Origin of the sequence: Streptomyces sp. NPDC004732 (assembly GCF_040609235.1) — a bacterium.
Classification (GTDB): Bacteria; Actinomycetota; Actinomycetes; order Streptomycetales; family Streptomycetaceae; genus Streptomyces.
The window spans coordinates 225806-453024 of sequence record NZ_JBEXJR010000006.1 but is presented as its reverse complement, the minus strand read 5'-3'; the positions used below and the strand labels follow the sequence as shown (position 1 = coordinate 453024).

At 71.3% G+C, this 227219-nt stretch carries 209 protein-coding genes and 7 tRNA genes (2 of these 216 running past the window's edge); 80 read left to right on the top strand and 136 right to left on the bottom strand.

Annotation, left to right across the window (positions count from 1 at the left end; all coding sequences use genetic code 11):
* The 14 genes from ABZV77_RS20760 to pgsA form a co-directional block, all read right to left on the bottom strand.
* Positions 1 to 14, bottom strand: partial view of an adenine phosphoribosyltransferase gene (locus tag ABZV77_RS20760; protein ID WP_356258650.1) — the 5' end (the start) only. Its footprint begins 535 nt before the window's first position; 14 of the gene's 549 nt are visible here — the first part of the coding sequence; the start codon lies at positions 12 to 14; its stop codon lies off the left edge, out of view.
* A complete protein-coding gene (gene secF / locus ABZV77_RS20755) occupies positions 11 to 1135 on the bottom strand; it encodes a protein translocase subunit SecF (RefSeq protein ID WP_356258648.1) in 1125 nt (374 codons plus the stop codon). The genes ABZV77_RS20760 and secF overlap by 4 nt, the downstream gene beginning before the upstream one ends.
* Position 1136: 1 nt before the next feature.
* A complete protein-coding gene (gene secD, locus ABZV77_RS20750; RefSeq protein WP_356258646.1) occupies positions 1137 to 2903 on the bottom strand; it encodes a protein translocase subunit SecD in 1767 nt (588 codons plus the stop codon).
* A gap of 162 nt (positions 2904 to 3065) precedes the next feature.
* Positions 3066 to 3527, bottom strand: coding sequence for a preprotein translocase subunit YajC (yajC, locus tag ABZV77_RS20745; protein WP_356258644.1), 462 nt, complete (start codon positions 3525 to 3527; stop codon positions 3066 to 3068).
* Positions 3528 to 3724: 197 nt separating this feature from the next.
* Entirely contained in the window at positions 3725 to 4798 is a 1074-nt protein-coding gene (ruvB, locus tag ABZV77_RS20740) for a Holliday junction branch migration DNA helicase RuvB (RefSeq protein WP_356258642.1), read from the bottom strand.
* A 66-nt stretch (positions 4799 to 4864) separates the two neighbouring features.
* Positions 4865 to 5476: a Holliday junction branch migration protein RuvA gene (gene ruvA, locus ABZV77_RS20735; protein ID WP_356258639.1), complete on the bottom strand. Its 612-nt coding sequence runs from the start codon at positions 5474 to 5476 to the stop codon at positions 4865 to 4867.
* On the bottom strand, positions 5473 to 6048 hold the full coding sequence (gene ruvC / locus ABZV77_RS20730; protein WP_356258636.1) for a crossover junction endodeoxyribonuclease RuvC: 576 nt from the start codon (positions 6046 to 6048) through the stop codon (positions 5473 to 5475). Before ruvC ends, ruvA begins: the two co-directional genes overlap by 4 nt.
* Before the next feature lie 129 nt (positions 6049 to 6177).
* Complete coding sequence (locus ABZV77_RS20725; protein ID WP_356258634.1) at positions 6178 to 6930, bottom strand: YebC/PmpR family DNA-binding transcriptional regulator; 753 nt, start codon at positions 6928 to 6930, stop codon at positions 6178 to 6180.
* 80 nt (positions 6931 to 7010) lie between these two features.
* Positions 7011 to 7646, bottom strand: a complete 636-nt coding sequence (gene pdxT / locus ABZV77_RS20720) for a pyridoxal 5'-phosphate synthase glutaminase subunit PdxT (RefSeq protein ID WP_356258633.1) — start codon at positions 7644 to 7646, stop codon at positions 7011 to 7013.
* A complete protein-coding gene (gene pdxS, locus ABZV77_RS20715; protein WP_356259021.1) occupies positions 7646 to 8560 on the bottom strand; it encodes a pyridoxal 5'-phosphate synthase lyase subunit PdxS in 915 nt (304 codons plus the stop codon). Before pdxS ends, pdxT begins: the two co-directional genes overlap by 1 nt.
* 198 nt (positions 8561 to 8758) lie before the next feature.
* Complete coding sequence (locus ABZV77_RS20710; RefSeq protein ID WP_356258631.1) at positions 8759 to 9304, bottom strand: hypothetical protein; 546 nt, start codon at positions 9302 to 9304, stop codon at positions 8759 to 8761.
* Positions 9305 to 9473: 169 nt separating this feature from the next.
* The gene (locus tag ABZV77_RS20705; protein ID WP_356258628.1) at positions 9474 to 10637 is read right to left on the bottom strand and encodes a glycosyltransferase family 4 protein; all 1164 of its coding nucleotides are present in this window, start codon (positions 10635 to 10637) and stop codon (positions 9474 to 9476) included.
* Entirely contained in the window at positions 10634 to 11581 is a 948-nt protein-coding gene (locus ABZV77_RS20700) for a phosphatidylinositol mannoside acyltransferase (protein WP_356258626.1), read from the bottom strand. The genes ABZV77_RS20705 and ABZV77_RS20700 overlap by 4 nt, the downstream gene beginning before the upstream one ends.
* Positions 11578 to 12276, bottom strand: coding sequence for a phosphatidylinositol phosphate synthase (gene pgsA, locus ABZV77_RS20695; protein ID WP_356258624.1), 699 nt, complete (start codon positions 12274 to 12276; stop codon positions 11578 to 11580). Before pgsA ends, ABZV77_RS20700 begins: the two co-directional genes overlap by 4 nt.
* Positions 12277 to 12534: 258 nt before the next feature.
* Here pgsA and ABZV77_RS20690 point away from each other — a divergent pair, with 258 nt between their 5' ends.
* Together ABZV77_RS20690 and ABZV77_RS20685 are read left to right on the top strand one after the other, a co-directional pair.
* Positions 12535 to 14742 carry an elongation factor G-like protein EF-G2 gene (locus ABZV77_RS20690; protein WP_356258621.1) on the top strand — a complete coding sequence of 736 codons (2208 nt, stop codon included), beginning with the start codon at positions 12535 to 12537 and terminating at the stop codon, positions 14740 to 14742.
* Positions 14743 to 14923: 181 nt separating this feature from the next.
* Positions 14924 to 16591, top strand: a complete 1668-nt coding sequence (locus ABZV77_RS20685; RefSeq protein WP_356258619.1) for a hypothetical protein — start codon at positions 14924 to 14926, stop codon at positions 16589 to 16591.
* An 81-nt stretch (positions 16592 to 16672) separates the two neighbouring features.
* Here ABZV77_RS20685 and ABZV77_RS20680 read toward each other — a convergent pair whose 3' ends face one another.
* The 6 genes from ABZV77_RS20680 to ABZV77_RS20655 all read right to left on the bottom strand — a co-directional run bounded on the left by ABZV77_RS20680 (position 16673) and on the right by ABZV77_RS20655 (position 26131).
* Positions 16673 to 19864, bottom strand: a complete 3192-nt coding sequence (locus ABZV77_RS20680) for a M20/M25/M40 family metallo-hydrolase (protein WP_356258616.1) — start codon at positions 19862 to 19864, stop codon at positions 16673 to 16675.
* Between the two features lie 220 nt (positions 19865 to 20084).
* Positions 20085 to 21497: a helix-turn-helix transcriptional regulator gene (locus ABZV77_RS20675; protein WP_356258613.1), complete on the bottom strand. Its 1413-nt coding sequence runs from the start codon at positions 21495 to 21497 to the stop codon at positions 20085 to 20087.
* 118 nt (positions 21498 to 21615) lie between these two features.
* Positions 21616 to 22182: an HIT domain-containing protein gene (locus ABZV77_RS20670; protein WP_306335913.1), complete on the bottom strand. Its 567-nt coding sequence runs from the start codon at positions 22180 to 22182 to the stop codon at positions 21616 to 21618.
* A gap of 60 nt (positions 22183 to 22242) precedes the next feature.
* Positions 22243 to 24222, bottom strand: coding sequence for a threonine--tRNA ligase (gene thrS / locus ABZV77_RS20665; RefSeq protein ID WP_356258609.1), 1980 nt, complete (start codon positions 24220 to 24222; stop codon positions 22243 to 22245).
* A gap of 116 nt (positions 24223 to 24338) precedes the next feature.
* Complete coding sequence (locus ABZV77_RS20660; RefSeq protein WP_356259018.1) at positions 24339 to 25568, bottom strand: hypothetical protein; 1230 nt, start codon at positions 25566 to 25568, stop codon at positions 24339 to 24341.
* Positions 25565 to 26131, bottom strand: a complete 567-nt coding sequence (locus ABZV77_RS20655) for a DUF4365 domain-containing protein (protein WP_356258606.1) — start codon at positions 26129 to 26131, stop codon at positions 25565 to 25567. Before ABZV77_RS20655 ends, ABZV77_RS20660 begins: the two co-directional genes overlap by 4 nt.
* A gap of 168 nt (positions 26132 to 26299) precedes the next feature.
* On the opposite strand from ABZV77_RS20655, the gene ABZV77_RS20650 reads away from it, so the two are divergent.
* The gene (locus tag ABZV77_RS20650; RefSeq protein ID WP_356258603.1) at positions 26300 to 27025 is read left to right on the top strand and encodes a 3'-5' exonuclease; all 726 of its coding nucleotides are present in this window, start codon (positions 26300 to 26302) and stop codon (positions 27023 to 27025) included.
* Positions 27026 to 27097: 72 nt separating this feature from the next.
* Here the strand turns inward: ABZV77_RS20650 and ABZV77_RS20645 are convergent.
* Positions 27098 to 27169, bottom strand: a tRNA-Val gene (locus ABZV77_RS20645).
* A gap of 39 nt (positions 27170 to 27208) precedes the next feature.
* Complete coding sequence (locus ABZV77_RS20640) at positions 27209 to 27655, bottom strand: SRPBCC family protein (protein ID WP_356258600.1); 447 nt, start codon at positions 27653 to 27655, stop codon at positions 27209 to 27211.
* 104 nt (positions 27656 to 27759) lie between these two features.
* On the opposite strand from ABZV77_RS20640, the gene ABZV77_RS20635 reads away from it, so the two are divergent.
* On the top strand, positions 27760 to 30150 hold the full coding sequence (locus ABZV77_RS20635) for a hypothetical protein (RefSeq protein ID WP_356258598.1): 2391 nt from the start codon (positions 27760 to 27762) through the stop codon (positions 30148 to 30150).
* A gap of 103 nt (positions 30151 to 30253) precedes the next feature.
* Here ABZV77_RS20635 and ABZV77_RS20630 read toward each other — a convergent pair.
* Positions 30254 to 30325: transfer RNA gene (locus ABZV77_RS20630), tRNA-Val, on the bottom strand.
* A 66-nt stretch (positions 30326 to 30391) separates the two neighbouring features.
* Entirely contained in the window at positions 30392 to 30826 is a 435-nt protein-coding gene (locus ABZV77_RS20625) for a TIGR02611 family protein (RefSeq protein ID WP_356258595.1), read from the bottom strand.
* Between the two features lie 191 nt (positions 30827 to 31017).
* Between ABZV77_RS20625 and ABZV77_RS20620 the strand changes: the two genes are divergently transcribed.
* The gene (locus ABZV77_RS20620; RefSeq protein WP_003959770.1) at positions 31018 to 31431 is read left to right on the top strand and encodes an SsgA family sporulation/cell division regulator; all 414 of its coding nucleotides are present in this window, start codon (positions 31018 to 31020) and stop codon (positions 31429 to 31431) included.
* Positions 31432 to 31647: 216 nt separating this feature from the next.
* Positions 31648 to 32217: a CGNR zinc finger domain-containing protein gene (locus ABZV77_RS20615; protein ID WP_356258593.1), complete on the top strand. Its 570-nt coding sequence runs from the start codon at positions 31648 to 31650 to the stop codon at positions 32215 to 32217.
* Between the two features lie 9 nt (positions 32218 to 32226).
* Here the strand turns inward: ABZV77_RS20615 and ABZV77_RS20610 are convergent, their stop codons facing one another.
* A complete protein-coding gene (locus ABZV77_RS20610) occupies positions 32227 to 32472 on the bottom strand; it encodes a hypothetical protein (protein ID WP_356259044.1) in 246 nt (81 codons plus the stop codon).
* 187 nt (positions 32473 to 32659) lie between these two features.
* Here ABZV77_RS20610 and ABZV77_RS20605 point away from each other — a divergent pair, with 187 nt between their 5' ends.
* Positions 32660 to 34240 (top strand): DUF4874 domain-containing protein, encoded by a 1581-nt coding sequence (locus tag ABZV77_RS20605; RefSeq protein ID WP_356258590.1) that lies wholly within the window; start codon positions 32660 to 32662, stop codon positions 34238 to 34240.
* Between the two features lie 26 nt (positions 34241 to 34266).
* On the opposite strand, the gene ABZV77_RS20600 is transcribed toward ABZV77_RS20605, so the two are convergent.
* Positions 34267 to 34713, bottom strand: coding sequence for a hypothetical protein (locus ABZV77_RS20600; RefSeq protein ID WP_356258587.1), 447 nt, complete (start codon positions 34711 to 34713; stop codon positions 34267 to 34269).
* Between the two features lie 236 nt (positions 34714 to 34949).
* On the opposite strand from ABZV77_RS20600, the gene ABZV77_RS20595 reads away from it, so the two are divergent.
* On the top strand, positions 34950 to 35477 hold the full coding sequence (locus ABZV77_RS20595; RefSeq protein ID WP_356258584.1) for a DsbA family protein: 528 nt from the start codon (positions 34950 to 34952) through the stop codon (positions 35475 to 35477).
* 18 nt (positions 35478 to 35495) lie between these two features.
* Here ABZV77_RS20595 and ABZV77_RS20590 read toward each other — a convergent pair whose 3' ends face one another.
* The 3 genes from ABZV77_RS20590 to ABZV77_RS20580 are packed head-to-tail and all read right to left on the bottom strand — an operon-like array spanning position 35496 to position 38217.
* Positions 35496 to 36320, bottom strand: a complete 825-nt coding sequence (locus tag ABZV77_RS20590) for a GNAT family N-acetyltransferase (RefSeq protein ID WP_356258581.1) — start codon at positions 36318 to 36320, stop codon at positions 35496 to 35498.
* A gap of 53 nt (positions 36321 to 36373) precedes the next feature.
* Entirely contained in the window at positions 36374 to 37195 is an 822-nt protein-coding gene (locus ABZV77_RS20585) for an aminodeoxychorismate lyase (RefSeq protein ID WP_356258578.1), read from the bottom strand.
* Positions 37192 to 38217 (bottom strand): chorismate-binding protein, encoded by a 1026-nt coding sequence (locus ABZV77_RS20580; protein WP_356259015.1) that lies wholly within the window; start codon positions 38215 to 38217, stop codon positions 37192 to 37194. Before ABZV77_RS20580 ends, ABZV77_RS20585 begins: the two co-directional genes overlap by 4 nt.
* A gap of 187 nt (positions 38218 to 38404) precedes the next feature.
* Between ABZV77_RS20580 and ABZV77_RS20575 the strand changes: the two genes are divergently transcribed.
* The 5 genes from ABZV77_RS20575 (at position 38405) to ABZV77_RS20555 (ending at position 38886) form a co-directional block, all read left to right on the top strand.
* Positions 38405 to 38477, top strand: a tRNA-Gly gene (locus tag ABZV77_RS20575).
* A gap of 40 nt (positions 38478 to 38517) precedes the next feature.
* A tRNA-Cys gene (locus tag ABZV77_RS20570) sits at positions 38518 to 38591 on the top strand.
* Between the two features lies 1 nt (position 38592).
* A tRNA-Val gene (locus tag ABZV77_RS20565) sits at positions 38593 to 38664 on the top strand.
* 46 nt (positions 38665 to 38710) lie between these two features.
* Positions 38711 to 38782: transfer RNA gene (locus ABZV77_RS20560), tRNA-Val, on the top strand.
* Between the two features lie 29 nt (positions 38783 to 38811).
* Positions 38812 to 38886 (top strand) — tRNA-Val (locus tag ABZV77_RS20555).
* Positions 38887 to 38974: 88 nt separating this feature from the next.
* Here the strand turns inward: ABZV77_RS20555 and ABZV77_RS20550 are convergent.
* From ABZV77_RS20550 to ABZV77_RS20540, 3 genes are all read right to left on the bottom strand, one after another.
* Positions 38975 to 39295 (bottom strand): zf-TFIIB domain-containing protein, encoded by a 321-nt coding sequence (locus tag ABZV77_RS20550; RefSeq protein WP_356258576.1) that lies wholly within the window; start codon positions 39293 to 39295, stop codon positions 38975 to 38977.
* Positions 39296 to 39364: 69 nt separating this feature from the next.
* Positions 39365 to 40321, bottom strand: coding sequence for an aminoglycoside phosphotransferase family protein (locus tag ABZV77_RS20545; RefSeq protein WP_356258574.1), 957 nt, complete (start codon positions 40319 to 40321; stop codon positions 39365 to 39367).
* Positions 40322 to 40673: 352 nt separating this feature from the next.
* Positions 40674 to 40877, bottom strand: coding sequence for a hypothetical protein (locus tag ABZV77_RS20540; RefSeq protein WP_055569527.1), 204 nt, complete (start codon positions 40875 to 40877; stop codon positions 40674 to 40676).
* Positions 40878 to 41478: 601 nt separating this feature from the next.
* Between ABZV77_RS20540 and ABZV77_RS20535 the strand changes: the two genes are divergently transcribed.
* On the top strand, positions 41479 to 42795 hold the full coding sequence (locus ABZV77_RS20535) for a protein kinase (RefSeq protein WP_356259012.1): 1317 nt from the start codon (positions 41479 to 41481) through the stop codon (positions 42793 to 42795).
* Positions 42796 to 42837: 42 nt separating this feature from the next.
* Here ABZV77_RS20535 and ABZV77_RS20530 read toward each other — a convergent pair whose 3' ends face one another.
* The 10 genes from ABZV77_RS20530 to ABZV77_RS20485 form a co-directional block, all read right to left on the bottom strand.
* Complete coding sequence (locus tag ABZV77_RS20530; protein WP_356258571.1) at positions 42838 to 43656, bottom strand: RNA methyltransferase; 819 nt, start codon at positions 43654 to 43656, stop codon at positions 42838 to 42840.
* Between the two features lie 113 nt (positions 43657 to 43769).
* Positions 43770 to 45002: a uroporphyrinogen-III C-methyltransferase gene (gene cobA, locus ABZV77_RS20525; protein ID WP_356258569.1), complete on the bottom strand. Its 1233-nt coding sequence runs from the start codon at positions 45000 to 45002 to the stop codon at positions 43770 to 43772.
* A gap of 160 nt (positions 45003 to 45162) precedes the next feature.
* On the bottom strand, positions 45163 to 49164 hold the full coding sequence (gene cobT, locus ABZV77_RS20520) for a nicotinate-nucleotide--dimethylbenzimidazole phosphoribosyltransferase (protein WP_356258567.1): 4002 nt from the start codon (positions 49162 to 49164) through the stop codon (positions 45163 to 45165).
* A 360-nt stretch (positions 49165 to 49524) separates the two neighbouring features.
* Positions 49525 to 50739, bottom strand: coding sequence for a precorrin-6y C5,15-methyltransferase (decarboxylating) subunit CbiE (gene cbiE, locus ABZV77_RS20515; protein WP_356258564.1), 1215 nt, complete (start codon positions 50737 to 50739; stop codon positions 49525 to 49527).
* Between the two features lie 105 nt (positions 50740 to 50844).
* Positions 50845 to 51516, bottom strand: a complete 672-nt coding sequence (locus ABZV77_RS20510; protein WP_356258561.1) for a GNAT family N-acetyltransferase — start codon at positions 51514 to 51516, stop codon at positions 50845 to 50847.
* Positions 51517 to 51669: 153 nt separating this feature from the next.
* A complete protein-coding gene (locus ABZV77_RS20505) occupies positions 51670 to 52485 on the bottom strand; it encodes a MetQ/NlpA family ABC transporter substrate-binding protein (RefSeq protein ID WP_356258559.1) in 816 nt (271 codons plus the stop codon).
* Positions 52486 to 52487: 2 nt separating this feature from the next.
* Positions 52488 to 53327, bottom strand: coding sequence for a MetQ/NlpA family ABC transporter substrate-binding protein (locus ABZV77_RS20500; RefSeq protein WP_356258556.1), 840 nt, complete (start codon positions 53325 to 53327; stop codon positions 52488 to 52490).
* Between the two features lie 69 nt (positions 53328 to 53396).
* A complete protein-coding gene (locus ABZV77_RS20495) occupies positions 53397 to 54143 on the bottom strand; it encodes a methionine ABC transporter permease (protein WP_356258553.1) in 747 nt (248 codons plus the stop codon).
* Positions 54140 to 55198 (bottom strand): ATP-binding cassette domain-containing protein, encoded by a 1059-nt coding sequence (locus ABZV77_RS20490; protein WP_356258551.1) that lies wholly within the window; start codon positions 55196 to 55198, stop codon positions 54140 to 54142. The genes ABZV77_RS20495 and ABZV77_RS20490 overlap by 4 nt, the downstream gene beginning before the upstream one ends.
* 426 nt (positions 55199 to 55624) lie before the next feature.
* Positions 55625 to 56281: an HAD family hydrolase gene (locus tag ABZV77_RS20485; protein WP_356258548.1), complete on the bottom strand. Its 657-nt coding sequence runs from the start codon at positions 56279 to 56281 to the stop codon at positions 55625 to 55627.
* A gap of 92 nt (positions 56282 to 56373) precedes the next feature.
* Between ABZV77_RS20485 and ABZV77_RS20480 the strand changes: the two genes are divergently transcribed.
* Entirely contained in the window at positions 56374 to 56733 is a 360-nt protein-coding gene (locus ABZV77_RS20480) for a hypothetical protein (RefSeq protein ID WP_356258545.1), read from the top strand.
* Position 56734: 1 nt separating this feature from the next.
* Entirely contained in the window at positions 56735 to 57169 is a 435-nt protein-coding gene (locus ABZV77_RS20475) for a hypothetical protein (protein ID WP_356258543.1), read from the top strand.
* Positions 57170 to 57194: 25 nt separating this feature from the next.
* On the opposite strand, the gene ABZV77_RS20470 is transcribed toward ABZV77_RS20475, so the two are convergent.
* The 3 genes from ABZV77_RS20470 to ABZV77_RS20460 form a co-directional block, all read right to left on the bottom strand.
* Entirely contained in the window at positions 57195 to 57707 is a 513-nt protein-coding gene (locus ABZV77_RS20470) for a GNAT family N-acetyltransferase (protein WP_356258541.1), read from the bottom strand.
* A gap of 37 nt (positions 57708 to 57744) precedes the next feature.
* Positions 57745 to 58272: a sigma-70 family RNA polymerase sigma factor gene (locus tag ABZV77_RS20465; RefSeq protein WP_356258538.1), complete on the bottom strand. Its 528-nt coding sequence runs from the start codon at positions 58270 to 58272 to the stop codon at positions 57745 to 57747.
* A gap of 74 nt (positions 58273 to 58346) precedes the next feature.
* Positions 58347 to 59528, bottom strand: coding sequence for a glycerophosphodiester phosphodiesterase (locus ABZV77_RS20460; protein WP_356258535.1), 1182 nt, complete (start codon positions 59526 to 59528; stop codon positions 58347 to 58349).
* A 435-nt stretch (positions 59529 to 59963) separates the two neighbouring features.
* Here ABZV77_RS20460 and ABZV77_RS20455 point away from each other — a divergent pair, with 435 nt between their 5' ends.
* On the top strand, positions 59964 to 60584 hold the full coding sequence (locus ABZV77_RS20455) for a lysophospholipid acyltransferase family protein (RefSeq protein WP_356258532.1): 621 nt from the start codon (positions 59964 to 59966) through the stop codon (positions 60582 to 60584).
* A gap of 341 nt (positions 60585 to 60925) precedes the next feature.
* Here the strand turns inward: ABZV77_RS20455 and ABZV77_RS20450 are convergent, their stop codons facing one another.
* The 5 genes from ABZV77_RS20450 to ABZV77_RS20430 all read right to left on the bottom strand — a co-directional run bounded on the left by ABZV77_RS20450 (position 60926) and on the right by ABZV77_RS20430 (position 66851).
* Entirely contained in the window at positions 60926 to 62467 is a 1542-nt protein-coding gene (locus tag ABZV77_RS20450) for an MFS transporter (RefSeq protein WP_356258529.1), read from the bottom strand.
* Entirely contained in the window at positions 62464 to 63015 is a 552-nt protein-coding gene (locus tag ABZV77_RS20445; protein WP_356258526.1) for a helix-turn-helix domain-containing protein, read from the bottom strand. Before ABZV77_RS20445 ends, ABZV77_RS20450 begins: the two co-directional genes overlap by 4 nt.
* A gap of 88 nt (positions 63016 to 63103) precedes the next feature.
* Positions 63104 to 64078, bottom strand: coding sequence for an aldo/keto reductase (locus ABZV77_RS20440; protein WP_356258523.1), 975 nt, complete (start codon positions 64076 to 64078; stop codon positions 63104 to 63106).
* Between the two features lie 88 nt (positions 64079 to 64166).
* Positions 64167 to 65597 (bottom strand): argininosuccinate lyase, encoded by a 1431-nt coding sequence (gene argH / locus ABZV77_RS20435; RefSeq protein WP_356258520.1) that lies wholly within the window; start codon positions 65595 to 65597, stop codon positions 64167 to 64169.
* 57 nt (positions 65598 to 65654) lie between these two features.
* Positions 65655 to 66851, bottom strand: coding sequence for an argininosuccinate synthase (locus ABZV77_RS20430; protein ID WP_356258517.1), 1197 nt, complete (start codon positions 66849 to 66851; stop codon positions 65655 to 65657).
* 143 nt (positions 66852 to 66994) lie between these two features.
* Between ABZV77_RS20430 and ABZV77_RS20425 the strand changes: the two genes are divergently transcribed.
* Both ABZV77_RS20425 and ABZV77_RS20420 read left to right on the top strand, forming a co-directional pair.
* Positions 66995 to 67594 carry a pyridoxamine 5'-phosphate oxidase family protein gene (locus tag ABZV77_RS20425; protein WP_356258515.1) on the top strand — a complete coding sequence of 200 codons (600 nt, stop codon included), beginning with the start codon at positions 66995 to 66997 and terminating at the stop codon, positions 67592 to 67594.
* A gap of 57 nt (positions 67595 to 67651) precedes the next feature.
* Complete coding sequence (locus tag ABZV77_RS20420; RefSeq protein ID WP_356258512.1) at positions 67652 to 68674, top strand: bile acid:sodium symporter family protein; 1023 nt, start codon at positions 67652 to 67654, stop codon at positions 68672 to 68674.
* A gap of 17 nt (positions 68675 to 68691) precedes the next feature.
* Here the strand turns inward: ABZV77_RS20420 and ABZV77_RS20415 are convergent, their stop codons facing one another.
* From ABZV77_RS20415 to argC, 6 genes are all read right to left on the bottom strand, one after another.
* Positions 68692 to 69294 carry a hypothetical protein gene (locus ABZV77_RS20415; RefSeq protein ID WP_356258509.1) on the bottom strand — a complete coding sequence of 201 codons (603 nt, stop codon included), beginning with the start codon at positions 69292 to 69294 and terminating at the stop codon, positions 68692 to 68694.
* A 63-nt stretch (positions 69295 to 69357) separates the two neighbouring features.
* Entirely contained in the window at positions 69358 to 69903 is a 546-nt protein-coding gene (locus tag ABZV77_RS20410; protein ID WP_055566065.1) for an arginine repressor, read from the bottom strand.
* A 7-nt stretch (positions 69904 to 69910) separates the two neighbouring features.
* Complete coding sequence (locus ABZV77_RS20405; protein ID WP_356258506.1) at positions 69911 to 71116, bottom strand: acetylornithine transaminase; 1206 nt, start codon at positions 71114 to 71116, stop codon at positions 69911 to 69913.
* Positions 71113 to 72021 (bottom strand): acetylglutamate kinase, encoded by a 909-nt coding sequence (gene argB / locus ABZV77_RS20400; RefSeq protein WP_356258503.1) that lies wholly within the window; start codon positions 72019 to 72021, stop codon positions 71113 to 71115. The genes ABZV77_RS20405 and argB overlap by 4 nt, the downstream gene beginning before the upstream one ends.
* Positions 72018 to 73169: a bifunctional glutamate N-acetyltransferase/amino-acid acetyltransferase ArgJ gene (gene argJ / locus ABZV77_RS20395; protein WP_356258500.1), complete on the bottom strand. Its 1152-nt coding sequence runs from the start codon at positions 73167 to 73169 to the stop codon at positions 72018 to 72020. The genes argB and argJ overlap by 4 nt, the downstream gene beginning before the upstream one ends.
* On the bottom strand, positions 73166 to 74206 hold the full coding sequence (gene argC / locus ABZV77_RS20390; protein WP_356258497.1) for an N-acetyl-gamma-glutamyl-phosphate reductase: 1041 nt from the start codon (positions 74204 to 74206) through the stop codon (positions 73166 to 73168). The genes argJ and argC overlap by 4 nt, the downstream gene beginning before the upstream one ends.
* Positions 74207 to 74383: 177 nt before the next feature.
* Here argC and ABZV77_RS20385 point away from each other — a divergent pair, with 177 nt between their 5' ends.
* On the top strand, positions 74384 to 75382 hold the full coding sequence (locus ABZV77_RS20385; RefSeq protein ID WP_356258495.1) for a hypothetical protein: 999 nt from the start codon (positions 74384 to 74386) through the stop codon (positions 75380 to 75382).
* A 20-nt stretch (positions 75383 to 75402) separates the two neighbouring features.
* Here the strand turns inward: ABZV77_RS20385 and ABZV77_RS20380 are convergent, their stop codons facing one another.
* Positions 75403 to 76452 carry an aldo/keto reductase gene (locus tag ABZV77_RS20380; protein WP_356258493.1) on the bottom strand — a complete coding sequence of 350 codons (1050 nt, stop codon included), beginning with the start codon at positions 76450 to 76452 and terminating at the stop codon, positions 75403 to 75405.
* A 160-nt stretch (positions 76453 to 76612) separates the two neighbouring features.
* Between ABZV77_RS20380 and ABZV77_RS20375 the strand changes: the two genes are divergently transcribed.
* Together ABZV77_RS20375 and ABZV77_RS20370 are read left to right on the top strand one after the other, a co-directional pair.
* Positions 76613 to 77086: a carboxymuconolactone decarboxylase family protein gene (locus ABZV77_RS20375; protein WP_356258490.1), complete on the top strand. Its 474-nt coding sequence runs from the start codon at positions 76613 to 76615 to the stop codon at positions 77084 to 77086.
* Between the two features lie 31 nt (positions 77087 to 77117).
* Positions 77118 to 78041 (top strand): RNA polymerase sigma-70 factor, encoded by a 924-nt coding sequence (locus ABZV77_RS20370; protein WP_356258487.1) that lies wholly within the window; start codon positions 77118 to 77120, stop codon positions 78039 to 78041.
* 9 nt (positions 78042 to 78050) lie between these two features.
* Here the strand turns inward: ABZV77_RS20370 and ABZV77_RS20365 are convergent, their stop codons facing one another.
* From ABZV77_RS20365 to ABZV77_RS20355, 3 genes are all read right to left on the bottom strand, one after another.
* Positions 78051 to 79325, bottom strand: coding sequence for a low temperature requirement protein A (locus tag ABZV77_RS20365; RefSeq protein WP_356258485.1), 1275 nt, complete (start codon positions 79323 to 79325; stop codon positions 78051 to 78053).
* Between the two features lie 64 nt (positions 79326 to 79389).
* Complete coding sequence (locus ABZV77_RS20360) at positions 79390 to 80130, bottom strand: alpha/beta fold hydrolase (protein WP_356259009.1); 741 nt, start codon at positions 80128 to 80130, stop codon at positions 79390 to 79392.
* Positions 80131 to 80238: 108 nt separating this feature from the next.
* A complete protein-coding gene (locus ABZV77_RS20355; RefSeq protein WP_356258482.1) occupies positions 80239 to 80655 on the bottom strand; it encodes a DUF5997 family protein in 417 nt (138 codons plus the stop codon).
* A gap of 57 nt (positions 80656 to 80712) precedes the next feature.
* Here ABZV77_RS20355 and ABZV77_RS20350 point away from each other — a divergent pair, with 57 nt between their 5' ends.
* Positions 80713 to 81534, top strand: coding sequence for a LysR substrate-binding domain-containing protein (locus tag ABZV77_RS20350; RefSeq protein WP_356258480.1), 822 nt, complete (start codon positions 80713 to 80715; stop codon positions 81532 to 81534).
* Positions 81535 to 81582: 48 nt separating this feature from the next.
* On the opposite strand, the gene ABZV77_RS20345 is transcribed toward ABZV77_RS20350, so the two are convergent.
* A complete protein-coding gene (locus ABZV77_RS20345; protein WP_356258478.1) occupies positions 81583 to 82272 on the bottom strand; it encodes a response regulator transcription factor in 690 nt (229 codons plus the stop codon).
* Entirely contained in the window at positions 82269 to 83486 is a 1218-nt protein-coding gene (locus ABZV77_RS20340) for a sensor histidine kinase (protein ID WP_356258476.1), read from the bottom strand. Before ABZV77_RS20340 ends, ABZV77_RS20345 begins: the two co-directional genes overlap by 4 nt.
* Before the next feature lie 147 nt (positions 83487 to 83633).
* Here ABZV77_RS20340 and ABZV77_RS20335 point away from each other — a divergent pair, with 147 nt between their 5' ends.
* The 3 genes from ABZV77_RS20335 to ABZV77_RS20325 are packed head-to-tail and all read left to right on the top strand — an operon-like array spanning position 83634 to position 86955.
* Complete coding sequence (locus tag ABZV77_RS20335; RefSeq protein WP_356258474.1) at positions 83634 to 84599, top strand: ATP-binding cassette domain-containing protein; 966 nt, start codon at positions 83634 to 83636, stop codon at positions 84597 to 84599.
* The gene (locus ABZV77_RS20330) at positions 84596 to 86152 is read left to right on the top strand and encodes an ABC transporter permease subunit (RefSeq protein WP_356258471.1); all 1557 of its coding nucleotides are present in this window, start codon (positions 84596 to 84598) and stop codon (positions 86150 to 86152) included. The genes ABZV77_RS20335 and ABZV77_RS20330 overlap by 4 nt, the downstream gene beginning before the upstream one ends.
* Positions 86149 to 86955, top strand: a complete 807-nt coding sequence (locus tag ABZV77_RS20325; protein WP_356258469.1) for an ABC transporter permease — start codon at positions 86149 to 86151, stop codon at positions 86953 to 86955. The genes ABZV77_RS20330 and ABZV77_RS20325 overlap by 4 nt, the downstream gene beginning before the upstream one ends.
* Positions 86956 to 87024: 69 nt before the next feature.
* On the opposite strand, the gene ABZV77_RS20320 is transcribed toward ABZV77_RS20325, so the two are convergent.
* Complete coding sequence (locus ABZV77_RS20320; RefSeq protein WP_356258467.1) at positions 87025 to 89244, bottom strand: NADP-dependent isocitrate dehydrogenase; 2220 nt, start codon at positions 89242 to 89244, stop codon at positions 87025 to 87027.
* A 127-nt stretch (positions 89245 to 89371) separates the two neighbouring features.
* On the opposite strand from ABZV77_RS20320, the gene ABZV77_RS20315 reads away from it, so the two are divergent.
* Both ABZV77_RS20315 and ABZV77_RS20310 read left to right on the top strand, forming a co-directional pair.
* A complete protein-coding gene (locus ABZV77_RS20315; RefSeq protein WP_356258464.1) occupies positions 89372 to 89992 on the top strand; it encodes a TetR/AcrR family transcriptional regulator in 621 nt (206 codons plus the stop codon).
* Positions 89989 to 91530 carry an MFS transporter gene (locus ABZV77_RS20310; protein WP_356258462.1) on the top strand — a complete coding sequence of 514 codons (1542 nt, stop codon included), beginning with the start codon at positions 89989 to 89991 and terminating at the stop codon, positions 91528 to 91530. The genes ABZV77_RS20315 and ABZV77_RS20310 overlap by 4 nt, the downstream gene beginning before the upstream one ends.
* On the opposite strand, the gene ABZV77_RS20305 is transcribed toward ABZV77_RS20310, so the two are convergent.
* Positions 91436 to 92662, bottom strand: a complete 1227-nt coding sequence (locus tag ABZV77_RS20305; protein ID WP_356258459.1) for a serine hydrolase domain-containing protein — start codon at positions 92660 to 92662, stop codon at positions 91436 to 91438. The two genes, ABZV77_RS20310 and ABZV77_RS20305, sit on opposite strands and share 95 nt — an antisense overlap.
* Complete coding sequence (locus ABZV77_RS20300) at positions 92659 to 94203, bottom strand: alpha/beta hydrolase (protein ID WP_356258457.1); 1545 nt, start codon at positions 94201 to 94203, stop codon at positions 92659 to 92661. Before ABZV77_RS20300 ends, ABZV77_RS20305 begins: the two co-directional genes overlap by 4 nt.
* A gap of 246 nt (positions 94204 to 94449) precedes the next feature.
* Here ABZV77_RS20300 and ABZV77_RS20295 point away from each other — a divergent pair, with 246 nt between their 5' ends.
* Both ABZV77_RS20295 and ABZV77_RS20290 read left to right on the top strand, forming a co-directional pair.
* Complete coding sequence (locus ABZV77_RS20295) at positions 94450 to 95439, top strand: aldo/keto reductase (RefSeq protein WP_356258454.1); 990 nt, start codon at positions 94450 to 94452, stop codon at positions 95437 to 95439.
* Between the two features lie 9 nt (positions 95440 to 95448).
* Positions 95449 to 95943 carry a DUF6314 family protein gene (locus ABZV77_RS20290; protein ID WP_356258452.1) on the top strand — a complete coding sequence of 165 codons (495 nt, stop codon included), beginning with the start codon at positions 95449 to 95451 and terminating at the stop codon, positions 95941 to 95943.
* On the opposite strand, the gene ABZV77_RS20285 is transcribed toward ABZV77_RS20290, so the two are convergent.
* The 3 genes from ABZV77_RS20285 to ABZV77_RS20275 all read right to left on the bottom strand — a co-directional run bounded on the left by ABZV77_RS20285 (position 95885) and on the right by ABZV77_RS20275 (position 98511).
* Complete coding sequence (locus ABZV77_RS20285) at positions 95885 to 96469, bottom strand: histidine phosphatase family protein (protein ID WP_356258449.1); 585 nt, start codon at positions 96467 to 96469, stop codon at positions 95885 to 95887. The two genes, ABZV77_RS20290 and ABZV77_RS20285, sit on opposite strands and share 59 nt — an antisense overlap.
* A 74-nt stretch (positions 96470 to 96543) precedes the next feature.
* Positions 96544 to 96981, bottom strand: a complete 438-nt coding sequence (locus ABZV77_RS20280; protein WP_356258446.1) for a GNAT family N-acetyltransferase — start codon at positions 96979 to 96981, stop codon at positions 96544 to 96546.
* Positions 96982 to 97074: 93 nt separating this feature from the next.
* Positions 97075 to 98511, bottom strand: a complete 1437-nt coding sequence (locus ABZV77_RS20275) for a PLP-dependent aminotransferase family protein (RefSeq protein ID WP_356258444.1) — start codon at positions 98509 to 98511, stop codon at positions 97075 to 97077.
* Between ABZV77_RS20275 and ABZV77_RS20270 the strand changes: the two genes are divergently transcribed.
* On the top strand, positions 98510 to 99454 hold the full coding sequence (locus tag ABZV77_RS20270; protein ID WP_356258442.1) for a DMT family transporter: 945 nt from the start codon (positions 98510 to 98512) through the stop codon (positions 99452 to 99454). The two genes, ABZV77_RS20275 and ABZV77_RS20270, sit on opposite strands and share 2 nt — an antisense overlap.
* Positions 99455 to 99549: 95 nt before the next feature.
* Positions 99550 to 99744, top strand: coding sequence for a DUF1918 domain-containing protein (locus ABZV77_RS20265; protein ID WP_356258439.1), 195 nt, complete (start codon positions 99550 to 99552; stop codon positions 99742 to 99744).
* A gap of 10 nt (positions 99745 to 99754) precedes the next feature.
* On the opposite strand, the gene ABZV77_RS20260 is transcribed toward ABZV77_RS20265, so the two are convergent.
* Entirely contained in the window at positions 99755 to 100990 is a 1236-nt protein-coding gene (locus ABZV77_RS20260; RefSeq protein WP_356258437.1) for a family 10 glycosylhydrolase, read from the bottom strand.
* Positions 100991 to 101171: 181 nt separating this feature from the next.
* Between ABZV77_RS20260 and ABZV77_RS20255 the strand changes: the two genes are divergently transcribed.
* Together ABZV77_RS20255 and ABZV77_RS20250 are read left to right on the top strand one after the other, a co-directional pair.
* On the top strand, positions 101172 to 102032 hold the full coding sequence (locus ABZV77_RS20255) for a 3-hydroxybutyryl-CoA dehydrogenase (RefSeq protein WP_356258434.1): 861 nt from the start codon (positions 101172 to 101174) through the stop codon (positions 102030 to 102032).
* Between the two features lie 244 nt (positions 102033 to 102276).
* The gene (locus tag ABZV77_RS20250) at positions 102277 to 102534 is read left to right on the top strand and encodes a hypothetical protein (protein ID WP_356258432.1); all 258 of its coding nucleotides are present in this window, start codon (positions 102277 to 102279) and stop codon (positions 102532 to 102534) included.
* Here ABZV77_RS20250 and ABZV77_RS20245 read toward each other — a convergent pair whose 3' ends face one another.
* The 10 genes from ABZV77_RS20245 to infC all read right to left on the bottom strand — a co-directional run bounded on the left by ABZV77_RS20245 (position 102535) and on the right by infC (position 113777).
* On the bottom strand, positions 102535 to 103077 hold the full coding sequence (locus tag ABZV77_RS20245) for an NUDIX hydrolase (RefSeq protein WP_356258429.1): 543 nt from the start codon (positions 103075 to 103077) through the stop codon (positions 102535 to 102537).
* A gap of 121 nt (positions 103078 to 103198) precedes the next feature.
* Positions 103199 to 104548: a transcriptional regulator gene (locus ABZV77_RS20240; protein WP_356258426.1), complete on the bottom strand. Its 1350-nt coding sequence runs from the start codon at positions 104546 to 104548 to the stop codon at positions 103199 to 103201.
* Between the two features lie 262 nt (positions 104549 to 104810).
* Complete coding sequence (locus tag ABZV77_RS20235; RefSeq protein WP_356258423.1) at positions 104811 to 105854, bottom strand: PP2C family protein-serine/threonine phosphatase; 1044 nt, start codon at positions 105852 to 105854, stop codon at positions 104811 to 104813.
* 321 nt (positions 105855 to 106175) lie between these two features.
* Positions 106176 to 108704, bottom strand: coding sequence for a phenylalanine--tRNA ligase subunit beta (gene pheT, locus ABZV77_RS20230; RefSeq protein WP_356258420.1), 2529 nt, complete (start codon positions 108702 to 108704; stop codon positions 106176 to 106178).
* Positions 108704 to 109864 (bottom strand): phenylalanine--tRNA ligase subunit alpha, encoded by a 1161-nt coding sequence (pheS, locus tag ABZV77_RS20225; protein WP_356258417.1) that lies wholly within the window; start codon positions 109862 to 109864, stop codon positions 108704 to 108706. Before pheS ends, pheT begins: the two co-directional genes overlap by 1 nt.
* A 166-nt stretch (positions 109865 to 110030) precedes the next feature.
* The gene (locus ABZV77_RS20220) at positions 110031 to 111173 is read right to left on the bottom strand and encodes an ATP-binding protein (protein WP_356258415.1); all 1143 of its coding nucleotides are present in this window, start codon (positions 111171 to 111173) and stop codon (positions 110031 to 110033) included.
* Between the two features lie 135 nt (positions 111174 to 111308).
* The gene (locus ABZV77_RS20215) at positions 111309 to 112154 is read right to left on the bottom strand and encodes an RNA methyltransferase (protein ID WP_356258412.1); all 846 of its coding nucleotides are present in this window, start codon (positions 112152 to 112154) and stop codon (positions 111309 to 111311) included.
* Between the two features lie 182 nt (positions 112155 to 112336).
* Positions 112337 to 112720 carry a 50S ribosomal protein L20 gene (rplT, locus tag ABZV77_RS20210; protein WP_356258409.1) on the bottom strand — a complete coding sequence of 128 codons (384 nt, stop codon included), beginning with the start codon at positions 112718 to 112720 and terminating at the stop codon, positions 112337 to 112339.
* A gap of 94 nt (positions 112721 to 112814) precedes the next feature.
* The gene (rpmI, locus tag ABZV77_RS20205; protein WP_003947156.1) at positions 112815 to 113009 is read right to left on the bottom strand and encodes a 50S ribosomal protein L35; all 195 of its coding nucleotides are present in this window, start codon (positions 113007 to 113009) and stop codon (positions 112815 to 112817) included.
* A 105-nt stretch (positions 113010 to 113114) separates the two neighbouring features.
* Entirely contained in the window at positions 113115 to 113777 is a 663-nt protein-coding gene (infC, locus tag ABZV77_RS20200) for a translation initiation factor IF-3 (protein ID WP_356259006.1), read from the bottom strand.
* Positions 113778 to 114169: 392 nt separating this feature from the next.
* Between infC and ABZV77_RS20195 the strand changes: the two genes are divergently transcribed.
* A complete protein-coding gene (locus ABZV77_RS20195; RefSeq protein WP_356258406.1) occupies positions 114170 to 114553 on the top strand; it encodes a DUF1844 domain-containing protein in 384 nt (127 codons plus the stop codon).
* Positions 114554 to 114557: 4 nt separating this feature from the next.
* Here ABZV77_RS20195 and ABZV77_RS20190 read toward each other — a convergent pair whose 3' ends face one another.
* The 3 genes from ABZV77_RS20190 to ABZV77_RS20180 all read right to left on the bottom strand — a co-directional run bounded on the left by ABZV77_RS20190 (position 114558) and on the right by ABZV77_RS20180 (position 119003).
* Positions 114558 to 115301, bottom strand: coding sequence for an SseB family protein (locus ABZV77_RS20190; protein ID WP_356258404.1), 744 nt, complete (start codon positions 115299 to 115301; stop codon positions 114558 to 114560).
* A 98-nt stretch (positions 115302 to 115399) separates the two neighbouring features.
* Positions 115400 to 116572 carry a type VII secretion-associated serine protease mycosin gene (gene mycP / locus ABZV77_RS20185; protein ID WP_356259004.1) on the bottom strand — a complete coding sequence of 391 codons (1173 nt, stop codon included), beginning with the start codon at positions 116570 to 116572 and terminating at the stop codon, positions 115400 to 115402.
* 37 nt (positions 116573 to 116609) lie between these two features.
* Positions 116610 to 119003 (bottom strand): hypothetical protein, encoded by a 2394-nt coding sequence (locus ABZV77_RS20180; RefSeq protein WP_356258401.1) that lies wholly within the window; start codon positions 119001 to 119003, stop codon positions 116610 to 116612.
* Between the two features lie 195 nt (positions 119004 to 119198).
* On the opposite strand from ABZV77_RS20180, the gene ABZV77_RS20175 reads away from it, so the two are divergent.
* Positions 119199 to 120413 carry an amino acid deaminase/aldolase gene (locus tag ABZV77_RS20175; protein WP_356258398.1) on the top strand — a complete coding sequence of 405 codons (1215 nt, stop codon included), beginning with the start codon at positions 119199 to 119201 and terminating at the stop codon, positions 120411 to 120413.
* Between the two features lie 31 nt (positions 120414 to 120444).
* Here the strand turns inward: ABZV77_RS20175 and ABZV77_RS20170 are convergent, their stop codons facing one another.
* The 6 genes from ABZV77_RS20170 to ABZV77_RS20145 all read right to left on the bottom strand — a co-directional run bounded on the left by ABZV77_RS20170 (position 120445) and on the right by ABZV77_RS20145 (position 127698).
* On the bottom strand, positions 120445 to 121398 hold the full coding sequence (locus ABZV77_RS20170; protein ID WP_356258397.1) for a DUF2510 domain-containing protein: 954 nt from the start codon (positions 121396 to 121398) through the stop codon (positions 120445 to 120447).
* A gap of 28 nt (positions 121399 to 121426) precedes the next feature.
* Positions 121427 to 122737 (bottom strand): haloacid dehalogenase-like hydrolase, encoded by a 1311-nt coding sequence (locus ABZV77_RS20165; protein ID WP_356258394.1) that lies wholly within the window; start codon positions 122735 to 122737, stop codon positions 121427 to 121429.
* A 22-nt stretch (positions 122738 to 122759) separates the two neighbouring features.
* A complete protein-coding gene (locus tag ABZV77_RS20160) occupies positions 122760 to 124076 on the bottom strand; it encodes a haloacid dehalogenase-like hydrolase (RefSeq protein ID WP_356258391.1) in 1317 nt (438 codons plus the stop codon).
* Positions 124077 to 124183: 107 nt separating this feature from the next.
* Positions 124184 to 124963 (bottom strand): 3-oxoacyl-ACP reductase, encoded by a 780-nt coding sequence (locus tag ABZV77_RS20155; protein WP_356258389.1) that lies wholly within the window; start codon positions 124961 to 124963, stop codon positions 124184 to 124186.
* A 4-nt stretch (positions 124964 to 124967) separates the two neighbouring features.
* Positions 124968 to 126320 carry an aldehyde dehydrogenase family protein gene (locus tag ABZV77_RS20150; protein WP_356258386.1) on the bottom strand — a complete coding sequence of 451 codons (1353 nt, stop codon included), beginning with the start codon at positions 126318 to 126320 and terminating at the stop codon, positions 124968 to 124970.
* Between the two features lie 7 nt (positions 126321 to 126327).
* Positions 126328 to 127698, bottom strand: a complete 1371-nt coding sequence (locus ABZV77_RS20145) for a glutamine synthetase family protein (RefSeq protein ID WP_356258384.1) — start codon at positions 127696 to 127698, stop codon at positions 126328 to 126330.
* Between the two features lie 75 nt (positions 127699 to 127773).
* On the opposite strand from ABZV77_RS20145, the gene ABZV77_RS20140 reads away from it, so the two are divergent.
* From ABZV77_RS20140 to ABZV77_RS20130, 3 genes are all read left to right on the top strand, one after another.
* On the top strand, positions 127774 to 128523 hold the full coding sequence (locus ABZV77_RS20140) for an FCD domain-containing protein (RefSeq protein ID WP_356258381.1): 750 nt from the start codon (positions 127774 to 127776) through the stop codon (positions 128521 to 128523).
* A gap of 143 nt (positions 128524 to 128666) precedes the next feature.
* On the top strand, positions 128667 to 130112 hold the full coding sequence (gene eat, locus ABZV77_RS20135) for an ethanolamine permease (RefSeq protein ID WP_356258378.1): 1446 nt from the start codon (positions 128667 to 128669) through the stop codon (positions 130110 to 130112).
* A 22-nt stretch (positions 130113 to 130134) separates the two neighbouring features.
* The gene (locus ABZV77_RS20130; protein ID WP_356258375.1) at positions 130135 to 130836 is read left to right on the top strand and encodes a gamma-glutamyl-gamma-aminobutyrate hydrolase family protein; all 702 of its coding nucleotides are present in this window, start codon (positions 130135 to 130137) and stop codon (positions 130834 to 130836) included.
* A 36-nt stretch (positions 130837 to 130872) separates the two neighbouring features.
* Here the strand turns inward: ABZV77_RS20130 and ABZV77_RS20125 are convergent, their stop codons facing one another.
* Together ABZV77_RS20125 and ABZV77_RS20120 are read right to left on the bottom strand one after the other, a co-directional pair.
* On the bottom strand, positions 130873 to 131319 hold the full coding sequence (locus tag ABZV77_RS20125; protein ID WP_356258373.1) for a DNA-binding protein: 447 nt from the start codon (positions 131317 to 131319) through the stop codon (positions 130873 to 130875).
* Between the two features lie 79 nt (positions 131320 to 131398).
* Positions 131399 to 132382, bottom strand: a complete 984-nt coding sequence (locus tag ABZV77_RS20120) for a LysR family transcriptional regulator (RefSeq protein WP_356258370.1) — start codon at positions 132380 to 132382, stop codon at positions 131399 to 131401.
* 71 nt (positions 132383 to 132453) lie between these two features.
* Here ABZV77_RS20120 and ABZV77_RS20115 point away from each other — a divergent pair, with 71 nt between their 5' ends.
* A complete protein-coding gene (locus ABZV77_RS20115) occupies positions 132454 to 133581 on the top strand; it encodes a TDT family transporter (protein ID WP_356258368.1) in 1128 nt (375 codons plus the stop codon).
* On the opposite strand, the gene ABZV77_RS20110 is transcribed toward ABZV77_RS20115, so the two are convergent.
* From ABZV77_RS20110 to ABZV77_RS20090, 5 genes are all read right to left on the bottom strand, one after another.
* A complete protein-coding gene (locus ABZV77_RS20110; protein ID WP_356259002.1) occupies positions 133550 to 134272 on the bottom strand; it encodes a helical backbone metal receptor in 723 nt (240 codons plus the stop codon). The genes ABZV77_RS20115 and ABZV77_RS20110 overlap by 32 nt on opposite strands.
* Before the next feature lie 22 nt (positions 134273 to 134294).
* Positions 134295 to 134870, bottom strand: coding sequence for a cupin domain-containing protein (locus ABZV77_RS20105; RefSeq protein ID WP_356258366.1), 576 nt, complete (start codon positions 134868 to 134870; stop codon positions 134295 to 134297).
* 105 nt (positions 134871 to 134975) lie between these two features.
* Positions 134976 to 135965: a hypothetical protein gene (locus tag ABZV77_RS20100; protein ID WP_356258363.1), complete on the bottom strand. Its 990-nt coding sequence runs from the start codon at positions 135963 to 135965 to the stop codon at positions 134976 to 134978.
* A 156-nt stretch (positions 135966 to 136121) separates the two neighbouring features.
* Positions 136122 to 138731: an ABC transporter permease/substrate binding protein gene (locus ABZV77_RS20095; RefSeq protein ID WP_356258361.1), complete on the bottom strand. Its 2610-nt coding sequence runs from the start codon at positions 138729 to 138731 to the stop codon at positions 136122 to 136124.
* The gene (locus tag ABZV77_RS20090; RefSeq protein WP_356258359.1) at positions 138724 to 139863 is read right to left on the bottom strand and encodes a glycine betaine/L-proline ABC transporter ATP-binding protein; all 1140 of its coding nucleotides are present in this window, start codon (positions 139861 to 139863) and stop codon (positions 138724 to 138726) included. Before ABZV77_RS20090 ends, ABZV77_RS20095 begins: the two co-directional genes overlap by 8 nt.
* A gap of 297 nt (positions 139864 to 140160) precedes the next feature.
* Here ABZV77_RS20090 and ABZV77_RS20085 point away from each other — a divergent pair, with 297 nt between their 5' ends.
* A complete protein-coding gene (locus ABZV77_RS20085) occupies positions 140161 to 141066 on the top strand; it encodes a 5'-3' exonuclease (RefSeq protein WP_356259000.1) in 906 nt (301 codons plus the stop codon).
* Positions 141067 to 141118: 52 nt separating this feature from the next.
* Positions 141119 to 141955, top strand: coding sequence for a siderophore-interacting protein (locus ABZV77_RS20080; RefSeq protein ID WP_356258356.1), 837 nt, complete (start codon positions 141119 to 141121; stop codon positions 141953 to 141955).
* On the opposite strand, the gene ABZV77_RS20075 is transcribed toward ABZV77_RS20080, so the two are convergent.
* Positions 141952 to 142560: a GNAT family N-acetyltransferase gene (locus ABZV77_RS20075; RefSeq protein WP_356258354.1), complete on the bottom strand. Its 609-nt coding sequence runs from the start codon at positions 142558 to 142560 to the stop codon at positions 141952 to 141954. The two genes, ABZV77_RS20080 and ABZV77_RS20075, sit on opposite strands and share 4 nt — an antisense overlap.
* A 179-nt stretch (positions 142561 to 142739) precedes the next feature.
* Here ABZV77_RS20075 and ABZV77_RS20070 point away from each other — a divergent pair, with 179 nt between their 5' ends.
* The gene (locus ABZV77_RS20070; RefSeq protein WP_356258352.1) at positions 142740 to 143684 is read left to right on the top strand and encodes an RluA family pseudouridine synthase; all 945 of its coding nucleotides are present in this window, start codon (positions 142740 to 142742) and stop codon (positions 143682 to 143684) included.
* 7 nt (positions 143685 to 143691) lie between these two features.
* Here ABZV77_RS20070 and ABZV77_RS20065 read toward each other — a convergent pair whose 3' ends face one another.
* The 17 genes from ABZV77_RS20065 to ABZV77_RS19985 form a co-directional block, all read right to left on the bottom strand.
* Entirely contained in the window at positions 143692 to 145188 is a 1497-nt protein-coding gene (locus ABZV77_RS20065; RefSeq protein ID WP_356258349.1) for a cytochrome P450, read from the bottom strand.
* 63 nt (positions 145189 to 145251) lie between these two features.
* Entirely contained in the window at positions 145252 to 145875 is a 624-nt protein-coding gene (locus ABZV77_RS20060) for an ATP/GTP-binding protein (RefSeq protein WP_356258346.1), read from the bottom strand.
* Positions 145856 to 146269 carry a DUF742 domain-containing protein gene (locus tag ABZV77_RS20055; RefSeq protein ID WP_306335964.1) on the bottom strand — a complete coding sequence of 138 codons (414 nt, stop codon included), beginning with the start codon at positions 146267 to 146269 and terminating at the stop codon, positions 145856 to 145858. Before ABZV77_RS20055 ends, ABZV77_RS20060 begins: the two co-directional genes overlap by 20 nt.
* Positions 146266 to 146673: a roadblock/LC7 domain-containing protein gene (locus ABZV77_RS20050; RefSeq protein WP_055556816.1), complete on the bottom strand. Its 408-nt coding sequence runs from the start codon at positions 146671 to 146673 to the stop codon at positions 146266 to 146268. Before ABZV77_RS20050 ends, ABZV77_RS20055 begins: the two co-directional genes overlap by 4 nt.
* Positions 146670 to 148331 carry an ATP-binding protein gene (locus ABZV77_RS20045; protein WP_356258343.1) on the bottom strand — a complete coding sequence of 554 codons (1662 nt, stop codon included), beginning with the start codon at positions 148329 to 148331 and terminating at the stop codon, positions 146670 to 146672. Before ABZV77_RS20045 ends, ABZV77_RS20050 begins: the two co-directional genes overlap by 4 nt.
* 372 nt (positions 148332 to 148703) lie before the next feature.
* A complete protein-coding gene (locus ABZV77_RS20040) occupies positions 148704 to 151514 on the bottom strand; it encodes a DEAD/DEAH box helicase (protein WP_356258340.1) in 2811 nt (936 codons plus the stop codon).
* Between the two features lie 95 nt (positions 151515 to 151609).
* A complete protein-coding gene (locus ABZV77_RS20035; RefSeq protein ID WP_356258338.1) occupies positions 151610 to 152500 on the bottom strand; it encodes a diacylglycerol kinase in 891 nt (296 codons plus the stop codon).
* A 42-nt stretch (positions 152501 to 152542) separates the two neighbouring features.
* On the bottom strand, positions 152543 to 153436 hold the full coding sequence (tatC, locus tag ABZV77_RS20030; RefSeq protein ID WP_356258998.1) for a twin-arginine translocase subunit TatC: 894 nt from the start codon (positions 153434 to 153436) through the stop codon (positions 152543 to 152545).
* Between the two features lie 95 nt (positions 153437 to 153531).
* Positions 153532 to 153816, bottom strand: a complete 285-nt coding sequence (gene tatA / locus ABZV77_RS20025) for a Sec-independent protein translocase subunit TatA (RefSeq protein ID WP_356258336.1) — start codon at positions 153814 to 153816, stop codon at positions 153532 to 153534.
* A 209-nt stretch (positions 153817 to 154025) separates the two neighbouring features.
* Entirely contained in the window at positions 154026 to 154223 is a 198-nt protein-coding gene (locus ABZV77_RS20020; RefSeq protein ID WP_356258333.1) for a hypothetical protein, read from the bottom strand.
* 9 nt (positions 154224 to 154232) lie between these two features.
* Positions 154233 to 154493, bottom strand: coding sequence for a hypothetical protein (locus tag ABZV77_RS20015; protein WP_356258996.1), 261 nt, complete (start codon positions 154491 to 154493; stop codon positions 154233 to 154235).
* Positions 154494 to 154504: 11 nt separating this feature from the next.
* Positions 154505 to 155500 (bottom strand): WYL domain-containing protein, encoded by a 996-nt coding sequence (locus ABZV77_RS20010; RefSeq protein WP_356258331.1) that lies wholly within the window; start codon positions 155498 to 155500, stop codon positions 154505 to 154507.
* A gap of 18 nt (positions 155501 to 155518) precedes the next feature.
* Positions 155519 to 156472, bottom strand: coding sequence for a WYL domain-containing protein (locus ABZV77_RS20005; RefSeq protein WP_356258329.1), 954 nt, complete (start codon positions 156470 to 156472; stop codon positions 155519 to 155521).
* 134 nt (positions 156473 to 156606) lie between these two features.
* On the bottom strand, positions 156607 to 156981 hold the full coding sequence (locus ABZV77_RS20000; RefSeq protein ID WP_356258326.1) for an FKBP-type peptidyl-prolyl cis-trans isomerase: 375 nt from the start codon (positions 156979 to 156981) through the stop codon (positions 156607 to 156609).
* Between the two features lie 57 nt (positions 156982 to 157038).
* Positions 157039 to 158040 (bottom strand): FKBP-type peptidyl-prolyl cis-trans isomerase, encoded by a 1002-nt coding sequence (locus tag ABZV77_RS19995; protein WP_356258324.1) that lies wholly within the window; start codon positions 158038 to 158040, stop codon positions 157039 to 157041.
* A 138-nt stretch (positions 158041 to 158178) separates the two neighbouring features.
* Positions 158179 to 159540, bottom strand: coding sequence for a Pup--protein ligase (gene pafA, locus ABZV77_RS19990; protein WP_055567245.1), 1362 nt, complete (start codon positions 159538 to 159540; stop codon positions 158179 to 158181).
* Between the two features lie 9 nt (positions 159541 to 159549).
* A complete protein-coding gene (locus tag ABZV77_RS19985; protein WP_356258320.1) occupies positions 159550 to 160809 on the bottom strand; it encodes an MFS transporter in 1260 nt (419 codons plus the stop codon).
* 147 nt (positions 160810 to 160956) lie between these two features.
* Between ABZV77_RS19985 and ABZV77_RS19980 the strand changes: the two genes are divergently transcribed.
* On the top strand, positions 160957 to 161985 hold the full coding sequence (locus ABZV77_RS19980; RefSeq protein ID WP_356258317.1) for a LacI family DNA-binding transcriptional regulator: 1029 nt from the start codon (positions 160957 to 160959) through the stop codon (positions 161983 to 161985).
* Positions 161986 to 162066: 81 nt separating this feature from the next.
* On the opposite strand, the gene prcA is transcribed toward ABZV77_RS19980, so the two are convergent.
* The 6 genes from prcA to arc form a co-directional block, all read right to left on the bottom strand.
* The gene (gene prcA, locus ABZV77_RS19975) at positions 162067 to 162846 is read right to left on the bottom strand and encodes a proteasome subunit alpha (protein WP_356258315.1); all 780 of its coding nucleotides are present in this window, start codon (positions 162844 to 162846) and stop codon (positions 162067 to 162069) included.
* Between the two features lie 53 nt (positions 162847 to 162899).
* Complete coding sequence (gene prcB / locus ABZV77_RS19970) at positions 162900 to 163745, bottom strand: proteasome subunit beta (RefSeq protein ID WP_356258312.1); 846 nt, start codon at positions 163743 to 163745, stop codon at positions 162900 to 162902.
* Positions 163697 to 164290: an endonuclease VII domain-containing protein gene (locus ABZV77_RS19965; RefSeq protein ID WP_356258309.1), complete on the bottom strand. Its 594-nt coding sequence runs from the start codon at positions 164288 to 164290 to the stop codon at positions 163697 to 163699. The genes prcB and ABZV77_RS19965 overlap by 49 nt, the downstream gene beginning before the upstream one ends.
* A 7-nt stretch (positions 164291 to 164297) precedes the next feature.
* Positions 164298 to 164516, bottom strand: coding sequence for a ubiquitin-like protein Pup (locus ABZV77_RS19960; RefSeq protein ID WP_055567240.1), 219 nt, complete (start codon positions 164514 to 164516; stop codon positions 164298 to 164300).
* Between the two features lie 123 nt (positions 164517 to 164639).
* Positions 164640 to 166151, bottom strand: coding sequence for a depupylase/deamidase Dop (gene dop, locus ABZV77_RS19955; protein ID WP_356258305.1), 1512 nt, complete (start codon positions 166149 to 166151; stop codon positions 164640 to 164642).
* A 213-nt stretch (positions 166152 to 166364) separates the two neighbouring features.
* Positions 166365 to 168131, bottom strand: a complete 1767-nt coding sequence (gene arc, locus ABZV77_RS19950) for a proteasome ATPase (protein ID WP_055555579.1) — start codon at positions 168129 to 168131, stop codon at positions 166365 to 166367.
* 254 nt (positions 168132 to 168385) lie between these two features.
* Here arc and ABZV77_RS19945 point away from each other — a divergent pair, with 254 nt between their 5' ends.
* Positions 168386 to 168697, top strand: coding sequence for a ferredoxin (locus tag ABZV77_RS19945; RefSeq protein ID WP_356258301.1), 312 nt, complete (start codon positions 168386 to 168388; stop codon positions 168695 to 168697).
* 19 nt (positions 168698 to 168716) lie between these two features.
* On the opposite strand, the gene ABZV77_RS19940 is transcribed toward ABZV77_RS19945, so the two are convergent.
* The 3 genes from ABZV77_RS19940 to ABZV77_RS19930 form a co-directional block, all read right to left on the bottom strand.
* On the bottom strand, positions 168717 to 169304 hold the full coding sequence (locus ABZV77_RS19940; RefSeq protein ID WP_356258298.1) for a hypothetical protein: 588 nt from the start codon (positions 169302 to 169304) through the stop codon (positions 168717 to 168719).
* A 217-nt stretch (positions 169305 to 169521) separates the two neighbouring features.
* Complete coding sequence (locus tag ABZV77_RS19935; protein ID WP_356258295.1) at positions 169522 to 170424, bottom strand: tRNA (adenine-N1)-methyltransferase; 903 nt, start codon at positions 170422 to 170424, stop codon at positions 169522 to 169524.
* A gap of 38 nt (positions 170425 to 170462) precedes the next feature.
* The gene (locus ABZV77_RS19930) at positions 170463 to 172061 is read right to left on the bottom strand and encodes a site-2 protease family protein (protein ID WP_356258293.1); all 1599 of its coding nucleotides are present in this window, start codon (positions 172059 to 172061) and stop codon (positions 170463 to 170465) included.
* Positions 172062 to 172190: 129 nt separating this feature from the next.
* Here ABZV77_RS19930 and ABZV77_RS19925 point away from each other — a divergent pair, with 129 nt between their 5' ends.
* Positions 172191 to 173072: a RecB family exonuclease gene (locus ABZV77_RS19925; protein ID WP_356258290.1), complete on the top strand. Its 882-nt coding sequence runs from the start codon at positions 172191 to 172193 to the stop codon at positions 173070 to 173072.
* Positions 173073 to 173087: 15 nt separating this feature from the next.
* Complete coding sequence (locus ABZV77_RS19920) at positions 173088 to 173759, top strand: response regulator transcription factor (protein ID WP_055568772.1); 672 nt, start codon at positions 173088 to 173090, stop codon at positions 173757 to 173759.
* Positions 173760 to 173867: 108 nt separating this feature from the next.
* On the opposite strand, the gene ABZV77_RS19915 is transcribed toward ABZV77_RS19920, so the two are convergent.
* From ABZV77_RS19915 to metH, 4 genes are all read right to left on the bottom strand, one after another.
* The gene (locus ABZV77_RS19915; RefSeq protein ID WP_356258288.1) at positions 173868 to 175454 is read right to left on the bottom strand and encodes an ABC transporter substrate-binding protein; all 1587 of its coding nucleotides are present in this window, start codon (positions 175452 to 175454) and stop codon (positions 173868 to 173870) included.
* Positions 175455 to 175514: 60 nt separating this feature from the next.
* The gene (locus ABZV77_RS19910) at positions 175515 to 177122 is read right to left on the bottom strand and encodes an ABC transporter substrate-binding protein (protein WP_356258285.1); all 1608 of its coding nucleotides are present in this window, start codon (positions 177120 to 177122) and stop codon (positions 175515 to 175517) included.
* A 347-nt stretch (positions 177123 to 177469) separates the two neighbouring features.
* Positions 177470 to 178165 carry an HAD family phosphatase gene (locus ABZV77_RS19905; protein ID WP_356258282.1) on the bottom strand — a complete coding sequence of 232 codons (696 nt, stop codon included), beginning with the start codon at positions 178163 to 178165 and terminating at the stop codon, positions 177470 to 177472.
* A gap of 100 nt (positions 178166 to 178265) precedes the next feature.
* A complete protein-coding gene (gene metH / locus ABZV77_RS19900) occupies positions 178266 to 181799 on the bottom strand; it encodes a methionine synthase (protein ID WP_356258279.1) in 3534 nt (1177 codons plus the stop codon).
* 267 nt (positions 181800 to 182066) lie between these two features.
* Between metH and ABZV77_RS19895 the strand changes: the two genes are divergently transcribed.
* The 8 genes from ABZV77_RS19895 (at position 182067) to mtnB (ending at position 190398) form a co-directional block, all read left to right on the top strand.
* Positions 182067 to 182831, top strand: a complete 765-nt coding sequence (locus ABZV77_RS19895) for an IclR family transcriptional regulator (protein WP_356258277.1) — start codon at positions 182067 to 182069, stop codon at positions 182829 to 182831.
* 348 nt (positions 182832 to 183179) lie between these two features.
* Positions 183180 to 183971 carry an MIP/aquaporin family protein gene (locus ABZV77_RS19890; protein WP_356258275.1) on the top strand — a complete coding sequence of 264 codons (792 nt, stop codon included), beginning with the start codon at positions 183180 to 183182 and terminating at the stop codon, positions 183969 to 183971.
* A 69-nt stretch (positions 183972 to 184040) separates the two neighbouring features.
* A complete protein-coding gene (gene glpK / locus ABZV77_RS19885) occupies positions 184041 to 185585 on the top strand; it encodes a glycerol kinase GlpK (protein WP_356258272.1) in 1545 nt (514 codons plus the stop codon).
* 5 nt (positions 185586 to 185590) lie between these two features.
* Complete coding sequence (locus tag ABZV77_RS19880; RefSeq protein WP_356258269.1) at positions 185591 to 187201, top strand: glycerol-3-phosphate dehydrogenase/oxidase; 1611 nt, start codon at positions 185591 to 185593, stop codon at positions 187199 to 187201.
* Between the two features lie 140 nt (positions 187202 to 187341).
* Entirely contained in the window at positions 187342 to 188406 is a 1065-nt protein-coding gene (locus ABZV77_RS19875) for an LLM class flavin-dependent oxidoreductase (RefSeq protein ID WP_356258266.1), read from the top strand.
* 59 nt (positions 188407 to 188465) lie between these two features.
* Complete coding sequence (locus ABZV77_RS19870) at positions 188466 to 189056, top strand: cupin (protein ID WP_356258264.1); 591 nt, start codon at positions 188466 to 188468, stop codon at positions 189054 to 189056.
* On the top strand, positions 189053 to 189790 hold the full coding sequence (gene mtnC, locus ABZV77_RS19865) for an acireductone synthase (RefSeq protein WP_356258261.1): 738 nt from the start codon (positions 189053 to 189055) through the stop codon (positions 189788 to 189790). Before ABZV77_RS19870 ends, mtnC begins: the two co-directional genes overlap by 4 nt.
* Positions 189787 to 190398, top strand: coding sequence for a methylthioribulose 1-phosphate dehydratase (gene mtnB, locus ABZV77_RS19860; protein WP_356258259.1), 612 nt, complete (start codon positions 189787 to 189789; stop codon positions 190396 to 190398). Before mtnC ends, mtnB begins: the two co-directional genes overlap by 4 nt.
* A gap of 119 nt (positions 190399 to 190517) precedes the next feature.
* Here mtnB and mtnA read toward each other — a convergent pair whose 3' ends face one another.
* A complete protein-coding gene (gene mtnA, locus ABZV77_RS19855; RefSeq protein WP_356258256.1) occupies positions 190518 to 191564 on the bottom strand; it encodes an S-methyl-5-thioribose-1-phosphate isomerase in 1047 nt (348 codons plus the stop codon).
* Positions 191565 to 191907: 343 nt separating this feature from the next.
* Here mtnA and ABZV77_RS19850 point away from each other — a divergent pair, with 343 nt between their 5' ends.
* Genes ABZV77_RS19850 through ABZV77_RS19815 form a run of 8 tightly spaced genes read left to right on the top strand, consistent with a single transcriptional unit; the run spans position 191908 to position 200118 of the window.
* The gene (locus tag ABZV77_RS19850) at positions 191908 to 192993 is read left to right on the top strand and encodes a BMP family ABC transporter substrate-binding protein (RefSeq protein ID WP_356258253.1); all 1086 of its coding nucleotides are present in this window, start codon (positions 191908 to 191910) and stop codon (positions 192991 to 192993) included.
* An 8-nt stretch (positions 192994 to 193001) separates the two neighbouring features.
* Positions 193002 to 194537 (top strand): ABC transporter ATP-binding protein, encoded by a 1536-nt coding sequence (locus ABZV77_RS19845; protein WP_356258250.1) that lies wholly within the window; start codon positions 193002 to 193004, stop codon positions 194535 to 194537.
* A 1-nt stretch (position 194538) separates the two neighbouring features.
* On the top strand, positions 194539 to 195639 hold the full coding sequence (locus tag ABZV77_RS19840; RefSeq protein ID WP_356258247.1) for an ABC transporter permease: 1101 nt from the start codon (positions 194539 to 194541) through the stop codon (positions 195637 to 195639).
* Positions 195639 to 196559: an ABC transporter permease gene (locus tag ABZV77_RS19835; protein WP_356258245.1), complete on the top strand. Its 921-nt coding sequence runs from the start codon at positions 195639 to 195641 to the stop codon at positions 196557 to 196559. The genes ABZV77_RS19840 and ABZV77_RS19835 overlap by 1 nt, the downstream gene beginning before the upstream one ends.
* Positions 196556 to 197317, top strand: coding sequence for a purine-nucleoside phosphorylase (locus ABZV77_RS19830; RefSeq protein WP_356258242.1), 762 nt, complete (start codon positions 196556 to 196558; stop codon positions 197315 to 197317). Before ABZV77_RS19835 ends, ABZV77_RS19830 begins: the two co-directional genes overlap by 4 nt.
* 50 nt (positions 197318 to 197367) lie before the next feature.
* A complete protein-coding gene (locus ABZV77_RS19825; RefSeq protein ID WP_356258240.1) occupies positions 197368 to 198750 on the top strand; it encodes an amidohydrolase in 1383 nt (460 codons plus the stop codon).
* Positions 198747 to 199364: a sulfite oxidase-like oxidoreductase gene (locus ABZV77_RS19820; RefSeq protein ID WP_356258239.1), complete on the top strand. Its 618-nt coding sequence runs from the start codon at positions 198747 to 198749 to the stop codon at positions 199362 to 199364. Before ABZV77_RS19825 ends, ABZV77_RS19820 begins: the two co-directional genes overlap by 4 nt.
* Positions 199357 to 200118: a ferredoxin reductase gene (locus tag ABZV77_RS19815; protein WP_356258236.1), complete on the top strand. Its 762-nt coding sequence runs from the start codon at positions 199357 to 199359 to the stop codon at positions 200116 to 200118. Before ABZV77_RS19820 ends, ABZV77_RS19815 begins: the two co-directional genes overlap by 8 nt.
* A 29-nt stretch (positions 200119 to 200147) precedes the next feature.
* On the opposite strand, the gene ABZV77_RS19810 is transcribed toward ABZV77_RS19815, so the two are convergent.
* Positions 200148 to 201602 carry an MFS transporter gene (locus ABZV77_RS19810; protein ID WP_356258234.1) on the bottom strand — a complete coding sequence of 485 codons (1455 nt, stop codon included), beginning with the start codon at positions 201600 to 201602 and terminating at the stop codon, positions 200148 to 200150.
* Positions 201603 to 201877: 275 nt separating this feature from the next.
* Between ABZV77_RS19810 and ABZV77_RS19805 the strand changes: the two genes are divergently transcribed.
* From ABZV77_RS19805 to ABZV77_RS19755, 11 genes are read left to right on the top strand one after another with little or no spacing between them, the layout of a single operon-like run.
* The gene (locus ABZV77_RS19805; protein ID WP_356258231.1) at positions 201878 to 203365 is read left to right on the top strand and encodes an aldehyde dehydrogenase; all 1488 of its coding nucleotides are present in this window, start codon (positions 201878 to 201880) and stop codon (positions 203363 to 203365) included.
* A 16-nt stretch (positions 203366 to 203381) separates the two neighbouring features.
* Positions 203382 to 204293, top strand: a complete 912-nt coding sequence (locus ABZV77_RS19800; protein ID WP_356258229.1) for a VOC family protein — start codon at positions 203382 to 203384, stop codon at positions 204291 to 204293.
* Positions 204290 to 205087 carry an aspartate dehydrogenase domain-containing protein gene (locus tag ABZV77_RS19795; protein ID WP_356258226.1) on the top strand — a complete coding sequence of 266 codons (798 nt, stop codon included), beginning with the start codon at positions 204290 to 204292 and terminating at the stop codon, positions 205085 to 205087. The genes ABZV77_RS19800 and ABZV77_RS19795 overlap by 4 nt, the downstream gene beginning before the upstream one ends.
* Positions 205084 to 205884 (top strand): alpha/beta fold hydrolase, encoded by an 801-nt coding sequence (locus ABZV77_RS19790; protein WP_356258224.1) that lies wholly within the window; start codon positions 205084 to 205086, stop codon positions 205882 to 205884. Before ABZV77_RS19795 ends, ABZV77_RS19790 begins: the two co-directional genes overlap by 4 nt.
* A gap of 3 nt (positions 205885 to 205887) precedes the next feature.
* Positions 205888 to 206409 carry a cupin domain-containing protein gene (locus ABZV77_RS19785; RefSeq protein ID WP_356258221.1) on the top strand — a complete coding sequence of 174 codons (522 nt, stop codon included), beginning with the start codon at positions 205888 to 205890 and terminating at the stop codon, positions 206407 to 206409.
* Positions 206402 to 207142, top strand: a complete 741-nt coding sequence (locus tag ABZV77_RS19780) for an SDR family oxidoreductase (RefSeq protein WP_356258218.1) — start codon at positions 206402 to 206404, stop codon at positions 207140 to 207142. Before ABZV77_RS19785 ends, ABZV77_RS19780 begins: the two co-directional genes overlap by 8 nt.
* Before the next feature lie 17 nt (positions 207143 to 207159).
* Positions 207160 to 207951, top strand: a complete 792-nt coding sequence (locus tag ABZV77_RS19775; RefSeq protein ID WP_356258215.1) for an SDR family oxidoreductase — start codon at positions 207160 to 207162, stop codon at positions 207949 to 207951.
* A 9-nt stretch (positions 207952 to 207960) separates the two neighbouring features.
* Positions 207961 to 209592: a thiamine pyrophosphate-binding protein gene (locus ABZV77_RS19770; RefSeq protein WP_356258212.1), complete on the top strand. Its 1632-nt coding sequence runs from the start codon at positions 207961 to 207963 to the stop codon at positions 209590 to 209592.
* A 12-nt stretch (positions 209593 to 209604) separates the two neighbouring features.
* Complete coding sequence (locus ABZV77_RS19765; RefSeq protein WP_356258209.1) at positions 209605 to 210561, top strand: PDR/VanB family oxidoreductase; 957 nt, start codon at positions 209605 to 209607, stop codon at positions 210559 to 210561.
* A gap of 29 nt (positions 210562 to 210590) precedes the next feature.
* Positions 210591 to 210815, top strand: coding sequence for a recombinase-like helix-turn-helix domain-containing protein (locus ABZV77_RS19760; RefSeq protein ID WP_055565115.1), 225 nt, complete (start codon positions 210591 to 210593; stop codon positions 210813 to 210815).
* Between the two features lies 1 nt (position 210816).
* Entirely contained in the window at positions 210817 to 211830 is a 1014-nt protein-coding gene (locus ABZV77_RS19755; RefSeq protein WP_356258205.1) for an aromatic ring-hydroxylating dioxygenase subunit alpha, read from the top strand.
* Here ABZV77_RS19755 and ABZV77_RS19750 read toward each other — a convergent pair.
* Positions 211812 to 212393: a MarR family transcriptional regulator gene (locus ABZV77_RS19750; protein WP_356258202.1), complete on the bottom strand. Its 582-nt coding sequence runs from the start codon at positions 212391 to 212393 to the stop codon at positions 211812 to 211814. The genes ABZV77_RS19755 and ABZV77_RS19750 overlap by 19 nt on opposite strands.
* Before the next feature lie 178 nt (positions 212394 to 212571).
* Between ABZV77_RS19750 and ABZV77_RS19745 the strand changes: the two genes are divergently transcribed.
* The 4 genes from ABZV77_RS19745 (at position 212572) to ABZV77_RS19730 (ending at position 217117) form a co-directional block, all read left to right on the top strand.
* Entirely contained in the window at positions 212572 to 213243 is a 672-nt protein-coding gene (locus tag ABZV77_RS19745) for a FadR/GntR family transcriptional regulator (protein ID WP_356258199.1), read from the top strand.
* 174 nt (positions 213244 to 213417) lie between these two features.
* Entirely contained in the window at positions 213418 to 214407 is a 990-nt protein-coding gene (locus ABZV77_RS19740) for a PAC2 family protein (protein ID WP_356258197.1), read from the top strand.
* A gap of 237 nt (positions 214408 to 214644) precedes the next feature.
* Positions 214645 to 216402 carry a S8 family peptidase gene (locus ABZV77_RS19735; RefSeq protein ID WP_356258194.1) on the top strand — a complete coding sequence of 586 codons (1758 nt, stop codon included), beginning with the start codon at positions 214645 to 214647 and terminating at the stop codon, positions 216400 to 216402.
* A gap of 61 nt (positions 216403 to 216463) precedes the next feature.
* Positions 216464 to 217117 carry a hypothetical protein gene (locus tag ABZV77_RS19730; RefSeq protein ID WP_356258192.1) on the top strand — a complete coding sequence of 218 codons (654 nt, stop codon included), beginning with the start codon at positions 216464 to 216466 and terminating at the stop codon, positions 217115 to 217117.
* Positions 217118 to 217210: 93 nt separating this feature from the next.
* On the opposite strand, the gene ABZV77_RS19725 is transcribed toward ABZV77_RS19730, so the two are convergent.
* From ABZV77_RS19725 to ABZV77_RS19705, 5 genes are all read right to left on the bottom strand, one after another.
* A complete protein-coding gene (locus ABZV77_RS19725; protein WP_356258189.1) occupies positions 217211 to 220270 on the bottom strand; it encodes an NPCBM/NEW2 domain-containing protein in 3060 nt (1019 codons plus the stop codon).
* A gap of 93 nt (positions 220271 to 220363) precedes the next feature.
* Positions 220364 to 221602, bottom strand: coding sequence for a cysteine--1-D-myo-inosityl 2-amino-2-deoxy-alpha-D-glucopyranoside ligase (mshC, locus tag ABZV77_RS19720; RefSeq protein WP_356258187.1), 1239 nt, complete (start codon positions 221600 to 221602; stop codon positions 220364 to 220366).
* A 44-nt stretch (positions 221603 to 221646) separates the two neighbouring features.
* On the bottom strand, positions 221647 to 222471 hold the full coding sequence (locus ABZV77_RS19715; RefSeq protein WP_356258184.1) for an SCO1664 family protein: 825 nt from the start codon (positions 222469 to 222471) through the stop codon (positions 221647 to 221649).
* Positions 222435 to 223025 (bottom strand): DUF3090 domain-containing protein, encoded by a 591-nt coding sequence (locus ABZV77_RS19710; RefSeq protein WP_356258182.1) that lies wholly within the window; start codon positions 223023 to 223025, stop codon positions 222435 to 222437. The genes ABZV77_RS19715 and ABZV77_RS19710 overlap by 37 nt, the downstream gene beginning before the upstream one ends.
* Before the next feature lie 73 nt (positions 223026 to 223098).
* Positions 223099 to 223785 carry a histidine phosphatase family protein gene (locus tag ABZV77_RS19705; protein WP_356258180.1) on the bottom strand — a complete coding sequence of 229 codons (687 nt, stop codon included), beginning with the start codon at positions 223783 to 223785 and terminating at the stop codon, positions 223099 to 223101.
* Between the two features lie 62 nt (positions 223786 to 223847).
* Between ABZV77_RS19705 and corA the strand changes: the two genes are divergently transcribed.
* Positions 223848 to 224849: a magnesium/cobalt transporter CorA gene (gene corA, locus ABZV77_RS19700; protein WP_356258994.1), complete on the top strand. Its 1002-nt coding sequence runs from the start codon at positions 223848 to 223850 to the stop codon at positions 224847 to 224849.
* 1 nt (position 224850) lies between these two features.
* Here the strand turns inward: corA and ABZV77_RS19695 are convergent, their stop codons facing one another.
* Both ABZV77_RS19695 and ABZV77_RS19690 read right to left on the bottom strand, forming a co-directional pair.
* The gene (locus ABZV77_RS19695; protein WP_356258177.1) at positions 224851 to 225639 is read right to left on the bottom strand and encodes a ferritin-like domain-containing protein; all 789 of its coding nucleotides are present in this window, start codon (positions 225637 to 225639) and stop codon (positions 224851 to 224853) included.
* A 220-nt stretch (positions 225640 to 225859) separates the two neighbouring features.
* A complete protein-coding gene (locus ABZV77_RS19690) occupies positions 225860 to 226915 on the bottom strand; it encodes an LLM class F420-dependent oxidoreductase (RefSeq protein ID WP_356258175.1) in 1056 nt (351 codons plus the stop codon).
* Between the two features lie 189 nt (positions 226916 to 227104).
* Between ABZV77_RS19690 and ABZV77_RS19685 the strand changes: the two genes are divergently transcribed.
* Positions 227105 to 227219 carry the 5' portion of an aldo/keto reductase gene (locus ABZV77_RS19685; RefSeq protein ID WP_356258172.1) on the top strand. 866 nt of this gene lie beyond the right edge of the window, so only the first 115 of its 981 coding nucleotides appear in the window; it begins with the start codon at positions 227105 to 227107; its stop codon lies beyond the right edge, outside the window.

Genomic DNA, 227219 nt, shown 5'->3' with positions numbered 1-227219 from the left:
GCGAGCTCGGTCATCGGCGCTTCCCCGAGGGCCGGCCCCGGCCGCGGTTGCGCGACGCGGGCTGGCTGCGGGGGCCGACGACGGCCGGGGCGGCGTCATCGGCGATGTCGTCCTCCGGATCCCCGTCGTCGAAGGACTCCGGCGCCTCCGCGGACTCGCCCTTGGCCGCGGCCGCGGCGCGCTTGGCGAGCACCCGCTTCTTGAGGGCCTTCATCTGCGGCTCGCGCTCCTTGAAGTCGGCGACGAGCGGCGTGGCGATGAAGATCGAGGAGTACGCACCGGCCGCGAGGCCGACGAACAGCGACAGCGAGATGTCGTTGAGCATGCCCGCGCCCAGCGCACCGCCACCGATGAACAGCAGGCCCGCCACCGGGAGCAGCGCGACGACCGTGGTGTTGATGGAGCGCACCAGGGTGCCGTTGATGCTGCGGTTGGCGAGTTCGCTGTACGTGTACTTGGTCTGCTTGGTGATGTCCTTCGACTGCTCCTTCAAGCTGTCGAAGACCACCACCGTGTCGTAGAGCGAGTATCCGAGAATGGTCAGCAGACCGATCACCGTGCCCGGTGTGACCTCGAAGCCGACCAGTGCGTACACACCCACGGTGATGGTGATGTCGTGGATCAGTGCGATCAGTGCCGCCAGGGCCATGCGCCATTCGAAGGCGATGGCCAGGTAGATCACGACGAGGACCATGAAGATGGCCAGGCCCTGCCAGGCCTTGTTCGCGATCTGGTCGCCCCAGCTGGGGCCGACCAGGTCGGCGTCGATGTCGCCCGCCTTCACGTCGAGGTCCTCGGCGAGCGACTTCTTGATCTGGTCGGACTTCTTGATGTCGACGCCCGCGATCTGGATGCGGAGCTTGTCGCCGCCCAGCTTCTGGACGATCGCGTCGTGACCGGACGCCTTCTCCGCGGACTCCTCGGCGTGGGAGACCGAGGCGCTGGTCTTCGGGGTGTTGAAGACGGCGCCGCCCTCGAACTCGATGCCCATGTTCAGGCCGCGCACCGCCAGGCCGACGATGGCCGTGATGGTGATCAGGATCGAGATGCCGTACCAGATCTTGCGCTTGCCGACGAAGTCGTAGCCGACCTCACCGCGGTAGAGCCTGGCGCCGAGATTGCCGAGCTTCGACATCTCACGCCTCCTTCGGGTCGACAGGGCCGGCGGTGGGAGGAGTGGTGCGTCGGGTCCGGCGCAGCGGCGGCTTGGCGCCGAGCCGCTTCGGGTCGAGACCGGACCACTTGTGACCGCTCGCGAAGAACTTCTTGCGGGCCATCAGCGTCATCAGCGGCTTGGTGAAGAAGAACACCACGACGACGTCGAGCAGCGTGGTCAGGCCGAGCGTGAACGCGAAGCCCTGCACCTTGCCGACCGTGACGACGAAGAGCACCGCGGCGGCGAGGAACGACACGAAGTCGGAGACCAGGATCGTGCGCCGGGCGCGCGGCCAGCCCCTCTCGACGGCGGGCCGCAGCGTGCGGCCCTCACGGATCTCGTCCCGTACGCGTTCGAAGAACACGATGAACGAGTCCGCCGTAATACCGATCGCAACGATCGCACCACACACCGCGGGCAGGTTCAGCGCGAACTTAATGGTCGGGCCGAGCAGCGTCATGATCGTGTACGTCAGCGCCGCGGAGACCAAGAGGCTCGCGATGGCGATGAGCGAGAGGCCGCGGTAGTAGGCCACCAGGTAGATGATGACCAGCGCGAGGCCGATGGCGCCCGCGATCAGGCCCGCCTTGAGCTGCTCGCCACCGAGGGCCGGGCTGACCGTGGTGACGCTCTGCTCGTGGAACGTCAGCGGCAGGGCGCCGTAGGACAGGATGTTCGCCAGGTCCTTGGCGGAGTTCTGGTCGAAGCTGCCGGAGATCTCGGCGTTGGAGCTCAGGGTCGTGCGGACGCTGGGGGCCGAGGCCACTTCACCGTCGAGGACGATCGCGAACTGGTTCTGCGGGGGCTGCTGCTGCGACAGCTTGCTGGTGACCGCCGAGAACTTCTTCGAGCCGCCCTTGGTGAACTCCATGTTGACCACCCAGGCACCGGACTGCTGCTGGATGGCCGCCTTGGCGTCGTCGACGTCCTTACCGTTCAGCTCGGCCGGGGCCAGGATGAACTTGTCCCACGTCTTGCCGTCGGGGCTCTTGCCGCACGCGATGGTGGGGTCGGCGGGCTTGATGCCACGGCCGGCCGCGGCACGCTGCTTCTTGTCGGTGCAGTCCAGCTTGGTGAACTGCTCCTGGAGCTTGGCGGTGGCCGGGTCGGGAGAAGGCGTCTCGTCCTTCTTCTTGCCGTCCTTGGCCTTGTCCGAGGCGTTCGGCGTCGGGTCGGCCTTCAGGGCCTCGCTGACGGCGCGGCCCTGGGAGGTCGGGGTGGAGGTCGGGGACTTCCCCTTGTCCGTGGCCTTGTCGGTGGCCTTGTCCGTCGCCTTGTCCTTGTCCTTCTCCTTGTCCGTACCGGAAGAGGAGCTGGGCGTGGGGTTGGGCGTGGGCTGGCCGCTGGTCTGCGTGATCACCGGACGGAAGTAGAGCTGAGCGGTCGTACCGACCTGCTCGCGCGCCTGCTTCTCGTTCGAACCCTTGGGGATGTTGACAATGATGTTCTTGTCGCCCTGGGTCTGAACCTCGGCCTCGGAGACACCAAGACCGTTGACACGGTTGTTGATGATGTCAACCGCGGTGTTCATGTTGGTCGGGTTGATCGCGTTCTTCTGACCGGGCTCGTTCTTCGCCTCGAGCGTGATGCTCGTACCGCCGGCGAGGTCGATGCCCAGGCGCGGCGTGGTGTGCCCGGAAAGGAACATTCCCCCGGTCAGCGCCACGAGGGCGATCAGGATGAAGACCAGAGAGCGTCCCGGCTTGCCCGGGGCGCTCTGCCTTCGGCCCTTCTTCGGTGCTGCCACCTTCTCGTTCTCCCTGTCCAACCGCCCGGTCCCCGGTCTGCCCCCCTGCAGTGCGGGAGCCCGGTCGGGCGGCCATGAAGTGGTGTCGAGATTCGGCGCGAAATGCACGTGGTCCGGGGCCCGTGGTGCGCGAGCGGTGCGCCCCACAGGCCCCGGTCGTGACTACTTCGCGTCGGACTCGCCGTCGGTCTTCTTCGGCTCCGCGTCGTCGGCCCCGGCGGCCGCGTCCTTCTTGCCGAGGTCGATGGGCGAGTCGTCGGAAGCGTCGGCGGGCTCGTCGGTCTCGGTCAGGGAGGAGGCGTCGTCCGGGACGACGGGGGCGTCCTCGTTCAGGTCGTCCTCGGTGCCGTGCACGATGCGGTTGTACTCGTCGTCGTCGAGGACGGCGCCGATCGAGTTCTTCGCGTAAACCGCGTGGACACCGGGGGCCACCTCAAGGAGGACGGCTTCGTCGTGAACCTCCTTGACGGTCGCGTACATGCCACCGATCGTGCGGATGCCGGTGCCGGGCTGCATCTCGTTACGCATCGACGCGGCGGCCTGCTGCTTCTTCTTGGCCGAGCGGGTCATCAGGAACATGGCCCCGATGAGCACGATGAACGGGAGGAGGGTCACGATATTCACGGGACGGAATTTCCTTCGCAGACCGCGCAGGTAAGCGGCCATTGGGATGGGGGTGGGCACACCGCCCGACAAGGGCGGCATCGGCGGAGTCTAAGCGAGTCCGCGCCTAACGAACAACGCTCAGCATGGCACCGACGTTCCTGAGGGGGCGACTCTCCGCGCCGTTGTCCTTCGGTGGCGGCGCCGTCTCGCCGATATCACGTCCCGAACAGGTCCTGTTGTCCCTTTCCGCCCGCCTGCCGCGGGGGTACCAGGCCGAGGTGCGCCCATGCCGCGGGGGTCGCGACGCGGCCGCGCGGGGTGCGGGCCAGCAGACCCTCCCGTACCAGGAAGGGCTCCGCGACCTCCTCGACCGTCTCGCGCTCCTCCCCCACGGCGACCGCGAGCGTCGACAGGCCGACGGGGCCGCCGCCGAACAGCTTGAGCAGGGCCTCCAGGACGGCCCGGTCGAGGCGGTCGAGGCCGCGTTCGTCCACTTCGTAGACCGCGAGGGCCGCGCCCGCGATGTCCTGGGTGATCGATCCGTCGGCCTTCACCTGGGCGTAGTCCCTGACGCGGCGCAGCAGGCGGTTGGCGATACGGGGCGTGCCGCGCGAGCGGCCCGCGATCTCGGCGGCGCCCCGCGGGTCGATCTCCACGTCGAGCAGCTGGGCGGAGCGGTGGACGACGCGCTCCAGCTCCGCGGGTTCGTAGAACTCCATGTGCGCGGTGAACCCGAAGCGGTCGCGCAGCGGCGGCGGGAGCAGTCCCGCGCGCGTGGTGGCACCGACGAGGGTGAAGGGCGGCAGTTCGAGGGGGATGGCGGTGGCGCCGGGGCCCTTGCCGACGATGACGTCGACGCGGAAGTCCTCCATCGCCATGTAGAGCATTTCCTCGGCGGGCCGCGACATCCGGTGGATCTCGTCGAGGAAGAGGACCTCGCCCTCCTGGAGGGAGGAGAGGATCGCGGCCAGGTCGCCCGCGTGCTGGATGGCGGGGCCGCTGGTGATGCGGATCGGGGCGCCCATCTCGGCGGCGATGATCATCGAGAGGGTCGTCTTGCCGAGGCCGGGGGCTCCGGAGAGCAGCACGTGGTCGGCGGTGGCGCCGCGTGCGCGGGCCGCCCGCAGGACGAGGTCGAGCTGCTCGCGGACCTTCTCCTGGCCGATGAACTCGCCCAGGTCCTTGGGGCGCAGGGCGGCCTCGACCGCCTGGTCCTCGCCGTCGGCGGACGCACCGACGAGCCGCTCGGCCGCGTCGGCAGCTTCGTCGGTCGTGTCGTCCCAGTTCATGCGGTGTGCCTCGCGATGCGGTCGGTTCAGGGGGTGGCCGTCGGGGGGGGGAGCCGGCGGGGCTGGCTAGCGGGTGCGGTTGAGGGTCTGGAGGGCGGCCTTCAGGAGCTGGCCGACCTGCGGGGCGCCCTCGGTGGCCTCGGCCTGCGGGGTGACGGCGACGACGGCTTCGTCGGCCTCGCGCGTGGCGTACCCGAGGCCGATCAGGGCCGCGTGCAGCTGGTCGCGCCAGCCTGCGGTGACGGCCGTGCCGATGGCGGGGCCGCCCGTGCCGAGGGGCTCGCCGAGGCGGTCCTTGTACTCCAGGAGGAGCTTCTGGGCGCCCTTCTTGCCGATGCCGGGGACGGCCGTGAGGGCCTTCTCGTCGCTGGTGGAGACCGCGCGGCGCAGGGCGTCGGGGCTGTGCACGGCGAGCATGGCCTGGGCGAGGCGCGGGCCCACGCCACTCGCGGTCTGCAGCAGCTCGAAGGTCTGGCGCTCGTCGTCGTCCGCGAAGCCGTACAGGGTGAGGGAGTCCTCCCGTACGACAAGAGAGGTGGCGAGCTTGGCCTGCTGGCCGACGCGGAGGGTGGAGAGCGTGTTCGGCGTGCACTGGACGGCCATGCCGATGCCGCCGACCTCGACCACCGCGGCATCGGGGGCGAGGGCGGCTACGGGGCCGCTGACGAAGGCGATCATGCGGTACGGCCTTTCTGTGCGGTGGGAGTCTTCGATGCGTGCAGGGCTGCGGCCTGCTGGAGACGATTCTGGGCGACGGCCTGCTGCAGGCGGTTCTGGGCGGGGGCGCGCCAGATGTGACAGATGGCGAGGGCCAGGGCGTCGGCCGCGTCGGCGGGCTTGGGGGGCGCGTCGAGCCGCAGGAGGCGGGTGACCATCGCGCCGACCTGCGCCTTGTCGGCGCGGCCGCTGCCGGTGACGGCGGCCTTGACCTCGCTGGGGGTGTGCAGGGCGACGGGGATGCCGCGGCGCGAAGCGCAGAGCATGGCGACGGCGCTGGCCTGGGCGGTGCCCATCACCGTGCGCACATTGTGCTGGCTGAACACGCGCTCGACGGCCACGACTTCGGGGCTGTGCTCGTCGAGCCACTGCTCGATGCCCTGCTCGATGGCGACGAGGCGGTGCCCCAACTCCGCGTCGGCCGGAGTCCGTACGACCCCGACGCCTCGCATGGTCAAGGGGCGTCCCGCGACGCCGTCGACGACCCCCACACCACACCGGGTCAGCCCCGGGTCGACCCCCAGCACGCGCACGTAACCCCTCCCATCGCCTGTCCGTGCAGGTTATCGGGTCCCTCTGACAACGCGATGGGCCGACGGGGGTGTGTCCCGTCGGCCCATGCGCACGCCAGGGGGGCGCGGTCCTGCATCGAGCGGAGCGCTTTACGCGTCGACCTTCGCCATGACCTCGTCGGAGACGTCGAAGTTGGCGAAGACGTTCTGCACGTCGTCGCTGTCCTCCAGGGCGTCGATCAGCTTGAAGATCTTCCGGGCGCCGTCCTCGTCCAGCTCGACCTGCATGGTCGGGACGAAGTTGGCGTCGGCCGAGTCGTAGTCGATACCGGCCTCCTGGAGCGCGGTGCGGACCGCGACCAGGTCGGTGGCCTCGGAGAGCACCTCGAAGGACTCGCCCAGGTCGTTGACCTCTTCGGCGCCCGCGTCGAGGACGGCACCGAGGACGTCGTCCTCGGACAGCTCGCCCTTGGGGACGACCACGACACCCTTGCGGTTGAACAGGTACGAGACGGAGCCCGGGTCGGCCATGTTGCCGCCGTTGCGCGTCATGGCGACGCGCACGTCGGAAGCGGCGCGGTTGCGGTTGTCGGTGAGGCACTCGATGAGCACCGCGACGCCGTTCGGGCCGTAGCCCTCGTACATGATCGTCTCGTAGTCGGCGCCACCGGCTTCGAGACCGGCACCGCGCTTGACCGCGGAGTCGATGTTCTTGTTCGGGACCGAGCTCTTCTTGGCCTTCTGGATGGCGTCGAAGAGGGTCGGGTTACCGGACACGTCAGCGCCGCCCGTGCGGGCCGCCACCTCGATGTTCTTGATCATCTTCGCGAAGAGCTTGCCGCGCTTGGCGTCGATCACGGCCTTCTTGTGCTTCGTCGTAGCCCATTTAGAGTGGCCGGACATCTGCCTGTCTCCTTCGCGTTACCCAACAACCAGTAAGAACTCTCCCAGACCTTAAGGCCCCGGGGGGATCCCCGGAGATCCTACAAGGATCCCGCGCGCGGGTTACCCCGAGCCATCTCCACGAACAGTGCGTGCACCCGGTGGTCGCCCGTCAGCTCCGGGTGGAACGACGTGGCGAGCGCATTGCCCTGGCGCACGGCGACGATGTGGCCCGCGTGCTCGGCGAGCACCTCCACCTCCGCGCCGACCGACTCCACCCACGGCGCCCGGATGAACACGCCCTCCACCGGGGCGCCTTCGACGCCCCGGACGTCGACGGCCGCCTCGAACGACTCGTTCTGCCGCCCGAACGCGTTGCGCCGCACGATCATGTCGATGCCGCCCACCGTCTCCTGGCCCGAGCGCGGGTCGAGGATCTTGTCGGCGAGCATGATCATGCCCGCACAGCTGCCGTAGACCGGCATGCCGTCCCGCACGCGCGCGCGGAGGGGCTCCATCAGGCCGAAGAGGGTGGCCAGCTTGGAGATGGTGGTGGACTCCCCGCCGGGGATGACCAGGCCGTCGACCTCGGCGAGCTCTTCGGGGCGCCGGACCGGCCTGGCCACGGCATCAGCCGAGGCCAGGGCGATCAGGTGCTCCCGCACGTCCCCCTGGAGGGCGAGGACGCCCACCACGGGGGTGGCCGCTGCCGGAGTGGCCGCTGCGGGAGCGGTCATCACCAGCCCCGGTTCGCGTAGCGCTCGGCCTCGGGCAGGGTGTCGCAGTTGATGCCGACCATGGCCTCGCCGAGGTTGCGGGAGGCGTCGGCGATGATCTTCGGGTCGTCGAAGAACGTCGTGGCCTTCACGATGGCGGCGGCGCGGCGGGCCGGGTCGCCGGACTTGAAGATGCCGGAGCCGACGAAGACGCCCTCGGCGCCGAGCTGGCGCATCAGGGCGGCGTCGGCGGGGGTGGCGACGCCACCGGCGGAGAAGAGGACGACCGGGAGCTTGCCGAGCTCGGCGGTCTCCTTGACCAGCTCGTACGGGGCGCGGAGGTCCTTGGCGGCGGCGTACAGCTCGTTGTTGTCGTAGCCGCGCAGCTTGGCGATCTCGTTCTTGATCTGGCGCAGGTGGCGGACGGCCTCGACGACGTTGCCGGTACCGGCCTCGCCCTTGGAGCGGATCATCGCGGCGCCCTCGGCGATGCGGCGCAGGGCCTCACCCAGGTTGGTGGCGCCACACACGAACGGGGTCGTGAACGCGAACTTGTCGCTGTGGTTGACCTCGTCGGCCGGGGTGAGGACCTCGGACTCGTCGATGTAGTCGACGCCCAGGGACTGCAGGACCTGGGCCTCCACGAAGTGGCCGATGCGGGACTTGGCCATGACCGGGATCGAGACGGCCTCGATGATCTCTTCGATCATGTTCGGGTCCGACATCCGGGCCACGCCGCCGTCCTTGCGGATGTCGGCGGGCACCCGCTCCAGCGCCATGACGGCGACCGCGCCGGCGTCCTCGGCTATCTTCGCCTGCTCGGCGTTGACGACGTCCATGATCACGCCGCCCTTGAGCTGCTCGGCCATGCCGCGCTTCACGCGCGCGGTGCCGGTCTCGGGCGTCGGGTTGCTGCTGGCGGGGGTGGTGGGCACGGACACGGGGTTGACCTCGCTCGCTGAAGAGGATTTCTGCAGCTCCGAGGAAACGCCCGCAGACCAGGCCACAGCAAGGGCCAATGGATGACCGGTGGCTCATTTTCCGCGAACGCGGCTGGTCAGGGCCGTGCCGATCCCTTGCTGACCAGCGCCTTCGTGCCTGAGTGCCTTAGTGGCTGAGTGCCTTAGTGCCCTCTACGTGGTGGCGCGGTCGGCCAGTGCCGTCGGCGGCTCGTCGTCCATCTCGAACGCCAGCGGGAAGGGCGCGTGGCCCGCGAGGCGGAACCAGCGGACCTTGCGGTGGCGGCGCAGGGCGCGGGCGGCGCGCACGGCGTCGTTGTGGAAGCGGCGGGCCATCGGTACCCGGCGCACGGCCGCGGCCAGCTCGGTGGCGGCCTCGTCCCCGCCCGGGGCCTCACGGACCGCCTCGACCTGCTGGACCTCGCCGAAGATGGCGCGCAGCGCCTGGCTGAGCTCGCTCTCGGCGACCTCGCGATGCTCCTCCTCCGCCTGTCTGGCCGCATGCGCCGCTTCGTAGAGCACGATCGACGCGGCCGGGTCGAGCACTCCGGAGGTGGCCAGCTCCTGCGCGACCGACGCGCGGCGCAGCAGCTGGGCGTCGAGGGCGGCGCGCGCGGCGTCGATCCGCGCGTGCAGCCGGTCGAGCCGTCCGGCGGTCCAGCTCAGATAGAGGCCGATCGCGAAGAGGGCTGCCGCGATCCAGATCAAGGTGGAGGTCACGGGCGGCAAGGCTACCTTCGGGCGAGGGCGCCTTGAACCGGGCCACGGCGCCCGGCACCCCACGTACCGCCCGTGGGGACCCGAGCGTCCTCCGCGCCGCGCGCCGTCTCCGGGGGCTCCGCCCCCGCACCCCCGGTCCTCAAACGCCGGACGGGCTGATTACAAGCCCTCAGCCCTTCTGCGCCAGCCCGAACCGTGCCCGCAGCCCCGAGCGTTCGTCCGTCGCGACCGATGTGGCGCCGTCCGTGACCGTTTCGTAGACCGCGAGGATGTCGGAGCCGACCGTCGACCAGTCGAAGCGGCGTACGTGTGCGCTGCCGCGTTCGCGCAGGCCCTCTCGGCGTTCGGGGTCGGCCAGGAGGCGTACCGCGGACTTCGCGAGGGACTCCGCGTCCTCGTTGCTGAAGAGGTCGCCCGCCGCGCCCTGGTCCAGGACCTGGGCGAAGGCGTCCAGGTCGCTGGCGAGCACGGGCGCGCCCGCGGACATCGCCTCGACCAGGATGATCCCGAAGCTCTCGCCGCCGGTGTTGGGGGCGACGTACAGGTCGACGCTGCGCAGCAGCCGCGCCTTGTCCTCGTCGCTGACCATGCCGAGGAACTCCACCCGGGAGCGCAGCTCGGCGGGGAGGGAGGACACCGCCTCCTCCTCGTCGCCGCGGCCCGCGACCAGCAACCGCGCGTTCGGGCGCTCGGCGAAGATCTGCGGGAGCGCCTTCATGAGGACCGGGAGTCCCTTGCGGGGCTCGTCGATGCGCCCGATGAAGCCGATCGTCTCGCCCTGCCACTCGGGCTTGGGCTCGGCACCGGCGAAGAAGGCGACGTCGACGCCGTTCGGGATGACGACCGCGTCGCCGCCGAGGTGCTCGACGAGCGTGCGCCGCGCGTACTCGCTCACCGCGATGCGCGCGCTGATCTTCTCCAGGGCGGGCTGCAGGATCGGGTACGCGGCGATCATCGCCCGCGAGCGCGGGTTGGACGTGTGGAACGTCGCGACGATGGGGCCCTGCGCGGCCCAGCAGGTGAGCAGGCCCAGAGAGGGCGACGCGGGCTCGTGGATGTGGATGACGTCGAACGTGCCCTCGTGCAGCCAGCGGCGTACCCGCGCGGCCGACAGGAAGCCGAAGTTGAGCCGCGCCACCGAGCCGTTGTAGGGCACGGGAACGGCCCGTCCCGCCGACACGACGTACGACGGGAGCGGGGTCTCGTCGTCGGCCGGGGCGAGGACGGAGACCTCGTGCCCCAGGCGGATGAGGTGCTCCGCCAGATCACGGATGTGGAACTGGACGCCGCCCGGCACGTCCCACGAGTACGGGCAGACGATGCCGATCCTCACGGCGCCTCCCCCGCCGGGGCCTGCGGGGCCTGATCGGCGCGGGCCGCGAGGTCGGGACGGGCTTCCAGGTCGGCGAGCCACAGACGCTGCAGCATGTGCCAGTCCTCCGGGTGGTCGGCGATACCGGTGGCGAAGGCGTCGGCCAGCGCCTGTGTCATGACAGACGTCTTCTCCACCCGGGTACCTGTCTCGGGAACGTCGACGGGCGGATGGATACGGCCCTTCATGACGGGCGACTCGTCATACCAGAGGGTGACGGGCAGCAACAGGGCTCCGGTCTGCTGGGCCAGCATCGCCGGGCCCGCGGGCATCCGGGCCGCGTCTCCGAAGAACTTCACCTCGACGCCGGACGCCGACAGATCGCGGTCCGCGACCAGACAGACCAGGCCGCCCGCGCGAAGGCGCCGTGCCAGCGTCCCGAAGGCGGAGCCTCCGGTGTGCGGCAGGACCTCCATTCCGAGGCTTTCGCGGTAGGCGACGAAGCGGTCGTACAGCGTCTCGGGCTTGAGCCGCTCGGCGACCGTCGTGAAGGGGGTCTCCAGCTTGGTGGTGACCCAGGCGCCCGCGAGGTCCCAGTTGCCCAGGTGCGGCAGGGCGAGGATCACGCCCTTGCCCGCGGCGAGCCCGTCGGTCAGGTGGTGGACGTCCTTGACGTCGAAGCCGCCCTCGACCCGCTCCCTGCTCCAGGACGGCAGCCTGAAGGACTCCATCCAGTACCGCAGGTAGGAGCGCATGCCCGCCCTGGAGAGCTCGGCCAGCCGCTGCGGGCTCGCGTCGGGCACCACGCGCGCGAGGTTGGACTCCAGCCGCAGTACGCCCTTGCCGCGCCGCTTCCAGACCGTGTCGGCGATGGTCCTGCCGAGCCGCTCGGCGACCGGCTCGGGGAGCTTCTTGACGGTGCTCCAGCCGAGCCCGTACAGCCCGTCGGTGAGTCGGTCCTTCACTGCGCGGCCTCACTCTCCTGCGTCGCCGAGTTCGCCGGGGGCGTCGGGCCGGTCGGGTCCGAGGCGGCGTCCGCCTCCGCCGACTCACGGCGCACGGTCACGACACGCTGGACGAGGGTGACCATGCTGCCGGCCGCGACGGCCCACAGGGCGATGGGCAGCAGGATCTGGATGCCCGGGACGCCGAACTTGTGCAGGCCCGCCAGGCCCGCGGCGACCAGCGTGATCACCAGCCGCTCGGCGCGCTCCACCAGGCCGTTGACGGCGACGGGCAGGCCGATGGCCTCGCCGCGCGCCTTCGTGTACGAGACCACCTGGCCGCTCGCCAGACAGAAGATGGAGACGGCACAGAGGATGTTGTCGTCGCCCGATCCCGCGTACCAGAGGGCAAGACCGCCGAAGATCGCGCTGTCGGCCACCCGGTCGAGCGTCGAGTCCAGGAACGCGCCCCAGCGGCTGGAGCGGCCCAGCTGGCGTGCCATGTTGCCGTCGACGAGGTCCGAGAAGACGAACGACGTGATGACGATCACGCCCCAGAAGAGCTCACCCCGCGGGAAGAAGACCAGCGCTCCCGCCACCACACCGGCCGTGCCGATAAAGGTGACCGCGTCGGGGCTGACCCCACGGCGGATGAGAAACGCGGCGAACGGCGTGAGGACACGCGTGAAGAATGCACGCGCGTACTTGTTCAGCATGGCCTTCCCGAGGGTTCGGTGCGCCGCGCGGCCCCGTTGGCCACCGGCTGGCCCATCGTAGTCACGACGTTGACGGACCGGCTCGCGCCCTCACGATCGCGTACGACGTATGGACGCAGAGTGACCCGAGTGGAAAGCTCGAAAGCATGACGGGCGCCGTCGGAGCCGCCCCGCAGTGGGCCCCGCGCGTCCGCGAGCAGCCAGCATCCCCGAGGGGGCTGAGCCTCCTCATCGTGCATGTGACCGGGAGGCCAAGGCATGGGCGACAAGGCGAACGCACACCCCGGAGCCGCCGGCAGGGCAGCATCGGCCGACCAGCCCGCGTCCGTACGGAATGTGGTGCTGGTCGGCCACAGCGGATCGGGCAAGACGACTCTGGTGGAGGCCCTCGCGCTGACGGCGGGGGCGGTGAACCGGGCGGGTCGCGTGGAGGACGGCGGCACCGTCTCCGACTACGACGAGATCGAGCACCGGCAGCAGCGCTCGGTGCAGCTGTCGCTGGTCCCCGTGGAATGGGGCGGCTTCAAGATCAACCTACTGGACACACCCGGGTACGCCGACTTCGTCGGGGAGCTGAGGGCCGGTCTGCGCGCGGCGGACGCGGCCCTTTTCGTCGTCTCGGCGGCCGAGGGCGTCGAGGGCATCACCGGCGCGACCCGCATGGTGTGGGAGGAGTGCGCGGCGGTCGGCATGCCGCGGGCCATCGTGATCACGCACCTGGAGTCGGCCCGCGCGGACTTCACGGCGATGACCCGCACCTGCGCGCAGGCGTTCGGCGCGGACGACCCCGACGCCGTGGTGCCGCTCTACCTGCCGCTCCACGGCGAGCAGGGACCGGACGGCCACGCCCCGGTGACCGGTCTGATCGGGCTGCTCTCGCAGCGGATATTCGACTACGCCTCCGGTGAGCGCAAGGAGTCCGAGCCGGGCGCCGACCAGCTCCCATTGATCGAGGGGGCGCGCAACACCCTGATCGAGGGGATCATCGCCGAGAGCGAGGACGAGTCCCTGATGGACCGCTACCTCGGCGGCGAGAGCATCGACTTCAAGACATTGGTGGACGACCTGGAGCGGGCGGTCGCGCGGGGCATCTTCCATCCGGTGCTCGCCGCCGCGCCCGCCGCGGAGGGCGCCCGCCAGGGCATCGGCACCGTCGAGCTCCTCGAGCTGATCACCGGCGGCTTCCCCACCCCGCTCGAACACCCGGCGCCGGCCGTGACCACCCCCGGCGGCAAGGCGCGGCCCCCGCTCACCTGCGACCCCCACGGACCCCTGGCCGCCGAGGTCGTGAAGACCGCATCCGACCCGTACGTGGGCCGGGTCTCCCTCGTCCGCGTCTTCTCCGGCACCCTGCGCCCCGACGAGACGGTGCACGTCTCCGGGCACGGCCTCGCCGACCGCGGCCACGAGGACCACGACGTCGACGAGCGCATCGGCGCGCTCTCCTCCCCCTTCGGGAAACAGCAGCGCACGCTCACCCAGTGCGTCGCGGGTGACCTGGCGTGCGTGGCCAAACTGAACCGCGCGGAGACCGGCGACACCCTGTCCGCCAAGGAAGACCCGCTTCTGATGGAGCCCTGGGACATGCCGGACCCGCTCCTGCCGCTCGCCATCCAGGCGCACAGCAAGGCCGACGAGGACAAGCTGTCGCAGGGTCTGTCGCGGCTCGTCGCCGAGGACCCGACGATGCGGCTCGAACAGAACCAGGACACGCACCAGGTGGTCCTGTGGTGCCTGGGCGAGGCACACGCAGACGTGGCCCTGGAGCGGCTGCGCAGCCGGTACGGCGTCCAGGTCGACGTGGTGCCGTACAAGGTCTCCCTCCGGGAGACGTTCGCGGGCAAGTGCGGTGGCCGGGGCCGCCATGTGAAGCAGTCCGGCGGGCACGGGCAGTACGCGATCTGTGAGATCGAGGTGGAGCCGCTGCCGGGCGGCAGCGGCATCGAGTTCGTCGACAAGGTCGTGGGCGGCGCGGTCCCGCGGCAGTTCATCCCGTCCGTCGAGAAGGGCGTGCGCGCGCAGGCGGCGAAGGGCGTCGCCGCCGGGTACGCGCTCATCGACGTGCGCATCACGCTCCTGGACGGCAAGGCGCACTCGGTGGATTCGTCCGACGCCGCGTTCCAGACGGCGGGCGCACTCGCGCTGCGGGAGGCGGCCTCGGGCGCCAGGATCCATCTGCTCGAACCGGTCGCCGAGGTGCAGGTGCTGGTCGGCGACGACTACGTCGGCGCGGTGATGAGCGACCTGTCGGGACGCAGGGGCCGCGTGGTCGGCACCGAGCAGGCGGCAGGCGGGCGCACCCTCGTGCGGGCCGAGGTGCCCGAGATCGAGATCGGCCGGTACGCGGTGGACCTGAGGTCCCTCTCCCAGGGCACCGCGCGCTTCAACCGCACGTACGCACGCCACGAGCCGATGCCCCCGCAGCTCTCCGAGAAGATCCGCGAACGGGCGCACGACGGCTCGTAGTTGCGGAGCACGGGCGCAGGCCGTCCGCCCCTCCTGCCGGGCGGACGGCATTCGGCCGCCCCCTGACGGATGTCGGTGCGCCCGGATACGCTGATGACCTGATCAACAGATGCGCCGGGCGGCAACAGGTGTGCCGGACAGGGAAGTCGGGAAGAGCCGCAGCAGCGAAGGCGTCGCGGCGATGGGGGCGGCAGTGGCGGACGATGTATTCGACTTCAGGCCCGGGGCCCAGGTTCCGCTCTCGGGTGCCGCGGGTCAGACCGCGGCGACGCACGCCCTGGCCTCGGCGGCGTATCGCGACGGAGATGTGGACGGCATCCTCGCGGCCAACAACGAGTGGCACAAGTCCGAGGTGAAGTCCGGAATCTGGTCGCTCTTCAAGCCGAATCTGGGCGAGGCGTTCGCGCGGACCGTGCAGGTGCGGATGCTGGGCGGCGGCCGCAGTCCGCTCATCCAGTCCTTCGGGACCGAGCCGCAGGCGGTCGTCGAGCACTGCCTCGCGGCGAACCGCATCCGCAAGGAGCGCGACAGCTGGCTGACCGCCGTGACGGTGCTGTGCGGTGTGCTCTTCCTGCCGGGTCTGATCCTCTGGCTCCTCGTCTTCACCATCCGGCGGCAGGTCGCCAAGAGCGAGAACAAGCGCACGGGCGCGCTCGCGACGGCCGTGCTGGTCGCCGTGGGCGTGCTGGCCGCGGTCGCCCTCCTCAAGCTGCCGTTCGGCGGCTTCTGGGCCTGGTATCTGCGCGCGGCGATCGTGCTGCCCGTGGTGGGCTGGTTCTGGGCGAAGCAGATCGCCGAGCGCACCGCCAGGGACATGCGCGAGCGCTGGTCGGGCCTGCTCGCGGGCGGCGGCATCGGCGCCAAGATCCCCGAGGCGGTGCCCGGCAGCCCCGGCGAGACGGCCGCCGAGCGGCTGCGCCAGGGCCTCGCCAGGCTCTCCGCCGAGCAGCAGAGCAACTCCGTGTTCTACGCCGGCCCCAAGGGCATATTGGGCATGGGCACGCGCTGGGGCAGCTGGCAGCTGGCCGAGGAGCTGGTCCCGGCCGAGGACGGCAAGGAGATCCACCCCTTCCGCAGCTGGGACGTCATACGGGCGGTGCACGACCAGCTGCGCATGCTGGAGCGCGGCCCGCTGCACACCGGCGGCTTCCCCGCCCCCGACATAAACCACTGGATCGTCTCGCCCATCGGGGAGAACGCCAAGTCCGTGTCCCGCCCCACCGGCACGGACGTCGAGGCCTTCCAGATCCGCGGCCACGAGATACAGCGGATCTGCAACGAGCAGCAGTTCGGCAGCGGCAACCGCCACTACCTGGGCGTGCAGTTCACGCTCTGGGACGGCCAGTTGGTCATCACGATGCTGATCACGGTGACCGTGCTGCACGAGACGCTGCGCATCGAGGTCACCGGCCACGCCCTCGGCCCCGTGCACTCGCTGTTCACCACGAAGCCCTCGCCGAAGACGAAGACGGTCGCCAAGCCGATCAGGTTCTGGGAGACCACCACCCGCAACCTGCCGCTGATCGACGCGGACGAGGTCGTGCGCCTCGCGGTCCGCGCCCCCTTCACCTGGTACCCGCCGATCCTGGACCACCTCGGCGGCAAGCTGATCCTGCCCGAGCCGTTCGGCCTGCGGCACGCCTGGGCCGACAAGCCGTGGCGCCACCGCTTCATGGCGGACGACGCGCTGCGCGCCGCCACTCCGGTCCTGCGCGTGGTGCACTCGGCCGCAATCAAGGTCCTCGACGAGAACGGCGTGAACACGGAGAAGTTCGGCGCCCGTTCCGGCTTCCTCAGCGGGGCGATCCAGGACCCGATGCCGAGGAAGGCCGACGTGTACGACGCGTGAGGCAGGGGGCGGCGGGCCTCACGCGGCCCACCGCCCCCTGGTCCATCACCGACAGCCGGGGCTACCGGCGCGGGCCGACGATCAGATGGCCCCCCACAGGGCGGGAACGTTCGGCGGCTCCCAGCCCGGATAGGCGGTGTGGCCCTGGATGCAGCGGTAGCGGACGCCGTTGTAGGTCACGACGTCACCCGCCGCATAGGTGGCACCCAGCTGCCAGGTGGTCTCGCCGCCGCCACCCGGCACCGTGAGGGTGTAGGTGGTGGTGTGGCTGGCCTGTCCGCTGCCGGTGAAGGTCAGCGTGTAGGTGCCGGGAGCCGCGCCGGACGCGACCTCGACGGTGGCCGTCGCGGACTCGCCCGAGAGCACCGAATCCGGGCTGATGGAGACGCTCACCCCGGCCGGGGCCCCGGAGGCCGAGAGCCCCACCTTCTGCGCCGACCCACTGGTCGTCGCGGTGGCGAGGGTGACCTTCGCGGAGGAACCGCGCTCGACCGTGCCCGAGGCCGGGTCGGCGGCGAGGGAGAAGTCGTCCGTCGGGGCGGGCTTGTCGCCGACCGCCGTCTTCCACAGCGCGTACGCGACCCCGTCCGTGCTGCGGTCCAGCGAGGTGGCGCTGACATTGGCGGTGGTGTCACAGGCGGAGTGGTAGCACGAGTCGTACGAACGGCCCGCGGTGCCGCCCCACTTCGCGGCCTCTGCCGCGGACTTCGTGGCCGAAGCACCGGTGGCGTAGCCGGAGGTCGGGATGCCGACGCGCTGGAAGGAGGCGTCGTCGGAGCGCCCCTGTCCCTCGACGTTCTCCTGGGGTGCGAGGTTGAGGGACGTCCAGTAGTCCCGCAGCGGGACCGAGGCCGACGAGGTCAGGTTGTTGATGAAGTACCCGGCGTTCGACGAGCCGATCATGTCGAAGTTGTAGTACGCCTTGATCTTGGCGCGTTCCGTGGCCGAGAGCGATCCGGCGTAGTAGTCGGAGCCGTTCAGGCCCTGCTCCTCATCGGTCCACCAGGCGAACCGGACGCGGTTCTTCATGGTGGGGTTGTTCTGTGCCAGGGTCAGCGCGGCCTCCAGGATCGCGGCGGATCCGGAGCCGTTGTCGTTGATTCCGGGTCCCGCGGCCACACCGTCGAGGTGCGCGCCGAACATGTAGACGCTGTTCGCGTCGCCCTGCGGCCACTCGGCGATCAGGTTGTTGCCCGCACCGGCGGTGCAGCCGGAGGCGCAGCTCTGCTCGGTGACCTTGTATCCGGCGGCCTCCAGCTTGCCCTTGACGTACGCGAGGGAGGCTCGGTAACCGGCGCCGGTGGACCGGCGGTTGCCGCCGTTCTGCGAGGCGATGGTGTTGAACTGCGTCAGGTGCGCCCGCACCTTCTCCACGTCGATGTCCGGCGGGAGCGTCGGGTTGCCGCCACCGCCCACGGTCAGCGTGTACTGGGCGGTGTGCGTCTTGGTGCCCGCGGTGCCGGTGACGGTGATCGGGTAGGTGCCGGGCGTGGTCGATCCCGCAGTGGTGATCTTCATGGTGGCGTTGGAGCCGGACGTGACGGTCCCCGGGTCGAACGAGACGTTCACGCCGGTCGGCGCGCCCGAGGCGGTCAGCGAGATCTGCTGGGCGCTGCCGGTCACGGTCGTGGTGTTGACCGTGCCGGAGGTCGAGGCACCCGGCTCGACCTTCCCCGAGGCCGGGCTGAGCCCGAGGGAGAAGTCGTTCTGCTGCCCGGTGCAGGTCGGGTCACCGCTCTGGGCCGGGATGCTGATGGCGTCCCAGGCCGCCTTGGTGGCGTTGAAGAGGTCGCAGCTCGCGTCGAGGTTCTTCGCCGAGGTGAGCGTGGCGGTGCGGTAGCGCTTGTACGTCATGCCGCTGGTCTTGAGCAGCATGGCGCCGTAGAAGATCTTCCCGGCGTTCTTGTTGCCGATGCCGGTCACCTGCTGGTTGTTGCAGGTGGGGCTGGAGGGCTTGCCGCCGCCGGGGTTGGAGCCCTCGGCAAGCAGATAGAACCAGTGGTTCATGGGCCCGGCCGCCTTGTGCTCCTCGGTGTTGGGGATCGAGGCGGAGTAGCAGTTGGGGTCGTTGTTGACCCGGCTCGGGTCGTACATGTTCCGGATCGGGCCGCGCCCCTGGAGGTTGATCATTTCCCCGACGGTGTAGTCGGGGGTGTCGTAGGGGGCGGGCTGATTGATGTACGCCTCGGTCAGGGCGCCCATGATGTCGCCGGTCGCCTCGCCCAGGCCGCTCTCGTGGTTCGCGCCGCCGGGCGTGTTGGAGTCCAGACCGTGGCCGAACTCGTGGGCGACGACGTCGACTCCGGCGATCCACTCATTGGCGCTGTTGTGGCCGATGGTGACGGCGGAGCCGTCCCAGTAGGCGTTGAGCTCGTTGAGGCCGACGCTCACCGGCCAGCTGCCGCCGTTGCCGTTGTGGCCGTTGCGGCCGAACCACTCCTTGAGCATGTTCGACTGCTTCTGCGCGGCGAACATCACGTCGACGCAGCCGGTCTCCCGGCTGGTGGGGTTCCCGGTGCCCCAGTCGTCGGTCGCCTTGCTGAACACACTGCCCTGGTAGCTCGAACACTGGAGACCGGGCCGGGTGGTGTCGCGCAGCACGTAGTTGCTGCCCGACCGGGAGGTGTCGATGGTCAGCGGGTCGGGGCCGTTCCACTTGCTGTGGCCGCTGCCCGCGCGCACGTCGTCGTAGGCGTCGACGACCTTGCCGGTGAGCGCGTTGACGAAGACGTGCAGCTTGCTGGGGTCACCCGCTTTGGTCTTGCCGGTCAGCCGGGTCTCCCAGGCGAGCGTGGGCACGTCCTTCTTCACCCGGATCACCAGGCGCTTGGAGTCGACCTTCTTCACCGACGCCAGCTTCGCGCGGCTCGTCTTCACCGCCTGGGCGGCCGTCACCTCCGCTTTGGTGGTGACCGAGATCCGCGCTTCGGTCGCGGACTGGACGGACCGGACCTTTCCCTTGCCGTCGGCGAGGACCACGGCGTCCCCGCCCACCACCGGCAGTCCGCGGTAGGTGCGTTCGTACGCGACCGAGTAGAGGCCCTTGGTCCAGGGGGTGACCTGATGCCGGTCGTACTGCTCCTCGGGCCCCTTGGCCAGCGAGTCGAGGCCGCTGCGGACCGCCTTGTCGGCGGCGGCGACGGCCTTGGCGAGGGGGTCCGGCTTGCCCGCGGAAGGCGCGGCCTGCGCCGCCGAGGCGAGCGACGCCGGTAGCGTCAGCCCCGCGAGAACCATGACCAGGGTTATCCCGGCCGCGGTGGGTCTTCTGAGCATCACGGCTCCTTGTGAGAGGTGTTGAGGCTCCGTCGGGCCAGGGGGAGCACGTGTGCGTCAGGCCGTGCGGTCGTACCCGTTACGTCGATTCCGGACTGGCGGTGACATGACATCCTCGTGGCTGGCGGAACCCTCACACCGGCCGCGCCCCCGGTCAATGGATTCCAGGCGCCCGGCACACCCTGTCAAGAACTGGCAAGCGCGACACCACCGCACCGCCTCACTCGGACACCGCCCGCAGCCGCTCCCGGTACTCCCGCACCTCCGGCAGCTCACCCCAGCGCCCGACCAGCCGACGGTGCAGCCCGCGCAACTCGACGGTGATCATCAACTCGCGCGCACCCACGGCCGCTTCCAGGACGGGCTGCGCCAGCGTGACCGCCGCGACGGGATCACCGGCACACGCCCAGCTGTCCGCGAGACGCAGGGTCAGCAGCAGCCGCGCGGAGTGCATCACCGGCGGCAGCAGCGCATGCGACCGCGCGGTCGCCTCGATCGCGCGCCGGGCCACCGCACGGTCCTCCGTCACCACCGCGAGATCGCGCAGCGCCCCGCCGATCGCCGACTCGAGGCGCAGCACACCCTCCGCACCCGAGAACCAGGGCGCTTCGAGGCGGTCCCGGTCATCCAGCCGGGCGAACCTGCGCCGCGCCATGGAGATGTGCCGACGGCACGCGGCGGCGTCGTGCCGCAGCGCGTACGCCCGCGCCTGATACAGATCGGCCGAGGTCGTCATCCAGCGCCGCTTGGCATCCACCGCCCCGATGGCCTCCGCGTACACCAGCATCGATGTGGCGTCCCCGTCGAGCCGCACGAGGGTCGACATGTCGCTGAGGAGGGTCGCCCGGGCCTCGGCGTCCTGGGCCGCGTCCGCCCACCGCAGGCCGTGCCCGAACCAGGCCATGGCGACGCCGCTCTGCCCGCGCTCCATCCGCAGCCGCCCCGCGATCTGGGCGTACTGCGCCGCGAGCCGCAACTGCCCGTACGGCAGCCGACCCGTGGAATCGACCGCTGCCGCCCACCGCGCCACACCGCGCAGCAACCGCTCCACCGTGCTCGCGCACGCGTCGGTGACATGGAAGAAAGCCTCGCGGATCAGACAGGCCAGCACGGCGGTCAGACCGTGCAGCAGCTCCGCCTCCGCACCAGCCGTCGCACCGGCACGGTCGTACGGGCCGGTCAGCCCGTTCAGCAGGTCCGTCACCGAACTCCGGTCGGGCGTCGCACAGCCCACCCTGCCGTGCAGCGGGCAGGCCAGCCCCTCGACGGGCAACATCGAAGGCCACGGCTGCGCGGTCAGATGGGCCTCGTCGCCGGGGGTGTCCGCGCCGGGAATCGGGGAGAACAGCGTAGGAGCCGTCGGGAAGAGACCGGGTGCGCACGACGACGGAGGCGGCGAGGCGATGACGGCCGCGAGCCGACCGCCGGTCTCCAGGACGGCGTCGAGCCGGTTCACCAGGTCGAAGGGCGGTTCCCGCCGCCCGCTCTCGAGCCTGCTGATGAAGCTGTGGTGATAGCCCACCCGCCTGCCGAGCTGCAGCTGGGTGAGCCCGGCCCGCCGACGGTGGAAGCGCAGCAGCCGCCCGAACTCCGCCCACCCCGGATCGACCGCCTGTGATGTGCCGACGGACATGACCCCTCCCTGACCGGGCTCTCCCTGAAGGCAGAGTGGCAGGCGGGACAACGCCCTCCAACCCCCCTTATTGCACAGGGGGGTTGGTGATATGCAACTGTATGCAACAGCGGCGCCGCTAGCCCGCCGACGTGGGCCAGGCGTCCGCGAGCATCTTCCGGGTGTCGGCGAGCAACTGCGGCAGCACCTTGGTGTGCCCGACCACCGGCATGAAGTTCGTGTCGCCGCCCCAGCGCGGAACGATGTGCTGGTGCAGGTGCGCGGCGATGCCCGCGCCCGCCACGGTCCCCTGGTTCATCCCGATGTTGAAGCCGTGCGCGCCGGACGCGGTGCGCAGCGCCTGCATCGCCTGCTTGGTGAGCTCGCCGAGCTCGGCCGTCTCGGGGCCCGTCAGCTCCGTGTAGTCGGCGACGTGGCGGTAGGGCACGACCATCAGGTGGCCGCCGTTGTACGGGTACAGGTTGAGGACCGCGTACACCTGCTCCCCGCGCGCGATGACGAGCCCGTCCTCGTCGGACTTGGCCGGGATCGAGCAGAAGGGACAGCCGTCGTCGGCCCCTGGGCCCGTGGGCTTGTTCTCGCCCTGGATGTATGCCATCCGGTGGGGCGTCCACAGGCGCTGGAACGCGTCCTGCGACCCGACTCCGATCTGCTGCTCCGGCTCACTCGTCATGAGGTGCAGCATATGACTTCGCCCCGGGGACGGATCCCCGGGGCCTGAGGTCAGTGCGGTGGCGCCGCGGCGTCAGACCTGGACGCGGTCCTCGACCGCCTTCGCGATCTTCGCGATGGCCTCGTCGACGGGGATGCCGTTCTCCTGCGAGCCGTCGCGGTAGCGGAAGGACACGGAACCGTTGTTCATGTCCTCGTCGCCCGCGATGACCATGAAGGGCACCTTGGCCTTCTGCTGGTTGCGGATTTTCTTCTGCATGCGGTCGGACGACGCGTCCACCTCGACCCGGAGCCCCTGGGCGCGCGCCTTCTCGGCGAACTCCTGGAGGTACGAGACGTGGCCGTCGCCGATCGGGATGCCGACAGCCTGCACCGGCGCGAGCCAGGCCGGGAACGCGCCCGCGTAGTGCTCCAGGAGCACGCCGAAGAACCGCTCGATCGAACCGAAGAGGGCACGGTGGATCATGACGGGCTGCTGGCGCGAGCCGTCCGCCGACGTGTACTCCAGGTTGAACCGCTTGGGCTGGTTGAAGTCGACCTGGATGGTCGACATCTGCCAGGACCGCCCGATCGCGTCCCGCGCCTGCACGGAGATCTTCGGCCCGTAGTACGCGGCCCCGCCCGGGTCCGGCACCAGCGGAAGGTTCTGCTTCTCGGCGGCGAGCCGCAGCGCCTCCGTGGCCTCCTCCCAGTCCTCGGCCGTACCGATGAACTTGTCGGAGTCGTCGCGGGTGGACAGCTCGAGCTCGAACTCGTTCAGGCCGTAGTCGCGCAGCAGGTCGAGCACGAAGGTCAGGAGCGTGTCGAGCTCCTGCGGCATCTGCTCCTTGGTGCAGTAGATGTGCGAGTCGTCCTGCGTGAAGCCGCGCGAGCGGGTCAGGCCGTGCACGACGCCCGACTTCTCGTACCGGTACACGGTGCCGAACTCGAAGAGGCGCAGCGGCAGCTCACGGTAGGAACGCCCGCGCGACTTGAAGATCAGGTTGTGCATCGGGCAGTTCATCGCCTTGAGGCGGTAGTTCTGCTCGTCGAACTCGATGGGCGGGAACATGCCGTCGGCGTAGTGCGGCAGGTGGCCCGAGATCTCGAAGAGCTTCTCCTTCGAGATGTGCGGGGTGTTCACGAACTCGTACCCGGAGACCTCGTGGCGGCGCCGCGAGTAGTCCTCCATGACCTTGCGGATCACCCCGCCCTTGGGGTGGAAGACCGCGAGGCCCGGGCCGAGCTCCTCCGGGAAGGAGAAGAGGTCGAGCTCGGAGCCGAGCTTGCGGTGGTCGCGCTTCTCGGCCTCGGCGAGGAACTCCAGGTGCGCCTTCAGCTCGTCCTTGGACGGCCATGCGGTGCCGTAGATGCGCTGGAGCTGCGGGTTCTTCTCGCTGCCGCGCCAGTAGGCGGCGGCGGAGCGCATCAGCTTGAACGCGGGGATGACGCGGGTGGTGGCCAGGTGCGGGCCTCGGCAGAGGTCCTTCCAGCACAGGTCGCCGGTCTTCGCGTCGAGGTTGTCGTAGATCGTCAGCTCGCCCGCGCCCACCTCGGCGTCGGCGCCGTCGGCGGCCTGCGCGGCGTTGCCCTTGAGGCCGATGAGCTCCAGCTTGTACGGCTCGTCGGCGAGCTCGACGCGGGCGTCGTCGTCGGTGGTGACACGACGCGAGAACTTCTGCCCGCGCTTCTGGATCTCCTGCATCTTCTTCTCGATGCGCTTGAGGTCCTCCGGGGTGAAGGGCTCCTTGACGTCGAAGTCGTAGTAGAAGCCGTCCCGGATGGGCGGGCCGATGCCGAGCTTGGCGTCGGGGAAGAGCTCCTGCACGGCCTGCGCCATGACGTGCGCGGTCGAGTGGCGCAGGATGTTCAGGCCGTCCTCGGAGGAGATCTCGACGGGCTCGACCTCGTCGCCCTCGGCGGGCACGTACGCGAGGTCCTTCAGCTCGCCGCCCACCCGCACGGCGACGATGGTGCGCTCCCCGGTGAAGAGCTCGGCGGCCGTAGTGCCCGTCGTCACCACGCGCTCTTCCCGCTCGGAATCGCGTTGGATGATCACACGGACGTCTGACACCGGTCTCTCCTAGCTGAAGGGGGATGCGGCGCTTTCTATTGCGCACGCAATAGGGATCGTACCGAGCCGCGGGGCCCGGCCGCGAAACGGATCTCTCTGTGCCCCCATCAATCCCCTCAGTCCGTGCTGCACGCCTCCTCGAAGAAGTCGAGGTTCTCCTGGAGCGACTTCATGAGCCGGTCGCGCTCGGCCTCGTCCACCTGCACGGGCACCACCCCGGTCGCCCCGGTGAGCCTGCGGAAGCCGCCCCGGCTCTCCAGCTGCCCGTGCACCCGGATCGGCAGCCCGACCAGGTGGGCGTGGCCCGCGATGCGGTACGACTCCTCGTCCAGCGTCATCCGTACGTGCGGGACGTCGGCCCCCGCGATCACCCGGATCCGCACGGTGCCCTCCTCGTGGAGCGCCGACCGCCGCATCCGCACCACGGCCCCGGTGACCCGCACCGGCACCGAAGGCTCGTCCCGGAGGTACCGGGCGCCCGCCTCGCGCAGCACCGGCAGGTCGCCGGGCGAGAACTCGACGGGTTCGGCGCGGGCCGCGCAGCCCTCGGGGACCCCGGCGCCGGGCGCCCACTCCACCGCGACGCGCGCGCCTTCCGTGCCGCGCACCATCGCGACGAGCGCCTCGGTCAGCTCGTGGCTGACGCCCGCCTCGACCGCGCTGTCGAAGGCGTCCATGCCGCCGGTGGCCCGCTGGTAGTCGACGGCCTCACGGGCCGCGCACAGCGCCTGGTGGAGCCGGACCACGAGGGTGCGGCCCGTCATGACGGGGACGAAGGCGGTGAGGCGCTGCCCGCCCGTGGCGGGCCCCACCAGGACGTTGTCCAGGGACGCGGCGGCGGGACCGCGGTGCCGGGCGCCGTAGTACCCGGCGCGGCCGCGTGCGGCGAGTGCGCCCGCGAGCAGCGTCTGCCGTGCGGCGGAGCGCAGCTCTTCCTCGGCGGGCCAGGTCGCGGTGTCCGCGGGGCCCGGCGGCACGTCGCGCCACCAGTGGATCTCGTCGCTGGGCACGGCGAGCCCGACGAGCACCTCCCGTGCGGCGGGCGAGGCGCTGCGGGACAGTGCGACGAGCACCTCCGCGATGAGGTCCTCGCAGTCCGGGAAGGCGCGGCTCTCGGGCACGAGCAGGCTGGTGCCCGCGCCGCCGGGCTCCGGGGGCGTCCACCGTGCGTAGCGGCCGGGGGCTCCGCCGCGGCGCCGCCAGCCGTGCCGGGCGAGGAGCGCGCCGAGCACGGAGGGGTCGACCAGGGCGGGTTCGGGGGGCTGTGTCCATCGGCCCGCGACCGGGGTGGGGTGCGGGCGGACGGGTGGCATCGTCTCGTCGTGGTCGAAGGGGCGGTGCATCAGGGTCTCCCTCCCGTCCCGACGCGCGTCATGATCTCGCAGAGGGCGCGGTCGTCGAAGATCCGCGAGGTCGGGACGCGCACGGTGGTCCTGCGCCGGCCGGTCACGGGGTGCCCGGCGAGATTGGTCCAGTAGCAGCAGTGCCGCAGGTCGAGCCGGTCGTGACCGGCTCTCAGCCAGTCGTCCTGGGACCGCGGCACGAGCATCACGACCAGGATCTTGTGGACCGAGACCGGGGTGCGGGCGAGCTTCTCCAGGTGGGGGTTGTCGAGCGTGAAGGAGAAGGCGGGGCCCGCCGGGTGCGGCGGTATCTGGTACGTGCACTTGAGCTGGACCTTGATGGTGACCTCGTCGTCGACCGTGTGCCCGGGGGCGCTGTGGCTGACGTGCCAGTCGATGCCGTTGTCCGGAAATGGCTGGGAGAGCGAGCAACCCGCGGCCGCCGCGACGGCGTGCAGATAGCCCACCTGAAGCGTCTCCATGCAGGCGGTGGTGGCGAGTGTGCCGCGCGGCGGTGCGATCCGCTCGGGCAGCAGCCCACCCTGATCGGGCTGCGCGAGCGCCATGGTCAACTAGCCTTCCGAACCCGGTGGTTATGTGCTCGGGCCGTCAATTCCAAAGCCCCGTACCTCTGTTGTCTCCGGGCCGCGTACAGCGCAAACGGCCCGGGTATCACCAGCGTGGGCAGGGGACCGAACGTCATCTGCCGGGACCGAACGAGGAGTTGCGTCATTATGACGTGCTGGTACGAGGGCCCCTTGGCCGCATTCGACACGGAGACCACGGGCGTCGACGTCGAGACCGACCGGATCGTGTCGGCCGCCGTAGTCGTCCAGCAGGGCGCGGGAACCCGGCCGCGCATCACTCGCTGGCTGGTGAATCCGGGCGTTCCCGTGCCCGCTGCCGCCACCGCGGTGCACGGACTGACGGAGGATCATCTGCAGCGCACGGGCCGCTGGCCCGCGCCGGTGATGGAGGAGATAGCGCGCGATCTGGCCGAGCAGGGAGCGGCGGGCCGGCCGATCGTGGTGATGAACGCGCCGTTCGATCTGACCATCCTGGACCGGGAGTTGCGCAGGCACCGCGCCTCGTCGCTGAGTCGCTACACGGAGGGCTCTTCGCTGTGCGTGATCGACCCGCGGGTCCTGGACAAGCAGCTGGACCGCTACCGCAAGGGGCGCAGGACGCTCACCGACCTGTGTGCGCATTACGAGGTGGAGCTGGCCGAGGCGCATGACGCGGCGGCGGACGCGCAGGCCGCCCTCGATGTGGTGCGCGCGGTGGGGCGGCGTTTCGCGGGGCGTCTTGAGCGCCTCTCACCGGCCGAGCTGCACACGCTGCAGGCGGTCTGGCATGCGGCTCAGGCGCGCGGCCTGCAGGCGTGGTTCGCGAAGAGCGGCTCTCCGGAGATCGTGGATCCGGCGTGGCCGCTGCGTCCCGAGCTCCCTGCGGCGGCCTGAGTACGGGCGTCGGGCATCGGGTGCGGGCATGAAAAAACCGGTCCGTCTGCTGACGGACCGGCATTCTCCGGGTGGGCGATACTGGGTTCGAACCAGTGACCTCTTCGGTGTGAACGAAGCGCTCTCCCACTGAGCTAATCGCCCGGGAACGGACTGAACAATACAGGTCCGGGCGCCTTTCCTTCAAACCGCTGCCAGCCGGGCCGTGAGGCCGCGCCGCCCGGCGCGCATCATCAGGGCGTGGTTGAGCCGGAACAGCGGGCGGCCGGGGACGGCGAGGCGTCGCATCAGCGGTCTGCGCACGTCGACTTCCTGGTCGTAGCGGGCCCGTGTGCCCGCGGGCGCGGCCGTGACGGTCCAGCGTGCCCAGCCGTCCAGGTCGCCGGTCATGGCGATCTCCAGGACCCCGGCCACGGGGTCGTTGCGTCGCTCGCGTGCGGTGACGACGAGGTCGTACGGGAGGAAGGAGCGGAAGCGGACGATGCCGCTGTGTTCGTCGACCGGGTTCACCTCGCGCACTTGAGGCCACCACGACGGATAGTCCTCGGCCTGCTCCAGGGCGGCGAAGACGTCGGCGGGCGCTGCGGGCAGATCCCAGACGCTGCGGAAGCGGTAGTGGCACCAGTCCATGGGCGGCAGTCTGCCGGAAAGACCGGGATCCGTACCGGATCTGAGTACGTCCTGAGTATCCGAACCGATGCCGTGCGGTGGGCCTCGGGCCACACTTCAGCGACATGACGAACATTCCGCCCCCGGCTGAGGAGCTCCGCGTCCTCGACTGGGAGTTGCGCCAACTGGAGGCGCGCAGGACGCAGTTGCTGCAACGCCGGGCCTGGCTGCTCGGTGTCCTGCGCGCGGCGGGCCCGGCCGGACCCTCCCCCCGTCCGGCCGGGCCGCCCGCCGCTGAAGCCGCGCCGCCGAGCGCGCAGAACGTCCTGCTGGCGCTGGGCGGGGTGCTCCTGACCGTCGCGGCGATCGCCTTCACGGTGGTGAGCTGGGGTCACTTGGGCATCGGCGGCCGCAGTGCGGTCCTCGGCGCGGTGACGCTGGCCGCGCTCGGTACGCCCGCGTTCCTGCTGCGCCGCTCGCTGCGCTCGACGGCGGAGGCGGTGGCGGGCCTCGGCCTCGCGCTGACCGTCCTCGACACGTACGCGGTGCGTCATCTGTCGCTCCCGGACGTGGACGTGCTCGGTTACGCGGCCGGTGCCTCCGCGGTCCTCGCCGCCCTCTGGGCGGGGTACGGCCTGCTGCTCGGGAAGCTGCGGCTGCCGCTGCCGACGGCGGTCGCGACGGCCCAGCTTCCCCTGGTGCTCTGGGCGGGCGCCGCGCACGCCGGTGATCACACGATGACGGCCGTGCTGCTGGTGACGGCGGCCTTCGACACCGCGCTGGCGCTGTGGGCGGGCGTCCGTTCGGTGCGGGTCGTCGCCACGGCCGGGGCCTGTGTGCTGGGGCTGTGGGGTGCGGCGAGCGCCGGCTGGCTCTCCGTGCAGGCCTCGGAGCCGGGCGGGGCGGCTCGCGCGGGTGTGCTGCTGCTGTTCGCCGCGGGGATCGCGCTGGCCGCGGCGTGGTGGGCGAAGGGCGCCGAGGTGACGAGCGGCGCGGCCTGCGCGGCCGGTCTGCTCGTGGTGGCCGCGTCCGGCGGGGTGCTGCGGACCGCGTTGCCCGCGGCCTGGACGGTGCCTGCCTATCTCGTGTGCGGCATGGCGCTGTTGGCCGTCGTCCGCACTGCGCTGTCCGGGGCGCTGCGGCGCGGGGTCCTTGCGGCGTCGGCCGTGGTGCAGGGGCTCGCGGTGCTGTGGGCGCTGCCGGTCGCCGCGCTCGCCCTGCTCGGGCCGTTCGGCTGGGCGACCCGCGTCTGGTCGGGTGCGCCCTCCGACGCCCGGGATGCCCTGCTGCTCGAACTTCCCCTCGCGCACCCGCTGCTGGCTCCGCCGGTGCTCGCGGCGGTCGCCCTCGTGCTCGTCGTGGTGGCCGGGCCGCTGGGCGACCCGGCGCGGCGGGCGGCCCGGTACGGTGCGCCGGTGCTCCTGTGGTCCGCGGCCGTCGCGCTGCCCGCGGCGCTCCGGCTGCCGTACGCGGCCGGGGTGTCGGCGCAGCTCGTGGCGGTCGCCGTCCTCCTTGCCGTCGCGGCGCGGTCCGCGTCCGCCGCACCGGCCGTGACCGCGTCGGTCCTGGCTCTGGTGTCCTCGGCGAGCGTCACGTTCCTCTCGCTGGCCACCACGACGGCGACGCTCACCACGCTCGGTGTGCTGACGGCGCTCCACCTCGGGGCCTGTGTGCGCCTGGCGCGGGGCGCGGCGCCCGCTCCCGGCACGGCGGCGCTCGCCGCCTGCGCCTCCCTGGCGCATGCCACCGCGCTGGTCTGCGCATCGGGCGCCGCGTGGGGGCTGCGCCCCGAGCACGTCGGGCTGCTCGTGCTCATGGTCCCGGCTCTTGCCGCGGCGGCCGCGGCCCGTCTCGGGCAGCATCCCTTGACGCCGCCCGTGGAGATCATGGCGGCCGTCTCGGGAGCCGTCGCGGTCGTTCTGGCGGCGGGGGACGCTCCCGTGCTGGCGCTGGTCCTGGGGCTCGGCGGTGTCATCGCGTCCGGCACCGCGCTGCGTGCGGACCGGCGTGCCGTGGGGTACGCGGCCGGGGCGCTGTTCGTTCTGGCGAGCTGGGTCCGCCTCGCGTCGTGGGAGGTGTCGGCCCCGGAGGCGTACACCCTGCCGGTGACCGTGCCCGCGCTGCTCGTCGGTCTGCTGCGGCGGCGCCGCGATCCGGCGGTCTCCTCCTGGACGGCCTACGGTCCTGGCCTGGCGGTGACGCTGCTGCCGAGTCTCGCCGCCGCCTGGAGCGACCCGTACTGGCAGCGTCCGCTGCTGCTCGGCACGGCGACCCTCGCCCTGACCCTGGCGGGCGCCCACCACCGGCTGAGTGCCCCGCTCGCCCTGGGCGGCACGGTCCTCGCCCTGGACGCACTGCACGAACTGGCCCCGTACATCGTGCAGGTCGTGGACGCGCTGCCCCGCTGGCTGCCGCCCGCGCTCGCCGGTCTGCTGCTGCTCGCCGTCGGTGCCACGTACGAGCAACGCCTGCGCGACGCACGCCGGTTCCGGAATGCACTCAACCGAATGCACTGATTCCGCGGTGGCGCGGAACATGTGGACCCGTCAATTCCCTTGAAAGGCACAGGAATACGAGAACGGCCCAGAGGCTTAATAGCCTCCGGGCCGTAATCCGGGGTGGGCGATACTGGGTTCGAACCAGTGACCTCTTCGGTGTGAACGAAGCGCTCTCCCACTGAGCTAATCGCCCCGGGCGCACGGAGAACATTACCGCATGTCAGCGGGTGCTCCCGACCGCCTCGGAGTCACCCGGAGGTCACTCCTTGATCTTCCACGGCATCGTGATGCCGAACTTCCACACGTAGATCCCGACGAGCACCGCGACGATGACCAGACCGATCGTCGTCAGGATGATGTTGCGGCGGCGCACCTTGGGGTCGAGCGCACGCTGTGCAGCCTCGGTGACCTTGCGTTTCGTCCAGCGGAGCACCAGCTGGGCCCAGACGAACTCGGTCGCCCAGATCGCCATTCCACCGAAGATCACCAGCCAGCCGGGACCCGGCAGCGGCAGCATGATGATGCCCGCGACGACGACCGCGAGACCGACGATGAAGACGCCCACCTGCCAGCTCAGGTGCAGCATCCTGCGGGACTGGACGTACTGCGGAGCCCGCGAGCCGAGCGGCTGGTCGGGCTTGGCTCCGGCGGCCGGATCAGAGACCTCGGCCGAATCGTTACTCCCCGTATTCATGCAGCCAAACCCTACCGGACGGAAACCCGTCACCGGAATGGGTGCACGAGCGGATGGGACAACCCGCCATACGAGGCACCTAAAGACACGCAAAACGCTCAGAGGGGTTTACAACGGCACCGTAGGTGGCATGTCGATTTCGCCGACGTGCGAATCCCCGAGCGCACACTGAGCGAAAGGCCCTGGCGCTTATGAACACCACGGTCAGCTGCGAGCTGCACCTGCGCCTCGTTGTGTCGAGCGAGTCCTCACTGCCTGTACCCGCAGGACTGCGGTATGACACGGCCGATCCCTATGCCGTGCACGCCACCTTCCACACCGGAGCCGAGGAAACCGTCGAGTGGGTGTTCGCCCGCGACCTCCTCGCCGAGGGCCTGCACCGGCCCACCGGTACCGGCGACGTCCGAGTCTGGCCGTCCCGGAGCCACGGTCAGGGCGTCGTCTGCATCGCCCTGAGCTCCCCGGAGGGCGAGGCTCTGCTCGAGGCCCCGGCGCGGGCCCTGGAATCCTTCCTCAAGCGAACGGACGCAGCCGTGCCACCCGGTACGGAACACCGACACTTCGATCTCGACACGGAGCTCTCACACATCCTGGCCGAGAGCTGACCGCCACCCCGGCGCGTCGAGAACCACCACGCCGTCCGACTCGGGGCGACGGCGCAAGCAGGCACGGCACAGCGACACAAGGCGAACAGATGCAGGCACCGGCGCCGTCGCCGCGGACTTCCCGCGACGACGGCGCCGGTGCGTCCCCTGGCGAAGCCGCTAGCATCGGCCAGCATCGGCGGGCACCGGCCCGACCCCCAGGCCAGGGAGCAAATCGTGCTGATCACCCACGACACCCGGTGTTCTCTCGACGCCGTGGTCGATCTGGTGAACACCGCACCGGAGACGAACGGCACGGACGGGCTCGCGAACGTGGCGGCGCTCGGTGATTTCGTACGAAGCCACGACGTCAGCGACGTCGGGGCACTCTCGGAGGGCGACCTCGCCGGCGTCCACCGCATCCGCGCCCGTTTCGGAGAGGTCTTCGCGCACCCCGAACCGCAGACCGCCTCCACGATCCTCAACGAACTGATCGCGACGGCAGGCACCACGCCCCGGCTCACCGACCACGACGGCTACGACTGGCACGTCCACTACTTCGCGCCGGGGGCGTCCGTCGCGGACCACCTGGCGGCCGACTGCGGAATGGCCCTCGCGTTCTTCGTGGTCGCGGGCGAGCAGGAGAGGCTGCGGCGCTGCGAGGCCCCGGACTGCCGCCACGCCTTCGTCGACCTCTCGCGCAACCGTTCGCGCCGCTACTGCGACAGCCGCACCTGCGGCAACCGTCTGCACGTCGCCGCGTACCGCGCCCGCCGCCGGGAGGCCTCGGGGCAGAGCCTGCCCTAGGGCCTGTCCCTAGAGCAGCAGCATGTCGTGCAGGGTCGCCACCAGGATCAAGGTGCTGATCACCGCCAGAAAGATCATCAAAGGTGGCTGGGAGAGGGCGAAGAGGCAGCCCTGCCGCTCCTCGTGGTCGAGGGGCGGCTCCGCTTCGCCGTCGGTGGCGTGCCGCTCTGCGTCGGCAGGTCGTCGCTGGGCCGGTGCCGCTTGTCCGCCGTCGTCCGGCGGGGCGGCATCGCCCTCTGTGGTGGTGTCAAGCATCTCGCCGTGATGATGACGCAGCCGCCGGGTGGTCGCCTACCAACACGCCCGGGCGGCGCGGGAGTTCGCCGGATCCCGTGAACAGGCGAAAGTCCAGTGTCCGGCACGTTCCGTCCATGGCCCACGGGCACTCCCCCTCGCGAGACTCGGCGGCACCGCCCGTACCCGAACGAGGGAGCCGATCACCATGGAACGCAGACGGCTGTTGACGACCGCGCTCGGCACGGCGGCGCTCGCCGCGGTGCCGCTCGGCACCGCGACGGCCTCGCCCACCTCCCCCACCTCCCCCGCCGCCCCCTCCCGGCCTGCCGGACGCGCGGCCTCATGGCACCGCGTCCCGCACCGCGGCATCCGCCCCGACGACCCGGAAGGGCGCGCCCCGCTGCCGGGCCCCCGGCGCGGCTTCCGCTACGAGATGTCGTACAACGCCCGCGACCTGACGAGCCCCTGGCCGAACGAGCAGGACCACTCCCCCGACACCGCGCAGACGCTCGACCTCCTGGAGCGCGAGTACGGCCCCGGCGCGAACCTCACCCAGCTGTACTTCTACCTCTGGGACTACGCGACCTCGACGATCCCGCAGCGCGCGCTCGACAACATCGAGAGCGTCTTCCGGGGGCTGCGCAGCAAGGGGTACGCCGCGGTCCTGCGCTTCGTCTACGACGACGGGGTGCGGGAGAACCGGCGCTACACCGTGCAGGACATCCAGCGTCACATCGGGCAGCTGGCGCCGCTGGTGGCGCGCAACAGCGACGTCGTCGCCGTCTGGCAGGCGGGCTTCCTCGGCACCTGGGGCGAGTGGCACGGCAGCCACTACCGGCACGAGACGTACCCCGACGCGGTCACGGCGATCATGACGACCCTCGTCGAGGCCCTGCCGCCGGGCCTGCACACCCAGGTCCGGTACGCCGAGAAGCGGGACATGATCACCAACAGGGCGATCCTGGACCGCGTCGGGTTCCACAACGACTACGTGACGCTGGGCGAGGGCCTCTGGGACTACTACGTGCCCGACAACCCCGGCTGGCCCGCCTACCTCGACGTCTCACGGACGCAGATGGTGGACGGCGAGATGCCGTGGGACAAGGGGCAGAGCTCCGATCCGTACGCGTGGAGCACGGTCATTCCCGGCATCGCGGCGGCACGGCGGCTGCAGACGCTCCGCTTCGACAGCCTCTCGATCGTGCACAACGCCACGGTCACCGTGCCGGGCTGGAAGGCGGCGCAGCTCACCGGGCAGCAGGCCCGGGAGGCGCAACTTCCGGTGTCCGACGGTTACTTCGAGGACCGGCGGGGGCGTGCGGTGGCCCGCAGCCAGTTCGAGTACCTCCGCGATCACCTGGGCTACCGGGTGGAGGTGCGGGAGGCACGGTACGACCTCGCGGCGGCCCGGCGGGGCGGGCGGCTCCCGGTGGAGGTCGACGTGGTCAACCGCGGGTTCGCGCCGCCCAAGCACCCGCGGCCGGTCCGCCTGGTCCTGCTGGACGCGGCGGGGCGGACGGTGACCTCGGCAGAAACGGGCACCGACTGGCGCGACTGGCAGCCCCAGGGGCGGGCGGAGACCGACGACGATCACGGGGCGCCCGCGGTCTCGACCGTGCGCGCGGAGCTCGTCCTGCCCGCGGACGCGCGCGGCCCGCACCGCGTGGGCCTCGCCCTGCCGGACCCGGCCTTCGCGGCCCGGGGCAGGGCCGTGCGGTGCGCGAACGCCTCCGTCACCTGGGTCGACGGAGTGAACGTCCTGGCGGAGGTCCGACTGGGCCGGTGACCGGCCGCCGGTCCTGGCGCAGGCTCTCAGATGCCGTGCTTCTTCAAAATGGCCTCGATGTCGCTGAAGTCCTCCGCGGGCGCGGCCGTCTTGGGCTTGGCCGCGGGCCGGGCGGCGGCCGGGCGGGTGCCCTCGCCGAGCGAGGGTGCCGAGGCGGCCGGGGCCACCGCCTCGCGCTGGGCGGCCTTCGCGGCCTTCCGCTCCTTGCGGGTCCCGCCCGTGCGGCGCTCGACGGCGCGGGTGCCCAGGAACATGAGCCACGCCACGCCGAGCACGCCGAAGCCGACCCACGCCTTGAGGCTGAACGCCGTGTCCGCCGCCCAGCCGACGACTCCCGTCAGCACCAGACCGATCGGCACCAGGGAGTACGCGGCGAGGCGGGCCGCGGAGAGGAAGCGCTTGCGGTAGGCCGTGACCGCGGCGATGCCCAGCCCGGCCGCGGATACGGCGGAACAGACGGTCTCGGCAATCATCCGGTCCTCCAGGCATGCAGGCGTACGTCGGGTAAAGACGCTGTCGTCCCTTCCATCCTGCACCGGGTGGGTGCCGCGGAGCCACGTCGCGGGCGTACCTCAGGGACATTTCCGGGTCATCTAGGGGTCCGGCCTCCTCCGCAGGTGCCGGTCGATGCCGGTCGATGCCGGTCCATGCCGGTACACGGGCCCCGTCCCGGTTGGGAGGCGGGTGCGCGGGCTGGGAGACTGTGCCCATGAGCGACTCTCCTGCCGACCGCCCCGCCCGCCCCGTCGTCATCGACGTCTGGTGCGAGCTGCAGTGCCCCGACTGCCGCAGCGCCCTCGACGACGTGCGCGCCCTGCGCGCCCGCTACGGCGACCGTGTCGACCTGCGGCTGCGGCACTTCCCGCTCGAGAAGCACAAGCACTCCTTCGCCGCCGCGCAGGCCGCCGAGGAAGCCTTCGAGCAGGGCACGGGATGGCCGTACGTGGAGGCCGTGCTCGCCGGGGTCGAGGAGCTCGACCGCAAGGGCGACGCCCACCTGGTGGACACGGCTCGCGAACTCGGTCTGGACGCCGAGGAGTTCGACACCGCCCTGATCGACGGACGGCACATCCTGATCGTCGACGCCGACCAGGCCGAGGGCAAGGCCATCGGCGTCACCGGCACGCCGACGTACGTCATCGGCGGCGAACGCCTGGACGGCGGCAAGAGCCAGGACGGGCTGCGCGAGCGCATCGAGGAGATCGCCGACCGGCTGCTCGCGGCGGACGCGGGCTAGGGGTAGGGGCCTAGGGCCCTAGATCAGCGGTTTGTAGAAGTAGTACGAGACCGGTTCGTAGCCGAGCGACTCGTACAGGCGCAGGGCCGGGGCGTTGTCGGCGAGGACGTTGAGGCCGATGCGGTGCTGGCCCGCCGCGCGGCCCTGCGCCTCCGCGAGGTGCATCAGGGACCGGCCGTGGCCGTGGCCGCGGTGCTCGGCGTCGACCGCGATGTCGTAGACGAACGCGCCGCCGTCGAGCACCGAGAGCCACAGCGTGCCCACCTGGGCGCCGTGGTGGGTGAGGACGCTCAGCCAGGTGTCCGGCGTCGCGAGGCCGCGCGGGAGTGCGCGGGCGTGGTCGGCCTCGGCCTTGGCGCGCGCCTCGTCCTCGGGAACGCCGCGGTCCGTCCAGGTGCTCGCGTAGAGCTCCTTCGCGCGCACCAGCCACGGCCCGCACTCGGCCTCCGTCATCGGCCGCCCCTCGGTGCCCGCGGGCAGCGGGGGCACCGGGTCGGTGAGCGGCTTCGACAGCCGTCGGCTCCGCTCCACGTAGCCGAGGGCCGTGATGAGGCGCAGCGCCGCCGGGGCGTCGGCGGGGACGGTCGCCTCGATGCGCGCACAGCCCCAGCCGCGGGCCACTTCCTCGGCGGCAAGCGCCGCGACCGTGCCACGGCCGCGCCTGCGGTCCTGCTCCGCGATCCGCAGGTCGTGGAGCCTGCAGACACGGGGACCGAACGCCTCGTGCGTGGCGAGGCCTATCGATCCCACGGGACGGCTGTTGACGCAGACGTCGTACGTGCGCGCCTTGGCGCCGTCGGCGCCCTGCTGAAGCGGCCCGGTCGGCCGCAGGGTCGTGGTCATCCCTCTGGTTCTACCCGCCCCGGGCCCGTACCGTCACCGAGGTTTCCCCGGACTTAGGGATCCAGGTCGTCCGCGGCCCGCTCGTCGAAGATCCGCATCGCCTTCGCGGTCACCGGACCCGGCGCGGCGGGGAGTTGGCGTTCGTCGATGCGGTGCACGCCCTGGACGTCGCGCAGCGTCGACGTCAGGAAGACCTCGTCGGCGCGGTCGAGGACGTCAAGGGGCAGGTCGGTCTCGCGGGCGCCCGTCCACTCGACGGCCAGCGCGCGCGTGATGCCCGCGAGGCACCCGGAGGCGACCGGCGGGGTGTGGATCTCGCCGTCGAGCACGACGAAGACGTTGGAGCCCGTGCCCTCGCAGAGCTGTCCGACGGTGTTCGCGAACAGTGCCTCCGAGGCGCCGTGTTCGTGCGCGCGGGCCAGGGCCACGACGTTCTCCGCGTACGAGGTGGTCTTCAGGCCGGTCAGCGCGCCCCGTTCGTTGCGGGTCCAGGGCACGGTGATCACCGCGGTGGTGTCGGGGCGCCGCTTGGCCTCGCCGAGGGCCACGACGAGCGTGGTGCCCTGGTCGCCACGGTCCGAGCCGAGCGGCGAGAGGCCGCCGGTGTAGGTGATCCGCAGTCGGCCGAGCGGGAGCGGGTTGGCGTCGAGGACCGCGGCGCAGGCGTGGCGCACCGCGTCGAGGTCCGGCTCCGGCAGCCCGAGGCCGCGCGCGGACTGCGCGAGCCGGGCGAGGTGGCGGGTCAGGGCGAAGGGCCTGCCCTCGGCCGTCTTCACCGTCTCGAAAATGCCGTCGCCCACCGTCAGCCCGTGGTCGAGCACGGAGACGCGGGCGTCGTCGAGGTCCTGCAGCCCGCCATTGAGCCAGATCTTCACGTTGGGGTTCCTCCGCTCGCTTCGTACGTCCCCGACGCTACCGCCAGCAGCCGCGCGGCCTTCAGCTCGGTCTCCCGCCACTCCCCCTCGGGGTCCGAGCCCCAGGTGATGCCCGCGCCGGTGCCGAAGCGCAGGACGCCGTCGGCCCGGTCGATCCAGAAGGTGCGGATCCCGACGGCGAGCTCCGCGGTGCCGCGGTCGGCGTCGACCCAGCCGATGCCGCCGCAGTACGGGCCGCGGGGCGCGGTCTCCAGCTCGTCGATGATCCGCAGCGCGCTGGACTTCGGGGCGCCGGTGACGGAGCCCGGCGGGAAGGCCGCGCCGAAGAGCTCGGGCCAGCCCGCGCCGGGGCGCAGCTCGCCGCCGACGGTGGAGACGAGGTGGACGAGTCCGGGGTGCTTCTCGATCACGCAGAGGTCGGGGACGGTCACGGAGCCGGTCGCGCAGACGCGCCCGAGGTCGTTGCGGACGAGGTCCACGATCATGACGTTCTCGGCGTAGTCCTTCTCCAGGAGGTCCTCCTCGGTGCGTCCGGTGCCCTTGATGGGGCCGGACTCCACGAGGCGCCCCCGGCGGCGCAGGAAGAGCTCGGGAGAGGCGGTGGCCAGCTCCACGCCGTGCTCCGGGAGCCGGATCGTCCCGGCGTAGGGAGCGGGGTTCCCGCGCGCGAGGAGGGACGTCAGGGCGTCCACGTCGGCGTTGGCGGGGACGGGCGCGGACAGGACGCGGCAGAGGTTGGCCTGGTAGACCTCACCGGCGGCTATGTAGGCACGCACCCGCCGCACGCCCTCCGTGTACGCGGACCGGTCCAGGGACGACGTCCAGTCCTCGGGGGCCGGGCCGTGCCACCTGCCCGGGACGGGGGCGGGCACGGCCTCCTCGCGCACGTCGTCGAAGCGGGCGCAGACCATGCCGCCCTCGAAGTCCGCGGACACCGCCCAGAAGCCGGTGGAGTCCAGGGCGGCCGGGTCGCTGGTCACGTCGCGTAGTCCGGTGGCCACGCGACGGCCGAAGCGCGCCATGGGCGGGAGCGCGGGAGACGATGTCAGAGGGGGGTTGTGCACGGCTGCGAGTCTATGACCGGTGCGTCGGCGGCGCCCTGGACCAGGGACAGCGCAGCACGCTGCGCAAACGCGTTTTTGTACTGGCCCAGGAATCCGCTAGAGTTCAACACGTCGCCGGGACGCGCAAGCGGACCGGGAAAGACAAGCGGACGTAGCTCAGTTGGTAGAGCGCAACCTTGCCAAGGTTGAGGTCGCCAGTTCGAACCTGGTCGTCCGCTCGCAGGATCGTGGGGGATCTTCCCGAACCCTCATACTCCTGGTGGAGTGGCCGAGAGGCGAGGCAACGGCCTGCAAAGCCGTCTACACGGGTTCAAATCCCGTCTCCACCTCCAAGGACGATTAGCTCAGCGGGAGAGCGCTTCCCTGACACGGAAGAGGTCACTGGTTCAATCCCAGTATCGTCCACTGGATCTTCAAGAAGGCCGTCAGTCGTCTTCATGAGGGTCGTCCCGCGCGATTAGCTCAGCGGGAGAGCGCTTCCCTGACACGGAAGAGGTCACTGGTTCAATCCCAGTATCGCGCACGTAGTACGCAGCACATGCAGGTCCACCCGCGCGATTAGCTCAGCGGGAGAGCGCTTCCCTGACACGGAAGAGGTCACTGGTTCAATCCCAGTATCGCGCACCATCCACACGAAGCCCCGGTCGTCTCCACGACCGGGGCTTCGTCGTTCACCGGGTACGTTCACCGGGACCGTTCAGTTCACGCAGTCCACTCAGGACGAGAAGAGCATGTGCCCGAAGCTCTTGTGGCGCTTGTCGTGGCCGTAGTGACCGCCGTGCCCACCGTGACCTCCGTGGCCACCGTGACCTCCGTGCGGGACGCCCCAGGCGGGAGCCTGGGCCGGGGGGTAACCCTGGGGGGCCGGCGGGGCGGGCGGCGGCGGGGCCTGCTGCCCCCACTGCGACTCCAGACGGGTCAGGGACTCCAGCTCGCCGTAGTCCAGGAATATCCCGCGGCAGTTGTTGCACTGCTCGATCTGGACGCCATTGCGGTTGTACGTGTGCATTGGTGCATGACACTTGGGGCACTGCATGGACGGCTCAACTCCTCGCCGATGGTGACTGCTTCGCCGGAAGACTGCCCGGCTACGGTGCGTTGCACCCTACTTCGTCGCGTCCTGGCCCAACTCCGGCGGGCGGGCGTCCACTCCGCCCATCCGGGCGCAGGCATCCACCAGTGCCTCTTCCACTTCGTCCAGGGGGCGGTCGGCGGCGACGGCCTTGGCGATCGCCAGGGCGGCGGTCTGCACGGTCAGCGCGCGGGCCGGGACGTCCAGGGCGGGCCAGGGGTCGGCGCCGTCCGCGGGCACCGCGGGGCCTCCGGCGCTCCGGTAGGCCTCCAGGAAGCGGGTCCACTCCGCCGGGGAGAGCAGGCCGCACGCGAACCAGGCGGCGGGTCGCGCCAGGTCCCACGCGGGGTCTCCCCCACCGAGGTCGTCCACGTCGATGAGGAGCCAGTGCCCCTCGGGGGCGCGCACGAGCTGGCCCAGGTGGAGGTCGCCGTGACACAGACGCGAGGTGCCGGGCGAGGGAGCCTCCGCGCGGGCCCAGGGCGGCAGCCCCGCCCAGGCGCCCAGGACCGCAGGCGCGGCCGAGTGCGGACCCGCCGCGCGGAGCCGCGCCACGGCTCGGGCCGCCTTGACGGGCCCGCGCATGGGCGGGAGCGGGTGCGGCAGCGCGTCCGGCGGCGTGGCATGCAGGCGCGCGAGCAGGGTGGCGGCGGCCTCCCAGGGCGCGGAGTCCGGGTCGTCGCGGTCGACCGGGGTGCCGTGCGGCCAGAAGGTGACGAGGCGGCCGTGGAGGCGGGTGGCGGTGGTTGCGGCGGGTGCGAGAAGTACGTCGCCCATGCGGGCGGCCACGCCGAGGCGCACGGCGAGGTCCCCGGGATCGGTGTCCTCGGCATGAGCCTTGGCGACGACGCCCCCGTGCCGGACGACCGTGGCATCCGCACGATCCGCAAGCACCGCGTCCCCCCTCCCGCAGACGCAGACCTCACCGGGCAGGCGGTGGACGACGGCACGGGCCTCGGCGGCGAGGGCGGGGAGGATGGCGGTGGTCACGGGGCTTCCGTGGGTGGTCGGGCGCACCGCCGAAGCGTAGTCGCGGCGCTGGGCTTGGCAGAGTGATTCCCCCTGCCTGGGGGGGCTGGGGAGGTCACCTCTGGTGGGGGTGTGGGGGCTCTCGGGGGGGCGCTCCGGCTGGAGGGGCCTGCGGGGGTGGGGGCCCTCGGGGGCCCTCCGGGGGGGGTGAGGGTTGCGGAGGTCGTGGGGTGTGGCGCCCCGCCAGACATGGCAATGCCCGCGCAGCTCCCCAGCTGCGCGGGCATTTTGCCGTCCGCCGCACCCCCGTCCCCACGGGGTTTCATGGCCGGATGTCCCCGCCCGGACCGCTCTTCCGGGCCTGGGGCGCCGCTCAGCGCCCCAGCATCACGCCCACGGACGACGCTTGTGTGACCACTGCTTCCCAGCCGCCGAAGACGACCACGAGCAGGGCTGCCAGGGGGAGGACCATGGCCGTCGCCACCAAGGGATGGCGCGTGCCGGACGGGCGGACGCCGAACGCGGAGAACCTGCGCCCTTGCGTGCGGATCATGGTCCGCGGTGCCGTGTCCGCCATGATTCCTCTCCTGACCGCTTCGATGTGGTTTTGGCAGCGGCGAGTGTCTGACCTCGGGGGACGAGTGCTACACCCGCCGCTTGACCTCAAATCTAGGTCTGCGGGAAGTCCCGGGCGTCATGCCCTCGTATCGAATGCCGGGCCTCCCGGAGGATGAGCGATCGACCTGCATGTACTCCCGTGGGTGGAGACGGGGTCCTAGGACGTGGTCCTAGGACTCAGGGTCTTCCCCGAGGGGGCGGCCGTGACCTCGGGGAAGACCGGCCCCCAGGTGACTTCCCTCACTTCCACCACCCCCCTGCGCACCACCGTCTCCACCCGCCGACCGGTCCGGCTCGCCGGTGCTTCGTACGTCCGCGGCATGCCACCGGCCTTCGTGGCCATCGCCACCCGATCGCCCCGCACGGGACCAATCTCCCTTCAGTGGTGGAGGGTTGGTCAGGGGGGACGTGACAACGCCCCCTTGTTCCCCGTCCCCTGACCGCTCTTCAAATTTCGCGTCCGGCACGGACAATCGGTCGCCCCACGAGGGCGCGGCCTCTGCACGTGCCCGGCCGCGGAAACGTAAGCTGTGGCTCGTCAGACGGACCGGGTAGCGGGGATGGACATGGCGATGATGCGGCTCCGGCGCGAGGACCCGCGTGTCGTCGGCTCGTTCAGGTTGCACAGGCGCCTGGGCGCCGGCGGCATGGGGGTCGTCTATTTGGGGTCGGACCGGCGGGGGCAGCGCGTCGCCCTGAAGGTGATCCGGCCCGACCTGGCGGAGGATCAGGAGTTCCGGTCGCGGTTCGCCCGGGAGGTCTCGGCCGCCCGGCGCATCCGTGGCGGCTGTACCGCGCGGCTCGTCGCCGCCGACCTCGACGCGGACCGCCCGTGGTTCGCCACTCAGTACGTCCCCGGACCCTCCCTGCACGACAAGGTCGCCGCCGAAGGACCGCTGTCCGCGGCGGACGTCGCGGTGGTCGGCTCGGCGCTCGCCGAGGGGCTCGTCGCCGTGCACGAAGCCGGTGTCGTGCACCGCGACCTCAAGCCGTCGAACATCCTGCTGTCCCCGAAGGGGCCGCGGATCATCGACTTCGGCATCGCGTGGGCGACCGGCGCCTCCACCCTGACGCACGTGGGCACCGCCGTGGGATCGCCCGGCTTCCTCGCTCCCGAACAGGTGCGCGGCGCCGCCGTGACGCCCGCCACCGACGTCTTCGCCCTCGGCGCCACGCTCGCCTACGCGGGCATGGCGGACTCGCCCTTCGGACACGGCAGTTCCGAGGTCATGCTCTACCGCGTGGTCCATGAGGAGGCACAGCTGCACGGCGTGCCCGACGCGCTCGCGCCGCTGATCAGGGCCTGCCTCGCCAAGGACCCGGAGGAGCGGCCCAGCACGCTCCAACTGTCGCTCAGGCTGAAGGAGATCGCCGCCCGCGAGGCGCAGGGGATCGCCGACGTCCGCCCGCCCGCGCCCCACCAGGACCACGACCGGCCCACCGGCCGACTCGCCGAGAGCTATCTGGACGAGCGCACCCAGCGGCGCGCCGCCCCCGGAGCCACTCCCCCGCCGCGCTCCGGCCCTTCGCGGACCGGCTCGTCCCGGCCCAACGCCCCGCGATCCGGCTCCCGCCCCTCGGGGCCCCGCAACACGACGCGCTCGGGCAGCAGGACCGCCCCGCGCAGCGGCACCGGCCGCCAGGGGCCGCGCACCACGGGTACGGGCCGGAGAGGGCCCGCCAATCCGCGGCTGCTGCGGCAGCGGATCTTCGTGTTCGTGGTCGTGACGCTGCTGGTCGCACTCGGTATCGCGGCGGCCCAGGGGTGCCAGGGACCCGCGCGGAGCCTCGGGGACACAGACGTACACCACCAGCAGGAGCACCAGCAGCAGTCGGCCGGGCGACAGGGCGGGCCGGGGCACGGCGCTCGGGGCTGAGGGGGGCGTGCCGCGGCGCGTCGCCCTGTCGGGTTCGCCTCGTCAGAGCTGCGGGCGACCCGTCGCCACCGCGTAGAACGCGACCGCTGCCGCCGCGCCCACATTGAGCGAGTCCACACCGTGGGCCATCGGGATGCGGACCCATTCGTCGGCGGCGACCAGCGCCTGTGTGGAGAGACCGTCGCCCTCGGCGCCGAGCATCAGCGCGACGCGGTCCATGCGGTGCGGCGCCGCCTCGTCCAGGGACTTGGCCTTCTCGTCCGGGGTGAGCGCGAGGAGGTTGAACCCGGCCTCGCGGACGCCTTCCAGGCCCTTGGGCCAGGACTCCAGGCGAGCGTACGGGACCGAGAAGACGGCGCCCATCGAGACCTTCACCGAGCGGCGGTACAGCGGGTCCGCGCAGTCCGGGGAGAGCAGGACCGCGTCCATGCCCAGCGCGGCGGCGGAGCGGAAGATCGCGCCGATGTTGGTGTGGTCGTTGACCGCCTCCATGACGACCACGCGGCGGGTGGTCGAGAGGAGCTCGTCGGCGGTGGGCAGCGGCTTGCGCTGCATAGAGGCGAGGGCGCCGCGGTGCACGTGGTAGCCGGTGACCCGCTCGGCGAGGTCGGGGCTCACCGCGTACACCGGGGCCGGGAGTTCGTCGATGACGTCGCGCATGACGTCGACCCACTTGGCCGAGAGCAGCATCGAGCGCATCTCGTAACCCGCGTCCTTGGCCCGTCTGATGACCTTCTCGCCCTCCGCGATGAACAGGCCCTCGGCCGGTTCGCGCTTGCGGCGCAGCTCGACGTCGGTCAGGCCTGTGTAGTCGCGCAGGCGGGGGTCGTCGGGGTCGTCGACGGTGATGAGATCAGCCACAGGGTGATACTGCCTTGTCCTGGGTGTGGTGCCAACGGCTCGGGAAGGGTTCTGTTACCGCTGGTTACGTGCGGGTGTTCGAGGACGGCGTGCGCGGCGGGATTCCGAGCCGGTCACGCGGGGCCCGGGAGCCCCACCTTCACCACGTCGCCGATGACGATGACGGCCGGGGGCCGCACCTCGTGGGTGCGCACCGCATCGGCGACCGTGCCGAGCGTCGCGTCGACGCGGCGCTGGGCCGCCGTGGTGCCCTCCTGGATCAGGGCGAGGGGGGTGTCGGCGGCCTTGCCGTGGGCGACCAGGGCTTCCGCGATCTTGCCGATCTTGTCGACGCCCATGAGGATCACGAGGGTGCCGCGCAGCTTGGCCAGGGACTCCCAGTCGACCAGGGAGCGCTCGTCGTCCGGCGCCACATGGCCGCTGACCACGGTGAACTCATGGGCGACGCCGCGGTGGGTGACCGGGATGCCGCCCGCCGAGGGGACGGAGATCGAGCTGGAGATGCCGGGGACCACCGTGCAGGCGATGCCCGCCTCGGCGAGCGCCTGGGCCTCCTCCATGCCGCGCCCGAAGACGTAGGGGTCGCCGCCCTTGAGGCGGACGACGGCCTTGCCCTGCTTGGCGTGCTCGATCAGGGCGTTGTTGATCGCTTCCTGGGCCATGAACCGCCCGTACGGGATCTTCGCGGCGTCGATGACCTCGACGTGCGGCGGCAGCTCGTCGAGCAGATCGCGGGGGCCGAGCCGGTCGGCGATGACGACGTCCGCGGCGGCGAGCAGGCGTCGGCCGCGGACCGTGATCAGGTCGGGGTCGCCGGGGCCGCCGCCGACCAGGGCGACGCCGGGGGTCCGGGTGCGCAGGTGCGGGGCGACGAGGCTGCCGTCGCGCAGGCCCTCGACGACCGCGTCGCGGATGGCGGCGGTGCGGCGGGGGTCGCGGTCCTGGATGTCGCTGGACAGGACCGCGACGGTGACGCCCTCGGAGCGGCCGGTGGCGGGGGTCCAGGCGGTGGCCGCCTCGGCGTCGTCGGAGCGCACGCACCAGACGCGGTGCTGCTCTGCCTCGGCGGAGGCGCGGGTGTTCGCGTCGGGGTCGCTGGTGGCGATCAGGGCGTACCAGGCGTCCTTGAGGTCACCGGTCTCGTACCTGCGCCTGGTCCAGGTGATCTCGCCCGCGTCGGCCATCGCTTCCACGGAGGGCTTGGCCGAGGGGGACACGAGGGTGATGTCCGCGCCCGCCTTGATGAGGGCCGGGAGGCGGCGCTGGGCGACCTGGCCGCCGCCGAGGACGACGACACGGCGGCCGGTCAGGCGGAGGCCTACGGGGTAGGCGGGGTTTTCGGCCATGGCTCTACGGCTCCTCGTGCGGGCGGAGTCTTGATGGTGCGGTACCGCTGCGGCGCTGGAGCGGCTGTTTGACGTGCGGGTTCAGTATGGCGGGGGCGGGACCGGGGGTCTCCCCCAGCCCCGCCCCGGTCCCGAAAACAGGCGCTTCGCCCCGCGGCGGCTACTTCTCGGTGACGCCCGCCGAGTCGAAGGTGGCCACCTCGTGCATGGCGCGGGCGGCGCTCTGGACGATCGGCAGGGCCAGGAGCGCGCCCGTGCCCTCGCCGAGGCGGAGGTCCAGGTCGACCAGCGGGCGCAGGCCCAGCTTGTTCAGGGCCGCCACATGGCCGGGCTCCGCGCTGCGGTGGCCCGCGATGCAGGCGGCGAGGACCTCGGGGGCGATGGCGCGGGCCACCAGGGCGGCGGCACCGGCGCTGACGCCGTCCAGGATCACCGGCGTACGCAGGGACGCGCCGCCGAGGAGCAGGCCCACCATGGCCGCGTGCTCCAGGCCGCCGATCGCCGCGAGGACGCCGATCGGGTCCGCGGGGTCGGGCTTGTGCAGGTCCAGGGCGCGCCGGACCACCTCGACCTTGCGGGTGTGCATCTCGTCGTTGATGCCCGTGCCGCGGCCGGTGACCTCGGCGGGGTCGGTGTCGGTGTAGACGGAGATGAGGGCCGCGGACGCGGTGGTGTTCGCGATGCCCATCTCGCCGGTCAGCAGCGCCTTGTTGCCCGCGGCCACGAGGTCGCGGGCCGTCTCGATGCCGACCTCGACGGCCGCCTTGACCTCTTCGCGGGACAGGGCGGGCCCGGTCGTCATGTCGGCCGTGCCCGCGCGGACCTTGCGGGGCAGCAGGCCCGGGGTGGCGGGCAGTTCGCTCGCCACGCCCACGTCGATGACGCAGACCTCGGCGCCCACCTGGTTCGCGAAGGCGTTGCAGACCGCGCCGCCGCCGAGGAAGTTGGCGACCATCTGCGCGGTCACCTCCTGGGGCCAGGCGGTGACGCCCTGGGCGTGCACGCCGTGGTCGCCCGCGAAGATCGCGACGGCCGCGGGCTCCGGGATGGGCGGCGGGCACATCCGGGAGAGGCCGGAGAGCTGGGCGGAGATGATCTCCAGCATGCCGAGGGCGCCCGGCGGCTTCGTCATCCGCTTCTGGCGTTCCCACGCCTCGCCGAGCGCCTTGGCGTCCAGCGGGCGGATGTTGGAGACGGTCTCGGCGAGCAGGTCGTGCGGGTCCTCGCCGGGCAGGGCGCGACGGCCGTACGTCTCCTCGTGGACGACCCAGGACAGCGGACGGCGCTTGGACCAGCCCGCCTGCATCAGCTCGGGCTCGTCCGGGAACTCGTCGACGTACCCCACGCACAGGTAGGCGACGACTTCGAGGTGCTCGGGCAGGCCGAGGGCGCGGACCATCTCGCGCTCGTCGAAGAAGCTGACCCAGCCGACCCCGAGGCCTTCGGCGCGCGCGGCGAGCCAGAGGTTCTCGACGGCGAGCGCCGAGGAGTAGGGGGCCATCTGCGGCTGGGTGTGGCGGCCGAGGGTGTGGCGGCCGCCGCGGGTCGGGTCGGCGGTGACGACGATGTTCACCGGCGTGTCGACGATGGCCTCGATCTTCAGTTCCTTGAACTGCTTCGCGCGGCCCTTGGGGAGGGACTTGGCGTACGCGTCGCGCTGGCGCATGGCCAGTTCGTGCATCGAGCGCCGGGTGTCGGCGGACTTGATGACGACGAAGTCCCAGGGCTGGGAGTGGCCGACCGACGGGGCGGTGTGCGCGGCCTCCAGGACGCGGAGCAGCACCTCGTGCGGGATGGCGTCGCTGCGGAAGCCGTTGCGGATGTCGCGGCGCTCGCGCATCACGCGCAGGACGGCCTCGCGCTCGGCGTCGCCGTAGCCCGGGGCAGCGGTGCCGGGGGATGCGGCGGGCTCGGCGAGGTCGGCGTCCACGACGGCGTCCGCATCTGCGGTTGCGTCTGCAGCTGCGTCGGCGTCTGCGAGTGCCTCTGCCGGTGCTTCTTCCGCTGCCTCTGCCAGGGGTGCCAGGGCGTCGGCGGCCGCCGCGGGCGCGACCATCAGGATCTCCGGGGCTTCGGCGTCCTGGGCGTCACCCGCCTCGGGGGCTTCCGGTGCGGCGGCAGGTGCGAGGAGCTCGGGGCCCTCGACCGTCTCGGGCAGGGGTGCGGGCGCAGGCGCGGCTGCGTGGGCAGGCGCGGGTGCGGATGCTTCAGGCGCTTCGGCCATCTCGGGTGCTTCGGCCACTTCGGTCACTTCGTTCGCTTCGATCGGTTCGAACGAGATGACTTCGTCGGCCTCGTCCAACTCGTCGGCCGGGTCGGCCGTCTCGGGGGCGGCCGGGAACTCGGTCGGAGCCGCCGCTGAGGAGACAATACGGGGCACACCGGAGACGGGCGGGCCCTGGGGGGTCTCCGCGGTCCCTGCCGCCACCAGCCCGTCCACCGGGAGCGGCTCGCTCCCTGCACTCTCCTGCGCCGCCGTCTCCTGCACTGCCGTCTCCGGCGCGGGAGCCGGTTCGGCGGCGGGCAGCGTCGTGGGCAGGGCGCCGTCGCGCGGAGCGGGCACCGCGGGAGCGGCCTGCTGGTCGGCGTCGGGCGTCACGTCGGTGGGCGCGGAGCCTTCGGGGACGACGGGCTCGGCGACCGGGGCCTCGGCTGCTGCCGGGGGTTCAGCGGTCGCGGCCGCTGCGGTCGGCGCCTCGTGGGCGTCGGCGGCCGGGTCCTCCTGGGGGACGACCATCGGGTGCGGCGGCGTCGGGGCCAGGTGGGGCGTGGTCGGGACCGAGCCGTCGACCGGCACGAACTGGCCGATGGGCGCGGGGACTTGGGCACCGTCGAACCCACCGGGGAGCGGGGCGCCCATGGGCACGGCGGGGCCCTGAGGGGTCTGCCCCTCGGGGTGCTGCGGGCCCGGCGCGGCGTGCCTGGCCTCGGGGGCGAAGCCGGGCTGAGCGGCTTCGTCGGCGTGCGGAAGCGGCGCGCCGTCCCACGGCTGGGCGGAGGCGACGGCGAACGCGGGCTGCCTGACGGCGGCGGGCACGGCCTGGGCGAACGCGGGCTGCTCCGCCACCGGGAACTGCTGCTCCTCCGCCGGGACCTGGCCGAGCTCGGCGCCCTGCTGCGCCGCCGGGGCGGCCTGACCGGCACCGGAGTCCGCGGCGTGCGGGAACGCGGGGGCGGCGGGACCGGCGGCCCCGGCCGCGGCGTACTGCGCCTCTGCGGGCAGCGCGAAGGAGGCGGCGTCCTGGACTTGCGGTGCTTCTGCGGGCTGTGGTGCTTCTGTGGCCCGCAGCGCTTCTGTGGTCTGTGGTGCAGGTGCGACGGATACGGCTCCCGTGGCATCTGTGACGTCTGGGACGACCGTTTCTGCTGGTGCGGGATACGCACCCTGCCCGGTCTGCTCCTGGTCCTGCCCCTGTCTCAGCGGCGCCCACGGCGAACCGGCCTGCGGCGGGATCTCACCGAGCTGCGGGCCGGGCAGCGGCAGCCCCGCGTCGTCCCGCGGGATGTCGAGGTACTCGGGCCCGGTCGGCGGCCCCGCATGGCGTGCCGGTACGGCGTGCTGCGGTGCGGGCGCCGCACCCGCGGGACCACGGTCGGCGAGCGAGCGCACCGGGCTCCCCGAGCCGTCCGGCACGGCCGGACCCGACGGGCCGCGGTGCAGTGGACGACGGGCGGGACCGGGGTGGGAGGGAGCGGGCGCGCCGCCGGGCAGCCGGATGCCGTTCAGGTCGACCGAGCCGCTGTCCCTGCCGGACGTCTCGTGCGGCCCCGGCTGATGGGCGGCGTGGGCGGCAGGGGCGGCCTGACCGGCGTACCCGCCCTGCCCCACCGGCTGCTGCCCCTCGACGGCCTGCCCCGGAAGGCGGCCGTGAGCGGGTGCCTGACCGTGGCCGGGCGCCTGGACATGGCCGTGCACCGGCCCCACGAGCCCGTCGCCCCACCCGCCCTGGGCGCCCGGCATCAGCAGCAGGTCGTCCTCATCGGCAGGGGCGGCTGCGGGGGCAGCGGGGGCGGCGGGGGCGGCGGCGTCTACGAAGGTGTACGCACCCGGAGCGGGACCGCCCGGCTGCTGCGCCCCCATGCCCTGCACGGGCCCGGAAGGCACATCACTGCCTGCGCCCTCCGGCAGCCCCTCACCCGGGACCTGGCCGGTGTCGGTCATGCGTAACCCCTCGCCCATCGGTTAGTGCTTCTTCGACCGTCCCTCAGCCTTCGTTCGGCCGGGGAGGTCCCATTGCCCGGAGCGGCGCACCAACCGCCCGTCATCCTCAACGAGCGTGCGCGCCCCGCGGCACGAACCGCGCGCCGGACAACAGGCATTGTCCCTGTCGGTCCGCCGCCGTGGCAGCTTGATCGGCCACGGCCCGCTGTGGACTGCGCCACGTTGCGCATCCTCCGGTCATGCCGTACCGCACACCCCCCAAAAACGGGCGAGCTTTCCGGACATTGACCAACGAACTGCTGGGCGCCCGGGTGCAGTACAACGATCGGCCAGCCTACCCCGCACCGCGCGCCGGCAGGGTCACGGGGAACGGTCGGGCAGCCGCCCCGAGAGCAGGAACACCACGGTCCGCTTCTCCTCCCGCCAAGCCCGTGTGTCGAGCTCCACGGATTGCAGGAGGGCGCATTCGACGGCGTATCCGTGCTCGCTCAGATCCCTGCCGATGAGTTCGGCGGCGTCGCGTGTCGCGGCGTGGGTCACGATGCGTTCCGGGCGGCGGTCGGCGACCGCGGAGACCACCGCGGCTCCCCCGCCCCCGACCCGTACGACATCGGGTTCGGGCAGGTCTTCGAGGATGTGCGGGGCGATGCCGTGCACGGTCTGCGCCTGGACGCCGAAGCGGCGGACGGCGGCCGTCGTGCGGCCGAGGGCGTCGGGGTCGCTGTCGACGGCGATCACCGCGGCGCCGAAGCGCGCCGCCTCCGCGGTGAAGGCGCCGCTGCCGCAGCCGATGTCCCAGACGAGGTCTCCCGCGCGCGGGCCGAGGCGTGCGAGTTGCGCGGCGCGCAGCCGGTCGCTCTCCCCCTCGCCGAGCCAGATGTCGCCGCCGTACTCCGCGGCGGGCAGCGCCCAGCCGCGCGGGCCCGCGCCCGGTTCGCGCCCCATGATCCAGCCGGTGTCGGCGGCCGCGGCGGCGCCGCCGATGACGATCACGACGTTCGGGTCGCGCCAGGCGTGGTCGGCGGCCTTGTCGGAGGTGACGACGGAGACCTGCTCGCGTTCGGTGCCGAGCTCCTCGCAGATCACGAAGGTGCGGTGGACGCCCTGGAGCAGCAGGCCGAGTTCCGCGGGTCCCGCGCCGGGCGAGGTGAGGACGGCGACCTTGTTGTGGGCGCGGCAGACGTTCACGGCGCGGCGCAGGGTGCGGCGGTGGGCGACCACGACCTCGGCGTCGTCCCACGGCATGCCCGCGCGGGCGAAGGCCTGGGCGACGGAGGAGACGGCGGGCACCACTTCGACCTCAAGGCCGAATTCCGGGGCGCGCAGGGTGCGTACGACACCAAAGAAGCCCGGGTCGCCGTCGGCGAGCACGACGGCGGTGCCGCGGTGGGCGGCGATGCGGCGGGCGGCGAGGCCCACGCTGCCGAGGCGGATCCTTTCGGCGCGGGCCGGGAGCTCGTCCAGCGCCAAGTGGTGGCCCGCGCCCGCCACCAGCGTCGCGGCGCTGAGCGCGGAGCGTGCCGCGGCGGTCAGCGGCGTGCCGTCCCAGCCGATCACCGTGACCCGGTCGGCCATCGTCGTCTGTCTCCTGGGTTCTCGCGGGTCGTCAGTGCGGGGCGGCATCCGCTGGGGCGCGGTGGGCACGCGGCCCGGAGCGAGCGTACCTGCTGGGACCGGTACTCAGTTCCAGTCGGAGTAGGCGGAGAATCCGCTGTCGGCGAGGCTCTCGGAGACGCCCTCGAGATCTTCGGGGAGCAGGCTCCACACGATGAGGTCGGTGCGCTGCTCGAGCCAGCCGCCGAACGGATCGCCGCCGTTCCTCGCGCGCGCTATCCAGGCGCCACGCAGGACGCCCTCGCTGATGCAGCCGATCTTCTGCGCGACCTGCTGGGCCGCGGTGTTGTCGGCGGCGGTGCGCAGCTCTATGCGTTCGAACTGCTGGTCGTGGAAGAGCCATTGGGCGGTGGCGAGCGCCGCCTCGGAGGCGTACCCCTCGCCGCGGGCCCAGGGGGCGACGACGTAGTTCAGCTCGGTGGAGCGCACCCGCCAGTCGGTGCCCCGGAGTTGGATGATGCCGACAAGACGCTGGGTGAGGAACTCGGTGACGGCGAGGACGATGCCGCGGCCCTCGGAGCGCTCGGCGGGGGCGAGGCGGGCGATCCAGTCGCGCGCGTCGGCCTCGGTGTAGGGCTGGGGCACGGCGGTCCAGGCCGTGACGAGCTCGTCGTTCATCATCTCCGCGTACGCGGGGACGTCCGCCTCTTCGAGAGGGCGCAGCATCAACCGCTCCGTGCTGATGGAGATGTCGGGGAACCCCGATGTGCCCGCTTTGCCCGAGGAGGCTGTAGTCATGCGCCGCTCCATACCCTTCATAGACCTGAAGGACCTTCACCTTTCGGTCTTCTGAAGTGCCCAGCATGCAGCATGCACGGGCACAGACGCACCACGGGGTCCTCTCCGGATGGCGGAGAGGACCCCGTTGGTGTCACGCGCGCGGGAGGCCGGTCAGCCCGTCTCGACGGGCAGGACGGACCCCTTGTACTTGTCCTCGATGAACTTCTTCACCTCGGGCGACCGCAGCAGTTTGGCCAGCTTCTGGACCTGCGGGTCGTCCTTGTCGCCCTTCTTCACGGCGAGGACGTTGTTGTAGGGATTGCCCTTCGAGGACTCCAGAAGGATGGCGTCCTTCTTGGGGCTCAGGTCGGCGTCGAGCGCGTAGTTGTTGTTGATGACCGCCGCGTCGAGGTCGTCGAGCGAGCGCGGCAGCTGGGCCGGTTCGAGCGGCTTGACGGTGAGCTTCTTCGGGTTGGACGTGATGTCCTCGGGCGTCGCGGTTCCTCCGACGCCCTTCTTGAGCCCGATGAGGCCCTGGGAGGCGAGCAGTTGGAGCGCCCGTCCCTCGTTGGTCGTGTCGTTCGGAACGCCGACGGTGGCCCCTTCGGGGAGCTTCGCGACGTCCTCGATCTTCTTCGCGTACACGCCCATCGGCGGCAGGTACACCTCGGTGACCGGTACCAGGTCCGTCTTCTTCGACTCGTTGAAGTCTTCGAGGTACGGGGTGTGCTGGTACAGGTTGGCGTCGAGGGAGCCCTCCTGGAGCGCGGTGTTCGGCGTGACGTAGTCCGTGAACTCCGTGATCTGGAGGTCGAGACCCGCCTTCTTCGCGAGGTTCTGCTGGATGTACGTGAGGACTTCACCGGCCGGGGTCGGCGTGGCCCCGACCACGAGCTTGTCGTCGCTCCTGGCGTCCCCGCCGCACGCGGTGAGGCCCAGAGCCAGGGTCAGGGTCCCCGCCGCGGCGGCGATGGCGGACGTACGCACGGTCAGAACGCCGCGACGACGGCGCCGTCGTACTTCTCGTCGATGAACTTCTTGACCTCGGGCGAGGTGAGGAGCTTGGCGAGCTTCTTCACGCGCGGGTCGTTCTCGTCGCCCTTCTTCACGGCGAGGAAGTTGCCGTAGGGGTTGCCCTTGGCGGGCTCGGCGACGATGGCGTCCTTGGCGGGGCTGAGCGCGGGCTTGGCCTCCAGGGCGTAGTTGCCGTTGATCACCGCGGCGTCGACATCGCTCAGGGTGCGGGGCACCGTGGGGGCTTCGAGCTCCTTGAACGAGATGTTCTTGGGGTTCTTGGCGATGTCCTTGGGGGTGGCCTCGTAGCCCACGCCCTTCTTGAGCTCGATGATGCCGTTGTCCGCGAGGAGCTTGAGCGCGCGGGCCTCGTTGGTGGTGTCGTTCGGAATGGCGACGGTGGCGCCGTTCTTCAGCTCACCGAGCTTCTTGACCTTCTTGGAGTACACGCCGAGCGGCTCCAGGTGAACCGTGGCTCCCGGGACGGGCACGATGTCGGTGCCGCGCTTCTTGTTGAAGTCGTCCAGGTACGGCTTGTGCTGGAAGTAGTTGGCGAAGACCTCGCCCTGCTCCACGGCCGTGTTCGGCGTGACGTAGTCGGTGAATTCCTTCACCTCGAGGTCGAGACCGGCCTTCTTGGCGAGGTTCTTCTGGACGTAGTCCAGGATCTCGCCCTGCGGCATCGGCGTCGCGGCGACGATGAGCTTGCCGTCCTTGTCGGCGGCGGAGCCCTTGTCGGAGCCACAGGCCGAGAGCCCGAGGGTGAGGGCTCCGACGGCGAGGACAGCGGTGGTGATCTTGGCGGTGTTACGCACGAAAAGTGCCTTTCTCCATGGGTGGTGCAGCCCCGCGGGGTGCGCGGGGAAGTCCTGGTGACCGTTGCGTCAGCCGGTCTTGGTGACCGATTCGGCGGCGGCGGTGCCGGGCAGTACGCCCCGCAGCGGCCGGAACAGCAGCAGCGGCCCAGAGCCGCCGCCGCGCTTGTGCAGTCGGCGGGCCGCGAAGTCGCCCGCGAACTGGATGATCGAGATGACCACGGCGAGGATCGCCACGGTGATCCACATCAGCTCGGTCTCGAAGCGCTGGTAGCCGTAGCGCAGGGCGAGGTCGCCCAGGCCGCCGCCGCCGACCGTGCCCGCCATGGCGGAGTAGCCGATGAGCGCGACGATCGTGGTGGTGGCGCCCGAGATCAGCGAGGGGAGCGACTCGGGGACGAGGACCTTGCGCACGACGGTCCAGGTGGAGCCGCCCATCGACTGCACGGCCTCGACGAGCCCGCCGTCGACCTCGCGGATCGAGGTCTCCACCAGGCGTGCGAAGAACGGGATGGCGCCGACGGCCAGCGGCACGAGGGCGGCCTCACGGCCGATCGTGGTGCCGGTGATCCAGCGCGTGAAGCCCATCAGGGCGACCATGAGGATGATGAAGGGCATCGAGCGCGCGATGTTCACGATCTGCCCGATCACCTTGTTGAGGAAGGCGTTCTGCAGCAGCCCGCCGCGCTCGGTGAGGACGAGCAGGACGCCGAGCGGCAGTCCGGCGACGACGGCTATCAGCGTCGACCAGCCCACCATGTAGAGGGTGTCCCAACAGGCCTGCTCCAGCAGGGGCTGCATCTCCGACCAGGTCACTTGGCACCTTCCTTGACCAGCAGCGTCGCGTCCTTCGGCGTGGGCGCGGGGTCTTCGCCCGCGATCTCCACCTGGAGTCCCTGCTCCCGCAGGAAGCCGATCGGGACGACGTTCTCCTCGAAGCGTCCGGGCAGCTCGATGCGCATGCGGCCGACCTGCTTGCCCGCGACGGTGTCCATCGCGGCGCCGAGGATCGAGATGTCGATGTTGTACGTGCGCGACAGCTGGGAGATGACCGGCTGGGTCGCGGCCTCCCCGTGGAAGGTCACGTCGACGACGGTGCGGTCGGCGCCGGTGGCGTCGCCGCTGACCGGGAAGAGCGCGGCGGCGAGCTCGGAGCCGGGCGTCGCGAGCAGCTCGCTGACGGTGCCGGACTCGATGATCTGTCCGCGCTCCATGAGGGCGGCGGAGTCGCAGACGCTCTTGACGACGTCCATCTCGTGCGTGATGAGCAGGACGGTCAGGCCGAGCTGCTGGTTGAGGTCGCGCAGGAGCTGGAGGATGGAGCGGGTGGTCTCGGGGTCGAGGGCGCTGGTCGCCTCGTCGGAGAGCAGCACCTTCGGGTCGCCCGCCAGAGCGCGGGCGATGCCGACGCGCTGCTTCTGGCCGCCGGAGAGCTGGGCCGGATAGGACTTGGCCTTGTCGGCGAGGCCCACCAGGTCGAGGAGTTCGAGGGCCTTGCGGGAGCGCTCCTGGCCGGAGAGGCCGAGGATCTCCAGCGGCAGCTCGACGTTGTCCTGCACGGTCCGCGAGGAGAGCAGGTTGAAGTGCTGGAAGACCATGCCGATGCGGTTGCGGGCCCGGCGCAGTTCCTTGCCCGCGCGGGCGCCGCGGCCCGCCAGGGCGGTGAGGTCCTGACCGGCGACGGTCACGGTGCCGGAGGTGGGGCGCTCCAGGAGGTTGACGCAGCGGATCAGGGAGGACTTGCCGGCGCCGGACTGGCCGATGACGCCGTACACCTCGCCTTCGCGGACGTGCAGGTCGACTCCGTCGAGGGCGGTTACTTCACGACCGCGTGAGCGGTAGACCTTGGTGAGGCCGGAAGTGGTGATCACAGGGGTTTCCGTCACTGTCGAGTGCGCGGCGCGGGGTGGCCGGGCACGGGGCATTCGTTCGGAACGCGGCACGGTTCTCGCGGTGGTGGTGCGGTGGAACCGGAGGACGTGTGCGCGGGGCGGGCTCGCTTCCTACGTCGACTTGTCGACTCCGTCGGGACCGGGTCAAACGGTTCCGTCGATCAGGAGCGCGGCACAGCGGCTTCGCTTCGGGGCGCGAGGCTCTTCAGTGGTGCGGGGGCCCTCAGAAGGCGCACATTCGACACATACAACGAGCACCGGGCGTCGTGATCGCCTCGGTCGCAAGGGTGCGGCTGCTCGTCGTGGTCATGGGCCCAAGTAAAACACGCGTGAGGTCGCTGTCCACCACCGCTGTCCGTATACCGGACAGCGGTGGGACGGCTGCGAACGCCGGGGACGGACGGTTCAGCCGGCGATCTCGATCTCCACGCCGCCCGTCGTGGCCTGCGCGGACACGGCGGAGAGGTCCTTCACGACTACGTCGGCGAGGCCGTCGGAGAGCTCCGACGCCTGGTGGGTTGTGGTCAACGCCACGGTCTTCATGCCCGCGGCCCGGCCCGCCTGCAGGCCCGCGGGCGCGTCCTCGAAGACGACGCAGCGGGCGGGGTCGACGCCGAGCTTGTCGGCGGCGAGGAGGAAGGGCTCCGGGTCGGGCTTGCCGCGCGTGATGTCGTCGGCGGCGATGACGAGGCCGGGGCGCAGACCCACCTCGGCGAGCCGGGCCTCGCCCAGGGCGCGGGTCGCGGAGGTCACCACGGCCCAGCGGTCGGCGGGCAGCGACTCCAGGAGCTCGCGGGTGCCGGGCAGCAGGACGACGCCGCCCGCGACGTCGGAGACCTCCAGCTCCTCGATGCGGGCGACGGCCTCGGCGATCTTCTCCGGCGGCAGCAGATCGGCGGCGATCTCGGCGGCGGGGCGCCCGTGCAGCTCGACCGCGGCGAATTCCTCGGCGGTGATCCCGTACTCCTGCGCCCACCGCGACCAGCAGCGATACACCGACTCCATGGAGGAGATGAGGGTGCCGTCGTTGTCGAACAGGAGCGCGTCAGCATGGATCTTCATAGTCATCGAGCGTACGGGGCACCCCCGTGGGACGTGCAACGGGCCGAGGGCCGCGCGCAACGGGCCGAAGGCCCCGTAATAAAGTCACGGACATGCTTGTTGCCCTGACGATCGCGACCTCCGTGGCCGCGCTCGCCCTCGCCGCATGGTGCGGTTTCGCCGCCTACCGCGACCAGCCGACCAAGGACTGGCACTTCATCGGGATGGGCATCGTGACCCTCCTGGCCGCCGTCCAGCTGATCGCCGGAATCGTGCAGCTCGCCCGCGGCGAGCACGCGGACCAGGGCACGACGATCTTCGTGGCGTATCTGATCGGCGCTTTCGCCTGTGTGCCCGCGGCGGGCTTCATGTCCCTCGCCGAGCGCAGCCGCTGGGGCTCCCTGACGGTCGCCGCGGGCGGCGTGGTCCTCGCCGTGCTCGAAGTGCGGCTCTACGACATCTGGGGAGGCTGAGGTGACGGTGGGCGAAGAGAGCGAGCCCCGTGACACCCGCCAGAAGCTGATCACCGGTCCGGGCATCCTGCTGGTGTGGCTGTACGGCGTGATGGTGGTCGGCGCCGTGTCCCGCTCGGCCGTGCAGATCTCCACGGACTTCGACAAGGCCCCGCTCGCGTACTCGCTGTCGGCGGTCGCGGGGCTCGTCTACGGCTTCATCACGTACTCACTGGTGCGTGGCGGGACCACCGCCCGCACGGCGGCGCTGGTGTGCTGCGCCGCCGAGCTGGTGGGCGTGCTCGGCGTCGGGACCTGGACGCTGGTGGAGCCGTCCGCCTTCCCGGACGCCACGGTGTGGTCCGACTTCGGGATGGGCTATCTCTTCATCCCGGTGATCCTGCCCGTGACGGCGATCTTCTGGCTGAACAGGGCGCGGAAGGCGTCCGCGGGCTGAGCGGTTCCGCGCCCCTGACGGTCGGCTAGGCGCTGGTCACGTACGTCCCCGCGGCCACGTCCTTGGCGAGCGTCACCACCGTGAGGCGGTCGTCCACGCGCTGGCTGCTCACCGCCGCGTACCCGTGCTTCCTGTAGAGCTGCAGGTTCTGCTCGCTGCGGTGCCCCGTGAAGAGCTGGAAGCACTTGGCCGTGCCCGCGGCGCCGAGCCGCAGCTCGATCGCGTCGAGCAGGCGGCCGCCGAGGCCGTGCCGCTGCATCCTGGGGTGGACGATGAGCTTGCCGATCCGCGCCGTGCCGTCGGCGTCCACCGTGCCGCGCACGGATGCCACCACCTCGTCACCGAGCCGGGCCACCAGAACGGTGCCCGCGGCCAGCTCGCCCCTGAGGGACTCCAGGGACTGGGTCAGGGGTTCGATCGAGTAGTCGCCGTAGATCTCGGCCTCGCTCTGGTAGCAGAGGTACTGCAGTTTGAGGATCTGCTCCGCGGCGTCCTGGTCTTCTGCCGCCGCCACCGAGATGGTCACGCTCATGCCCATGTGTGCATGCCTCCCGCTCACCTGCTCCACCGGTTGTCTAACGCTCCATTCCCCACGGTGCAGGAGCCGCAACCTCCGCCGCCAGCATTCTGCGCAGGCATCCCAGGCATCGGGAACGTTCCGGTCCCAGACTCCCCTGTGACATTCCCAACTCCCCTGCGATTTCGCGGTAGGTGAGGTCCTTGGGAGACAGCAGTGCGGCCATGAGGCCGGGGCAGCGCCCGGGCAGCCTGCGCACCGCGGCGTGCAGGGTCCGGTCCCGGTCCGCGGACAGGGCGCGCTCCTCGGGCCCGCGCTCGGTGTCGTCGGCGGGCTCGGTCGCGTACGCCGCTTCCCGGCGGCTGGTGCGCCGGGTGCGGCGCGCCTCGGACTGCACGGCGCCGCGCAGCCACAGCGCGGGGTCGGCGGGCGGCCCCTCGGACTTCAGGCGCTCAAGGAGGCGCAGCCAGACGGCCTGCTCGAGGTCGCCGGGGTCCGTGCCGGAGCCGAGCGCCTCCGCGGACGCCTCGGCGGCGAGCAGCGGGCGCAGGGTGGGGATGAGCGCGGGGATGAGGTCGTTCGTCATGCCCGGCGGGACGCGGCCGCTCCGGTACGAGGTTTCCGGAGCGGCCGCCTCTCACCCCAAACGGGGCCGTGACCTCACCGGTTGACGAAGTCCGCGGCCGCGAGCAGGGCGGTGTCGCAGTTGTCGGAGAAGATCCCGTCGATGCCCGTCTCGAAGTACGCCTTGAAGGCGCCGAAGGCGTCGCCGTAGGCGTTCGGGTCGGTGCCCTTCCTGAAGTTCGCGGGCAGGAAGGTGTTCTCGTTGCGCATCGTGTACGGGTGCAGGATCAGGCCCGCCGCGTGCGCGTCCTTGACCAGCGTGGTCGGGGTGCCGAGGCTGCCGTCGGCCTTCCGTGGGATGACCAGGTCGAGGGTCGGGCCGATGCCCTGTGCGAAGCCCGCCATCCACTCCAGGCCCTCGGGCTTGATGAGGTCGGCGACGGTGCGCGGGTCGCCCGCCTCGACGAAGTCCCAGGGGCGGGAGTTCGCGGTGGACAGGAGCACGACGCGGGGCCCGGAGACCAGCTTGGCCAGCCGCTGGATGCTGCTGGGCTCGAAGGACTGCAGGAAGTTCGGCGAGTTCTTCTTGTGGCGGCCGAAGCGGCGCAGGAGCTTCGCGAGGGGCTCCTCCAGGCCGAGGCCCAGCTTGCGGAAGTACGTGGGGTGCTTGGTCTCGATGTGCAGCCAGACCGGCTTGCCGCGCTTGCGGCCCTCCTTCTCCGCCCAGCGGAGGACCTCTTCGAGGGTGGGGACGTCCCAGCGGCCGTCGTAGAGGGTGTTGCGCTGGCGGGTGCCGGGGATGCGCTCCTTGGCGCGCAGCGTCTTCAGCTCGGCGAGCGTGAAGTCCTCGGTGAACCAGCCGGTGAGCGAGGCTCCGTCCACGGACTTGGTGGTCTTGCGGGACGCGAACTCGGGGTGTGCCGAGACGTCCGTCGTCGCGGTGATGTCGTTCTCGTGACGGCATACGAGATGGCCGTCCTTGGTGGGCACCACGTCCTGCTCGATGACGTGCGCGCCCATGTCGAGGGCGAGCTGGTACGAGCCCAGGGTGTGTTCCGGCCGATAGCCGCTGGTGCCCCGGTGCGCGACGACCGTCGGCACCGGCAGGGACTTGTATCCGCCATGCCCGCCGTGCCCGCCGCCGTGCCGCTCGTCGGCTCTTGCCACGCCGGGCAGTCCGACCGCGGCGGTGCCCGCACCGAGGATCGCCGCCCCCAGTAGCGCTCGGCGCCCCGGGCTCGTCCCCGGCCGCTGCTGACCCGATTCCTGCGTCGCCATTGGCGCTCCTCCCGATGTCCCACTGCTTTGCACCTGACAAAGCGGGACCGATCGTAGGTGGCCGGGAGTGACGTGTGGGAGACCCCTGAAGGAACGGCGGGATGACGCGGCGTGGCGAGTGGGCGCACCATGGGAAGGGCGGCCTCCATTCGGCGGCCGCCACGCAGAGCGAAGTGTGCGCGTGACAAGGACCACTACTTCGGGCCACAGCATCCCCACGGGGATACGGTCGTCACACAGGCGACAACCTTGGGCAACACCGCACAGAATCAGGTCAACACTGCGTATCGAGTCCATGAACCCGATGTGCAAACGGCAGTGGCCCGCGAGTATCGTCCTCACCTGCATTTACTCGTCGTCGACCCGTTGACACCGGAGGGCCTGTTGTCCCGTCTAGCGCTCATCAAGGCAGTGCTCGGACCGATCTTGCGCCTGATGTTCCGCCCACGGGTAGAAGGCGCCGAGAACATTCCGGGTACCGGGCCCGTCATTCTGGCCGGAAACCATCTGACGTTCATCGACTCGATGATCATGCCGCTGGTGGCCAACCGTCCGGTGTACTTCATCGGCAAGGACGAGTACGTCACCGGCAAGGGCCTCAAGGGCCGCCTCATGGCGTGGTTCTTCACGGGCGTCGGCATGATCCCCGTGGACCGTGACGGCGGGCGCGGCGGTGTCGCGGCGCTGATGACCGGTCGGCGCATTCTGGACGACGGCAAGGTCTTCGGCATCTACCCCGAGGGCACGAGGTCTCCCGACGGGCGGCTGTACCGGGGTCGTACGGGCATCGCCCGGCTCACCCTCATGACGGGTGCGCCCGTCGTCCCCTTCGCGATGATCGGCACGGACAAGCTCCAGCCCGGCGGCAAGGGCCTGCCGCGGCCCGGCAAGGTGACGGTCCGCTTCGGCGAGGCGATGGAGTTCTCGCGGTACGACGGGATGGGCCGCGACCGCTATGTGCTGCGGGCGGTGACGGACTCCGTGATGACGGAGGTCATGCTGCTGTCCGGGCAGGAGTACGTGGACATGTACGCCACGAAGGCGAAGGCGGCGTAGCCGCTCGGTAACGGTTCTTACGGTGCGCCCGCACCGGGGCTGGGGTCTTCCCCGGCGCCGGGGCGGGCGTTCCCGTTTCCGCGCTCGGCGCGCAGGGTTGCCGGTCCTTCGGCTGCGGGTGGTGGGGGCTTGTCGCGCAGTTCCCCGCGCCCCTGAATGCCACCGCGGCCCGGCTCCTCGGGTGCGGGCCGCATGTGGCTTGTCGCGCAGTTCCCCGCGCCCCTGGGGCGGACCGCTCAGGTCACCCGTCTCCTGACGCCCCGTCGTGCCCCGTCAGGGGCGCGGGGAACTGCGCGAGCGGCCACAGCGGGGCCGCGGACGCACGACGGCGGGGGCTGACCTCAGTGCTCTACGCCGTCCTCCAGTTTCTGGTGCTTCAAGAGGAACCACGCCGCCGCTGCCGTGGCCAGGAGGACTGCCGCGCCTACGCCCGCCGCCAGGCGGAGGCCGTCGACGAAGGCCGATTGGGCTGCCGAGAGGAGTACGTCCGCCTGGGCGGACGGGAGGGTCGCCGTGGACTCCACCGCGCCGCCCAGTGATTCGTGCGCGGCCGACGCCACCTCGGCGGGGGTGCCGGGTGGGGCCGTGAAGTCGCGGTAGACGCCGGTGACGATGGAGCCGAGCAAGGCGATGCCGAGGGCCGCCCCCAGTTCGTACGCCGTCTCGGAGACCGCGGAGGCCGCGCCCGCCTGTTCCTTGGGGACACTGGAAAGGATGACGTCGGCGGTCACGGTGAACGAGAAGCCCGCGCCGATACCGACGACCAGGAGCGAGGCGCCGAGGAGCGGATAGCCGGTGCTCTGGTCGAGCGCCGTGAGCACGGCGAGTGAGAGTCCCACCGCCGCCAGGCCGCCCGCCACGACGATCCGTACCGAGAACCGCCGCGCCACCATGCCCGCGATCAGCCCCGCGCCCACCGCGCCCACCGCGGCGGGCAGTTCGGCGAGGCCCGCCTCGAACGGCCGTCTGCCCTGCACGAGCTGCAGGAACTGGGAGAGGAAGAAGACCAGGCCGGAGAGGCCGAGGACGGTCAGCAGGTCGGCGAGGACCGCCCCGGAGAACCCGCGGTTGCGGAAGAGCCGCATGTCCAGGAGGGGTGCGGGGAGGGTGAGCTGGCGGCGTACGAACCAGACGAGCGCGGAGACACCCACGACCGCGGACGCGGCGACGTCCCAGCGCAGTCCGTGCGCGGCCGCCTCCTTGATGGCGTACACGACGGCGATCATGCCGATGAGGGAGAGCACGACGCTGATCAGGTCCCAGGGACCGGGCGCCGGGTTCTTGGACTCGGGCAGGAACTTGATGCCGACCAGTACGAGCACGGCCATCACCGGCAGGTTGATCAGGAAGACCGAGCCCCACCAGAAGTGTTCGAGCAGGAAGCCGCCGACGACGGGCCCGACGGCGGCGCCCGCGGACGCCATGGCGCCCCAGATGCCGACCGCGAGGCTGCGCTCGCGCGGGTCGTGGAAGATGTTGCGGATCAGGGCCAGCGTCGACGGCATCAGCGTCGCGCCCGCGACACCGAGCAGGGCGCGGGCCAGGATCATCAGCTCGGGGCTGGTGGCGTAGGAGTTGAGGACCGACACCGCGCCGAAGGCGACGGCTCCGGTGAGCAGCAGCTTCTTGCGGCCGATGCGGTCGCCGAGGCTGCCCATGGAGACGAGCAGGCCCGCGATGACGAACGAGTAGACGTCGCCGATCCACAGCAGCTGGGTGCCGGACGGCTTGAGGTCCTCGCTGATGTACGGCGTGGCCAGGCCGAGCACGGTCGCGTCGACGGCGACCAGGAGCACGGCCAGGGCGAGCACGGCGAGCGCGAGCCAGCGGCCGGGGCTGCGCTCCACCTCGGGCGCCGCGGCCTCCTTGTGGATGCTGGTCATGATTCCACTCTCCGCTGCGCGCCGCCGATCAGCAGCTCGGCGATCATGTACGAGAAGTCGTTGGCGGCCACCCGGCCGTCCTGGACGGCCCAGGCGCCGGAGCCGATGAGGCCGTAGAACGCCTCGGTGAGCCAGGCGGGGGTCAGGTCGATGCGGAACTCGCCGTTCTCCTGGCCGCGCCGGAAGAGGGCGGCGAGCCGGTCGTCGATGCGGGACCAGCCGCCGTTCTGCGCGTCGCCCTCGAAGAGCTGGTTCTCGGTGTACAGGAAGGCGAGCAGGCCCGCGGCGGGTTCGATCTCCTTCACCAGGCGCCGCAGCGCGTCGCTCACGCTGCCCTCGTCGAGCCGGGCCCTGAGGAGGGCGCCTTCGCACTCCTGGAGGCCGAGCTCTTCGAGGGCGCGCACGAGCGCGTCGCGGCCCGCGAAGTGGCGGTGGAGGGTCGCCCTGCTGATGCCCGCGGCACGGGCGACCTCGTCCATCGTGGAGGTGGCTTTGCGGGTGAGCAGGGCCGCGGCGCTGCGCAGGACCTGGTCTCGATCGACTGACATGAGACAACCATAAGCCGCGTGAGACATCTTTGTCTCACGCGTTTTATGGACGTGCCCCGTCTGGCGGCCGTCGGCCGTTCAGCGGTCGTCAGTTCCAGGGCAGCCGCGCGCGGCCCTCCCAGTACGCCGCGGGGTCCTGCACGAGCCCCACGAGCCGCTCCACCTGCCCGGCGTCCAGGTCGACGGCGGCGGCGTGCAGGTTGGAGACCAACTGGACCGAGGTGGCCGCGCCGGACAGGACCACGCCCGCCCACGGCTCGGCCAGCAGGACGGCGAGCGCCACCGCGTCGCAGCCCAGGCCCGTCTCCTCGGCGACCTCGCGCAGCGCGGTGGGCGCGTAAGGATCGGCGAGGCGGCCGTTGGCCAGGCCTTCCTTGACGAGCACGGTGAGCCCCGCGTCGTGCGCCTCGGCGAGTGCGGGCCCGGCCGAGGTCTCCAGGATGTTGTACGTCGCCTGGACGGTGCGGAAGAGCGGCTCACCGTCGACGGTCACGGCGAGGGCGGCCCGGATCGCGGCGGCCTGCTCGGGGCCGCTGACGGAGAGGCCGACGGTGACGCCCTCGGCCGCGAGCTCGGCGAGGCGGGCGTGCAGGTCCTTGTCGGTGAGCGCCGGGCTCTCGGGCGTCACGGAGTGCACCTGGTAGAGGTCGAGGCGGTCGCCGAGGAGTTCGGCGGTCTCGGCGCGCTGGCGGGCGTACGCAGCCGGGCTGTGGTCCTTGACCTCGTGCGGGCCCTCGGCGTCGGTGCGCCAGGCCGCCGTGTAGGTGTAGCCCCACTTGCTGCCGATGACGACATCACTGATGTCGGGCCTGGCGTTCAGCCAGTCGGCGAGGAATTCCTCGGAGCGGCCGTACGACCTGGCCACGTCGATGTAGCGGACCCCCGACGCGTAGGCGGCGTCGAGGAGTTCGAGGGTGCGTTCGCGCAGGGCCTCGACGCTGCGGGACGGTGGCAGGTCGGTGTCGCGGCCGAGCGTGATGTAACCGGGCCTGCCGACGGCGGCGAGACCGAGCCCTATGTGCGCGGTCGGGGTCGTGGCTGCGGCCAGCCTGGCGAAGGGCATCGCGGGCTCCTCGTTGTAGGGGGTTCCCCGTCAACGTAACCCGCGATGCCCTTTTGTCACCCGAGGCGGCCGGACACCTCTGGGCGTGTCACTTGCGGGCGACGGCCCATTCCTGCTGGACCGACAGGTCCGCCTTGACGTCGGCGAGCTGCTCGGCGACGGCCGAGGGGGCGGTGCCGCCGCGGCCCTTGCGGGAGGCGAGCGCGCCCGGCACGTTCAGGACGGTGCGCACCTCGGGGGTGAGGTGCTCGGAGATCTTGGCGAACTGGTCGTCGGTGAGGTCGTCGAGCTCCTTGCCCTCGGCCTCGGCGACCTTCACGCACTCGCCCGCGACCTCGTGCGCGACACGGAACGGCACGCCCTGCTTGACCAGCCACTCGGCGATGTCGGTGGCGAGCGAGAAACCGGCCGGGGCCAGCTCCGCCATGCGCTCGCGGTGGACGGTGAGCGTCGCCATCATGCCGGTGAAGGCGGGGAGCAGGATCTCCAGCTGGTCGCAGGAGTCGAAGACGGGCTCCTTGTCCTCCTGGAGGTCGCGGTTGTACGCGAGCGGGAGGGCCTTGAGGGTGGCCATGAGGCCCGTCAGATTGCCGATGAGGCGGCCGGACTTGCCCCGCGCCAGCTCGGCGATGTCCGGGTTCTTCTTCTGCGGCATGATCGACGAGCCGGTCGAGAAGGCGTCGTGGAGGGTGACGAAGGAGAACTCCTTCGTGTTCCAGATGATGATCTCCTCGGCGATCCGGGAGAGGTTCACGCCGATCATCGCGGTGATGAAGGCGAACTCCGCGACGAAGTCGCGGGAGGCCGTCCCGTCGATGGAGTTGGCCGAAGAGCCGTGCTCGAAGCCGAGCTCCGCGGCGACCGCCTGCGGGTCGAGGCCGAGCGAGGAACCGGCCAGCGCGCCGGAGCCGTACGGCGACACGGCCGTCCGGGTGTCCCACTGGCGCAGCCGCTCCGCGTCCCGGGACAGCGACTGGACGTGCGCGAGGACGTGGTGCGCGAAGAGGACGGGCTGGGCGTGCTGGAGGTGGGTGCGCCCCGGCATGGCGACGTCGGGGTGCGCCTCGGCGAGGCCCACGAGCGCGTCCTGGAACTCGGCGAGCAGGCCGCCGATGATCCGTGCGTGGTCGCGCAGGTACATCCGGAAGAGCGTCGCCACCTGGTCGTTGCGGGACCGCCCGGCCCGCAGCTTGCCGCCCAGATCCGGGCCGACCCGCTCCAGCAGGCCCCGCTCCAGGGCCGTGTGGACGTCCTCGTCGGCGATGGTGCCGACGAAGGATCCTTCGGCCACGTCGGCCGCGAGCCGGTCGAGCCCGGCCAGCATGCCGGTCAGCTCGTCCGCGGTGAGCAGGCCCGCCGTGTGGAGCACGCGTGCGTGGGCCCGGGAACCGGCGATGTCGTACGGCGCGAGGCGCCAGTCGAAGTGGACCGATGCCGACAGCTTCGCCAGGGCCTCTGCGGGTCCGTCGGCGAACCGTCCGCCCCAGAGCCGGACGTCACCGCCGTTGTTGCTGCTCACTGCACGTGCTCCTCAAGGCTGTTGCTGGACATGCGGGTGGCGCGGGGTCGCGTCGGGTCAGGCCCGCGTACCGCGCCGTGCGGCGATCTTCGCGGAAAGACCGAAGATCTCGATGAAGCCCTGCGCCTTGGACTGGTCGAACGTGTCGCCCGAGTCGTAGGTGGCGAGGTGGAAATCGTAGAGGGATTCGCTGGACCTGCGGCCCGTGACGACGGCGCGGCCGCCGTGCAGGGTCATCCGGATGTCGCCGGTGACGTACTGGTTCGCCTCGTTGACGAAGCCGTCCAGGGCGCGCTTGAGCGGGGAGAACCACAGGCCGTCGTAGACCAGCTCGCCCCAGCGCTGCTCGACCTGGCGCTTGTAGCGGGCCAGTTCGCGCTCGACCGTGACGTTCTCCAGCTCCTGGTGGGCGGTGATGAGGGCGAGGGCGCCCGGAGCCTCGTACACCTCACGGGACTTGATGCCCACGAGGCGGTCCTCGACCATGTCGATCCGGCCGATTCCCTGGGCGCCCGCGCGCTCGTTGAGCTGCTTGATCGCCTGGAGGACGGTGACGGGCCTGCCGTCGAGGGCGACCGGGACGCCTGCCTCGAAGGAGATGACGACCTCGTCGGCCTCGCGCGGCTCGGCGGGGTTCGAGGTGTACTCGTAGATGTCCTCGATCGGCGCGTTCCAGATGTCCTCCAGGAAGCCCGTCTCGACGGCGCGTCCGAAGACGTTCTGGTCGATGGAGTACGGGGACTTCTTGCTGGTGGCGATCGGGAGCTGCTTCTCCTCGCCGAAGGCGATGGCCTTGTCCCTGGTCATCGCGTAGTCCCGGACCGGGGCGATGCACTTGAGTTCCGGGGCGAGGGCGACGATCCCGGCCTCGAACCGCACCTGGTCGTTGCCCTTGCCGGTGCAGCCGTGGGCGACCGTGGAGGCGCCGTGCTTCTCGGCGGCGGCCACCAGGTGCTTGACGATCGCGGGCCGCGAGAGGGCGGAGACCAGCGGATAACGGTCCATGTAGAGGGCGTTGGCCTTGATCGCCGGGAGGCAGTACTCCTCGGCGAACTCGTCCTTGGCGTCGGCGACCTCGGCCTCCACGGCACCGCAGGCGAGCGCGCGCTTGCGGATGACGTCGAGGTCTTCGCCGCCCTGGCCGACGTCGACCGCGACGGCGATGACTTCGGCGCCCGTCTCCTCGGCGATCCAGCCGATGGCGACGGAGGTGTCCAGACCGCCCGAGTAGGCGAGTACGACGCGCTCGGTCACGGGGCCCTCCCTGGATGCGTGTGTTCATTTGCTGCTATGCATGAGTATGCAGTGCTCCGTATGTTTCGTCAATGTGGTGCCCGCCGAGAGGCCCCCTGAAGTCGTTAGACAGCCAAAGGATCCCTGGCCGATAATCCCCAGCCATGGGAAAGACGCATGAACGCATAGACGGCAGGCTCCGCACCTTCATCGAGGCGCAGCCGATGTTCTTCACGGCGACCGCGCCCCTCTCCGACGACGGCACGATCAACCTCTCCCCCAAGGGCCTCAAGGGCTCCTTCGCGATCCTCGACGAACAGCGCGTCGCCTACCTGGACTTCGCGGGCAGCAACGCCGAGACCGTCGCCCACCTGAGGGAGAACGGCCGCATCACTCTCATGTGGTGCGCCTTCGAGGGGCCGCCGAACATCGTGCGGGTGCACGGCCGCGGTGAGCCCGTCTTCCGCGACGACCCCCGCTTCACCGAGCTGCTCGGCCATTTCCCCGGCATCGACCCGACACCGCACGGCCTGCGCGCCGTCATCGTCGTGACGGCCGACCTCATCCGCGACACCTGCGGATACGCGGTGCCCTTCATGACGTACGACGAAGACCGCGACCTGCACGGCAAGCGCTTCGCGCGCGAGGACGACGCGTCGCTCAGCGCATACTTCACGAAGAAGGACCACATCGCGCAGAGCATCGACGGCCTCCCCGGCCTCCCGCTGCCTCTCCCGCCCACTCCGGCCCAGCCCTCCGTGTAGCGACCACATATCGAGACGGGGTTGCACGCGCACAGGGCCGGGGCGTTGCATCGCGCCGTGCAACCCGAACAGACGAGCGCCGAAGCGCGGACGACCGCAGACCCCAAGCCCCCCACCGGCGGGACGGGGGCTGCCGACAAGGCGGCCCGCCGCGCCGTCACCGTCTTCCCCGTCCTCGTACTGGCCGCGGGCGCGCTCGGGCTCGCCACCCCCGACACCTTCGAGGGCTGGGGAACGAACGTCCCGTACCTGCTGGGCGTGGTGATGTTCTGCATGGGCCTGACCATGACCCCGCTCGACTTCCAGGGCGTGGTCAAGCGGCCCTGGGCCGTCGCGCTCGGCCTGGTCGCCCACTACGTGATCATGCCGGGCCTCGGCTGGCTGATCGCCCACGCGCTCGGTCTGTCACCTCAGTTGGCGGCCGGTGTGATCCTGGTGGGCTGCGCGCCGAGCGGCACCGCGTCCAACGTCGTGACCTTCCTGGCACGCGGCGACGTGGCCCTTTCCGTGTCGGTCGCCACCGTCTCGACCGTCCTCGCGCCGCTGATCACACCGCCGCTGACGCTGCTGCTCGCGGGCGAGTACCTGCCGGTCGACGCGGGCTCGATGGTCACGGACATCTTCAAGACCGTCCTGCTCCCGGTCATCGCGGGACTGCTCGTGCGCCTGCTCTTCGGCCGGTACGTCGACCGGGTGCTCGGCGCGCTGCCGTGGCTGTCGGCCCTGACCATCGCCGCCATCGTGGCGATCGTCGTCGCGGGCAGCGCGGAGGCGATCAAGTCGGCCGCGGCGCTGGTGTTCCTCGCGGTGTTCCTGCACAACGGCCTCGGCCTCGCGCTGGGCTACGGCGCGGGCAAGCTGGCCCGGCTCGGCCCACCGGCCTCCCGCGCGATGGCCTTCGAGGTGGGCATGCAGAACTCGGGCCTGGCAGCCTCACTGGCCACGGCCCACTTCAGCCCGCTTGCGGCCCTGCCCGCGGCCGTGTTCTCCGTGTGGCACAACGTTTCGGGGGCGTTGGTGGCGGCTTGGATGTCTTACCGGGCGCGGCGGGGCGAGCAGCGGTCCACCGAGCGGCCCTGAGCCTGGCGCCCAGCCCGTCAGGAACCGGAAACGCCCGCGTGCCACCTTCCGGCAGGCGGGTGCAACCTGAGCTTCGACGTATCAGAAGGAGCGGGGTCGGGGTCGGGGTTACTCAACGGCTTGCGCACCCAGACTCCGTCACGGCAGACCATGCTGTGCAAAGGCGTGCGGATGACCCACTCGCCCTCGTCGGCACAGGGCTCGTCCTCGGCCGGTCCCGGTGGCCAGACCCACTCGCGCTCGTCACCGTGCGGAAAGCACTTCACCAGGGACCCGTGCCGGGTCACGCCCCGGCTGTCCCGCGGCGTGCAGGTCGGCCCTCCCCAGCCTCTCGACCGTTCGAAACGGGGCGTCATGGTGACGGTGGGCGTCGGGCGCGACGTGGGCCGCTCGGGGCAGCTCGTCGGCTGACCGGCGGGCGGGGTGCCCTCGACGAAGGTGAAGTCCGCGTAACACTTCACCTCGAAGCGGCCCCCGTTGCCGCCGGACGCGGAGGGCTTCGCCTCACCGGCGCGTGTGGCGGGTGTGCCGCCGTCGGTCCCGCACGAAGTGACCGACAGCAGCGCGGCCCCGCAGGCGACGGTGAGGAAGCGTAAGGAACGCTTGCGTCTTCCACTCATGCGGTGAACCGTAGGGCGCGGGACGTACGCGGCGGAAGGCCGTGACCCCCGTGTTCCGTGACCCTAGTGTTCGTTGGAGGCCAGGCGCAGCAAGTGGTCCGCCAGTGCCTGACCCCCCGTCGGCTCCCTGCTGATCAGCATCAGCGTGTCGTCGCCCGCGATCGTGCCGAGGATGTCGTGCAGTTCGGCCTGGTCGATCGCGGAGGCCAGGAACTGGGCCGCGCCCGGGGGCGTGCGCAGGACCACGAGGTTTGCCGAGGCCTCCGCGGAGATCAGGAGTTCCGCGGAGAGGCGCCGCATCCGCTCCTCCTTGGCCGACTCGCCCAGCGGTGCGCGCGGGGTGCGGAAACCGCCCTCGCTCGGGACCGCGTAGATGAGGTCGCCCTCTGCGTTGCGGATCTTCACCGCGTTCAGCTCGTCCAGGTCCCGGGAGAGCGTCGCCTGAGTGACCGTCAGGCCGTCGTCGGCGAGCAGCTTCGCCAGCTGGCTCTGGGAGCGCACCGGCTGCCGGTTGAGGATGTCCACGATCCGGCGGTGACGTGCGGTGCGGGTCTGTGGCACGGCGGGACCCGCGTGGTCGGCGTGCTCGTTGCCTTGCGCCTGGCTCATCGTCGTCTCATTCTCCGGATCGTTCGTCCCCGTCGGCTTCAAGAGCCTTGTTCAGGATGCCGGGCAGGGCCCCGAGGAATGCGTCCACCTCGTCGTCGCGCACGTTCAGCGGTGGCATCAGCCGTACGACATCGGGGGCGGGCGCGTTCACGAGGAAGCCGGCGTCCTGGGCCACCTGCTGCGCCCGCGGCGCGAGCGGCTCGGTGAGCACGATACCCAGCAGGAGCCCCGAGCCCCTTACATGCCGTACGAGCGGGTGTCCCAGTGACTCGATTCCGTCGCGGAGCTTCTCGCCCGCCCGCTTGGTGTTGTCGAGGAGCCCCTCGGCCTCGATGGTGTCGATCACGGCGCGGCCCGCGGCGCACGCGACGGGGTTCCCGCCGAACGTCGTGCCGTGGTGACCGGGCTTGAAGAGGTCGGCCGCGGCGCCGAACGCGACGGTCGCGCCGAGCGGGAGCCCGCCGCCGAGACCCTTCGCGAGCGTGACGATGTCGGGCTGTACGCCGTCCTGCGCCAGATACTCGAACCAGTGTCCGGTGCGGCCGATTCCGGTCTGCACCTCGTCCAGGACGAGGAGCGTCCCGGTGGCCGCGGTGATCTCCCGGGCCGCCTTGAGGTAGCCCGCGGGCGGCACGACGACACCGTTCTCGCCCTGGGTCGGCTCGATGATGACGAGGGCGGTCTCGGTGGTGACGGCCGCGCGCAGGGCCGCCACGTCGCCGTAGGGGACGTGTGTGACGTCGCCGGGCAGCGGCAGGAACGGCTCCTGCTTGCCGGGCTGGCCGGTGAGGGCGAGCGCGCCCATGGTCCGCCCGTGGAAGCCGCCCTCGGTGGCGACCATGTGCGTACGGCCGGTCAGCCGCCCGAGCTTGAACGCGCCCTCGTTGGCCTCGGCGCCGGAGTTGCAGAAGTACACCCGGCCCTCGCGGCCGAAGAGTTGCAGCAGCTTCTCGGCGAGCGCGACGGGCGGCTCGGCGACGAAGAGGTTGGAGACGTGGCCGAGGGCGCTGATCTGGGTGCTCACGGCCTCGACGATCGCGGGGTGGGCGTGGCCGAGCGCGTTGACCGCGATGCCGCCGACGAAGTCGAGGTACTCCTTGCCGTCGGCGTCCCACAGCTTGGTGCCCGCGCCGCGCACCAGGGGCAGCCTCGGCGTGCCGTAGTTGTCCATGAGTGCGTCCCGCCAGCGCGCGGTCAGCTCCTGGTTGCTCATGACTCCCCCTGTCCGTCGGGCACGACCATCGTGCCGATTCCTTCGTCGGTGAAGATCTCCAGCAGGATCGAGTGCTGGACGCGTCCATCGATCACGCGGGCCGTCTCGACGCCGTTGCGCACGGCGTGCAGACAGCCCTCCATCTTCGGGACCATGCCGCTGGCCAGCTCGGGCAGGAGCTTCTCCAGCTCGGTGGCGGTGAGGCGGCTGATGACCTCGTCGCTGTTCGGCCAGTCCTCGTAGAGCCCCTCGACGTCGGTGAGGACCATCAGGGTTTCGGCATCCAGCGCCGCAGCGAGTGCCGCAGCCGCCGTATCAGCATTGACGTTGTAGACATGGTGATCGTCCTGGGAGCGGGCGATCGAGGAGACGACCGGGATGCGGCCGTCGGCGAGCAGCGCCTCGATGGCGCCGGTGTCGATCTCGGTGATCTCGCCGACCCTGCCGATGTCGACCAGCTCGCCCTCGATGCGGGGCTGGTGCTTGGTGGCGGTGATGGTGTGCGCGTCCTCGCCGGTGAGGCCGACGGCGAGCGGGCCGTGCTGGTTGAGCAGGCCGACGAGCTCGCGCTGCACCTGTCCGGCGAGCACCATGCGTACGACGTCCATGGCGTCCTCGGTGGTGACGCGCAGGCCCGCCTTGAACTCGCTGACGATGCCGTGCCGGTCGAGGGCCTTGCTGATCTGCGGTCCGCCGCCGTGCACGACGACGGGCTTGAGGCCCGCGTGGTGCAGGAAGACGACGTCCTGGGCGAACGCGGCCTTCAGCTCCTCGTCGACCATGGCGTTGCCGCCGAACTTGATGACGACGGTCTTGCCGCGGTGCCTGGTCAGCCAGGGCAGCGCCTCGATGAGGGTCTGGGCCTTGGGGAGCGCGGTGTGCTTGCGCGCGGTGGGAGTGCTCATGAGCTGTACGCGCTGTTCTCGTGGACGTAGTCGGCGGTGAGGTCGTTGGTCCAGATCGTCGCGGTCTCGGCACCGGCCGCCAGGTCTGCGGTGATGACGATCTCCCGGTAGCGCATGTCGACGAGCTCGCGGTCCTCGCCCACGGAACCGTTCTTGCAGACCCAGACGCCGTTGATGGCGACGTTCAGGAGGTTCGGGTCGAAGGCGGCGGAGGTCGTGCCGATGGCGGAGAGCACCCGGCCCCAGTTGGGGTCCTCGCCGTGCAGGGCGCACTTGAGGAGGTTGTTGCGGGCGATGGAGCGGCCCACCTCGACGGCGTCGGCCTCGCTCGCGGCGTTGACCACGTCGACCTTGATGTCCTTGCTCGCGCCCTCGGCGTCGCCGATGAGCTGCCGTCCCAGGTCGGCGCAGACCTCGCGGACGGCCTCGGCGAACTCGGCGTACTCCGGGGCGACTTCGGCGGCTCCGGAGGCCAGCAGCAGCACGGTGTCGTTGGTCGACATGCAGCCGTCGGAGTCGACGCGGTCGAAGGTGAGCCGGGTGGCGTCCCGCAGCGCCCGGTCCAGGACGTCGGCCTCAAGGTCGGCGTCCGTGGTCAGCACGACGAGCATCGTGGCGAGGCCGGGGGCGAGCATGCCCGCGCCCTTGGCCATGCCGCCGACGGTCCAGCCGTCCTTGGTGACCACGGACGTCTTGTGCACGCTGTCGGTGGTCTTGATGGCGATGGCGGCCTTCTCGCCGCCGTGCGCGGAGAGTTCACCGGCGGCCTTGTCGACGCCCGGCAGGAGCTTGTCCATGGGGAGGGTCACGCCGATGAGTCCCGTCGACGCGACGGCGACCTCGCCCGCGTTCGCGGAGAGCACGTCCGCCACCTTCTCGGCGGTGGCGTGCGTGTCCTGGAAGCCCTGGGGTCCCGTACAGGCGTTGGCGCCACCGGAGTTGAGGACGACCGCGGAGACCAGGCCGCCCTTGAGGACCTGTTCCGACCAGAGGACGGGGGCGGCCTTGACGCGGTTGGAGGTGAAGACGCCCGCGGCGGCAAGGCGGGGCCCGGTGTTGACCACGAGGGCCAGGTCCGGGTTGCCGTTCTCCTTGATGCCGGCGGCGATGCCCGCCGCCGTGAATCCCTTGGCTGCCGTCACACTCACGGCGCGACTCCGATCGTAGTGAGCCCGGTGGCCTCGTCGAGGCCGAGGGCGATGTTCATGCTCTGCAGGGCGCCGCCCGCGGTGCCCTTGGTCAGGTTGTCTATGGCGCTGATGACGATCACGCGCCCGGCCGTCTCGTCGTACGCGACCTGGATCTGCACGGCGTTCGAGCCGTACACGGAGGCGGTGGCGGGCCACTGTCCCTCGGGGAGCAGCCGCACGAACGGTTCGTCGGCGAACGCCTTCGCGTACGCGGCCCGCACGGACTCGGCCGTGACGCCCGCCTTGGCCTTCGCGCTGCAGGTGGCGAGGATGCCGCGGGGCATCGGGGCCAGGGTCGGCGTGAAGGAGACGGTGACGGGGGCGCCCGCGGCGGCGCTGAGGTTCTGGATCATCTCGGGCGTGTGGCGGTGGGCTCCGCCGACCCCGTACGGGGACATGTTCCCCATGACCTCGGAGCCGAGGAGGTGCGGCTTGGCCGCCTTGCCCGCGCCGGAGGTGCCGGACGCCGCGACGATCACCGCTTCGGGCTCGACGAGGTCCGCCGCGTACGCCGGGAAGAGGGCGAGGGAGACCGCGGTGGGGTAGCAACCGGGCACCGCGATGCGCTTGGACCCCGCGAGGGCGGTGCGGGCGCCGGGCAGCTCGGGGAGGCCGTAGGGCCACGTACCGGCGTGCGGGCTGCCGTAGAACTTCTCCCAGTCCCCCGCGTCCTGCAGCCGGAAGTCCGCGCCCATGTCGACGACGAGGACGTCCGGGCCGAGCTGCTCGGCGACGGCGGCGGACTGGCCGTGGGGCAGGGCGAGGAAGACGACGTCGTGCGGGCGGTCCTGCCCCGCGAGGACCTCCGGCGTGGTGGGCTCCAGGATCCGGTCGGCGAGCGGAAACAGATGCGGCTGCAGCGCGCCCAGGCGCTGGCCTGCGTTCGCATTGCCGGTGAGGGCGCCGATCTCGACCTCGGGGTGACCGAGCAGCAGACGCAGCAGCTCGCCGCCCGCGTACCCACTCGCCCCTGCCACTGCTGCGCGTACCCTCATGGAACCCTCCTCTTGGATGGCATGACTATACGTTTCGCCGCAGTTTTATGCAATCGCCGTGGGTTCTGGCGGCGCCGGAGGGAGCGCGGCCTGCTCCGAGGGTGGGCGGAGAACCGTTGCCGGTCCGCCCCGCGTCCTTGTCGGGAACGGAACCGGAACGTACAGAAGGCTCGCTCCATGCCCACACAGCACGACCGCACGGCGCCACCGACAGACGGCAGCCCGGAACGCGGCGGCACCGCCACCACGTTCGCCGTTCTCCGACGCCACCAGGGCACTCTGGCGAGCGCGACGGCACGCGTCGTCGGCCTGTCCGGACTCGCCTGGCTGCTGCTGACGGCCGCGATATTCGCGCTCGCCTGGCCCGTCTTCACGCAGATGCGGAACCAACGTCTCTATTACAAGTACCTGGAGGACCCCTACCTGCACGACGGCAGCGACCTGACGCTGGTCACCCTGTGGACGCTCCCGCTCTTCCTGCTCCTCCTCGGCATCGGCAGCGCGGCCCTGCAGACCGTGTGCTCCCGGACGGTCGCGGCGGAGACCCGAGGGGCCTCACCGGAGGACCCGTCACGTGCCGTGGTCCGCTCGCGGCGACGCGCGGTGCTCTCCGTGTACGCGCTGCGCGGGGTGATCGTGTGGTCCCTGCCGCTGGTCGCCTCGGTCGTGGCGTACCGGCTCACCGGCAGTCAGCTCGACACCCCGCTGCCCCTGGAACGCGGATCGCTGGCCTACGAGCTCGTCGATGCCTCCCCCATGGCCGCCCTGTTCGTCGCCGCGCTGCTGCGCCTCTCGCTCACCCTCGCCCCGGCCGCCGCGGCCGATGGCCTCGGCCCCCTCGCGGCCCTGCGCCGTTCCTGGTCGCTGACGTGGACGCGCGCGGGCCTGGTCCGCGTCCTCGCCTTCGCACTGCCGCTGGCCGCACTCACCGCCGGGCTCGTCCGCCTGGTGACGCAGCTCGCCCTGCCGCTGCGCCCCGCCGTGAGAACCCTCCTCGAAGACGCGACGGGCAACTTCTTCGCGGCGTACTACGCCGGGATCCTCGCGCCGGTCATCGTCGGCATCCTGGCCGCCGCGGCCGTGGTCCTCCCCCTCGCGTACACGGCCTTCGCGGCCCTCCACGAACGGCTGCGGTCGCGTGCCGAAGCACGGGGTTCGATGACGCAGTCCGGTTGAGGGGCCGGGCCGGGCGCCTGTCAGACCGCCGACCTGCCCTCCACCGCACGCCGCCGCAGCGACGGCGCAGTGAGTGCGGGCGGGGTCCAGACGCCGTCCGGGGGATAGATGTCGGTGCCGGGCGGGACGATCTCGTCGAGGCGGTCGAGGGTTGCGTCGTCCAGGGTCACGGATGCGCCCTTGAGCGTGGCGCGCAGTTGCTCCATCGTGCGCGGGCCGATGATCACCGATGTGACGGCCGGGTGCGCGAGCGGGAAAGCGATCGCCAACTCCGGCAGCGTGCAGCCCAGTTCCTCCGCCACGGCGACGAGCTCTTCAACGGCTTCCAGCTTCGCGGCGGTGCGTGGGGCCGAAGGGTCGAAGCGGTCCGGGTGCAGGGTGGGACGGCCGCTGCTCAGGTCGAGGTCCTGGCCCTTGCGGAAGCGCCCGGTCAGGAAGCCGGAGGCCAGCGGGGACCACGTCAGCACCCCCATGCCGAGGCGCTGGGCGACCGGCAGCACGTGCTTCTCGATGCCTCGGGCGAGCAGCGAGTACGGCGGCTGCTCGGTGCGGAACCGCTGGAGGCCGCGCCGGTCGGCCACGTGGTGCGCCTCGACGATCTCGTCGGCCGGGAACGTGGAGCAGCCGAACGCCCTGATCTTGCCCTGGCGCACCAGGTCGGTCAGGGCGGAGAGCGTCTCCTCGACGTCGGTCGTGTGGTCCGGCCGGTGCACCTGGTACAGGTCGATCCAGTCGGTGCCGAGGCGCCGCAGGCTCTCCTCGACCTCCTTGACGATCCAACGCCGCGAATTGCCGCCGCGGTTGGGGCCTTCGCCCATCGGGAAGTGGAACTTGGTCGCGAGCACGACGTCGTCGCGGCGGCCCTTCAGCGCCTTGCCGACGATCGTCTCCGACTCCCCCGCCGAGTACATGTCGGCGGTGTCGACGAAGTTGATCCCCTCGTCCAACGCGGCGTGGATGATGCGGGCGCAGTCGTCGTGGTCGCCGTTGCCGACATGGCCGAACATCATGGTGCCGAGGCAGTAGGGGCTGACCTCCATGCCGGTTCCGCCCAGAATGCGGTAGCGCATGCGACTCTCCTTGGAATTCGCCCACTTGGACGACGTGACCTTACGAGGTGGAGTGCGCTCCAGGGCAAGGGGAGACGCAGGTCACGTTCCGCCGTGTCACAGGGCGCCGGGCTGTCTCGTCTCGGGGGTGTAGCGACGGACGAACCCGAAGGAGCACCCCATGGACGCACGACTGAACTACATGGCCCAGCCCAACGCCGCCAAGGCGATCAAGCACTTCATCTCGGGGGCCAGGACGCTGCAGGAGTCGACCCTGCCGTCGGCGACGAAGGAGCTGGTGGCGCTCCGCGTCAGCCAGATCAACGGCTGCTCGGGCTGCATCGACATGCACACCAAGGAGGCCGCCCACGCGGGCGAGACCCCGTTGCGGCTGCACCTGGTGGCCGCGTGGCGGGAGGCGACGGTCTTCACCGAGGCCGAGCGTGCCGCGCTCGAACTGGCCGAGGAGGGCACCCGGGTCGCGGACGCGGCAGGCGGGGTCGACGACGCGGTGTGGGAGCGGGCCGCCAAGCACTACGACGAGGAGCAGCTCACCGCGCTGGTGGTCCACGTCGCGTTCATGAATATGGTGAACCGGCTCAACATCATCACTCGGCAGCCTGCGGGCGATTACGAGCCGGGGCAGATCCACTGATCGAGCGGGACATCGAGGACCGGGGGGCCATGTGAGCAAGGTCGAGGAGTTCGAGGAGCTGCGGCCGCTGCTGTTCTCCATCGCCTATCGGATTCTGGGGGGTGTGGGCGAGGCGGAGGACGCGGTGCAGGAGACATGGCTGCGCTACGACGCCTCGACGGCCTCGCCCACGTCGACCAAGGCCTATCTGTCCGCCGCGGTCACCCGGATCTCGATCGACGTGCTGCGTTCGGCGCGGGTGCGGCGGGAGCAGTACGTGGGGCCGTGGTTCCCCGAGCCGCTGCTCAACGACCCGTACCAGGATCCGGCGCGGTCGGTGGAGCTGGCCGAGTCGGTGTCGATGGCGGCTCTCGTCCTGCTGGAGCGGCTCAGTCCGCTGGAGCGGGCCGTGTTCGTGCTGCGGGACGTGTTCGGCTTCGAGTTCGAGGAGGTCGCCTCGGCGGTGGAGCGGTCGGAGGCGGCCTGCCGACAGCTCCTCGTGCGGGCGCGGCGGCACATGCAGGCCGGGCAGCCCCGGTTCGAGGCGGTCCGCAAGGAGCGGGAAGAGCTGGCGTCGCGCTTCTTCGCCGCGCTCAGCGAGGGCAACGTGGCCGGGCTGCAGGAACTGCTCGCCGCCGAGGTGTCGATGATCGGCGACAGCGGCGGCAACGGCCCGCAGCTGACCAAACCCCTCACGGGCGTGGACAGGGTGACCCGGGTGCTGGCGATGGCCTACCCGCGGATGGCCGAGATCGGCGTGACCTACGAGACGTACGAGATCAACAGCCGTCCCGGCGCGGTCTTCCGCGACCGCGACGGCAAGGTCATCCATACGCTGGGGCTGGACGTGGCCGACGGCCGGATCCGGATGATCCGCCTCGTGGTCAACCCCGACAAGCTGCGGCACCTGGGCCCGACGGCGGACATCTGGGCCATCGACCGCGCGACGCGGCATCCGCACCGGCTCCCGGACTAGCCGGACCGGTCAGCCCGTGCCGAGGTCCGCCAGCATCTCCCGCTGGTGGCGGTGCCCCACCGTCTCGTAACCGATCACGGTGACGAACGGGGCGAGCATCACCACGAGCAGGCACACCGCGATCGCGACACCGGCGAGGGACAGGAGGACCGCCGCGGCGAGCACCACGAGGGTGAGGGAGATCAGCAGCAGGTGGAAGCGGTCCGCCGCGGACAGCAGCAGTGTGTGCAGCAGGTAGACCATCAGCAGGTAGAGGCCGACGGGCAGGGCCAGGGCGAGCACGACGGCGGCCTCGCCGATCTTCGCGTGGTGCTCCAGTTGCAGGCCCGCCACGTGCAGCCCGGCACCCGCCCCCGCGATGCCGATGAAGAGCGGGATGTGTCCATAGCCGAAGAGGTATCCGCGGCGACGGCGGTGGACCAGGATGTCGCCGAAGGGCGTGGCGAAGTACACCCACCACATGCCGAAGGTCAGCCCGACACCGGCGACGACGACGGCGATCGCGTTCCCGGTCCAGGATGTCCCGTCCGCGCCGCCGAGGAGGCCGCCGGACGAGGCGACGGTGCCGACGACTCCCTCGCCGAGCGTGATGATGGCGAACAGGCCGTACCGCTCCGCGACGTGGTGCGGGTGCCAGGGCGTGCCGCCCGCACCGCCCTGGGTGAGGACGGGCAGCACCAGTTCCAGGACCGCGAGCACGACGAAGGCGGGGAACAGGACGGCGAGCGGCAGGTGCACGAACCCGACCACGACCCAGCCGACCTGGGCGATCACGGTCCACCGGATGTTCGCCATCCCCACGTCGTGGAAGGCGGGGGAACTCCGGGCCGCTCGCCACCACTGCAGCACCATCGCGATCCGCATCACCACGTATCCGATGACCATCGCGCGCAGTTCGAGGTGGCCGCCCTCGTCGAGGGAGTGGAACATCGCGGGCAGGCCGAGCGAGAAGATGACGACGCCGATCATCTGCACCATCGTCAGCGCCCGGTACAGCCAGTCGTCGGTGCCGAACGCGGAGGCGAACCAGCTGAAGCTGATCCAGGCGACGCTGATCGCGAACATCGCCAGGGCGAACGCGGTGATCGCCTGCACGGCGTGGCCCTCGGCGAGCATCTCGGCGAACCGGGAGGACGCGGTGCCCACCGCGACCACGAAGGTCAGGTCGAACAGCAGCTCCAGCGGCGTGGACACCCGGCCGTGCTCCTCCGGGTCGCGACCGCTCATCGGCGTCAGTCGGTGCGCGAGGCCGCTCCTCCGGGCCGCGCGTGCGGAGTCGCTCATGAACAGCATGATGACGCAGGACGGACGCGTCCGCAGTTCCGTGCCGAGGCCGGCTCCGGCGCTCTCAGGTGCGGGCGGCCGGATCCGGCGGGACCGGCAGTCGGCCCGCGAAGCGGCGCACCGCGTAGGTGAAGGCGTCCGGCTCGTCGAAGTTCGCGAGGTGGCGCGCCCCGGGGATCAGTTCGATGCGGGCCTGCGGATGGGCGCGGGCGAAATCCGCCGCGCCGGACCGGAAGACGGTGTCCTTCTCGCCGTTCAGGATGAGGACGGGCGCCGCCACGTGCCGCATCGCGCTCGCGTCGAAGCGGCCGATGACCTCGCCCCAGGCGTCCGGCAGGGTGTGGAACGCGTAGCCGGAGCGGATGGTGGCCGCCACCACCTCCGGCGGATAGAGCCGCCGGAGCGCGCGGTCGTTCATCCGCGCAAGCCGGTCGGCGGGCAGCCGGGGGACGAGGCGGGCGATCCACCGGTACGGCGTGGCCCACGCGCCCCGGGTCGAGGCGCTGGCCCCCGCGAGGACGAGCCCACGGAGCCGGTCCGGGTGGTGGCGGGCGAACTCCAGCGCGGCGTATCCGCCGAGGGAGTGGCCCACGACCAGGGCCGGTCCGCGGTCGAGCGAGTCCACCGCGGACCTGATGATCTCCGTCGCCGCGGCGAGGCTCCAGGGCTGCGCGGAGCGGGCCCCGTGGCCGGGCAGGTCGACCGCGGCGACGGCGAAGTCGCCCTGGAGCGCGGCGAGTTGGGGGCTCCACTGGCCCGCGTTGAAGCGGGTGCCGTGCACGAAGACGATGGGTGGAGCGGCGATGGGCGGTGCGCTGGTCGCGTCCGCCACGCCCGTCACATCCACCCCGTCAACCGTCGTGTCCTCAGCCAACGTGGGTTCCCCCCTCCCCAAGCTCCCCAGGACCAGCGGTCAGCCGCGAGCGTCCTCGTCGCGAGCCGCGCGCTTCTCGGCCTGCTCCGCCTGCTTCTCCTTGATGCGGACCGCGTCCTTGCGCACGTCGGCCTGCGTGGCGCGCTCCTGGCGCAGCCAGCCGGGCTGCTCCTCCTTCAGCGCGTCGATCTGCTCCGTGGTGAGCGCCTCGGTCACTCCGCCGCGCGCGAGGCCCGCGATGGAGACGCCGAGCTTGGCCGCGACGACGGGGCGGGGGTGCGGGCCGTTGCGGCGCAGCTCCTGGAGCCACTCGGGCGGATCGGCCTGCAGCGCGTTGAGCTCGCTGCGCGAGACGACGCCCTCCTGGAACTCGGCGGGCGTGGCCTGGAGGTACACACCCAGCTTCTTCGCCGCGGTCGCGGGCTTCATGGTCTGGGTGGTCTGGTGCGACGTCATGGGTCAAGGGTATCGAGCGTGTGCGCTACTCCCGACCACGCCGGGTAGCCTGGCGAGGTGACAGGCTCGGAAGTATCCCCTTCGTTCCGGCTCGCCTACGTCCCGGGGGTGACGCCCGCCAAATGGGTGCGTATCTGGAACGAGCGGCTGCCCGACGTCCCGCTGGCCCTCCTCCCCGTGGCCGCGGCCGACGCGCCCGACGTGCTGCGCACGGGTGACGCCGACGCCGGATTCGTACGGCTGCCGATCGACCGTACGGACCTCAGCGCGATCCCTCTCTACACCGAGACGACGGTCGTCGTGATCCCCAAGGACCACGTCGTGGCCGCGGTCGACGAGGTGTCCCTCGATGATCTCGCCGACGAGGTCGTGTTCCACCCGATGGACGACGCGCTGGAGTGGGAGCGGCGGCCCGGACAGCCCGCGTACGAGCGTCCCGCGACGACCGAGGACGCGGTCGAGCTGGTCGCGGCGGGGGTGGGCCTCGTCGTCGTACCGCAGTCGCTCGCCCGTCTGTACCACCGCAAGGACCTCACCTACCGCCCGGTGACGGACGCGCCCGAGTCGCGCGTGGCCCTGTCGTGGCCGGAGGCCGGGACCACGGATCTGGTCGAGGACTTCATCGGCATCGTCCGCGGCCGGACGGTCAACAGCTCCCGGGGCCGCGCCCAGACCCCGCCCAAGGGCAGCGGAAAAGGCGAGGACAAGGACGTGGCCAGGGCGAAGGCGGCGGCCCAGGCCAAGCGGAAGCCTGCCGCGTCCGGCAAGGGCGGCGCCAGGTCGTCCGGGAAGCCGACAGGTGCGGGGCGAGCGGCGGGCAAGGGCGGCCGTGGTTCCGCCGCCGCTGCCAAGCGCGGCAAGCCCCGCCGCCGCTCGTAGCCCGGCCGCTCCCCCGCGACACCTGGGCCCCGCAGGAGGCGGCACCCCTCACCCCTCCGACGCCCCCGGCACCACCAGCCCCGACTCGTACGCGGCCACCACCGCCTGCGTCCGGTCCCGCAGGCCCAGCTTGGCGAGGATGCGGCTCACGTGGGTCTTCACGGTCTCCTCGCCGACGTGCAGGCGTGCCGCGATCTCCGGGTTGGAGAGGCCTTCCGCGACGAGTCCCAGGACCTCGGTCTCGCGCGGGGTCAGGGAGTCCAGGCGCGGTGCGGGCCTGCCCGTGCGGGTGGGGCGGATGCGGGCGAACTCGGCGATGAGGCGTCGGGTGACCGTCGGCGCGAGCAGGCCCTCGCCCGCCGCGACCACGCGGACCGCGTCGAAGAGGTGCTCCGCGGTGACGTCCTTGAGCAGGAATCCCGCCGCCCCGGCGCCCAGCGCGTCGTACACGTGCTCGTCGAGGTCGAAGGTGGTGAGGATGAGGACGCGGGTGTCCGTCCCCGCCAGCCGTCCGGTCGCCTCGATGCCGTCCATCACCGGCATCCGTACGTCCATCAGGACCAGATCGGGCCGCAGCTCCCGGCAGAGGCGGACTGCCACCGCGCCGTCCGCCGCCGTGCCGACGACGGTGAAATCGGGCTGCGTGGCGAGCAGCCCGGCGTAGCCGACGCGCACGACCTCGTGGTCGTCGGCGATGACGATGCGCAAGGGCTCGGGGCCGAGCGGGGGGCTGCTCATGCGGCCTGCTCCCGGGGTTCCTGGGACGGAACGGGGAACGTCGCCTCGATCAGGAAACCGCCCCCTCGCGCGGGACCCGCCCGCAGCGTGCCACCTGCCATCGTGGCGCGTTCGCGCATGCCGAGCAGTCCATGGCCGTCGCCGTGGTCCGCCGAGGAGTGCGGGCTCGGGCCGTTGTCGCGCACGCGCAGGCGCAACACCCCGGAGGCGTAACGGAGTTCGACGTCGATGGCGGCCCCGGGCGCGTGTCGGCGGGCGTTGGTGAGGGCCTCCTGGACGATGCGGTAGGCGGTGAGTTCGACGCCCGCGTCCAGGGGCCGTACCGGGCCCTCGACGATCAGTCGCAGCGCGCCGCCCGACGCGTCCCTCGCCTCGTCGACGAGCTCCCCGAGTTGGTCGATGCCCGGCTGCGGGCGGCGTTCCGGGGCGGCGGCCGCCGGGCCCGCGTCCTCGCGCAGCACGCCGAGCAGGCGGCGCATCTCGGTGAGGGCGGTGCGCGCGGTGTCGCCGATGGCCAGGAAGCGCTCGGCTCCCGCGGCGGGCAGGCCGGGGGTGGTGAGCCGGGCCGTCTCGGCCTGGACGGCGATCATCGAGATGTGGTGAGCGACCACGTCGTGCAACTCCCGGGCGATCCTGGCCCGTTCGCCGCGGGCCGCGTGGGCGAGCAGGGTGTCGGCGATGGCCCGTTCGGTGGCGTCGTGGGCGAGCGCCGTGTCCCTGGCCCGGCGGGCGAGCCCGGTGCCCGCCGCCACGGCGGCGCCCGCGGCGACCAGCACGGCGAGGAAGCCTGCCCCCGTGATCGCGTAACCGACGAAGGGCAGCGGCAGCAGCACGGCGAGAACCTTCGGGCCGTGCAGGCCCGCCCGGTGGAGGGCGAGGAGGACAGCGGCCAGTCCGGCAGCCGTCAGGACGTGGAACGGGGTGAGCGCGAGGAGCCCCGCCGCGCCCGCGGTCGATGCCGCCGCCCCCACCACCCGGCCCCCGGCCGCCCGTCCCCCGGCCGACGGGCGCCGCGGCCCGGCGAGGACCGCCACCGGCGCCGTGGCCGCCATGGCGAGGGAGAGCGCGAGCGGGAGCGGGACCCGGCCGTCCGCGCGCAGCAGCACCTCGCCCGCGGCGGCGAGCCCGAGGAGCGCCGCGGCCACCACCGGAGCCTCGGGCGGGCCCACGGGCGGCCTGATCCACCTTCCCCGTACGCCAGTTGACGACTTCACGGAGTCATTGTCACCGGCGGCGGGCACGGTGGAGTCCCTCGTGTGAGGGATACGAAGACGCTCCGGCGCGTGACGACCCGCGCCCTCGGCGTCCCTAGCCTCGCTTCGTACGGATGGCATTGGCATCGAGGGAAGGAGCAGGGGCGCATGAAGGCGACCATCGAAGTACGGGAGCTGCGCAAGCGGTTCGGGGCGGTCACCGCGGTGGACGGGCTCTCCTTCCGGGTGGAGCCGGGACAGGTGACCGGGTTCGTGGGGCCGAACGGCGCGGGGAAGTCGACGACGCTGCGGATCCTGCTCGGCCTGGACTCCGCGGACGAGGGCGCCGCGCTGATCGGGGGGCGTCCCTACGCCGCGCTGCGCGCCCCGCTCCTCGAAGTCGGCGCGCTGCTCGACGCGGGCGCCGTGCACCCGAGCAGGCGGGGCCGCGACCATCTGCTGTGGATGGCGCACTCGCACCGGATCCCGGTGCGGCGGGTGGACGAGGTGCTGGAGCTCGCGGGGCTCGGCGGGGTCGCGCGGCGGCGGGTCGGCGGCTACTCGCTGGGCATGCGGCAGCGGCTCGGTATCGCGGCGGCGCTGCTCGGCGATCCGCCGGTGCTGCTCTTCGACGAGCCCGTCAACGGCCTGGATCCGGAGGGCATCCGGTGGATCCGCACGTTTCTGAAGGTGCTGGCCGCCGAGCGGCGGGCGGTGCTCGTCTCCAGTCACCTCATGAGCGAACTGGAGGACACCGCCGACCACTTGATCGTCATCGGCCGGGGCCGGGTGATCGCCGACACGAGCGTACGGGAGCTGCTCGACGCCGCGTCGGGCGACCGGGTGGAGGTGCGCACCGACGAACGGACCCGGGCGATGACGGTCCTCGCGGCGGCGGGCGCGAGCGTCGCGGCCACCGGCCGGGACGTCCTCGCCGTGTCGCGGCTCGAAGCGGGGCGCGTCGTGGCGCTGCTCGGCGAGGCGGGCGTTTCGTTCTCGGGTGTCGCCGCGCACCGGGCGACGCTGGAGGAGGCGTACATGGAACTCACCAGGAATGCGGTGCAGTTCGCGGCGGACGCGCCACCGCAGCCCTCCGCCGCGCCCGTCCGCTCCTTCGAGGAAGGTGCGCGATGACCATCGTCACGTCACGCCGTCCCGGAGCCCGTCCCGTCGGCCGCGCCGGGCGCGACGGATTCCCGCAGCTGCTGCACGCCGAGTGGACCAAGTGGCGCACGGTGCGCCGCTGGGGGGTCACGCTGCTCGGCGCGGTCCTGGTGACCGTCCTGGTCTCCCTGTTCTCCGCGCTCAGTTCGACGGCCGAGACCGCGCGCGGCGGCGGCCCGCCCGGTCCCACCGGCGCCGAAGGACAGCCCGTGCGGGACGCCTTCTCCTTCGCCCACCGCACGCTCACCGGCGACGGCAGCATCACGGCCCGCGTGTCCGTGCCTGCCGCCACGGGGTCCGGCGCGACGCCGGAGTGGGCCAAGGCCGGGGTGATGGTCAAGGAGAGCACCCGGCCGGGGGCGGACTACGCCGCCCTCATGCTCACCGCGCGCCACGGAGTGCGTCTGCAGAGCGGGTTCACCCGCGACGTGGCGGGCTCGCACGCCTCGCCCGGCGACTCCCGGCTGCTGCGCCTGACCCGCAAGGGCGCGGCCGTCACCGGATACGAGTCCACGGACGGCAGCGGCTGGAAGAAGGTCGGCACGGTCGACCTGGACGGCCCGGACAGCACCGGGCCCGCCCCGGACGCGGTGGCGGTCGGCTTCTTCGTGGCCTCCCCCGACATCCAGTCGCGTGAGCGGGAGTTCGGCAGCGCGTCCATCGACCAGCGCCCCTCGGCGTCGACGGCACGCTTCGAGCAGGTGCGGCTCGACGGGCGTGCGGCCCCCGCGGCCTGGCAGCACACGGACATCGGCGGGGACCGGGCGCGCGGCCCGGGCGAGCTGCGGAGCACAGAGAACACCGAAGGCAGCGCGAGCTCCTTCACGCTCAGCGGCTCCGGCGACATCGGCCCCGCGCCGCCGCCCAACGACCTGGCCGTGATGGTCCTGGACGGCGCCCAGTTGGGCCTCGTCCTGATCGCCGCGCTCGGCGTGCTCTTCGTCACCGCGGAGTACCGCCGTGGCATGATCCGCACCACCTTTGTGCTCAGCCCGCGGCGCGGCCGGGTCCTCGTCGCCAAGGCCGTGGTGATCGGCGCGGTGTCGTTCGCCGCGGGGCTCGTCGCGGCGTTCACCGCGTACCTGCTCAGTGCGCCCCTGCTGCGCGGCGACAACAAGCCGCCGATCTTCGGCGACATCTCCCTCGGCGACGGCCCGATGCTGCGCGCCGTCATCGGCACCGCCGCCGTGCTCGCCCTGATCTCCGTGCTCGCCCTGGGCCTCGGTGCGCTGCTGCGCAGCACGGCGGCCGCGATCACCGTCGTCGTGGTCGTGTTCGTACTGCCGCTGGTCCTGCTCAGCACGCTGCCGCTTGGCCTCGCCCACGCGGTGCAACGCCTCACGCCCGTCGCCGGGTTCGCGATCCAGAACACCCTGCCGCGCTACGACCAGGTGGCGACCGTCTGCCTGCCGGAGGAGGGCTGCTACCCGCAGGGCCCCTGGACCGGCCTCGCGGCCCTCGCCGCCTACGCCGTCGTGGTGCTCGGCGCCGCGGTGTGGCGGCTGCGGAGGCGGGACGCGTGACATCCGGGACGGAACGCGTGCGCGGCGGCCGGGACCTCGGGACCCTGCACGCCGAGTGGACCAAGCTCCGTACGCTGCCCAGCACCTGGTGGCTGCTGCTCGCCACGGTGGTGCTGACCGTCGCGGCGGGCGTCCTCACCACGGCCTCGCTCTCCACCGGGGACTGTCCGGTGCCCGCCGAGTGCCACGAGGACACGGTCGGGCTCAGCCTGACGGGGGTGTGGGTGGGGCAGGGCGCCGTCGTCGTCCTCGCGGTCCTCGCGATGAGCGGCGAGTACGGCACGGGGACCATCCGTACGACGCTGGCGGCGGAGCCGAGGCGGGTGCGGGTGCTGGCCGCCAAGGCGGTGGTGGTGGGTGCGCTGACCGTGGGGGCGGGCGCCTTCGCGGCGTACGGATCGCTCCTCGCGGGGCGTGCGCTCCTTGCCGCCGACGGGTTCGCGGTGCCGGGTCTGATGGAGGGGCCGACGCTGCGGGCGGCCCTGGGGTCGGTCCTCTATCTGGCGCTCGCCGCCCTCGTCGGCCTCGGCACGGCCGCCGCCCTGCGTGACACGGCGGCCGCGGCCACCACGGCCCTGACCCTGTTCTACGGCCTGCCGGTGCTGGCCGGGCTGCTCGCCGACCCCGACTGGCGGGAGCGGGCCGAGGAGCTGACCCCGTCGACGGCCGGGCTCGCGATCCGGGCGACCGTCGGCCTCGATCGGCTGCCGATCGGGCCGTGGGCGGGGATCGGGGTGCTCGGCGGCTATGCGGCGGGGGCGTTGCTGGCGGGCGCGCTCGTCCTGCGGGCGCGGGACGTGTGAGCCCCCGGACACCAGGAGGGGCCTCCCGCCGGAATGGCGGGAGGCCCCTCGTGATGCGCTGCGGCAACGTCAGCCCAGGATGGCGAGCGCCTGGTTGAGCGTCGCGGACGGGCGCATGACCTTGGTGGCCTTGGCCGCGTCCGGCTGGTAGTAGCCGCCGATGTCGGCGGGCGAGCCCTGCACCGCGATCAGCTCGTCGACGATGGTCTGCTCCTGCTCGCCCAGCGTCTTGGCGAGGGCCGCGAAGGCCTCGGCGAGCTGCGCGTCGTCGGTCTGCTTGGCCAGCTCCTGCGCCCAGTACAGGGCGAGGTAGAAGTGGCTGCCGCGGTTGTCGATGCCGCCGAGGCGACGCGACGGCGACTTGTTCTCGTTCAGGAACGAGCCGGTGGCGCGGTCGAGGGTGTCGGCGAGCACCTGGGCGCGCGCGTTGCCCGTCTTCGTGGCGAGGTGCTCGAAGCTGACCGCGAGGGCGAGGAACTCACCCAGGCTGTCCCAGCGCAGGTAGTTCTCCTTGACCAGCTGCTGGACGTGCTTCGGGGCGGAGCCGCCGGCGCCCGTCTCGAAGAGGCCGCCGCCGTTCATCAGCGGGACGACCGACAGCATCTTGGCGCTGGTGCCCAGCTCCAGGATCGGGAAGAGGTCGGTCAGGTAGTCGCGCAGGACGTTGCCGGTGACGGAGATCGTGTCCTCGCCGCGGCGGATGCGCTCCAGGGAGAACGCGGTCGCCTCGACCGGGGCCATGATCCGGATGTCCAGGCCCTCGGTCTCGTGGTCGGCGAGGTACTGCTCGACCTTGCCGATGAGCACGGTGTCGTGGGCGCGGGTGTCGTCCAGCCAGAAGACGGCCGGGTTGCCGGTGGCGCGGGCACGGGTGACGGCGAGCTTCACCCAGTCCTGGATCGGCAGGTCCTTGGTCTGGCACATGCGGAAGATGTCACCGGCGGCGACGGTCTGCTCCAGGACGACGTTGCCCGCGGCGTCGACGACCCGCACGTTGCCCGTGGTCTGGACCTCGAAGGTCTTGTCGTGGCTGCCGTACTCCTCGGCCTTCTGCGCCATCAGGCCGACGTTCGGGACGGAGCCCATCGTCGACGGGTCGAAGGCGCCGTTGGCGCGGCAGTCGTCGAGGACGACCTGGTAGACGCCGGAGTAGCTGCTGTCCGGCAGGACGGCCAGGGTGTCGTGCTCGTCGCCGTCCGGGCCCCACATGTGGCCGGAGGTGCGGATCATGGCCGGCATGGAGGCGTCGACGATGACGTCGCTCGGGACGTGCAGGTTGGAGATGCCCTTGTCGGAGTCGACCATGGCCAGCTCCGGGCCCTCGGCCAGCTCGGCCTCGAAGGACGCCTTGATCTCCGCGCCCTCGGGCAGCGACTCCAGGCCCTTGAAGATGCCGCCCAGACCGTCGTTCGGGGTCAGACCGGCGGTGGCGAGGACGTCGCCGTACGCGGCGAAGGTCTTCGGGAAGAAGGCGCGGACCACGTGGCCGAAGACGATCGGGTCGGAGACCTTCATCATCGTGGCCTTGAGGTGCACGGAGAAGAGGATGCCCTCGGCCTTGGCGCGGGCGACCTGCTCCTTGAGGAACTCGCGCAGCGCGGCGACGCGCATGACGGAGGCGTCGACGACCTCGCCCGCGAGGACCGGTACGGACTCGCGCAGGACGGTGGTGGAGCCGTCGTCACCGGTGAGCTCGATGCGCAGCGAACCGGCCTCGGCGATCACCGCGGACTTCTCGGTGGAGCGGAAGTCGTTCTCGCCCATGGTGGCGACGTTCGTCTTCGAGTCGGCCGTCCAGGCGCCCATGCGGTGCGGGTGCGCCTTGGCGTAGTTCTTGACCGACGCGGGGGCGCGGCGGTCGGAGTTGCCCTCGCGCAGGACCGGGTTGACGGCGCTGCCCTTGACCTTGTCGTAGCGGGCGCGGATGTCGCGCTCCTCGTCGGTCTTCGGGTCGTCCGGGTAGTCGGGGAGCGCGTAGCCCTGGCCCTGCAGCTCGGCGACCGCGGCCTTGAGCTGCGGGATCGAGGCCGAGATGTTGGGCAGCTTGATGATGTTGGCGCCGGGCGTCTTGGCCAGCTCGCCGAGCTCGGCGAGGGCGTCGGAGATGCGCTGGCTCTCCTCCAGACGCTCCGGGAAGCTCGCGATGATGCGCCCCGCGAGCGAGATGTCGCGGGTCTCCACGCCGACACCGGCCGTCGAGGCGTAGGCCTGGACCACCGGCAAGAACGAATGGGTCGCCAGGGCCGGGGCCTCGTCAGTGTGGGTGTAGATGATGGTCGAGTCAGTCACCGGGTGCTCCGCTCCGCGTCTGCAACATTGCTCGACATCAAGATATCTCCTACCCACCCCCTTACGGACAGTGCCTTCCGGTCCGTTCTTCGTAGACACTGTCTACGCGATGTAGTAGACAGTGTCTATGACCGAACGGAACGATCAGGACGCCGGGCTGCGGGCCCGGCTGGTGGACGTGGGCGTCGAGCTCGTGGCGACGCAGGGGGTGCAGGCGCTGACCCTGCGGGAGATCGCTCGCCGGGCGGGCGTCTCGCACGGGGCGCCCCGGCGCCACTTCCCCACGCATGTGTCGCTGCTCTCCGCCATCGCGCGGCGGGGCTTCGCGGAGCTGGCCGCCGAGACGGCGAAGGCGGTGGGCGACGGTCGCGGCGAGGGTGCCGGGGCCGACCCGGCCCCGGACGCTCGTACGCAGCTCAGGGCGCTGAGCCGCGCCTACCTCGACTTCGCGGTGGCGCACCGCGGGATGTTCGAGCTGATGTTCCGGCACGACCTCCTGGAGAGCAATCAGCTCGGCCTGCGGGAGACCAGCCTGCCGCTCTTCGACGTCCTGGCAGGACTGGTCGCCGAGGCCCGTCCGGGCTCCGCCGCGGGGGCGCGGGTCCTCGCGGGCGCCCTGTGGGCGAACCTGCACGGCATCGCGCAGCTGTGGGGGTGGGGCAGCCTGCGCCTCGCGACGGGCGCGGACGACGTGGAGGCGCTGCTCGACGCGGCGCTGGAGGCGCACCTCGGACCGGAGGCGTCATGACTCCGGTGATCCGACGGAACCCGCCGCAGAGCCTGCCGCGGAACCTCACCCTCGCCTGCAGCGTCGTCGGCGCCATGGTCGTCGCCCTCGACGGCACCGCGCTGACCGTCGTCCAGCCCGCCCTGCAGCGCGATCTGGACGCCTCCTTCGCGCAGGTGCAGTGGACGAGCACCGGCTATCTGATCGCCGTGGCGAGCCTGCTCGTCTTCGCGGGACGGCTCGGCGACCGGTACGGGCACCGGCGGCTCTTCGCCGTCGGGACGCTCGGCTTCGCGGCCGCGTCGGCGGGGGTCGGCCTCGCGCCCGGCGTCGGCTGGGTGATCGCGCTGCGCGTGGCCCAGGGTGTCTTCGGGGCGCTGCTGCAGCCCGCGACGCTCGGGATGCTGCGGGCCGCGTTCCCGCCGGACCGGCTCGGGATGCCGATCGCGCTGCGGATGAGCGCGATCGGCCTCGCGGCGGCCACCGGGCCGCTCGTCGGCGGCGCGCTCGCCACGCAGCTGGGCTGGCGCTCGGTGTTCTTCCTCAGCGTGGTGCCCGCGCTCGTGATCGGCGTACTGGCGCTGGTGGTGCGCGTTCCTGCGGCCCGTCCGAAGGCTCCCGCGCCCGGCCTCGACCTGCCGGGCGCCGGACTGCTCGCGGTGACGCTGGCCTGCCTCGTGCACACCCTCGTCACCGTGCCGGAGCACGGCTGGACGCCGACGGCCGTGGCGGGTCTCTCGGCGGCGGCCGTCGCAGGCGTCGCCTTCATACGCCACGAACGGCGCGCCGCGAGCCCCCTGGTGCCGCCCCGCCTGCTCCGCTCGGCCGGGGTCGGTCCCGCGCTCGGCATCCTGGTCGCGGCGTCCGCGGCGATGTTCGGGGCGCTCTTCGTCGGCACGTACTTCCTCCAGGACGTGCTGGACCTCGACCCGCTGGACAGCGCGCTGAGGGCGCTGCCGCTCGCCGTGCTGATGGTGGTGAGCGCGCCGCTCTCGGCCGTGGTGCTGCGGCGGCAGGGGCCGCGGCGGACGATCACGGCGGCGATGACGGTGCTCGCCCTCGGCGTACTTGCGCTGTCCCGGCTGGACGCGGCGTCGGGCCCGGTGGCGACCGGCATCGGGTTCCTGCTGATCGGGGCGGGGTTCGGGACGGTGATGGTCGCCGCGACGGCCGTCGTCGTGCGCCACGCCCCGGTGGCCGACGCCGGGGTGGCGGGCGGCCTCCAACAGACGGCGATGAACGTGGGCCCCACGGTGGGCATCGCCGCGGCGACCACCCTGATGACCACGTTCACCTCCCCCGCTCCGGGCCCGGCGGACAGCCGGTCCCAGTGGCCCGAAGCGGAGTTCCTCGTGGCGATGCCCCCGACGCTGACGGCGCTGGCCGCGGTGGCGGCACTCGGCGCGCTGGCCGCGACGCGGCTCCCGCGCCGGACCGCGCCGTCCCCCGGCCCGGCGCCCGCACTCACCCGGAATGCGGACGCAGCGCCGCGTCCACCATCCGCAGCGTCGCCCGCGCCTGCCTCTCGTTCGCCTCGGCGTCGTCGAGGCGCAGCGTGAAGGCCGCGCTGGTCACCGCCGTCGCGCCGTCCGGGGTCACACCGGCCTCGCTGACGCAGCCGAGGCTCGTCCCGCCGTGGAACCAGATGCCGTCCTCGCGCCCTGCCACGGGACGCCAGGCGATGCCCATGCCGTAGCGGACCCCGTCGGCCGGGATCCAGTCCCGCACCGGCACGGTCGTCCGCATCGCCGCCAGCTGGGCCGGGCGCAGCAGTCGGCCGCCGAGCAGCGCGCGCAGGAAGACGCCGTGGTCGTGCGTCGTCGAGATGAGGCAGCCGTCCGCCCCGCCGCCGAAGCCGAGGCTCGTCTCGGTGGGGCCGGTCTGCCCCGGGAAGTACGTGTATCCGGTGGCCGTCGGGCGCGGCACGTACGGCGAGGTGCCGGGCGTGAACGTGGCGCGCAGGCCGAGCGGTTCGATGATCCGCTCGTGGACCTCCTGGGCCCAGGGGTGTCCGGTGACCTCCTCGATGAGCATCCCGGCGACGACGTAGTTGGTGTTGGAGTACTCCCAGCGCCGCTCCCCCGCCGGGTCGTCGGCGTCGGGCAGCCACCGCGGGGGCCGGTCGAGGGCCGCCGCAAGCTGTTCCTTAGGCGACTGCGAGCGGAATCGGTTGCGCCGGTACGCGTCGGGGGTGAAGTCGCCGCTCTCCGCGGTGAGGTAGTCGTTGAGGCCGCTGGTCTGCCGCAGCAGGTTGGTGACGGTGATCCGGCGGCCGTCGTTGCCGTGGCCGCGGATCGCGCCGGGCAGCCAGCGCTCGACGGTGTCGGTGAGCTTCAGCTTTCCCTCGCCGACGAGCTGGAGGACGACGGTCGCCGTGAACGTCTTGGTGTCGCTGCCGATGCGGTAGTACGCGTCCCAGGGCACCGGCTCCTTTCCGGCGGCGTCGCGGTCGGCGACCCCCGCGCGGGCGGCGGTCCGGCCGTGCGCGTCCTGCACCTCGGCGAGGACGCCGCTCGCCCCGGTGGCCAGGATCGCGTCGACGCCGCGCTGGAGGGCGCGCCGTGGCCCGGCGCCCCCGGACCGGGCAGGTGCAGCGGCGGCCCGGGAGGGCGCGGCGGCCGCCCCGGTGAACAGGGCCGCGGCGGCTGCCGTGAGTCCGGTGCGCCTGCTGATCTCTCGGGTCTCCCTCATCGGGTCGCCTCCGTCTTCGGGTCCGTCTTGGTGTCCGTCTTGGTGTCCGTCTTGGGGTCCGTCGCCGCGCAGGTGAAGTCCGCGGCGGGCAGCTTGCCGTCGCGCAGATAGGAGTTGACGGCGCGGTCGGCGCACGGGACCGGGGTCCGTCCTTCGTTGCCGCGCGCGTACACACCGTGCGAGCGGATGTCCGCCGTGATCAGACGGGATCCCTTGAGCCTCTTGTGCAGCGCGAGGACGCCTTCGTACGGGACGTTGTTGTCGTACCGGGCCTGGAGCATCAGGAGGGGCACGGAGTTGCCGATCTTCGTGCCGGGTTCGCGCGGCTCGCTGCCCCAGAACGCGCAGGGGGCGATCATTCCGTTGACGTACGGACCGAAGACCGGCTGGGTGGTCCGGCTGTGCTGCATGTTCTTCCAGTACGTCGCCGGGTCCTTGGGCCAGCCGCCCGCGGGCCAGCCACCGTCGCCGCACATGAAGATCGCGCCGCCCGTCATGCTGTCCGCCAGCTCGGGCAAGGAGAGGAACTGCAGGAATCCGTCGAGCGCGGGCCCCGGCTCGATCTCCTCCCCTGCGGCGGCCCTCTTCAGGTCGGAGACGACGCTGACCAGCTGGGGATCGTTCTCCTCGTGCTGCACGAGCTGCTTGAAGATCAGGCGCAGCAGCGGGGCGTTGAGGCGCAGCCCCTTGACCGGGATGGGGTGCCGCTCGGCCCGGGCAAGGACCGTGCGGATGTCGGACCGCACCGTCCCGTCGAACTCGTCGAGCGCCGCCTCCGCGGGCGCCCCCGACCGCTGGAACAGCTCGTACTGCGTGGCTGCCGGGTCGGTCGAGGAGTCCAGGACGACCCGGTCGGCGTGGCGCGGGAACAGCTGGGTGTAGACGGCGCCCAGGTCGGCGCCGTACGAGATGCCGTAGTACGAGAGCTTGCGCTCGCCGAGCGCCGCCCGGATGGCGTCCATGTCACGGGCGACGTTCCTGGTCGAGGCGTGCGGCAGCAACGCGGCGTTGTCGCCGTGCTCCTGGCACCGGCGCGCGGTGTCGCGCGCGGACCGCACCGAGTCCTCGAAGTCCCGGCGCGGGGTGGTGGTCTCGCCGGGCGGCGTGGGCCGCGGAGCCTTGCCGCAGGTGATGGGGGTGCTCTCGCCGAGGAAGCGGGGGTCGAAGCCGATCAGGTCGTAGCGGTCGGCGACGTCCTTCAGCGCGGGCCGCAGGGCGAGGGTGGTGGCGAGCCCGTTGCCGCCCGGTCCGCCCGGGTTGGAGAGCAGGATGCCGCGCCGCTCGCCCGGTGACTTCGCCTTGATGCGGGAGACCGCGATCTTGATCGTGCGGCCGCCGGGGTCCGCGTAGTCGAGGGGCACGGTCACATCGGCGCACTGTGCGCCCGCCTCGTTCAGCTCCTTCTGGTCCGGGGAGCAGCGGCCCCAACTGAGTTGGGTACGGGGCTCTTTCGGCGATTCGGGGCGGTCCGCGGCGGACACGCCGCCCGCGAGCATTCCGACGAGACTCAGACCCGCGGTGACTGCTGACGCGACGCGCATCGTGCTCCTTGGTTCGGTGGGAAGGCTGTGGGAGGCCGTTGAGAAGCCGGTGAAAAGCCGTTGGGAAGACGATCACCACGCTAGAAACGTGCGCGTCGCCGGACCATCGGGCTACCGGTCCAACTCGCCCTGGGGAAAACCCCCGTACCGCCCTCCGTCCCCCGGCCCCCGTCGCCTTGACCTGGAGTCTGCTCCAGCTCCTAGGGTCGGGACCGATCACCGGGCACACCCCCAGGAGGTACCACCATGACCAGCCTTCCCACCCGCCGCCTCGGCGCGCTGACCGTCTCCGCGCAGGGCCTCGGGTGCATGGGGATGAGCCACGGCTACGGCGCGTCGGACGACGCGCAGTCGATCGCGACGCTCCATCGCGCCCTTGACCTCGGCGTCACCCTGCTCGACACCTCCGACTTCTACGGCAGCGGCCACAACGAGCAGCTCATCGGCCGCGCGCTGGCGGGCCCGCGCCGCGAACAGGCCGTCGTGGCCACGAAGTTCGGCTTCGCCAACCGGCTCGGCGAGCCCACGCACATCCGCGGCGACGCGGCGTACGTACGACAGGCCTGCGACGCCTCGCTGCGCCGCCTCGGCGTCGACCACATCGACCTCTACTACCAGCACCGGGTGGACACGACCGTGCCGATCGAGGAGACCGTCGGCGCAATGGCCGACCTCGTCGCGGCGGGCAAGGTGCGCCATCTCGGGCTCTCCGAGGCCGGTGCGGGGACCCTGCGGCGGGCGCACGCCGTGCATCCCATCGCGGCGCTGCAGAGCGAGTGGTCGCTGTGGACCCGGGACCTGGAGGCGGAGATCGCGCCGGTCTGCCGTGAGCTCGGCATCGGTCTGGTGCCGTTCTCGCCGCTCGGGCGTGGCTTCCTCACCGGCCGCTACACCTCGGTCGACGACCTCCCGCAGGACGACGTGCGCCGCACCCAGCCCCGCTTCGCCGCCGGGAACCTGGAGCAGAACCTGTCCATCGTGGCCACCCTGGACGCGCTGGCCGCCGAGAAGGGCGTCACGGCGGGGCAGCTCGCGCTCGCCTGGGTGCAGCACCGCGGCGAGGATGTCGTGCCCATCCCGGGCACCCGCCGCGAGAAGTACCTGTCGGAGAACCTGGGGGCCGTCGCGATCCGGCTGTCCGCCGACGAGCTCGCCGCGATCGACGCGGCGGCGCCCGCGGGCCAGGTCGCGGGCACGCGGTACGACGAGCGCAGCCTCACGACCGTGAACAAGTAGCCTGCACGCATGCCCTCGGACCTCACGTTCCGCCCCGTCCCCGACGCGCTCGCCCACCTCGCGGGCGAGTGGCACGTCGAGCGCACCGTCCGCGATCTCGCGGACGGCTCCGAGGGCCGCTTCACCGGTACGACGCTCTTCTCCCCGCTGCCCGCCCCGGACAGCGGTGGCCTCCTGCACCACGAGTCCGGCACGTTCACCTGGCACGGCACGGCGCGTCCCGCCGAGCGCACGCTCCGCTTCCTGCCCGGCGAGGAGGCGGGCACCGCCCGGGTGGAGTTCGGCGACGGCCGCTTCTTCCACGACCTGGACCTGCGCACGGGCCACTGGACGACGGATCACCCCTGCGTGGACGACCTCTACCGCGGCGAGTTCGAGGTGGTCGGGGCGGACCGCTGGCGGTCCCGCTGGCGGGTCGGCGGCCCGGCAAAGGACCTGCTGCTCGTCACGGAGTACCGCCGTGCACTTCGAGCCGCAGGTTCCAGCGGGCACCGCGCCCGGTGAGGGTGACGGTCGACAGCGGGCGTACGTCGATGTTCCAGTACGTCGACGGGGGCGCCTTCAGGCCGTAGGTGAGCGCGGCGCGCACCACCGCGGGCTCGGCCACGGCTATGACGCGGGTGCCGTCGCCGACCGGCCGGGTGTCGAGCCAGCCGCCGACGCGCGAGATGAACGCGAGCAGCGACTCGCCGCCGTGCGGCGCCGAGTGCGGGTCGCTCAGCCAGGCGTCCACCGCGGCCGGTTCGCGGGCCGTGACCTCGGCGAGCGTGAGACCGCGCCAGCGGCCCATGTCGCAGTCCCGCAGGGCCGGTTGGGCGAGGGGCGCGAAGCCCAGGGCGTCGCCGGTGGCGCGGCTGCGCGGGGTGGGCGAGCAGTAGCGCAGTTCGGCCGCGGCGAGGGGCAGGAGGGCCGGGGCGGCGCGCTGCACGTCGTCCCAGCCCGCCCGGTCGAGCGGCCGGTCGTCGTCGAAGCGCTCCGTGAGCAGGGAGGCGCTCCGGGCGGCGGCGATGAGCGTGACGTGAGCGTGCATGCGGTGATCTTGGGGCGCACGGGGGTGGGGGTCAAGATTTCTCCGCGCTTCTCGGCGGTCCCCCGCGCGGCCGGTCACTGGTTGCCGCGTGCCATCCAGTTCTCGGGGGCCGCCAGGGCCGTGAAGCCGAGCTTCTCGTAGACCCCGTGGGCGTCGCCCGTGGCGAGCAGCGTCCGGCGCACGCCGTACGGCTCCAGGTGCGCGCAGACCGCGCCGACGAGCGCGACGCCGATGCCCTTGCCGCGCACGTCCGGGGAGACGTACACATCGCAGAGCCAGGCGAAGGTGGCCCGGTCGGTCACCACGCGTGCGTACGCGACCTGCTCGCCCGAAGCCTCGTCGTACACACCGAAGTTGAGCGATCCGGCCATCGCCGCGTCGTGCTTCTCACGGGTGCGTCCGAGCGCCCAGTACGCGTCGGTGGAGAGCCAGTGGTGGACGCGGGCGGCGTCGATGCGGGCGGGGTCGGTGGACATCCCGTAGCCGTCGGGGAGCGTGGCAGTGTCGGTCATGGGGACGAGCCTCGCAGCGGCTGCGCGGCGGAGTCGACCGGATTTCACCTGCTGGGACGAGAGCCACACACCGGGCACCCGCCCCGGCCCCGCTTACCCGAGCACCTCGTCGCAGGCCACCCGCAGTCTGCGTACCCCCTCGGTGATCTCCCCCACCCCGGCGACCGCGGCGAAGCTCAGCCGGACGTGTCCGGCCGGGGGTTCGGCCGCGAAGTACGGGCGGCCCGGGGCCACGGCCACGCCCGCGCGGAGGGCGGCGGAGACGAACGCGGACTCGTCGGCGCCGTCGGGCAGCCGCGGCCACAGGTGGTAGCCGCCCGCGGGGATGTGCGGCACCGTGAACTCGGGCAGCCGCAGCCGCAGCGCCGCCGACATGGCGTCCCTGCGCTCCTTCAACTCCCCCGCCACGGCCCGCAGATGGCGCGGCCAGGCCGGTGATCCCACCAGTTCGAGGGCCGCCTCCTGGAGGGGCCTCGGCACGAAGAAGTGGTCGACGACCTGGATGGCGCGCAGCCGTTCGAGGACCGGGCCGCGGGCCGCGAGCGCGCTGACGCGGAAGCTCGGCGAGGTGGCCTTGGTGAGCGAGCAGACGTGGACGACGACGCCGTCGTGGTCGTCTGACGAGAGCGGGCGCGGCAGCGGCCCGGCGTCCTCGTGGACGAGGCGGCGCACGAAGTCGTCCTCGATGACGAACGCCCCCGCCTCGCGGGCGATCCGCAGCACCTCGGGGCGGCGCTCGGCGGACAGCACGGCGCCGGTCGGGTTCTGGAACAGCGGCTGGCAGACGAAGGCCCGGGCGCCCGTGGCCCGGAAGGCCTCCGCAAGGAGCCGGGGGCGCACCCCGTCCGTGTCGACGGGCACGGGCACCGGCCGCAGCCCCGCCGCACGCGCGATGGCGAGCATGCCCGGATACGTCGGCGACTCGACCAGGACGGGCGCCCCGGGCGGCGCTAGGGCCCGCAGCGCCGTCGTCAGCGCGCTCTGGCCGCCCGCAGTGATCAGCACCTCGGCAGCCGTGATCGCCCCGCCGATCCCCCGCGCGAACCATTCGCGCAGCTCGGGCAGGCCGTCGACCGGCGGCCGCCCCCACGCGCCGGGCCGACGCCCCGCACGGGCGAGCGCCGCCGCCATCGCGCGCTCGGGCTGCAGTGCGGGATCGAGATAACCGCCGTTGAACTCGATGACGCCCGACGGCGGGGCGGCGAGCGTGGCAAGGACTCCGGAGGCGTCGACCGAGCGCGGCACGAGCTCCGTCGTGGCGTCGGCGCTCAGCGCCACCTCCTGCCACGAGGTGTCCCCGACGGGCGCGGCGGCCACCGACGCCTCCGCGCGGAAGACGCCCGCGCCGGGGCGGGTGACGACGAGGCCTTCGGCGGACAGCTGTGCCAGGGCCCGCGAGACGGTCACGGGGCTCACCCTGAACCGCTCCACGATCGCCCGGCTGGACGGCAGCTTTCCTCCGGGAGAGTAGCGGTCCAGCTCGTTCCGCAGCCGTTTCGCCAGATCTCCCACACTGCTACTGTCATGCATGACAGCACAGGATAGCGCTACTCGCCCGACCCGGATAGCGGTCCCCGCCCCCGGCGCAGCGGCCCCGGCACCGGCCCCCGCAGGCACGCCCCGCAGCGGCACCCTGATGGCCGCCCTCGGCGTCATCGCCTTCTCCCTCACCTTCCCCTCCACCGCATGGGGCCTCGAAGGCATCGGCCCCTGGAGCTTCGTGACCCTGCGCGGCGTGCTCAGCGCGCTCGTCGCGGGCGGCTGTCTGCTCGTGCTGCGCATCGCGGTCCCCGACCGCCGCCACTGGGCGGGGCTCGCGGTGGTCGGCGCCGGTGTCGTCGTCGGCTTCCCGCTGCTCACCACGCTCGCGCTGCAGACCTCCACCACCGCGCACGCGGCCGTGGTCGTCGGTCTGCTCCCCCTCACGACCGCCGTCTTCTCGGTGCTGCGCACCGGCGCGCGCCCCTCGCGCACGTTCTGGGCGGCGGCGCTCGCCGGAGCCGCGGCGGTCATCGCGTTCACCGTGCAGCAGAGCGGCGGCGCCCTGTCCACCGCCGACCTCTATCTCTTCGGCGCGCTGCTGATCTGCGCGGCCGGTTACACCGAGGGCGGCCGCCTCGCCCGCGAGATGCCCGGCTGGCAGGTCATCGGCTGGGCGCTGGTCCTCTTCCTGCCGCTCAACATCGCGGGCGCGGCGGTGGCCCTGCCCCACGAGTCCTTCCAGCTCACCGGGCACAGCACGGCGGGCCTGCTGTACGCGGCGATCGGCTCGCAGTTCCTCGGCCTGGTCGTCTGGTACCGGGGCATGGCGGCGATCGGCATCCCCAAGGCCAGCCAGCTCCAGCTCGCCCAGCCGCTCCTGACGCTCGTGTGGTCGGTGTTCCTGCTCGGCGAGCACCTCACCGTCGCCGCACCGCTCACCGCGGCCGCCGTCCTCGTCTGCATCGCGGTCACCCAGCGGTCCCGCGGCTGACGCGCTGCCCGCCCGGCAGGTCCCAACTCCCGCCACCCGTCGTACACTTGCGGCCACGGATCGCGACCGAAGAGCGGGACGAGGGGGCACTCCAGATGCGTGCAACCGTAGGCGACGAGCTGGTGGTGCACGGCAGGATCGTCGGGCAGCACGACCGGATCGCGCAGGTCGTCGAGGTGCTGGGGACGGACGGCGGTCCGCCGTACCGCGTCCGCTTCGAGGACGGCCACGAGACCGTGATGTCACCGGGCCCCGACACCGTCGTACGGCATCAGGACCCGGCCTCCTGACCCACCGGGCTCAGCGCGGCGGCTTCGCCGGCTCCTGATAGTGGTCGGCGACCACCCGCGCCATCGCGCCGATCTTGTCGACGCCGACCTCCTTCGCCGAGAAGTAGACGTGCCCGCGCACCTCGGGGAAGCCCTCGGCGTACGTGAGGTGGCGGGACAGCTCCGCCGGGTCCTGCCAGGCCGCGGGCTGCGCCGGATCACCCGCCTTGTACAGGGCCTCGCCGATGTACAGGCGCACGCCCGTGCCGCGCACGACGTCGTTCCACCACGGGATGAGCTTCGCGTAGTCCGCGGCGGGGAAGCCGATGTTCCAGTACACCTGCGGGACGATGTAGTCGAGCCAGCCCTTCTTCACCCAGCCGCGGGTGTCCGCGTACAGGTCGTCGTAGGTCTGCACGCCCGCCCGGGTGTCCGAGCCGATCGGATCGGTGGCGATGTTGCGCCAGACCGCGAAGGGGCTGACCCCGAACTGGGTCCGCGTCCGCGCTTTCTTCACCCGCCGGGCCATCTCGCGCACCAGCCGGTCGATGTTGTCCCGCCGCCACGAGGCCCGGTCCGGGAAGCCGCCGCCGTACCGCTCGAAGGCGTCGTCGTCGTCGAAGACCTGGCCCGCGACGGGATACGGGTAGAAGTAGTCGTCCCAGTGCACCGCGTCGATCGGGTAGCGGCGCACGGCGTCGAGCATCGCGTCCTGCACGAAGCGCCGCACCGCGGGCAGGCCCGGGTTGTAGTAGAGCTTCCCGCCGTACGGCACGACCCAGTCGGGGTGCACCCGCGCGGGGTGCGTGGCCACCAGGCGGGACGGGTCCGTGTGGTTGGCGATCCGGAAGGGGTTGAACCACGCGTGCAGCTCCAGGCCCCTGCGGTGCGCCTCGTGCACGGCGGTGCCCAGCGGGTCCCAGCCCGGGTCCTTGCCCTGCACACCGGTGAGGTACTCCGACCACGGCTCGTACGGCGAGGGCCACAGCGCGTCGGCGGTGGGCCTCACCTGGAAGACCACCGCGTTGAGTCTGCGGTTCACGGCCGAGTCCAGATAGGCCAGCAACTCGCTGCGCTGCTGTGCCGCCGGGAGCCCCGGCTTGGACGGCCAGTCACGGTTGACGACGCTCGCCAGCCACATGCCGCGCAGTTCGCGGCCCTTCTTCCGCCGATGGCCGGACGAGGCGACCGCGTCCCCCGTCGTCGCCAGTCCCGCCACCGTCGCGGCGGCCACCAAGGAGAAACCCCGACGTGACATACGCCTCATCTGCATGCCCCCTGAGCTCGCTGTGCACCGACACCCCTTGCCGGTGCGCTCAGCATGCCCGACCCGGCCCGTCATGGCCCCCTCATTGCGGAGTAACGTTCACGGCCGAGGCAGGCACCGAGACCGTACGGGGGACCTGCCTGCCCCGTTGATCAGCGAAAGGCACGAGGTGACCGACTCCATGACCGATATCGCACGCGTCGGAGTGGTGGGCTGTGGCCAGATGGGCGCCGGAATCGCAGAGGTCTGCGCCCGCTCCGGACTGGACGTGAAGGTCGCGGAGACCACCGGTGAAGCCCTGGAAATCGGCCGTACGCGGCTGTACAACTCCCTCTCCAAGGCGGCCGAGCGCGGCAAGATCTCCGAGGAGGAGCGCGACGAGACGCTGGCCCGCCTCAGCTTCACCACGGACCTCGGCGAGTTCGCCGACCGTGACCTGGTCATTGAGGCCGTGGTGGAGAACGAGCAGGTCAAGACCGAGATCTTCCAGGTGCTCGACCAGGTGGTGACCCGGCAGGACGCGATCCTCGCCTCCAACACCTCCTCCATCCCGCTGGTGAAGCTGGCCGTTGCGACCTCGCGTCCCGACCAGGTCATCGGGATCCACTTCTTCAACCCGGCGCCGGTGCAGCAGCTCGTCGAGCTGATCCCCGCGCTGACCACGTCCGAGGGCACCATCAGCCGGGCCCAGGCCGTCGTCGAGAAGATCCTCGGCAAGCACGCGATCCGCGCCCAGGACCGCTCGGGCTTCGTGGTGAACGCGCTGCTCATTCCGTATCTGCTCTCGGCCATCCGGATGTTCGAGTCGGGCATCGCGAGCCGCGAGGACATCGACAACGGCATGGAGATGGGCTGCGCCCACCCGATGGGGCCGCTCAAGCTCGCCGACCTGATCGGCCTGGACACGGTCGCCTCGGTCGCCGACTCCATGTACGCCGAGTACAAGGAGCCGCTGTACGCCGCTCCCCCGCTGCTGCAGCGGATGGTGGACGCGGGCCGCCTCGGCCGGAAGTCCGGCTCGGGCTTCTACACGTACGCCTGACGGCATGTACGCCTGACGCATCACGTACGCCTGACGACGTACGCGGCGCTCACTCCCCGTACGAACACGCTCTGTACCCGACGGGCCCGGCACTCCTCCGAGTGCCGGGCCCGCGGCGTTCACACAGGGTGTGCGCAGCGGGCTCGCATATGCCCATCGCACACTCTCCCGCCCTGCTCACCACGCGAGTTGACTTCCTGTGCGGATGAAGGGGGGACGCGCCACTACAGAGAGGAGTGGACTCGTGACCATCGACGGCGAGAGTGCCGTGGTCCCGGAAGAACTCGCTGAGTTACGCCGTAGCTTGGACGTGGGTCTTGCCCGCGTCGACGGACGGCTGGCGTTGCTCAGTCAGCACGACGAACAGACCGCCAAGAACGTGGAGACCATGGAGGCCCGGGTCGCCGCACTGGAGAACACCCGCTGGCCCCTGCCCACGGTCGTCGCACTCGCGGCGGTCGCGGCCATCGCCGTAGCGGTCTGGCAAGCCATCGGCCATTAGTCAGCGCGCGTCCTGACCGAGGCGCAGATGGTGCAGGAGGAGGAGCGCCGCGGCCATGTTGGCGGCCGGGACCTCCCCACGGGCCACCATGTCGGGAACCAGTTTGAGCGGGACCCACTCGCGGCGGTCCGACTCGAAGTCGTCTTCGGGATCACCGATGTACGTCCCTTCGTCGGACCAGTAGATGTGGTGCCGGGCGTCAGTGAGCCCGTTGGACGGCTCGACGCTCATGAGGTGCCGCAGCGGGCCCGGTCGCCACCCGGTCTCCTCCTCCATTTCGCGTGCCGCCGCGTACGCGATGTCCTCGCCGTCCTCGACGACGCCTGCCGCGAGTTCCCAGCCCCAGCTGTCGGTGATGAAGCGGTGCCGCCACAGCAGGAGCACTTCGTTGGCGTCGTTGACGACGGTGGCCACGGCGACGGGCCGCAGCTTTATCAGGAAGTGGTCCAGATGCCGGCCGTCGGGCAGTTCGACATCTGCGAGATTGACCGTAAACCATCGGTTTCCATACACAGTTTGTTCGCTCTGTTTCGTCCACTGCACGGTTCTGCCACCTTCCGACTGGTAGATGGCAATATCGCAGCAGAGGAAACTTCGGAGCAGCGTGTGTGCGGCCCGGAACGGTGTGTATGCGGGACGCTGCACCGGCGGCGCCCGGGGCACGTCACAGGGGCACGCGCAGCGCTCCGTCGATGAGTTCGGCCGCCTCGGCCGTGCCCGCGCAGTCGCTGCGGACCAGATACTCGCGCACCGCGCGCAGCCGGTCACGGAGTCTCTGGGACTCCATCCCCCGTGCCTGTTCAGCCATTTGCACCGCCGTGACCACCGCCTCGTCGGTGTTGCCCTGGCGGAGTTCGATCTGGCTGAGCATGGCCAGGCGGTGCACCCGCCCCCGGTCGTGCGCCGGAGTGTCCACGGCCGCCGCGGCATGCTCGCGGGCGCTGACGAGATCACCCAGACTGAGCAGTGCCTCCGCCACTTGCACGTTGACGAGGCCGGGCTGGACATAGCCCGTCTCGTCCGGCTCGCGGCCGCGCAGGATCCGATCGGCCGCGGCCTCCGCACGCCGGATGCACGACAGCGCGCTCCTGCCGTCGCCCAGGTGTGCGTACGCCTTGGCCTGCATCGCGTACAGGTCGGAGGCGAGCGCCGGGGTGAGGTCGCGCCCGGCGGCCCGTAGCGCGGCCTCAGCGAACGCCACGGCCTGGCGGTACTCGCGCATGAACAGCGACTGGTTGACGAGCAGCGCGATCACATACGCGCCGAGCCCGGTGTCGCCGCTGGCCTTGGCGAGACGCAGCGCCTGGTGGAAGTAGCGCTGGGCGAGACCGTGCGCGTCCGAGTCATAGGCGCAGATCCCGGCGATGGCGACCAACCCGCCCGTGGACCGGTGCAGTTGGCGGCCCATCTCGTCGGTGTAGCTGCCGCGCAGCAGGGGCGCGGCCTCGGCGTTGAGGAAGCCGACGATACGGGTGCGGGTCGCGATGCCACCGGTCTTGCGGTACATCTGCTCGTAGTGGGCGCGGGCCGCGCGCATCATCTCGATGTCGGCCGTGCTCACCGGGTGTCGCCCGCCGCGGGACACATCGACGTCCTCGGGCGGGTTCTCCCACTCCCAGACCGGCATCACGGCGGGTGTTCCGGTGACGGCGGGGGCGCCGAGCAGGTGCGGCCGCTGCTGTTCGTCCGAGCGCCACAGCGCGGTGGCCCGTTCCACGAAGCCGGAGAGGGTGGACGCGGCCGTGCCGACCCGGGCGGCGGGCACACCGGGCAGCCCGAGGCCGATGTCGTCCAGGGTGACGGGCCGGTGCAGCCGGGTGGCGAGCACTTCACAGATCAGGTCGGGCACCTGGCCGCGCGGCCGCTGGCCCTTCAACCAGCGGGACACGGCAGTGTGTTCGTACCGCAGCGCGAGGCCTCTGGATCTGCCCGCCTGGTTCACATGTGCGGCGAGTCCCGCGTGGGAGATGCCTGCTTCGTCGAGGATCGCGTCGAGCAGGGTGTTGGGCTGCATGGATGCCCTCCGGTGGCTCGGTGCTGTTCAGAGTAGTGGAGGCCCCTTCACACGGGGTGTGAACGGAGTGCTCGAATCCGGGGGGTGTGCGCTCTGCCGCATGGGGTGTGGACTCGCTTGACTGGGGTGCCTCATCAGGTAAGGAGGCCGACCGGGCCGCCGGCTCCCCCCTCAAACAGTGCGGCGGCCCCCATCGGCGCCGTCCGTCCCGCCGTCTGCCCGACAACTCCATGGCGGGGCGGATGGCGCATGCCGCATTCCGTCACCCGCCGGTCATGGTGGGGGCGTGCCACTCCGGCTCGGGCTGCTGCAGGGGGACCCGGCACCGGTCGTTGCGCAGCACGAGCAGCGCCGCGTCGTCGGACGGCAACCGCCCCGCGTGGCGCAGGAGTTCGGCGTAGACCGCGCGGATGAGGCCCTGCGGGGAGACCGGCGGGACGCGGGCCGCATCGGCCAGCACGGCCCGCAGCGGGAAGAACGTACCCGCGGCGTCGCGTGCGTCCTCCATCCCGTCCGTGTGCAGGACGAGCGCCTCACCCGGGAGCAGCCGTCCGCAGTCGAGCACCGGCAGGTCGGCGGGGAGCGGGAAGGAGCCGAGCGGCGGCAGCGGCTCACCGTCCGTCAGGGGCTGCGCGGTGCCGCTGAGCAAGTGGGGCCAGGGGTGGCCGCAGTTGAGCGCGGAGATGCCGCCGTCCCTGTCGATCTCCAGGAGCAGGACGGTGACGAACTCCTCGGACAGCGGGGTCTCCGGCGCGGCGCCGCCGCTCGCCGGGTGCTCGGCCCGTGAGCGCTCGCGCAGGTGCCGCCCGAGGGCCCGCTCCAGGCGGCGCAGGACCAGGGGCAGTTCCGGCTCGTCGTGCGCGGCCTCGCGGAAGCTGCCGAGCACGGCGGCGACGGTCCCGATGGCGGCGAGGCCATGGCCCCTGACGTCGCCCATGACGACGCGGACCCCGTGGTCGGTGGCCACCACCTCGTACAGATCGCCCCCGACGGAGGCGCCCCGTGACGCGGAGAGCCGACCGGCGGCGAGAGCGAGCCCTTCGACGCGGGACGGCAGGGGCCGCAGGAGTACGTTCTGCGCGGCCCCCGCGACCTCGCGCAGCTGCCGCAACTCCCGCAGCAGCGCCCGCCGGACATGCAGTATCAGCCCGGTCCCGACGGCGAAGAAGACGGCGCTGCTGACGATCCGCGCCCCCATGTTCTCCTCCTGGGCGAGCGGGCAGGCCAGTTTGTACGTGATGGCGACGGCGCCCCACATCGTCGGCAGGCCCAGCGAGAGCAGGCGCCGGAAGCCGGGGCGCTCCATGCAGGCGAGCGGCCGGGCGGCCGTGCCTGACCTTCCGCGGCGGATGCGGGAACACCGCCCGCGCACCGTCGCCCTCATCCGTGCCCGGAGCGTCGCCCGGCAGGGAGCCCCAGCCTTGAGACGGATCATGCCGACGGCCCCCCTAGGCCCGGTACAGCGCGCAGGCCGACCCCTACGGCCGGAATGATTGTGTCGACCATGTGGGCCGATCGGGCCAGAGTGCCGTTTGATGTCACTCAAACGAGTGAGGGGCTTATCCGGTGGTCCGAATAAGCCCCTCTTTGCGCCCCTTGTGCGCCTGTTATCGCCTACGGGCAGTCACTACGCTCCGCGCAGCACCGCACCCGTCCGCTCGGCCGCCAGCGCGACGGCCGCGTCACGGGCCGCGGAGGCCTCGTCGACGGTCAGCGTGCGGTCGGCCGCGCGGAAGCGCAGCGCGTACGCCAGGGACTTCTTGCCCTCACCGATCTGCTCGCCCTCGAAGACGTCGAACAGCCGGATGGACTCCAGGAGTTCACCCGCACCGCCGGTCAGGAAGTACTCGACCACGGCGGCCGGCACCTCCTTGTCGACGACCAGCGCGACGTCCTGCGTGGCCACCGGGAAGGTGGAGATCCGCGGCGCCCGCAGCACTCCCTCCCCGGCCTGCTCCAGGCGGTCCAGGTCGAGCTCCATCGCGCAGGTGCGCGCGGGCACGCCGAGCGCCTTGACGACGCGCGGGTGCAGCTCACCGGCGTGTCCGACGGAGACGATCTCGCCGTCGACGACGACCTTCAGCTCGGCGCAGCGGCCGGGGTGCCACGGGCCGTACTGCCCCTGGTCGACGATGAGCTCGACACCGGCCTCGTGGGCGATGGTCCGCGCCGACTCGACGGCGTCCGCCCAGTCGGCCGGGCGGCCCTTGCCCCACCAGCCGGCCTGCTCGCGGGCGCCCGCGAGGACGACGGCGGCATGCCGGGGCTGGACGGGCAGCGCCGCCGTGAGGGAGGCGATCTCCTCGTCCGTGGGACGCCGGTCGACGGGCAGGCGCCCGGCGATCTTCAGCTCGTCCTGCGGGTAGAAGACCAGGCCGGTCTCGAAGAGGGCCAGGTCGTGCGAGCCCCGCCCGTCGTTGCGCCGGAGCGCGGAGAGCAGGCCCGGCAGCAGCGTCGTGCGGAGCGCGGGCTCCTCGTCGGAGAGCGGGTTGACGAGCTTGACCACGCGGCGGTTGGTGTCGTCCGCGTCGAGGCCCAGCTGGTCGAAGACGCCCTCCCCGATGAAGGGGTAGCTCAGCGACTCGACGTAGCCCGCCCCGGCCAGCGCGCGGCCGACGCGGCGGTGCAGCCGCTGCCGCTCGGTCAGACCCCGGCCTGCGGGAGGCTTCGGCAGGGTCGAGGGCAGGTTCTCGTACCCCTCCAGGCGGATGACCTCTTCGGCGAGGTCGTTCGGCTCGGCGAGGTCGGGACGCCACGACGGCACGGTGACGGTCAGGTCGTCCTGGCCGTAGACGTCGCAGCCGACCTCCTGGAGGCGGCGCACGACGGTCTCGCGGCCGTAGGCCACACCGGCGACCTTGTCCGGGTGGTCGGCGGGCATGGTGATCGTGCGCGGCCCGGTCGGCGCGATGGCCTCGGTGACACCGGCCTCTGCGCTGCCGCCCGCGAGGAGCACGAGCAGGTCGACGGTGCGCTGCGCGGCGGCGGCCGCGGCCAGCGGGTCGACACCGCGCTCGAAGCGCTTGGACGCCTCGGAGGCGAGGCGGTGGCGGCGCGCGGTGCGGGCGATGGAGATCGCGTCGAAGTGCGCGGCCTCGACGACCACCTCGGTGGTGCCGCTGACCCGTCCGGTCTCCGGGTCGGTCTCGGAGTCGGCGATCTCGGTGTTCGCGCCGCCCATGACGCCCGCGAGGCCGATCGGGCCGCGGTCGTCGGTGATGACCAGGTCCTCGGCGTCCAGGACGCGCTTGGTCCCGTCGAGGGTGGTGAACTTCTCGCCCTGCTCGGCGCGGCGCACGCCGATCGTGCCCTGGATGCGGGAGCGGTCGTACGCGTGCAGGGGCTGGCCGAGCTCCATCATCACGTAGTTGGTGATGTCGACGGCGAGCGAGATCGGGCGCATGCCGACCTTCTGCAGACGGCGCCGCAGCCAGATCGGGGAGCGGGCCTCGGGCTGCAGGCCCGTGACGGTGCGCGCGGTGAAGCGGTCGCAGCCGAGCGGGTCGCCGACCTTGACCGGGTAGCCGAAGGAGTTCGGCGCGGGCACGTCGAGGAGCGCCGGGTCGCGCAGCGGCAGGCCGTACGCGATGGCGGTCTCGCGGGCGACGCCGCGCATCGAGAGCGCATAGCCGCGGTCGGGCGTGACGGCGATGTCCAGGACCTCGTCGACGAGCTCAAGGAGCTCGATGGCGTCGGTACCGGCCTCGTGCTCCGGGGGCAGGACGATGATGCCGCCGGTGCCGTCGTCGCCCATGCCCAGCTCGTCGCCGGAGCAGATCATGCCGTGGGACGTCTTGCCGTACGTCTTGCGGGCGGCGATGGCGAAGTCGCCGGGCAGGACGGCGCCGGGCAGGACCACGACGACCTTGTCGCCGACGGCGAAGTTCCGGGCGCCGCAGACGATCTCCTGCGGCTCGCCGGTGCCGTTGGCGGTGCCGACGTCGACCGTGCAGAAGCGGATGGGCTTCTTGAAGCCCTCCAGCTCCTCGATGGTGAGGACCTTGCCCACGACGAGCGGGCCCTTGAGCCCGGCGCCGAGCTGCTCGACGGTCTCGACCTCGAGGCCGACCTCGATCAGCTTGGTCTGCACGTCACGGCCGGTCTCGGTGGCGGGGAGATCGACGTACTCCCGCAGCCAGGAAAGCGGGACCCGCATCAGATCTCCATCCCGAACGGCCGGGTGAACCGGATGTCACCCTCGACCATGTCTCGCATGTCTTCGACGTTGTGGCGGAACATCAGCATCCGCTCGATGCCGAACCCGAAGGCGAATCCGCTGTACTTCTTGGGGTCGACGCCGCAGGCGGTGAGCACCTTGGGGTTGACCATGCCGCAGCCGCCGAGCTCGATCCAGCCCTCGCTGCCACAGGTGCGGCAGGCGCGGTCGGGGTTGCCGACGGACTCGCCACGGCACACGTAGCAGACCATGTCCATCTCGGCGGACGGCTCGGTGAACGGGAAGTAGTTCGGCCGCAGCCGGGTCTTCATGTCCGGGCCGAAGAGCGACTGGACCATGTGGTCCAGGGTGCCCTTGAGGTCGGCCATGGTGAGGCCCTCGTCGACGGCGAGCAGCTCGATCTGGTGGAAGACCGGGGTGTGCGTGGCGTCGAGCTCGTCCGTGCGGTACACCCGGCCGGGGCAGACGATGTAGACCGGCGGCTCGCGGCGCTCGAGGAGCGCGCGCGCCTGCACGGGCGAGGTGTGCGTCCGCAGCACGACACCGGACTCTCTCCCAGAGCCGAAAGCCTGGGAGGTACCCCCACCGTCAGTCCCCTCGGGACCCTCGACGAAGAAGGTGTCCTGCATCTGCCGGGCCGGGTGGTCGGGCGTGAAGTTCAGGGCGTCGAAGTTGAACCACTCCGCCTCGACCTCGGGGCCCTCCGCGACCTCGTAGCCCATCGAGACGAAGACGTCGGCGACGCGCTCCATCATCGTGGTCAGCGGGTGCCGGGCGCCTGCGGGCGTCCGGTCGTAGGGCAGCGTGACGTCCACTGCCTCCTCGACCAGGACGCGGGCGTCGCGCTCCGCCTCGAGCTCGGTCTGGCGGGCGGCCAGGGCCTTGCTCACGGCGCCGCGCGCCATGCCGACGCGCTTGCCCGCCTCGGCCTTGGCCTGCGGGGGCAGCGCGCCGATCTCGCGGTTGGCGAGGGCCAGCGGCGAGGTGCCGCCGGTGTGCGCGACCTTGGCCTCCTGGAGCGCGTCGAGGGAGTCCGCGGCGGCGAAGGCGGCGAGCGCCTCGTCCCGCATCCGCTCGATCTCTTCAGGTTTCAGTGCCTCGACCTCAACAGGGTCGTACGACTTGTTCGGTGCCGACATCTCTTCCCGTGCTTCCGATTGGCTGGCGGATGGGTCCCCGTCAACAACTCGGAGACAAGCTGACAAGCTGTCCCAGGTGTGGGGACACAAAGTGCCAACTACCGAGTCTAACGGGGGTGCGGTGAACGAATGAGCCCGCGGGCTGCTCAGGGCGTCCTCGACAGGGTCACTGGAGATACGCCGGGGCCCCCACGGGCAACGTAAATCGGAACTGGGCGCCACCGCCGAGCGCGCGGCCGACGGTGATCATCCCGCCGTGCGCTTCCACGATGCCCTTCACGATGTACAACCCCAGTCCCGTCCCGCCGCGCTTGCTGCCCCGCCAGAAGCGGGTGAAGACCCGGCCCATCGATTCCTCCGGAATGCCGGGACCTTCGTCGCTCACGGTGACGGCCGTCTCGGCGCCGCCCCGCTCGCGCGGTGACGAGGAGGGCGCCACCTCGATGGTGACGGTTCCCTCGCCGTGCCGCACGGCATTTTCCAGCAGGTTGCTGAGCACCTGGTCGATCTTGTCCGGGTCCGCCCAGCAGTCGGGCAGCGGCCGCTGGACCCGGACGAGGAAGCGGTCCGCGTCCTGGCCCGCGGCGACATGCGCCTGGATGTGGCGCCCGACGGCCGCGCCTATGTCGACGGGCTGGCGGCGCAGCTCAAGGCGTCCGGAATCGATGCGGGAGATGTCGAGGAGCTCGGCGATCAGCCGGGTGACGCGGTTCGCGTCGGCGTCGACGGTCTCCAGCATCAGCTTCTTCTGGTCGTCGGTGAACCGTTCCCACTTGGCGAGCAGCGTCGCGGTGAAGCCCTTGACGGAGGTGAGCGGCGAGCGGAGCTCGTGGGCGACCGTGGCGATCAGCTCGGCGTGGCTGCGCTCGGTGCGGCGGCGGGCCTCGGTGTCGCGCAGGGAGACGACGACACGGCGCACGGGGCCGGTGCGGGTGGTACGCACGTACCGGGCGGTGACGAGGACCTCGCGGCCGCCGGGCAGGAGCAGGTTGCGCTCGGGCTGGCCGACGCGGATGGCGAGGCCGCCGTAGGGATCGGTCAGCTGCCACCAGCGGCGGCCTTCGAGGTCCTCTAAGGGGAGCGCGTGCTCCAGTGGGGTGCCCAGGGCGTCCGCCGCCGGTACCGCGGTGATCCGGGCCGCCGCCGCGTTGAAGCAGATGACGTGGCCCGTCTCGTCCGCGACGACGAGGCCGTCGGGCAGCTCGTCGGGGTCGAGTCCCAGGCTGCCGAGGTCACCGGGACCGCCGTGGTCCGTGCGAGCACGGACGAGGTCCTGTACTCCCGGTGCTCTGCTCGTGCCGACACTCATTCCCCGTACCCCACCTCTCGGACTGTCGGTGGGGGGTGCCTCCCTGCTCGGGGGAGTCCCCCTGTCCGGGCGGAGCCGAGAACCTGGGGGAGAAGCCGAGAGCTTGGGAGAGGGCCCCCCGAGCCCGTCACACTACTAGCTCGATGTGACGGAGCGGCACCCTCCGGCGGCGCGCTGTGCACGGGCGGACGCATAGAGGCACACGGCGGCGGCCGTCGCGAGGTTGAGGCTTTCGGCTCTGCCGTGGATCGGAACGCGCACCACCGCGTCGGCGAGTGCGCGGGTCTCCTCCGGCAGCCCCCAGGCCTCGTTGCCGAAGACCCAGGCGGTCGGGGTGCCCATGGTGCCCTTGTCGAGCTCCGCGTCGAGGTCGTCCTCACCGGCCCCGTCGGCGGCGAGGATCCGGACGCCCGCGTCCTTGAGGCCTTGCACCGCCTGTTCGACGGGTACGCCGACGGCGACCGGCAGATGGAAGTGCGAACCGACCGACGCGCGCACCGACTTGGGGTTGTAGAGGTCCACGGAGGCGTCCGTGAGGATCACGGCCTCGGCGCCCGCGGCGTCCGCGCAGCGCAGCACGGTCCCGGCGTTCCCGGGGTCGCGGACGTTCGCGAGGACGGCGACGAGCCGCGGCTTGGCCGCGAGGATCTCTTCGAAGGGCACGTCGAGGAACCGGCAGACGCCGACGAGGCCCTGCGGGGTGACGGTCGTCGAGATGTCGGCGATGACGTCCTCGTCGGCGAGGTGCACCCGGGCCCCGGCGGCGCGCGCCTCCCCCACGATGTCGGCGTACCGCTCGGCGGCGTCGACGGTGGCGAACGCCTCGACGAGCGTCTGCCCGTGCCCGGCGGCCTCCCGCACGGCCTGCGGCCCTTCGGCGAGGAACAGCCGCTCCTTGCCCCGGAAGTTCCGCTTGGCCAGCCGCCGCGCGGCACTGACGCGGGGCGACTTGGGGGAGATCAACTCAGGGGCGGGCGACATGAACTCACCTTCGGAACAGGGGCGGGGGCGCCCCTTCAGGGGCGCGGGGAACTGCGCGACCAGCCACAGCAGACCCGCGGACGGCAGACAACAGAGGCGGGCGGACGAGAGCCCGAACAGCATCGGACCCGCAAGCCGACCGGCCTGCGGGTCCGAATATCACGCTCAGCTCAGCGCGAGCGTCACGCGGCCTTGGGCGCGTTGACGTCCGACGGCAGCGCCTTCTGCGCGACCTCGACGAGCGCGGCGAACGCGTTCTCGTCGTTGACGGCCAGCTCCGCGAGGATCTTGCGGTCCACCTCGATGTTGGCGGCGTTCAGACCCTGGATGAAGCGGTTGTAGGTGATGCCGTTGGCGCGGGCAGCGGCGTTGATGCGCTGGATCCACAGCCGACGGAAGTCGCCCTTGCGCTTCTTGCGGTCGTTGTAGTTGTAGACCAGGGAGTGGGTGACCTGCTCCTTGGCCTTGCGGTACAGGCGCGAGCGCTGGCCGCGGTAGCCGCTGGCGGCTTCGAGGATCGCCCGACGCTTCTTGTGGGCGTTTACTGCCCGCTTGACGCGTGCCACTTGTTAACTCCTTGTAGCGGGGCCGTGGTTGGACTCACACGACCCGGTATCGATTGGGTCCCGGTCAGAGTTCAGGCGCGATCGGCGCCCGGACTCACTTGCCGAGAAGCTTCTTGATCTTCTTGGCGTCGCCCGGGGCCATCTCGGCGTTGCCGGTGAGGCGACGCGTCAGACGGGACGACTTGTGCTCGAGCAGGTGGCGCTTGCCGGCGCGCTCACGGAGCACCTTGCCGGAGCCGGTGATCTTGAAGCGCTTGCTGGCACCGCTGTGCGACTTGTTCTTCGGCATAGCGCCGTTCTCTCCTCGTCAGTGGCGCTCCGATGCCCGGTCGTGAAACCGGGCATCCGGGAGCCATACGTGTCAGTGGTATCCCCTGGGCCTGCGCCCTGGGGATCAGGCCTCGGCGGGAGCCTCGGCCGGGGCCTCGGCGGGAGCCTCTTCGAGCTCCTCCCCCTCGGCGGAGTTCTGCGAACGGCCCGGATTGGCCTTCGCGTCCGCCTTGCGGGCCGCCTGGGCCTCACGGGCCTCGGCCATCGCCTCGGTCTTCTTCTTGTGCGGACCGAGAACCATGATCATGTTTCGGCCGTCCTGCTTCGGGTTCGACTCGATGAACCCAAGGTCCTCGACGTCCGAAGCGAGGCGCTGCAGCAGTCGGAAGCCCAGCTCGGGGCGGGACTGCTCGCGACCACGGAACATGATCGTGATCTTGACCTTGTCGCCCTGCTTGAGGAACCGGACGACGTGACCCTTCTTGGTGTCATAGTCGTGCGGGTCGATCTTCGGCCGGAGCTTCATCTCCTTGATGACCGTGTGCGCCTGGTTCTTGCGCGCCTCACGGGCCTTCATGGCCGACTCGTACTTGAACTTCCCGTAGTCCATGAGCTTGCAGACCGGCGGACGCGCAGTCGCGGCCACCTCGACCAGGTCGAGGTCGTACTCCTGCGCAAGCTCCAGGGCCTTGGCAAGCGGAACAATCCCGACCTGCTCGCCGCTGGGACCGACAAGTCGCACCTCGGGAACGCGAATCCGGTCGTTGATGCGGGGCTCGGCGCTGATGGATCCTCCTCGGTAGCACCACGCGACCGTCTGGCGGACAGCCGCGTTACGTTTGTTAACAGGACCAACCGCGCGGAGCCACAAAAAATGCCCCGACCGATCACAGAAGGGGCTCCATGTACTACCGGAGCACCTCCGCGGTGATCGCGGGGCGCACATCGGGCGACCCCAAGCCTCGGGGACTTCGGCCGCCTGACCGGTGACCCGCCGCTCCGGGGAGCGGTCAGGTGGGAGAACGGAGCCTCCACTTGTGGGCCGGATCCTTGCGTTGACACGCGGGCATCCAGCCGGTCGTTACACAAGGTTAGCAGCTCCCCGGGGGTGGGGCGAACCACCCTGCACAACGGCTCCCGCGGCTCGGGCGGTCCGGGGCTCGGCATATCGTGTGGGACATGAGCGACGCGACCCCCACCCCCGAGTCCGCGGCCCCCGGACCCGACTCCCCCGACTTCGACACCCTGACCCGTGACATCGCGGACGTCCCCGCGGTCGAGGTGATCACCACGGTGGCGGTCCACCTGATGAGCGCCGCCGCGGTGAACCTCGGTCTCGCCGAGGGCGGCGAGGGCCACAAGGACCTGGACGAGGCCCGCAAGCTGATCCACTCGCTGGCCGGACTGCTCGACGCGAGCGCCACGGAGGTCAGCTCCTTCCACGCGGCTCCGCTGCGCGATGGCCTGAAGTCGCTGCAGCTGGCCTTCCGCGAGGCGTCGGTGGTGCCCGACGAGCCGGGTCAGGCACCCGGCGAGAAGTACACGGGCCCGGTCTTCGGCTGAGCCTTCACACCGTACGTACGTAGAGGGGCTCGCCCGGCGGCGTCGCCTCGACCGGCAGGAGTGCCAGGTCGAGGCCGCGCACCAGGCGGGCCCTCAGTGTTTCGTCGGCGGCGATCCGCCGGGCCACCCGCTGGGCGGCATCGGCCTGGTCCGCGGACGGGTCGAGGACCAGCGCGAGGGTGCCGTCCGCCCGGCCGGGGCCGAGGTGGGCGCGGAGCACGGCGGACTCGGCGGCGACTGCGGCACGGACCGCGTCGGTGACGGCCGGGTCGGCGAGCGGGTCGGCACTGGCGCGGCCCTCGGCGAGGGCGAGCAGCGCGGAGCGGCCAAGCTCGTAGGGGACGGGGCCCGCGAGGTCGAGGACGATGGTGTCGGCCTGCTCGTGGGCGGCGGCCTGCAGCGCCTGCGGCAACGGGACGGCGACGGGGCGGGCGGCCGGGTCCCACAGGGCGAGGGCCTCGATGGAGGTGAAGGCGGGCAGGGCCTTGCGGTCGCCCGCCTTGAGGGTGGGGACCGCCATGTCGCTGGTCTTCTCGCGGCGCAGGCCGTTCTCGTCCTCCTCGACCTCGCCGAGCACGGCGACGACGGGGACGAGGAGCCGGGCTCCGGCCAGGGCCGCCAGGACGGGGCCGTGGGCCGTGCGATCCGCCGACCAGGCGGCGAGCGCCGCGGCCAGCCGGGGGTCGGCGGTCCCGTCGTCGTCGGAGAAGCCGGGGTCGGGAATGTTCTTGTTCGCCTTGTTCGCCACGGTGTCGACCCTACAGAGTGCCTGTGGTGCCCCTGTCAGTCGCCCGCGGGGGACGCCGACCGCCCCTGAGACGCACCGCGGGGTGATGACACAGACCCTCAGTCGCGCCGGGGCGTCCCCGACCTGGTCCGCCACAGGTGGACCGCCAGGGCGAGCAGGGCGATGCCGAGGCCTCCGGCGGCCGGTCCCACCCAGCCCGCGGGGCCGTCTTCGCCGTTCAGCTCGTCCGGGCCGCGGCCGAAGTACGCCGTGCCGTACGACGCCGAGCGCTGCTCCTGCGGCTTGAGCCGCCCGGCGCGGTCGAGCGCGGCCGCCGGGTCGATCAGCCCGAAGCCGCGGGCGTCGTCGCGGCCGCCGGACGGGGCGTCGCGGGTGGTGTCCTCCAGGAGCTGCTTGATCTGCGCGGGCTTCAGGCCGGGGTGGGCGGCGCGGATCAGGGCGACGGCGCCCGACACGAAGGCGGAGGCGGCGCTGGTGCCCCAGCCCTCGTAGTACTTGTGGTCGGGGTCGGCGATCACGATGTCGTCGCCGGGCGCGGCGACGGTCGCGTACCAGCGGCGGGTGGAGAAGGAGGCGCGGTTGCCGTTCTCGTCGACGGCCGTCGCGGCGATCACTCCGGGGTAGGCGGCCGGGTAGGAGACGTGGTCGCCGCGCTCGCCGCCGTTGCCCGCGGAGGCGACGACGGCGACGCCCTTCTTCAGGGCGTACTGCACGGCGGCGTCCTCGGCCGGTTCGGGGTGGGCGGACTTGGAGTCGTCGCCGAGGGAGAGGTTGATGACGTCCGCGCCGTGGTCGGCGGCCCAGCGGATGCCTTCGGCGAGGGCGTTGCCGCGGGTGCTGCGGGCCTTCTTGCGGGCGGGGTCGCCGTCCTCCAGGATCACCCGGACCGGCAGGATCTTCGCCTCGGGCGCGATGCCGAGTACCCCGTCGGCGCGGCCGTCGCCGTGTCCGTGGCCCGCGATGATCCCGGCCATGGCGGTGCCGTGCCTAGCCCAGGGGCGGTCGCCGCGGCCCGCGCCGAAGCCGACCATGTCCTCGCCCTTGAGGACACTGCCCGCCAGGTCCGGGTGCTCGGCGTCTATGCCGGTGTCCAGGACGGCGACGGTGATGCCCCGGCCCTTGGTGGTCTGCCAGGCCTGGTTGGTGTGCATGGCGTCGAGGGCCCACTGCTGGGCGCGTATGCCGTCGTCGGCGTGGGCGGTGGTGGCCGGTGCCAGCGCGAGCGTGGCGGCGACGACGGCGACGAGCGGCCGCCGGACCCGCGTCCTCATGACGGCCATGCCGACCTCACTACCCCTCATGACACCTTCATGACGACTTAGCCGCGGCCGCGATGGTCTTGCGCAGACCCCGCTCGATGCGGTCGGCGATGCCCTTCGCCTCGTGGCCGAGGCCGGACTGGGCGGGCGCCGACGTGGTGTTGCTGCCCATGGCCTCGGTGGCGGGCTCGGGGTCCGTGACGGCGCGGCCGTCGGCGAATCCGGAGACGGCGTACGCGACGACCGGGGCGTCCGGCAGCACGGACATGGTCCAGGACGCGCGCTGCGCGTCGCCGAAGCCCTCGGCCGCGGTGTCCTTGGCGGCGTACGGCCGCGGCATGAGGTCGGGGCGCCGGTCGAGCCCCTCCTCCGTGAAACGGTTCCGCAGCGTCTGCATGGCGTCCACGTCGGCCTTGGTGAACAGCAGGCCCACGGTGGTGACATGGCTGCGGGTGGCGTCCGCGTAGGTGGCGCGGAGCAGGCGCAGACAGCCGACCGGTGCGAGCGCCTTGCGCAGCAGCGGGTCGAAGGCGTCCTTGCAGCCGCTGTCCGGGGCGACGGCTATCCGGGTCCAGGAGCGGTCGGCACCGCCGGGGCCCGCACCCTCGCCCTTGAGCTCGGGCGGGAAGAGCCGGTCGACGGGCACGCTGTGCCAGAGCGCGCCGGTCACCGTGTACGCGCTACGGCTCGTGCCGCCCGCCACGGACTCCCCGGTCAGCCAACTCCCGGTCGCCGCCCCACCGATGAGGCCGAGCCCAAGAACGACACAGGCGGCTGCGGCAGCCGCACGGGGCCGCGCCCAGGAGCCGACGGGGCGCAGCCGGGTGGTGCTGTCGTCGTACATCGCAGGCCGCGCAAACGACACAAAGGGCCGCCCGGCACCGGGCCCCGGCGCCAAATCAACGGCCCCGACGGCCCGCCGCGCGGCGGTGGCCCTGGCCGACGTCTCACCGGCGACGGGACGTGCGGGCGACTCGTCGGGGACGGGGCGCGCGGGCGACTCGTCGCGGACAGGGCGCGCGGGCGACTCGTCGCGGACAGGGCGCGCGGGCGACTCGTCGCGGACGGGGCGAAGCCGAGCGGTCGTCTCCTCCGGCGACACGGGCGGTTCGTGGGTGGTGCGGGACGGTGCGGGGGTGGGCGACGGGGAGGGGCTGGCGGGCCCGGTCGACGCGGAGATAGGTGCAGGGGCGGGCGACGCGTAGGGCCGGGCAGGGGCGACCGGGCCCGGGGACGCGATCACGGTCGCGGGCTTGGGTTCGGTCCCGGACGCGGTCCTGGTCCCGGCCTTGGGGTCGGTCACGGACGCGGAGCTGGTCTCGGACCCGGACCCGAACGTGGACGCGGTCCCGGATCCGGTCCTGGGCTCGGCCCTGGACGCGGACGCGGACCCGGCCCCGGACCTGGTCTCGGCACCGGACCCGAACGCGGACGTGGACGTGGTCCCGGACTCGGTCCCGGATCCCGACCCCGTCTCGTCCCTGAGTTCGGCCCTGGACGCGGACCCGGTCCCGGACCTGGTCTCGGCACCGGACCCGGACCCGAACGCGGTCCCGAACTCGGTCTTGGTCTCGGCCCTGGGTTCAGTCACGGACTCGGACGCGGACGCGGTCCTGGTCCCGAACTCGGTCCTGGTCTCGGCCCTGGATCCCGTCCCAAACCCGGACTCGGTCCTGGGCTCGGTCACGGCCCCGGACCCGGTCCTGGTTTCGGCACCGGACCCGGACCCGGTCCCGGACCCGGTCCCGGACTCGGTCCTGGGTTCGGTTCCAGACTCGGACTCGATCTCGGACCTGGTCTCGGCCCCGAACCTGGCCCCGGCCTCGGCCCCGGCCGACGGCAACTCGTCCCGAACGCGGCTCTGCTGCGGCACCGGCTTCACCGGTTCCACCGGCTTCGCGGTGGCGCCGGTGTGCGTGCGTGACGTTCCCGTGGTGGGCGGTGTCGTCGGCTGTGGGGGGACGGCAGGGCGCGGCGGGGCGGGAGGGGGCGTGCCGTCGTGGGAGCGGGACGGATCGGTGGTGGGCGCCGGGGCGTCGGTGGGCGTCGGCGGGGCGATCGTGCCGTCGGCCGTGACCGTCGGCAGGGTGTCGGGCAGTCGGGCCGAGGCCGGAGGGGGTGGGGGCGGGGCGGTGGCGCCGGAGGCCTCGCGCTCCGCTCGGGCCTGCTCGAAGGGGGCCAGCAGGTCGTGTATGCGGGCCGCCTTGCTGGGCTCCGCGTCACCGCGGGAGGGCGCGGGCCGGGGGCTGCCGAGCACCCAGTCCTGGTCGACGGGCGGCCGGACGTCGGGAAAGCGGGCGGACGGCGCGGGCGGCGGCTCGGCCGCTTCGTCGGACGGGTCCGCGGAGGAGGCCGACAGGGGCAGTGCGGACGGCGGGGCCGACGGGCGGGGCGGCGCGGCGGGACGCGGCGGGACGGGGCTGCCAGGCGCCTCCGTGCTCATGCTCCCCCCGTTTCCTCGCGCTCGGCCGGCCGGAGCGCTCGGCGGGCGAGGCTCCGTGCACACCGCTCGGCCAGGCTCCGTGCGCGTCACTCTACGGGCAGACACGGGGCGTACGGGAACTCGGTCCGCGCCCCCGGGCGATCTGCCCGGATCATCCCCCTACCCTCGGGTAATCGTGTCTGGCAGGCTTCGCCCATGACTGCCCGTGCCGCAGACCGTGCCGCCGACCGGGCCCGTTACGACCGGGCCACCGCACACCTCGACGCCCCCGTCGCGATCGTCGACCTGGACGCCTTCGACGCCAACGCCGACGACCTCGTACGCCGGGCCGCAGGCAAGCCGATCCGGGTCGCCAGCAAGTCCGTGCGCTGCCGCGCCCTGCTCGAACGGGTGCTGGCCCGCGACGGCTTCGCCGGGATCATGTCGTTCACGCTCTCGGAGTCGCTCTGGCTGGCCCGCTCCGGCTTCGACGACGTGCTGCTCGCCTACCCCTCGGCGGACCGCGCCGGGTTCGCGGAGCTGACCGCCGATCCGAAGCTCGCGGCCTCGGTGACCGTGATGGTCGACGACCCTGCCCAGCTCCGGCTGATCGACGACGCGAGGGACGGCGGGACCGAGGAGGTGCGGGTCTGCCTGGAGCTGGACACCTCCTTCAAGCCACTGGGCGGACGGGTGCGCATCGGAGCGCTCCGTTCACCGCTGCACTCGCCGGTGCAGGTCGCCGCGCTGGCCCGGGCCGTCGAACGGCGTCCCGGCTTCCGGCTCGTGGGCGTCATGGCGTACGAGGGCCATGTCGCGGGGGTGGGCGACGCGGTCGAGGGGCACCCGGCGCGGTCGCGGGCGGTCCGCATGATGCAGACCGCCGCCCGCAAGGAGCTCGCCGCTCGCCGCGCACAGACGATCGGCGCCGTCCGGGCGGTCGCGCCCGGCCTGGAGTTCGTGAACGGCGGCGGCACCGGCAGCGTGCAGCACACCGCGGCCGAGCGTGCGGTCACGGAGATCGCCGCGGGTTCGGGGCTCTTCGTGCCACGGCTCTTCGACAACTACACGTCGTTCAGCGGGCGTCCGGCCGCGCTGTTCGCTCAGCCCGTGGTGCGGCGGCCCGGCGTGGGGACGGTGACCGTGCTCGGCGGCGGCTATCCGGCGTCGGGGGTCGCGGGCGCGGACCGCTCTCCGGAGCCGTATCTCCCCGAGGGCCTGCGGTACGACCCGCAGGAGGGCGCGGGCGAGGTGCAGACGCCGCTGCACGGTCCCCCGGCGGACGATCTGCTGATCGGCGACAAGGTGTGGTTCCGGCACGCCAAGGCCGGGGAGCTGTGCGAGCGGTTCGAGACCCTGCACCTGGTCGAGGGCGACCGGGTGACGGGCAGCGTCCCGACGTACCGGGGCGAGGGCCATACGTTCCTCTGACTCCGTGGCGCGGAGATCCGTCAGAAGGGCCCTACGGCGTCGCGCCCACATCGTTGCCCACGCCGCCGCCCGTGGCGCTGTCGTCGACCGAGCGGATCCCCTGGGTGATCTCGTCGAGGACGGAGACGGGCGGCGCATCGTCGCCCGCGCCGACGGCGAAGCGGACGATGACCATCGACTCCGAGCCGACGCTCGACGCGAAGGCGAGCGACTGGACGTATCCGCCGTCGCCCTTCGCCGTGTGGACGCGCCAGCGCACGGAGTAGCCGCTGCGGCCCGCGACCGCCACCTGGCCTTCCTGCACCTTCTCGTGGCTCGTGATGCCGCCGTAGGGCTCGTTGTCCAGCTTGTCCTTGTCGTAGGCGTCGTCCGCCGCGTCCTCGATGTCGCCCAGGGCGAGGGCCTTGGGGTCCGTCTCGTCCGTGCCCGTCACGGTGTTCGACGTGACGGTGCCCTCGCGGCAGAGCCCGGAGTCGCCCGGGCAGTCGATGACGTCCGGGGTCTGGATGGTCGCGCCGCCGCCGAAGGAGTCGTCGTCCTTCTCCCAGCCCTTGGGCACGGGGAGCGTGATGCCGTTGAGGTCGTCGACGAGGGTGTCCGGGTCGGGGTCGGCGGCCGGGGACTCCGTCTTCTTCTCCGACACGGCCGGTGCCGGGGTGCTCTCGGCGGGCGCGCTCGGCGCCGGGCCGCCGCCCTGCGGGTCGTCGTCGCCCCCGCCGAGGGTGACGACGCCCGCCACGATGGCGCCGACGAGGACGACCCCGGCGACGCCCAGCGCGACGGCCTTCGCCCGGCCGCCGCCGGGGGCCGCCACCGGCATGACCGACGTCGTGGCCTGCGGCGGCCCGAACCCCTGGTGCGCCGGGGCGACTTGGGTGGGCTCGGGCGTCCGCCGGTGCTCGGTCCAGGCGGACCCGTCCCACCAGCGCTCGACGGAGGGCTGGTGCGGGTCCGGGTACCAGCCGGGCGGGGTCGTCATGCTCATTCCGGCACTCTAGGACGTGCCGCGAAGATCAGTACACCGAGTCCCGCTGGTCGGGAACGACGGAGCCGTCCTCGCGCAGGACGGGGCCCTTGCTCCCGTCGTGCTCGTTGTACGCGGCGGTCGAGCACGGGTACGTGCCGTCCTTCTGCGGCAGCGGCTCGATGAACATGGGGTTCACGACCCAGCGGCCGTCCTCGTTGTCGTACGCCCGGCACATGAACTCGCTCTTGTTGCGGTTCAGGACGAGGTGCGCACCCGTGGCGTCGCCGACGAACGTCACGTCCGTGTCGGCGTCACCGCCACCGAGGGCGATGCGGTGGCTGAAGTCCTGTTTGTCCCAGGCCTTCTTGCCCTTGATCTTGAAGATCTCCTGGTTGATCCAGCAGCGCTTCCCGTCGATGTACGGGATGGCCTCGCCCTTGTTGACGGGGACCCCGCCGCAGCCCTGGTTCCAGGTGGTGATGCGGCCCTTGCGGTCGAGGACCGAGCGGATGGCGACGGTGTGCTTGCGGTCGATGCCCACGCTCTTCGACCAGACCTCGGTGACCGGCTCGGAGCCCGCCGAGACGATGTAGACGTCGAACCCGGCCTTCTTGAGGGTGCGGATCAGGTCGCGCTGCTGGTCGTAGTAGCGGACGTAGCCCGGGATCTCGTGGGTGCCCACGGTCTGGGTGGCGCCGACGGGGGCGGCGAGCGCCTCCTTGCGGGCCTTCGCGGCGTACGACTCCAGCTCGGGGACGGTGTGCCCGGCGAAGATCTGCGGCACCCAGGCGTACTGCGGGACGGTGTGGCGGTGGTCCCACTCCCCCGCGAAGGCGGCGGCGCCGCTCATCGTCTTGCCGTCCTCGCGGACCTCGAAGATCTCGTCGGCGCAGGCGGTGTTCCTGGAGGTGGGCAGCGGCTTGCCGACGGGCACCTTCGTGCCGCACGCCTTGGTGAGCGCGCGGTCCGCGTCGTCGGTCATCCACTTACTGGTGGACTTCCAGCTCTTGGGGCGCAGGATCTTGTCGTGCCGCAGCGACCAGGCGATGGTCGCGTCGGTCACGTCGTTCTTCGTGATGGTGTTGTCCCAGTCGAACGCGGCGACCGGGCGCTTGCTCCTGCCGTGGCCCAGGTCCGGGTTCGCGCAGGTGCCGCGCTCGTCGATGGTCCGCTGGAGCTTGGCACGGTTGTTGCCGTACCACTCCAGCTTCTTCGACAGCTGTGGGCAGTCACCGCCCGCGGTGCGGGAGTTCATGGGGTGCGCGGCCGTGGCGGCGGCCGCGGGGAGTGCTGCGGGCACGGCCGCCAGGGTGGCGGCCGCGGCCAGAGTCAGCGCCAAAATGTTTCTGTTACGCATGCGAGTGGACCGTACATCAGTCCTACGAGGCTGACGATGCCGTCGGCGCCCCGTACACCGTGTCCCGCTGATCGGGGATCACGGAGCCGTCCGTACGGCGCACCGGGCCCTTCGCCCCGTCCCGTTCCGTGTAGCCGGTGGAGGCGCAGGGGTAGGGGTCGGCCTGCTTGCCCTTGGGCTCGATGAACATGGGGTTCACCAGCCAGCGCCCGTCGCCGTTCTCGTAGGCGCGGCACATCAGCTCGTTCTTGTTGCGGTTCAGGACGAGCCTGAGGCCGGTGGCGTCACGCAGGAAGGAGATGTCCGTGTCGGAGTCGCCCGCCGCGAACACCTGGCGCTTCGCGGCCGGTTGGACCTTCTCGGCGGCCGCGCCGCGCACGCCGAAGATCTCCTTGTTGATCCAGCAGCGCTTGCCGTCGATGTACGTGATCATCGAGTCGTCGCCGTCCCTGACCGTGCCGCAGCCCTTGAGGTGAGCGGTGTGCTTCCCGTGCGCGGTGACGTTGCGGATGCCGATGGTGTGCCGGGCGTCGACGCCCACGCCCTTCCCCCACACCTCGGCGATCGGCTCGGGCGACGCGGAGACGACGTAGACGTCGAATCCGGCCTTCTTGAGCGTACGGATCAGGTCGCGCTGCTGGTCGTAGTAGCGGACCCAGCCGGTGACCTTTCCGGTGCCGACCCGCTGCTCCGCGCCGACGGGCGCGGCGAGGTTCTCCTTGCGGGCCGCGGCCGCGAACTGCTTGACCTGGCGCGTGGACCAGCCGCGGGTGAGCTGGGCGAGCCAGGCGTACTGCGGCTCCATGCGGCGGTGGTCGAAGCCGTCGAAGGCCGCCTTGCCCGCGGTGGTGGTGCCCTCGCTGTAGACGGAGAGGATCTCGTCGGCGCAGGCGGTGTCGTGGCGGGTGGGCAGGGTGGCGCCGGGGCCCGGGCAGGCCCTGGCCAGGGCCTTGGCCGCGGGGGCGGTCAGATAGCGGCTCGTGGTGCGCCAGTCGCCGTGCTCGGGCGTGCGGATCTTGCCGTTGCGCAGCAGCCAGAACATGGTGGCGTCGCCGATGTCGTTCTTGATGACGGTGTTGTCCCAGTCGAAGGTGGCGACCGGCTTGGCGCCGCCCTTGTGCCGCTGGGGCCCGCAGTGGCCGTACGTGTCGATCATGCGCTGGAGCCGCGCCTTGTTCTTGCCGTACCAGCCCTTCGACACGGTGAGGTCGGGGCAGGCCGTGGGCCGCCCGTGGGCGGTGGGCTGGGTGGCTTCCGCGGTGGCCTGGACGGTGACGAGACCGGCTCCGGCGACGACGAGGACAGCGGTGGCCGCGGTGGCGCGGCGCTTGAAGTTCACGAACACACTCCCGTGTTTACGCAGGTCAGCCGGGCGTCGTGCGACGCCCGGCTGACGGGTGGGTGACCCTGGGGTGAACTGTCCGGTGAGGCCTGGAGAGGCGTGGCCTAGAGGGGCGTGACGTACGCCCCGGTGAGGCCGCCGTCGACGAGGAAGTCCGTGGCGTTCACGAACGAGGAGTCGTCGCTGGCGAGGAACGCCACCGCGGACGCCATCTCGTCGGCCTCGGCGAAGCGGCCCACGGGGATGTGCACGAGGCGGCGCGCGGCCCGCTCGGGGTCCTTGGCGAACAGCTCCTGGAGGAGCGGGGTGTTGACGGGGCCCGGGCAGAGCGCGTTGACGCGGATGCCCTCGCGGGCGAACTGCACACCGAGCTCGCGGGACATGGCGAGGACGCCGCCCTTGGAGGCCGTGTAGGAGATCTGGGACGTCGCCGCGCCCATCCTCGCCACGAACGAGGCGGTGTTGATGATCGAGCCCTTGCCCTGGCGCCGCATGTAGGGAATGGCGGCCTTGCAGCACAGGTAGACGGAGGTGAGGTTGACGTCCTGGACGCGCTTCCAGGCCTCAAGACCGGTGTCCAGGATGGAGTCGTCGTCGGGCGGCGAGATGCCCGCGTTGTTGAAGGCGATGTCGACGGAGCCGTAGGTGTCGAAGGCCGTCTTGAAGAGCGCCTCGACCTGCTCGGCGTCGGTGACGTCGACCTTCACGAAGGTCCCGCCGACCTCCTCGGCCGCGGCCTTGCCCGCCGTCTCGTCGATGTCGCCGCACACGACGTTGGCGCCCTCGGAGGCGAGGCGGCGCGCGGTGGCGAGGCCGATGCCGCTGCCCGCGCCGGTGATGACGGCGGTACGGCCTACCAGGCGGCGGCAGATGTTTTCTGACATGGGTTCAGGCCTCCGTGCTGATGAAGACGTTCTTGGTTTCCGTGAAAGCGGCGAGCGCGTCCGGGCCGAGCTCACGGCCGAGTCCGGACTGCTTGTAACCCCCGAACGGGGTCCAATAGCGCACGCTGGAGTGCGAGTTGACGGAGAGGTTGCCTGCCCTGACTCCCCCCGACACCCGCAGGGCCCGGCCGACGTCACGCGTCCACATGGAGCCGGAGAGGCCGTAGTCGGTGGCGTTGGCGAGCCGGATCGCGTCGGCCTCGTCCTCGAAGGGGATGACGACGGCGACGGGCCCGAAGACCTCCTCCGCGGCCACCGGGGCGTCCGGGTCCACATCGGTGAGCAGCGTCGGCGGGAACCAGAAGCCGGGGCCCTCGGGCACCGTGCCGTGGATGCCGTCGCCGGGGGTGACGTAGGAGCGGACCCGGTCCAGCTGGGCCCTGGAGATCAGCGGGCCCATCTGGGTCTTCTCGTCGGAGGGGTCGCCCACGACGATGGACTCGATCGCGGGCGTCACGACCTCGATGAAGCGGTCGTACACCGAGCGCTGGACGAGGACACGGGTGCGGGCGCAGCAGTCCTGGCCCGAGTTGTCCAGGTACGACATGGGGGTGGCCAGCGCCGCCGCTTCCACGTCGGCGTCGGCGAAGACGATGTTCGGGCTCTTGCCGCCGAGTTCGAGGGTCAGGCGCTTCACGCGGTCGGCGCACCTGGCCATGATCTGCTTGCCGACGCGGGTGGAGCCGGTGAACACGATCTTGGCGACGCCGGGGTGCTCGACCAGCGCGTTGCCCGCGACGCCGCCCTCGCCGGGCAGGACCTGGAAGAGGCCTTCGGGCAGGCCTGCCGCCAGGGCGAGTTCGGCGAGGCGGAGCGCGGTGAGCGGCGTCGTCTCTGCGGGCTTGAGGATCACCGCGTTGCCCGCCGCGAGGGCAGGGGCCGTGCCCCACGCGGCGATCGGCATCGGGAAGTTCCACGGCGCGATGACGCCCACGACCCCGAGGGGTTCCAGGACGGTGACGTTCAGGCCGCCGGGGACCGGAATCTGACGGCCATTCAGGCGCTCCGCTCCCCCGGCCGAGAAGTCGAGGAGGTCGCGGACGTTGCCCGCCTCCCAGCGCGCGTTGCCGATGACGTGACCGGCCTCGCGCACCTCCAACCGGGCCAGTTCTTCGAGGTGTTCGTCCACCTGGGCGGCGAAGCGGCGCAGGAGCCTGGCCCGGTCGGCGGGGGCGGCCGCGGCCCACTGTTCCTGGGCCCGCGCGGCGCGGGCGACGGCGGCGTCGACGTCCTGCACGGTGGCGGCGGGGACGGTCGCGACGACCTCTTCCGTCGCCGGGTTCAGTACCTCAAGCAAGGGTGCCTCACATGCGTTCGAAGGAGCGGCGGAGCTCCCAGTCGGTCACCACGGAGTCGAAGGCCTGCAGCTCGACCCGCGCCATGTTGCGGTAGTGCGCGACCACCTCGTCGCCGAAGGCGGCCTTGGCGATGGGGCTGTTCTCCCAGAGCTCGGCGGCCTCGCGCAGGGTGGTGGGGACGTGCTCGTACTCGCCGGTGTAGGCGTTGCCGGTGCACTCCTCGGGCAGTTCGAGCTTCTGCTCTATGCCGTACAGGCCCGCGGCGACGAGCCCGGCGACGGCCAGGTGCGGGTTGACGTCTCCGCCGGGCAGCCGGTTCTCGAAGCGCATCGAGCGGCCGTGGCCGACGACGCGGAGCGCGCAGGTGCGGTTGTCGTACCCCCAGGCGGCGGCGGTCGGCGCGAACGTGCCGGGCTGGAACCGCTTGTAGGAGTTGATGTTGGGCGCGTAGAGGAGGGAGAAGTCGCGGAGCGCCGCGAGCTGGCCCGCGAGGAAGTGCCGCATGACGGGCGACATCCCGCCGGGGTCGTCCGCGGTACCCGCCATGACGTTGGTGCCTTCGGCATCCTGCAGCGAGAGGTGGATGTGGCAGGAGTTGCCCTCGCGCTCGTTGAACTTGGCCATGAAGGTGAGGGAGACACCTTCCTGGGCCGCGATCTCCTTGGCGCCGGTCTTGTAGATGGCGTGCTGGTCGCAGGTGACGAGGGCCTCGTCGTACTTGAACACGATCTCGTGCTGGCCGGGGTTGCACTCGCCCTTGGCCGACTCGACGACGAGTCCGGCGGCCGCCATGTCGTTGCGGATGCGGCGCAGCAGGGGCTCGATGCGGCCGGTGCCGAGGACCGAGTAGTCGATGTTGTACTGGTTGGCGGGGGTGAGGTCCTTGTACCCGGCGTCCCAGGCCTGTTCGTAGGTGTCCTTGAAGACGATGAATTCGAGCTCCGTGCCGACGTGCGCGGTGTATCCGAGCTCCGCGAGCCGGTCCAGCTGGCGGCGGAGGATCTGGCGGGGCGCGGCCACGACGGGCGAGGCGTCGTTCCACGCGAGGTCCGCGATGAGCATCGCGGTGCCCTCGTTCCAGGGGACCCGGCGCAGGGTGGAGACGTCGGCGTGCATGGCGAAGTCGCCGTAGCCGCGGTCCCAGGAGGACATCGCGTAGCCGTCGACCGTGTTCATGTCCGCGTCGACGGCCAGGAGGTAGTTGCAGCCCTCCGTGCCGTGTTCGAGGACCTCGTCGAGGAAGAAGCGGGCGGCGAACCGCTTGCCCTGGAGCCGCCCCTGCATATCGGGGAAGGCCAGGACGACAGTGTCGATCTCGCCACTGGCGACGAGTGCCTTCAGCTCCTCGACGGCCAGCGGGGGTGTGCGGTCTGCCACGGGAAAAGCCTCCTTGGGTCAGCCGGGAGCCATAAGGTATTGCCGAGAACCATTGCTTGGGAAGGGGGTACGGACATGTCGCACACGGAAGAGGGCACGGCGGCGTCCGCACCGGACGACGAGCGCCTGACGGCGGTGCTGCGCCCGGTGCGGGCGGGCAACGGCTTCGAGGAGGCCCTGGAGCAGATCCTCCAGGTCGTCCGCCTCGGCCTGGTGCCCGGTGGCGAACGCCTGCCGTCGGAGCGGGAGCTGGCCGACCGGCTCGGCATCAGCCGGGTCACGCTGCGCGAGGTCCTCAAGGTGCTGCAGGACCAGGGCCTGGTCGAGTCGCGGCGCGGGCGGTACGGCGGCACGTTCGTGCGGCCGCGCCCCGAGGCGCCGGGCGAGGACGAGCTGCGCCGCCGCATCAAGGACGTCGACGTCGAGGACGCGCTGCGGTTCCGGGAGGTCCTGGAGGTCGGCGCGGCCGGGCTGTGCGCGGCGCACGGCCTGTCCGACGAGCAGGCGGACCGCCTGCGCACGGCGCTCACCCGGACGCACGACGCGCCCCTGGCGGAGTACCGGCGCCAGGACACCCTGCTGCACCTCACGCTCGCCGAACTGTGCGGGTCGCCGACGCTCACCGCCCAGTACGCGGCGGTCCGTGCGACCGTCAACGACCTCCTGGACTGCATCCCGCTGCTCGTGCGGAACCTGGAGCACTCGCAGCGCCAGCACACGGCGCTCGTCGAGGCGGTGCTCGACGGGGACGCGGACGGCGCGCGGGAAATGATGCGGGAGCACTGCGCGGGGACGGCGGCGCTGCTGCGCGGCTTCCTGACGTGAGGCGCTGTTAACCACCGGGTAACGCAAGGGGCTTGCTTTCTCCCACCCGGCACGGCAAAGGTATGCACCCGGCAAAGGTATGTATCCGTTCCATTGAGTCACCCCGCCGCCAAGCCGCAGTGCCGCCGCATAGGAGCCGTGCCATGACCATGGATTCCACCCCGCCGAAACAAGCCGAACCGGCGGACGACTATCTGGAACGCAGGACGCTGCGCCGCGGCAGCGCGGGCTGGCTCCTGCTCACCGGCCTCGGCGTCGCCTATGTCGTCTCCGGCGACTACTCGGGATGGAACTTCGGCCTCGCGGAGGGCGGCTTCGGCGGCCTCGGCATCGCCATGGCCCTCATGGGCGTGATGTACGCGTGCATGGTCTTCTCGCTCGCCGAGCTCTCGTCCGTCCTCCCGACGGCGGGCGGCGGCTACGGCTTCGCGCGGCGGGCGCTCGGCCCCTTGGGCGGCTTCCTGACCGGCACAGCGATCCTCATCGAGTACATCCTGGCACCCGCCGCGATCTCCATCTTCATCGGTGACTACGTCGAGTCGCTGGGCCTCTTCGGCCTCAGCTCCGGCTGGCCCGTCTATCTGGCCTGCTTCGTGATCTTCATCGGCATCCACCTGTGGGGCGTCGGCGAAGCGCTGCGCTTCAGCTTCGTCGTGACCGGCATCGCGGTGGCGGCGCTGCTGATCTTCGCGGTCGGCGCGTTCATGGACTTCGACGCGTCGAAGCTGAACGACATCCCCGTCGAGGCGGACGCCTTCGGCTCCAACTCCTGGCTGCCGATGGGCCTGTTGGGCATCTGGGCGGCGTTCCCGTTCGGCATGTGGTTCTTCCTCGGCGTGGAGGGCGTACCGCTGGCCGCCGAGGAGACCAAGGACCCGGCGCGCACCCTGCCCCGCGCGATCCGCTGGTCGATGGCCATCCTCATCGTCCTGGCACTCCTCACCTTCTTCGCGTCGTCCGGCGCGCGGGGCGCGAACGCGATCCAGGGCGCGGGCAACCCGCTGGTCGAGGCGTTGCAGCCGGACGGCGAGGCGACGACGCTCAGCCGCATCGTCAACTACGCGGGCCTCGCGGGCCTGGTGGCCTCCTTCTTCTCCCTCATCTACGCCGGTTCGCGCCAGCTCTTCGCGCTCTCCCGGGCGGGCTACCTCCCCCGCTTCCTCTCGCTCACCAGCAGCCGCAAGGCCCCCTACCTGGGCCTGCTCGTGCCGGGCGCGATCGGCTTCGGCCTGGCCGCGGCGACCGGTGACGGCGCCCGCATGCTGAACGTCGCGGTGTTCGGCGCGACCATCTCGTACGCGCTGATGTCGCTCTCGCACATCGTGCTGCGCCGCCGCGAGCCCGGCCTGGAGCGGCCCTACCGCACCCCCGGCGGCATTCTGACCTCGTCCGTGGCGCTGGTCCTCGCCTGTGCGGCGCTGGTCGCGACGTTCCTGGTGGACGTGACGGCGGCGCTCATCGCGCTCGGGGTGTACGTGGTCGCCATCGCCTACTTCGGGATCTACAGCCGCAAGCACCTGGTGGCGCGCGCGCCGGAGGAGGAGTTCGCGGCGCTCGCCGCCGCCGAGGCAGAGTTGGAACGCAACTGATCAGCACGGCCGAAGGAGAACGGTGAGGAAGAGCGCAGTGAGCGGCAGGCCGCTGATCGGGGTCAGCACCTATCTGGAGGCCAAGGTCAGCTGGGGCGTGTGGGAGCTCCCCGCGGCCGTGCTGCCCGCCGGATATCCGCGCCTGGTGCGGGCGGCGGGCGGCCTCACCGCGATGCTGCCGCCGGACGATCCCTCGTACGCCGCCGAGGTCGTCGCCCGGCTGGACGGCGTGGTCGTCGCGGGCGGGCCGGACGTGGAACCCGAGCGGTACGGCGCGGCGCGCGAGGAGCGCACCGGGCCGCCCGCGCGGGAGCGGGACGCGTGGGAACTCGCGCTGATCGAGGCCGCGTTGGCGTCGGGGACGCCGCTGCTCGGCATCTGCCGGGGCATGCAGCTCATGAACGTGGCGCTCGGCGGGACGCTGGTCCAGCACATGGAAGGACACGTGGAGCGGATCGGCGTGTTCGGCACGCACGCGGTGAAGCCGGTCCCCGGCACGCTCTACGAGTCGATCGTGCCGGATGCGTCCACGGACGTGCCGACCTACCACCACCAGGCGGTGGACCGCCTCGGCAGGGACCTGGCGGTGTCGGCGTACGCGACGGACGGCACGGTCGAGGCGGTCGAGCTCCCCCACCCCGCCTGGGCGCTCGGCGTGCAGTGGCATCCGGAGATGGGCGAGGACGCGCGCGTCATGGCGGCACTGGTCCGAGCCGCGTCCTGAGCCGGGCGGAGGGTCAGCGGTGCCGCCCCGCTCTCGCTACTCCCCCTCCGCAGCCGTGCGCGACACCAGCCGCTCGTACCGCTGCCGGGCCGCCTGCGGGGTGCCGAGGCCGAGGCCGAAGGCGATCTCCGGCCAGGTCATGCCGCGGCCGCGGGCCATCTGGAGGAGGCCGGTCTCCAGCTCGTCCATCTCGCCGCGGGCCATCGGCAGGAGGGTGAGCGCCGCGGTGATGTCGGCGTGGTCCACGTCCGGTTCGTCATCGACGGCCTTCGCGGCCCCGCTGAGCAGGAACGACACGATCCGGACCGCTTCGTGCGGGCCGAGGACGGTGGGATGGACCTGCCGCTTGCGCTGCGCGTCGTCCGCCGCGTGCCGTTCGGCGATGCGCATCAGCGAGGCATAGGCGCGCCGGGCGCGGGCCTCGTCCGGGTGCGGGGGCGTGAAGGGGTCGGCGGCCTGGGGCTGCTGTTCGGGGTTCGGCATGCGTCCAGCATGGGATGACACACCCCTGATGGTCAACAGTTCGTTGTGAACACTTTGTTTGCTTCGTACGCGTGTGAGCTCAGGACCTGCGTCCCCCGGCCCCCGTCCCACCGCTCCGCGTCAACGCCAGCAGATCCCGCCCCGGCCCCGCCGGACGGTGCCCCGTCGGCCACACCGCCCGCAGCTCCCTGCGCAGCCGCACCTCCGCCACGGGGATCTCCACCAGGCGCCGGGCCGCGAGCTCCTCGCCCACCGCCAGCTCGCTCAGGACCGAGGGGCCCGCACCGCTCACCGCGGACGCCTTCACCGCCGTGGTGGACGACAGCTCGATCAGCGGGCGGGCCAGGCCGCCGAGCGCCGCGTGCAGGACCTGCCGGGTGCCCGAGCCCTCCTCGCGCAGGATCAGCGGCGTCGCGGCCAGCTCCTCGGCGCCGAGCGGCTTCCTGCGCCGGGCCCACGGGTGCCCCGGCGCCGTGACGACGACCAGGCGGTCGTGCGCGACGACCACGTCGTCAAGCCCGCCCGGCACGGTGAGCCCCTCGACGAAGCCGAGGTCCGCCTCGCCGGAGAGCAGCCGGGACGCGACGGCCGCGGAGTTGCCCGCGAGCAGCGAAACCGCCGTGTCAGGGCGCTGGGTGCGCAGCGCGATCAGCCAGCCCGGCAGCAGATACTCGGCGATCGTCATGCTGGCCGCCACCCGCAGCCGCGAGTCCCGCCGCACCCGCAGCGCCTGCGCGCCCGCGTCGAACGCCTCCGCCGCCTCCACGATCCGCCCCGCCCAGTCGGTGACCAGAGCACCCGCGTCCGTGAGGCGCGAGCCGCGCGGCGACCGGTCGACGAGGGCCACGCCGAGCTGCCGCTCCATGGCCCGCACCCGGCTGCTGGCCGCGGGCTGGGTGATGCCGAGCTCCCGCGCGGCCCGCCCCAGACTGCCGAGCCTGGCCACGGCGAGCAGCAGCTGGAGCGCCCCGAGATCGGGCACGCGGTGCGCGAGCGCCGCCTCAGGGACACCGGAGGACTCGCGGGACGCAGCGGACCCAGGGGACGCAGGGGACGTACTCATAAAGCCAGCTTATGTCCTCATAGATGCGTGCTCCCTGGCGGTGGACCCCCACCCCGTACGACCGTGGACACATGGTCACCGCCGCTCACTCCGCCGCCTCCGCAGGCGCCTCCCCCACGGCCACCGCCCGCCGCGCCCTCGCGGTCCGCCACCTCGGCCCGAACTGGTACGCCTCCGTCATGGGCACCGCCATCATCGCCAACGCGGGTGCGACGCTGCCGTACCAGTTCACTGGACTGCGCACCGGCTGCACGATCGTGTGGGCGCTGTCCTTCGTGATGCTCGCCGTCCTGCTCACCGCCCGTGCCGCGCACTGGATCCACCACCGCGACCAGGCCCGCACCCACCTCCTCGACCCGGCCGTGGCCCCGTTCTACGGCTGCCTGGCGATGGCGCTGCTCGCGGTCGGCGGCGGCACCCTGATCGTCGGCAAGGACTGGATCGGCACGGAGGCCGCCGTCGCGGTCGACACGGTGCTGTTCACCGCGGGCACCCTCATCGGGCTCGCCGCCGCCGTCGCCATCCCCTACCTGATGGTGGTCCGGCACCGCATCGCCGCCGACCAGGCCTCACCCGTGTGGCTGCTGCCGGTGGTGGCCCCCATGGTCTCGGCGGCCGTCGGCCCGCTGCTCATCCCGCACCTGCCCACGGGCCAGGCCCAGCAGACGATGCTGTACGCGTGTTTCGCGATGTTCGGCCTGAGCCTGCTAGCCACCCTGGTGATGCTGCCGGTGATCTTCGCCCGCCTGGTGACCGCGGGCCCGCTGCCCCTGGCCCTCACCCCCACCCTGTTCCTGGTGCTCGGCCCGCTGGGCCAGTCGACGACCGCCACCAACAAGTTCGCCGACTTCGCACCGGGCGTCGTGCCCGCCCCCCTCGACCGTGGCTTCCTCGTCTTCGCCGTGCTGTACGGCGTGCCCGTGATGGGCTTCGCCCTGATGTGGCTGGCGCTGGCCGGGGCCATGGTGGTGCGCGCCCGGCGCCGCGGCATGGGGTTCGCGATGACCTGGTGGGCGTTCACCTTCCCCGTCGGCACCTGCGTGACCGGCGCGGAGGGCCTGGGCAACCACACCGGCCTGGCGGTGTTCGACTGGCTCGCGACCGGCCTGTTCGTGTTCCTCGTGACCGCCTGGGCCATCGCCCTGGCCCACACCCTGAAGGGCGCTCTCAGCGGACGACTGCTCGCAGCGCCTCGCTGAGCACCGCCGGAGCCTCGACCAGTGACGGCCCGTACCAAGTGAGATGGCGGCCTCCGACCAGCGCGACCGGTGTGCCCGGGAACGCCTCGGGGCCGTCGTCGGGCGTGAAGCGGTACGGCTCGTCGGGCAGGACCACCAGGTCGAGGGCGAGGTCCGCGGAGGTCAGCTCCTCGATCGGCGCGCGGGGGTACCGCTCGGCGTGAGCGGCGTACGCGTTGTCGACGCCGAGGCGCGCGAGGAGGTCCCCCGCGAAGGTGTCGCGGCCCAGGACCATCCACGGCCGCCGCCAGATGGGGACGGCCGCCCGCAGCCGGGCCGGGGGGCGCGGCGTCCGCCCCCACGCCGACTCGGCCTCCGCCAGCCACCGCGGCCGCTCCGCCCCGCACGCCGCGAGGACCCGCGCCAGCTCATGGAAGGCCTGGTCCAGCGTCCGCACCTCGGTCACGAGGACCTCGATGCCCGCCGCTCGCAGCGCCGCCAGGTCGGGCTCGCGGTTCTCCTCCTCGTTGGCGACGACGAGGTCGGGCGCGAGGGCGACGATGCGGGGCACATCCGGGTTCTTGGTGCCGCCCACCCGGGTGACGTCGAGTCCGGCCGGATGGCTGCACCAGTCGGTCGCCCCGACCAGCACGTCCGGCGCGGTCACGGCGACCGCCTCGGTCAGCGAGGGCACCAGCGAGACGACCCGCAGCGGGCCACGCGCGCGGGACACGTCAGCGCCCCTTGTCGTCCACGGCTTCGATGTGGTCCCCCACGGCGACCACCAGCACCCGGGTGTCCGGCACGGTGGCCCGCCAGCGGTGCCGCACCCCGCCCGTGAGGAACAGCGTGTCGCCGCGCCCGAGGCGGTAGGCCCGGCCCTCGGCCTCCATCTCCACGGCGCCCTCCACGACGTACATCAGCTCGTCGTTGCGGTGCTGGAACTCGCGTCCCTCGTCGTGGTCCCCGATGAACTCCAGGGCGTGCAACTGGTGGTGGCCGCGGGCCAGTTCGCGGACGCGCGCGTCGGGCGTTGAGGCGTCAAGGTCCGTGTCGTCGTCGGCGCGCACCACCTCGACCGTGCGGGCCGGGTCGGCGGCGGCGAGGAGCTCCACGTCGGTGGTGCACAGGGCGTCGGCGACGCGCTGCAGGGAGCGCGTGCTCGGCCGGGCCCGCTCGTTCTCGATCTGGCTCAGGAAGGGCACGGAGAGGCCGCTGCGCTCGGCTACGACCGCGAGGGTGAGCTCCAGCTGCCGACGGCGCCGCCGCACCGCCGAGCCCACCCGGAGCGTCTCCTTGTGCTCGTCCATCGCCTCGACTCCCTTCAGCGCATCGGCCCGCTTTCAACCCTGAGGGGTTTTCTGCACCCTACGCATGTTCGCCAAACTGTTTTGCCCCGTTGCCGAGACCGCTTCCTACAGCTCGTGCCAGTAGAGCAGTTGTCCGGACTCGCCGGAGGCGGAACGCTCGGCCGGTACGAACAGACTCACGAGCAGGGCCGGGCGGCCCCGCGGATCGGTGAGCAGGGTCGCGGAGGGGTTGGCGAAGGCGCGGCTGCCGCCGTGCGTGCGGATGTCGAGGCGGTCCGCGCGGCCGCTTGCGGGGTCGTACGCATAGGTGCCCCAGCTGCCGAAGTCGCCTCGCCGCCGCTGGCCCTCGACGAGGACCACGCGCTGCCCGGCGAGGTCCACGGGCGCCCGGTCGCCGATGTTGCCGCCGTTTCCCCAGGCGCGCACGGCACGGTCCATGCGGCGGTCGGGCTCGGCGTGCCAGCGCCGGAAGCCGGTGAGGGTGGCGCGCAGCTGGCGGTCGGTGTCGCAGCCCGCGCGGTAGTGCCCGGTGAGGTGGATCGTGGCGCCGCGCACGGCGGTGATGCTCGGGGTTCCCTCGGCGCACCGCGAGAGGGTCAGCGGTGCGTCGAAGGCGCGGCGGGCGCGCCCGTCGAGCAGGGCGGTCAGGTTCGCGTAGGCCCGCACCGCGATGTGGTTGCGGGGGTCCTTCTCGTACGCGAGGACGTATCCGCCGCGGCCGTCGTGCGCGAGCGAGGCCTGGTGGGTGCCGGGGCCGAAGTCGTGGCGGCGCTGCCAGTGGCGCAGGTCGGTGGAGGTCGCGACGGCCGCGTGGAAGCGGCCGTCGGCCAGGAGCGTGTGGTAGACGGCGAGGTAGCTGCCGTCCTGGGCCTGTTCGATCTGCGCGGCGTCCATGGTGCGGCCGGTGTGGTCGCGCGCGTCGTAGCGGTGGCCGTCGGCGGCGGTCACGTCCTCGGCGAGCGCGGCGAGCCGGGCGGTGCCCGCGGACGCGGGGGCGGTGTCGGCCCGCGCGAGCTGTGCGACGAGCAGGGCGGCGGCCAGGGCCAGTGCCGCGGCGGCGACGAAGAGCGCGGTCCTTGGCTGCCTTGCGGTCACGGGCGGATTCTCACGTTCGGATGTTCGATGGCGTTCAGATGTTCGAGATGAGGCCCAGTCGAGAGTAGGGAATCGACGGCCCCGCAGGAACGCCGGAAGGGGTGGGCTTCGCCACAAGGCGAGGCCCACCCCTTCAAGCACTGCTGACCGGTGGAGCTACTTCGCGGAGGTCATCTTCTCCTCGAAGCCCGGGTTCTTCTTCAGCCAGGCGTCAACGGCCTTCGGCTCGTTGTTCTTGCCCGCCTTGTTGATCTCGTTCTCCAGGCTGGCCAGTTCCTTCTCGCTCATCTTGAAGTTCTTGAGCCACTTCGTGAGCTGCGGGTACTGGTTCGGGAAGTCCTTGCTGGAGAGCGAGCGGATCGTGTTGCCCTTGCCGAAGCCACCCTTGGGGTCCGCCAGCTTGGTCAGGCCGCACTCGCTGTACGCCCAGTGCGGCGACCAGAGCAGCACCGCGATCGGCTCCTTCTTCGAGTACGCGGTCTTCAGCTCGGAGAGCATCGCGGGGGTCGAGCCCGCGGCGATCTCGTACTCGTCCTCGAGGCCGTAGCCGGGCAGGACCTTGTCCTTGAGCGCCTGCATCACGCCGGTGCCCGGCTCGATGCCGATGATCTTGCCCTTGAACTTGTCGCCCTTGCCCTTGAGGTCCTCGAGCGACTTCACGTCCTTGACGTACGACGGGACGGCGACCTCGAGGGAGGTCGGGCTGTACCAGGAACCGAGGTCCTTGAGATTGGCCTTGTTCTTGTCCCAGTACGTCTTCTGCGCGGTGGGCAGCCAGGCGTCGAGGTTGAGGTCGAGGTCACCCTGCGCGAGACCGGTGTAGGCCGGGCCCACGTCCGCCGGCGTCAGCTCCATCTTGTAGCCGCGCTTCTCCAGGACGCGCTTCCACAGGTTGGTGACGGCGATGTTCTCGTCCCAGGCGAAGTACGCGGCCTTCAGCGGACGCTTCTTCTCCTCGCCACCGCTGTTCTTCGGCAGCGGGGCCAGCTTGTCGACGACCTTCGGGTTCTTCTCCAGCCAGGTGCGCACGGCGTCCTGCTGCTTGCCCTTGCCCGCCTTGTTGATCTCCGCTTCAAGGCTGGTGAGCTGGTTCTCTTCCATCTTGAAGTTCTTGAGCCACTTGGCGACCTGCGGGTTCTCCTTGGAGAAGCCCTTGCGCGCCAGCGAGTGCACGCCGTCGCCCTTGCCCCAGGCACCCTTCGGGTCCTTGAGCTTCTTCAGGTCGAAGTCGTTGTACGCCCAGTGCGGCGACCACAGCGGTACGACGATCGGCTCCTTCTTCGCGTACGCCGCCTTCAGCTCGGACAGCATCGCGGTGGTGGAACCGTCGACGACCTTGTACTCCTTGTCGAGGCCGTACGCCTTGAGGACCTTGCTCTTCAGGAGCTGCATCTCACCGGCGCTCGGCTCGATGCCGGTGATCTTGCCGTCGAACTTGTCGCCCTTGCCCTTGAGGTCGGCAAGCGAGGTGACGTCCTTCATGTACGAGGGAACCGTCAGCTCCAGCGACGTCCGGTCGTACCAGGCGCCGAGGTCCTCCAGCTTGTCGCCGTACTTCTTCATGTACGTGGCGTGCGTCGTCGGCAGCCACGAGTCGGTCTGGAAGTCGACGTCGCCCTGGGCGAGCGAGGTGTAGAGCGGGCCCGCGTCCAGGAGGCTGGCGTTCACCTTGAAGCCGCGCTGCTCCAGGATCTCCTTCCAGAGGAAGGTGGAGGCGATGCCCTCGTCCCAGTTGATGTAGCCGATGTTGATTTCCTTGCCCTGACCGACGTTCTTGGAGTCGGCCACGGTCTCGGACTTGCTGCCGCCGAAGATGCTCATGCCGCCCGCGACGAGCGCGAGGACGACGACGCCGACCATCGCGACGACGGGCCGGGGGCGGTAGTTCCAGATGTTCAGGCCCTGCGCGGCCCGCAGCTTGGCGAGCGCACGACGGCCGAGCGGGGAGACCTGGCCGCCCAGGCCGCTGGTGACGCGGTCCAGGTAGATGGCGAGGATCACGATGGAGACGCCCGCCTCCGCGCCGAGACCGACGTCGAGCTGGCCGATGGCCGCGTTGACGTCGGCGCCCAGACCCGGGGTGCCGACCATGCCGGTCAGCGCCGCCATGGAGAGGCCGAGCATGATGACCTGGTTGACACCGGCCATGATCGTCGGGAGCGCGAGCGGCAGCTGGACGCGGAACAGGGTGTTGCGGGGCGTGGTGCCGAACGCATCGGCGGCCTCGACCAGCTCCTTGTCGACCTGGCGGATGCCGAGCTCGGTCATGCGCACACCGGGGGCGAGCGCGAAGACGATCGTGGCGACGATGCCCGCGGGGGCGCCCATGCGGAAGAACAGCAGCGCCGGGATGAGGTAGATCATCGCGGGCAGCGTCTGCATGAAGTCGAGGACCGGCCTGACGATGCCGCTGACCGTCTTGGAACGGGCCGCCCATATGCCCACGGGCACGGCTATGACCAGCGCCACGAAGGTCGACACGAGCACCAGGGCCAGCGTCATCATCGCGTTGTCCCACAACTCCAGGGACACGATGAAGGCGAAGCCCACGAAGGAGAGGACACCGCCGGTCAGACCGCGCAGCCAGAACGCGATGATGGCGAGGATGCCCGCCATGATCAGCGGCTCAGGTCCCGAGAGGACGTCGAAGACGCCGTCCCACATGTTCTGGAAGATCGTCTTGACGAACGAGAACAGCCAGTCCATGTGCGTTCTGAGCCACTCGACCGCGTCATTGACCCAGTCGCCGAAAGGAATTCTAGGCACCGCTGCTCACCTTGCCCGCGTTCTTGTCGCCCTTGCCCTGGGCGTCGCCCTTGTCCTGGGCGGGTACGGAGGCCGGGGCCGCGACCTGCGGCTCCGCCTCGGTCTCCGACTGCATCGGCTCGCCGAGCACCGCGAGCAGCCTGGCCCGCGGCACGACACCGACGAGCTTGCCGTCGGTGTCGGTCACGGCGACCGGCACCTCGCTGGTGGAGCAGGGCGTGAACAGCTCGATGATGGGCGTGCCCTCGGTGACCGTCGCGGGTGCGTCGGCCTGCACGAAGCCCTTGTCGGGATCGGCCATGATCGCGCCCGCGGTGAGCACCCGCGAGCGGTCGACGTCCTGCGTGAACGCGGCGACGTAGTCGTTGGCCGGGGTGACCAGGATGTCCTCGGCGTTGCCGATCTGGACGATGCGGCCGTCACGCATGACGGCGATCTGGTCACCCAGGCGCATGGCCTCGTTGAGGTCGTGGGTGATGAAGACGATGGTCTTCTTCAGCCGCTTCTGGAGCACCAGGAGCTGGTCCTGCATGTCACGGCGGATCAGCGGGTCGAGCGCGCTGAACGACTCGTCCATGAGGAGCAGGTCGGCGTCGGTGGCCAGCGCGCGGGCCAGGCCGACGCGCTGCTGCATGCCGCCGGACAGCTCGTCGGGCCAGGACTTCTCCCAGCCCTTGAGCCCCGCGAGCTCCAGCGCCTCGGTGGCGCGCTTCTCGCGCTCGGCGCGGGGCACGCCCTGCACCTCGAGGCCGTAACCGGCGTTCTCCAGGACGCTGCGGTGCGGGAAGAGCGCGAAGTGCTGGAAGACCATGCTGATCTTCTTGGAGCGCACCTCCCGCATCTCGCGGGCGCTCAGCTCGGTCAGATCCTGACCGTCGAAGCGGACGTGGCCGGCCGTCGGCTCCGAAAGCCCGTTGAGCATGCGCAACAACGTGGACTTGCCGGATCCGGAGAGACCCATGACGACGAAGATCTGGCCCGGCTCGACCTCGAAGGAGGCGTCGATGACGGCAGCGGTGGTGCCGTCGGCTCGCAGCTCCTCTCGGTCGGCTCCGTGGCGGATTTTCTCCACCGCGTCATCGGGTCGTCTGCCGAACACTTTGTACAAGTGCTCGGCCTGCAGCCTGGACACATACACCTCTCGGGTTGAACCAAGACGGCCCGCCTCCCCCGCCGGCGGGCCGTGGAGCGGCACGGGGTCTGCCCGCTTACCGATCGAAAAGTTGAATGTGCGACCGGGTCCGCTCCGAGTGCGCGCCTTCCCGTGCTTACACAGAACAAACCAAGGAGTGACCCAGGTCACATTCGTTGCGCTGTGGGCACGGTGCGGCGCGATGCGCAACGCGGCCGCGCCGCCGTGCGCAGCACGTTCGCACTGTCAGTGCCGTGCGGCATGATGCGCGATGTGACTCAGCGAACACGACGGCTCATGCTTCTCGACACGGCTTCCCTCTACTTCCGGGCCTATTTCGGGGTCCCGGAGTCCGTGAAGGCCCCGGACGGCACTCCGGTCAACGCCGTGCGCGGGCTGCTCGACTTCATCACCCGCCTCGTCCAGGACCACCGGCCGGACGACCTGGTCGCCTGCATGGACGCGGACTGGCGCCCGCACTGGCGGGTCGAGCTCATCCCCTCGTACAAGGCGCACCGCGTCGCCGAGGAGGTCCCGCAGGGCGCGGACGCCGAGGAGATCCCGGACACTCTCTCCCCGCAGGTGCCGATCATCGAGGAGGTCCTCGACGCGCTCGGCATCGCCCGCGTGGGCGTCGAGGCGTACGAGGCCGACGACGTGATCGGCACCTTCACCGCCCGCGCCACGGGCCCGGTCGACATCGTCACCGGCGACCGCGACCTCTACCAGCTGGTCGACGACGAGCGCGGCATCCGCGTCCTCTATCCCCTCAAGGGCGTCGGCACCCTCCAGACGACGGACGAGGCGTGGCTGCGCGAGAAGTACGGCGTGGACGGGCCCGGCTATGTCGACCTGGCGTTGCTGCGCGGCGACCCCAGCGACGGACTGCCCGGCGTGCCCGGCATCGGCGAGAAGACGGCGGCCAAGCTCCTGGACGCCTTCGGCGATCTGGCCGGGATCATGGCCGCCGTCGACGACCCGAAGTCGAAGCTCACCCCGTCGCAGCGCAGGCGGCTCGACGAGTCGCGCGCCTATGTAGCGGTCGCCCCGAAGGTCGTACGCGTGGCGGCCGACGTCCCCCTGCCCGATGTGGACCTCGCGCTTCCGCACGCGCCGCGCGATCCCGCGGCCCTCGACGAGCTGGCGGCCCGGTGGGGCCTGGGCGGCTCACTGCAGCGCCTGCTCTCCACCCTGCACTCCTGAGGTGTTAGCTTAGGTAAGCCTAAGTAATTGTGGATCAGGGGAGGCCGCCGCCATGGCAGAACGTCCGGCACGCAAAGCACCGAAGGCCCATGTCGCACAGGTAGTCCGCACGGAGCGGCTGACCCCGCACATGCAGCGCGTCATCCTCGGCGGCGAGGGCCTCGCCGAGTTCACCACCGCAGGGTGCACCGACCACTATGTGAAGCTGCTCTTCGACGCCGAGGGCGTCACCTATCCCGAGCCCTTCGACCTTCAGCGCATCCGCGAGGAGCTCCCGCGCGAGCAGTGGCCGGTGACCCGGACGTACACGGTGCGCTGGTGGGACGCCGAGACCCGGGAGCTGGCCCTCGACTTCGTGATCCACGGCGACGAGGGTCTCGCGGGTCCGTGGGCGCGAGCCGTCGAGCCGGGCGCCACGGTGCGCTTCCAGGGCCCGGGCGGCGCGTACGCCCCGGGCGCGGACGCCGACTGGCACCTGCTGGCCGGTGACGAGAGCGCCCTGCCCGCCATCGCCGCGGCGGCCGAGGCGCTGCCCGAGGGCGCGGTGGCCCGCGTCTTCATCGAGGTCGAGGGCCCCGAGGAGGAGCAGAAGATCGCGACGGACGCCGAGGTCGTCTGGCTGCACCGCGGCGACCGCCCGGTCGGCGAGCTCCTCATCGAGGCCGTCCGCTCCCTGGAGTTCCCGGAGGGCGAGCTGCAGGCCTTCGTGCACGGCGAGGCGGGCTTCGTGAAGGAGCTGCGCCGCTACCTGCGCATCGAGCACGAGATCCCCCGCGAGCGCCTCTCCATCTCCGGCTACTGGCGCCTCGGCCACAACGAGGACGGCTGGCAGGCCTCCAAGCGGGAGTGGAACGCGCAGGTGGAGGCGGAGCAGGAGAAGGCGGCCTAGACACCTTCCGGCGGGGCGGGCGGCACATCCCCCTTGATCCGGGCGTGCAGATGCATGTCGTGCCACCCGTCCTCGTGCAGCAGCGCGCTGCGCTTGGTGCCCTCCACCGCGAACCCGGTCTTCAGGGCGACGCGGCACGACGCGTCATTGGCCATCGAATGGCTCAACTCCAGGCGGTGGAGGCCCACTTCCTCGAAGGCCCACCGGGTGAGCGCCTCGACGGCGCGCGGGGCGACGCCCCGGCCGCGCGCCGACGGCATGGTCCAGTACGCGACTTCGGCCTGGCCGTCGCCGAGCACGATGCACCGCAGGGCCACCCGCCCGACGAGCGCGTCGGTTTCCGCGTCGGCAATCGCCCAGTACGCGTCGCGCTCGTCCGCCCACGCCTTGCGCCAGCCCTCTATCCAGCCGCGCACCTCGCTCTCGGAATCGGCCACGCGTGCGTGCCAGCGCTGTATCACGGGGTCCTGGAACGCCGTGTACACGGCAGGCACGTCGGCGGCCGACCAGGGGCGCAGGACGAGGCCGCCGGGAGCGGGGAGCGTCGGCTGCGCACGGCGGGCGAGGGCACCGGCCGCGACGATGTCGGAGATCTTGAAGGGCATGGGCGCATGGTGCCAGTGGGGGCACGGGCGACGGCAGTGGTTTTCCGGGGCGCACATGAGCCTGCGGGCCCGGCCCCCGCGCGCCCCGCACACCCGCCCGCCCCACAAGATCCGCGAACACCCCCGCCACCACCGCCCACACCCCCCTGGCCTGCGGCGCCCCGTACGCTGACCCACTGATGAGACGCAAGCGCCGCCTTCTGCCCGCCCCGCTCCCCCAGCGCGACGGCATCGACCCCGTCCGGGTCGCACTTCCGCTCGAAGGGACCTGGCCGACCGTGCGCGACCACCTGGTGGAGCGGCTCGCGGCCGGGCCCGGCGTCATCGACGCGATGGTGCGGGACGGCAGGATCGTCGGCGCGGACGGCGCACCGGTGACCCCGGACACCCCCTACCTGCCGGGCGCCTCCGTCTGGTTCCACCGGGACCTCCCCGCGGAGGTCCCGGTCCCGTTCCCCCTCGACGTCGTCCACCGCGACGAGCACATCGTCGTCGTGGACAAGCCGCACTTCCTCGCCACGATGCCGCGCGGCAGCCACGTCACCCAGACCGCCCTCGCCAGGCTCCGCAGGGAACTCGGCATCCCGACGCTCGGCGCCGCCCACCGCCTGGACCGGCTGACCGCCGGACTGCTCCTGTTCATCGTGCGGCCCGAGGAACGCGGCGCCTACCAGACGCTGTTCGGGGACCGCCGCGTACACAAGGAGTACGAGGCCGTGGCGCCGTACGACCCGGACGTGCCGCTCCCGCGGACCGTGCGCAGCCACATCGTGAAGGAGCGCGGCATCATCGCGGCGTACGAGGTGGCGGGCGCCGAGCCGAACAGCGAGAGCCGCATCGAACTCGTCGGACACCGCGCCGGACTCGGCCGCTACCGCCTCACCCCGCACACCGGCCGCACCCACCAACTCCGCGTCCACATGAACGCGTTGGGCCTGCCGATCCTCGGCGACCCGGTCTACCCGGTGGTGACCGGACCCGTGCCGCCGGACGACTTCCGGCGGCCGCTCCAGCTCCTGGCGCGCACCCTGGAGTTCACGGACCCGGTCACGGGCGTCGCGCACCGCTTCACCAGCGGGCGGACGCTGGGCGCCTGGGAGGCGTACGACACCTGGGCGCGGTAGCCGTCCGTCAGTGGCCGCGCCACCAGGTGAGGAAGCGCTGCCACGCCCCCTTGGGCGGGGCGGCCTCGGGTGCAGGGGCCGCGGCGGGCGCCGCCGACGGCGGAGCGGCCGGGGCGGCGGGCTCCGGGCGGCGCGGCGGCGGGGACGACACCTGCCAGTCCCTGCGCGGTGTCGGCATCTGCGCCGAGGGGCGGGCCATCACGTCCTGCGGCGGGCGCGGCGCGAACTTCACCGGCAGCGCCACCAGATGCCGGGACATGATCGACGACGTCCACCGCAGGTCCCGCTCGTCGATGGCCAGTTCGACGTCCGGCAGCCGCATCAGGAGCGCGTCGACGCCGGTGTCCGCGATGGCGCGGCCGATGTCCTGGCCGGGGCATTCGTGCGGGCCGCCGCTGAACGCGAGGTGCGAGCGGTTGCCCTGCATGTTGGCGGCGAGGTCGGGCCGGACGACCGGGTCGACGTTGCCCGGCGCGATGCCCATGATCAGGCCGTCGCCCGCGCGGATCCGCTGGCCGCCGAGCTGGGTGTCCTGCTTCGCGAAGTAGCCGACCATCGCGCTGAACGGCGGCTCGTCCCACAGGGACTGCTCGACCGCCTCGGGGACCGTCATCTGGCCGCCGCTGAGCTGGGCGCGGAAGCGCGGGTCGGTGAGGACCATCCGCACCACGTTCGCGATGAGGTTGGCGGTGGCCTCGTACGCGGCGATGAGCACCAGGCGCAGATGCGCGCCGACCTCGTCGTCGGTGAGCTGCGCGGGGTGCGCGATGAGGCTGCTGGTGAAGTCCTCCTCGGGGTTGGCGCGGCGCCGCGCCACCAGCCCCATCAGGACCTCCATCACGTACGCGTTGCTCGCGATGGCGGTCTCGGTGCCCTTGATCATGTCGCGGGCGGACTGCACCATCCGCTCGTTGTACTCCTCGGGCATGCCGAGGACGTGACACATCACCATCATCGGCAGATGCTCGGCGAACTGGCTGACGAGGTCGGCGTGGCCGTCCTGGCAGATGTCGTTGAGCAGGTGGTTCGTATAGCGGTTGATGTAGCGGCGGATGCCGCGGTGGTCGATGCCCGACATGGCGCCGGTGACCGCGCCGCGCAGCCGCTGGTGCTCGTCGCCCTCGACGAAGCTGCACATCGGCTGCCAGGTGAAGACGGGCGCGAGCGGGTGGTCGAGGCCCGCGCTGCCGTCCTGCACGGCCCGCCAGCTGCGCGAGTCGCGGGTGTACTGCGAGGGGGTGCGGACCATGTGGAGGTTCTCGCTGTGGCCGAGCACCGCCCAGATCGGCACGTCGTTGTGGATCAGCACGGGCGCGACCGCGCCGTGCTCGGCGCGCAGCTTCTCGTACAGACCCGCGAGGTCGGTGTCCGCCTCGGGGCCGTAGATGCGGCGCAGACCGCCGGGGCCGAGGCCGTGGGCGGGACAGCCGGGTGGCGCGGCGGCCGTGTAGTCGGTGGCGTCGGTGGCATCGGTGCCGGGCCAGGAGGGGGGAGGAGTCGTCACTGTCGTCGCTCCGGATTTCACTGGAGGGGGCCGGGGGGGGCTGGGTAACGGGGTGCGGCGCGGTCAGACGCGGGCCACGGTCAGGGAGTGGAGGTAGCGCATCAGGGTCATCAGGACGTCCCTGCTCGACTCCTTGCGGCGGGCGTCGCACGCCATGATCGGCACGGCGGCCTCCAGGTCGAGCGCCCTGCGCAGGGTCTCGACCGGGTGGTGGGGCGCGTCGGGGAAGTCGTTGACGGCGACAACGAACGGCACGCCGCGCTCCTCCAGGCGGCCGATGACGTCGAAGCTGACCTCCAGGCGGCGGGTGTCGATGAGCACGACCGCGCCGAGCGCGCCTTCGAAGAGGCCGTTCCACAGGAACCAGAAGCGTTCCTGGCCAGGGGTGCCGAAGAGGTAGAGGACGAGCTCCTCGGAGATGCTGATGCGCCCGAAGTCCATCGCCACGGTGGTGGCCGTCTTGGAATCGGAGCCGTAGTTGTCGTCGACTCCGATGCCCGCCTGGGTCATCGTCTCCTCGGTGGTCAGCGGGCGGATCTCGCTCACCGAACCGACCATCGTCGTCTTGCCGACCCCGAACCCGCCCACGATCACGACCTTCACGGCGGCCGTGGCCGTGTGCGGCAGGACGTCCTCACTGCGGGGGCCGGTGATCGTGTCCGTGTTCTTAGAGCTTCTGAAGTCCATGCATCACCGCTTCGAGAAGGGATCGGTCGGGGAGCGCGGAGCGGACGATGGGGGCGCGTGCCTGTACGAGCTCGGTCGCCAGTAACTCCGTCAGGACGACGGTCACGACGGAGAACGGCAGCGCCATATAGGCCGACAGCTCGGCGACGGACAGCGGCGTCGTGCACAGCCGCAGTACCGCCGAGTGCTCGGGCTGGGCCGTGGGGGACGCCTCGCCCTGCGCCACGATCAGGGTGACGAGGTCGAGCGGTGCCCGCTCGGAGTCCTCGCCCGTGAGGATGTACAGCCGCTCCGGATTCTCGGGGCTGCGGCGCTCCCGCTGGGGGGTTGCGTCGCGCTGCGGCGGGACATCGCCCTGTTGCGGGCCGCGAGGGGGTTCTTGCGGAGGAGTCATACGGCCTGCCCGTCGCGCCGGGGCGGGCTCGTCAGATGTGCCCCGATGCGTACGACGAGGTCACGCATGCGGGTGCCGATGAGGCCCGCGTCGACGGTCTCGTCGGCGAGCACCGCGAGGTAGGCGCCCGCGCCCGCGGCCATCAGGTAGAAGTACCCGCCGTTGATCTCGATGATGACCATCTTCATCCCGCCGTCGCTGTGCGGGATCTCGGTGGCCACGGCCGCAGCGAGGCTCTGCAGCCCCGCGCAGGCCGCGGCGATGCGGTCGGCCGCGTCCGGATCGCCGCCGTACCGCGCGATGCGCAGACCGTCCGCGGAGAGCACCACGATCTGCCGGGTCTGTGGCACCCCGTCGGCGAGCTCCTTCAGCATCCAGTCGAAATTGGCGCGTTGCTGGATCACTGCCAGTCCCTCTCGTCGGCGCTGCCGTGGTTGTTCCGGGTGGTTCCCCCCGGCGGGAAGGAGCTGTCCGTCGTGGAACCCTCCGGGGTGGCCGTGTGTGGTGGCAGTGGGTCGGGGTCGGTGGGGTCGGCCGGGTCCTCGCCCTTGACGCCCTTCATGAACGCCTCGATCCAGAGGCCCGGTTCGGGCTCCTCCCGCTTGGGCGCGGGGGGCTGTGCGGTCGCCGCGGCGTGCGCCTCGGCGATCCGCTGGGCCTCGGCCTCCTGCGCGTAACGCTCGCTGAGGGAGACCTTGACGCGGCTGCGGCGCTGCGGCAGGCCGCCGGGCGTCCACTCGGTGACCTCGGGGACGTCGTCCTCCATGGTCGCGGTGAGCGGGGAGCGCAGCGGCGGGCCCGCGGTGACGACGCGGGGCTTCTTGCGGCGGATGTTGCGGGCCGGTTCCTCGATGGTGCGGCCGCTGTTGTCCACGCGGGGCACGGCGGAGGCGCCGATGCCGTGGGCGAGGCCGGGCGCAGGCCCGGTGGTGATCATCTCACGCGGCACGATGAGGACCGCGCGGACGCCGCCGTAGGCGGACTGCCGCAGGGAGACCTGGAGGTTGTACATCTGCGAGAGGCGGCCCACGACGGCCATGCCGAGGCGGGGCGTCTCACCGAGGTCGTTGAGGTCGATGCCCGCCTGCGCCTGCTCCAGCATGCGCTCGGCGCGGGCCCGCGCCTCCTCGCTGAGGCTGACGCCGCCGTCCTCGATCTCCACGGCGATGCCGGTCTGCACCTCGACGGCGGTGACGTGCACCTTGGTCTGCGGGGGCGAGTACCGGGTGGCGTTGTCGAGGAGTTCGGCGCAGGCGTGGATGAGCGGTTCGACGGAGGTGCCGTGGATCGCGACGTTGGCGATCGAGTGCAGCTCCACGCGCGGGTAGTCCAGGATCCGGGACATCGCGCCGCGCAACACGCTGAACAGCGGTACGGGCTTGGGCCACTGGCGGCCGGGGCGGGCGCCGCCGAGCACCGCGATGGAGTCGGCGAGCCTGCCGATCAGTGCGGTGCCGTGGTCGATGCGGAGCAGGTCGTCGAAGACCTCGGGGTTGCGGCCGTGGAATTCCTCCATGTCGCGCAGTTCCGCGGCCTGTTGGTGGACGATCGACTGGACGCGCCGGGCGATGTTGACGAAGGCGCGCTGCGCGGATTCACGCATCGCTTCCTCGCGGTCCAGGGTTTCGAGAACGGAGCGAAGCAACTCGCGCTGCGAGTCGGGGAGTTCGCTGTAGGCCTCGTTCTTGTCGACGACGTTGCGGACGACTTCCACGGGCGACTCGCCCTGCCGCAGGCGCCAGAGCGCGTCGGGCAGGATCTCCCGGCCCAGGCGCACGGTCTCGTCGTCGTGGGATGCGATGCGCCGTTCGAGGAAGGCGAGCCGCTGTGCGTACTGCGTGCGCTGCCCCCGGATGGTCCGGCCGCGCCGCACCGCTTCGGCGCCGACCGCGATGACCATGAGGGTCGCGACGGCGCCGCACCAGACGACGGCGGGCCGGGCCGGTTCCGCCACCGAGGCGACGGCGGCTCCGGTCGCCGCCGCCATCAGCATGGCAGGCAACAACAACACGCGCGCGTAAGGGACTTCTCGGCCACCGGGAGGCGATTGAACACTCACCATGTATGCCCTCTGAACACTCGTCTTGGGGGATATGACGTCTTTGGGGGATGACAGAACATATGGAGGGGGATGACGAAACGAACGATCGAAAGATTGGGGAACAAGCGCGCGAAAGCGTCGTAACGCGTCCAACTCGCCGCGCTCCGGGCGAGCTTAGTCCGCCGGAATCATCGCCGAGTCATATTCGGCAACCCCCTGCAGAGCGGACGTCAAGAGGCATACACTCTGCTCTTTTGCACAGCTGGCGATCATTCGAACACATGGAGTGACACGTCGAACGCCCGGAAAAAGCCGAACGGGCGCGCCCCACGACCACCTGGTCGAGGGACGCGCCCGCAGACGCGACAGGGGCCGGACCCGGCCCACCGGATCTCAGCCCACCGAGCTGTACGCCACCACACCCCGCAGGAGCTGATCGACGGCCTTGCGGGCGTTCTTCGCGACCGTGCTGCCTTCGCGCGGGGCCGCGGCAGAGATCTGCCCGAGGACGTCGATGACCTGCTTGCACCACCGCACGAAGTCACCGGCCGGCATCTCGGCCTCGCGCAACACCTCGTCCAGGCCCTTGTCGTTGGCCCACATGTACGCCGCCCAGGCGAAGCCGAGGTCGGGCTCGCGCTGACCGACGCCCTCCGTCTGGCTGATCTTGAACTCTTCCTCAAGACCATCCAGGTGGCCCCAGATGCGCACCATCTCGCCCAGCGACGCCTTCACGGCACCCGACGGCAGCTTGGGCGCAAGCGCGTCGTCGCCCACCCGCGCCTCATACACCAACGCCGAGACGCACGCCGCCAGTTCGGCCGGGCTCAGACCTTCCCAGACACCGGCCCGCAGGCACTCGCTGGCCAGCAGGTCAAGCTCCCCGTACAACCGGGCGAGCCGCTTGCCGTGCTCGGTGACCTCGTCGCCCCGCAGATAGTCCAGCTCGGTCAGGAGCGCGACGATCCGGTCGAAGGTGCGGGCGATCGTGTTCGTACGCCCCTCGATGCGGCGCTCCAGCTGCGAGGTGTCACGCTTGAGGCGGTGATACCGCTCGGCCCAGCGCGCGTGGTCCTCGCGCTCGTCGCAGCCGTGGCAGGGATGCGCGCGCAGCTCCGTGCGCAGCCGGGCGATCTCCTGGTCGTCGGCGGCCGTCGCGCGGCCCTTGCGGTGCCGGTCCGGGACGATGTGCCCGGCCTTGGTGCGCAGCGCGGACGCCAGGTCCCTGCGGGACTGGGGCGAGCGCGCGTTGAACGACTTCGGGATGCGCATCCGGTCCAGCGCCTCGACCGGCACCGGGAAGTCCATCGCCGCGAGCCGCTTGACCTGCCGCTCGGCGGTGAGCACCAGCGGCCGCGGCCCGTCGACGTGGTCGAACCCGCGGTGGCCGTTGGCCCGCCCGGCGGGCAGCCCCGGGTCGAGGACGAGGGCGAGGCCCGCGTACTTCCCCGTGGGCACGTGGATGACGTCCCCCGGCTTGAGCTTCTCCAGGGCGGCGGCAGCGGCGGCCCTGCGCTGGGCGGCGCCCTGCTTGGCCAGCTCGTTCTCGCGGTCCTTGAGCTCGCGGCGCAGCCGCGCGTACTCGTCGAAGTTGCCCAGGTGGCAGGTCATGGAGGCCTTGTAACCCTCCAGTCCCTCTTCGTTCTTCTGCACCTGCCGGGAGATGCCGACGACCGACTTGTCAGCCTGGAACTGTGCGAACGACGTCTCCAGAAGCTCGCGCGAGCGGTGCCGCCCGAACTGCTCGACCAGGTTCACCGCCATGTTGTACGACGGCTTGAAGCTGGACCGCAGCGGGTACGTGCGCGTACCGGCGAGGCCCGCCAGGTGCTCGGGGCTCATGGCGCGCTGCCAGAGCACCACCGCGTGGCCCTCCACGTCGATGCCGCGGCGCCCGGCACGACCGGTCAACTGCGTGTACTCACCCGGGGTGATGTCGGCGTGCTGCTCGCCGTTCCACTTGACGAGCTTCTCCAACACCACGCTGCGCGCGGGCATGTTGATGCCGAGCGCGAGGGTCTCGGTGGCGAAGACGGCCTTCACCAGGCCGCGCACGAACAGCTCCTCGACGACCTCCTTGAAGGTCGGGAGCATGCCCGCGTGGTGCGCCGCGATGCCGCGCTCCAGGCCCTCGAGCCATTCGTAGTACCCAAGGACATGGAGGTCCTCGTTCGGGATCGAGGACGTGCGCTCCTCGACGATCTCGCGGACCTTCATCCGCGCCGCGTCGTCGTTCAGCCTCAATCCCGCGTACAGACACTGCTGGACCGCCGCCTCGCAGGCGGCCCGGCTGAAGATGAACGTGATGGCGGGCAGCAGGCCCTCGGCGTCGAGCCGCTCGATGACCTCGGGGCGCCCCGGCGTCCAGACCCGCGACCGCTGCCGGCGCTCCCGCTCCCGGTCGGCCTCGCGGATCATCTTGCCCTTGCGGCGATCGCGCGGGTTGTACGAACGGCTGGCCTCCATGCGCGCCATGCGCGTGAGGTCGGGGTTGACCGCCTTCTTCTGGCCCTCCCCCTCCTCGAAGAGGTCGTACATCCGGCGCCCGGCGAGCACGTGCTGGAAGAGCGGCACGGGCCGGTGCTCGGAGACGATCACCTCGGTGTCACCGCGGACGGTGTCGAGCCAGTCGCCGAACTCCTCGGCGTTCGACACCGTGGCCGACAGGGAGACCAGCGTGACCGACTCCTGCAGGTGGATGATCACTTCCTCCCAGACGGCACCGCGGAAGCGGTCGGAGAGGTAGTGCACCTCGTCCATGACCACATAGCCGAGGTTCAGCAGCGACTGCGAGCCCGAATACAGCATGTTGCGCAGGACTTCGGTGGTCATGACGACCACCGGGGCATCGCTGTTGACGCTGTTGTCGCCGGTGAGCAGGCCGACCTTGTCCGCGCCGTACCGCTTGGCGAGGTCGGAGTACTTCTGGTTGGAGAGCGCCTTGATGGGCGTGGTGTAGAAACACTTCTTGCCCTGCAGCAGGGCGAGGTGCACGGCGAACTCGCCGACGATCGTCTTGCCCGAGCCCGTGGGGGCGGCGACGAGCACGCCCTTGCCCGCCTCCAGCGCCTGGCACGCCTCGATCTGAAAGGGGTCGAGGCCGAATTCGTACATCTCGCGGAAGGACGCGAGTGCGGTGGCCTGCTCGACAGCGCGCTTGCGCGCCGCCGCATACCGCTCGGCCGGTGAGAGGTCCTCTGTCATCGTGCTTTCGAGACTACCGGCCACCACTGACAACGGACGATCATTATTGGAACAGGGGTGGAACGGGCCAGCTCACGGGGCGTGCGCCGCGGCGCTCACGGCCCCAGGACGCGCACGGCCCCCGGCACGCACTCCGCGGTCAGCGGCAGCGCGCCGAGCGGCTCACCGTCCGCGTACCCCGTGATGCCGGACGCGGCGAGCTCGACCCGGGCCGCGCGGTGCACGGTCACCTTCGGATGGTCGAGGTGCGTTCCCTTGTAGACCCGCGGAAAGACCTTGAGCAGCGTCGTACGGCTGCAGTCGCCCACCACGGTGACGTCGAACAGGCCGTCGCTCATGTCGGCCCCGGCACAGATCCTCATGCCGCCGCCGTACGAGGTTCCGTTGCCGACCGCGACGAGCGTGGCCTCGACCTCGTGGACGGCGCCGCCGTCCAGCGTGATCCGGTACGGGATGGGCTTGAACGCCGCCAGCTCCGCGACCATCGCGAGGTCGTACTTGAAGCGCCCCGTGGGCCACCGCATCCGGTTGCCCCGGTCGTTGACCCGCGAGTCGAACCCGGAGGCGAGCACCGTCCCGAACCACGTCCCGCCGACCCTCCCCAGGTCGACGTCGCGCAGCCGCGCCCCCTTGAGCGCATCGGCCACGATCTCCCCCGCGGCGGCCGGCTCGCGCACCGGCAGGCCCAGGGCCCGCGCGAAGTCGTTGCCGGTCCCCACCGCGATCACCCCCAGCGGGGTGGACGTCCCGGCGACGGCCTGCAGCGCGAGGCTCGCCATGCCGTCGCCGCCGACGGCTATCAGTGCCCCGGTGCCACCGTCGACGGCTTCGCGGGCCCGCCGCAGCGCATCGGGGGCGTCCTCACCGATGACCGTTCGCACGGAGAAGCCGCGGGCCCGCAAAGCGGAAGCGGCCGGTTGCGCTGCGTGAGCGCCCCGGCCGCGGCCCGCGGTGGGATTGACGAAGAGGGTGATCTCGCTGGTCACTGGGGTCCCCCCGGACGGAGTTTGAGGGAGGACCCTACAAGATCAGGTCACATCGTCGAAACCGTTGACTCGCTGATCGCCCCGTCCGGTGCCCGCCTGCTCGGGCAGCGCCCGGGGCGGCCGCACCGATTCGACCCCGTCGACGGCCTCGGGCGTCAGGTCGATGTCGGAGGCCTCGTCGTCGTCCAGCTCGGCGTCCGGATCGTTGCGGCGGCGGCGCTTGTCGTTCAGGAACGAGACGCCGACGGCCAGGAAGTAGAGGACGACGATCGGTCCGGCGAGCGCGATCATGCCGACCGGGTCGGTCGTCGGGGTCGCCACCGCGCCGAAGATGAAGACGCCCATGACCACGCCGCGCCACCAGGTGAGCATGCGGCGGCCGGTGACCATACCCGTCATGTTGAGCATCACCAGGAGCAGTGGGAGCTCGAACGAGGCACCGAAGACGAGGACCATCCTGACGGTGAAGTCGAGGATCGTGTCCATCGGCAGCAGGTTCGCGGCGCCGTCGGGCGTGATGCCGAGCAGGACGCGCATGCTGACGGGGAGGATCGTGTAGGCCAGCCAGGCGCCTCCGAAGAAGAGCGGCACGGCGGCGGCGACGAACCAGTACGTGTACTTGCGCTCGTTCTTGTGCAGCCCCGGCGCGACGAACGCCCACAGCTGGTACAGCCACACCGGGCTGGACACGATGATGCCGACCATGAGGCTGACCTTCACCGTCGTGGTGAAGGGCGAGAGCAGGTCGTTGAACGTCACGGTCGCGCAGTGGCCACCGGTCTGCTTCATGCCGGGCTCACAGCGCGGCACGGGGTCAGCCAGGAACTCCATCAGCTCCTGGCTGTAGAACGCGGCCACGATCGACACGATCGTGATCGCGAGGAGCCCCTTGGCGAGCCGGTTGCGGAGCTCGCGCAGGTGCTCCGCGAGAGACATCCGCCCCTCGGGGTCCTTCTCCTTCTTGCGGGCAGACTTGAGCAACCCACGTCCTCATCTCGTGCGGCAGGCCGACCGTCGTCGCCGGCCTTGGATCAGCGCTGCGTCGTACGGTCGGTCGGCTCGGTGACCGGGCGCGAGCTGGTCACATCGCCGGGGGCAGCCTGGATCGTGCGCGGCTGGACGGCAGGGTCGCTCGGCGGGTCGGCCGGAGCGGCTGCTTCGTCCTTGCTCTCGGACTTCATGGCCTTGGCCTCGCTCTTGAGGATGCGGGCCGACTTGCCGAGGGAGCGCGCCATGTCAGGCAGCTTCTTGGCACCGAAGAGCAGGACGATGACGACGAGGATGAGAATGATCTCGGTGGGGCCGAGCCTACCCATAGCTGTATACCTTCTTCACCGAGGCGACAGGAGTCTGGTTGCTCGGCAGACCGGACATACATCCGATCTCCCGCGCTGGCAGCGATCGTAACCCCCCGGGGTAAACGCTCGGCAATCCCCGCGCATACTCCGAGTACGGCCCCCGCCTCGATCCCGGGCCGTATTAGCAGCGTACCCGCCCACCTCGGGGAGTTGACAGGTCGCGGACGCTAAAGAGCCTCTCGCCCCGCACGCGCCACACCGGCCGCTGCCTTCTCCAGGTCCTCCGCCGCCCTGTTGATCTTCCGCGTGGTCTCGGTCACCTGCTGCCCGAGACGCTGCGCCTCCACAAAAACCTTGATCGCCAGTACGCCGAGGACGGCGAGACCCAAGAAGCCCGCCGCGATCGCGAGCATCGCCCAGAACATGCGCCGAGCCTAGACGGTCGAGTGCAGGCGCAGCGTCCGCACCCCACCGCCGGTGAGGAGTTCGACGATGCGCTCGCCCGCGGGCTTGCGCACCGCGGTCTCGCACTCGGGGCACGTGAACGAGTAGAAGGTGGTGCGGGGGCTGGCGCCGATCGCCAGCCGCAGCGAACCCGCGGAGAGCTCGAAGCGGGCCCGGCAGTCGGGGCAGGCGGCCGTGAAGAGGACGGGGGCGGGACGCGGCTGCGCGGGCACCCCCGGCAGTCCGGACATCGTCGGTGTGCTCAACGCCCATGCTCCTGACTGTCGTGACCCTCGTGCGCCCCGAGGTCCCTCTCATACGCCTCCAGGGCCGCGCGGGCCGCCTGCCGCGCGCTGTCCGCGAGCTGGGCCGGAGAGACGATCCGCCCGTCCCCGCCCAGACGCAGCGCGAGGCGGCGCAGCGAGGCGGGCTCAGGGGTGCGCAGCGTGATCCGCAGGCCGCCGTCGGGCAGCTCGTCGGCGCTGTCGTGCGGGTAGTACTCGGCGACCCAGCGGCCGCCGGGGCCGACCTCGACGACGACCTCGGGATCCTCGGCCGCGGGCTGCACGAGACCTTCGGAGAGGTCCCTCAGCTCCACCTCGGGCGGCGCCGACGGCTCGTCCAGGATCTTGATCTCGGCGACCCGGTCGAGCCGGAAGGTGCGCCGGGCCTCGGAGCGGCGGCACCACGCCTCTACGTAGGTGTGGCCGACGCTCACCAGGCGGATGGGGTCGATCTCCCGCTCGGTGACCTCGTCGCGCGCGGGCGAGTAGTAGCGGATCCAGAGCCTGCGCCGCTCGGAGATGGCCCGGTCGACGTCGGCGAAGACACCGCCCTCGGACTCGAACGTCACCGAAAGGCGGGAGCTGGCGCCCGCCGCCTCGCCGGCCGCGGTCTCCAGCTTCGCGGTGGCACGCAGCAGCGCGAGCCGGTCGCTCTCGCGCAGGCCGGGCAGCGTGGACACGGCACGGGCGGCCACCAGCAGGGCGGTCGCCTCGTCGGCGGCGAGGCGCAGCGGGGCCGCCACGTCGTCGGGGTTGTGCCACCAGATGCGGTCGCCGTCGGTGTCGATGTCCAGCAGATCACCGCCGCGGAAGCTCGTCCCGCACAACGGCAGCACGTCGAGGTCGGAGATCAGCTCGTCCGTGGTGATGCCGAAGGCACGCGCGACGTCGCCGACGTGCGCCCCGGGGCGCTCCCGCAGATAGGTCACCAGCGACAGCATCCGCCGCGTCTGGTCGATGGCGTTCGAGGCCATTGCTCTGTCCGCTTCCCCTCAGCCCTTGGCCACGGCACGCAGCCGGTCCACGACGTCGGCCCGCAGCTCGGCGGGCTCGATGACCACCACATCGGGCCCGAACTCCACCAGCCAGGCATCGAGGCCGTGGCCGTACGGAATCTCCAACTCGTCCCACCCGTCGCCCAGTTCCCGCACCGCGACGGCCTTGGACCGCAGCGGGTAGCCCGCGCCGGTGCGCAGCCGGATCAGGGCGGTGCGGTCGGCGGTCTCCCCCGCCCAGCTCGCGACGGTCTCGCGGACCGTGACGACGTCCGGGACGTCCGCGGTGTACTTCCCCGCGCGGGCGCGCACCTTGCCGGTGATGCGGGAGAGCCTGAAGACACGCTCGGCGCCCCGGTCCCGGTCCCAGCCCGCCAGGTACCAGTGGCCGCGCCAGCACTCCAGCGCCCAGGGCTCCACGTGGCGCTGCTCGGGGCGGACCGCGGTGGCCTTGCGGTAGTCGAAGACGACGGGGCGGCGGTCCCGGCAGGCCAGCATCAGCGGCTCGAAGGACGCCTCGTGCGCGGGGATGCGCGGCTCGAGGGCGCTGTGCGCCCCGTAAGGATCGACGTCCTCGGGCAGGCCCGCCGCGCGCAGCTTCTGCAGGGCGCCGCTCGCGGCACCGGCCAGGCGGGCCTGCTGCCAGACCTTGGCGGCCAGACCGAGCGCCGCTGCCTCCTCGGCGTCGAGCGTGATGGGCGGCAGCCGGTTGCTGTCGCGCCGGGCGAGGTAGCCGACCTCGCCCTCCAGGTTCTCGACGGTCTCGATGACCAGACCGAGCTCGCGCAGATCGTCCTTGTCACGCTCGAACATCCGGTTGAAGGAGTCGTCGGACCCCGCCTCCAGATAGGCCTCGATCGACTCGCGCAGCTCGCGCTTGCTGAGCGGCCGCCGGGTCCCGAGCAGACACAGCGCAAGATTCATCAGCCGCTCGGCCTTGGCAATGGCCATCGACGCCCTTTCTCGGCTGTTCAGATTGTGCTTCCGACCGATGACCGTACCGCCCCGGGGTGTCCGGGCAAAAGCCGAGGGCCCATGCCGGACAGGCATGGACCCTCAGCGAAAGGATCAGGTCACAGACGTCCTCAGACGGAGACCAGGTCGCAGACGAAGATCAGCGTCTCGCCCGGGGCGATGCGGCCGCCACCGGCGCCACGGTCGCCGTAACCGAGGTGGGCCGGGATGGTCAGCTCGCGCCGGCCACCGACCTTCATGCCCTGCACGCCCTGGTCCCAGCCGGAGATGACCTGACCGGCACCCAGCTGGAACTCCAGCGGGTTGCCGCGGTTCCAGCTCGCGTCGAACTCCTCGCCCGTGCTGAAGGCAACGCCCACGTAGTGGACCTTGACGAAGTCGCCCGCCTTGGCGACCGCCCCGTCACCCTCCCAGATCTCCTTGATCTGAAGCTCGGTCGGCGGCTCGCCGACGGGGAAGTCGACCTCGGGCTTGTCAATGCTCACGAAATGCTCCTGCTTTGATACGAAAGGTCAGCGCGGACAGTCTTACATCCCCGGGCGTCACATCTTCGCAAGGATGTCCACGGAGAAGATCAGCGTGGAGTCCTTCTTGATGGTGCTGCCCTGCGGGGGCTTGTCGCCGTACCCCAGCTCCGGCGGGATGACGATGAGGACGCGGCTGCCGACCTTCTTGCCGGTCAGACCCTGCGCCCAGCCCTTGACGACCTGCGCCAGCTGGAACGACGCCAGCTGCTTGCGCTTGTACGAGGAGTCGAACTCCTTGCCGTCCGCCCAGAGCACGCCCTCGTACTGGCAGAGGAGGCTGTCGGTCTCCTTCACCTCGTCGCCGTCGCCCTCGAGGATGTACGACGCGACGAGCTTCTTCGGCGCCTTCGTCTTCGGGACGTCGATGGAGGGGGCCTTGCCGTCGGTGTTCGTGCCGACCTTGGGCAGGTCCTTGTTGGACTGCGCCACCTCCTTGCCCTTCGCGGAGCTCGTGGCGGTGAAGGTGCCCACCAGGTCGACGACGAACACGAGCGTGTCCGAGCCCTTGATCCCGGCCTGCTTGTTGCCCTCCTCGCCATAGCCCATCTTCGGGGGGATGGCGAGCTCCACACGGCTGTCGAGCTTCTTGCCCACCAGGGCCTGGTCCCAGCCCGGGATGACCTGGCCGACACCGATCGGGAAGACGGTGGGGTTGCCCCGGTCGTACGAGTTGTCGAAGACCTTGGCCGTCGCCCAGATCTGGCCGAGGTAATTGGCCTGCAGATAGTCGCCCTTGACGACCTCCTTGCCCTTGCCCTCGATCAGGGTCTTGACCGCCAGGTCGGAGGACGGCTTGCCCGAGCCCTTAGCAACGGTCGGCTTCTGACCGAACTTCGTGCCCTTCGTGATCTCGGGCAGCGGCCCGTCCACGATCTTCGCCGTCGGCGGCGCCGACGAGGCATTGGTCGGGCTGTCACTGGGCTTGGCCTTGTCGGCCTTGTCGGCCTTGTCGTCGCCACAGCCTGCCAGCGTCAGCAGGCCGGCCGGGACGGCGAGAAGAAGTGAGCGTCGGCGCACGGTGGGGGCCTCGTATCGGTCGATCTTGTGGGTTGGCGTGCGCGCAACTCTACGGCGTGAGAAGGGCGCCGCACGAGGAACGTGCGGCGCCCGTGTTGCGTTCCCACAACGCCACTCGGGTCGTTGGGGCCACTTGGGTCACATACCGGCGATGAGCTTCTCCACCCGGTCGTCCACGGACCGGAAGGGGTCCTTGCACAACACCGTGCGCTGTGCCTGGTCGTTCAGCTTGAGGTGGACCCAGTCGACCGTGAAGTCACGGCGCTGCTCCTGGGCCCGCCGGATGAAGTCTCCGCGCAGACGCGCGCGGGTGGTCTGCGGCGGCACCGACTTGCCTTCGAAGATCTTCAAGTCGTTGCAGATCCGGGCGGCTTGCCCCTTCTTCTCCAGGAGGTAGTAGAGCCCCCGCCGACGGTGGATGTCGTGGTACGCGAGGTCTATCTGCGCGACCCGCGGGTGCGACATGGTCATGTTGTTCTTTGCGCGGTACCGCTCGATGAGCTTGTACTTCATGACCCAGTCGATCTCGGTGCCGATGCGGTCGAGGTCCTCGGACTCGATCGCGTCCAGCGTGCGGCCCCACAGCTCCAGGACCTGCTCGACCGTGCCGGTGCGGATGCCACGGCGGTCGACGAAGTCCACCGCCTTCTCGTAGTACTCGCGCTGCACTTCGAGAGCCGAGGCCTCGCGGCCGCTGGCCAGGCGCACCTTGCGGCGGCCCGTGATGTCGTGGGAGACCTCACGGATGGCCCTGATCGGGTTCTCCAGAGTGAGGTCACGCATGACGGTGCCCGCCTCGATCATGCGCAGCACCAGATCGGTGGCGCCGACCTTGAGGAGCATGGTCGTCTCGGACATGTTCGAGTCGCCGACGATGACGTGGAGCCTGCGGTACCGCTCGGCGTCCGCGTGCGGTTCGTCGCGGGTGTTGATGATCGGCCGGGAACGGGTGGTCGCGGAGGACACCCCTTCCCAGATGTGCTCGGCACGCTGACTGACGCAGTACACGGCGCCGCGCGGAGTCTGCAGCACCTTGCCCGCGCCACACAGCAGCTGCCGGGTGACGAGGAACGGGATGAGGATGTCCGCGAGCCGGGAGAACTCCCCGTGACGGGCCACCAGATAGTTCTCGTGGCACCCGTAGGAGTTTCCCGCCGAATCGGTGTTGTTCTTGAATAGATAGACGTCGCCCGCGATTCCCTCCTCGTGCAGGCGGCGTTCGGCGTCGACGAGCAGGCCTTCCAGAATGCGCTCGCCCGCTTTGTCGTGGGTGACCAGCTCGGTCACGTTGTCACATTCGGGTGTTGCGTATTCCGGATGTGATCCCACGTCAAGATAGAGGCGGGCGCCGTTCCGCAGAAAGACGTTGCTGCTGCGGCCCCATGAGACAACACGGCGGAAGAGGTAGCGCGCCACCTCGTCAGGTGACAGACGGCGCTGTCCCCTGAACGTGCATGTGACGCCGTACTCGTTCTCCAGCCCGAAAATGCGGCGGTCCATGACTGAACATTACGCCTGATGCGGGGCACTGAAACCGGGTTCGACGGCACCGTTTCGATCATTTTCCGATGAACCCGCAACGACCCCGGATTCTCCGACCGGTACCAGTACCCGCGTCGTGGCCAGCAGAACCATCAGCGCGGCCACCCCGGCCAGCCCAGGCACCGCGAAACCCCACCCGGTGCCGCCCCACTCCACGACCGGACCCGCGGCCGCCGTACCCAGCGAAGCCCCGACCGTGAACGTCGTCACGAGCCAGGAGAACGCCTCCGTCACCGTGCCCCGCGGAGCATGCCGGTCCACGATGATGAACGCACACGCGAGCGCCGGCGCGAGGAACACACCGGCGAGCGCCGCGAGCGCCGTCATGGCAACCGCCCCCGGGGTGAGCGTCAACGGCCAGTAGCAGACGGCCAGCAGCGCCACCAGGACACTCAGCCGCCGCTCCGGCGCGCCGCTCCACTGCCGCGCCCCGTACACGGACCCGCCGACCAGCGCACCGAGCCCCAGCGCCGCCATCATCCAGCCGTACACCGCGTCGCCGCCGTTCCCGTCCGCGTACGACACACCGGCGACGGTGATGGAGCCGAGCGCCATCCCGATGAAGAGGAACGCACCGAGGAGCGCGAGGAGCCCGCGCGAGCGCAGGGCCCCGAGCCAATGCGCCTCCCTGGGCGCCGAACGCCACGCGCGCGAAGGCTGGGACACCACTACGGAGAGGGCACCCAGCACACCGACCGCGTTGACGACGAGCAGCGCCGCCTGCTCCGACCAGAGAGCCACACATCCGGTCACCAGCAACGGGCCGACGGTGAACATCACTTCCTGGGCGATGGCGTCCATCGCGTACGCCGCGTGGACCTGCTCCTCCTTGCCGAGGACACTCGGCCACAGGGCCCGCAGACCGCCCTCCAGGGGCGGTGTGAACAGGCCCGCGACCGCGACCGCGGCATAGGCGAGAGCCAGCCGGTCGGGCCCCGTGAAGGCGAACAGCGCCATGCCGAGCGCGGAGAGCAGCGCGGCGGGCAACTGGACGCGCGGCTGCCCGTGGAGGTCGACGAGGCGCCCGAGCAGCGGCTGCCCGACCGCGTTGGCCACGCCGTACACCGCGGCCAGGGCACCGGCCAGGCTGTACGTGCCGCCCTCGGCCCTGATGAACAGCACGATCGCGATCGCCGCCGTCGCGTTGGGCAGCCGCCCCACCAGCGTCCCCGCGAGCAGCCGCGTCGCATAGCGCGTCCTGAGGATCTCCGCATATCCCGCAGCCATGCTCTCCCGCTCTCTCCCCGCGCCGCCGAGCCGGGGTTTTACGTATAACGTCCGGCGTCATACGTACCATGAGCCCAGTCCGCGGGTCCACCGCAATTCCGCAGTACGGTGCAGCTCCATCGCGCGGACACGAGCCGGGAGGTGTCAGTGGCCGGGCCACTACAGGAAGCCGGGGCCCCACGCCCCACGAGCCGCGACGTCGCACGCGCGGCCGGAGTCTCCCAGGCCACCGTCTCCCTCGTACTCGGCGACAAATGGCGCGGCCGCGTCGCCGCACCCACCGCCGACCGCGTCCGCTCGGCCGCCCGCGAACTCGGCTACCGGCCCAACCTCGCCGCCCGCAACCTGCGCCTGGGCAGAACCAGAACGGCGCTGCTCGTCGTCCCCGAACTCACCAACGAGTTCTTCGCGCACGTCTACACCGGAGTCGCCCGCATCGCCGCCCGCCATGGCTTCGGCGTCGTCCTCTACCCCTCCCCCGAAGGCATCGGCCCGGCCCGCGACCCCTTCGCCTCGGCACGCGCCTCCCTGGACGGCGTCCTGGCCTCCTCCATGGCCTCGGACGCCCTGGCCACCATCCGCGGCGACGACCTGCCCCTGGTGATGCTCGACAGCGACCCCGCGGGCAGCCTGGGCGCCGCCACCGTCAACCTCGACCTCGCCGACGGCATGCGCCGGGTGACAGAACACCTCCTGGCCCTCGGCCACCGCGACTTCCTGCACCTCGCCGCCGACGTCGACTCCTGGACCTTCGACGTCCGCGCCGAAGCCCTCGCCCGGACCCTGCGCGGCACGGACACCGCCGTACGCCGCGTCGCCGCCCCCCTCAACGTCGAAGGCGCCCGCATCGTCGCGGAAGCCGCCCTGTCCGCCCCGGGCCCCCGCCCCACCGCGGTCGTCTGCGACGACGACTTCCTCTCCGCCGGTGCCTGCAAAGCCGCACGACGACTCGGACTGCGCGTCCCCGAGGACGTCTCCGTCACCGGCTTCGACGACCTGACCCTGGCCACCGCCGTCGAACCCGAGCTGACCACGGTCCGGCTGCCCGCCGAACGCTTCGGGGAGCGCGGCATGGAATCCCTGGTCGCCGTCCTCGAAGGCCGCGCCCCGGACGCCACCCCGCTCCCCGTCGAGCTGATCGTCCGCGGCTCCACGGGCCCAGGCCCCGCCCACTGAGCCCGCGCACTCCCCCCGCACGCAAAAAACGCCCCGCGCCCCGGCCCTGAGGCCGGAACACGGGGCGCACGCGCGCGTGGACTACTCGACGTCGCCACCCGACTTCGGCGCGGAACCCGCGTCCGAGTCCGCATCCGTATCGGTCGGCGCGTCCGTCGCACCGCCCTCGTCGAGCAGCCGCGACAGCTGACGGCCCACGATCCGCTTGAACTTGCGCTGCTGAGGCCGCGTCCGGTCCAGGACCGCCACCTCCAGGCGCTCCGCGGGGATCTCCCGCTCACTGCCGTTGGTATCGCGGGACAGCGCCTGCACCGCGAGCTTGAGCGCCTCGGCCAGCGTCATCCCGTCCTGGTGACGCTGATCGAGATAGCTGCTGATCTGCTCGGCATTGCCACCGACCGCGACCGAACCGTGCTCGTCCACGATCGATCCGTCATGCGGCAGGCGATAGATCTGATCGCCGTCCGGCGTGGTGCCGACCTCGGCGACGACCAGCTCCACCTCGTACGGCTTCTCCGCGTTGCTGGAGAAGATCGTGCCGAGCGTCTGCGCATAAACGTTCGCGAGCCCACGAGCCGTCACGTCATCGCGGTCGTACGTGTATCCACGAAGGTCGGCGTACCTGACGCCGCCGATCCGCAGATTCTCGTACTCGTTGTACTTACCGGCGGCCGCGAAGCCGATCCGGTCGTAGATCTCGCTGAACTTGTGCAGCGCACGGGACGGGTTCTCGCCGACGAACACGATGCCGTCGGCATACTGCATCACGACAAGGCTGCGGCCGCGAGCGATGCCCTTCCGGGCGTATTCCGCCCGGTCGGCCATGGCCTGCTGGGGTGAGACATAGAACGGCGTCGACACCGGATCCGTCCCTTTCTGTCAAAAAACTTCAGTCAGTGGCGAATTCGGAGCGCTCAGAGCAACGCGGCCCGCGGGCCGTCCGGCTGCTCCAGACGCTTCTCCAGGATCGAACGCGCAATGGCGGACGACTCGTCGTCCGTCAGCCTGCGGAACCCCTCGTCGGAAATCACGGTGACGATGGGGTAGATCCGCCGGGCCACGTCCGGACCACCGGTCGCCGAGTCGTCGTCCGCGGCGTCGTACAGCGCCTGGACGACCAGCGTCGTCGCCTGCTCCTCGGTCAGACCGCCGTGGTAGAGCTTCTTCATCGCACCGCGTGCGAAGACCGAACCCGAACCGGTCGCCGCGAAACCGTGCTCCTCCGAACGCCCGCCCGTGACGTCGTACGAGAAGATGCGGCCCTTCTCGCGGTCCACGTCGTACCCCGCGAAGAGCGGCACCACGGCGAGACCCTGCATGGCCATGCCGAGGTTGCTGCGGATCATCGTGGAGAGCCGGTTCGCCTTGCCCTCCAGCGAGAGCGTGGCCCCCTCCACCTTCTCGAAGTGCTCCAGCTCCAACTGGAAGAGCTTGACCATCTCCACGGCCAGACCGGCCGTGCCCGCGATGCCCACCGCCGAATACTCGTCGGCCGGGAACACCTTCTCGATGTCGCGCTGCGCGATGACATTGCCCATCGTCGCCCGCCGGTCACCGGCGAGGACGACACCACCGGGGAACGTCACGGCCACGATGGTCGTGCCGTGCGGCGCCTCGATGACGCCCTGAGTGGGCGGCAGTTGACGGTTGCCGGGGAGAATCTCCGGCTGGTGCTCGGACAGGAAGTCCATGAAGGACGACGAACCAGGCGTCAGGAAGGCAGCCGGTAGACGCCCGGTGCTACGAGTGTTGGCTTCCACGCGTTTCCTTCCACGTATGCGGCCGCTCGCCTTATGGAGTCCGGCCGATCCTTGAATTGCCCCAGCGCCGCGTTGCAGCTGAAGCACAGTACGCCTCGGACCCTACCCGTGTCGTGGCAGTGATCCACATGTACTGCCGGGGCGGCCAAACAGATGCAGCAGACACCCGCTTGAGAGACGAGCAGTTCGTCCCGCTCTTCCATGGTGATGCCGTACTTGCGCTTGAAGTAGCTTCGCTGGTTCCGCTCGGCGCGGCAGACCTTGCAGTAGCTGGCATACCCGTCAGGGCCCGTCGGATTGCGCTCCCAATCAGCGTGAGCCTTGATCTGCTCACACTGAGGACAACGCTTGTGACCGGGCGGCACGGGCACCTTCTGCCGCACCGCACGGCCCTTCGCTTCCTGACGCTCCTTGTAGTACTCGGCAGCACATTCCCTGCAGTAGGCCTGGAGGCCATCACGCATGGACTTGTTGCCGGCGAACGCCGACCGGGCCATCGTCCGCTTGCAACGGGAGCATCTCTTCTCCTGCGGCAACTCGGACATTTACTGCCTACTCGCCACCCTTTTGGACAAATGACCTCACGAAATCCTCAGCGTTCTCTTCCAAGACGTCATCGATCTCGTCCAGGACGGAGTCGACGTCGTCGCTCAGCTTCTCCTGGCGTTCCTTGAGGTCCTCGGAGCCCTGCGCGTCCTGCGTCTGCTCCTCGGTCTCCTCGGTGGGACGCGTTGCCTTCTGCTGTCCGCCGCCGGTGTCCTTGGTCGCCATCTACCTCACCCCGCTCGCTCGGTTAGACGTTCTTGATCAGACCCTACAAGCGCGGTCTGACATCGGCCCCTTACTTCCGCAACGTGGGGGGACCACTTCGATGATTCCCCCGCGCCGGGCCTTTCAGCCCCCGGAGAGCACCCGCACCAGGTCTTCCGCGGTGCGGCAGCGGTCCAGGAGTTCCTTGACGTGGTTCCTCGTGCCGCGCAGGGGCTCCAGCGTGGGTACCCGTTGCAGAGAGTCACGGCCCGGGAGGTCGAAGATGACCGAGTCCCAGGACGCCGCGGCCACGTCGTCCGCGTACTGCTCGAGGCAGCGGCCGCGGAAGTACGCGCGCGTGTCCTCGGGCGGCTTGGTGGTGGCGCGCTCGACGTCCGCCTCGTCGAGGAGCCGCTTCATCTTGCCCCGGGCCACCAGGCGGTTGTACAGGCCCTTCTCGGCCCGTACGTCCGCGTACTGGAGGTCGACCAGGTGGAGCCGTGCGGCGTCCCAGTCGAGGCTGTCGCGTCGGCGGTAGCCCTCCATGAGTTCGCGCTTGGCCACCCAGTCGAGCTCTCCGGAGAGACTCATCGGATCGCTCTCCAGGCGGCCGAGGACGTCCTCCCAGCGGGCCAGCACGTCCTTGGTCTGGTCGTCGGCGTCGGAGCCGTACCGCTCCTCCACGTACTTGCGGGCCAGCTCGTAGTACTCCATCTGGAGCTGGACAGCGGTGAGTGAGCGGCCGCTGCGGAGCGTGACGAGGTGCTTGAGGGACGGGTCGTGCGAGACCTGGTGCAGCGTGCGCACCGGCTGGTCGACCGCGAGGTCCACCGCGATGAAGCCGTCCTCGATCATCGCGAGGACCAGGGAGGTGGTGCCGAGCTTGAGGTATGTCGAGATCTCGGAGAGGTTGGCGTCTCCGATGATGACGTGCAGCCTGCGGTACTTCTCGGCGTCGGAGTGCGGTTCGTCGCGGGTGTTGATGATGGGCCGCTTGAGGGTGGTCTCCAGGCCGACCTCGACCTCGAAGTAGTCGGCGCGCTGGCTGAGCTGGAAGCCGTGCTCGTGGCCGTCCTGTCCGATGCCGACGCGTCCCGCGCCGGTGACGACCTGGCGGGAGACGAAGAACGGTGTCAGGTGCCGCACGATGTCGGAGAAGGGGGTTTCCCGCTTCATCAGGTAGTTCTCGTGCGTGCCGTACGAGGCGCCCTTGTTGTCGGTGTTGTTTTTGTAGAGGTGGATCGGCTGGGCACCGGGGAGCTGTGCCGCGCGCTCGGCGGCCTCGGCCATGATGCGTTCGCCGGCCTTGTCCCACAGGACGGCGTCCCAGGGGTTGGTGATCTCCGGCGAGCTGTATTCGGGGTGTGCGTGGTCGACGTACAGGCGTGCGCCATTGGTGAGGATGACGTTGGCGAGGCCGATGTCCTCGTCCGTCAGCTGGCTGGCGTCGGCGGCCTCGCGGGCGAGGTCGAAACCCCGCGCGTCCCGCAGCGGGTTCTCCTCCTCGAAGTCCCAGCGGGCGCGTCGCGCCCGGTGCATCGCCGCGGCATAGGCGTTGACGATCTGGGATGAGGTGAGCATGGCATTGGCGTTGGGGTGGCCCGGGACCGAGATGCCGTACTCCGTCTCGATGCCCATTACTCGCCGTACGGTCATGCGGCCCTCCTTGCCCGGCGGCGCTCCCGTTCGGGAACGGCGCTCAAGTACCGCTGGTGCTCCGGTGCGTGTGCGGTGCCCGTCCCCGCACTGCGCGACTCGGCGGTACCGAAGAGCCTAGAACGCCTTTGCGCTGGTGGGGAGATCATTGCCTTCATTGAAAAACAGACGGCTGCGGGTACCCGTGAAGGACACCCGCAGCCGCCCTGCGTTCTACAGGTACTGACCGGTGTTGGCCACCGTGTCGATGGAGCGTCCGGTGTCCGCGCCCTGCTTTCCGGTGACGAGCGTACGGATGTACACGATCCGTTCGCCCTTCTTTCCGGAGATCCTGGCCCAGTCGTCGGGGTTGGTCGTGTTGGGCAGGTCCTCGTTCTCCTTGAACTCGTCGATGCAAGCCTGGAGGAGGTGAGCGACCCGGAGGCCCTTCTGGTTCGCTTCGAGGAAGGCCTTGATGGCCATCTTCTTGGCGCGGCCCACGATGTTCTCGATCATGGCGCCGGAATTGAAGTCCTTGAAGTACAGGACTTCCTTGTCGCCGTTTGCGTACGTCACCTCGAGGAAGCGGTTCTCCTCGGACTCCGCGTACATCTGCTCGACGACGGACTGGATCATGCCGTGCACGGTGGCGCGCCGGTCGGCGCTGTGCTCGGCGAGATCGTCGGCGTGCAGGGGGAGCCGTTCGGTGAGGTACTTGGCGAAGATGTCCTTTGCCGCTTCGGCGTCCGGGCGCTCGATCTTGATCTTGACGTCGAGTCGTCCGGGCCGCAGGATCGCGGGGTCGATCATGTCCTCGCGGTTGGAGGCGCCGATGACGATGACGTTCTCCAGGCCTTCCACGCCGTCGATCTCGGCGAGCAGCTGGGGGACGATGGTGTTCTCCACGTCCGAGCTGACGCCTGATCCACGGGTGCGGAAGAGGGATTCCATCTCGTCGAAGAAGACGATGACGGGGGTACCCTCGCTCGCCTTCTCGCGGGCACGCTGGAAGACCAGGCGGATGTGGCGCTCGGTCTCGCCGACGTACTTGTTGAGGAGCTCGGGGCCCTTGATGTTGAGGAAGTAGCTCTTCCCCGCGGGCTGCCCGGTGACTTCGGCGACCTTCTTGGCAAGAGAGTTGGCGACGGCCTTGGCGATGAGTGTCTTGCCGCAGCCGGGGGGCCCGTACAGCAGCACACCCTTGGGGGGCCGCAGTTCGTGCTCTTTAAAGAGGTCCGGATAGAGGTACGGAAGCTCGACGGCGTCCCGGATCATTTCGATCTGGCCGCCGAGGCCGCCGATCTTTTCATAGCTGATGTCGGGGACTTCTTCGAGGACGAGCTCTTCGACCTCGCTCTTGGGCACGACCTCGTAGACGTATCCGGAGCGGGGTTCCAGCAGAAGGGCGTCGCCCGGGCGGATGGTGACGTCGAGGAGGGGTTCGGCGAGCCGGACCACTCGTTCTTCGTCGGTGTGTCCCACCACCAGGGCTCGGTCGCCGTCCTCGAGGATTTCCTTGAGGGTGACGATGTCGCCGACGCTCTCGTACTCCATGGCCTCGACCACGTTGAGCGCTTCGTTGAGCATCACTTCCTGGCCGCGCCTGAGCTCTTCGAGCTCCACGCTCGGGCTGACGTTCACCCGGAGCTTGCGGCCCCCGGTGAAGATGTCCGCCGTGCCGTCCTCGTTCGCCACGAGGAAGACTCCGAAGCCGGCCGGTGGCTGTGCGAGCCGGTCGACTTCCTCCTTGAGGGCCACGATCTGGTCGCGGGCCTCACGGAGCGTGTTGGCGAGCCGCTCGTTCTGTGCGGACACGCCGGCCAGGTTGGTCTGCAGCTCGACGATCCGCTCTTCGAGAATCCTCGTATGACGCGGAGAGTCGGCGAGCTTGCGTCGCAGGACGGCGATTTCCTGCTCGAGATAGGCAACCTGACCGGCGGGGTCTTCAGACCCTCGCCCCGGCCGGATGCCGCGGTTGATGTCGTCGTCGTGGGCTGCCACGGTCCTCACCTCCTCCAAGGGGAGCTGGACGCTTCCAGACCCTACCTGGGTGGGTGTCGATTGAAACCCCTAGATCACAAAGACAGTGGGGGTGTGTCCGATCTTCACCCTTGCGCTCTCCCTCACACCAGGTGAATACCCACCCAACAACATCGGAAAGCGGGCGGTTGTATCGTCGAAGTGTTCAACACCCGTCAGGGCTGGCCCGACTTGCTGCATTGTCGGGCCGCTCGGCGCAGCCACAGGCAGGAGAGATGACCGTGCGGCACGAGGCCGAGACCGGCAGTGAGGGCCACGATCTGGAGGTCTGGATCGACCAGGACCTCTGTACCGGGGACGGCATCTGTGCGCAGTACGCGCCCGAGGTCTTCGAGCTGGACATCGATGGTCTGGCGTATGTGAAGAGCGGCGAGGACGAGCTGCTGCAGGCCCCGGGTGCCACAACGCCCGTGCCGTTGCCGCTCCTCAGGGATGTCGTGGACTCGGCCAAGGAATGCCCCGGGGACTGCATTCATGTGCGCCGCGTTCAGGACAGGGTCGAGGTCTACGGCCCCGACGCGGCCTGATTCCGCCCCTGCGGGGGCGTCACACGCTGCGCGCCTCGGCGGGCGCGGCCCGCTCGAACGTCCCGTCCTTCCACTGCCACTTGGCCTTGTCCTCCTGGTCGGGGCAGCAGCGGGGCACGTCGGGTGAGGAGTAGCCGAGCAGGGTCGCGCTGATGGCGCCGTCGCGCAGGGCGAAGTCGCGCACGGTCTGTCGGTCCTTGGGGTCGACGAGGGTGGCGACCACGCGCGGCTTGCCCGTCTTGGGCCTGGTGATGACGTAGATCCCGTCGGGCGGGGTGCCCGAGCCTGCCTCGCAGTGCACGACGGCGACGGTTTCGGGCCTGCCGTCGCCGTCGAGGTCGCCGGAGGCCTTCTTCTTGACCACGGCCTTCACGGGGCCGCAGGCGATCGGGAAGTCGACGGAGGCGGGGTCGGGCGCGGGGGCCGGTGCGGGTGCGCCCGCGGCGGCTCTGGAGTGCGCCTTGGGGCCGGTCTGGGCTGCGGTGGCGGCGTCGGGCTGCAGGACTGCGGAGCCCGCGACGACGGCGGCCAGTGCGGCCGCTATGGCCAGCCAGTGGATGGGGCGGGTGGTGGTGTGCGCCAGTTCCGGGACGGCGGGGTGCTGCACGAGGAAGTGTCTCCTGTGAGGGCTGTGCCGGTGGGGAGGTGGCCAGCATCGTGCCATACGTCACAGTGAGGTGGAACACCGGGGTCCGGTGGTTCTCGCGGTTCTTCCGGTACGGGGCTGGTGTCCTGCCAACGAAACGGCGCCGCCGCCGAGTTCCCTGGTCGGTCAGGGAACTCGGCGGCGGCGCCGTTTCGTTGGGTGGGGCCTGCCGCGCGGGTCAGCGCGGGGAGCCGCCGTCGGCGTTGGGGCCGGAGTAGTCGTCGCCGTAGGCGCCCTTGGCGGGGCGGCGGCGGCGCATGGGCGGCTCCACGCCGTCCGCGAGGCGGCGGGCGGTGAGGAGGAAGCCGGTGTGCCCGATCATGCGGTGGTCGGGGCGGACGGCGAGGCCCTCGATGTGCCAGTTGCGGATCATCGACTCCCAGGCGGTCGGCTCGTTGAAGCCGCCGATCTCGCGGATGGACTCGACGGTCCTGGCGAGCTGGGTGGTGGTCGCGACGTAGCAGCAGAGGATGCCGCCGGGGACGAGTGCCTTGGAGACGGCCTCGAGGCACTCCCAGGGGGCGAGCATGTCCAGGATGACCCGGTCGACCTCGGTGTCGCTGAGGTTGTCCTGGAGGTCGCCGACGGTGAGCTGCCAGGCGGGGTGCGGGGCGCCGAAGTAGCGCTCCACGTTCTGCTGGGCGATCTCGGCGAAGTCCTCGCGGCGCTCGTAGGAGTGCAGCATGCCCTGGTCGCCGATGGCGCGGAGCAGGAAGCTGCTGAGCGAGCCGGAGCCCACGCCCGCCTCGACGACGCGTGCGCCGGGGAAGATGTCGGCGAAGGCCAGGATCTGCCCCGCGTCCTTGGGGTAGACCACGGCGGCACCGCGGGGCATGGACAGGACGTAGTCGGGGAGCAGGGGTCGCAGCGCCAGGTAGGCGACGTTTCCCGTGGTTCGGACAACACTGCCCTCGGGAGCGCCGATCAGCTCGTCGTGGGGGAAGGAACCCTTGTGGGTGTGGAAGTTCTTCCCGGCCTCGAGCGTGAACGTGTAGTGGCGTCCCTTGGGGTCGGTGAGCTGGACCTGGTCCCCGACCTTGAAGGGCCCGCGACGGCGGGCGGCACCGGTCGGTTCGGACATGTGACCAGCCTACCGGCCCCCGCGCGGGCCGCCGACCACTAGGTCGGGCGGGCCATCGCCTTGACGAAGGCGCGCTCGACGTCGGCGGCGGACAGGACTCCGTAGATCTCGCCGGACTCCTCGACGACGAGGTACTCGGTGGCGGGGGTGGCGCGGAGCGTGTCGAGCAGCTCCTCCCCGGCGAGCTCGGCGGAGATGCGCATGCCTTCGGTGATGTCCTGGGCGAGGCCTCCGACGCCGACCCAGGGGCGGCGGTGCTGGGGCACGGAGACAATGGCCGCCTCGCGGACGAGGGCCATGGGGTCGCCGTCGGGGTCGACGACCACGAGGGCGCGGGCTCCTGCGTCGTTGGCCCTGCGCAGCGCCTCGGAGAGGGGGGTGTCGGTCTCGACGGGGACGGCGCGGCGGGTCAGGGTGCGGGCGCGGAGCTCGGGCAGGTGCTCGCGGAGGCGGGCCATGCGGAGGCTGTTTCCGGCGCCGGTCCAGATGATCGCGGCGAGGATCGCGGCGAGCAGGGCGTCGGTGACGGTGTCCATGCCGCCGATTTCCTGGGTGTCGCCGCCGAGGGCGCCGGACTGGTTGAGGAGGGGCAGGCCGATGAGGACGGAGATGGCGAGGGCGCGTCCGACCCAGGCGGCGGCGACGGTGCCGCTCATGGGCTTGCCGGTGATTTTCCAGACGACGGCGCGCAGCATGCGGCCGCCGTCCAGGGGCAGGCCGGGCAGGAGGTTGAAGGCGGCGACGATGAGGTTGGAGATCATCAGTCCGGCGAGCAGGACGCCGGGGACGGTGCCGGGTTCTACGGTGCGCATTCCGGCGTAGAAGACACCGGCGAGCACGAGGGAGAGGAGCGGGCCGACGAAGGCGAGGACGAACTCGCGGCCGGGGGTCTCGGACTCCTTCTCGATTTCGGAGACGCCGCCGAAGAACTGCAGCTGGATGCGGCGCACGGGCAGCTTGAAGCGGAGGGCCGCGACGGTGTGGGCGAGCTCGTGGACGAGCACCGAGGCGTAGAAGGCCACCGCGAAGAAGAGTGAGACGAGGTAGCGGGCGCCGCCGAGTTCGGGCAGGACGCGGTCGAGCTGGTTGCCGAAGACCCAGGTGATGAGGGCGGCGACGAGGAACCAGCTGGGGGCCACGTAGACGGGCACGCCGAAGGGCTTGCCCATGAGCAGGCCGCCGCCGGGGCCCTTCTGTGCCTTGGGCGGCACGGGGGCTCCCTTGCCGGGGCCGCCGGGCCCGCCGGTGCGTCCGGAGTGTGCGGCGCGGGGGCGCTGGGGCTCGGTGGGGCGTTCTTGCCCGGGGGCCTTGGTGAGGGTGATGCGGCTGTCGCTGCTCGACGGCTCGGCGGGGCGCGTGCCGGCGCCGTCCCGTCCCGGCTGCGCCGGTCCGTCGGACGCGTCGGCCGGGCCCACCGGGTCGTCCGCACCGGCCGTGTCGGCCGGTGCGGCCGGGCGCTTCGGCTCTTCGGCCGGGCGCCGGGGCTCGTCCGCCGGGCGCTCCGGTTCCTGGGCTGTGTCGACCGGGCGCGTCGGCTCCTGGGAGCCGGGCGCTTGGTGCGGGCCCTGTGGCTCCGTCGGCCGCAGGCCCTCCGCGCCGTCGGACTGCGGCTTGCCGCTCCCGCCGCTTTCGTCCACGATGTCCCCTCGTTCGAAGCGTCCCTCGCCCCGGTATGGCGTGGTTACCCGCACGATCATGCAGGGCGAGAGGGTCTGTCGTCGATGGTATGCGGCTGTTGTCAGTGTCGGGTCGTAGGGTCTGTTGTCATGGAAACCAGCTCCGACGGTGCCGTGGCGGCCGTGCGCCCGGCGTCTCTGTCGCCCTCGCGCGCGGGCGATTTCATGCAGTGTCCGCTGCTGTACCGGTTCCGGGTGATCGACAAGCTGCCGGAGAAGCCGAGTGAGGCGGCGACGCGGGGCACTTTGGTGCATGCGGTTCTGGAGCGGCTCTTCGACGCCCCGGCGGGCGAGCGGACGGCGCCGCGGGCCAAGTCGCTCATTCCTGGGCAGTGGGACCGGCTGCGGGAGTCGAAGCCGGAGCTGACGGAGCTGTTCGCGGACGATCCGGAGGGCGAGCGCATGGCGCGCTGGCTGTCCGACGCGGAGAAGCTGGTGGAGCGCTGGTTCACGCTGGAGGATCCGACTCGTCTGGAGCCCGCCGAGCGGGAGCTGTTCGTGCAGGCCGAGCTGGCGTCGGGGCTGAAGCTGCGCGGCATCATCGACCGCGTGGACGTGGCTCCCTCGGGCGAGGTCCGCATCGTCGACTACAAGACGGGCAAGGCCCCGCGTCCCGAGTACGCGGAGGGCGCGCTGTTCCAGATGAAGTTCTACGCCTTGGTGGTGTGGCGTCTGAAGGGTGTGGTGCCGCGCCGTCTGCAGCTGGTCTATCTGGGCAGCGGTGATGTGATCACGTACGACCCGGTGGTGGCGGACCTGGAGCGGGTGGAGCGCAAGCTGCTCGCGCTGTGGGAGGCGATCGAGCTGGCGACGGAGACCGGGAACTGGCGGCCGCGGCCCACCAAATTGTGCGGCTGGTGCGATCATCAGGCGGTATGCCCGGAATTCGGTGGGACTCCCCCGCCGTATCCGCTTCCTGTGAGGGTGCCCGAGTCGACGGAGGCCGAGCAGGGCAGAATGGGCGCGGGCTAGCTGAAGGAGAGACACGTGGCGATCCGCGTCCTACTGGTCGATGACCAGCCGCTGTTGCGCACCGGGTTCCGGATGATTCTGGAGGCCGAGCAGGACATCGCGGTCGTCGGCGAGGCCGGAGACGGCCTGCAGGCTCAGGACCAGGTGCGGGCGCTGCAGCCCGATGTGGTCCTGATGGACATCCGCATGCCGCGGATGGACGGCGTCGAGGCGACCCGCCAGATCACCGGTCCTGGCCGGGACGGTCCGGCGAAGGTGCTGGTGCTGACCACCTTCGACCTCGATGAGTACGTGGTGGAGGCGCTGCGGGCGGGCGCCAGCGGCTTCCTCCTCAAGGACGCCCCGGCGAACGAGCTGGTGCAGGCGATCCGGGTGGTCGCGGCGGGCGAGGCGATGCTCGCGCCGAGCATCACGCGCCGACTCCTCGACAAGTACTCGGCGCACCTGCCGTCCGGCGACGAGCCGGTGCCGGACACGTTGCACACGCTGACCGAGCGCGAGGTCGAGGTCCTGAAGCTGGTCGCCCGCGGCCTGTCGAACGCCGAGATCGCGGCGGACCTCTTCGTGAGCGAGACGACCGTGAAGACGCACGTGGGGCATGTGCTGACGAAGCTGGGGCTGCGTGACCGGGTGCAGGCCGCGGTGTACGCGTACGAGAGCGGCTTGGTGCGTCCTGGCGCACAGTGACCGGGAAACCGCGTGAGCAGTGACGCGGCAGCCGTGTGAACGACGAAGGTGGCCGTCCCCGAGGGGGCGGCCACCTTCGTCATGCGGCACGGTCGGCGTGGGGCACGGTCAGCCCTTGCTGATCTCCCAGAAGCGGAAGACCGTCGACGCGTCGAGGCAGGACTCCAGGCCGTAGACGCTGTCGCGGACGACCGCGTACTGCTTGGCCTGCCACACCGGCAGGACGGGCAGCTGCTCGGCCACGATGTCCTGCAGCTCGTCGTACTGCTTGTCGGTCTTGGTGCGGTCGCTCTCCGTGGCGGTGCCCGGGATGATCTTCGAGGTGATGGTGCTGTTCGCGAAGTGGTTGCCGAGGACGTTGCCCTTGCCGAAGAACGGCTGCGTGAAGTTGTCGGCGTCCGGATAGTCGGGCACCCAGCCCTTGACGTAGACGCCGTACTTGCCCGCCTCGATGTCCCTCTCGTACTGGTCGAAGGCGACGGACTTCACGTCGGCGTCGAAGAGGCCGGACGCGTTGAGCTGCTTGGCTATGGCCTTCAGCTCGTGGTCGGTGGCCGGGCCGTAGCGGGTGGGCGTCGACCAGAGGGTGAGCTTGGCCTTGCCCTCGACGCCGTCGGCGCGCAGCGCGGCGGCGGCCTTGGCGCGCTGCGGACGGGCGCCGTAGGTGTCGAAGAAGGCGGTGTTGTGGCCGCCGATGCCCGCGGGGACGATCGAGTACAGCGGCGTGGCCGTGTCCTGGTAGACCTCCTTGACCAGGGCGTCCCGGTCCAGGAGGTACGCCATGGCCTTGCGGACGCCGAGCTTGCCCGCCACCGGGTCCTTCATGTTGAAGACCAGGTGCTGCACCTCGGCGCTGGTGCCCTCGACGATGTCGACGTCCTGGCCGTCCTTGGAGGTGTCCTGCTCGATGTCGGCGATGTCCGCGGCGGCGAGGCCTCGGTAGGCCACGTCGATCCTGCCCTCCAGGAGCGCCTTCTTGAGGCCCTTCTGGTCGCCGCGGAAGAACTTGATGGCGACGCCCTCGTTCTTCACCTTCGCGGTGCCCTGGTAGTCGGAGTTGACGGAGAAGACCGCCTGCTCCTTGCTGAACGAGTCCAGCTTGTACGGTCCTGAGCCGACGGCCTTGCCGTCGCCGCGCAGCCCGTTCATGTCGTACTCGGTGTGGTCCACGATCGAACCGGCACCCGAGGCGATCTTGCTGGGGAAGGTCGCGTCGGAGTACTTCAGTTTGAAGACCACGGTCTTGGCGTCCGGCGTCTGCACCTGGTCGAGCATCGGGAACATCAGCGCCGGACCGTCGTCGTCGTTGATCTTCCGCATGCGGTCGAAGGAGAACTTGACGTCCTTCGAGGTGAGCGCGTTGCCGTTGCTGAACTTCAGCCCGTCACGCAGCTCGCACTTGAAGACCTTCGCCTCCGTGTCGGTGAATCCGCACTCCTCGGCGGCCTCCGGCTCGGGCTCGGTGGCGCCCTTGGGGAAGCTCAGGAGCGACTGGAAGACGTTGTTGAACAGGAGCCAGGAACCGGGGTCGTAGCCGGATGCCGGGTCGGTGGCGAGGACGTCGTCGGACATCCCCATCACTACCGCGTCGCCCGTGTCCCCCGCACCGCCCGTTTCCGTACCGCAGCCGGTCAGCAGAGCGGCGGCGAGCCCTCCCGAGAGGGGAAGGGCCAGCCACTGGTTACGACATTTCACTTACGTGCCTTAGGTGTTGTGGTCGTTCGCTGGAACTCGAGGAGCCCTGGGGTGCTGAGGTCAGTCGCTGACGCCGCGGCTGAGCTCCCACAGCTGGAGGTTGGACGAGGAGTTGAGGGCCCACTCGACACCCGTGATGTCGTCGCGCGCCGCGATGTACTGCTTGGCCTGCCACAGCGGGAGCACCGGGACGTCGTCGGCGACGATGTCCTGGATCTTGCGGATGCTCTTGGAGGCGGCGAGCCGGTCGGCCTCGCGGCGGGACGTCGGGATCAGCTGGTCGTTGATCGTGTCGTTCACGTACGGCGAGCCGAGGAAGTTGTCCTTGTCGAGGAACGGCGCGAGGAAGTTGTCGGCGTCCGGGAAGTCGGGGAACCAACCCATGCCGTAGGCCGCGTACTTGCCGTCACGCTCGGCGGCGCGGAAGGTGCTCCACGGCACACCCTTGATCGACACGTCGAACAGGCCGGAGTCGTTCAGCTGCTTCTGCAGCACCTCGAACTCCTTCTTGGTGGCGGGCCCGTAGTGGTCGGTGGTGTAGTGCAGGGTCATCTTCACCGGCGTGGTGATGTTCGCCTTGCTGAGCAGGTTGCGGGCCTTGGACGTGCTCGGGTTGCCGTACTTGTTGAAGAACGAGTTGGCGTGCCCGGTGATGGTCGAGGGCACCAGCGAGTACAGCGGGTCGGCCGTCGAGCCGTACACCGAGGAGGCGAGCGCGCCACGGTCGACGAGCTGCGCCATGGCCTGCCGCACGGCCTTGTTCTTGGCCGCCGGGGCGTCGGTGTTGAAGGCGAGGTAGCGGATCTCCAGACCCTGCATCTCCACCAGGTCGATCTTCTTGCCCGACGAGGCGTCGAGCTCCTTGACCTGCTCGGGCGACATGGTGCGCGTCATCAGGTCGATGTCGCCGTCGTCGAGCGCCTTGCCCATGGCGTCGGTGTCGGCGAAGTTGCGGAGCTCCACCTTGTCGCTCTGGACCTTGAACGCGCCCTTGTACTTGGGGTTCTTGGTGAACACCGTCTTGACCAGGCGGTCGTCCTTGACCTCCTGCTTCGCCGTGTAGGGACCCGAGCCGTCCACCTCGAAGCCGTCGCGCAGCTTGTTCTTGCTGTAGTGCTCCTTGCTGATGATGCCCGCGGTGGGCGTCGCCAGCTTGAACGGGAACGTCGCGTCGGGGGTCTTGAGGTGGAAGACGATGTCGCGGTCGCCCTGGACCTCGATCTCGTCGACGTTCGACACCAGGCCGTCGGAACCGCTGGGGTCCTTGATCTTGATGTCGCGGACCCGCTCGATGGAGAACTTCACGTCGGCGGCCGTCAGCGGCGTGCCGTCGGAGAACGTCAGCCCCTTGCGCAGGGTGCAGGCGTACCGCTCGTTGCCCGTGTCGGTGAAGCCGCACTGCTCGGCGGCCTCGGGCTGTGGGTCACCGCCGCCGCGTGGCATGGCCATCAGCGTCTGGACGGTCTGGCGCAGCAGGTTCCAGGAACCCGCGTCGTAGGCGTACGCCGGGTCGAAGGGCGCAGGTACTTCCTTCGAGATGGCGAACGCGTCCGTGGTGCCGACCGCGATCGGCTTGTCGCCGTCGCCGCCGTCCGAGCCACCGCACGCGGCGAGCGCGGGGACGAGCAGACCTACGACAGCCGGCAGCACCAAAGTCTTGCGGTTCATGCTCGACGTTCTCCAGAGCTCTTGATCCCGTGAATCCCGCAACGCGGGGTGAGGGTTGATGGGGCACGGGGGGTGGGGCGATGTTCTCGCGACGAGATTAGTCCGCACCAGATGAGCTTCGGAGGGCGCATGAACCCCGCATCAATCACGCTGCGAAACCGGGCGCGGACACACCGATAACCCGACACCGGAAGGTTTCGTGCACGCTCCCATCAATCGGGACACAACGCCACGTCACCACGGACCCCGGAGGGGTTCACTGCACACCCCTGCCCCACTGTCGACCCCCGGCTAAGTGGGAAAGGTCACACCCTCTGTGAGGCTTGGGCGGGGAACCGGCGGAACTGTCAGAGAGTCATCAGGCCTTGCAGGAAAGGCAGGTTGACGTGTTCGAGGGAGGGGACGACGGTGCGGCCCGCGACGGCGGGGATGGGGGCGACCGACGGCACGGCGACGACCCGGCAGCCCGCGGCCTCCGCCGAGGCGACTCCGGTCGCGGTGTCCTCGATGACGGCGCATCTGCTGGGGTCCACACCGAGCCCGCGGGCCGCGAGGAGGTAGGGGTCGGGGTGGGGCTTGGTGCGGGCCACTTCGTCGCCCGCGACGGTGAGTTCGAAGTGGTGGGCGCCGATCGAGTCGAGGACGCGGTCGATGATGCGGCGGTGCGATGCGGACACCAGGGCCATCGGCACGCCGTGCGCGGCGAGTTCGGCGAGCAGGCCCGCGGCGCCCGGCATCAGCGGCAGGGAGCGGCTGATGCGGTCCTCGAAGCCGTCGTTGAGCAGCACGGTGAGCTCGGCGACGGTGATGTCGGCGCCGGTGGCCTCGATGAGGAAGCCCGCGCTGCGCGTCATGGGGCCGCCGACGACGACGTCGCGCCAGGCCTCGTCGAGCGCGTGGCCGAGGGAGGCGAAGACCTCGACCTCGGCGTCCCACCAGAAGCCCTCGGTGTCCACGAGGGTTCCGTCCATGTCGAGCAGGACACCCTGCAGGGCGGAGCCTTCGGCCATTCGGGTGCCGAGCGCGGGAACCGTACTGGTCATGCGACCACACCTTCCGTAAGGGACGAGAAGGCCGGTTGCCTCCTTCTTGCGGGAAGGCAACCGGCCTGCACTGGACCGACCAGTGTACGACTGCGCCGGATCAGCGCGCGTTGAAATATTTGGCCTCGGGGTGGTGGATGACGATGGCGTCGGTGGACTGCTCGGGGTGGAGCTGGAACTCCTCGGAGAGCTCCACGCCGATCCGCTCCGGCTGCAGGAGCTCCGCGATCTTGGCGCGGTCCTCCAGGTCGGGGCAGGCGCCGTAGCCGAGCGAGAAGCGCGCGCCGCGGTACTTCAGCGCGAACATGTCCTCCACGTCGGCGGGGTCCTCTCCCCCGAATCCGAGCTCGGCGCGCACCCGGGCGTGCCAGTACTCGGCGAGGGCCTCGGCCAACTGGACGGACAGGCCGTGCAGTTCGAGGTAGTCGCGGTAGGAGTCGGCGGCGAACAGTTCGGCGGTGGCCTCCCCGATCTTCGAGCCGACGGTCACCACCTGCAGGCCCACCACGTCGGTCTCGCCGGATTCCTCGGGGCGGAAGAAGTCCGCCAGGCACAGGCGGCGCCCACGGCGCTGGCGCGGGAAGGAGAAGCGGGTGCGCTCGTTGCCCTGCTCGTCCAGGATGAGCAGGTCGTCGCCCTTGGACACACAGGGGAAGTAGCCGTAGACAACGGCGGCTTCCAGCAGGTTCTTGGTCTGCAGTTCGTCCAGGAGGCCACGCAGGCGGGGGCGGCCCTCGGTCTCGACCAGCTCCTCATACGTCGGTCCGGCGCCGGTACGCGCCTGCTTGAGGCCCCACTGCCCCTTGAACAGGGCGCCCTCGTCCAGCCAGGAGGCGTACTCCTTGAGCTGGATGCCCTTGATCACCCGGGTGCCCCAGAACGGGGGCTCCGGCACGGGGTTGTCGACGGACACGTCGGAGCGGGCCGGACCCTCCGGCTCCGCGACGGCCACCGCGGAGGTCTCGCGCTTGGGCACGCGGCGCTGCTTGAGTTCGGGCAGGGTGGCGCCGGGCACGCCGCGCTTGACCGCGATCAGCGCGTCCATCAGGCGCAGGCCCTCGAACGCGTCGCGGGCATAGCGCACTTCACCCTCGTAGATCTCGTGCAGATCCTGCTCCACATAGGCGCGGGTGAGGGCGGCGCCGCCCAGGATCACCGGGAAGTCAGCGGCCATCTTGCGCTGGTTGAGCTCCTCCAGGTTCTCCTTCATGATCACCGTGGACTTCACCAGCAGCCCCGACATGCCGATCACATCCGCGCGGTGCTCCTCGGCGGCGTCCAGGATCGCCGCGACCGGCTGCTTGATCCCCAGATTGACCACGTTGTAGCCGTTGTTGGACAAGATGATGTCCACGAGGTTCTTGCCGATGTCATGCACGTCGCCGCGGACCGTGGCCAGCACGATGGTGCCCTTGCCCTCGGAGTCCGACTTCTCCATGTGCGGCTCCAGATGCGCCACCGCCGTCTTCATCACCTCGGCGGACTGCAGCACGAACGGCAGCTGCATCTGGCCCGAGCCGAACAGCTCACCGACGACCTTCATGCCCTCCAGCAGCGTGTTGTTGACGATGTCCAGGGCCGGAGTGTCCGCCAGCGCCTCATCCAGGTCGTCCTCCAGGCCGTTCTTCTCCCCGTCGATGATGCGCCGCTGCAACCGCTCCTCCAGCGGCAGCGCCAGCAGCTCCTCCGCCTTGCCCGCCTTCATCGACTTGGTGGAGACCCCCTCGAAGAGCTCCATCAGTCGCTGCAGCGGGTCATAACCCTCGGCGCGGCGGTCGTAGATCAGGTCGAGTGCGACCTTGACCTGCTCCTCCTCCAGGCGCGCAATCGGCAGGATCTTCGAGGCGTGCACGATCGCCGAGTCCAGGCCCGCCTTGACGCACTCGTCCAGGAAGACGGAGTTCAGGACGACGCGGGCGGCCGGGTTGAGGCCGAAGGAGATGTTGGACAGCCCCAGCGTGGTCTGCACGTCGGGGTGGCGGCGCTTGAGTTCGCGGATCGCCTCGATGGTGGCGATGCCGTCGCCGCGGGATTCCTCCTGGCCGGTGCAGATGGTGAAGGTCAGCGTGTCGATCAGGAGGTCCGACTCGTGGATGCCCCAGTTGGTTGTCAGATCGGCGATCAGGCGCTGGGCGATGGCGACCTTGTTTTCGACGGTGCGGGCCTGGCCCTCCTCGTCGATGGTCAGCGCGATCAGCGCCGCGCCGTGCTCCTTGGCCAGCGCGGTCACCTTGGTGAAGCGGGACTCGGGGCCGTCGCCGTCCTCGTAGTTGACCGAGTTGATGACCGCCCGGCCGCCCAGCTTCTCCAGCCCGGCCTGCAGCACCGGCAGTTCGGTGGAGTCCAGCACGATCGGCAGCGTCGAGGCGGTCGCGAAGCGCCCGGCCAGCTCCGCCATGTCGGCCACGCCGTCCCGGCCCACATAGTCCACGCACAGGTCGAGCATGTGCGCGCCCTCGCGGATCTGGTCGCGGGCCATCTCCACACAGTCGTCCCAGCGGGCCTCCAGCATCGCCTCCCGGAACTTCTTGGACCCGTTGGCGTTGGTGCGCTCGCCGATCGCCATATAGGCGGTGTCCTGGCGGAAGGGCACCGTCTGGTAGAGCGAGGCGGCGCCCGGCTCCGGGCGCGGCGTGCGCGCGGGCGCCTCCACACCGCGGACCCGCTCGACGACCTGGCGCAGGTGCTCCGGCGTCGTGCCGCAGCAGCCGCCCACCAGGGAGAGGCCGTAGTCGCGGACGAAGTTCTCCTGCGCGTCGGCCAGCTCGGAGGCCGTCAGGGGGTAGTGGGCGCCGTCCTTGCCGAGGACGGGCAGGCCCGCGTTGGGCATGCAGGAGATCGGGATGCGGGAGTGGCGGGCGAGATAGCGCAGGTGCTCGCTCATCTCGGCCGGGCCCGTGGCGCAGTTCAGGCCGATCATGTCGATGCCCAGCGGCTCCAGGGCGGTGAGCGCGGCGCCGATCTCGGAGCCCAGGAGCATGGTGCCGGTCGTCTCGACGGTGACCGAGCAGATCAGCGGGAGGTTGGCGCCGGTGGCGTCCAGGGCGCGGCGGGCGCCGAGGATCGAGGCCTTGGTCTGCAGCAGGTCCTGGGTGGTCTCCACCAGGAGTGCGTCGGCGCCGCCGGCGATCATGCCTTCGGCGTTCGTCTGGTAGGCGTCGCGCAGGACGTTGTACGGGGCGTGACCGAGCGTCGGCAGCTTGGTGCCGGGGCCCATCGAGCCGAGGACCCAGCGCTGCTGGCCGGTGGAGGCGGTGAACTCGTCGGCGACCTCGCGGGCGATGCGGACGCCCGCCTCGGACAGCTCGAAGTTCCGGTCCGCGATGTCGTACTCGGTCAGCGCCGCAAAGTTCGCGCCGAAAGTGTTGGTCTCCACGCAGTCCACGCCGACCGCGAAATACTCCTCGTGGACGGAGCGCACGATGTCGGGGCGGGTGACGTTCAGGATCTCGTTGCAGCCCTCGAGCTGCTGGAAGTCATCGAGGGTGGGGTCCTGTGCCTGGAGCATGGTGCCCATCGCGCCGTCGGCCACGACCACACGGGTGGCGAGGGCCTCGCGGAGGGCGTCGGCTCGGGTCCTGCTCTCGGACGAAACAGGCGTGGGCTGCGACGACGGGGTAGGCGACGAGGCCATGAAAGAGCTCCCTGGAGTGCGACGGCTGTCGGCTTTGCGCTCTCTGGTTGGAGGGCGCACCCGGCCAGGGTAGCCGGGACCATGGTCCCGTTGTGAAGTAGTCCACGGGACGGACGGGCCGGACGGGCTTGGCCGGATCCGATGCCCGGGACGGGCCGTGCGGGCGACACGGGCCGTCCGTGCATTAGCGAGAGGTCGACAACGACCGATAGTGTTCAGCATTGTCGAACGTCGGGTTGGAGCAAGGGGACGGAGGTCGGGGCTGCGATGGCACGCAACATCCAGTCGCTCGAAAGGGCCGCGGCGATGCTGCGGCTGCTCGCCGGCGGCGAGCGACGGCTCGGCCTCTCGGAGATCGCCTCCGCCCTCGACCTCGCCAAGGGTACGGCGCACGGCATCCTGCGCACCCTGCAGGCCGAGGGCTTCGTGGAGCAGGAGCCCGCGTCGGGCCGCTATCAGCTGGGCGCCGAGCTGCTGCGCCTCGGCAACAGCTATCTGGACGTCCACGAACTGCGGGCCCGCGCCCTGGTGTGGACCGACGACCTGGCCCGTTCCAGCGGCGAGAGCGTCCACCTCGGTGTCCTGCACCAGCAGGGCGTGCTCATCGTCCACCACGTGTTCCGGCCCGACGACAGCCGCCAGGTCCTGGAGGTGGGGGCCATGCAGCCGCTGCACTCCACGGCGCTGGGCAAGGTCCTCTCCGCCTACGACCCGGTCGCGCACAACGAAGCGGTCGAGGTCGAGCGCAAGACCTTCACCGTGCACACGGTGACCGACCCCGACGACTTCGAGGGCGTGCTCGACCTCACCCGCGCGCGGGGGTACGCGGCGGACGTCGAGGAGACCTGGGAGGGCATCGCCTCCGTCGCCGCCCCCATCCACGACCGGCGGCGGATGCCGGTCGGCGCGGTCGGCGTCACGGGCGCCGTGGAGCGCGTCTGCAGGGACGGGGAGCTGCGGCCCGAGCTGATCGCCGCGGTGCGGGACTGTGCGCGTGCCGTGTCGCGGGATCTGGGCGCCGGGCGGTTCTGACCCCGCAGGCCCCGGGCGCTCGTGCGGATTGCTCCGTCGGCGCCTCGACGTGCAGGTGGCACGCATCCGCGCGACGATCAGTGGACGTATCCGGGCCCGGGACAGGCGGGCCTGGACCGATAGGTCGAAACGATCAATAACGATCGTGTTTTCAATAACAGAACTCTTGACGAGTGAGTAACCCCGGGGCGAGACTCGCGTCCACCGGTCGGCATTGTCGAACACCTAACGGCATTACGCGCTAGAGTGTGACAAGGCCAGGGCCGGCAACGACCTCACCTGAGGTCGCGGACCACCGGAGGGACCCGGGGTTCGCCTTTCCCTGGACGAAGGACAAAGGAGTCGCGGGTGTCCAGCTCCGACATCTTCATCGGCGAGACCATCGGTACCGCCGTGCTCATCCTGCTCGGCGGTGGCGTGTGCGCCGCCGTCACGCTCAAGCGCTCAAAGGCCAAGGACGCCGGCTGGCTCGCGGTCACCTTCGGGTGGGGCTTCGCCGTTCTGACCGGCGCCTACCTCGCGGGTGGCGTCTCCGGCGCCCACCTCAACCCGGCGGTCACGCTCGGTCTCGCCGTCGAGGGCGGCACCAAGTGGAGCGACGTTCCGATCTACCTCGGTTCGCAGCTGCTGGGCGCGATGATCGGCGCCGTTCTGGTGTGGGTCGCCTACATGGGCCAGTTCAAGGCCCACCTGACCGACCCCGAGATCCTCGCGGCGCAGCCCGTGGAAGAGGGCATGGTCGACCAGAAGGCCGCCCCCTCGGCCGGTCCGGTGCTCGGCGTGTTCTCGACCGGCCCCGAGATCCGTAACTACGTCCAGAACGTGCTCACGGAGATCATCGCCACGACCGTCCTGGTCCTCGCCATCCTCACGCAGGGCCTCAACGACGGCGGCAACGGCCTCGGCACCCTCGGCGCGCTGATCACCGCGCTCGTCGTGGTGAGCATCGGCCTCTCGCTCGGTGGTCCCACGGGCTACGCGATCAACCCGGTCCGTGACCTCGGTCCGCGCATCATCCACTCCGTGCTCCCGCTGCCGAACAAGGGCAGCTCGGACTGGTCGTACGCCTGGGTTCCGATCGTCGGTCCGCTGATCGGCGGCGCCATCGCAGGCGGTCTCTACAACGTCGCGTTCAAGTAGACCCGCGACAGCGACCGACGACCGACTCAGCCGTCTGAGACCGACAGTCAAGAATTTCTGGAGCACACCGTGACCGACGCACACACCGCAGGCCCCTTCATCGCGGCCATCGACCAGGGCACGACCTCGAGCCGCTGCATCGTCTTCGACAAGGACGGCCGGATCGTCTCCGTCGACCAGAAGGAGCACGAGCAGATCTTCCCGAAGCCGGGATGGGTCGAGCACGACGCCGCCGAGATCTGGACCAACGTCCAGGAAGTCGTCGCCTCCGCCGTCTCCAAGGCCGGGATCACCCGCGACGACATCAAGGCGATCGGCATCACCAACCAGCGTGAGACCACGCTGCTCTGGGACAAGAACACCGGCGAGCCGGTGCACAACGCCATCGTCTGGCAGGACACCCGCACCGACGCGCTCTGCAAGGAGCTCGGCCGCAACGTCGGCCAGGACCGCTTCCGCCGCGAGACCGGCCTCCCGCTGGCCTCGTACTTCGCGGGCCCGAAGGCCCGCTGGCTGCTCGACAACGTCGAGGGCCTGCGCGAGCGCGCCGAGGCTGGCGACATCGTCTTCGGCACCATGGACTCCTGGGTCATCTGGAACCTGACCGGCGGAGTCAACGGCGGCAAGCACGTCACCGACGTCACCAACGCCTCCCGCACCATGCTGATGAACCTGCACACCATGCAGTGGGACGAGAAGATCTGCGAGTCCATCGGCGTCCCGATGGCGATGCTCCCGGAGATCCGTTCCTCCGCCGAGGTGTACGGCGAGGTCACCGGCGGCCCCCTCGGCGACCTGCTCGGCGGCATCCCCGTCGCCTCCGCGCTCGGCGACCAGCAGGCGGCCCTTTTCGGCCAGACCTGCTTCGACGAGGGCGAGGCCAAGTCCACGTACGGCACCGGCACCTTCATGCTGATGAACACCGGTGACAAGGCCATCAACTCGTACTCCGGGCTGCTGACCACCGTCGGCTACCAGATCGGCGACCAGAAGCCGGTCTACGCCCTGGAAGGCTCCATCGCCGTCACCGGTTCGCTGGTGCAGTGGATGCGCGACCAGATGGGCCTGATCAACTCCGCCGCCGAGATCGAGACGCTCGCGTCGTCGGTCGAGGACAACGGCGGCGCCTACTTCGTACCGGCCTTCTCCGGTCTGTTCGCCCCGTACTGGCGCTCCGACGCCCGCGGTGTGATCACCGGTCTGACCCGGTACGTCACCAAGGCGCACATCGCGCGCGCCGTCCTGGAGGCCACGGCCTGGCAGACCCGCGAGATCACCGACGCCATGACGAAGGACTCCGGCGTCGAGCTCGCTGCGCTCAAGGTCGACGGCGGCATGACCTCCAACAACCTGCTGATGCAGACCCTCTCGGACTTCCTCGACGCGCCCGTGGTGCGCCCGATGGTGGCCGAGACGACCTGCCTCGGTGCCGCCTACGCCGCCGGTCTCGCCGTCGGCTTCTGGTCCTCGACCGACGAGCTGCGCGCCAACTGGCGCCGGGCCGCGGAGTGGACCCCCCACATGGACGCGGGCACCCGCGACCGTGAGTACAAGAGCTGGCTCAAGGCCGTCGAGCGGTCGATGGGTTGGCTCGACGAGAGTGGCGAGGAGTAAGACACATGACCACCCTGCAGAGCGTCCCTGCCCTCGGGACGCATCCGGCTGCCGGTTCCAACCAGAGCCGCGCCGAGACCCGGGAGCAGCTTTCCAAGGCGACGTACGACCTCCTGGTGATCGGCGGCGGGATCCTGGGCATCTCCACCGCCTGGCATGCCGCGCAGTCGGGACTGCGGGTGGCCCTGGTGGACGCCGGTGACTTCGCCGGCGCCACCTCCTCCGCCTCCTCCAAGCTCCTCCACGGCGGTCTGCGCTACCTGCAGACCGGCGCGGTGAAGCTGGTCGCGGAGAACCACTTCGAGCGTCGCGCGGTGTCCCGTCAGGTGGCCCCCCACCTGGCGAACCCGCTCACCTTCTACCTGCCGGTCTACAAGGGCGGCCCGCACGGCGCGGCCAAGCTGGGCGCGGGCGTCTTCGCCTACTCGGCGCTGTCCGCGTTCGGCGACGGCGTCGGCCACCTCCTCTCGCCGTCGAAGGCCGCGCAGGACGTGCCGGAGCTGCGCACGGACAACCTGAAGGCCGTCGCGGTCTACGGCGACGACCAGATGAACGACGCCCGCATGGCCCTGATGACGGTCCGCGCGGCCGTCGAGGCCGGTGCCGCCGTCCTCAACCACGCCGAGGTCACCGGTCTCCGCTTCACCAAGGGCCGGGTCACGGGCGCGGAGCTCAAGGACCGCACCAGCGGCGACGAGTTCGGCGTCAACGCCCGCCTGGTCCTGAACGCGACCGGCCCCTGGGTCGACCACCTGCGCAAGATGGAGAACCCGGACGCGGCGCCCTCCATCCGCCTCTCCAAGGGCGCGCACCTCGTCCTCAAGCGCACCGCCCCCTGGAAGGCCGCGCTGGCGACCCCGATCGACAAGTACCGCATCACCTTCGCCCTCCCCTGGGAGGACATGCTGCTGCTCGGCACCACGGACGAGGAGTTCGAGGGCGACCCGGCGGACGTGCGCGTCACGGAGTCCGACACCGCGCAGATCCTGGACGAGGCCGCGTTCTCCATCCGCGACCAGCAGCTGTCGCGGGACCTGATCACGTACTCCTTCGCGGGTCTGCGGGTGCTGCCCGGCGGCCCCGGCGACACCTCGAAGGCCAAGCGCGAGACGGTCGTCACCGAGGGTGCCGCAGGCATGCTTTCGGTGGCGGGCGGCAAGTGGACGACGTTCCGCCACATCGGCCGGACGATCATGAAGAAGCTGGAGTCGCTGCCGGGCCACCCGCTGGGCGACGACTACGAGCCGATCTCCTCGCTGCCGAAGAAGCTGCCGCTGCCCGGCATCGCGAACCCGCGCGCCGTCGCCCACCGCCTCCTGGTGGACGGCCCGGCGCCCGGCCCGCGCATGGCCGCCGACACCGCCCAGCACCTGGCGACGCACTACGGCTCGCTCTCCTTCGACATCGCCCGGCTGGCGAACGAGAACCCGGAGCTCGCCGAGCGCGTCCACCCGGACGCCCCGGAGATCTGGGCCCAGGTCGTCTACGCCCGCGACAACGAGTGGGCCGAGACCGCGGACGACGTGCTGCGCCGCCGCACCACGCTGACGATCCGCGGCCTGGCCACGGACGAGATCCGCGGCAAGGTCGAGGACCTGCTGGGCAAGAAGGCCTGACGGACGTCTTCGTAGAGGGCTGTTAGTTCTTAGAGGACAGGCTCAGAGGGCTGGTAAGGGGCGGTCGCCATGGCGGCCGCCCCTTACGCATGCCATGCCGCCGCCACAGTGCGGCAACGTTCGGCGCGCACTGTTGAGGCATGAAGTTTCAGGTGCTCTCCCTCATCTCCCACTCGCCGCACCCCCTGACCGGTGAACTCCCCTCCCCCACCGAACGGTTCGAGGACGTCATCGAGGTCGGTGTGACGGCGGAGCGGCTCGGCTACGACGCGTACGCCGTGGGCGAGCGGCACGCGGGCGCCTTCCTGTCCTCCAGCCCGACCGTCGTGCTCGGCGCCCTCGCCGCGCGCACCTCCCGGATCAGGCTCCTCACCGGCGTCACCGTCGTCGCGATTCTCGACCCCGTGCGGGTCGCCGAGGACTACGCGACGCTCGACCAGATCTCGCGCGGCCGCATCGAACTCGTCGTCGGCAAGGGCGCGGAAGCCGGGCACTTCGACCTGTTCGGGCTCGACGAGTCCCGGCAGTGGGACCTGCAGCGCGAGAAGTACGAACTGCTGCGCAGGCTGTGGGACGAGGAGAACGTCGACTGGGAGGGCGAGTTCAGGCCGTCGTTGAAGAACGTCACCACGGTGCCGCGCCCCTACGCGGGGGCGCCGCGCGTCTGGCACGGTTCGGCGACCTCGCTCAACTCCCCCGAGCTCGCGGCCAAGCACGGCGACCCGCTCTTCACCGCCAACGCCATCCAGCCGCGTTCGGCGTACGCCTCGCTCATCGGCCACTACCGCGAGCGGTTCGAGGCGTACGGACACGACCCGGCCCGCGCACACGTGGCGGCGGGCTCCGGCGGGCTGCTCATCGCGGACAGCGCCGAGCAGGCGGTGTCGCGCTACAAGGAGCTGTACGAGGCGAAGGTCGCCCAGACGTTCCGGCCCGATCTGGCGGGCAAGGCGGGCTACAACACGCCGTTCCGCACCATCGAGGACGCCATCGCGGACGGGCCCCAACTGATCGGCTCCCCGCAGCAGATCATCGACAAGATCCTCGGCTACCACGAGGTGTACGGGCACGACCTGCAGTCCATCTCGGTGGACGGCTTCGGGCTCTCGCGGGGCGAGCAGACCGAGACGCTGCAGCGGTTCGCGGAGGAGATCGCGCCGGTCGTGCGCAGGGCGGCACCGTCCACGCTGTGGGACACCCTGTGACGCGCCAACAACGCGGACTACGATCCGAAGAACTGCCCTGACCTGCCCTGGAGTGATCCATGACCCTCCTCACGACCTGGCCGGAGTCCGGCCCCGGGACCGTCGTGCGCCGCACATCGGACCCGGCTGAGATCGCCGCCGCGCTCGCTCCGGTCGGCGTACGTTACGAGCAGTGGCCGGTGCGCGAGGACGTACCGGCCGACGCCGACAGAGACACGGTCTTCGCCGCGTACCGCACGGAGATCGACAAGCTCAACGCCGAAGAGGGCTTCCGCACCGTCGACGTGGTGGCGCTGCACCCCCCGGCCGGTGACGACCCCGAGTGGGCCGGGAAGGCGAAGGCCGCCCGGCAGAAGTTCCTCGCCGAGCACACGCACGACGACGATGACGAGGTGCGCTTCTTCGTCGCGGGCGCCGGGATCTTCTACCTCCACGTGGCGGGCGAGGTGCACGCCGTGTACTGCGAGAAGGGCGACCTGCTCGGTGTGCCGCGCGGCACCACGCACTGGTTCGACATGGGGACGTCCCCGGCGTTCACGGCGATCCGCTTCTTCCACGAGGAGGACGGCTGGATCGGCACCTTCACGGGCAGCCCGATCGCGGACCGCTTCCCCGACTTCGACGAGATCCACGCGGGGTACGCCGCGTGACGGATCGCGATATACGCGACATTAGCGACGTAGACGCCGTGGTGCTCGACATCGAGGGCACCACGAGCGCCACGGGGTTCGTGGTGGACGTGCTGTACCCGTACGCCCGCGAGCGCTTCGGCGAGCTGCTCGCCGCGCGGGGCGAGGAGCCCTCGGTGGCACGGTCCGTCGCGCAGGTGCGGGCGGAGATCGGCGAGCCGGACGCCGACGCGGCGCGGGTGGAGAAGGTCCTCGGCGAGTGGGTCGACGCCGACCGCAAGGCGACTCCCCTCAAGACGCTCCAGGGCATCCTGTGGGCGGAGGGCTTCGCACGCGGCGAGCTCGTCTCGCACTTCTACCCGGACGTCATCCCGGTCCTGCGGCGCTGGCACGCGGACGGGGTGCGGCTGTACGTGTACTCGTCGGGTTCCGTGTCCGCGCAGCGCGCGTGGTTCACGCACTCCGCGGAGGGCGATCTGCTGGGTCTTGTCAGCGGCCTGTACGACACGGAGAACGCGGGTCCCAAGCAGGAGGCGGACTCCTACCGTGCCATCGCCGCGGCCACCGGGGTCGCCCCCGGGCGGCTGCTCTTCCTCTCGGACCGGCCCGGCGAGCTGGACGCGGCGCGGGCCGCGGGCTGGCGTGCGGTCGGGGTGCGCCGGGACGGGGAGCCGTACGCCGACGCCGACTTCGGCGACCACCCGCAGGCCTCGGCCTTCTCCGAGATCACCCTTGCCGCTAGGAGCAGTTCATGACCGAGACCAGCACCGCAGCCCTGGATCTGGAGGAGGCGGGGGCCGTGCTCGCCGCGGAGGCCGCGCGGTTCGCTTCGTTCGGGTGGATGCGGGGCACGTCGGGGAACCTGTCGCTGGTCCTCTCGCGGGACCCGCTCCGGCTTGCCGTCACCGCGAGCGGCCGGGACAAGGGTGAACTGACGTCGTCCGACGTGGTGCTGACGGATGGTGAGGGCTTGGCGGTCGGGCCGGGGCGCCCGTCGGCCGAGGCAGCGCTGCACGCGCGCGTGGTGCGGCTCACCGGTGCGGGCGCGGTGGTGCATGTGCACACGGTGGCTTCGGTGGTCATGGGGCAGCGCTCTCCCGGCGGGATTCCCTTCGAGGGGCTGGAGATGCTGAAGGGGCTCGGGCATCCGACGCACGAGGTGTCGGTGACGCTGCCGGTCATCGCGAACAGTCAGGACATGGGGGAGCTTGGGGCGCGGCTGGAGGCCGCGGTTCAGCCGGGGATGCCTGCGGTGGTCGTGGCTGGGCACGGGATCTATGTCTGGGGGGCGGATCCTCGCGAGGCGCGGCATCGGGCCGAGGTCGTGGAGTGGCTGCTTGAGCTGGCGGTGGCGCGGGGCTGAGGTCTGCCTCCGGCGGTTTCTTCCCCGATCCCGCCCCTTCCCGGAACCGGGGCTCCGCCCCGGACCCCGCTCCTCAAACGCCGGAGGGGCTGAATTAGACGCCGGAGGGGCTGGAACCGTTAGCCCGGCAGCTCCCCCGCCGCCACCTCCAGCACGCCCCGCTCCGTGACCAGCGCCGTTACCAGGGAACCCGGTGTCACGTCGAACGCGGGGTTGTGGCCGCGCGAGGCCTCGGGTGTCGTGCGGATGCCTGCCCACTCCAGCACCTCGGCCTCGGAGCGGAGTTCTATGTGGATGTCGTCGCCCGAGGCCGTCGCGAGGTCGACCGTGGTGGTGGGGGCCGCCACCATGAAGGGGATGCCCGCGTGCGCGCAGGCGAGTGCCACGGCGACCGTGCCGACCTTGTTGGCGGTGTCGCCGTTCGCGGCGATGCGGTCCGCGCCGACGATCGCCGCGTCGACCTCGCCCCGCAGGATCGTGCCCGCCGCCGCGCCGTCCGCCTGCACGTAGTGCGGTATGCCCTCCTGGGCGAGTTCCCAGGCCGTCAGGCGCGCCCCTTGGAGCAGGGGGCGCGTCTCGTCGGCGTAGACCGTCTCCAGGCGTCCCCTGGCGTGGAGTTCGCGGATGACGCCGAGTGCCGTGCCCCAGCCCGCCGTGGCGAGGGCTCCGGTGTTGCAGTGGGTGAGGATCCGCAGCGGGCGGGCCGTGCCGGGGGCCACGCGGTCGAGGAGCCAGTCGGCGCCGTGCGCGCCCATCGCGTGGTTGGCCGCGAGGTCTTCCTGGACGATCGCGTCCGCCTCGGCGAGGACCGCGGTCATGCCCTTGTCGATGAGGGGGCGCACGCGGTCCACGCACACCATGAGGTTCACGGCGGTGGGCCTGGCCGCGCGGATCCGGTCGACCTCGGCGTCGAGGCGGGCGCGGTCCCAGCCCTCGCGTGCGGCCTGTGCCATGGCGAGCGCGACCCCGTATCCACCGGCCGCGCCGATCGCGGGGGCGCCGCGGACGACGAGCCGGACGATCGCGTCGACGAGGCCGTCGACGGTCGTGACGTCCAGTCGTTCCAGGGCGTGCGGGAGCACCGTCTGGTCGATGAGGGAGACGGACGGGGTGCCGTCCTCCGCGGCCGCCGTCCACGTCACGGCGCGCAGTTCCTGGCTGTTCATGGGGGTCAACTCCGAACGAAGAGGGGCGATTCCGGCCAAGGGAGGAGGGGTGCCGTCACCGTACCTGACGTGCTCGAACCACATTTCGAGACGACCGTACGGCTGTCCGAAATCCGGTGCTACCCTCGCCGCCACCCAGGACAGATCGATCCGATCCACGGTGCGAGGAGGACAGCCATGGCCGCGAAAGCCGACGCGATGTGCTGCCCCGCCGTGTCCTGCGGCCGCCGAATGCGCTGTTGCCGCTGTTGCCGCTGAGCGACGCCGCTCGCACCCTCGTACGAGTCTCGACTCTCCTGTCACTGCCCGGGCCGTTTCCGGGCACCTTCACGAAGGCGATGCCATGTCCCTGCTGTCTCTGCGTACGCACACGCCCCTGAGACTCACCGCCGCGACCGTCGGCGCCGTTCTCCTGGCCACCGGCTGCAACGCCGCCGCCAAGAACGGGGATTCGGGAAAGAACGGTGACGGGGGAAGCGGCAAGTCGTTCACGCTCGTCACGCCCGACCCCGTCGCCCAGAACGAGTTCCTCAAGCTCGCCGTCACCGGGGTGAAGGCGGCGGCGAAGGCGCACGACGGCTCGCAGAAGGTCTTCCAGAGCAGCGACACCGACTCGCGGCAGCAGAACGTCGCCTCGGCCGTGGACTCCGCTCCCGATGTGGTCGCGCTCGTCGGCTTCGAGTTCGCGGACATCGTGGCGCAGCAGGCCGAGGCCCACCCGAAGCAGCAGTTCCTGCTCGTCGACGCGTGCACCAAGAAGACGTACAAGAACGTCACTTGTGCCGTGTTCCGCGAGCACGAAGCCGTCTTCCTCGCCGGTGCCGAGGCCGGGCTGCTCACCAGGAGCAAGAAGGTCGGGGCGGTCGACGTGCTCGACACCCCGCAGTTCCGGCGGTACAGCGAGCCCTTCGCGGCGGGCGCGAAGAAGGTGCGGCCCGGGGTGCGGTCCCGGACGCTGTTCGTCGGCGGCCAGTCGCCGTTCAATGACGCGGCGCGCGCCAAGGACCAGGCGGCGACGCTCGCGTCGGGCGGCGTCGACCAGGTGATGGCGGCCGCGGCGGCGGGCAACACGGGCGTCTTCCAGGCGGCGAAGGCGGGGAAGTCCGCGCACGGCAAGGGCTTCCAGGCGTACGGCGTCGACGCCAACCAGTGCCTGACCAGCCCCGGCGAGGTCGTCGACAACGTCCTGAAGAAGACCGACGTCGCCGTGGAGAAGGGCATCGGGCAGATCCTCGACGGCAAGGGCGGCACCACCGTGTCGTACGGCCTCAAGGAGGGCGGCATGTCGCTGACCGGCCTGGAGCCGGGGCTCGCCGACTCCAAGTGCCTGATCGCCGAGCCGGACAACGACGACGTGCTGGCGCGCGTGAAGAAGCTACGCGACGACATCGCCACCGGAAAGCTGACCGTCGATGACCCCGCGGCCTGAGGCGGCGGGTGCCCCCCCTCGCCGTCGAACTGCGGGGCATCACCAAGGAGTTTCCCGGCACCCTCGCCAACGACCGGGTGGACCTGACCGTCCGGCGCGGTGAGATCCACGCCCTGATGGGCGAGAACGGCGCGGGCAAGTCGACACTGATGTCCGTCCTGTACGGGCTGCTGCGCCCGGACGCCGGGCAGATCCTGCTCGACGGGCGCGAGGTGTCCTTCGCGCGCCCGAGCGAGGCGATCGCCGCGGGCCTCGGAATGGTCCACCAGAGCTTCAAGCTGTTCCCCTCCTTCACGGTCGCCGAGAACGTCGTGTACGCGGCCGAACCGCGCCGCTTCGGTCTCACCGACCGGGCGGAGGCGGTGCGGCGGGTGGCCGCGCTCGCCGAGGAGCACGGCCTTGCCGTCGATCCGTCGGCCGAGGTCGGCGACCTGCCGGTGGGCGTGCGCCAGCGCGTGGAGATCCTCAAGCTCCTGTACCGGGGCGCCCGGACGCTCATCCTGGACGAGCCGACGGCCGTCCTGACGCCCGCGGAGGCGGACGCGCTCTTCGGGGTGCTCCGCTCCCTCGCCGACGAGGGCCGCACCGTCCTCCTGGTCACGCACAAGCTGCGCGAGGTCATGGAGGGCAGCGACACGGTGACCGTGCTGCGGGACGGGCGGGTCGCGGCGCGCATGCGGACCGCCGACACGAGCGCGGACGGCATCGCGGCGGCCATGACGGGCCGTGCGGTGGAGCTGGACCGGGTGCATCCGGCGGGCTCGCCCGGCGGCGCCGTCCTCTCGGTCGACGGTCTGACGGCGGGCGGGGTGCGCGAGGTGTCGCTCACCGTCCGCGCCGGGGAGATCGTCGGCATCGCGGGGGTCGCGGGCAACGGCCAGTCCGAACTGGTCGAGGCGATCGCCGGGTTGCGGCCCACCGCGGCGGGCCGGGTCACGCTCGCCGGGCAGGACGTCACCGACGCGTCGGCCGCGGGGCGCCGTGCGGCGGGGCTCGCGTACGTCCCCGAGGACCGCACCGCGGTCGGCACCGCGCCGACGGCGACGGTCGCGGAGAACCTCGCCATGGGCCACCACCGGGGGCACGGCCTGCTGCGCCCCGGCTGGCTCCGCGAGCATGCGCGCGTGCTCGTCGAACGCTTCGGCATCAAGGCGGCGTCGTCGGGGCACCCGGCGGGCTCGCTCTCCGGCGGCAATCTGCAGAAGCTCGTGATCGGCCGCGAGCTGGCCCACGAGTCGCCCCTGCTGATCGTCGAGCAGCCGACCCGCGGCGTGGACATCGGCGCCGTCCAGACGATCCACGACCACCTGGTCGCCCACCGCGACGCGGGCCACGCGATCCTGCTCGTCTCCGCCGAACTCAGCGAGATCCGCGGCCTCTCCGACCGGGTCCTCGTGATGTACGAGGGCGAGATCGCGGCGGAGTTCACCCGCGAGGAGGCGGACGAGCCGACGCTGGGGCTCGCGATGGCGGGCGGAGCGCCGGAACCCGCTTCACCCACCGAGGCACCCGTCCCGTCCGTCCCCCTCAAGGAGGCCCCCTGACATGGCCGTCGAGAGCCTCTCCCGCCGGTCCGGGGCGCACTCCCCCGTCCGGCGGTTCCTCCGTTCGTCCGCCCTGCACTCCGTCGTCGCCGCCGTGCTCGTCGGGGCGCTGTTCCTCGTCGGGACGGGCGCCGAGCCGATCGGCGCGTACGGGTCCGTCGTCAGCGGTTCGCTCGGGCCCGACGGGATCGGGTCGACGCTGACCACCGGGACGAGCATCCTGGGCCTCGCCGTCGCGCTCGCGATCCCGATGCGGGCGGGGCTGCTGAACCTGGGCGGCGACGGACAGCTGGTGCTCGGCGGGATCGCCGCCGCGGCCACCGGGTTGTACGTTCCGCTGCCCGCGCCGCTCGCGGTGGTCGCCGCGCTGTTCGCCGGGATGCTGGCGGGCGCCGCCTATGCCGCGCTCGCCGCGGTCTGCCAGAACCGGTTCGGCGTACCGCTCCTTGTGAGCAGTCTGCTGCTGAGCTATCCGGCGATGTCCTTCGCCTCCTACCTCGCGCGGTTCCCGCTCAAGGAGGAGGGGTCGAGCCTGCCGCAGACACGGCGGCTCCCGGCGGGCGTGGAGCTGCCCGCCTTCGGTTCGTCGACGGTCACCGTGGGGCTCGTGCTCGTGGTGATCGCCGCGGGCGTCTTCGTCTTCGCCGACGCCAGGACCGCCACCGGATACGAGATCCGCATGACGGGCCTCAATCCGCGCTTCGCGGCGTACGCGGGCGTCGACAGGCCCCGGCTCACGCTGCGCCTGATGGCGGTCTCCGGAGGCGTCGCCGGGCTCGTCGGCGCGATCGGCGTGCTCAGCTTCCCGTACCGCTTCATCGACGGTTCGCTGACGGCCGCCGGGCACACCTGGACCGGTCTGACGGCCGCGCTCCTCGCCTCGGCCGCGCCCGTGGGCACCGCGGTCGCCGCGCTGTTCTTCGCCGCGCTCGACGTCGGCGGGCTCGCGATGGAGCGGGCCACGGAGGTGCCGCGCGAGCTGACGCAGGTGCTGCAGGCCGTCGTCATCGTCTTCCTGGCCGCGCGCCTGCAATTCACCTGGCGGCGCGCCAAGAAGCCTGTGAAGCCAATGCAGCCCGTACGCCCCGAGGGGGACCTCTGATGTCCGTCGACTCCGCGCTGTTCCACTCGGCGCTCCTCGCCCTCACCCCGATCCTGCTCGCCGCGCTCGGCGGCGCGGTGTGCGAGCGGGCGGGAGTGTTCAACATCGGCCTCGAAGGCATGATGCTCATCGGCTGCTTCGGTGCGGTCGCGGGCAGCTGGTTCACCGGGAGCGCCTGGCTGGGTGTCCTGTTCGCGGCCCTGTCGGCCGCCGCGTACGCGATGATCCTCGCCGTGGGGACCATCAGTCTGCGGGGCGACGCCGTCGTCCTCGGTGTCGCGCTCAACCTCCTCGCGGTCGGCCTCACGGGGTTCCTGCTGCGGACGGTCTTCGGCGTGCAGGGCACGTTCTCCGACCCGGACCTCGCGGGTCTCGCCACCGTCGACCTGCCCGGCCTCGGGGACCTGCCCTTCATCGGCCCGGTGCTGTCCGGGCACTCGCCGCTCGTGTACGTCTCCTGGGCGGCGGTCGCCGTCGCCGCCGTGTTCCTCGCCCGGCACCCGTGGGGGCTGCGGCTGCGCGGGGTCGGCGAGGCTCCGGACGCGGCGGCGACGCTCGGGGTGAGCCCGGCGAAGTACCAGTACGCGGCCGTCCTCACCGGCGGTCTGCTCTGCGGCCTTGCAGGCGCCCAGCTCGCGCTCGGCAACGTCACGTTGTTCTCGGAGAACATGACGGCGGGGCGCGGCTGGATCGCCGTGGTCGCCGTGATGCTGGGCCGGGCGCGGCCCCTGGGGGTGCTGCTTGCCGGGCTGCTCTTCGGCGTCGCGGAGGCCGTCGGGTTCCGGCTGCAGGGCAACGGTCTTCCGCAGCAGGCCACCGATGCCGCCCCCTACGTGGTGACCCTGGTCGCCCTCTTCCTGTCCACGGCGCGCCGCAGGCGCCGAAAGCATCCCAAGTCCCTGGTAGGAGCATCCACATGACGTCGCTCTCCGACGCGCTGCCCATCACCCGTGTCCCCCGCACCGGCCTGCCGGCGCAGGCGGTCGTCGTCGGCGACCCGGGCAGGGCGGCCGCCGTCGCCGATCTCCTTGCCGACGCGAAGGAGGTGTCGTACCACCGCGAGTACCGCACCTTCACCGGCACCTGGCAGGGCACGCCCGTCGTCGTCGCCTCGCACGGCGTCGGGGCGCCCGGCGCGATCCTCCTCTTCCAGGAGCTGGCCGAGGCGGGGGTCACCACGATCCTCCGGCTCGGCACGGCGGGCGCGATCCGTCCCGGCATCCGCGACGGCGACCTGGTCATCGCGGACGCGGCGGTGCGCGACGACGGCGTGACCCAGCAGCTGATCCCCGCCGAGTACCCGGCGTTCTCGGCCCCCGAGGCGGTGCTCGCCCTGCAGCGCGCGGCGCGGGCGGCCGACGCCCCGTACCACCGCGGTGTGGTGTGGACGCGGGCCGCGTTCCAGCCGGGCTTCCTGCCGCTGCCCGGTGAGGCGTACGCGGCCGCCGGGATCGCCGCCATCGAGATGGAGCTCTCGGCGCTCTACGTCTTCGCCTCGACGCACGGCCTGACCGCGGGCGGCGCCCTGGTCGTGGACGGCGCGAACGCCGACGAGCTCGTCGACAAGGAGGCCACCGGCGGGTACGACCCGCACCGCGACGTGGTCGCCGACGGGGTCGACCGGGGCGCCCGGATAACCTTGGACGCGCTGCGCCTGCTGGCCTCCACCGAGCGCTGAACGACCGTAGCGACCAGCAAGAACCGTGGCGACCAGGGAGAACGGAACCGATGCACCCCACTGACCTGCCGGCCCAGGACCGCGGCGGCTCCATAGATCTGCTCGTGCACGGCGGCGACGTGCTGACCGTCGACGCCGCAGGCACCGTCGTGCCGGACGGCGCGGTCGCCGTGCGCGGGGGCCGGGTCGTCGAGGTGGGTCCCGCGGACCGGCTGCGCGCGGCCTACGAGGCGGCCGAGGAGATCGACGCGCGCGGCTGCCTCGTGCTGCCCGGCCTGATCAACACGCACACGCACCTGTCGATGAACCTGATGCGCGGCATCGCGGACGACGTCACCCTCCAGGGCTTCCTGGCCCGGGTCGTCCCGCGCGAGGCCGAGATCCTCTCGCCGGACACGGTGACCACCGCGCTGCGGGCCGCCATCGCGGAGTCCGTGCGGGGCGGGGTCACGACCGCGCTGGACATGTACTGGTTCCACGAGGCGGCCGAGGGCGCGGCCCGTGACGCCGGGTGGCGGCTGCTGACCGGGCCGACGTTCATGGACGTGCCGGGCCCGCCGGACGGCAGGCCGTACGAGGAGCGGCTCGGCTGGGCGACCGCGCACCTCAAGGCGTACGTTCCCGCGCCGGGCACCCGTCCCGTCGTCTGCGCGCACTCCGCGTACACGCTGAACCCCGCGCAGCTCACGGAGATCACCGCGCTCGCCCGGGAGCACGGCGCGCTGCTGCACATCCACGCCGCCGAGAACGCGGCCGAGGTGGCGACCGTCGTCGAGCAGCACGGCATGCGCCCCGTGGAGCTGCTCGACTCGCTCAGTGTGCTCGGCCCCGACACGCTGCTCGCGCACGCCGTCGACCTCACGGACGCCGAGATCGCGACGCTGGCCCGCACCGGCACGCCGGTGGCGCACTGCCCGGTCTCCAACCTCAAGCTGGGCTGCGGCATCGCGCGCGTGCCCGAGCTCCTGGACGCGGGCGTCACGGTCGGCCTCGGCACGGACGGCGCGGTCTCCTCCAACACCCTCGACCTGCTCGGCGCGGTGAAGATCGCGGCGCTGGTGCACAAGGCGGGCGGCGACCCGACGGCGGTCGGTGCCGAGCAGGCCGTGCGGATGGCGACCATCGAGTCGGCGCGGGCGCTGGGCCTCGGCGACCGTCTCGGCTCGCTGGAGCCCGGCAAGCAGGCCGACCTGATCGTCCTCGACCTGGACCGGCCGCACCTCATGCCCCGGCACGACCCGTGGTCGACGCTCGCGTACGCCGCGTCGGCCGCCGACGTCCGGGACACTGTGGTGGACGGCCGTGTCCTGATGCGCGACCGGACCCTGCTCACCCTCGACGAGCAGAGCGTCCTGCGGGCCTTGCAGGACGCGGCGACGACCTCCGCAGCGGCAACACCGGACACGACCCCCGAAGTGGCACCCACCGCATGACGTTCGAACCCACCCGCGGCTTCACCGGCCGCGCCCGCGCCGCCGACCGCGACCCGCGGCTGCCCCCGGGGCAGTACGACGCCCGGGACGGCTGGCCCGTCCTGTCCGCCGAGGTCACGCCGCGGCTTGCCGCCGCCGACTGGACGTTCCGCGTCGACGGTCTCGTCGCGGCGCCGCACACCTGGACCTGGGACGAGGCGCACGCGCTGCCCGCGTCCGAGTACCGGGGCGACATCCACTGCGTGACGAGCTGGTCCAAGTTCGGGGTGCGGTTCGGCGGGGTGAGCCTGGACACGTTCCTTGCCGCGGCCCGCCCGCTCCCCACGGCTACGCACGTCATCGCGTACTCGCACACCGGCTACACCACGAACCTCCCGCTGTCCGACGTGACGGGCGGCAGGGCGTGGATCGTCTGGGAGTACGGCGACGGGCCGCTGCCCCCCGAGCACGGCGGCCCGGCCCGGCTGATCGTCCCCCACCTGTACTTCTGGAAGAGCGCCAAGTGGGTGGCGGGGCTGCGGCTCTCCGACCGCGACGAGCCCGGTTTCTGGGAGCAGAACGGCTACCACCACCGGGGCGACCCGTGGGCCGAGGAGCGTTACGCCGGTGACTGATCCACAGACCCCTCAAGAGCGCTTCGTGCCGCCGACCGCGTTCGCCGTGCCCGGCCGCATCGCGGTGAGCAACCGCTCCGCGGCGGTGTGGCAGCGGGCGACCGTCGTGGAGATCCGCCGCGAGACCCCGATCGTCTCGACGTTCCGCCTGAAGGTGCCCGACTGGCAGGGGCACCTGCCGGGCCAGCACCTGATGCTGCGGCTCACCGCCGAGGACGGCTACGTCGCCCAGCGGCACTACTCGATCGCCTCCGCGCCCGACGGCAGCGGCGAGATCGAGCTGACCCTCGACCACGTGCCGGGCGGCGAGGTGTCCGGGCACCTGCACACCGTGGCGCAGGTCGGCGACACGGTCGAGGTGCGCGGGCCGCTGTCCGGTTTCTTCGCCTGGCCGGGCGACCGTCCCGCACTGCTGCTCGGGGCGGGCTCGGGCGTGGTGCCGCTGATGGCGATGGTCCGCCACCACCGCCTGGCGGGGCTCGACGTGCCGGTGCGCCTGGTCGTCTCGGCGCGCACGCCCGCGGATGTGATCTACGCGGACGAGTACGCCGACGAGACCACCGTCGTCCTGACCCGCTCCGAGGGCCGGCTCAACGCCGCCCATCTGGCGCCCTTCCTCAGCGAGGCGGGGCAGCCGGAGGGCGGCTGGGAGGCGTACGTCTGCGGCTCGAACGGGTTCGCCGAGCACGCGTCGCGGCTTCTGGTGGCGGGCGGTCAGCCGGTGGACCGGATCCGGATCGAACGCTTCGGCTGACCGCACCGCACGGGGTGGGGCGGGCGGCGTCAGGGGGAGACCTCCTCCAGGCGCCGCCCCGCCGTCTCCTCCGCGCCGAGCGCCGCGACGACGGCGCCCACGACGGCGACCGCCCCGAGCGTCACGAAGACGGGTGTGACGCTGCCGCCCGCGTAGACCGCGCCGACCACGATCGGGCCGAGGATCACGCCGAGCCGGTTCATGGCGCCGCCCACACTGCTGCCCAGGGCCCGCATGCGGGTCGGGAACAGCTCCGGCGTGTACAGGTACAGGCAGATGTTGGAGCCGAAGAAGAAGACCGCGGCGAGCGACGTCCAGGCCAGGACCTCCAGCGGTGTGCGGGCGCCGAGGAAGGCGAGCACGAGCAGCATCGCCGCCGCCCCGCCCAGACAGCCGGTGATGACGCGCCTGCGCCCGGCCCGGTCGACGGTGAGCGCGGCGACGAGGCAGCCGAGCAGGCCCGCGCAGGACGTGACGGTGGAGTAGAGGAGCGCGTCCGAGAGGGACAGGTCGTAGCGCTTCTGGTAGATCGTCGGGAGCCAGGACGTGATGCCGTAGTTGACGAAGTAGCCGGTGAACCAGAGGACGCCGATGACGAGGGTGCGGCGGCGGTAGCGGCCGGTGAACAGGCCGCGCAGACCGGTCGCGGCCGCCTCGGCGTGCCGCTCCCCGGACACCTCGGCGGGCTCCGGCTCTTGGACCGTGCCGGTGTCGGTGTCGGTGTCGGCGCCGGTGTCAACGGGTGGCAGCGGCTTCCCCGTGACCCGCTCGACCTCCGCCTCGATGCCGTCCATCACCGCGGCGGCCTCGTCCGTCCTGCCGTGGTCGGCGAGCCAGCGCGGCGACTCGGGCACCTTGCGCTGGACGACGACGCACAGGACGCCGGGCAGCGCGGCGAGGACGTACATCCAGCGCCAGCCGAGGACCGGCACCACCCATGCCGCGACCAGCGCGCCCACGGTGAGTCCCGCGGGGAAGACGAGCTCGTAGAGCAGCACGAAGCGGCCCCGCCGGTGGCTGCGGGTGATCTCGGCGATGAACGTGGCGGCGACCGGGACCTCGCCGCCGATCGCCAGGCCCTGGACGAAGCGCAGGGCCATGAAGAGGTCGGGCGTGGGGGACGCGGCCAGGGCGAGGTTGGCGACGCTGGAGACGGCGACGCACAGCGCGATGACCCGCACCCGGCCGATGCGGTCGGCGAGGCGGCCGGAGAGCAGGGCGCCGACCAGCATGCCGATCGAGCCGACGGTGAGCAGCAGGGTCGCCCGGGAGGTGGAGAGGTGCCACTCGTCGCGCAGCTCGGGCAGGGCGTAGGCGATGAGGAGCTGGTCGAAGGCCTCGAAGAAGGTGACGGCGCCCACGATGAGCCGGACGGTGACGTGCCAGCGGCACAGGGGGAGCCGTTCGAAGCGGGCGGCGATGAGGGCACGTGCGGCCCCGACGGGGCCGTCCGGTGTGCGGTCCGGGGAGGCGTCGATCGTCATGCGGGTACTCCGCTGCTGAGGGGGCGGGGGTGGGGAGGAGCGGGGGGTGTCTTTTGAGCCGAGCGGAGAGGCGCATCAGCGCAAAGTCTCTTAGCGCTTAAGTTGTATCGCCCGCACTCAGGACCGCGTCAAGGGTCTGTACAGGGAAATCGTCGACAGTCGCTCATCGACGGGGTCTTGCGCCCGAGATATTTAAGCCCTTAGATTTCTAGCGCTTGCCCAATTCGGCCAGGCACACCCCCTCAACTCCCCCGCTCCGCAAGGAGGGCACCCGCATGCCCCGGATCCCCGAAGACGCAGCGCTCATCGCGGGCGAGTGGCGGCGCGGCGCGGGCGCCCCGGCCCGGACCGTCGACCCGGCCACCGGCCGCGCGCTCGCCACCGTGCACGCCGTCACCGTCGAGGAGGTCGCCGAGGCTGCCGAGGCGGCGGCCCGCGCGGCCGCCGACCCGCGCTGGCGGCGCCTGCTGCCGCACCAGCGCGCCCGGCTCCTGCACCGGGTGGCCGCGTTGATCGACGACAACGCCGAGCACCTGGCCGCGCTGCAGACGGCGGACACCGGCAAGGCGCTCACCGAGACCCGCGCCCTGGTGGCCAGCGCCGCCGGGACGTTCCGCTACACGGCGGCCGCCCTGGAGACCGCCGAGGAGTCGCTCACCCCCTCGCGCGGCGACTATGTGACGATGAGCGTGTACGAGCCGATCGGCGTCGTCGGCGCGATCAACCCCTGGAACTCGCCCGTCGCCAGCGACGCGCAGAAGCTCGCCCCCGCGCTCGCCGGTGGCAACGCCGTGCTCCTCAAGCCCGCCGAGTGGACCCCGCTCGTCTCCCTGGCGCTCGGCCGCCTGATCGGCCGTGCGCTCGACGAACTCGGTCTGCCCGCCGCCCTGTTGTCCGTCCTGCCCGGCCGCGGCAGCATCGTCGGCGACGCCATCGTGCGGCACCCGCGCGTCGGCAAGGTCACCTTCACCGGCGGCACCGCGACGGGGCGGACCCTCGCCCACGCCGCCGCCGACAAGCTGATGCCCGTCTCGCTGGAGCTCGGCGGCAAGTCGCCGACGATCGTCCGCGCCGACGCGGACGTCGAACAGGCCCTGGCCGGGGTGATGTTCGGGGTGTTCTCCTCCAGCGGCCAGTCCTGCATCGCCGGGTCCCGGCTGTTCGTGGCGCGCGAGCTGTACGCGGAGTTCGTCGGCGGACTCGTCGAGCGCGTACGCACGTTGCGTGTCGGCCCCGGCACGGACCCTGGCACACAGGTGGCGCCGCTCGTCCACCACGAGCACCGGGACGCCGTCGCCCGGCACGTCGACCTCGCCCGCGAGGAAGGCGCCCGCGTGCTGTGCGGCGGCGCCGCGCCCGAAGGGCCCGCCCACGCCGACGGCGCGTACTACCTGCCCACCGTCCTGGACGGCCTGCCGAACTCCTCGCGGACCTGCCAGGAGGAGATCTTCGGCCCGGTCCTGGTCGCCCTGCCCTTCGACGACGAGGACGACCTCGTGCGGCAGGCCGACTCCTCCGTGTACGGCCTGGCCTGCGGCATCTGGACCCGCGACCACCGGGCCGCGTGGCGGATCGCGCGCCGCGTGGAGGCGGGCACCGTCTGGATCAACACGTACAAGCAGTTCAGCATCTCCACCCCCTTCGGCGGCATGAAGGACAGCGGCCTCGGCCGGGAGAAGGGCCGCGACGGCATCCGCTCCTACCAGCGCCAGAAGTCCCTGTACTGGGGCACCGCCGACACCCCGCTGCCCTGGGCCGAATGACCTTCTGGAGCACCTGATGTCCCATCCCCACCCCCCGATAGCCCGGCTGCGCGCCCTGCGCTCCGTCGAGCTGCTCACCCCCTCCTTCGCGGAGGCCGCCGACTTCTACGAGGACGCCTGGGGCCTGGAGGTCGTCGAGGCCGAGCACAGCGGAAGCTGGCTGCGCGGCACTGGCGACGAGCACCACGCCCTCCAGCTCACCCGGTCCGACCGGACCGGCCTCGGCCGCCTCTCCTTCGCCGTCGGCACCCCCGCGGAGGTCGACGAGGCCGCCCGCCGCCTCGAAGCGCGCGGCATCACCCCGGTGGCCGGTCCAGGACCGCTCGACCAGGTCGGCGGCGGCTACGGCCTGCGCTTCGCCGACCACGAGGGCCGCGTCGTCGAGCTCTCCGCCGACACCTGGGCGGTCGCGCCGCGCGGCCGGGACGGCGCGGTGCCCGTGGGCGTCACGCACGCCGTCCTCAACACCACCGACATCGACGCCTCCGTCGCCTTCTACCGCGATGTGCTTGGCCTGCGCGTCTCCGACTGGTCCGAGCACCAGATGGCGTTCCTGCGCTGCAACGCCGACCACCACTGCGTCGCCTTCAACCAGGCCGAGTGGGTCTCCCTCAACCACGTGGCGTACGAGATGAGTTCGATCGACCACTTCATGCGGGGGCTCGGGCGGCTGCGCCACCACGGGATCGTCCCGCAGTGGGGTCCGGGCAGGCACGGCCCCGGCAACAACACCTTCTCCTACTTCACCGATCCGACCGGGCTCGTCTGCGAGTACACCTCCGAGGTCGCCCAGGTCGTCGAGGACCGCTGGATCGCCAAGGTGTGGCGGCGGGTCCCCGAGCTGTCCGACCTGTGGGGCACGGCGGGACCGCCGTCGAAGGAGATCCGCTGCCATATGGCGGGTTCGCCGGAAGGAGTGCACGCGTGAACGCGACCCTGAAGGTCGGGCTCGTCGGCTGGGGCGCCATCGGCCGCGTCGTCGGCGCCGCGCTGATCGAACACCGCATCCCTGGAGCCGAGTTGGCGTGCGTCGTCGACAACCGCCCGCTCGGCGAGGCGGCGCCCGCGCCGCAGGTCGCCTTCGACGAGGCCCTGGAGCGCTGCGAGCTGATCGTGGAGGCGGCGGGGCAGGGCGTCGTACGGGAGTGGGGCGAACGCGTCCTCACCTCCGGGACCGACCTGCTGATCGCCTCGACCGGCGCGCTCACCGACGAGGAGCTGTCCAAGCGGCTCCTGGCGGCGGGGCCCGGCCGGGTCTACTTCACCGGCGGCGCGGTCGGCGGCCTCGACCTGCTGCAGGCCGTACGGTCCCTCGGCCCGCTCGACGAGGTGCGGCTGACCACCACGAAACTGCCGGGGACCCTCGAACAGCCTTGGATGGACGCGGAGTTGCTGGCCCGGCTGCGGACGGCGACCGGCCCGGTCGAGGTGATGTCGGGGACCGCGCGCGACGTCCCCGTGAAGTTCCCCAAGTCGACGAACGTCGCGGCCTCGGTCGCCCTCGCCGTCGGCGACCTGGACGCTGTGCGGGTCCAGGTCGTCGCCGACCCCGGGGCGCACCACACGCGGCACGTCGTCGAGGCGTCCGGCGCGCACGGCTCGTACCGCTTCGAGGTGGCCCATCTGCCGGACCCCGGCAACCCGGCGACCAGCCAGGTCGTGCCGTATGCGGTGCTGCGCTCGCTCGCGGCGCTTGCCGGGCGGACGGGGCAGATCCTGTGACCGGCGGCGCTCCCGGTGTGCACGTGGCGGAGGCGGGGTCGAGCGGCCCGCTGCTGCTGTGCCTGCACGGCATCGGCTCCTCGTCGGCCGCGTTCGCGCCCCAGCTCGACGGCCTCTCCGGACAGGTACGGGTCCTCGCCTGGGACGCGCCCGGATACGCCAAGTCCCCCGATCCGGCAGGGCCGTTGGACCTGGACGGGTTCGCGGACGCGGCGGCCGACGTGATCCGTTCCCGTGGCGCGTCGGCGCACGTCCTCGGTGTCTCGTGGGGCGGTGTGATCGCGCTGCGGCTCGCCGCCCGCCATCCGGACCTCGTCGACTCGCTGATCGTCGCGGACTCCAGCTCCGGCTCGGGGACCGACCCGGCGAAGGCCGACGCCATGCGGCGGCGCGCCGCCGAGCTGGCCGAGCTCGGGCCCCGCGCCTTCGCCGAGCGGCGCGGCCCCCGGCTCGTCTCACCGCAGGCGCCGCCCGAGCTCGTCGCGCGGGTCGTCGACACCATGGCCGCCTCCGTGCGCCTGCCCGGCTACGCGTACGCCGCCGAGTCGATGGCCGCGGCCGACCTGCGCCCCGAGCTCCCCGCCATCGGCGCCCCCTCCCTCGTCCTCTGCGGCGACCAGGACCGGGTCACCGGCGCCGAGGCCTCGCAAGTCCTCGCCGGGGCCCTGCACAAGACGGCCTACGTGATCGTCAAGGACGCCGGTCACCTGGCCAACCAGGAACAGCCCGGGCGGTTCAACGCCTGGGTGCTCTCCCACCTCCGCATCACCGCCCGCCTACCCGAGCAGGAGTTCTGAGCCATGCCTCTGACCACGACCGAGTACGACAACGACGGCGACCTCGCCCGGTACACCGACTCCCTCATCGCATCGAAGGACTCGCGCGTCGCGGACTTCGACACCCTCTCCTTCCAGGAGAAGGCGGGTCCGCAGTACCGCCGCGGCCAGATCCGCTACGTCGGGTCCGGCGCCACCGGCAACCACGAGGGCGACAGCCGGATCCTCCCCTCCGGCGGCTTCACCTTCTCCAACATGCTGCTGCCGCCCGGTGCCGAAGGTCCCGCCCACACCCACCACGACGTGGAGGAGGCCTTCTTCGTCCTGGAGGGCGAGGTGCGGGTCGGCGTGCACCGGGGCCCGGACGAGGTCGAGTACCGCACGCTCGGCTACCGCGACATGATCGTCGTCCCGGCCGGGGTGACCCGCTCCCTGAAGAACGAGGGCGCCACCGACGCCCTGTTCTGCGTGGTCATCGGCACGCAGAAGCCGCAGGTGCCCTCGTACCCGGAGTACTCGCCGATGCACGGCGTCACCCGTGGCTGACCCACGCACCGTCGTGGTCACCGGGGCGGGCCGTGGCCTGGGCCTCGCCATGGCCCGCCGGGCGGGCGCCGACGGCTTCCGGGTCGTCGTCGCCGAGGTGGACGCCGAACGCGGCGCGGGGGCGGCGCGGGAGCTGCGCGCGGAGGGGCTCGACGCCCGCTTCGTGCGCTGCGACGTCGCCGACCCCGCGTCGGTGGCGGAACTCGCCGACGCCGTGCGGGCGACGGGGCCGCTGTACGGCCTCGTCAACAACGCGGCGCTCGCCAACGGCGTCGGCGGCAAGGAGTTCCAGGACATCAGCGTCGCGGCGTGGGACCGGCTGATGGCGGTCAACGCACGCGGCCCCTGGCTCGTCGCGAAGGCCCTGCACCCGCTGTTCGGCCCCACCGGGCGCATCGTGAACATCGCGTCGGACGCGGCCCTCTACGGCTCCCCGCGGCTCGCCCACTACATCGCGTCGAAGGGCGCCGTCATGGCCCTCACCCGGGCCATGGCGCGGGAGCTGGGCGAGCGCGGCATCACCGTCAACGCGCTGGCGCCGGGCCTCACCGAGGGCGAGGCGACCGAGACGGTCCCGGCCGAGCGGCACGGCCTCTACCGGGCCAACCGGGCCATCGCGCGTCCGCAGCGGCCCGACGACCTGGTCGGCCTCACCGCCTTCCTCCTCTCCGAGGAGTCCCGCTATCTGACCGGACAGGTGGTCGCCGTCAACGGCGGCTTCACCATGAACTGACCCTGGAGAACACAGACATGGATCTGGGCCTCGCCGACCGGACCTTCCTGGTCACCGGCGGCAGCTCGGGCGTCGGCCTGGCCACGGTCCGCGCCCTGCTCGACGAGGGTGCGAACGTCGCCACCTGCGGGCGCGACGCCGACCGGCTGGGGCGGATCGGCACGCACGACCGCCTCTTCACGGCGCCGTGCGACGTACGGGACGCGGCTGCCGTACGGGAGTTCACGCGCCGCGCGGTCGAGGAGTTCGGCGGCCGCGGCGGCCGCGGCGTCATTGATGGGCTCGTCAACAACGCCGGGCAGTCCCGGATGAAGCGCCTCGACGAGACGACCGAGGACGACTGGCGCGACGAGCTTGAACTGAAGTTCGCCGGGGTCCTCAACCCGCTGCACGCCGCCCGCCCGCACCTGCGCGCCGCGGCGGGCGCGTCCGTCGTGAACGTCAACGCCGTCCTCGCCAAGCAGCCCGAGCCCCGCCTCATCACCACCAGCGCCGCCCGCGCGGGCATCCTCAACCTCTCCGCGTCCCTCGCCCGTGAGCTCGCGCCGGACGGCATCCGCGTCAACTCCGTCTGCCTGGGGCTCATCGACACCGGGCAGTGGACGCGTCGGCACGCCGCCGCCGGATCCGGCCGCCCCTACGAGGAGTGGCAGGCGGAGCTCGCCGCCGACCGCGGTGTCGCGCTCGGCCGCCTGGGGCGGGCCGACGAGGTGGCGTACGCGATCCTCGCGCTGCTCTCGCCGCGCGCCTCCTACATCACAGGAACCAGCATCGACGTCTGCGGCGGAGTCGGCCGCGGCATCCTCTGAGGAGCCCTCATGCGTTACGACAACGGAGGCGATCTCCTCGTCGCCGTCCTGCGCGAACTCGGCATCGACACGGTCTTCGGGATCGTGAGCGTGCACAATCTGCCGCTCGTCGAGGCCGTCGACCGCGAGCTGCGCTTCGTGCCGGTGCGGCACGAGGCGACGGCCGTGAACGCCGCCGACGCGCACGGCAGGGCCCGCGGCTCGATCGGCTGCGCGCTCACCTCGACCGGCACCGGCGCGGGCAACGCGGCCGGGTCGCTCGTCGAGGCGCTCAGCGCCGGGACGTCCGTGCTGCACGTCACCGGGCAGGTGGAGAGCCGGTACCTGGGCAGCGGGCGCGGCTTCATCCACGAGACGAAGGACCAGCTGGGCATGTTGACGGCGGTCTCGGCGTACGCGGCCACCGTGCCGTCCGCCGCCGACGCGGGCCGCGTGCTGCGGGAGGCGGCCCGTGCCGCGCTCGCCGCGCCCGGCGGTCCCGCCAGCGTGGAGTGGCCGGTGGACCTGCAGTACGCGGCGCAGACCGACACGGCGCTCGACCTGCCCGCGCCGATCTTCACCGCCCCCTTGGGCGCCGAACTGGCGGCCGCGGGCGTGCTGTTGGCGGCGGCGCGGCGGCCGCTGGTCTGGGCGGGCGGCGGCGCCACGGGCGCGGGCGCCGAACTTGCGGAGCTGCTCGCCGCCACCGGCGCCGGGCTGCTCACCTCCAACTCGGGGCGCGGCGCGGTGCCCGAGGACGACCCGCGGGTCATCGGGAACTTCGCCACCACCCCGGCGGGCCGCGCCCTGCTCGCGGACGCCGACGTGCTCCTGAGCGTGGGCACGCACTTCAGGTCCAACGAGACCGCCGACTACGGCCTCGAACTGCCTGCCGCCCACCTCCAGATCGACATCGACCCGGCGGCGCTCAACCGCGTCTACCCGGCCGCGCACACCCTGTGCGGCGACGCGGCCGACGTACTGCGCGCCCTGCTGCCGTACGCCCGCCGCACCGAGGCCGAGTCCGGTTGGAGCGAGCGCGTCACCGCGGTGCGCGACGAGGTGCGGGCGGATCTGCGGGAGGCCATCGGCCCGCAGGCGGCGCTCTGCGAGGCGATCCGCGCCGCCCTCCCCCGGGAGGCGGTGATCGCCCGCGACGTGACGATCGCGTCCAGCAGCTGGGGCAACCGGCTCCTGGAGATGTACGACCCGCGGGACAACGTCTTCCCGCGTGGCGGCGGCATCGGACAGGGCCTCGGCATGGGCATCGGTGCGGCGCTCGCCCGGCCCGGGGCGCCGACCGTGGTCATCGCGGGCGACGGCGGGCTCGCGGTGCACCTCGGCGAGCTCCTCACCCTCGCGCAGGAGAAGCCGGAGCTGACCCTGATCGTCTTCAACGACGGCGGCTACGGCGTGCTCCGCAACATGCAGGACCGCTACGGCGAGCGCCGCTCCGGCGTCGACCTCGTCACGCCCGACTTCGCCCTCCTCGCGCGGGCCTGCGGGCTGCCCTACCTGCGGATCGCCGCGGCCGAGCAGGCGGGGCCCGTCGTCGCCGAGGCCGTCGGGTCGGGCGGTCCCGTGCTCGTCGAGGTGGACCTCGCGGCGCTCGGCCCGATGAAGAGCCCGTTCACCCCGCCCGTGCAGATCCCCGCCGCGTAGGGAGGCCCAGCCATGACCACACCAGAGAACCGGCTGGACCTGCGGGTGCGCCGGATGACGTGGGAGGCGGAGGGTGTGCTCTCCGTCGAGCTCGTCCACCCGGACGGCAAGCCGCTGCCCGCCTGGGAGCCCGGCGCGCACCTCGACGTCCAGGTGGGCGGGCAGGTGCGGCAGTACAGCCTGTGCGGAGATCCACGGGACACCGCTTCGTACCGCATCGGAGTGCTCAACGAGCCGTCCTCGCGGGGAGGTTCGCGGTACGTGCACACGCAGCTGCGGCCCGGCCAGGGCGTCACGGTGTCCGAGCCGCGCAACCACTTCGCGCTGGAGGACGCGCCGGGTTATGTGTTCGTCGCGGGCGGTATCGGGATCACCCCGGTGCTCGCGATGGCCAGGGAGGCGGCGCGGCGCGGCACGCCCTGGCGGCTCGTGTACGGCGGGCGCACCCGCGACTCGATGGCGTTCACGGAGGAACTGGCCGCTCTGGGCGATGCGTTGACCCTCGTACCGCAGGAGGAGCAGGGGCACATCGACCTCGCCGACGCGCTCGGCGGCGGTGAAAGGGCGCTCGCCGAGGGCACGCTCGTGTACTGCTGCGGGCCCGAGCCGCTGCTCGCCGCCGTGGAGGCGGCCTGTCCTGCCGAGCGGCTGCGCGTGGAGCGGTTCGCGGCGCCGGTCGTCGAGCGCTCCGGCGACGACGCGGGCTTCGAGGTGGAGTGCCGACGCTCGGGCGTGACGCTCTCCGTGGGCCCCGGCACCTCGGTCCTGGCGGCCGCCGAGTCCGCGGGGCTCGCCGTCAACAGCTCCTGCCGGGACGGCATCTGCGGCTCCTGCGAGACCCGCGTGCTCGACGGCACGCCCGACCACCGCGACTTCCTGCTCAGCGAGGCCGAGCACACCGCGAACGCCTCGATGATGATCTGCGTCTCGCGCTGCGCGTCGGGCCGCCGTCTCGTCCTCGACCTGTGAACCACTCCCCCGGCCCCCTGGAGGCATCAGTGACCACGACCTGGCCGTACCTGGACATCCACCAGTCCCGTACGCACGAGCCGAGCCCCTACGAGTACAAGCTGGCCGCCACCCTCGAAGAGGTCTTCACGAAAGAGGGCCACGAACTGGCCGACGTCGTCCGCGGGCTCAACGCCCGCCAGGTCCACGCGCCCGACGGCGCGCCCTGGACCGAGGAGTCCTTCCGCGCCGAGATCAACCGACTGGGAGCCTGAGATGAGCCTGTCCGCGCACGACACCGCCGACCACATCTACGCCACGGGCCTGCGCAACCAGTGGCATCCGGTCGTCCCGTCCTCCTTCGTGGCGCCCGGCGCCATGCGCAAGGTCACCGCGCTCGGCGAGCAGTGGCTGCTCTTCCGCCGCTCCGACGGCGCCCTGTCGATGCTCGCCGACCGCTGCCCGCACCGCGGGGCACCCCTCTCGCTGGGCAAACACCTGGGCGACCGGGTGGCGTGCTGGTACCACGGGGTGGAGGTCGAGACCGACGGCACCGTGTCGTCCGTGCCCGGCCTGCCCGGCTGCAATCTGGAGGGCAAGAAGCTCGTCACGTCGCTGCCCGTGCGCGAGGTCGGCGGCGCGGTCCTCGCGTACTTCGGGGACGAGCAGCACCCCGAACCGGCCGGGCTGACACTGCCCGAGCCGCTCACCGACCCCGACGTCGACGCGATCCTCTGCTACGCGGAGTGGAACGGCCCGTGGCGGTTCGCGGTGGAGAACCTCCTCGACCCGATGCACGGCGCCTTCCTGCACCACGACTCGCACACCATGTACGACGGCGACACCACCGCCAAGTTCCGCATCCGGGAGACGGACCGCGGCTACTTCTTCGAGAAGACCGACCAGCGGGGCGTCAACTTCGACTGGGTGGAGCTGTGCCGCACGGGCGTCGACTGGGTGGACCTGACCATCCCCTATCCGCCGTCGGCGGGCCCCGGCGGCCCGTTCGGGATCGTCGGCATGGTCTGCCCGGTCGACGAGAACCGCACCGGCGTCTTCTTCTGGCGCTACCGGCGCGTGCAGGGCTGGCAGCGCGACACCTGGCGGTTCCTCTACCGGACCCTCATCGAGGAGCGCCACTGGCAGGTCCTCGAACAGGACCGGGTGATGCTGGAGGCCATGCCCGCCGACGCCGACCAGCGGGAGAACCTCTACCAGCACGACCTGGGAGTGGTCCGGCTGCGCCGGATGTACCGCGCGGAGGCGCAGGCTCAGGCTTCGTCGGCCTGAGGGGTCTGAGGGGTCTGGGGGGCCTGGGCTCCTTCGGCGTCCCGCGGACCGGCGTCGGTGATGGACCGCTCCAGCTTGGACATCAGGCGGGCCAGCTGACGCCGCTCGGCCGGGGAGAGCCCGTCGAGCATCCGGCGTTCGTTGTCGAGGTGCTCGGCGAAGACCTCGTCGATCTTGGCGAGCCCGGCGTCGGTGAGCCGCGAGTAGACGACGCGGCGGTCCTCGGCGTCGCGCTCGCGCACGATCAGGCCGTCCTTCTCCAGCCGGTCGATGCGCAGCGTCACCCCGGCGGAGGAGACGAGGCCGGAGTCGGCGAGCTGGCCCGCGGTGAGACGGTAGGGCGCCCCGGCCCTGCGCAGCGCGGTCAGCACGTCGAATCCGGCGACCGCGAGTCCGTGCCGCTCGATCGCGGAGGTCAGCCGGGTGTTGTAGCGGATGAAGGTGCGGTGCAGCCGGGCGAGGACCTCGAGGGGCGAGGTGTCGAGGTCGGGCCGCTCCCGCGCCCAGTCCGCGATGATCGACGCCACCGCGTCCGGCTGGTGCGCCGCCTTCTTCCCGGCCATCTGCCGCCCGCCCTCCTGGGACCGCCCGGCGGTGCGCCGGGACCCGTGGGGAAATCTTAGCCCTCAAGGAAATGGGTCAATCCCCGTACTCACATGCGGCGTGACCGCGCGCCGGGCCATAATCGCCTGATACATCGGATGTCTTTTTGACACTTTTGACTGTTGAGGCGAGGTCCCCATGGCTGTCACCGACGAAGCCATCGAGAAGATCAAGGGCATGATCGTCTCGGGCGCGCTGCGCCCCGGCGACCGGCTGCCCAAGGAGAGCGAACTCGCCGCCGAGCTGGGGCTCTCGCGCAACTCGCTGCGCGAGGCGGTGCGCGCGCTCGCCCTGATCCGGATCCTCGACGTGCGCCAGGGCGACGGCACGTACGTCACCAGCCTGGATCCCCAACTCCTCCTGGAAGCACTGAGTTTCGTCGTCGACTTCCACCGCGACGACACCGTCCTGGAGTTCCTCGCGGTCCGCCGCATCCTCGAACCCGCGGCCACCGCGATGGCCTGCGCCCACATCACCGATGCCGAACTGGACACGCTGACGGCGCAGTTGGACGCCCTGGGCGCCGACCCCTCGGTGGAGGAGCTGGTCGCAAGCGACCTGGAGTTCCACCGCGGCATCGTCCAGTCCTCCGGCAACTCGGTCCTGTGCTCCCTGCTGGACGGCCTCTCCGGACCCACCACCCGGGCCCGCGTCTGGCGCGGCCTGACCCAGGAGGACGCCGTCAGCCGCACCCTCCACGAGCACCGGGCGATCCTCACCGCGCTGCGCGACCGCGATGCGGAGGCGGCCAGATCATGGGCGACGGTGCACATCGCGAGCGTGGAGCAGTGGCTGCGCACGACGCTGTGAGACCGCCCCGCTGCCCTGCGTGAACGCGCGGCTCCGCCCTGCGCGAACCCGCCGTTTCCCGGCCCCCGGCGTGGGCAGTGATCACGCACTCCCCCACGCAAGGGGGCTGCGGACGGACCCCGCAGACGCCGTAAGGTTGGGCTGTACGCAAGGGAACGTCGGAAGGAGGCCTGGGTGATCGAGCTCGAGGGGGTACCCGAGCTGGTCGACCCGGTCATGGTGGCCGCGTTCGAGGGCTGGAACGACGCCGGCGACGCCGCCTCCACCGCGGTCGCGCATCTCGACAAGGAGTGGAAGGGCGAGGTGTTCGCGGCGCTGGACGCCGAGGACTACTACGACTTCCAGGTCAACCGTCCCACGGTCTGGCTGGACGGTGGAGTGCGCAAGATCACGTGGCCGACGACCAGGCTCTCGGTGGTCCGCGTCGGCGGCGACAAGCCCCGCGACCTGGTTCTGGTCCGGGGCATCGAGCCGTCCATGCGCTGGCGGTCGTTCTGCAACGAGATCCTGGGCTTCGCGCACGAGCTGGGCGTCGAGCTGGTGGTGATCATGGGTGCGCTGCTCGGCGACACCCCGCACACCCGCCCCGTCCCGGTCAGCGGCGTGACGTCCGACCCGGACCTGGCGCGCACCATGGACCTGGAGGAGACCAAGTACGAGGGCCCGACGGGCATCGTCGGCATCCTCCAGGAGGCGTGCACGCACGCGGGCGTCCCCGCCGTGAGCCTCTGGGCGGCCGTCCCGCACTACGTGTCGCAGCCGCCCAACCCGAAGGCCACGCTCGCACTCCTCAACCGTCTCGAAGACCTGATCGACCTGCGGATCCCGCTGGGCGAGCTGGCCGAGGACGCGCGCGCCTGGCAGGTGGGCGTGGACCAGCTGGCCGCCGAGGACACCGAGGTCGCGGAGTACGTCCAGTCGCTGGAGGAAGCGCGGGACACCGCGGAGCTCCCGGAGGCGTCGGGCGAGGCCATCGCCCGCGAGTTCGAGCGGTATCTGCGGCGCCGTGACGGTGGCGACGGCGGAGCGGCGTACCTCAGGGACTCGCCCAGCGACCGCACACGGCCGCCGAAGCCGAAGCCCACGCAGCGGCCCGAGCAGGGTCCGGAGGACGGCGAGGGCGACAGCGGCGACTCAGGGGCTTCGGATTCCTCGGACGACTGAGGCTTTCGCAGCACACTCCATGGGGCGGCACCCGCACGGGTGCCGCCCCATTGTGCCGCTCATGGCCGATGTGCTGCTCATGGCCGAATTGCACGGGGTTCCCTTTTCAACTTCCTTTCAAACACTGTTGCGCGAAAGAGGGGTGGACGGCGCGGCCCTGCCGTAGCAGGGTGTGCCCCGGAAACCTGGCGCAGCGCACAGCACGGCACCCGAAGGACGGAAGGGAGCGGTGAAGCGATGACCGAGCAGGCAGACCCGGCGCGGGACCCCGGAGCCGGCGGACCGGGCCCCGACGGAATGGGATTCACCTACCGAGAAGCCCAGCAGGAGCTGATCGTCGTCGCCCGGCCCGAGGCCCGGCTGCGCGCCGGCGAGCGGGACATCCGCTCGGCCTCCGGCTCCGACGTATCAGCTCTGAACATGTTCCTGACTGACGAACAGCTCACTCTGGAGCCGCTGTTCGGCAGCGAAGAACGGCTGCGGGCCGCCGCGCCCCCGGCCGAGGGCGACAGCGATGTGCCCGACCTGGCCCTCTTCTACCGCGTCCGCGGCGGCGACGACCGGCCCGAGGAACTGCGCGCGCGGATCGCGGCGCTGCCGGGCATCGACACGGCGTACGTCAAACCGGGCGCCGTACCGGCCTCCATCGACCCCTCGCCGACCCAGCCGCACGACCTCGACGAGGCGACCCGGCGCCGCAAGGAAGGCATGCCGGCCACCCCCGACTTCACCAGCCGCCAGGGCTACTTGAAGCCCGCGCCCGAGGGAATCGACGCACGCTGGGCCTGGCAGCGCATCGGCGGCTCCGGCGAGGGCGTCACCGTCGTCGACGTCGAGGGCTCCTGGCAGCTGCGCCACGAGGACCTCGCCGCGAAGCTCGCGGGCGTCGTCGTCGGCACCCCCATCCAGGACCTGGCCTGGCGCAACCACGGCACCGCGGTGATCGGCGTCATCGGCGGCGACCGCAACTCCCTCGGCATCACCGGCATCGTGCCGGAGGCCGTGACGGCGACCGCCTCCTTCCAGCCCCTCGGCACGGCCGCCACCATCCACGCGGCGGCGGAGCGGCTGAACCGCGGCGACATCATCCTGCTCGAACTGCACCGCCCCGGACCGAAGTTCGACTTCGAGGCGCGCGACGACCAGAAGGGCTACATCGCCATCGAGTGGTGGCCGGACGACTACGCCGCGGTGCGCTACGCCACCGCGAAGGGCGTGCTCGTCGTCGGCGCGGCGGGCAACGGCGCCGAGTCCCTGGACGACGCGGTCTACGAACGCCGCCCCGACGGCTTCCCGTCCTGGTGGCGCAACCCCTTCAACCCGAGCAACCGCTCCTCCGACGCGGTCCTGGTGGGCGCGGGCGCTCCCCCGCCCGGCACCCATGGCCGTGACCACGGCCCCGACCGTTCGCGCCTGGCGTTCTCCAACTACGGGGCCCGCGTGGACGCGCAGGGCTGGGGCCGTGAGACCACGACCACCGGCGGCTTCTGGGACCGGCCCGGCGACCTGCAGGGCGGCGCGGACGAAATCGCCTGGTACACCGACACGTTCTCCGGCACGTCCTCCGCCTCACCGATCGTGGTGGGCGCCCTGGCCGCGCTGCAGGGCATGCTGAAGGCCTCGGGCCAGCAGCCGATGACACCCGACCGGGCCCGCAGGGTGCTGCGCTCCACCGGCTCCCCGCAGCAGGACGCGCCGGGCAGGCCCGCGTCGCAGCGGATAGGCAACCGCCCCGACCTGAAGGGGGCGGTAACGAACCTGCTGCCGTCCGCGGTGGGTTCGGGTCAGGCCGAGCGGTACTGGGACGAGCTGCTCCCGTATCCGCCGGAACTCCCGCCGCGGCTCCGGCTGTTCGTGGCCGGGGAGTGGCGCAACCTCGACAACCCGTCCCCCGAGCAGCGGCAGGCGGTGCACTCCGCCTTCGCCGGGGGCCGCCCGGACGTACGCGTCTGGTTCTCGGACGACGAGGTCGTCGGCCTCGTCGTCACGGGCTGAAGCACGACCGCACTCCAGCACTGCTGAAGGACCACAACCATTGAGGGAAGGTGGCACCCGCATGAGCACCACCCCGCAGATGAGTCAGTTGGGCCAGCACCAAGGACGGCAGTACGGACCGCAGCAGCAGTACGGCTCCCAGCAGCAGTACGGGCCGCAACAGTACGGCTCTCAGCAGTACGGCTCCCAGCAGTACGGGCCGCAGCAGTACGGCTCCCAGCAGCAGAGCCCCAGCACGGCCCCTCCGCAGCAGAGCCAGCAGCAGTACGGCCAGCAGTACGGCCCCCAGCAGAGCAGCCAGGGATTCCAGGGCGGCCAGGGCCAGCAGGGCATGCAGGGCATGCACCAGGGCATGCAGCAGGTCCCGCCGCAGCTGCGCCAGCAGCTCCAGCAGCTCGGCCAGCAGCAGCCGTTCCAGACCCTGCTGCAGCAGTTCGGCCAGGAGCAGGAGATCCCGCAGGCGCAGGCCCCTGAGATCTCCACCCAGGCCCTCGCGTCCAACGTCGCATCGGCGTTCTGGGACGTCGTCGAGCCGCTCCCCGGCCAGGCGTACATCCTCTATCTGCACGTCGACAACGCCTGGCGGGCGTTCGTCAACCCCAACCCGCAGACCCACGACGAGGTCCAGGAGGCATTCGCCTTCGGGCAGCAGGTGATCGGCTACTACGACACCAACAACCCGGGCTACTTGCTGGCCATCGTCATCACCAAGTGACCCGCGCGAGGGGCACGACTCTCGCGTGACCATACGGCGGCGCCGGGCGGAGACATTCCCGCCCGGCGCCGCTCCCTTACTTGTCTGTTTTGTCTAGGAACAGGCGAACTCGGCCGCGGCCCAGTCCGCGTGGTCCCCGCTCTTCGAGCCGTTGGTGTCGGCCACCTTCAGCTCGACGTGCCGCGCGCCACTCACATCGACGTCGACCGGGACGGTCGCCGAGGCGCCCGTCACCTTGGGCGAGGTCCACAGCACCTTGCCGTCGGCCTCGACCGAGAAGGCGACCTCTCCGTAGCCGTTGATCTCGTCGTCGATGCCCACGTCCGCGGTGAACTTCGAGCAGCGGCCGCCCGTGTAGACCTCGATCGCGGAGTCGGCGTGCGTGCCGATCCCCTTCTCGTACGTCTTTCCGGCCAGGGTCAGCGGACGGCCGTCCTCGGCGCCGGACTCCCCGTTGCTGCGGTCGCGTTCGGCGGGCCCGTATCCGTTGGTGGACTTGAGCCACTTCAGGTCGCTCGCCCAGGTGTCCTTCGCCGGTGCCTCGGGCATCACGCCGAGTGCGAACCGCTGGACGGCGGTGCGCTCCTGGCCTGCCGACCGGTGGCGGACGGTCGCGGTGAGCGGCTGTTCGCCGATGTCCGCGTCCTTGGCCGGGGTGAGCGCCACCTCGACGCGGCGCGTGGTGCCCGCGGGGACCCGGTCGGTCTTCGCCGTGCCGACGGTCCAGCCCTCGGGGGCGTGGAGGGTGGCCTCGACCCCGGTGGCGTCCTTGGTGCCCGCCGTGATGTCGACGGCGATCTTCCCGGGCGTGCCCGCGCCGAGTTCCTGGCCCGCGGGGACGCCCACGGAGGCGGGTGCCCCGGGCACGGCGCCGCCCACGGCGCTCGTGTCGTCGAGCCGCAGCTCGAAGGCGCGGTCGGTGCGCAGGGCAGCGGTCTTGACCCGGACGACGCCGCCGCGGTCGTCACGGTCGTAGAACCAGCCCTGCCGCGCGCTGTCGTACGCGCTCTTCGAAGTGAGGCGCGGCAGCCGTTGGCCGCCGAGCTCGACGCGGCTTGGCGCGTCCCCGGTGTGCAGGGTGAACGCGTAGGGGCGGCTGGTCTGCTTCCCCTTGTACGCGCCCTTGCTCGCGCCGATCCGCACCCGCACGTCCCCCGCTCCGGAGTGCGGCGCCCGCACGTCGGCGCGCTGGGTGGCGTACTTGCCGTCGCGGTGCTGCCGGGTCACGCCGTCGTCCTCGTACAGCTCGAAGGAGGAGTTGCCCTGCGGGTAGATGTCCCAGGCGAGCGGGGAGTCCGGCGTCCTGTCCTGGTAGGAGCGGATGCCGCCAGGCCACATCGGCACGGTCGCGCCGCCCTTGACGAAGAGCGGCAGCGTGTCGAGGGGCGCGCTGTAGCCGTCGACGGTGGTCGGGCCCTGGTAGGTCCGCCCGCTCCAGTAGTCGGTCCAGGTGCCCTTGGGCAAGTAGATGCCGTCGCGCTCGGTGGTGTCCTTGTAGACGGGCGCCACGAGGAAGTCCTCGCCGGTGAGGAACTCGTACTTGGCCGCGTCGGTGGCGGCCTTGGGGTCGTCGGGGTACTCCAGGGCCAGCGGTCGCACGGCGCCCACGCCGGTCTTCGTGGCCTCGTGGCCGTACGAGTAGAGGTAGGGCAGCAGCGACTCGTGCAGCTTCAGGTACTTGCGGTTGATGGAGGTGTAGGGCTCGCCCTGGCGGAAGGGCTGCTTGTCGCTCACGGCCCAGCCGTCCATGGTCATCGTGACCGGCAGGAGCATCTTCCACTGGAGGTCGCGTACGTACGTCTTGGGGCTGCCCCCGAAGATGCCGTCGACGTCACCGGTCGTGTAGGCGAGCCCGGACATGGTGGAGCCTGCGTACGTCGGGATCTGCCAGCGGATGTACTCCCAGCCGCCGCTCTGGTCGCCGGACCACTGCACGCCGCAGCGCTGCGCGCCCGACCAGCTCTCCGGGGCCCAGGTGAAGCCCCGCGCGTCGCTGTTGTCCTCGATGCCCTTGTACGCGTCCTTGCAGCCGTCGAGCGCCTTCTTGTAGCCGTCGCCGACCCAGGCGACGTCGAGCTTGGCGACGCGCTGGCCCGCCTTGACCTGCTCGGCGATCTTGTCGAGGCCGTCCTCGGTCCACAGGCCCATCTTCATCTTGCGTTCGGCGAGGCCCTTGGAGGTCTCGGCGAGGTTCTCGTAGCCGCAGCCGTAGCCGTCGTTGACCAGCATCCAGCCGTTGGGCATGTCGTTCTCGACGTAGCCGTCGGCGACCTTCAGGGAGTCCAGGGTGTGGCGCTCGCCGCGGTTGGCGTTGTGGAGGTAGCAGTCGGCGTCGCCGATCTCCATGCCGTAGACCGGCGGCAGGAAGGGCTTGCCGGTGAGCTTCGTGTACTGCCCGATGACGTCCTTGGCCGCGTCGCCGCCGCGCCCGGCGAAGTAGTAGGCGTCGAACCGCTGTTCCTTCGCGGTGGCGGTCACCGGCTCGGCGAAGTCGTAGGTGTTGGGGGCGTACGTGTTGCGGAAGACGCCGTAGCCCTGGGAGGACAGGTAGAAGGGCACGGAGTTGGGGTGCCCGCCGTCGTCCCAGTTGTAGTCGACGCTCACCTCGACCTTCTTGCCGCGGTGCGAGGTGTTGCCGCGTCCGTTCTGCATCCCGGCGCCGTAGAACTGTTCGTCGGCGCCGCGCGCGAGGCTCTGTGTGGTGGTGTCCTTCGTCCAGGACAGGCCCTTGGACTCGGCCCAGACCCGGCTGCCGTCGGCCCGGTACAGGGCGAAGCGGAGCGGCGCCTTGTAGGCGCGCAGGGTGACCTTCGAGGTGCTCAGCTCGTAACGGTCGCCCTTGTCGGCCCACTTGGTGCGGGGCGCGTCGCCCTGCGGCAGGACGATGTCGTCGCCCGTGGGGTCGGTGAACTTGCCGTCGGGGGCGAGTTCGAGACGGAAGGTCTCCGTCGAGACGAAGCTGACGCGGGCCTCTGCCTTGCCTGCGGTCAGGTGGTAGACGGGGCCTTCGGCGTCGAAGGCGGTGACGTCGCCGACCGTGGTCGCGGGCTCGTCGGCGGCCTGCGCGGAGCCGCCGCCGGGCCCCGCGAAGGTCGCGAGGAGGCCCAGGAGAGCGGCAGCGGCCGCCGATCCGAAGCGCGTGGGAGATCTCATGGCGGAGGTCTAGCGCCTCAACGGGTGCCAGGGCCATGGACTTTGATGGGCCGCTCCTGGATTTCCGGAGCGGCCCATTCGGTGAAGCGGTGCCTACAGGGCCACGCCGAGCAGTGCGTCCACCGCGCGGGACACGACGCCGGGGGCGCCCTCGTCCGTGCCGTCGGTGTCGTCCGCGGTGTCCTGCCGGGCGGCCCAGCGGTCGACCGCGGCGAGCGCGGCCGGTGCGTCCAGGTCGTTCGCGAGGGCGGCGCGGATCTCCTCGACGAGCGCCTCGGCGGCGGTCCCGTCGGGGCGGGACACCGCGGCGCGCCAGCGGCCGAGCCGCTCGACGGCCTCTTCGAGGACGCCGTCCGTCCACTCCCAGTCCGCGCGGTAGTGGTGCGCGAGGAGGGCGAGCCGGATCGCCGCGGGGTCGACGCCGTCGCGCCGCAGCTTCGACACGAAGACGAGGTTGCCCTTGGACTTGGACATCTTCGCGCCGTCCAGGGCGACCATGCCCGCGTGGACGTACGCCTTCGCGAAGGGGTACTCGCCGGTCAGGGCCTGCGCGTGCGAGGCGCCCATCTCGTGGTGCGGGAAGGCGAGGTCGGATCCGCCGCCCTGCACGTCGAAGCCCATGCCGAGGTGGTCGAGGGCGATGGCGACGCACTCGATGTGCCACCCGGGTCGGCCGCGGCCGAGGCTGCCGCCGTCCCAGCTCGGGTCGCCCTCGCGGGCCGCCATCCAGAGCATCGGGTCGAGCGGATTCTTCTTGCCGGGGCGCTCCGGGTCGCCGCCGCGCTCCGCGGAGAGCAGCTTCATGGCGGCGGTGTCGAGTCCGGACACCTCCCCGAAGTGGGCGTCGGACTCGACGGAGAAGTAGACGTCGCCCTCGAGTTCGTAGGCGGCGCCCATGTCGCGGAGGCGTTCGACGAGCGGCACGATGCCGGGTATCGCCTCGACGGCTCCGATGTAGTGCTTCGGCGGCAGGAGGCGGAGCGCGGTCATGTCCTCGCGGAACAGTGCGGTCTCGCCCTCGGCGAGCTCGACCCAGTCCTTGCCGTCGCGGTTGGCGCGTTCCAGGAGCGGGTCGTCCACGTCGGTCACGTTCTGGACGTAGTGAACCTGCCGCTTGGTGTCGAGCCACACGCGTTGCACCAGGTCGAACGCGTTGTAGGTCGCCGCGTGACCCATGTGGGTCGCGTCGTACGGGGTGATACCGCAGACGTAGATACGGGCGACGGGACCGGGGTCGAGGGTGACGAGTCCACCGGTCGCGGTGTCGTGGATCCGGAGGTCGCGGCCCTTGCCAGGAAGGGCGGGGACCTCAGAAGCGGGCCAGGCATGCATGCCCTGAGCCTAACCGGACGGGGCGTCCGTATACGAGTGGGGGATCACACCGGCGGCCAGGGAATAGGTGGCCAGTCGCCGCTCGGCTCGGGATGGCGCCCCGACTTCAGCAGGGCCGCGACCCGCGCGCGCAGCGCCTCGGCCTCCACGGCGGTGATCAGCCCGGCCAGCCGCCCGGCCAGGTCTGCGCCCTCCTCAAGGCCGCTCTGCAGGGCCTGGAGGGCCGCTACGGCCTCCTCGGTCAGGGACTCCCCCGCCCAGCCCCACAGGAGCGTCCGCAGCTTGTTCTCGGCGTGGAAGGTGACGCCGTGGTCGATGCCGTAGAGGTGCCCGTCGGCGGCCAGCAGATGGCCGCCCTTGCGGTCACTGTTGTTGATCACCGCGTCGAGGACCGCGAGCCGCCGCAGCCGCACGTCGTCCGCGTGCACGAGGAGCGCCGTCCGGTCCTCGTCGACCTGCGCGAGGCCGACCGCCTTCCAGCCGTCGCCGGGCTCGTCCCCGTCGACCAGGGCGAGCAGCTCCGCGTCGCCCGAGTCCTCGATCCACAGCTGGCACATGCCCTCGCCGTGCGGCCCCGAGCGCAGGACGGTCGGCGGCACCAGGGCCCAGCCCGTGGCGAGCGACACCTCGTAGGCGGCGACCTCCCGCTGGGCGAGCGTGCCGTCGGGGAAGTCCCACAGGGGGCGCTCCCCGGCGACCGGCTTGTAGACGCAGGCGGCCTCCTGGCCCTCGTACGCGACCGTGCAGTAGAGCACCGCGTTCGAGGCCTCCCGGATGCGGCCGCGCACGGTCAGCTCCCCGTGGGTGAGGAGCGCGACGGGGTCGGCGACGGTCACGCCTCCCGCCGGTATCCGTTCTGGCGCGGGCATACGTGTCCTTCCGGGTCGAGCGGGAGGCTGCACAGCGGGCACGGCGGGCGGCCCGCGTTGACGACGTCCAGGGCGCGCTTGGCGAAGGCCCGGGCCTGCGCCCCGGTGAGCCGGACGCGCAGCATCGGCGGGCCGTTCTCCTCGTCCTGCAGAAGCCTTTCCTCCGCCGCGGCGAGATCGTCCTCGGTATCGGCGTCCAGTTCGACGAGGGCCTGTGCCTCGACGACCATCCGCTCCTCCTCGCCGTCCCAGGCGAGCGCCATCGTGCCGACGCGGAACTCCTCCTCCACGGGGGAGTCGAGCGGCGCGCTGTCGGAGACCTCGGACGATGCGACGGCCGGCACCGGGGCGTTGCCCCCGCTGCGGCGTACGACCTCGTCGAGGAGCTCCTCCATGCGCTCGGCGAGCGCGGCCACCTGGGTCTTCTCCAGGGCGACGCTGGTCACTCGGATGCCCGCGGAGGCCTGGAGGAAGAAGGTACGCCGTCCGGGCAGCCCTACCGTTCCCGCGACGAATCGCTCCGGGGGGTCGTAGAGGAACACCTGACGGGACACGTCCTGTCTCCATTGATCGGCTGAAAAGTATGAAGGGCTGTTACGGCCCGGTTCACCCTACTGCGGGCGACGATCACGGTGCGCCCGCACCGCCCCCCACGGTGGCGTCGTCACCCGGCGGCTCCTCGTGCGGCGCGAGCGAGGCGAAGTCGCCGGTGTCGCCGAGGCGTACGAGGTAGGGCCGCAGCCGTGTGTAGCGGATGGCGGTGACGGAGCAGGGCTCCACGGAGATGCGCTGGAAGAGGTCGAGATGGAGCCCGATGGCTTCCGCGACAAGGGACTTGATGACGTCGCCGTGCGAGCACATCAGGTACACGGCGTCCTCACCGTGATCGCGCGCCACGCGCGCGTTCCACTCCCGGACCGCCTCGGCCGCCCGCGTCTGCATGGCCCGCATGGACTCGCCGCCGGGGAACGCGGCGGCGGACGGATGCCGCTGGACGACCTCCATCAGGGGTTCGTCGGAGAGCTCGGCGAGCTTGCGGCCCGACCAGTCGCCGTAGTCGCACTCCCCGATGCGGTCCTCCGTGTGGACCTGGAGCCCCGGGCGGGCGGCGAGCAGCGGCGCGACGGTCTCCCCGCAGCGCTGCAGGGGGCTGGTGACCACCTCGGATATGGGCAGCGCGGAGAGCCGTCCGGGGAGTGCGGCGGCCTGTGCGGAGCCGCGCTCGTCGAGGGCCACGCCGGGGGTCCACCCGGCGAGCAGGCCGGCGGTGTTGGCCGTGGAGCGTCCGTGCCGGACGAGGATCAGCGTGGGCATGCGGTTCAGCCTAAGCGTCCCAGCGGGTGCAACAGGCGTGAAGCCTGGGAAGAATGCGCTGTGTGATCGTCGACTGCGCCATCTACCGGGACGGGCGCCGGACCGAGGGGCCCGAGGACTTCTCGGACGCCCTGGACCAGGCGCGGGCCGTGGGCGACGCATTCGTGTGGATCGGTCTGCACGAGCCGACGGCCAAGGAGTTCGACCAGGTCAGCCAGGAGTTCGGGCTGCACCCGCTGGCCGTCGAGGACGCCCTCAAGGCCCACCAGCGGCCCAAGCTGGAGGTCTACGACGACTCGTTGTTCATGGTCCTCAAGCCGGTCGTGTACGAGCCGGACAGCGACACCGTCTCGTCGGGCGAGGTCATGATCTTCATGGGTGACTCGTTCGTGGTCACCGTCCGCCACGGCGAGGGCGCGCCCCTCGGTGTCGTACGCCACCGTCTGGAGGCCGATCCCGACGTCCTCAAGCACGGCCCGACGGCTGTCCTGTACTCGATCGCCGACGCTTCCGTGGACCACTATCTGGAGGTCGCCGACGAGCTGCAGTCCGACCTCGAGGTCCTGGAGGCGGAGGTCTTCTCACCGGACGGCGGCGCCTCCTCGCGGAACACGGCGTCGCGGATCTACACCTTCAAGCGGCAGATCCTGGAGTTCCGCCGGGCGACCGGGCCGTTGGCGCTGCCCGTGGCGCGCCTCTCCGGAGTGGGCCCCTTCAGCCCCTCCGTGCCCTTCGTGGACGAGACGGCGCAGCCCTTCTTCCGGGACGTCAACGACCACCTGACGCGCGTCAACGAGTCCGTGGAAGGCCTGGACCGGCTGGTGTCGGACATCCTGTCCGCGCATCTGGCGCAGATGAGCGTGCGGCAGAACGACGACATGCGGAAGATCTCGGCGTGGGCGGCGATGGCCGCGGTGCCCACGATGATCGCGGGGGTCTACGGCATGAACTTCGACCACATGCCCGAGCTGCACTGGTGGTGGACGTATCCGGCCGTGATCCTCCTGATGGCCGTCCTGGAGGTCGTCCTGTACCGCATGTTCAAGCGCCGCGGCTGGCTGTAGCTCAGGCGAATTCGGTGGTCGTCGTGGCGGGACCGCCGAGGGCGTCACGCCGGTCCGGCATCTCCAGGGAGACCATGCGCCGCCAGCCGACGGCTCTCTCGTAGCCGTACATGGCGTGGATGCCCGCGGTGAGCAGCTGCCGTTTGGCGTGTGGCCAGTGGAGGATGCGTCCCATGCGCTCCATCACCGCGAAGCTGACGTCGCGGTAGACGCGGATCTCGGCGTGGGCGCAGTCGCGCAGGGTGCGCTGGATGGCGCGGCCGTGTCCCGCGTACGCGAACCGGAGCAACTCCTCGTGGCAGTACGCCAGGTGGTTGTCCTCGTCGTTGGAGATCATCCGCACGGCGCGGCCGATGTCGGGGTGGTCGGCGAAGTGCTTGAGCAGCAGCCGCATCTGTTCGGATGCGCGCTGCTCGGTGACCCTGCTGTGCGCGAGGTACGTGACGACGTCCTGCACGGACAGCGGCTTGTCGGCCTTCAGCTTGTCGTGCGCGAGGCCGATGCCGTGCTTCTCCAGGAGCATCGTGTAGTCGGTGTCGTGCGGGACCTCGACCGGTCGCAGGCCACGCTTCTTCAGGAGTGCGTTGAAGATCCTGCCGTGCTTGTCCTCGTCGGCGCCGTGCCGGGCGACCCTGGGCGCGAGCCCGCGCTCCGCAGCCGGGACGAGCGCGGCGATGCGGCCGTTCTCCCAGCCGCCCTGGGCCTCGCCGCTGGCAGCGATGGAGCAGAAGAGCCGGAACGACTCGTCGTTGTCGAGGATCTCCTCGAAGACACTCCTGGCCGACAACATCACTGGCACCTCCATGCCCTGTGCGCGGACCTCCGCAAAGAAATAGTCAAGTGCGAGGTTGCGCAATGGGCAACAGCTGTAGAGGTCGGCTCCGCCGAACGAAGGACACCGGCACCGCCACGAGGCCGTAACCAGGGGCCTCTTGACGCGTTGTTCCCCGTGACGGCCGTGGCGGGGAAGACCCCCCGAGCCCCCACCACGGCCGCAGACTTCCCCGGCCTTACGCCAGCCCGGAGCGCTCCAGGGCCTCCGTGCCCGCGCGCAGTGCGGTGAGGCGTTCCTCCAGAGTGAAGCCCGCGGGGGCCAGCGTGAGCGTGGTGACCCCGGCCGCCGCGTAGGCCTGCATCCGGTCGGCGATCCGGTCCACGGAACCGAGCAGCGTGGTGGAGTCGATCAGCTGCCGGGGCACGGCCGCGGCCGCCCCGTCCTTGTCGCCCGCCAGGTACTTGTCCTGGATCTCGGCGGCCTCCTCCTCGTACCCCATGCGCTGCGCCAGCTGGTTGTAGAAGTTCTGCTTCCGGCTGCCCATGCCGCCGACGTACAGGGCGGTGTACGGCCGGAACATGTCCGCGAGGGCGTCGACCTGCGCGTCCTCGCCGACGGCGAGCGGCAGCGTCGGGACGACGTCGAAGCCGTCCATGGTCAGGCCCGCCTTCTGCCGCCCGGCCCGCAGGTGCTTGATCGCGGTCTCCTCCAGGTGCTCCGCCGCGGGGAAGATCAGCAGGGCGCCGTCGGCGATCTCGCCGGTCTGCTCCAGGTTCTTCGGGCCGATCGCGGCAACGTACAGCGGGATGTGCTCGCGCTGGGGGTGGACGGTCAGCTTGATGGGCTTGCCGGGGCCGCCCGGCAGCGGCAGCGTCCAGTGCTCGCCCTCGTAGGAGAGCCGCTCGCGGGTCATGGCCTTGCGGACGATCTCGACGTATTCACGCGTGCGTGCCAGGGGCTTGTCGAACTTCACGCCGTACCAGCCCTCGGAGACCTGCGGGCCGGAGACACCGAGGCCGAGGCGGAAGCGGCCGCCGGAGAGCGAGTCGAGGGTCGCCGCCGTCATCGCGGTCATCGCGGGCTGCCGGGCCGGGATCTGGAAGATCGCGGAGCCGATGTCGATGCGTTCGGTCTGTGCGGCCACCCAGGACAGCACCGTCGCGGCGTCCGATCCGTACGCCTCCGCGGCCCAGCAGACCGCATAGCCCAGCTTGTCGGCCTCCTTCGCGACGGCGAGATTGTCCGCGTCCATCCCCGCGCCCCAGTAGCCGAGGTTGATCCCGAGCTGCATGACCGATCCCCTTACCGCTTTACTCATGAGTAACGTTCTGTGCCGGGGACTTTAGCGCGCGGTGCCGGATCCGTCAGTGAGGGAGTCGGCGACGGAGTCCGTGACGGAGGGGTGACCGGGTTCTCCACAATCGCTGGTTTGTCCACAGGCTCGACCGTCGCGGGGGTACGGCCAGTAATCTCAGCGCCCATGGAGCAGAGGCATCTCGGCCGGACCGGCCTGCGCGTGTCCCGCATCGGACTCGGCACCCTCACCTGGGGCCACACCGAGGAGAACGACGCCGCCGACCTGTTGAAGGCGTTCT

Bases quoted from the DNA above. Each gene is read 5' to 3' on its own strand.
- secF (WP_356258648.1), bottom strand. From the start codon at position 1,135: ATGTCGAAGCTCGGCAATCTCGGCGCCAGGCTCTACCGCGGTGAGGTC.
- ruvB (WP_356258642.1), bottom strand. From the start codon at position 4,798: ATGAACTGGGACGACACGACCGACGAAGCTGCCGACGCGGCCGAGCGG.
- ruvA (WP_356258639.1), bottom strand. From the start codon at position 5,476: ATGATCGCCTTCGTCAGCGGCCCCGTAGCCGCCCTCGCCCCCGATGCC.
- ABZV77_RS20725 (WP_356258634.1), bottom strand. From the start codon at position 6,930: ATGTCCGGCCACTCTAAATGGGCTACGACGAAGCACAAGAAGGCCGTG.
- pdxT (WP_356258633.1), bottom strand. From the start codon at position 7,646: ATGACCGCTCCCGCAGCGGCCACTCCGGCAGCGGCCACCCCCGTGGTG.
- pgsA (WP_356258624.1), bottom strand. From the start codon at position 12,276: ATGCTGAACAAGTACGCGCGTGCATTCTTCACGCGTGTCCTCACGCCG.
- ABZV77_RS20690 (WP_356258621.1), top strand. From the start codon at position 12,535: ATGGGCGACAAGGCGAACGCACACCCCGGAGCCGCCGGCAGGGCAGCA.
- ABZV77_RS20685 (WP_356258619.1), top strand. From the start codon at position 14,924: ATGGGGGCGGCAGTGGCGGACGATGTATTCGACTTCAGGCCCGGGGCC.
- ABZV77_RS20680 (WP_356258616.1), bottom strand. From the start codon at position 19,864: ATGCTCAGAAGACCCACCGCGGCCGGGATAACCCTGGTCATGGTTCTC.
- ABZV77_RS20675 (WP_356258613.1), bottom strand. From the start codon at position 21,497: ATGTCCGTCGGCACATCACAGGCGGTCGATCCGGGGTGGGCGGAGTTC.
- ABZV77_RS20670 (WP_306335913.1), bottom strand. From the start codon at position 22,182: ATGCTGCACCTCATGACGAGTGAGCCGGAGCAGCAGATCGGAGTCGGG.
- ABZV77_RS20655 (WP_356258606.1), bottom strand. From the start codon at position 26,131: ATGGCGCTCGCGCAGCCCGATCAGGGTGGGCTGCTGCCCGAGCGGATC.
- ABZV77_RS20650 (WP_356258603.1), top strand. From the start codon at position 26,300: ATGACGTGCTGGTACGAGGGCCCCTTGGCCGCATTCGACACGGAGACC.
- ABZV77_RS20640 (WP_356258600.1), bottom strand. From the start codon at position 27,655: ATGGACTGGTGCCACTACCGCTTCCGCAGCGTCTGGGATCTGCCCGCA.
- ABZV77_RS20635 (WP_356258598.1), top strand. From the start codon at position 27,760: ATGACGAACATTCCGCCCCCGGCTGAGGAGCTCCGCGTCCTCGACTGG.
- ABZV77_RS20625 (WP_356258595.1), bottom strand. From the start codon at position 30,826: ATGAATACGGGGAGTAACGATTCGGCCGAGGTCTCTGATCCGGCCGCC.
- ABZV77_RS20620 (WP_003959770.1), top strand. From the start codon at position 31,018: ATGAACACCACGGTCAGCTGCGAGCTGCACCTGCGCCTCGTTGTGTCG.
- ABZV77_RS20610 (WP_356259044.1), bottom strand. From the start codon at position 32,472: ATGCTTGACACCACCACAGAGGGCGATGCCGCCCCGCCGGACGACGGC.
- ABZV77_RS20605 (WP_356258590.1), top strand. From the start codon at position 32,660: ATGGAACGCAGACGGCTGTTGACGACCGCGCTCGGCACGGCGGCGCTC.
- ABZV77_RS20600 (WP_356258587.1), bottom strand. From the start codon at position 34,713: ATGATTGCCGAGACCGTCTGTTCCGCCGTATCCGCGGCCGGGCTGGGC.
- ABZV77_RS20595 (WP_356258584.1), top strand. From the start codon at position 34,950: ATGAGCGACTCTCCTGCCGACCGCCCCGCCCGCCCCGTCGTCATCGAC.
- ABZV77_RS20590 (WP_356258581.1), bottom strand. From the start codon at position 36,320: ATGACCACGACCCTGCGGCCGACCGGGCCGCTTCAGCAGGGCGCCGAC.
- ABZV77_RS20580 (WP_356259015.1), bottom strand. From the start codon at position 38,217: ATGGCGCGCTTCGGCCGTCGCGTGGCCACCGGACTACGCGACGTGACC.
- ABZV77_RS20550 (WP_356258576.1), bottom strand. From the start codon at position 39,295: ATGCAGTGCCCCAAGTGTCATGCACCAATGCACACGTACAACCGCAAT.
- ABZV77_RS20540 (WP_055569527.1), bottom strand. From the start codon at position 40,877: ATGGCGGACACGGCACCGCGGACCATGATCCGCACGCAAGGGCGCAGG.
- ABZV77_RS20535 (WP_356259012.1), top strand. From the start codon at position 41,479: ATGGACATGGCGATGATGCGGCTCCGGCGCGAGGACCCGCGTGTCGTC.
- cobA (WP_356258569.1), bottom strand. From the start codon at position 45,002: ATGGCCGAAAACCCCGCCTACCCCGTAGGCCTCCGCCTGACCGGCCGC.
- cobT (WP_356258567.1), bottom strand. From the start codon at position 49,164: ATGACCGACACCGGCCAGGTCCCGGGTGAGGGGCTGCCGGAGGGCGCA.
- cbiE (WP_356258564.1), bottom strand. From the start codon at position 50,739: ATGGCCGACCGGGTCACGGTGATCGGCTGGGACGGCACGCCGCTGACC.
- ABZV77_RS20510 (WP_356258561.1), bottom strand. From the start codon at position 51,516: ATGACTACAGCCTCCTCGGGCAAAGCGGGCACATCGGGGTTCCCCGAC.
- ABZV77_RS20485 (WP_356258548.1), bottom strand. From the start codon at position 56,281: ATGAAGATCCATGCTGACGCGCTCCTGTTCGACAACGACGGCACCCTC.
- ABZV77_RS20480 (WP_356258545.1), top strand. From the start codon at position 56,374: ATGCTTGTTGCCCTGACGATCGCGACCTCCGTGGCCGCGCTCGCCCTC.
- ABZV77_RS20470 (WP_356258541.1), bottom strand. From the start codon at position 57,707: ATGGGCATGAGCGTGACCATCTCGGTGGCGGCGGCAGAAGACCAGGAC.
- ABZV77_RS20465 (WP_356258538.1), bottom strand. From the start codon at position 58,272: ATGACGAACGACCTCATCCCCGCGCTCATCCCCACCCTGCGCCCGCTG.
- ABZV77_RS20460 (WP_356258535.1), bottom strand. From the start codon at position 59,528: ATGGCGACGCAGGAATCGGGTCAGCAGCGGCCGGGGACGAGCCCGGGG.
- ABZV77_RS20455 (WP_356258532.1), top strand. From the start codon at position 59,964: ATGTTCCGCCCACGGGTAGAAGGCGCCGAGAACATTCCGGGTACCGGG.
- ABZV77_RS20450 (WP_356258529.1), bottom strand. From the start codon at position 62,467: ATGACCAGCATCCACAAGGAGGCCGCGGCGCCCGAGGTGGAGCGCAGC.
- ABZV77_RS20445 (WP_356258526.1), bottom strand. From the start codon at position 63,015: ATGTCAGTCGATCGAGACCAGGTCCTGCGCAGCGCCGCGGCCCTGCTC.
- ABZV77_RS20440 (WP_356258523.1), bottom strand. From the start codon at position 64,078: ATGCCCTTCGCCAGGCTGGCCGCAGCCACGACCCCGACCGCGCACATA.
- ABZV77_RS20425 (WP_356258515.1), top strand. From the start codon at position 66,995: ATGGGAAAGACGCATGAACGCATAGACGGCAGGCTCCGCACCTTCATC.
- ABZV77_RS20415 (WP_356258509.1), bottom strand. From the start codon at position 69,294: ATGAGTGGAAGACGCAAGCGTTCCTTACGCTTCCTCACCGTCGCCTGC.
- ABZV77_RS20410 (WP_055566065.1), bottom strand. From the start codon at position 69,903: ATGAGCCAGGCGCAAGGCAACGAGCACGCCGACCACGCGGGTCCCGCC.
- ABZV77_RS20405 (WP_356258506.1), bottom strand. From the start codon at position 71,116: ATGAGCAACCAGGAGCTGACCGCGCGCTGGCGGGACGCACTCATGGAC.
- argB (WP_356258503.1), bottom strand. From the start codon at position 72,021: ATGAGCACTCCCACCGCGCGCAAGCACACCGCGCTCCCCAAGGCCCAG.
- argC (WP_356258497.1), bottom strand. From the start codon at position 74,206: ATGAGGGTACGCGCAGCAGTGGCAGGGGCGAGTGGGTACGCGGGCGGC.
- ABZV77_RS20385 (WP_356258495.1), top strand. From the start codon at position 74,384: ATGCCCACACAGCACGACCGCACGGCGCCACCGACAGACGGCAGCCCG.
- ABZV77_RS20380 (WP_356258493.1), bottom strand. From the start codon at position 76,452: ATGCGCTACCGCATTCTGGGCGGAACCGGCATGGAGGTCAGCCCCTAC.
- ABZV77_RS20375 (WP_356258490.1), top strand. From the start codon at position 76,613: ATGGACGCACGACTGAACTACATGGCCCAGCCCAACGCCGCCAAGGCG.
- ABZV77_RS20365 (WP_356258485.1), bottom strand. From the start codon at position 79,325: ATGAGCGACTCCGCACGCGCGGCCCGGAGGAGCGGCCTCGCGCACCGA.
- ABZV77_RS20355 (WP_356258482.1), bottom strand. From the start codon at position 80,655: ATGACGTCGCACCAGACCACCCAGACCATGAAGCCCGCGACCGCGGCG.
- ABZV77_RS20345 (WP_356258478.1), bottom strand. From the start codon at position 82,272: ATGAGCAGCCCCCCGCTCGGCCCCGAGCCCTTGCGCATCGTCATCGCC.
- ABZV77_RS20335 (WP_356258474.1), top strand. From the start codon at position 83,634: ATGAAGGCGACCATCGAAGTACGGGAGCTGCGCAAGCGGTTCGGGGCG.
- ABZV77_RS20330 (WP_356258471.1), top strand. From the start codon at position 84,596: ATGACCATCGTCACGTCACGCCGTCCCGGAGCCCGTCCCGTCGGCCGC.
- ABZV77_RS20315 (WP_356258464.1), top strand. From the start codon at position 89,372: ATGACCGAACGGAACGATCAGGACGCCGGGCTGCGGGCCCGGCTGGTG.
- ABZV77_RS20310 (WP_356258462.1), top strand. From the start codon at position 89,989: ATGACTCCGGTGATCCGACGGAACCCGCCGCAGAGCCTGCCGCGGAAC.
- ABZV77_RS20305 (WP_356258459.1), bottom strand. From the start codon at position 92,662: ATGAGGGAGACCCGAGAGATCAGCAGGCGCACCGGACTCACGGCAGCC.
- ABZV77_RS20300 (WP_356258457.1), bottom strand. From the start codon at position 94,203: ATGCGCGTCGCGTCAGCAGTCACCGCGGGTCTGAGTCTCGTCGGAATG.
- ABZV77_RS20295 (WP_356258454.1), top strand. From the start codon at position 94,450: ATGACCAGCCTTCCCACCCGCCGCCTCGGCGCGCTGACCGTCTCCGCG.
- ABZV77_RS20290 (WP_356258452.1), top strand. From the start codon at position 95,449: ATGCCCTCGGACCTCACGTTCCGCCCCGTCCCCGACGCGCTCGCCCAC.
- ABZV77_RS20285 (WP_356258449.1), bottom strand. From the start codon at position 96,469: ATGCACGCTCACGTCACGCTCATCGCCGCCGCCCGGAGCGCCTCCCTG.
- ABZV77_RS20280 (WP_356258446.1), bottom strand. From the start codon at position 96,981: ATGACCGACACTGCCACGCTCCCCGACGGCTACGGGATGTCCACCGAC.
- ABZV77_RS20270 (WP_356258442.1), top strand. From the start codon at position 98,510: ATGACAGCACAGGATAGCGCTACTCGCCCGACCCGGATAGCGGTCCCC.
- ABZV77_RS20275 (WP_356258444.1), bottom strand. From the start codon at position 98,511: ATGCATGACAGTAGCAGTGTGGGAGATCTGGCGAAACGGCTGCGGAAC.
- ABZV77_RS20265 (WP_356258439.1), top strand. From the start codon at position 99,550: ATGCGTGCAACCGTAGGCGACGAGCTGGTGGTGCACGGCAGGATCGTC.
- ABZV77_RS20260 (WP_356258437.1), bottom strand. From the start codon at position 100,990: ATGAGGCGTATGTCACGTCGGGGTTTCTCCTTGGTGGCCGCCGCGACG.
- ABZV77_RS20255 (WP_356258434.1), top strand. From the start codon at position 101,172: ATGACCGATATCGCACGCGTCGGAGTGGTGGGCTGTGGCCAGATGGGC.
- ABZV77_RS20240 (WP_356258426.1), bottom strand. From the start codon at position 104,548: ATGCAGCCCAACACCCTGCTCGACGCGATCCTCGACGAAGCAGGCATC.
- ABZV77_RS20235 (WP_356258423.1), bottom strand. From the start codon at position 105,854: ATGGAGCGCCCCGGCTTCCGGCGCCTGCTCTCGCTGGGCCTGCCGACG.
- pheT (WP_356258420.1), bottom strand. From the start codon at position 108,704: ATGCGGGTCCCGCTTTCCTGGCTGCGGGAGTACGTCGATCTCCCCGCC.
- pheS (WP_356258417.1), bottom strand. From the start codon at position 109,864: ATGTCGGCACCGAACAAGTCGTACGACCCTGTTGAGGTCGAGGCACTG.
- ABZV77_RS20220 (WP_356258415.1), bottom strand. From the start codon at position 111,173: ATGAGTGTCGGCACGAGCAGAGCACCGGGAGTACAGGACCTCGTCCGT.
- ABZV77_RS20215 (WP_356258412.1), bottom strand. From the start codon at position 112,154: ATGTCGCCCGCCCCTGAGTTGATCTCCCCCAAGTCGCCCCGCGTCAGT.
- rpmI (WP_003947156.1), bottom strand. From the start codon at position 113,009: ATGCCGAAGAACAAGTCGCACAGCGGTGCCAGCAAGCGCTTCAAGATC.
- ABZV77_RS20195 (WP_356258406.1), top strand. From the start codon at position 114,170: ATGAGCGACGCGACCCCCACCCCCGAGTCCGCGGCCCCCGGACCCGAC.
- mycP (WP_356259004.1), bottom strand. From the start codon at position 116,572: ATGAGGACGCGGGTCCGGCGGCCGCTCGTCGCCGTCGTCGCCGCCACG.
- ABZV77_RS20180 (WP_356258401.1), bottom strand. From the start codon at position 119,003: ATGAGCACGGAGGCGCCTGGCAGCCCCGTCCCGCCGCGTCCCGCCGCG.
- ABZV77_RS20175 (WP_356258398.1), top strand. From the start codon at position 119,199: ATGACTGCCCGTGCCGCAGACCGTGCCGCCGACCGGGCCCGTTACGAC.
- ABZV77_RS20170 (WP_356258397.1), bottom strand. From the start codon at position 121,398: ATGAGCATGACGACCCCGCCCGGCTGGTACCCGGACCCGCACCAGCCC.
- ABZV77_RS20165 (WP_356258394.1), bottom strand. From the start codon at position 122,737: ATGCGTAACAGAAACATTTTGGCGCTGACTCTGGCCGCGGCCGCCACC.
- ABZV77_RS20155 (WP_356258389.1), bottom strand. From the start codon at position 124,963: ATGTCAGAAAACATCTGCCGCCGCCTGGTAGGCCGTACCGCCGTCATC.
- ABZV77_RS20140 (WP_356258381.1), top strand. From the start codon at position 127,774: ATGTCGCACACGGAAGAGGGCACGGCGGCGTCCGCACCGGACGACGAG.
- eat (WP_356258378.1), top strand. From the start codon at position 128,667: ATGACCATGGATTCCACCCCGCCGAAACAAGCCGAACCGGCGGACGAC.
- ABZV77_RS20125 (WP_356258373.1), bottom strand. From the start codon at position 131,319: ATGCCGAACCCCGAACAGCAGCCCCAGGCCGCCGACCCCTTCACGCCC.
- ABZV77_RS20120 (WP_356258370.1), bottom strand. From the start codon at position 132,382: ATGAGTACGTCCCCTGCGTCCCCTGGGTCCGCTGCGTCCCGCGAGTCC.
- ABZV77_RS20115 (WP_356258368.1), top strand. From the start codon at position 132,454: ATGGTCACCGCCGCTCACTCCGCCGCCTCCGCAGGCGCCTCCCCCACG.
- ABZV77_RS20105 (WP_356258366.1), bottom strand. From the start codon at position 134,870: ATGGACGAGCACAAGGAGACGCTCCGGGTGGGCTCGGCGGTGCGGCGG.
- ABZV77_RS20085 (WP_356259000.1), top strand. From the start codon at position 140,161: ATGCTTCTCGACACGGCTTCCCTCTACTTCCGGGCCTATTTCGGGGTC.
- ABZV77_RS20080 (WP_356258356.1), top strand. From the start codon at position 141,119: ATGGCAGAACGTCCGGCACGCAAAGCACCGAAGGCCCATGTCGCACAG.
- ABZV77_RS20075 (WP_356258354.1), bottom strand. From the start codon at position 142,560: ATGCCCTTCAAGATCTCCGACATCGTCGCGGCCGGTGCCCTCGCCCGC.
- ABZV77_RS20070 (WP_356258352.1), top strand. From the start codon at position 142,740: ATGAGACGCAAGCGCCGCCTTCTGCCCGCCCCGCTCCCCCAGCGCGAC.
- ABZV77_RS20060 (WP_356258346.1), bottom strand. From the start codon at position 145,875: ATGGACTTCAGAAGCTCTAAGAACACGGACACGATCACCGGCCCCCGC.
- ABZV77_RS20055 (WP_306335964.1), bottom strand. From the start codon at position 146,269: ATGACTCCTCCGCAAGAACCCCCTCGCGGCCCGCAACAGGGCGATGTC.
- ABZV77_RS20045 (WP_356258343.1), bottom strand. From the start codon at position 148,331: ATGGTGAGTGTTCAATCGCCTCCCGGTGGCCGAGAAGTCCCTTACGCG.
- ABZV77_RS20040 (WP_356258340.1), bottom strand. From the start codon at position 151,514: ATGACAGAGGACCTCTCACCGGCCGAGCGGTATGCGGCGGCGCGCAAG.
- tatC (WP_356258998.1), bottom strand. From the start codon at position 153,436: ATGTCTCTCGCGGAGCACCTGCGCGAGCTCCGCAACCGGCTCGCCAAG.
- tatA (WP_356258336.1), bottom strand. From the start codon at position 153,816: ATGGGTAGGCTCGGCCCCACCGAGATCATTCTCATCCTCGTCGTCATC.
- ABZV77_RS20020 (WP_356258333.1), bottom strand. From the start codon at position 154,223: ATGTTCTGGGCGATGCTCGCGATCGCGGCGGGCTTCTTGGGTCTCGCC.
- ABZV77_RS20015 (WP_356258996.1), bottom strand. From the start codon at position 154,493: ATGTCCGGACTGCCGGGGGTGCCCGCGCAGCCGCGTCCCGCCCCCGTC.
- ABZV77_RS20010 (WP_356258331.1), bottom strand. From the start codon at position 155,500: ATGGCCTCGAACGCCATCGACCAGACGCGGCGGATGCTGTCGCTGGTG.
- ABZV77_RS20005 (WP_356258329.1), bottom strand. From the start codon at position 156,472: ATGGCCATTGCCAAGGCCGAGCGGCTGATGAATCTTGCGCTGTGTCTG.
- pafA (WP_055567245.1), bottom strand. From the start codon at position 159,540: ATGGACCGCCGCATTTTCGGGCTGGAGAACGAGTACGGCGTCACATGC.
- ABZV77_RS19985 (WP_356258320.1), bottom strand. From the start codon at position 160,809: ATGGCTGCGGGATATGCGGAGATCCTCAGGACGCGCTATGCGACGCGG.
- ABZV77_RS19965 (WP_356258309.1), bottom strand. From the start codon at position 164,290: ATGTCCGAGTTGCCGCAGGAGAAGAGATGCTCCCGTTGCAAGCGGACG.
- ABZV77_RS19960 (WP_055567240.1), bottom strand. From the start codon at position 164,516: ATGGCGACCAAGGACACCGGCGGCGGACAGCAGAAGGCAACGCGTCCC.
- dop (WP_356258305.1), bottom strand. From the start codon at position 166,151: ATGACCGTACGGCGAGTAATGGGCATCGAGACGGAGTACGGCATCTCG.
- ABZV77_RS19945 (WP_356258301.1), top strand. From the start codon at position 168,386: ATGACCGTGCGGCACGAGGCCGAGACCGGCAGTGAGGGCCACGATCTG.
- ABZV77_RS19935 (WP_356258295.1), bottom strand. From the start codon at position 170,424: ATGTCCGAACCGACCGGTGCCGCCCGCCGTCGCGGGCCCTTCAAGGTC.
- ABZV77_RS19925 (WP_356258290.1), top strand. From the start codon at position 172,191: ATGGAAACCAGCTCCGACGGTGCCGTGGCGGCCGTGCGCCCGGCGTCT.
- ABZV77_RS19910 (WP_356258285.1), bottom strand. From the start codon at position 177,122: ATGAACCGCAAGACTTTGGTGCTGCCGGCTGTCGTAGGTCTGCTCGTC.
- ABZV77_RS19905 (WP_356258282.1), bottom strand. From the start codon at position 178,165: ATGACCAGTACGGTTCCCGCGCTCGGCACCCGAATGGCCGAAGGCTCC.
- metH (WP_356258279.1), bottom strand. From the start codon at position 181,799: ATGGCCTCGTCGCCTACCCCGTCGTCGCAGCCCACGCCTGTTTCGTCC.
- ABZV77_RS19895 (WP_356258277.1), top strand. From the start codon at position 182,067: ATGGCACGCAACATCCAGTCGCTCGAAAGGGCCGCGGCGATGCTGCGG.
- ABZV77_RS19880 (WP_356258269.1), top strand. From the start codon at position 185,591: ATGACCACCCTGCAGAGCGTCCCTGCCCTCGGGACGCATCCGGCTGCC.
- ABZV77_RS19875 (WP_356258266.1), top strand. From the start codon at position 187,342: ATGAAGTTTCAGGTGCTCTCCCTCATCTCCCACTCGCCGCACCCCCTG.
- ABZV77_RS19870 (WP_356258264.1), top strand. From the start codon at position 188,466: ATGACCCTCCTCACGACCTGGCCGGAGTCCGGCCCCGGGACCGTCGTG.
- mtnB (WP_356258259.1), top strand. From the start codon at position 189,787: ATGACCGAGACCAGCACCGCAGCCCTGGATCTGGAGGAGGCGGGGGCC.
- mtnA (WP_356258256.1), bottom strand. From the start codon at position 191,564: ATGAACAGCCAGGAACTGCGCGCCGTGACGTGGACGGCGGCCGCGGAG.
- ABZV77_RS19850 (WP_356258253.1), top strand. From the start codon at position 191,908: ATGTCCCTGCTGTCTCTGCGTACGCACACGCCCCTGAGACTCACCGCC.
- ABZV77_RS19840 (WP_356258247.1), top strand. From the start codon at position 194,539: ATGGCCGTCGAGAGCCTCTCCCGCCGGTCCGGGGCGCACTCCCCCGTC.
- ABZV77_RS19835 (WP_356258245.1), top strand. From the start codon at position 195,639: ATGTCCGTCGACTCCGCGCTGTTCCACTCGGCGCTCCTCGCCCTCACC.
- ABZV77_RS19830 (WP_356258242.1), top strand. From the start codon at position 196,556: ATGACGTCGCTCTCCGACGCGCTGCCCATCACCCGTGTCCCCCGCACC.
- ABZV77_RS19825 (WP_356258240.1), top strand. From the start codon at position 197,368: ATGCACCCCACTGACCTGCCGGCCCAGGACCGCGGCGGCTCCATAGAT.
- ABZV77_RS19820 (WP_356258239.1), top strand. From the start codon at position 198,747: ATGACGTTCGAACCCACCCGCGGCTTCACCGGCCGCGCCCGCGCCGCC.
- ABZV77_RS19810 (WP_356258234.1), bottom strand. From the start codon at position 201,602: ATGACGATCGACGCCTCCCCGGACCGCACACCGGACGGCCCCGTCGGG.
- ABZV77_RS19805 (WP_356258231.1), top strand. From the start codon at position 201,878: ATGCCCCGGATCCCCGAAGACGCAGCGCTCATCGCGGGCGAGTGGCGG.
- ABZV77_RS19800 (WP_356258229.1), top strand. From the start codon at position 203,382: ATGTCCCATCCCCACCCCCCGATAGCCCGGCTGCGCGCCCTGCGCTCC.
- ABZV77_RS19785 (WP_356258221.1), top strand. From the start codon at position 205,888: ATGCCTCTGACCACGACCGAGTACGACAACGACGGCGACCTCGCCCGG.
- ABZV77_RS19775 (WP_356258215.1), top strand. From the start codon at position 207,160: ATGGATCTGGGCCTCGCCGACCGGACCTTCCTGGTCACCGGCGGCAGC.
- ABZV77_RS19770 (WP_356258212.1), top strand. From the start codon at position 207,961: ATGCGTTACGACAACGGAGGCGATCTCCTCGTCGCCGTCCTGCGCGAA.
- ABZV77_RS19765 (WP_356258209.1), top strand. From the start codon at position 209,605: ATGACCACACCAGAGAACCGGCTGGACCTGCGGGTGCGCCGGATGACG.
- ABZV77_RS19755 (WP_356258205.1), top strand. From the start codon at position 210,817: ATGAGCCTGTCCGCGCACGACACCGCCGACCACATCTACGCCACGGGC.
- ABZV77_RS19750 (WP_356258202.1), bottom strand. From the start codon at position 212,393: ATGGCCGGGAAGAAGGCGGCGCACCAGCCGGACGCGGTGGCGTCGATC.
- ABZV77_RS19745 (WP_356258199.1), top strand. From the start codon at position 212,572: ATGGCTGTCACCGACGAAGCCATCGAGAAGATCAAGGGCATGATCGTC.
- ABZV77_RS19735 (WP_356258194.1), top strand. From the start codon at position 214,645: ATGACCGAGCAGGCAGACCCGGCGCGGGACCCCGGAGCCGGCGGACCG.
- ABZV77_RS19730 (WP_356258192.1), top strand. From the start codon at position 216,464: ATGAGCACCACCCCGCAGATGAGTCAGTTGGGCCAGCACCAAGGACGG.
- ABZV77_RS19725 (WP_356258189.1), bottom strand. From the start codon at position 220,270: ATGAGATCTCCCACGCGCTTCGGATCGGCGGCCGCTGCCGCTCTCCTG.
- mshC (WP_356258187.1), bottom strand. From the start codon at position 221,602: ATGCATGCCTGGCCCGCTTCTGAGGTCCCCGCCCTTCCTGGCAAGGGC.
- ABZV77_RS19715 (WP_356258184.1), bottom strand. From the start codon at position 222,471: ATGCCCGCGCCAGAACGGATACCGGCGGGAGGCGTGACCGTCGCCGAC.
- ABZV77_RS19705 (WP_356258180.1), bottom strand. From the start codon at position 223,785: ATGCCCACGCTGATCCTCGTCCGGCACGGACGCTCCACGGCCAACACC.
- ABZV77_RS19695 (WP_356258177.1), bottom strand. From the start codon at position 225,639: ATGTTGTCGGCCAGGAGTGTCTTCGAGGAGATCCTCGACAACGACGAG.
- ABZV77_RS19690 (WP_356258175.1), bottom strand. From the start codon at position 226,915: ATGCAGCTCGGGATCAACCTCGGCTACTGGGGCGCGGGGATGGACGCG.